Annotated in this window: 228 protein-coding genes, 20 tRNA genes, 1 pseudogene and 2 riboswitches (1 of these 251 cut by a window edge); of the genes and pseudogenes, 212 read left to right on the plus strand and 37 right to left on the minus strand. The window is 27.9% G+C overall.

From position 1 onward, the window contains the following. Positions 1 to 25: 25 nt before the first annotated feature. The 19 genes from GSH19_RS01405 (at position 26) to GSH19_RS01495 (ending at position 1,706) form a co-directional block, all read left to right on the plus strand. Positions 26 to 98: transfer RNA gene (locus tag GSH19_RS01405), tRNA-Val, on the plus strand. 2 nt (positions 99 to 100) lie between these two features. Further along, positions 101 to 173, plus strand: a tRNA-Lys gene (locus GSH19_RS01410). Between the two features lie 27 nt (positions 174 to 200). Beyond that, positions 201 to 273 (plus strand) — tRNA-Thr (locus tag GSH19_RS01415). A 5-nt stretch (positions 274 to 278) separates the two neighbouring features. Next, positions 279 to 350, plus strand: a tRNA-Gly gene (locus GSH19_RS01420). A 15-nt stretch (positions 351 to 365) separates the two neighbouring features. Further along, positions 366 to 451: transfer RNA gene (locus GSH19_RS01425), tRNA-Leu, on the plus strand. A 5-nt stretch (positions 452 to 456) separates the two neighbouring features. Further along, positions 457 to 530: transfer RNA gene (locus GSH19_RS01430), tRNA-Arg, on the plus strand. 5 nt (positions 531 to 535) lie between these two features. Then, positions 536 to 609, plus strand: a tRNA-Pro gene (locus tag GSH19_RS01435). Positions 610 to 636: 27 nt separating this feature from the next. After that, positions 637 to 710, plus strand: a tRNA-Met gene (locus tag GSH19_RS01440). Positions 711 to 718: 8 nt separating this feature from the next. Beyond that, positions 719 to 792 (plus strand) — tRNA-Ile (locus GSH19_RS01445). A gap of 68 nt (positions 793 to 860) precedes the next feature. After that, positions 861 to 950 (plus strand) — tRNA-Ser (locus GSH19_RS01450). Positions 951 to 956: 6 nt separating this feature from the next. Continuing rightward, a tRNA-Met gene (locus GSH19_RS01455) sits at positions 957 to 1,030 on the plus strand. A gap of 2 nt (positions 1,031 to 1,032) precedes the next feature. Next, positions 1,033 to 1,106, plus strand: a tRNA-Asp gene (locus GSH19_RS01460). Between the two features lie 9 nt (positions 1,107 to 1,115). Then, positions 1,116 to 1,188: transfer RNA gene (locus GSH19_RS01465), tRNA-Phe, on the plus strand. Between the two features lie 17 nt (positions 1,189 to 1,205). Then, positions 1,206 to 1,276, plus strand: a tRNA-Gly gene (locus tag GSH19_RS01470). 7 nt (positions 1,277 to 1,283) lie between these two features. Beyond that, a tRNA-Ile gene (locus tag GSH19_RS01475) sits at positions 1,284 to 1,358 on the plus strand. A 4-nt stretch (positions 1,359 to 1,362) separates the two neighbouring features. Next, positions 1,363 to 1,450: transfer RNA gene (locus GSH19_RS01480), tRNA-Ser, on the plus strand. Positions 1,451 to 1,465: 15 nt separating this feature from the next. Next, positions 1,466 to 1,537: transfer RNA gene (locus tag GSH19_RS01485), tRNA-Glu, on the plus strand. A 19-nt stretch (positions 1,538 to 1,556) separates the two neighbouring features. Beyond that, a tRNA-Met gene (locus GSH19_RS01490) sits at positions 1,557 to 1,630 on the plus strand. 2 nt (positions 1,631 to 1,632) lie between these two features. Beyond that, a tRNA-Asp gene (locus GSH19_RS01495) sits at positions 1,633 to 1,706 on the plus strand. A gap of 22 nt (positions 1,707 to 1,728) precedes the next feature. Here GSH19_RS01495 and GSH19_RS01500 read toward each other — a convergent pair. Beyond that, positions 1,729 to 2,199, minus strand: coding sequence for a hypothetical protein (locus GSH19_RS01500; RefSeq protein WP_237026133.1), 471 nt, complete (start codon positions 2,197 to 2,199; stop codon positions 1,729 to 1,731). 32 nt (positions 2,200 to 2,231) lie between these two features. On the opposite strand from GSH19_RS01500, the gene GSH19_RS01505 reads away from it, so the two are divergent. From GSH19_RS01505 to GSH19_RS01530, 6 genes are all read left to right on the plus strand, one after another. Next, a complete protein-coding gene (locus tag GSH19_RS01505) occupies positions 2,232 to 2,975 on the plus strand; it encodes an MBL fold metallo-hydrolase (RefSeq protein WP_237026134.1) in 744 nt (247 codons plus the stop codon). Positions 2,976 to 3,003: 28 nt separating this feature from the next. Further along, positions 3,004 to 4,074 (plus strand): competence protein CoiA, encoded by a 1,071-nt coding sequence (locus tag GSH19_RS07195; protein WP_255700227.1) that lies wholly within the window; start codon positions 3,004 to 3,006, stop codon positions 4,072 to 4,074. A 13-nt stretch (positions 4,075 to 4,087) separates the two neighbouring features. Next, positions 4,088 to 5,890 carry an oligoendopeptidase F gene (gene pepF / locus GSH19_RS01515; RefSeq protein WP_305067594.1) on the plus strand — a complete coding sequence of 601 codons (1,803 nt, stop codon included), beginning with the start codon at positions 4,088 to 4,090 and terminating at the stop codon, positions 5,888 to 5,890. 138 nt (positions 5,891 to 6,028) lie between these two features. Further along, complete coding sequence (locus GSH19_RS01520) at positions 6,029 to 6,643, plus strand: GTP pyrophosphokinase family protein (protein WP_237026137.1); 615 nt, start codon at positions 6,029 to 6,031, stop codon at positions 6,641 to 6,643. A gap of 25 nt (positions 6,644 to 6,668) precedes the next feature. Continuing rightward, the gene (locus tag GSH19_RS01525; RefSeq protein WP_237026138.1) at positions 6,669 to 7,478 is read left to right on the plus strand and encodes an NAD kinase; all 810 of its coding nucleotides are present in this window, start codon (positions 6,669 to 6,671) and stop codon (positions 7,476 to 7,478) included. Beyond that, a complete protein-coding gene (locus tag GSH19_RS01530) occupies positions 7,471 to 8,355 on the plus strand; it encodes an RluA family pseudouridine synthase (protein ID WP_237026139.1) in 885 nt (294 codons plus the stop codon). The genes GSH19_RS01525 and GSH19_RS01530 overlap by 8 nt, the downstream gene beginning before the upstream one ends. A 2-nt stretch (positions 8,356 to 8,357) precedes the next feature. On the opposite strand, the gene GSH19_RS01535 is transcribed toward GSH19_RS01530, so the two are convergent. Then, positions 8,358 to 8,927 carry a copper homeostasis protein CutC gene (locus tag GSH19_RS01535; protein ID WP_237026140.1) on the minus strand — a complete coding sequence of 190 codons (570 nt, stop codon included), beginning with the start codon at positions 8,925 to 8,927 and terminating at the stop codon, positions 8,358 to 8,360. Between the two features lie 81 nt (positions 8,928 to 9,008). Between GSH19_RS01535 and GSH19_RS01540 the strand changes: the two genes are divergently transcribed. Then, complete coding sequence (locus GSH19_RS01540; protein WP_237026141.1) at positions 9,009 to 9,524, plus strand: tRNA (cytidine(34)-2'-O)-methyltransferase; 516 nt, start codon at positions 9,009 to 9,011, stop codon at positions 9,522 to 9,524. A 14-nt stretch (positions 9,525 to 9,538) separates the two neighbouring features. Continuing rightward, a complete protein-coding gene (locus GSH19_RS01545; RefSeq protein ID WP_237026142.1) occupies positions 9,539 to 11,848 on the plus strand; it encodes a DNA translocase FtsK in 2,310 nt (769 codons plus the stop codon). An 11-nt stretch (positions 11,849 to 11,859) separates the two neighbouring features. Here GSH19_RS01545 and GSH19_RS01550 read toward each other — a convergent pair whose 3' ends face one another. Next, positions 11,860 to 11,979 carry a DUF4044 domain-containing protein gene (locus GSH19_RS01550; RefSeq protein WP_237026143.1) on the minus strand — a complete coding sequence of 40 codons (120 nt, stop codon included), beginning with the start codon at positions 11,977 to 11,979 and terminating at the stop codon, positions 11,860 to 11,862. Positions 11,980 to 12,072: 93 nt separating this feature from the next. Here GSH19_RS01550 and GSH19_RS07240 point away from each other — a divergent pair, with 93 nt between their 5' ends. From GSH19_RS07240 to GSH19_RS01685, 28 genes are all read left to right on the plus strand, one after another. Continuing rightward, a complete protein-coding gene (locus GSH19_RS07240; RefSeq protein WP_370636117.1) occupies positions 12,073 to 12,468 on the plus strand; it encodes a DUF3397 family protein in 396 nt (131 codons plus the stop codon). Between the two features lie 135 nt (positions 12,469 to 12,603). After that, positions 12,604 to 13,029, plus strand: coding sequence for a division/cell wall cluster transcriptional repressor MraZ (gene mraZ, locus GSH19_RS01555; RefSeq protein WP_237026144.1), 426 nt, complete (start codon positions 12,604 to 12,606; stop codon positions 13,027 to 13,029). 17 nt (positions 13,030 to 13,046) lie between these two features. Then, positions 13,047 to 13,991: a 16S rRNA (cytosine(1402)-N(4))-methyltransferase RsmH gene (gene rsmH / locus GSH19_RS01560; RefSeq protein ID WP_237026145.1), complete on the plus strand. Its 945-nt coding sequence runs from the start codon at positions 13,047 to 13,049 to the stop codon at positions 13,989 to 13,991. Positions 13,992 to 14,005: 14 nt separating this feature from the next. Continuing rightward, positions 14,006 to 14,389 (plus strand): cell division protein FtsL, encoded by a 384-nt coding sequence (ftsL, locus tag GSH19_RS01565; RefSeq protein WP_237026146.1) that lies wholly within the window; start codon positions 14,006 to 14,008, stop codon positions 14,387 to 14,389. Next, on the plus strand, positions 14,386 to 16,536 hold the full coding sequence (locus GSH19_RS01570) for a penicillin-binding transpeptidase domain-containing protein (protein WP_237026147.1): 2,151 nt from the start codon (positions 14,386 to 14,388) through the stop codon (positions 16,534 to 16,536). The genes ftsL and GSH19_RS01570 overlap by 4 nt, the downstream gene beginning before the upstream one ends. A gap of 10 nt (positions 16,537 to 16,546) precedes the next feature. Beyond that, the gene (gene mraY / locus GSH19_RS01575; RefSeq protein ID WP_237026148.1) at positions 16,547 to 17,506 is read left to right on the plus strand and encodes a phospho-N-acetylmuramoyl-pentapeptide-transferase; all 960 of its coding nucleotides are present in this window, start codon (positions 16,547 to 16,549) and stop codon (positions 17,504 to 17,506) included. Positions 17,507 to 17,522: 16 nt separating this feature from the next. Beyond that, a complete protein-coding gene (gene murD / locus GSH19_RS01580) occupies positions 17,523 to 18,905 on the plus strand; it encodes a UDP-N-acetylmuramoyl-L-alanine--D-glutamate ligase (protein WP_237026149.1) in 1,383 nt (460 codons plus the stop codon). Then, positions 18,906 to 19,991, plus strand: a complete 1,086-nt coding sequence (gene murG / locus GSH19_RS01585) for an undecaprenyldiphospho-muramoylpentapeptide beta-N-acetylglucosaminyltransferase (protein ID WP_237026150.1) — start codon at positions 18,906 to 18,908, stop codon at positions 19,989 to 19,991. A 13-nt stretch (positions 19,992 to 20,004) separates the two neighbouring features. After that, the gene (locus GSH19_RS01590) at positions 20,005 to 20,805 is read left to right on the plus strand and encodes a cell division protein FtsQ/DivIB (RefSeq protein WP_237026151.1); all 801 of its coding nucleotides are present in this window, start codon (positions 20,005 to 20,007) and stop codon (positions 20,803 to 20,805) included. A gap of 75 nt (positions 20,806 to 20,880) precedes the next feature. Further along, positions 20,881 to 22,200, plus strand: coding sequence for a cell division protein FtsA (gene ftsA, locus GSH19_RS01595; protein WP_237026152.1), 1,320 nt, complete (start codon positions 20,881 to 20,883; stop codon positions 22,198 to 22,200). A 19-nt stretch (positions 22,201 to 22,219) separates the two neighbouring features. Continuing rightward, the gene (gene ftsZ / locus GSH19_RS01600) at positions 22,220 to 23,443 is read left to right on the plus strand and encodes a cell division protein FtsZ (protein ID WP_237026153.1); all 1,224 of its coding nucleotides are present in this window, start codon (positions 22,220 to 22,222) and stop codon (positions 23,441 to 23,443) included. A 23-nt stretch (positions 23,444 to 23,466) separates the two neighbouring features. Beyond that, positions 23,467 to 23,859, plus strand: a complete 393-nt coding sequence (locus GSH19_RS01605) for a cell division protein SepF (RefSeq protein WP_237026154.1) — start codon at positions 23,467 to 23,469, stop codon at positions 23,857 to 23,859. A 10-nt stretch (positions 23,860 to 23,869) separates the two neighbouring features. Continuing rightward, positions 23,870 to 24,157 (plus strand): YggT family protein, encoded by a 288-nt coding sequence (locus tag GSH19_RS01610; RefSeq protein ID WP_237026155.1) that lies wholly within the window; start codon positions 23,870 to 23,872, stop codon positions 24,155 to 24,157. A gap of 1 nt (position 24,158) precedes the next feature. Beyond that, positions 24,159 to 24,944 carry an RNA-binding protein gene (locus tag GSH19_RS01615; RefSeq protein ID WP_237026157.1) on the plus strand — a complete coding sequence of 262 codons (786 nt, stop codon included), beginning with the start codon at positions 24,159 to 24,161 and terminating at the stop codon, positions 24,942 to 24,944. A 12-nt stretch (positions 24,945 to 24,956) separates the two neighbouring features. Further along, positions 24,957 to 25,631: a DivIVA domain-containing protein gene (locus tag GSH19_RS01620; RefSeq protein WP_237026158.1), complete on the plus strand. Its 675-nt coding sequence runs from the start codon at positions 24,957 to 24,959 to the stop codon at positions 25,629 to 25,631. Between the two features lie 210 nt (positions 25,632 to 25,841). After that, the gene (gene ileS, locus GSH19_RS01625; protein ID WP_237026159.1) at positions 25,842 to 28,640 is read left to right on the plus strand and encodes an isoleucine--tRNA ligase; all 2,799 of its coding nucleotides are present in this window, start codon (positions 25,842 to 25,844) and stop codon (positions 28,638 to 28,640) included. Positions 28,641 to 28,699: 59 nt separating this feature from the next. After that, positions 28,700 to 28,906, plus strand: coding sequence for a cold-shock protein (locus tag GSH19_RS01630; RefSeq protein ID WP_237026160.1), 207 nt, complete (start codon positions 28,700 to 28,702; stop codon positions 28,904 to 28,906). Positions 28,907 to 28,966: 60 nt separating this feature from the next. Beyond that, on the plus strand, positions 28,967 to 29,515 hold the full coding sequence (locus GSH19_RS01635; protein ID WP_237026161.1) for an NUDIX hydrolase: 549 nt from the start codon (positions 28,967 to 28,969) through the stop codon (positions 29,513 to 29,515). Positions 29,516 to 29,521: 6 nt separating this feature from the next. Further along, the gene (locus GSH19_RS01640) at positions 29,522 to 29,725 is read left to right on the plus strand and encodes a hypothetical protein (protein WP_237026162.1); all 204 of its coding nucleotides are present in this window, start codon (positions 29,522 to 29,524) and stop codon (positions 29,723 to 29,725) included. 17 nt (positions 29,726 to 29,742) lie between these two features. Next, positions 29,743 to 30,441, plus strand: coding sequence for a 5'-methylthioadenosine/adenosylhomocysteine nucleosidase (locus tag GSH19_RS01645; protein WP_237026163.1), 699 nt, complete (start codon positions 29,743 to 29,745; stop codon positions 30,439 to 30,441). 18 nt (positions 30,442 to 30,459) lie between these two features. After that, on the plus strand, positions 30,460 to 31,620 hold the full coding sequence (locus GSH19_RS01650) for a cysteine desulfurase family protein (RefSeq protein ID WP_237026164.1): 1,161 nt from the start codon (positions 30,460 to 30,462) through the stop codon (positions 31,618 to 31,620). 1 nt (position 31,621) lies between these two features. Beyond that, entirely contained in the window at positions 31,622 to 31,966 is a 345-nt protein-coding gene (locus GSH19_RS01655) for a DUF1831 domain-containing protein (protein ID WP_237026166.1), read from the plus strand. 116 nt (positions 31,967 to 32,082) lie between these two features. Next, positions 32,083 to 33,204, plus strand: a complete 1,122-nt coding sequence (mnmA, locus tag GSH19_RS01660; protein WP_237026168.1) for a tRNA 2-thiouridine(34) synthase MnmA — start codon at positions 32,083 to 32,085, stop codon at positions 33,202 to 33,204. A 105-nt stretch (positions 33,205 to 33,309) separates the two neighbouring features. Continuing rightward, positions 33,310 to 33,966: a histidine phosphatase family protein gene (locus GSH19_RS01665; RefSeq protein ID WP_237026169.1), complete on the plus strand. Its 657-nt coding sequence runs from the start codon at positions 33,310 to 33,312 to the stop codon at positions 33,964 to 33,966. A 13-nt stretch (positions 33,967 to 33,979) separates the two neighbouring features. Further along, the gene (locus GSH19_RS01670) at positions 33,980 to 34,657 is read left to right on the plus strand and encodes a lipopolysaccharide assembly protein LapB (protein WP_237026170.1); all 678 of its coding nucleotides are present in this window, start codon (positions 33,980 to 33,982) and stop codon (positions 34,655 to 34,657) included. An 11-nt stretch (positions 34,658 to 34,668) separates the two neighbouring features. After that, the gene (locus GSH19_RS01675) at positions 34,669 to 37,065 is read left to right on the plus strand and encodes an ATP-dependent RecD-like DNA helicase (RefSeq protein WP_237026171.1); all 2,397 of its coding nucleotides are present in this window, start codon (positions 34,669 to 34,671) and stop codon (positions 37,063 to 37,065) included. A 20-nt stretch (positions 37,066 to 37,085) separates the two neighbouring features. Then, positions 37,086 to 38,030, plus strand: a complete 945-nt coding sequence (locus tag GSH19_RS01680) for a ribose-phosphate pyrophosphokinase (protein WP_237026172.1) — start codon at positions 37,086 to 37,088, stop codon at positions 38,028 to 38,030. A 23-nt stretch (positions 38,031 to 38,053) separates the two neighbouring features. Then, on the plus strand, positions 38,054 to 39,046 hold the full coding sequence (locus GSH19_RS01685; RefSeq protein ID WP_237026174.1) for an aldo/keto reductase: 993 nt from the start codon (positions 38,054 to 38,056) through the stop codon (positions 39,044 to 39,046). A gap of 34 nt (positions 39,047 to 39,080) precedes the next feature. Here GSH19_RS01685 and GSH19_RS01690 read toward each other — a convergent pair whose 3' ends face one another. From GSH19_RS01690 to GSH19_RS01700, 3 genes are all read right to left on the minus strand, one after another. Continuing rightward, positions 39,081 to 39,965 (minus strand): diacylglycerol kinase family protein, encoded by an 885-nt coding sequence (locus tag GSH19_RS01690; RefSeq protein WP_237026175.1) that lies wholly within the window; start codon positions 39,963 to 39,965, stop codon positions 39,081 to 39,083. A gap of 62 nt (positions 39,966 to 40,027) precedes the next feature. Then, complete coding sequence (gene rnjA, locus GSH19_RS01695) at positions 40,028 to 41,710, minus strand: ribonuclease J1 (protein WP_237026176.1); 1,683 nt, start codon at positions 41,708 to 41,710, stop codon at positions 40,028 to 40,030. Between the two features lie 2 nt (positions 41,711 to 41,712). Continuing rightward, positions 41,713 to 41,925, minus strand: a complete 213-nt coding sequence (locus GSH19_RS01700; protein ID WP_237026177.1) for a DNA-directed RNA polymerase subunit epsilon — start codon at positions 41,923 to 41,925, stop codon at positions 41,713 to 41,715. 167 nt (positions 41,926 to 42,092) lie between these two features. On the opposite strand from GSH19_RS01700, the gene GSH19_RS01705 reads away from it, so the two are divergent. Beyond that, positions 42,093 to 42,548 (plus strand): hypothetical protein, encoded by a 456-nt coding sequence (locus GSH19_RS01705; protein WP_237026178.1) that lies wholly within the window; start codon positions 42,093 to 42,095, stop codon positions 42,546 to 42,548. A gap of 28 nt (positions 42,549 to 42,576) precedes the next feature. On the opposite strand, the gene def is transcribed toward GSH19_RS01705, so the two are convergent. Further along, entirely contained in the window at positions 42,577 to 43,137 is a 561-nt protein-coding gene (gene def / locus GSH19_RS01710) for a peptide deformylase (protein ID WP_237026179.1), read from the minus strand. Between the two features lie 121 nt (positions 43,138 to 43,258). Between def and GSH19_RS01715 the strand changes: the two genes are divergently transcribed. The 12 genes from GSH19_RS01715 to holA all read left to right on the plus strand — a co-directional run bounded on the left by GSH19_RS01715 (position 43,259) and on the right by holA (position 54,732). After that, positions 43,259 to 44,182 carry a hypothetical protein gene (locus GSH19_RS01715; protein ID WP_237026180.1) on the plus strand — a complete coding sequence of 308 codons (924 nt, stop codon included), beginning with the start codon at positions 43,259 to 43,261 and terminating at the stop codon, positions 44,180 to 44,182. Then, positions 44,175 to 44,447 carry a UPF0223 family protein gene (locus GSH19_RS01720; RefSeq protein WP_237026181.1) on the plus strand — a complete coding sequence of 91 codons (273 nt, stop codon included), beginning with the start codon at positions 44,175 to 44,177 and terminating at the stop codon, positions 44,445 to 44,447. Before GSH19_RS01715 ends, GSH19_RS01720 begins: the two co-directional genes overlap by 8 nt. 216 nt (positions 44,448 to 44,663) lie before the next feature. Next, the gene (gene typA / locus GSH19_RS01725) at positions 44,664 to 46,505 is read left to right on the plus strand and encodes a translational GTPase TypA (RefSeq protein WP_237026182.1); all 1,842 of its coding nucleotides are present in this window, start codon (positions 44,664 to 44,666) and stop codon (positions 46,503 to 46,505) included. Between the two features lie 108 nt (positions 46,506 to 46,613). Then, positions 46,614 to 47,783: an FtsW/RodA/SpoVE family cell cycle protein gene (locus GSH19_RS01730; protein ID WP_237026183.1), complete on the plus strand. Its 1,170-nt coding sequence runs from the start codon at positions 46,614 to 46,616 to the stop codon at positions 47,781 to 47,783. Between the two features lie 6 nt (positions 47,784 to 47,789). Next, positions 47,790 to 48,077, plus strand: coding sequence for a YlbG family protein (locus GSH19_RS01735; RefSeq protein WP_237026184.1), 288 nt, complete (start codon positions 47,790 to 47,792; stop codon positions 48,075 to 48,077). Next, positions 48,077 to 48,634 carry a 16S rRNA (guanine(966)-N(2))-methyltransferase RsmD gene (gene rsmD / locus GSH19_RS01740; protein WP_237026185.1) on the plus strand — a complete coding sequence of 186 codons (558 nt, stop codon included), beginning with the start codon at positions 48,077 to 48,079 and terminating at the stop codon, positions 48,632 to 48,634. Before GSH19_RS01735 ends, rsmD begins: the two co-directional genes overlap by 1 nt. A gap of 10 nt (positions 48,635 to 48,644) precedes the next feature. After that, positions 48,645 to 49,118 carry a pantetheine-phosphate adenylyltransferase gene (gene coaD / locus GSH19_RS01745; protein WP_237026186.1) on the plus strand — a complete coding sequence of 158 codons (474 nt, stop codon included), beginning with the start codon at positions 48,645 to 48,647 and terminating at the stop codon, positions 49,116 to 49,118. Then, positions 49,111 to 50,139 (plus strand): SepM family pheromone-processing serine protease, encoded by a 1,029-nt coding sequence (locus GSH19_RS01750; RefSeq protein WP_237026187.1) that lies wholly within the window; start codon positions 49,111 to 49,113, stop codon positions 50,137 to 50,139. Before coaD ends, GSH19_RS01750 begins: the two co-directional genes overlap by 8 nt. 56 nt (positions 50,140 to 50,195) lie before the next feature. Beyond that, positions 50,196 to 50,879, plus strand: coding sequence for a helix-hairpin-helix domain-containing protein (locus GSH19_RS01755; RefSeq protein ID WP_237026188.1), 684 nt, complete (start codon positions 50,196 to 50,198; stop codon positions 50,877 to 50,879). A 52-nt stretch (positions 50,880 to 50,931) separates the two neighbouring features. Next, the gene (locus GSH19_RS01760) at positions 50,932 to 51,411 is read left to right on the plus strand and encodes a ComE operon protein 2 (RefSeq protein WP_237026189.1); all 480 of its coding nucleotides are present in this window, start codon (positions 50,932 to 50,934) and stop codon (positions 51,409 to 51,411) included. Between the two features lie 200 nt (positions 51,412 to 51,611). Further along, a complete protein-coding gene (locus tag GSH19_RS01765; protein ID WP_237026190.1) occupies positions 51,612 to 53,642 on the plus strand; it encodes a DNA internalization-related competence protein ComEC/Rec2 in 2,031 nt (676 codons plus the stop codon). A gap of 61 nt (positions 53,643 to 53,703) precedes the next feature. Then, the gene (holA, locus tag GSH19_RS01770; protein WP_237026191.1) at positions 53,704 to 54,732 is read left to right on the plus strand and encodes a DNA polymerase III subunit delta; all 1,029 of its coding nucleotides are present in this window, start codon (positions 53,704 to 53,706) and stop codon (positions 54,730 to 54,732) included. Between the two features lie 11 nt (positions 54,733 to 54,743). Here holA and rpsT read toward each other — a convergent pair whose 3' ends face one another. Then, positions 54,744 to 55,010 carry a 30S ribosomal protein S20 gene (gene rpsT, locus GSH19_RS01775; RefSeq protein ID WP_237026192.1) on the minus strand — a complete coding sequence of 89 codons (267 nt, stop codon included), beginning with the start codon at positions 55,008 to 55,010 and terminating at the stop codon, positions 54,744 to 54,746. A gap of 252 nt (positions 55,011 to 55,262) precedes the next feature. Here rpsT and rpsO point away from each other — a divergent pair, with 252 nt between their 5' ends. The 7 genes from rpsO (at position 55,263) to yihA (ending at position 63,180) form a co-directional block, all read left to right on the plus strand. Then, positions 55,263 to 55,532 (plus strand): 30S ribosomal protein S15, encoded by a 270-nt coding sequence (gene rpsO, locus GSH19_RS01780; RefSeq protein WP_237026193.1) that lies wholly within the window; start codon positions 55,263 to 55,265, stop codon positions 55,530 to 55,532. A 138-nt stretch (positions 55,533 to 55,670) separates the two neighbouring features. Beyond that, positions 55,671 to 57,371 (plus strand): ribonuclease J, encoded by a 1,701-nt coding sequence (locus GSH19_RS01785; RefSeq protein ID WP_237026194.1) that lies wholly within the window; start codon positions 55,671 to 55,673, stop codon positions 57,369 to 57,371. 53 nt (positions 57,372 to 57,424) lie between these two features. Next, on the plus strand, positions 57,425 to 58,372 hold the full coding sequence (locus tag GSH19_RS01790; protein ID WP_237026195.1) for a hypothetical protein: 948 nt from the start codon (positions 57,425 to 57,427) through the stop codon (positions 58,370 to 58,372). Between the two features lie 166 nt (positions 58,373 to 58,538). Then, a complete protein-coding gene (tuf, locus tag GSH19_RS01795; protein ID WP_237026196.1) occupies positions 58,539 to 59,726 on the plus strand; it encodes an elongation factor Tu in 1,188 nt (395 codons plus the stop codon). Positions 59,727 to 59,886: 160 nt separating this feature from the next. Then, the gene (tig, locus tag GSH19_RS01800; protein WP_237026197.1) at positions 59,887 to 61,176 is read left to right on the plus strand and encodes a trigger factor; all 1,290 of its coding nucleotides are present in this window, start codon (positions 59,887 to 59,889) and stop codon (positions 61,174 to 61,176) included. A 132-nt stretch (positions 61,177 to 61,308) separates the two neighbouring features. Next, the gene (gene clpX / locus GSH19_RS01805; protein ID WP_237026198.1) at positions 61,309 to 62,556 is read left to right on the plus strand and encodes an ATP-dependent Clp protease ATP-binding subunit ClpX; all 1,248 of its coding nucleotides are present in this window, start codon (positions 61,309 to 61,311) and stop codon (positions 62,554 to 62,556) included. Between the two features lie 39 nt (positions 62,557 to 62,595). Then, complete coding sequence (yihA, locus tag GSH19_RS01810; RefSeq protein WP_237026199.1) at positions 62,596 to 63,180, plus strand: ribosome biogenesis GTP-binding protein YihA/YsxC; 585 nt, start codon at positions 62,596 to 62,598, stop codon at positions 63,178 to 63,180. A gap of 54 nt (positions 63,181 to 63,234) precedes the next feature. On the opposite strand, the gene GSH19_RS01815 is transcribed toward yihA, so the two are convergent. Further along, on the minus strand, positions 63,235 to 63,402 hold the full coding sequence (locus GSH19_RS01815; protein ID WP_237026200.1) for an SPJ_0845 family protein: 168 nt from the start codon (positions 63,400 to 63,402) through the stop codon (positions 63,235 to 63,237). A 145-nt stretch (positions 63,403 to 63,547) separates the two neighbouring features. On the opposite strand from GSH19_RS01815, the gene uvrC reads away from it, so the two are divergent. Together uvrC and obgE are read left to right on the plus strand one after the other, a co-directional pair. Then, positions 63,548 to 65,350 (plus strand): excinuclease ABC subunit UvrC, encoded by a 1,803-nt coding sequence (uvrC, locus tag GSH19_RS01820; RefSeq protein ID WP_237026201.1) that lies wholly within the window; start codon positions 63,548 to 63,550, stop codon positions 65,348 to 65,350. A gap of 19 nt (positions 65,351 to 65,369) precedes the next feature. Continuing rightward, positions 65,370 to 66,662 (plus strand): GTPase ObgE, encoded by a 1,293-nt coding sequence (gene obgE, locus GSH19_RS01825; RefSeq protein ID WP_237026202.1) that lies wholly within the window; start codon positions 65,370 to 65,372, stop codon positions 66,660 to 66,662. A 54-nt stretch (positions 66,663 to 66,716) separates the two neighbouring features. Here obgE and GSH19_RS01830 read toward each other — a convergent pair whose 3' ends face one another. Together GSH19_RS01830 and GSH19_RS01835 are read right to left on the minus strand one after the other, a co-directional pair. Continuing rightward, positions 66,717 to 67,403, minus strand: a complete 687-nt coding sequence (locus tag GSH19_RS01830; RefSeq protein WP_237026203.1) for a hypothetical protein — start codon at positions 67,401 to 67,403, stop codon at positions 66,717 to 66,719. Between the two features lie 12 nt (positions 67,404 to 67,415). Further along, positions 67,416 to 67,691: a hypothetical protein gene (locus GSH19_RS01835; protein ID WP_237026204.1), complete on the minus strand. Its 276-nt coding sequence runs from the start codon at positions 67,689 to 67,691 to the stop codon at positions 67,416 to 67,418. Positions 67,692 to 67,800: 109 nt separating this feature from the next. On the opposite strand from GSH19_RS01835, the gene rnz reads away from it, so the two are divergent. The 5 genes from rnz (at position 67,801) to GSH19_RS01860 (ending at position 72,098) form a co-directional block, all read left to right on the plus strand. Further along, the gene (rnz, locus tag GSH19_RS01840; RefSeq protein ID WP_237026205.1) at positions 67,801 to 68,733 is read left to right on the plus strand and encodes a ribonuclease Z; all 933 of its coding nucleotides are present in this window, start codon (positions 67,801 to 67,803) and stop codon (positions 68,731 to 68,733) included. A gap of 10 nt (positions 68,734 to 68,743) precedes the next feature. After that, on the plus strand, positions 68,744 to 69,115 hold the full coding sequence (locus tag GSH19_RS01845; RefSeq protein WP_237026206.1) for a lipopolysaccharide assembly protein LapA domain-containing protein: 372 nt from the start codon (positions 68,744 to 68,746) through the stop codon (positions 69,113 to 69,115). Between the two features lie 15 nt (positions 69,116 to 69,130). Continuing rightward, the gene (gene recJ, locus GSH19_RS01850; RefSeq protein WP_237026207.1) at positions 69,131 to 71,440 is read left to right on the plus strand and encodes a single-stranded-DNA-specific exonuclease RecJ; all 2,310 of its coding nucleotides are present in this window, start codon (positions 69,131 to 69,133) and stop codon (positions 71,438 to 71,440) included. A 21-nt stretch (positions 71,441 to 71,461) separates the two neighbouring features. Then, positions 71,462 to 71,980 carry an adenine phosphoribosyltransferase gene (locus tag GSH19_RS01855; protein WP_237026208.1) on the plus strand — a complete coding sequence of 173 codons (519 nt, stop codon included), beginning with the start codon at positions 71,462 to 71,464 and terminating at the stop codon, positions 71,978 to 71,980. A 30-nt stretch (positions 71,981 to 72,010) separates the two neighbouring features. Next, positions 72,011 to 72,098 (plus strand) — tRNA-Ser (locus tag GSH19_RS01860). Positions 72,099 to 72,545: 447 nt separating this feature from the next. On the opposite strand, the gene GSH19_RS01865 is transcribed toward GSH19_RS01860, so the two are convergent. Further along, a complete protein-coding gene (locus tag GSH19_RS01865) occupies positions 72,546 to 72,845 on the minus strand; it encodes a type II CAAX prenyl endopeptidase Rce1 family protein (protein WP_370636138.1) in 300 nt (99 codons plus the stop codon). Positions 72,846 to 72,918: 73 nt separating this feature from the next. Then, a complete protein-coding gene (locus GSH19_RS01870; protein ID WP_237026210.1) occupies positions 72,919 to 73,257 on the minus strand; it encodes a hypothetical protein in 339 nt (112 codons plus the stop codon). An 81-nt stretch (positions 73,258 to 73,338) separates the two neighbouring features. On the opposite strand from GSH19_RS01870, the gene GSH19_RS01875 reads away from it, so the two are divergent. Beyond that, the gene (locus GSH19_RS01875) at positions 73,339 to 73,530 is read left to right on the plus strand and encodes a DUF3923 family protein (RefSeq protein WP_237026211.1); all 192 of its coding nucleotides are present in this window, start codon (positions 73,339 to 73,341) and stop codon (positions 73,528 to 73,530) included. A 33-nt stretch (positions 73,531 to 73,563) separates the two neighbouring features. Here GSH19_RS01875 and GSH19_RS01880 read toward each other — a convergent pair whose 3' ends face one another. Then, positions 73,564 to 74,583, minus strand: coding sequence for an acyltransferase family protein (locus tag GSH19_RS01880; protein WP_237026212.1), 1,020 nt, complete (start codon positions 74,581 to 74,583; stop codon positions 73,564 to 73,566). Positions 74,584 to 74,771: 188 nt separating this feature from the next. Between GSH19_RS01880 and GSH19_RS01885 the strand changes: the two genes are divergently transcribed. Next, a complete protein-coding gene (locus GSH19_RS01885) occupies positions 74,772 to 75,161 on the plus strand; it encodes a tautomerase family protein (RefSeq protein ID WP_237026213.1) in 390 nt (129 codons plus the stop codon). A 24-nt stretch (positions 75,162 to 75,185) separates the two neighbouring features. Here GSH19_RS01885 and GSH19_RS01890 read toward each other — a convergent pair whose 3' ends face one another. Beyond that, positions 75,186 to 75,629, minus strand: coding sequence for a GNAT family N-acetyltransferase (locus GSH19_RS01890; protein WP_237026214.1), 444 nt, complete (start codon positions 75,627 to 75,629; stop codon positions 75,186 to 75,188). After that, positions 75,601 to 76,506, minus strand: coding sequence for a DMT family transporter (locus GSH19_RS07245; protein ID WP_370636139.1), 906 nt, complete (start codon positions 76,504 to 76,506; stop codon positions 75,601 to 75,603). Before GSH19_RS07245 ends, GSH19_RS01890 begins: the two co-directional genes overlap by 29 nt. A gap of 233 nt (positions 76,507 to 76,739) precedes the next feature. Here GSH19_RS07245 and GSH19_RS01900 point away from each other — a divergent pair, with 233 nt between their 5' ends. Beyond that, complete coding sequence (locus GSH19_RS01900; protein ID WP_237026216.1) at positions 76,740 to 77,384, plus strand: DUF1361 domain-containing protein; 645 nt, start codon at positions 76,740 to 76,742, stop codon at positions 77,382 to 77,384. 55 nt (positions 77,385 to 77,439) lie between these two features. On the opposite strand, the gene GSH19_RS01905 is transcribed toward GSH19_RS01900, so the two are convergent. Further along, on the minus strand, positions 77,440 to 78,705 hold the full coding sequence (locus tag GSH19_RS01905; RefSeq protein WP_237026217.1) for an MFS transporter: 1,266 nt from the start codon (positions 78,703 to 78,705) through the stop codon (positions 77,440 to 77,442). A gap of 264 nt (positions 78,706 to 78,969) precedes the next feature. Between GSH19_RS01905 and pyrF the strand changes: the two genes are divergently transcribed. The 3 genes from pyrF to GSH19_RS01920 are packed head-to-tail and all read left to right on the plus strand — an operon-like array spanning position 78,970 to position 81,239. Beyond that, the gene (pyrF, locus tag GSH19_RS01910) at positions 78,970 to 79,674 is read left to right on the plus strand and encodes an orotidine-5'-phosphate decarboxylase (protein ID WP_237026218.1); all 705 of its coding nucleotides are present in this window, start codon (positions 78,970 to 78,972) and stop codon (positions 79,672 to 79,674) included. After that, positions 79,664 to 80,308 carry an orotate phosphoribosyltransferase gene (pyrE, locus tag GSH19_RS01915; protein WP_237026219.1) on the plus strand — a complete coding sequence of 215 codons (645 nt, stop codon included), beginning with the start codon at positions 79,664 to 79,666 and terminating at the stop codon, positions 80,306 to 80,308. Before pyrF ends, pyrE begins: the two co-directional genes overlap by 11 nt. Continuing rightward, the gene (locus GSH19_RS01920) at positions 80,301 to 81,239 is read left to right on the plus strand and encodes a dihydroorotate oxidase (protein WP_237026220.1); all 939 of its coding nucleotides are present in this window, start codon (positions 80,301 to 80,303) and stop codon (positions 81,237 to 81,239) included. Before pyrE ends, GSH19_RS01920 begins: the two co-directional genes overlap by 8 nt. 56 nt (positions 81,240 to 81,295) lie before the next feature. On the opposite strand, the gene dapF is transcribed toward GSH19_RS01920, so the two are convergent. Continuing rightward, on the minus strand, positions 81,296 to 82,273 hold the full coding sequence (gene dapF / locus GSH19_RS01925; RefSeq protein ID WP_237026221.1) for a diaminopimelate epimerase: 978 nt from the start codon (positions 82,271 to 82,273) through the stop codon (positions 81,296 to 81,298). Between the two features lie 12 nt (positions 82,274 to 82,285). Further along, positions 82,286 to 83,656: an aspartate kinase gene (locus GSH19_RS01930; protein WP_237026225.1), complete on the minus strand. Its 1,371-nt coding sequence runs from the start codon at positions 83,654 to 83,656 to the stop codon at positions 82,286 to 82,288. A gap of 181 nt (positions 83,657 to 83,837) precedes the next feature. Then, a riboswitch (Lysine riboswitch) is annotated at positions 83,838 to 84,012 on the plus strand. Between the two features lie 100 nt (positions 84,013 to 84,112). Between GSH19_RS01930 and lysA the strand changes: the two genes are divergently transcribed. The 9 genes from lysA to GSH19_RS01975 all read left to right on the plus strand — a co-directional run bounded on the left by lysA (position 84,113) and on the right by GSH19_RS01975 (position 92,750). Further along, positions 84,113 to 85,417: a diaminopimelate decarboxylase gene (lysA, locus tag GSH19_RS01935; RefSeq protein ID WP_237026226.1), complete on the plus strand. Its 1,305-nt coding sequence runs from the start codon at positions 84,113 to 84,115 to the stop codon at positions 85,415 to 85,417. 17 nt (positions 85,418 to 85,434) lie between these two features. Beyond that, positions 85,435 to 86,142 carry a 2,3,4,5-tetrahydropyridine-2,6-dicarboxylate N-acetyltransferase gene (gene dapD / locus GSH19_RS01940; RefSeq protein WP_237026653.1) on the plus strand — a complete coding sequence of 236 codons (708 nt, stop codon included), beginning with the start codon at positions 85,435 to 85,437 and terminating at the stop codon, positions 86,140 to 86,142. A gap of 10 nt (positions 86,143 to 86,152) precedes the next feature. Continuing rightward, entirely contained in the window at positions 86,153 to 87,298 is a 1,146-nt protein-coding gene (locus GSH19_RS01945) for an N-acetyldiaminopimelate deacetylase (RefSeq protein ID WP_237026228.1), read from the plus strand. Between the two features lie 3 nt (positions 87,299 to 87,301). Continuing rightward, positions 87,302 to 88,180 (plus strand): 4-hydroxy-tetrahydrodipicolinate synthase, encoded by an 879-nt coding sequence (dapA, locus tag GSH19_RS01950; RefSeq protein WP_237026230.1) that lies wholly within the window; start codon positions 87,302 to 87,304, stop codon positions 88,178 to 88,180. A gap of 12 nt (positions 88,181 to 88,192) precedes the next feature. After that, positions 88,193 to 88,957, plus strand: a complete 765-nt coding sequence (gene dapB, locus GSH19_RS01955; protein ID WP_237026232.1) for a 4-hydroxy-tetrahydrodipicolinate reductase — start codon at positions 88,193 to 88,195, stop codon at positions 88,955 to 88,957. Between the two features lie 13 nt (positions 88,958 to 88,970). Next, the gene (locus GSH19_RS01960; protein ID WP_237026233.1) at positions 88,971 to 90,158 is read left to right on the plus strand and encodes an aminotransferase class I/II-fold pyridoxal phosphate-dependent enzyme; all 1,188 of its coding nucleotides are present in this window, start codon (positions 88,971 to 88,973) and stop codon (positions 90,156 to 90,158) included. 5 nt (positions 90,159 to 90,163) lie between these two features. After that, positions 90,164 to 91,213: an aspartate-semialdehyde dehydrogenase gene (locus tag GSH19_RS01965; RefSeq protein ID WP_237026234.1), complete on the plus strand. Its 1,050-nt coding sequence runs from the start codon at positions 90,164 to 90,166 to the stop codon at positions 91,211 to 91,213. A 115-nt stretch (positions 91,214 to 91,328) separates the two neighbouring features. Beyond that, positions 91,329 to 91,574, plus strand: a complete 246-nt coding sequence (locus GSH19_RS01970; protein WP_237026235.1) for a hypothetical protein — start codon at positions 91,329 to 91,331, stop codon at positions 91,572 to 91,574. A gap of 18 nt (positions 91,575 to 91,592) precedes the next feature. Next, positions 91,593 to 92,750 carry a hydroxymethylglutaryl-CoA synthase gene (locus tag GSH19_RS01975; RefSeq protein ID WP_237026236.1) on the plus strand — a complete coding sequence of 386 codons (1,158 nt, stop codon included), beginning with the start codon at positions 91,593 to 91,595 and terminating at the stop codon, positions 92,748 to 92,750. Between the two features lie 97 nt (positions 92,751 to 92,847). Here GSH19_RS01975 and lexA read toward each other — a convergent pair whose 3' ends face one another. Beyond that, positions 92,848 to 93,477, minus strand: a complete 630-nt coding sequence (gene lexA / locus GSH19_RS01980) for a transcriptional repressor LexA (RefSeq protein ID WP_237026237.1) — start codon at positions 93,475 to 93,477, stop codon at positions 92,848 to 92,850. Between the two features lie 143 nt (positions 93,478 to 93,620). Here lexA and GSH19_RS01985 point away from each other — a divergent pair, with 143 nt between their 5' ends. After that, on the plus strand, positions 93,621 to 93,872 hold the full coding sequence (locus GSH19_RS01985) for a DUF896 domain-containing protein (protein WP_237026238.1): 252 nt from the start codon (positions 93,621 to 93,623) through the stop codon (positions 93,870 to 93,872). Between the two features lie 72 nt (positions 93,873 to 93,944). Then, positions 93,945 to 94,163 (plus strand): YneF family protein, encoded by a 219-nt coding sequence (locus tag GSH19_RS01990; RefSeq protein ID WP_237026239.1) that lies wholly within the window; start codon positions 93,945 to 93,947, stop codon positions 94,161 to 94,163. A gap of 23 nt (positions 94,164 to 94,186) precedes the next feature. On the opposite strand, the gene GSH19_RS01995 is transcribed toward GSH19_RS01990, so the two are convergent. Then, on the minus strand, positions 94,187 to 94,807 hold the full coding sequence (locus GSH19_RS01995; protein ID WP_237026240.1) for a 1-acyl-sn-glycerol-3-phosphate acyltransferase: 621 nt from the start codon (positions 94,805 to 94,807) through the stop codon (positions 94,187 to 94,189). A gap of 81 nt (positions 94,808 to 94,888) precedes the next feature. On the opposite strand from GSH19_RS01995, the gene GSH19_RS02000 reads away from it, so the two are divergent. The 36 genes and pseudogenes from GSH19_RS02000 to GSH19_RS02175 all read left to right on the plus strand — a co-directional run bounded on the left by GSH19_RS02000 (position 94,889) and on the right by GSH19_RS02175 (position 132,176). After that, positions 94,889 to 95,635, plus strand: a complete 747-nt coding sequence (locus GSH19_RS02000; protein WP_237026654.1) for a tRNA1(Val) (adenine(37)-N6)-methyltransferase — start codon at positions 94,889 to 94,891, stop codon at positions 95,633 to 95,635. Next, complete coding sequence (locus GSH19_RS02005) at positions 95,628 to 95,909, plus strand: GIY-YIG nuclease family protein (RefSeq protein WP_237026241.1); 282 nt, start codon at positions 95,628 to 95,630, stop codon at positions 95,907 to 95,909. Before GSH19_RS02000 ends, GSH19_RS02005 begins: the two co-directional genes overlap by 8 nt. A gap of 38 nt (positions 95,910 to 95,947) precedes the next feature. Continuing rightward, positions 95,948 to 96,949 carry a D-2-hydroxyacid dehydrogenase gene (locus GSH19_RS02010; protein ID WP_237026655.1) on the plus strand — a complete coding sequence of 334 codons (1,002 nt, stop codon included), beginning with the start codon at positions 95,948 to 95,950 and terminating at the stop codon, positions 96,947 to 96,949. 157 nt (positions 96,950 to 97,106) lie between these two features. After that, complete coding sequence (rpsB, locus tag GSH19_RS02015) at positions 97,107 to 97,850, plus strand: 30S ribosomal protein S2 (RefSeq protein ID WP_237026242.1); 744 nt, start codon at positions 97,107 to 97,109, stop codon at positions 97,848 to 97,850. A gap of 91 nt (positions 97,851 to 97,941) precedes the next feature. Continuing rightward, the gene (tsf, locus tag GSH19_RS02020) at positions 97,942 to 98,820 is read left to right on the plus strand and encodes a translation elongation factor Ts (protein ID WP_237026243.1); all 879 of its coding nucleotides are present in this window, start codon (positions 97,942 to 97,944) and stop codon (positions 98,818 to 98,820) included. Between the two features lie 119 nt (positions 98,821 to 98,939). Next, positions 98,940 to 99,662, plus strand: a complete 723-nt coding sequence (gene pyrH / locus GSH19_RS02025; RefSeq protein WP_237026244.1) for a UMP kinase — start codon at positions 98,940 to 98,942, stop codon at positions 99,660 to 99,662. A 2-nt stretch (positions 99,663 to 99,664) separates the two neighbouring features. Continuing rightward, positions 99,665 to 100,228 (plus strand): ribosome recycling factor, encoded by a 564-nt coding sequence (frr, locus tag GSH19_RS02030; protein WP_237026245.1) that lies wholly within the window; start codon positions 99,665 to 99,667, stop codon positions 100,226 to 100,228. 32 nt (positions 100,229 to 100,260) lie between these two features. Then, the gene (locus GSH19_RS02035; protein WP_237026246.1) at positions 100,261 to 100,668 is read left to right on the plus strand and encodes a hypothetical protein; all 408 of its coding nucleotides are present in this window, start codon (positions 100,261 to 100,263) and stop codon (positions 100,666 to 100,668) included. Between the two features lie 80 nt (positions 100,669 to 100,748). Then, positions 100,749 to 101,489 (plus strand): isoprenyl transferase, encoded by a 741-nt coding sequence (locus tag GSH19_RS02040; protein WP_237026247.1) that lies wholly within the window; start codon positions 100,749 to 100,751, stop codon positions 101,487 to 101,489. Positions 101,490 to 101,499: 10 nt separating this feature from the next. Then, positions 101,500 to 102,279 (plus strand): phosphatidate cytidylyltransferase, encoded by a 780-nt coding sequence (locus GSH19_RS02045; RefSeq protein WP_237026248.1) that lies wholly within the window; start codon positions 101,500 to 101,502, stop codon positions 102,277 to 102,279. Between the two features lie 18 nt (positions 102,280 to 102,297). Further along, positions 102,298 to 103,572 (plus strand): RIP metalloprotease RseP, encoded by a 1,275-nt coding sequence (rseP, locus tag GSH19_RS02050; RefSeq protein WP_237026249.1) that lies wholly within the window; start codon positions 102,298 to 102,300, stop codon positions 103,570 to 103,572. A 22-nt stretch (positions 103,573 to 103,594) separates the two neighbouring features. Then, the gene (locus GSH19_RS02055; protein WP_237026250.1) at positions 103,595 to 105,304 is read left to right on the plus strand and encodes a proline--tRNA ligase; all 1,710 of its coding nucleotides are present in this window, start codon (positions 103,595 to 103,597) and stop codon (positions 105,302 to 105,304) included. Positions 105,305 to 105,349: 45 nt separating this feature from the next. Next, complete coding sequence (locus tag GSH19_RS02060) at positions 105,350 to 109,663, plus strand: PolC-type DNA polymerase III (protein WP_237026251.1); 4,314 nt, start codon at positions 105,350 to 105,352, stop codon at positions 109,661 to 109,663. A gap of 121 nt (positions 109,664 to 109,784) precedes the next feature. Beyond that, positions 109,785 to 110,258: a ribosome maturation factor RimP gene (rimP, locus tag GSH19_RS02065; protein ID WP_237026252.1), complete on the plus strand. Its 474-nt coding sequence runs from the start codon at positions 109,785 to 109,787 to the stop codon at positions 110,256 to 110,258. Between the two features lie 15 nt (positions 110,259 to 110,273). After that, on the plus strand, positions 110,274 to 111,353 hold the full coding sequence (gene nusA, locus GSH19_RS02070) for a transcription termination factor NusA (RefSeq protein ID WP_237026253.1): 1,080 nt from the start codon (positions 110,274 to 110,276) through the stop codon (positions 111,351 to 111,353). Between the two features lie 23 nt (positions 111,354 to 111,376). Next, positions 111,377 to 111,679 carry an RNase P modulator RnpM gene (rnpM, locus tag GSH19_RS02075; RefSeq protein WP_237026254.1) on the plus strand — a complete coding sequence of 101 codons (303 nt, stop codon included), beginning with the start codon at positions 111,377 to 111,379 and terminating at the stop codon, positions 111,677 to 111,679. Beyond that, the gene (locus GSH19_RS02080; protein WP_237026255.1) at positions 111,666 to 111,974 is read left to right on the plus strand and encodes a YlxQ-related RNA-binding protein; all 309 of its coding nucleotides are present in this window, start codon (positions 111,666 to 111,668) and stop codon (positions 111,972 to 111,974) included. The genes rnpM and GSH19_RS02080 overlap by 14 nt, the downstream gene beginning before the upstream one ends. 10 nt (positions 111,975 to 111,984) lie before the next feature. Next, the gene (infB, locus tag GSH19_RS02085; RefSeq protein ID WP_237026256.1) at positions 111,985 to 114,282 is read left to right on the plus strand and encodes a translation initiation factor IF-2; all 2,298 of its coding nucleotides are present in this window, start codon (positions 111,985 to 111,987) and stop codon (positions 114,280 to 114,282) included. 27 nt (positions 114,283 to 114,309) lie between these two features. Next, on the plus strand, positions 114,310 to 114,666 hold the full coding sequence (gene rbfA, locus GSH19_RS02090; protein WP_237026257.1) for a 30S ribosome-binding factor RbfA: 357 nt from the start codon (positions 114,310 to 114,312) through the stop codon (positions 114,664 to 114,666). A 58-nt stretch (positions 114,667 to 114,724) separates the two neighbouring features. After that, on the plus strand, positions 114,725 to 115,645 hold the full coding sequence (gene truB / locus GSH19_RS02095; RefSeq protein WP_237026258.1) for a tRNA pseudouridine(55) synthase TruB: 921 nt from the start codon (positions 114,725 to 114,727) through the stop codon (positions 115,643 to 115,645). 9 nt (positions 115,646 to 115,654) lie between these two features. After that, positions 115,655 to 116,593, plus strand: a complete 939-nt coding sequence (gene ribF, locus GSH19_RS02100) for a riboflavin biosynthesis protein RibF (RefSeq protein ID WP_237026259.1) — start codon at positions 115,655 to 115,657, stop codon at positions 116,591 to 116,593. Positions 116,594 to 116,715: 122 nt separating this feature from the next. After that, a complete protein-coding gene (gene hrcA, locus GSH19_RS02105; RefSeq protein ID WP_237026260.1) occupies positions 116,716 to 117,756 on the plus strand; it encodes a heat-inducible transcriptional repressor HrcA in 1,041 nt (346 codons plus the stop codon). Positions 117,757 to 117,771: 15 nt separating this feature from the next. Further along, entirely contained in the window at positions 117,772 to 118,353 is a 582-nt protein-coding gene (grpE, locus tag GSH19_RS02110) for a nucleotide exchange factor GrpE (protein ID WP_237026261.1), read from the plus strand. A 25-nt stretch (positions 118,354 to 118,378) separates the two neighbouring features. Continuing rightward, positions 118,379 to 120,226: a molecular chaperone DnaK gene (dnaK, locus tag GSH19_RS02115; protein ID WP_237026262.1), complete on the plus strand. Its 1,848-nt coding sequence runs from the start codon at positions 118,379 to 118,381 to the stop codon at positions 120,224 to 120,226. A gap of 102 nt (positions 120,227 to 120,328) precedes the next feature. After that, positions 120,329 to 121,474: a molecular chaperone DnaJ gene (gene dnaJ, locus GSH19_RS02120; protein WP_237026263.1), complete on the plus strand. Its 1,146-nt coding sequence runs from the start codon at positions 120,329 to 120,331 to the stop codon at positions 121,472 to 121,474. Positions 121,475 to 121,572: 98 nt separating this feature from the next. Further along, entirely contained in the window at positions 121,573 to 123,411 is a 1,839-nt protein-coding gene (lepA, locus tag GSH19_RS02125) for a translation elongation factor 4 (protein WP_237026264.1), read from the plus strand. 15 nt (positions 123,412 to 123,426) lie between these two features. Then, positions 123,427 to 123,927: a phosphatidylglycerophosphatase A gene (locus GSH19_RS02130; protein ID WP_237026265.1), complete on the plus strand. Its 501-nt coding sequence runs from the start codon at positions 123,427 to 123,429 to the stop codon at positions 123,925 to 123,927. 115 nt (positions 123,928 to 124,042) lie between these two features. Continuing rightward, complete coding sequence (locus tag GSH19_RS02135; RefSeq protein WP_237026266.1) at positions 124,043 to 124,429, plus strand: VOC family protein; 387 nt, start codon at positions 124,043 to 124,045, stop codon at positions 124,427 to 124,429. A gap of 137 nt (positions 124,430 to 124,566) precedes the next feature. Next, positions 124,567 to 124,890 (plus strand): hypothetical protein, encoded by a 324-nt coding sequence (locus GSH19_RS02140; RefSeq protein WP_237026267.1) that lies wholly within the window; start codon positions 124,567 to 124,569, stop codon positions 124,888 to 124,890. 41 nt (positions 124,891 to 124,931) lie between these two features. After that, entirely contained in the window at positions 124,932 to 125,882 is a 951-nt protein-coding gene (prmA, locus tag GSH19_RS02145; protein WP_237026268.1) for a 50S ribosomal protein L11 methyltransferase, read from the plus strand. A gap of 8 nt (positions 125,883 to 125,890) precedes the next feature. Continuing rightward, positions 125,891 to 126,628 carry a 16S rRNA (uracil(1498)-N(3))-methyltransferase gene (locus GSH19_RS02150; protein ID WP_237026269.1) on the plus strand — a complete coding sequence of 246 codons (738 nt, stop codon included), beginning with the start codon at positions 125,891 to 125,893 and terminating at the stop codon, positions 126,626 to 126,628. A 24-nt stretch (positions 126,629 to 126,652) separates the two neighbouring features. Further along, positions 126,653 to 128,881 (plus strand): bifunctional (p)ppGpp synthetase/guanosine-3',5'-bis(diphosphate) 3'-pyrophosphohydrolase, encoded by a 2,229-nt coding sequence (locus GSH19_RS02155; protein WP_237026270.1) that lies wholly within the window; start codon positions 126,653 to 126,655, stop codon positions 128,879 to 128,881. Positions 128,882 to 128,889: 8 nt separating this feature from the next. Then, positions 128,890 to 129,327: a D-aminoacyl-tRNA deacylase gene (gene dtd, locus GSH19_RS02160; protein WP_237026271.1), complete on the plus strand. Its 438-nt coding sequence runs from the start codon at positions 128,890 to 128,892 to the stop codon at positions 129,325 to 129,327. A 9-nt stretch (positions 129,328 to 129,336) separates the two neighbouring features. After that, the gene (locus tag GSH19_RS02165; protein WP_237026272.1) at positions 129,337 to 129,972 is read left to right on the plus strand and encodes an HAD-IA family hydrolase; all 636 of its coding nucleotides are present in this window, start codon (positions 129,337 to 129,339) and stop codon (positions 129,970 to 129,972) included. A gap of 20 nt (positions 129,973 to 129,992) precedes the next feature. Next, a pseudogene (locus GSH19_RS02170) lies at positions 129,993 to 131,798 on the plus strand (DUF262 domain-containing protein). A gap of 237 nt (positions 131,799 to 132,035) precedes the next feature. After that, the gene (locus GSH19_RS02175) at positions 132,036 to 132,176 is read left to right on the plus strand and encodes a hypothetical protein (protein ID WP_237026273.1); all 141 of its coding nucleotides are present in this window, start codon (positions 132,036 to 132,038) and stop codon (positions 132,174 to 132,176) included. 131 nt (positions 132,177 to 132,307) lie between these two features. Here the strand turns inward: GSH19_RS02175 and GSH19_RS02180 are convergent, their stop codons facing one another. Both GSH19_RS02180 and GSH19_RS02185 read right to left on the minus strand, forming a co-directional pair. Further along, the gene (locus GSH19_RS02180; protein WP_237026274.1) at positions 132,308 to 132,604 is read right to left on the minus strand and encodes a transposase; all 297 of its coding nucleotides are present in this window, start codon (positions 132,602 to 132,604) and stop codon (positions 132,308 to 132,310) included. 67 nt (positions 132,605 to 132,671) lie between these two features. Further along, positions 132,672 to 133,511: an N-acetylmuramoyl-L-alanine amidase gene (locus tag GSH19_RS02185; RefSeq protein ID WP_237026275.1), complete on the minus strand. Its 840-nt coding sequence runs from the start codon at positions 133,509 to 133,511 to the stop codon at positions 132,672 to 132,674. A gap of 321 nt (positions 133,512 to 133,832) precedes the next feature. On the opposite strand from GSH19_RS02185, the gene aspS reads away from it, so the two are divergent. The 6 genes from aspS to GSH19_RS02215 all read left to right on the plus strand — a co-directional run bounded on the left by aspS (position 133,833) and on the right by GSH19_RS02215 (position 140,773). Next, a complete protein-coding gene (gene aspS / locus GSH19_RS02190; protein ID WP_237026276.1) occupies positions 133,833 to 135,614 on the plus strand; it encodes an aspartate--tRNA ligase in 1,782 nt (593 codons plus the stop codon). Positions 135,615 to 135,709: 95 nt separating this feature from the next. Beyond that, entirely contained in the window at positions 135,710 to 136,588 is an 879-nt protein-coding gene (locus GSH19_RS02195; RefSeq protein ID WP_237026277.1) for a YitT family protein, read from the plus strand. A 157-nt stretch (positions 136,589 to 136,745) separates the two neighbouring features. After that, positions 136,746 to 137,807, plus strand: coding sequence for a CDP-glycerol glycerophosphotransferase family protein (locus tag GSH19_RS02200; RefSeq protein ID WP_237026278.1), 1,062 nt, complete (start codon positions 136,746 to 136,748; stop codon positions 137,805 to 137,807). 18 nt (positions 137,808 to 137,825) lie between these two features. Next, on the plus strand, positions 137,826 to 138,632 hold the full coding sequence (locus GSH19_RS02205; RefSeq protein WP_237026279.1) for an ABC transporter permease: 807 nt from the start codon (positions 137,826 to 137,828) through the stop codon (positions 138,630 to 138,632). Positions 138,633 to 138,654: 22 nt separating this feature from the next. Then, positions 138,655 to 139,860 carry a CDP-glycerol glycerophosphotransferase family protein gene (locus tag GSH19_RS02210; protein WP_237026656.1) on the plus strand — a complete coding sequence of 402 codons (1,206 nt, stop codon included), beginning with the start codon at positions 138,655 to 138,657 and terminating at the stop codon, positions 139,858 to 139,860. Further along, complete coding sequence (locus GSH19_RS02215; RefSeq protein ID WP_237026280.1) at positions 139,853 to 140,773, plus strand: deoxyribonuclease IV; 921 nt, start codon at positions 139,853 to 139,855, stop codon at positions 140,771 to 140,773. The genes GSH19_RS02210 and GSH19_RS02215 overlap by 8 nt, the downstream gene beginning before the upstream one ends. A 15-nt stretch (positions 140,774 to 140,788) precedes the next feature. On the opposite strand, the gene GSH19_RS02220 is transcribed toward GSH19_RS02215, so the two are convergent. Next, positions 140,789 to 141,589: a pyruvate, water dikinase regulatory protein gene (locus GSH19_RS02220; protein ID WP_237026281.1), complete on the minus strand. Its 801-nt coding sequence runs from the start codon at positions 141,587 to 141,589 to the stop codon at positions 140,789 to 140,791. A 190-nt stretch (positions 141,590 to 141,779) separates the two neighbouring features. Between GSH19_RS02220 and rpsU the strand changes: the two genes are divergently transcribed. The 15 genes from rpsU to clpB all read left to right on the plus strand — a co-directional run bounded on the left by rpsU (position 141,780) and on the right by clpB (position 157,913). Then, positions 141,780 to 141,965 carry a 30S ribosomal protein S21 gene (gene rpsU / locus GSH19_RS02225; protein ID WP_237026282.1) on the plus strand — a complete coding sequence of 62 codons (186 nt, stop codon included), beginning with the start codon at positions 141,780 to 141,782 and terminating at the stop codon, positions 141,963 to 141,965. 74 nt (positions 141,966 to 142,039) lie between these two features. Continuing rightward, complete coding sequence (locus GSH19_RS02230) at positions 142,040 to 142,483, plus strand: GatB/YqeY domain-containing protein (protein ID WP_237026283.1); 444 nt, start codon at positions 142,040 to 142,042, stop codon at positions 142,481 to 142,483. 111 nt (positions 142,484 to 142,594) lie between these two features. Further along, entirely contained in the window at positions 142,595 to 143,560 is a 966-nt protein-coding gene (locus tag GSH19_RS02235; protein WP_237026284.1) for a PhoH family protein, read from the plus strand. A gap of 14 nt (positions 143,561 to 143,574) precedes the next feature. Continuing rightward, positions 143,575 to 144,054, plus strand: coding sequence for an rRNA maturation RNase YbeY (ybeY, locus tag GSH19_RS02240; RefSeq protein ID WP_237026285.1), 480 nt, complete (start codon positions 143,575 to 143,577; stop codon positions 144,052 to 144,054). Further along, on the plus strand, positions 144,038 to 144,430 hold the full coding sequence (locus tag GSH19_RS02245) for a diacylglycerol kinase family protein (protein ID WP_237026286.1): 393 nt from the start codon (positions 144,038 to 144,040) through the stop codon (positions 144,428 to 144,430). The genes ybeY and GSH19_RS02245 overlap by 17 nt, the downstream gene beginning before the upstream one ends. Then, positions 144,430 to 145,347: a GTPase Era gene (era, locus tag GSH19_RS02250; protein ID WP_237026287.1), complete on the plus strand. Its 918-nt coding sequence runs from the start codon at positions 144,430 to 144,432 to the stop codon at positions 145,345 to 145,347. The genes GSH19_RS02245 and era overlap by 1 nt, the downstream gene beginning before the upstream one ends. A 17-nt stretch (positions 145,348 to 145,364) precedes the next feature. Next, positions 145,365 to 146,147, plus strand: coding sequence for a DNA repair protein RecO (recO, locus tag GSH19_RS02255; protein ID WP_370636129.1), 783 nt, complete (start codon positions 145,365 to 145,367; stop codon positions 146,145 to 146,147). A 257-nt stretch (positions 146,148 to 146,404) separates the two neighbouring features. Beyond that, complete coding sequence (glyQ, locus tag GSH19_RS02260) at positions 146,405 to 147,331, plus strand: glycine--tRNA ligase subunit alpha (protein WP_237026289.1); 927 nt, start codon at positions 146,405 to 146,407, stop codon at positions 147,329 to 147,331. Continuing rightward, entirely contained in the window at positions 147,331 to 149,403 is a 2,073-nt protein-coding gene (gene glyS / locus GSH19_RS02265) for a glycine--tRNA ligase subunit beta (protein WP_237026290.1), read from the plus strand. The genes glyQ and glyS overlap by 1 nt, the downstream gene beginning before the upstream one ends. Before the next feature lie 116 nt (positions 149,404 to 149,519). Beyond that, positions 149,520 to 151,325 carry a DNA primase gene (gene dnaG, locus GSH19_RS02270; protein ID WP_237026291.1) on the plus strand — a complete coding sequence of 602 codons (1,806 nt, stop codon included), beginning with the start codon at positions 149,520 to 149,522 and terminating at the stop codon, positions 151,323 to 151,325. 30 nt (positions 151,326 to 151,355) lie between these two features. Beyond that, the gene (gene rpoD / locus GSH19_RS02275) at positions 151,356 to 152,468 is read left to right on the plus strand and encodes an RNA polymerase sigma factor RpoD (RefSeq protein ID WP_237026292.1); all 1,113 of its coding nucleotides are present in this window, start codon (positions 151,356 to 151,358) and stop codon (positions 152,466 to 152,468) included. Positions 152,469 to 152,554: 86 nt separating this feature from the next. Continuing rightward, the gene (locus GSH19_RS02280; protein ID WP_237026293.1) at positions 152,555 to 153,259 is read left to right on the plus strand and encodes a class I SAM-dependent methyltransferase; all 705 of its coding nucleotides are present in this window, start codon (positions 152,555 to 152,557) and stop codon (positions 153,257 to 153,259) included. Continuing rightward, a complete protein-coding gene (locus GSH19_RS02285) occupies positions 153,246 to 154,061 on the plus strand; it encodes a Nif3-like dinuclear metal center hexameric protein (RefSeq protein ID WP_237026294.1) in 816 nt (271 codons plus the stop codon). The genes GSH19_RS02280 and GSH19_RS02285 overlap by 14 nt, the downstream gene beginning before the upstream one ends. Before the next feature lie 18 nt (positions 154,062 to 154,079). Then, positions 154,080 to 155,327, plus strand: coding sequence for a peptidase T (gene pepT, locus GSH19_RS02290; protein WP_237026295.1), 1,248 nt, complete (start codon positions 154,080 to 154,082; stop codon positions 155,325 to 155,327). 3 nt (positions 155,328 to 155,330) lie between these two features. Next, positions 155,331 to 157,913: an ATP-dependent chaperone ClpB gene (clpB, locus tag GSH19_RS02295; protein WP_237026296.1), complete on the plus strand. Its 2,583-nt coding sequence runs from the start codon at positions 155,331 to 155,333 to the stop codon at positions 157,911 to 157,913. 37 nt (positions 157,914 to 157,950) lie between these two features. Here clpB and GSH19_RS02300 read toward each other — a convergent pair whose 3' ends face one another. Further along, the gene (locus tag GSH19_RS02300; RefSeq protein ID WP_237026297.1) at positions 157,951 to 158,142 is read right to left on the minus strand and encodes a DUF2929 family protein; all 192 of its coding nucleotides are present in this window, start codon (positions 158,140 to 158,142) and stop codon (positions 157,951 to 157,953) included. Between the two features lie 142 nt (positions 158,143 to 158,284). Between GSH19_RS02300 and dnaE the strand changes: the two genes are divergently transcribed. The 27 genes from dnaE to GSH19_RS02435 all read left to right on the plus strand — a co-directional run bounded on the left by dnaE (position 158,285) and on the right by GSH19_RS02435 (position 186,945). After that, the gene (gene dnaE, locus GSH19_RS02305; RefSeq protein WP_370636140.1) at positions 158,285 to 161,602 is read left to right on the plus strand and encodes a DNA polymerase III subunit alpha; all 3,318 of its coding nucleotides are present in this window, start codon (positions 158,285 to 158,287) and stop codon (positions 161,600 to 161,602) included. 128 nt (positions 161,603 to 161,730) lie between these two features. Beyond that, on the plus strand, positions 161,731 to 163,485 hold the full coding sequence (gene pyk / locus GSH19_RS02310) for a pyruvate kinase (RefSeq protein ID WP_237026298.1): 1,755 nt from the start codon (positions 161,731 to 161,733) through the stop codon (positions 163,483 to 163,485). A 117-nt stretch (positions 163,486 to 163,602) separates the two neighbouring features. After that, entirely contained in the window at positions 163,603 to 164,472 is an 870-nt protein-coding gene (locus GSH19_RS02315; RefSeq protein WP_237026299.1) for a S1 RNA-binding domain-containing protein, read from the plus strand. Positions 164,473 to 164,485: 13 nt separating this feature from the next. Then, positions 164,486 to 165,373, plus strand: coding sequence for a site-specific tyrosine recombinase XerD (gene xerD, locus GSH19_RS02320; protein WP_237026300.1), 888 nt, complete (start codon positions 164,486 to 164,488; stop codon positions 165,371 to 165,373). Between the two features lie 394 nt (positions 165,374 to 165,767). Beyond that, on the plus strand, positions 165,768 to 167,213 hold the full coding sequence (locus GSH19_RS02325) for an anthranilate synthase component I family protein (protein WP_237026301.1): 1,446 nt from the start codon (positions 165,768 to 165,770) through the stop codon (positions 167,211 to 167,213). Next, positions 167,213 to 167,803: an aminodeoxychorismate/anthranilate synthase component II gene (locus GSH19_RS02330; RefSeq protein WP_237026302.1), complete on the plus strand. Its 591-nt coding sequence runs from the start codon at positions 167,213 to 167,215 to the stop codon at positions 167,801 to 167,803. The genes GSH19_RS02325 and GSH19_RS02330 overlap by 1 nt, the downstream gene beginning before the upstream one ends. Further along, entirely contained in the window at positions 167,800 to 168,810 is a 1,011-nt protein-coding gene (gene trpD, locus GSH19_RS02335; protein ID WP_237026303.1) for an anthranilate phosphoribosyltransferase, read from the plus strand. Before GSH19_RS02330 ends, trpD begins: the two co-directional genes overlap by 4 nt. 3 nt (positions 168,811 to 168,813) lie before the next feature. Then, positions 168,814 to 169,599 (plus strand): indole-3-glycerol phosphate synthase TrpC, encoded by a 786-nt coding sequence (trpC, locus tag GSH19_RS02340; RefSeq protein WP_237026304.1) that lies wholly within the window; start codon positions 168,814 to 168,816, stop codon positions 169,597 to 169,599. Then, positions 169,596 to 170,171 carry a phosphoribosylanthranilate isomerase gene (locus GSH19_RS02345; protein WP_237026305.1) on the plus strand — a complete coding sequence of 192 codons (576 nt, stop codon included), beginning with the start codon at positions 169,596 to 169,598 and terminating at the stop codon, positions 170,169 to 170,171. Before trpC ends, GSH19_RS02345 begins: the two co-directional genes overlap by 4 nt. Before the next feature lie 16 nt (positions 170,172 to 170,187). Next, positions 170,188 to 171,375 (plus strand): tryptophan synthase subunit beta, encoded by a 1,188-nt coding sequence (gene trpB / locus GSH19_RS02350; RefSeq protein WP_237026306.1) that lies wholly within the window; start codon positions 170,188 to 170,190, stop codon positions 171,373 to 171,375. After that, positions 171,368 to 172,144: a tryptophan synthase subunit alpha gene (gene trpA / locus GSH19_RS02355; RefSeq protein ID WP_237026307.1), complete on the plus strand. Its 777-nt coding sequence runs from the start codon at positions 171,368 to 171,370 to the stop codon at positions 172,142 to 172,144. Before trpB ends, trpA begins: the two co-directional genes overlap by 8 nt. A 57-nt stretch (positions 172,145 to 172,201) precedes the next feature. Beyond that, a complete protein-coding gene (locus tag GSH19_RS02360) occupies positions 172,202 to 172,975 on the plus strand; it encodes an alpha/beta fold hydrolase (protein ID WP_370636141.1) in 774 nt (257 codons plus the stop codon). A gap of 70 nt (positions 172,976 to 173,045) precedes the next feature. Further along, positions 173,046 to 174,539 (plus strand): NAD(P)/FAD-dependent oxidoreductase, encoded by a 1,494-nt coding sequence (locus GSH19_RS02365; protein WP_237026309.1) that lies wholly within the window; start codon positions 173,046 to 173,048, stop codon positions 174,537 to 174,539. Beyond that, the gene (locus tag GSH19_RS02370; protein ID WP_237026310.1) at positions 174,529 to 175,392 is read left to right on the plus strand and encodes a phytoene/squalene synthase family protein; all 864 of its coding nucleotides are present in this window, start codon (positions 174,529 to 174,531) and stop codon (positions 175,390 to 175,392) included. Before GSH19_RS02365 ends, GSH19_RS02370 begins: the two co-directional genes overlap by 11 nt. Before the next feature lie 10 nt (positions 175,393 to 175,402). Further along, entirely contained in the window at positions 175,403 to 175,759 is a 357-nt protein-coding gene (locus GSH19_RS02375; protein ID WP_237026311.1) for a hypothetical protein, read from the plus strand. Then, a complete protein-coding gene (locus GSH19_RS02380) occupies positions 175,756 to 176,475 on the plus strand; it encodes a ScpA family protein (protein ID WP_237026312.1) in 720 nt (239 codons plus the stop codon). Before GSH19_RS02375 ends, GSH19_RS02380 begins: the two co-directional genes overlap by 4 nt. Beyond that, the gene (scpB, locus tag GSH19_RS02385; RefSeq protein ID WP_237026313.1) at positions 176,462 to 176,980 is read left to right on the plus strand and encodes an SMC-Scp complex subunit ScpB; all 519 of its coding nucleotides are present in this window, start codon (positions 176,462 to 176,464) and stop codon (positions 176,978 to 176,980) included. Before GSH19_RS02380 ends, scpB begins: the two co-directional genes overlap by 14 nt. A 31-nt stretch (positions 176,981 to 177,011) precedes the next feature. Further along, on the plus strand, positions 177,012 to 177,734 hold the full coding sequence (locus GSH19_RS02390; protein ID WP_237026314.1) for a pseudouridine synthase: 723 nt from the start codon (positions 177,012 to 177,014) through the stop codon (positions 177,732 to 177,734). 27 nt (positions 177,735 to 177,761) lie between these two features. After that, positions 177,762 to 177,885, plus strand: a riboswitch (FMN riboswitch). Positions 177,886 to 177,977: 92 nt separating this feature from the next. Next, positions 177,978 to 178,544 (plus strand): ECF transporter S component, encoded by a 567-nt coding sequence (locus GSH19_RS02395; protein WP_237026315.1) that lies wholly within the window; start codon positions 177,978 to 177,980, stop codon positions 178,542 to 178,544. Further along, positions 178,537 to 179,547 (plus strand): helix-turn-helix domain-containing protein, encoded by a 1,011-nt coding sequence (locus GSH19_RS02400; protein ID WP_237026316.1) that lies wholly within the window; start codon positions 178,537 to 178,539, stop codon positions 179,545 to 179,547. Before GSH19_RS02395 ends, GSH19_RS02400 begins: the two co-directional genes overlap by 8 nt. Then, a complete protein-coding gene (locus GSH19_RS02405; RefSeq protein ID WP_237026317.1) occupies positions 179,547 to 180,971 on the plus strand; it encodes an ATP-dependent DNA helicase RecQ in 1,425 nt (474 codons plus the stop codon). The genes GSH19_RS02400 and GSH19_RS02405 overlap by 1 nt, the downstream gene beginning before the upstream one ends. 84 nt (positions 180,972 to 181,055) lie before the next feature. Continuing rightward, positions 181,056 to 181,799: a LysM domain-containing protein gene (locus GSH19_RS02410; RefSeq protein ID WP_237026318.1), complete on the plus strand. Its 744-nt coding sequence runs from the start codon at positions 181,056 to 181,058 to the stop codon at positions 181,797 to 181,799. A 15-nt stretch (positions 181,800 to 181,814) separates the two neighbouring features. Continuing rightward, a complete protein-coding gene (gene cmk / locus GSH19_RS02415) occupies positions 181,815 to 182,489 on the plus strand; it encodes a (d)CMP kinase (protein WP_237026319.1) in 675 nt (224 codons plus the stop codon). An 80-nt stretch (positions 182,490 to 182,569) separates the two neighbouring features. Then, positions 182,570 to 183,766, plus strand: coding sequence for a 30S ribosomal protein S1 (gene rpsA / locus GSH19_RS02420; protein WP_237026320.1), 1,197 nt, complete (start codon positions 182,570 to 182,572; stop codon positions 183,764 to 183,766). A gap of 72 nt (positions 183,767 to 183,838) precedes the next feature. Then, the gene (der, locus tag GSH19_RS02425; RefSeq protein ID WP_237026321.1) at positions 183,839 to 185,146 is read left to right on the plus strand and encodes a ribosome biogenesis GTPase Der; all 1,308 of its coding nucleotides are present in this window, start codon (positions 183,839 to 183,841) and stop codon (positions 185,144 to 185,146) included. 195 nt (positions 185,147 to 185,341) lie between these two features. Beyond that, complete coding sequence (locus GSH19_RS02430; RefSeq protein ID WP_237026322.1) at positions 185,342 to 185,617, plus strand: HU family DNA-binding protein; 276 nt, start codon at positions 185,342 to 185,344, stop codon at positions 185,615 to 185,617. A 65-nt stretch (positions 185,618 to 185,682) separates the two neighbouring features. After that, positions 185,683 to 186,945: a tetratricopeptide repeat protein gene (locus tag GSH19_RS02435; protein ID WP_237026323.1), complete on the plus strand. Its 1,263-nt coding sequence runs from the start codon at positions 185,683 to 185,685 to the stop codon at positions 186,943 to 186,945. A 27-nt stretch (positions 186,946 to 186,972) separates the two neighbouring features. Here GSH19_RS02435 and GSH19_RS02440 read toward each other — a convergent pair whose 3' ends face one another. Beyond that, positions 186,973 to 187,791, minus strand: a complete 819-nt coding sequence (locus GSH19_RS02440; RefSeq protein ID WP_237026325.1) for a site-specific integrase — start codon at positions 187,789 to 187,791, stop codon at positions 186,973 to 186,975. 113 nt (positions 187,792 to 187,904) lie between these two features. On the opposite strand from GSH19_RS02440, the gene GSH19_RS02445 reads away from it, so the two are divergent. The 11 genes from GSH19_RS02445 to GSH19_RS02495 all read left to right on the plus strand — a co-directional run bounded on the left by GSH19_RS02445 (position 187,905) and on the right by GSH19_RS02495 (position 199,458). Continuing rightward, positions 187,905 to 189,113: a CCA tRNA nucleotidyltransferase gene (locus GSH19_RS02445; RefSeq protein WP_237026327.1), complete on the plus strand. Its 1,209-nt coding sequence runs from the start codon at positions 187,905 to 187,907 to the stop codon at positions 189,111 to 189,113. Between the two features lie 12 nt (positions 189,114 to 189,125). Beyond that, a complete protein-coding gene (locus GSH19_RS02450; RefSeq protein ID WP_237026328.1) occupies positions 189,126 to 191,015 on the plus strand; it encodes an ABC-F family ATP-binding cassette domain-containing protein in 1,890 nt (629 codons plus the stop codon). A gap of 14 nt (positions 191,016 to 191,029) precedes the next feature. After that, entirely contained in the window at positions 191,030 to 191,980 is a 951-nt protein-coding gene (locus GSH19_RS02455) for a thymidylate synthase (protein WP_237026329.1), read from the plus strand. A gap of 25 nt (positions 191,981 to 192,005) precedes the next feature. Continuing rightward, a complete protein-coding gene (locus tag GSH19_RS02460) occupies positions 192,006 to 192,506 on the plus strand; it encodes a dihydrofolate reductase (RefSeq protein WP_237026330.1) in 501 nt (166 codons plus the stop codon). Between the two features lie 39 nt (positions 192,507 to 192,545). Further along, entirely contained in the window at positions 192,546 to 192,770 is a 225-nt protein-coding gene (locus GSH19_RS02465) for a YozE family protein (RefSeq protein WP_237026331.1), read from the plus strand. Positions 192,771 to 192,785: 15 nt separating this feature from the next. Then, positions 192,786 to 193,643 (plus strand): ribosome biogenesis GTPase YlqF, encoded by an 858-nt coding sequence (gene ylqF, locus GSH19_RS02470; protein ID WP_237026333.1) that lies wholly within the window; start codon positions 192,786 to 192,788, stop codon positions 193,641 to 193,643. Further along, on the plus strand, positions 193,633 to 194,400 hold the full coding sequence (locus GSH19_RS02475; protein WP_237026334.1) for a ribonuclease HII: 768 nt from the start codon (positions 193,633 to 193,635) through the stop codon (positions 194,398 to 194,400). Before ylqF ends, GSH19_RS02475 begins: the two co-directional genes overlap by 11 nt. Positions 194,401 to 194,434: 34 nt before the next feature. Next, the gene (dprA, locus tag GSH19_RS02480; protein WP_237026335.1) at positions 194,435 to 195,307 is read left to right on the plus strand and encodes a DNA-processing protein DprA; all 873 of its coding nucleotides are present in this window, start codon (positions 194,435 to 194,437) and stop codon (positions 195,305 to 195,307) included. A gap of 96 nt (positions 195,308 to 195,403) precedes the next feature. After that, on the plus strand, positions 195,404 to 197,515 hold the full coding sequence (topA, locus tag GSH19_RS02485; protein ID WP_237026336.1) for a type I DNA topoisomerase: 2,112 nt from the start codon (positions 195,404 to 195,406) through the stop codon (positions 197,513 to 197,515). 77 nt (positions 197,516 to 197,592) lie between these two features. Next, positions 197,593 to 198,510, plus strand: a complete 918-nt coding sequence (gene xerC / locus GSH19_RS02490) for a tyrosine recombinase XerC (protein ID WP_237026337.1) — start codon at positions 197,593 to 197,595, stop codon at positions 198,508 to 198,510. A gap of 69 nt (positions 198,511 to 198,579) precedes the next feature. After that, positions 198,580 to 199,458 (plus strand): aldose 1-epimerase family protein, encoded by an 879-nt coding sequence (locus tag GSH19_RS02495; protein ID WP_237026338.1) that lies wholly within the window; start codon positions 198,580 to 198,582, stop codon positions 199,456 to 199,458. A 34-nt stretch (positions 199,459 to 199,492) separates the two neighbouring features. Here the strand turns inward: GSH19_RS02495 and plsY are convergent, their stop codons facing one another. Beyond that, positions 199,493 to 200,110 (minus strand): glycerol-3-phosphate 1-O-acyltransferase PlsY, encoded by a 618-nt coding sequence (gene plsY / locus GSH19_RS02500; protein ID WP_237026339.1) that lies wholly within the window; start codon positions 200,108 to 200,110, stop codon positions 199,493 to 199,495. A 169-nt stretch (positions 200,111 to 200,279) separates the two neighbouring features. Here plsY and parE point away from each other — a divergent pair, with 169 nt between their 5' ends. The 16 genes from parE to purD all read left to right on the plus strand — a co-directional run bounded on the left by parE (position 200,280) and on the right by purD (position 218,167). After that, positions 200,280 to 202,241: a DNA topoisomerase IV subunit B gene (parE, locus tag GSH19_RS02505; protein ID WP_237026340.1), complete on the plus strand. Its 1,962-nt coding sequence runs from the start codon at positions 200,280 to 200,282 to the stop codon at positions 202,239 to 202,241. Between the two features lie 13 nt (positions 202,242 to 202,254). Beyond that, on the plus strand, positions 202,255 to 204,696 hold the full coding sequence (parC, locus tag GSH19_RS02510) for a DNA topoisomerase IV subunit A (RefSeq protein WP_237026341.1): 2,442 nt from the start codon (positions 202,255 to 202,257) through the stop codon (positions 204,694 to 204,696). 3 nt (positions 204,697 to 204,699) lie between these two features. After that, a complete protein-coding gene (locus tag GSH19_RS02515; protein ID WP_237026342.1) occupies positions 204,700 to 205,632 on the plus strand; it encodes a manganese-dependent inorganic pyrophosphatase in 933 nt (310 codons plus the stop codon). Positions 205,633 to 205,731: 99 nt separating this feature from the next. Further along, positions 205,732 to 206,169 carry a peptide-methionine (R)-S-oxide reductase MsrB gene (gene msrB / locus GSH19_RS02520; protein ID WP_237026343.1) on the plus strand — a complete coding sequence of 146 codons (438 nt, stop codon included), beginning with the start codon at positions 205,732 to 205,734 and terminating at the stop codon, positions 206,167 to 206,169. Positions 206,170 to 206,184: 15 nt separating this feature from the next. After that, the gene (gene msrA, locus GSH19_RS02525; RefSeq protein ID WP_237026344.1) at positions 206,185 to 206,706 is read left to right on the plus strand and encodes a peptide-methionine (S)-S-oxide reductase MsrA; all 522 of its coding nucleotides are present in this window, start codon (positions 206,185 to 206,187) and stop codon (positions 206,704 to 206,706) included. Positions 206,707 to 206,816: 110 nt separating this feature from the next. Further along, a complete protein-coding gene (purE, locus tag GSH19_RS02530) occupies positions 206,817 to 207,332 on the plus strand; it encodes a 5-(carboxyamino)imidazole ribonucleotide mutase (protein ID WP_237026658.1) in 516 nt (171 codons plus the stop codon). After that, the gene (purK, locus tag GSH19_RS02535) at positions 207,319 to 208,443 is read left to right on the plus strand and encodes a 5-(carboxyamino)imidazole ribonucleotide synthase (protein WP_237026345.1); all 1,125 of its coding nucleotides are present in this window, start codon (positions 207,319 to 207,321) and stop codon (positions 208,441 to 208,443) included. The genes purE and purK overlap by 14 nt, the downstream gene beginning before the upstream one ends. A 10-nt stretch (positions 208,444 to 208,453) precedes the next feature. After that, positions 208,454 to 209,167, plus strand: a complete 714-nt coding sequence (purC, locus tag GSH19_RS02540; RefSeq protein WP_237026346.1) for a phosphoribosylaminoimidazolesuccinocarboxamide synthase — start codon at positions 208,454 to 208,456, stop codon at positions 209,165 to 209,167. A gap of 12 nt (positions 209,168 to 209,179) precedes the next feature. Further along, on the plus strand, positions 209,180 to 209,428 hold the full coding sequence (gene purS, locus GSH19_RS02545; protein WP_237026347.1) for a phosphoribosylformylglycinamidine synthase subunit PurS: 249 nt from the start codon (positions 209,180 to 209,182) through the stop codon (positions 209,426 to 209,428). 2 nt (positions 209,429 to 209,430) lie between these two features. Further along, positions 209,431 to 210,105, plus strand: a complete 675-nt coding sequence (purQ, locus tag GSH19_RS02550; RefSeq protein WP_237026348.1) for a phosphoribosylformylglycinamidine synthase subunit PurQ — start codon at positions 209,431 to 209,433, stop codon at positions 210,103 to 210,105. Further along, the gene (gene purL / locus GSH19_RS02555; protein WP_255700236.1) at positions 210,102 to 212,321 is read left to right on the plus strand and encodes a phosphoribosylformylglycinamidine synthase subunit PurL; all 2,220 of its coding nucleotides are present in this window, start codon (positions 210,102 to 210,104) and stop codon (positions 212,319 to 212,321) included. Before purQ ends, purL begins: the two co-directional genes overlap by 4 nt. After that, positions 212,306 to 213,739 carry an amidophosphoribosyltransferase gene (purF, locus tag GSH19_RS02560; RefSeq protein ID WP_237026349.1) on the plus strand — a complete coding sequence of 478 codons (1,434 nt, stop codon included), beginning with the start codon at positions 212,306 to 212,308 and terminating at the stop codon, positions 213,737 to 213,739. The genes purL and purF overlap by 16 nt, the downstream gene beginning before the upstream one ends. 15 nt (positions 213,740 to 213,754) lie before the next feature. Beyond that, the gene (purM, locus tag GSH19_RS02565) at positions 213,755 to 214,792 is read left to right on the plus strand and encodes a phosphoribosylformylglycinamidine cyclo-ligase (protein ID WP_237026350.1); all 1,038 of its coding nucleotides are present in this window, start codon (positions 213,755 to 213,757) and stop codon (positions 214,790 to 214,792) included. Beyond that, the gene (purN, locus tag GSH19_RS02570; RefSeq protein ID WP_237026351.1) at positions 214,767 to 215,360 is read left to right on the plus strand and encodes a phosphoribosylglycinamide formyltransferase; all 594 of its coding nucleotides are present in this window, start codon (positions 214,767 to 214,769) and stop codon (positions 215,358 to 215,360) included. The genes purM and purN overlap by 26 nt, the downstream gene beginning before the upstream one ends. 1 nt (position 215,361) lies before the next feature. Beyond that, positions 215,362 to 216,894: a bifunctional phosphoribosylaminoimidazolecarboxamide formyltransferase/IMP cyclohydrolase gene (purH, locus tag GSH19_RS02575; RefSeq protein ID WP_237026352.1), complete on the plus strand. Its 1,533-nt coding sequence runs from the start codon at positions 215,362 to 215,364 to the stop codon at positions 216,892 to 216,894. A 16-nt stretch (positions 216,895 to 216,910) separates the two neighbouring features. After that, on the plus strand, positions 216,911 to 218,167 hold the full coding sequence (gene purD, locus GSH19_RS02580) for a phosphoribosylamine--glycine ligase (RefSeq protein WP_237026353.1): 1,257 nt from the start codon (positions 216,911 to 216,913) through the stop codon (positions 218,165 to 218,167). Between the two features lie 470 nt (positions 218,168 to 218,637). Here purD and GSH19_RS02585 read toward each other — a convergent pair whose 3' ends face one another. Both GSH19_RS02585 and GSH19_RS02590 read right to left on the minus strand, forming a co-directional pair. Next, positions 218,638 to 219,501 (minus strand): DegV family protein, encoded by an 864-nt coding sequence (locus GSH19_RS02585; protein ID WP_237026354.1) that lies wholly within the window; start codon positions 219,499 to 219,501, stop codon positions 218,638 to 218,640. Between the two features lie 14 nt (positions 219,502 to 219,515). Continuing rightward, complete coding sequence (locus GSH19_RS02590; protein WP_237026355.1) at positions 219,516 to 219,929, minus strand: MarR family winged helix-turn-helix transcriptional regulator; 414 nt, start codon at positions 219,927 to 219,929, stop codon at positions 219,516 to 219,518. Positions 219,930 to 220,055: 126 nt separating this feature from the next. Between GSH19_RS02590 and GSH19_RS02595 the strand changes: the two genes are divergently transcribed. Further along, complete coding sequence (locus GSH19_RS02595; protein ID WP_237026356.1) at positions 220,056 to 221,756, plus strand: NFACT family protein; 1,701 nt, start codon at positions 220,056 to 220,058, stop codon at positions 221,754 to 221,756. Positions 221,757 to 221,773: 17 nt separating this feature from the next. On the opposite strand, the gene GSH19_RS02600 is transcribed toward GSH19_RS02595, so the two are convergent. Genes GSH19_RS02600 through GSH19_RS02630 form a run of 7 tightly spaced genes read right to left on the minus strand, consistent with a single transcriptional unit; the run spans position 221,774 to position 229,343 of the window. Beyond that, positions 221,774 to 224,290: an ATP-grasp domain-containing protein gene (locus GSH19_RS02600; RefSeq protein ID WP_237026357.1), complete on the minus strand. Its 2,517-nt coding sequence runs from the start codon at positions 224,288 to 224,290 to the stop codon at positions 221,774 to 221,776. A 3-nt stretch (positions 224,291 to 224,293) separates the two neighbouring features. Continuing rightward, positions 224,294 to 225,370 (minus strand): carbamoyl phosphate synthase small subunit, encoded by a 1,077-nt coding sequence (locus GSH19_RS02605; RefSeq protein WP_237026358.1) that lies wholly within the window; start codon positions 225,368 to 225,370, stop codon positions 224,294 to 224,296. 22 nt (positions 225,371 to 225,392) lie between these two features. Continuing rightward, complete coding sequence (gene pyrR, locus GSH19_RS02610) at positions 225,393 to 225,920, minus strand: bifunctional pyr operon transcriptional regulator/uracil phosphoribosyltransferase PyrR (protein WP_237026359.1); 528 nt, start codon at positions 225,918 to 225,920, stop codon at positions 225,393 to 225,395. 10 nt (positions 225,921 to 225,930) lie between these two features. Further along, positions 225,931 to 226,839, minus strand: coding sequence for an RluA family pseudouridine synthase (locus GSH19_RS02615; RefSeq protein ID WP_237026360.1), 909 nt, complete (start codon positions 226,837 to 226,839; stop codon positions 225,931 to 225,933). Next, on the minus strand, positions 226,832 to 227,317 hold the full coding sequence (gene lspA / locus GSH19_RS02620) for a signal peptidase II (protein WP_237026361.1): 486 nt from the start codon (positions 227,315 to 227,317) through the stop codon (positions 226,832 to 226,834). Before lspA ends, GSH19_RS02615 begins: the two co-directional genes overlap by 8 nt. Next, positions 227,292 to 228,953 (minus strand): formate--tetrahydrofolate ligase, encoded by a 1,662-nt coding sequence (locus GSH19_RS02625; RefSeq protein WP_237026362.1) that lies wholly within the window; start codon positions 228,951 to 228,953, stop codon positions 227,292 to 227,294. Before GSH19_RS02625 ends, lspA begins: the two co-directional genes overlap by 26 nt. Positions 228,954 to 228,965: 12 nt before the next feature. Further along, positions 228,966 to 229,343: an EbsA family protein gene (locus GSH19_RS02630; protein WP_237026363.1), complete on the minus strand. Its 378-nt coding sequence runs from the start codon at positions 229,341 to 229,343 to the stop codon at positions 228,966 to 228,968. Positions 229,344 to 229,381: 38 nt separating this feature from the next. Here GSH19_RS02630 and GSH19_RS02635 point away from each other — a divergent pair, with 38 nt between their 5' ends. Next, the gene (locus tag GSH19_RS02635) at positions 229,382 to 229,780 is read left to right on the plus strand and encodes a ribonuclease HI family protein (RefSeq protein ID WP_237026364.1); all 399 of its coding nucleotides are present in this window, start codon (positions 229,382 to 229,384) and stop codon (positions 229,778 to 229,780) included. Here the strand turns inward: GSH19_RS02635 and GSH19_RS02640 are convergent, their stop codons facing one another. Continuing rightward, positions 229,781 to 230,686, minus strand: the 3' portion of a protein-coding gene (locus GSH19_RS02640; RefSeq protein WP_237026365.1) for an FAD-binding oxidoreductase. It continues 198 nt past the right edge of the window; 906 of the gene's 1,104 nt are visible here — the last part of the coding sequence; the start codon falls outside the window, past its right edge; its stop codon occupies positions 229,781 to 229,783.

The raw sequence follows: 230,686 nt of genomic DNA on the forward strand, positions 1-230,686 counted from the left end.
AGGGTAGGACGTTGCCGCGCTATTTGGGGGATTAGCTCAGTTGGGAGAGCATCTGCCTTACAAGCAGGAGGTCACAGGTTCGAGCCCTGTATCCCCCATTGAGCCGTTAGCTCAGTTGGTAGAGCATCTGACTTTTAATCAGAGGGTCGGCAGTTCGAACCTGCCACGGCTCATTACTTTATAATAATAAAGCATATTATGCCGACTTAGCTCAGTTGGCAGAGCATCTGTCTTGTAAACAGAAGGTCGGAGGTTCGAATCCTCTAGTCGGCATAAATGCGGAAGTAGCTCAGGGGTAGAGCACAACCTTGCCATGGTTGGGGTCGCGGGTTCGAATCCCGTCTTCCGCTTGTGTCATTTCTTATGCCGGGGTGGCGGAATTGGCAGACGCACAGGACTTAAAATCCTGCGGTTAGTGATAACCGTACCGGTTCGATCCCGGTCCTCGGCATATATGCACCTATAGCGCAACTGGATAGAGTGTCTGACTACGAATCAGAAGGTTGTAGGTTCGAGTCCTACTAGGTGCATTTTTCGGGAAGTAGCTCAGCTTGGTAGAGCACCTGGTTTGGGACCAGGGGGTCGCAGGTTCGAATCCTGTCTTCCCGATTAAATATATTTTATATTTAATATTTTCGCGGTGTAGCTCAGCTGGCTAGAGCGTCCGGTTCATACCCGGGAGGTCGGGGGTTCGATCCCCTCTGCCGCGATTGGACTTGGACCTTTAGCTCAGTTGGTTAGAGCAGACGGCTCATAACCGTCCGGTCGTAGGTTCGAGTCCTACAAGGTCCATATAACAAAAATAAAATCATTGTAGACATTGCTTTTATTTTTTGTTATAATAGTTATTGTATTCTTATGGAGGATTACCCAAGTCTGGCTGAAGGGAACGGTCTTGAAAACCGTCAGGCGGGTCAAACCGCGCGAGAGTTCGAATCTCTCATCCTCCTTATTATCGCGGGATAGAGCAGTCTGGTAGCTCGTCGGGCTCATAACCCGGAGGTCGTTGGTTCAAATCCAGCTCCCGCAATTGGTCCGTTGGTCTAGCTGGTTAGGACGCCTGCCTGTCACGCAGGAGATCACGAGTTCGAGTCTCGTACGGACCGCTTTTAAATGGCTCGATAGCTCAGTTGGTAGAGCAACGGATTGAAGCTCCGTGTGTCGGCAGTTCGACTCTGTCTCGAGCCATTAAATTTAATAATTATGCGGGTGTAGTTTAGTGGTAAAACCATAGCCTTCCAAGCTATTGTCGCGAGTTCGATTCTCGTCACCCGCTTTTTTATGGGCCTATAGCTCAGTTGGTTTAGAGCGCACGCCTGATAAGCGTGAGGTCGGTGGTTCGAGTCCACCTAGGCCCATTATGGAGAAGTACTCAAGTGGCTGAAGAGGCGCCCCTGCTAAGGGTGTAGGTCGCGTAAGCGGCGCGAGAGTTCGAATCTCTCCTTCTCCGTTTTTTATTGTCTATGACCCGTTGGTCAAGCGGTTAAGACACTGCCCTTTCACGGCAGTAACATGGGTTCGAGTCCCATACGGGTCATTTTTATTTTAGATATTATCGCGGGATAGAGCAGTCTGGTAGCTCGTCGGGCTCATAACCCGGAGGTCGTTGGTTCAAATCCAGCTCCCGCAATTGGTCCGTTGGTCTAGCTGGTTAGGACGCCTGCCTGTCACGCAGGAGATCACGAGTTCGAGTCTCGTACGGACCGTATTAAAAAAGAAGGTAAGATATTAATTTATCTTACCTTCTTTTTTGTATATATTATTATTCATATTAATAATATTCAAATCATCATAATTTTTTTTAATAATATTATATGATGATAAATTTTTCCAAGTTAAAATGAGAATTTTTTCTAAATTATTTTTTTTGAGATTTCCATAGTAATAACTTTTTAAATTATCATTATTTTCTAAATTATTAATTAATCGATTTATCTTAGAATCAAAAACTTTAACTTGATCATTTCTTAATGAAAAAGAATCAAAGGTAAGATAATTTGATTCAATAAAAATTGAAGATCTTTCTATATTAAAGTTTAAACCATTTTTAAATATTGAATTATTAGAATCTACATTTATAATAATATCGTTTTTATTATGTTCAATATTATTATAAATAACTAAATTATTATTCTTGTGATTCTTTTTTATATTTTTTAATAAATTATTGCTTCCGTAAGTAATTGATATATTTTTCATGTTATCCTCTTTATATGAAAGGTTGTGTTATTTTGAAATTAAATATTCTCGGATTTAATGGTGGATATCCAGGACCAAAAATAGGAACTAGTGGTTATCTAATCTCTTCTGATGGTTTTAATTTATTAATTGATTGTGGAAGTGGAATTATGTCTAAATTAGAACAAGAAATTGATCCCTTTGATTTAAATGCTGTAATTCTTTCCCATTATCATGCTGATCATATCGCAGATGTTGGAGTTTTACAACATTATTGGCAAATTTTATATGATCAAAGAAAATATAATGATTTTTTACCAATATATGGCCATAAAGATGATTTAAGTAATTTTAATAAACTTGACTGGTTTAATTTTACTAAAAAGCATAGTTATAATGAGAAGACTGAATTGTTTATAGGACCTTTTAAAATAACATTTAAAAAAGTTATTCATCCGGTTTCGTCATATGCAATAAGAGTAGAGGAAGTAAGAACTAAAAAGGTTTTAACTTATACTTCAGATACAAAATTTTTTCCAGAATTAATTGATTTTTGTAAAAATTCTGATCTTTTAATTACTGATACAAATTTTGGTTCTGATAAAAAAGGTGAATTAGTTCATATGACTTCAAAAGAATCTGGTATTCTTGCTAATGAATCAAATTCTAAAAAATTAATAATTAGTCATTTACCACAAACTTATAATTTAAATAATTTATTAGAAGAAACTGAATCTAATATTAATAAAAATATCAAAGTCTTATTACCTGATATTAATCAAGAGTATTATATTTAAACCCGTATTTATTTAAAGGGATTAAGATATGTTAGTTGCTCATGATAAGAATGAAAAAAGAATTTATGCTAATAGTATAAATAAACAAGGAAAATTTTATTGTCCTTGTTGTCATTCACAAGTTAGATTAAAAAATGGCTCAATTAAAATACCTCATTTTTCACACATAAGGAAAGCTAATTGTGAAAATAATGAATCGGAATCATATCTGCATTTAAAAGGTAAGAACGCTTTATATAAACAAATAAATGAATTATATTCTAGTACACAACTTGAGGTGTATTTAGAAAGTATAAAGCAGAGACCTGATATATATAATTATAAGTTTATAATTGAATATCAGTGTAGTCCAATTAAAGATAATACTTTAAATAAAAGAATTAATGGTTATCAAAAATTAAAAATAAAAAATTTATGGATATTAGGATTTAAATATTATAAAAGAAATAAAATTATTTTCTCTTCATTAAAATTTTTGAAATACAATGTTAATTATGGGTTTTATCTATTATTTTTTGACGCTCAGTATGAGGTTTTTAAAATGAAGTATCATATAAATCAGGACGATATAAATTATTATTTTATTGAAAAAAGTTTTAAAAATTTCAAAGAATTTATATTTTATTTCAATTATTGTGATACTTTTATTGATAATAAAAGTAATATTATCAAAACAATTAAGATAATTAGTAATGAATTAAAATCAAAAGATAAGTATTGGTTAAATTTGAATGATTTTTGTTATCAAAATCATAAAGTATTATTAGGTGTTCCATTAGCATGTCATTCTTTTACAAATGTTGCGCCAATTTTAGGTAAATATAAACTTGAATTTTGTATACTAACAATCCTAATAATTGAATCATATAAAAAAGTGTCATATAAATTTTTATATGCTAAAATTGAAAAAAGTTTATTAGATCGTTTATTCATGCCAATGCTTGATTTAAAAATAATATTACAAAGTATACTTGTAAATTTTTTGCAATGTTTAGAAAATGCAAATGTAATTATTATAGAAAAATCAACTATAACTATGATTAAAAGTTTTGAATGGTATGAAGATTATTTTGATAAATTAAATATTTATAATAAATAGGAGAATGTTAACAATGGAAAATCATAAAAAAACAATTACAAGAAATGATGTTCCAAAAGATTTAACTTGGGATTTAACAACAATTTTTAAAGATGAAGAAGAATTTGAATTATCTTTTAATCAAGTGTTTAAACAAGTAGAAAAATTGTCTGATTTAAAAGGTACATTATCAAATAGTGCCAATGATTTATTATTTGTAATAAAAAAAATATTTTCTGTTAATAGATTATTTGAAAAGTTATTTGTTTATGCGGAATTAAAAAGTGATGTAGATACTTCTAATTCCAAAAATCAAGGTTTAGTATCAAGAGTAGAATCATTAGCTACAAAAGTTGATGAAGCACAGTCATGGTTTGAACCTGAAATTTTAAAATTAAATGAAGATACTATAGAGTCATTCTATGATGACAATCAAGAATTAAAAGAATATCAACAATTTATTAGTGATTTATTTGAATTAAAGGAACATACCTTATCTGATAACAAAGAAAAATTATTAGCACAAGCAGCTAATGTATTAAATTCTCCAGCTAAAATTTTTGGAATTTTAGATAGTTCGGACTTTAAATTTCCAAATGTTAAAAATGAAACAGGTGAAGAGACAGAATTAACTAATGGAATTTATAGTATATTACTTGAATCAACTAATGTAGAAGTTAGAAAGAATGCTTTTAAAAAGTTATATGAAGTATACAATCAATTTAATAATACACTTGCTACTACATTAAGTAGTCATGTTCAAAAACATAATTTTGAAGCTTCGATAAGAAAATATGACTCATCTAAGCAAGCATCAGTTAGTGCCAATCATATTCCCGAATCTGTGTATGATAATTTAATTAAAGTAGTTAATGATAATTTAAATCTTTTACACAGATATGTTGCTTTAAGGAAAAAAGTTCTTGGATTAAAAGAAATGCATATGTATGATTTATATACACCTTTAGTTGGTGAGCCTAAATTAAAATATACTTATGATAGTGCTAAAAATGAAGCTTTAAAGGCTTTATCTGTTTTTGGAAAAGAGTATACTTCTGCTTTAAAACATGAATTTGATGATCGTTGGATTGATGTTGTTGAAAATAAAGGAAAGAGAACAGGAGCATATTCTTCTGGAACTTATGATACCAATCCTTATATTTTATTGAATTGGCAAGATAATTTAGATAACTTATACACTTTGGTACATGAATCTGGACATAGTATGCATAGTTATTTCACGACTAAAAATCAGCCATATCAATATGGTGATTATCCAATTTTCTTAGCAGAAATAGCTTCAACAACTAATGAAAATATTTTGACTGATTATTTATTAGAAAACACTAATGATAAAGATGTTAAAAAGTACATTTTAAATTCTTATTTAGATGGATTTAAAGGTACAATTTTCAGACAAACTCAATTTGCTGAATTTGAATTATTTATTCATGAGCAAGAACAAAAAGGGATTCCATTAACTGCTGAAATGTTAAATCGTGAATATAAAAAATTGAATCAAAAATACTATGGTGATTCAGTAATTTCAGATGATGAAATCGGACTAGAATGGTCAAGAATTCCACATTTTTATTATAATTTTTATGTTTATCAATATGCTACAGGATTTGCTGCTGCAATTAATTTAGCTAGAGGAATTAATAATAAGGATGAAAAACAAATTGAAAAATATTTAGAATTTTTAAAATCTGGGAGTTCAAAAAATCCAATCGAAGTTATGAAAAATACTGGTGTAGATATGACATCATCAAATTATTTAAGTGAAGCATTTAAAGAATTTGAAAATAGATTAGATCAATTGGAAAGTATGTTATAGAAAAGTTATTGAAATTATTTATTATTAATAATTTCAATAACTTTTTAATTTAATTTGACAGATTTTATAATTAAAATAACTTTTTCAACTATGTTATTATGTAATTATAATAATTAAGAGTATGGAGTGAATCATACAATGAATACATTAAATAAAAATTGGAATGAATTCTTCTTTCCATATAATCAAGCTTCAGATGAATTAAAAGTTAAATTAAAAGGTATTAGAAAAGAATATCAACAAAAGAATAAACATTCACCAATTGAATTCGTTACAGGACGAATTAAATCGGTGTCAAGTATTCAAGAAAAAATGAAACGTCGATATATTGATGAAGATCGTTTAGAGCAAGATATGGAAGATATTTGTGGAATAAGAATTATGACTGAATTTATTGATGATATATATGATGTTGTAAAATTGTTACGCCAAAGAAATGATATTAATATTATTAGTGAAAGAGACTATGTTAATAATGAAAAATCAAGTGGATATCGTTCTTATCATATTGTTTTAGAGTATCCAGTTCAATTAATTAAAGAAGAAAAAATAATTAATGTCGAAATTCAAATTAGGACCTTAGCAATGAATTTTTGGGCTACTTTAGAACATTCATTAAGCTATAAACATTCAGATGAATTTCCCCCTGAAATCCATGAAAAATTACAAAAATCTGCAGAACAAGCTTATGATTTAGATATTAGTATGTCTGAAATTCAAAAAGAGTTAAATAATCATGATAATTTAGAATAAAAATATTTATTGGGGAGAAAAATGTATGAAAGTTTCTATTTATAGTAATGATGGTGAATCTTCATCTAAGGTTTCAAGAGAATTATATAATGCAATCAATAAATCTAAAGTACTTAAACTAGATAGCTTTAATCCAGAAATAGTTATTTCTGTTGGTGGTGATGGAACTTTATTGTCGGCTTTTCATCATTATGGCGATTTGATAAGTAAAATTAGATTTGTTGGAATACATACTGGTCATTTGGGATTTTATACAGATTGGAGAGATTCTGAAGTTAGTCAGTTAATTAATAGTCTTGAACATGATAATGGACAAAGCGTTAGTTATCCTTTGTTAGATATTCAAGTAGATTATTCTGATAATGGAGAATCAGATCAACTATTTGCTTTAAATGAATCTACTTTAAAAAAATCAAATGGAACAATGGTCGCAAAAATGTATATCAAGGATCAATTATTTGAAAATTTTAGAGGAGATGGACTATGTATCTCTACTCCAACTGGGTCAACAGCATATAATAAATCGTTTGGTGGAGCTATTATAAGTCCTAAATTTGATGCTATTCAAATTGCTGAAATGGCATCAATCAATAATCGTGTTTTTAGAACTTTAGGATCTCCAGTAATAATACCTCCAACACAATGGGTAACATTAGTGCCTAGTGCATCTAAATATAATATATTAACTTGTGATCAATTAATGGTTTTAGATAGACCAATTAAATCTATTTCATATCGAATATCTGATAAGAGAATTTATTTTGCTAAATATCGTCATACTAATTTTTGGCAACGAGTAAGTAATTCATTTATTGGAGATAAAACTGATGATTAATTTTTCATGGATTTTTACGCAAAATGTAAGAATGAAATTACGAACATTTTTGATGGATAAAGGAATTACTAGAACTTTATTAAAAAAATTAAAATTCAATGATGGTAAAATCTTAGTTAATAATGTTGAACAAAATACTAATTATATTTTGCAATATAATGATGAGATAAAAATAATTTTGCCAGCAGAAGAAATAAATCCTAAATTAAATCAATCTAAAAAACCAATTGATATTTTATATGAAAATGATAATTTTATTGTTATTAATAAGCCAATTGGATTAGCTTCAGTTCCATCACATTTATATTTTGATGATAATTTAGTATCACGTGTTCTGTATTACTATGTTAAAAATAATTATCCAAGTAAAAAGGTCCACATTGTAAATCGGTTAGACCGAGATACAAGTGGACCTGTTATTTTTGCAAAAAATCATTTTGCTCATTCAGTTTTAGATAAGCAATTAAAAGAAAAAACAATCAAAAAATACTATTATGCTTTGGTAAAAGGAAATATTGTTGAAAGAAAAGCAAAAATTATTTTACCAATTGGTAGAAAAGACGATTCATTTATTGAAAGAGAAGTTAGAAATGATGGAAAATATGCTGAAACTGATTTTACAAAATTAAAATCTAATAAGAATGTTACTTTTGTAAAAATTCAATTGCATACTGGAAGGACCCATCAAATAAGAGTTCATTTTTCAGCAATTGGGCATCCTTTATTAGGGGATTGGTTATATAATCCAAATAATCAGGATAAATTTAATTATCAAGCTTTGCATTGTTATCAAATTATTTTTTTTGATCCTTTTCAACAAAAAGAAATTAAAATTAATGCTCCTTTGCCACTATATTGGCGAGAAATGATAGGTTAGAATTATTTTTTAACGATTATAATATTTGCGTTATTAGATTCTTGGATAGTTGCTATTTCTTCATTTGATGAAGCTAGTTGAACAATTTGGATATTTTTATTTAAATTAATTATATCTTCATTAACAGATTTGGTTAGTATTCTATCAAATCCAGAAGTTATCATCCATTCAATATCATTTGGTGTGTATAGTAATTTATCAAATGAATTATCGTAATTAATTTCCATTCCACCACATGCAGCAATTAGTGTATTCATAGATTCGATATCAATTTGGTTATCTTCAGTAGTAGCACTAATATAAACTCCATCAACACCCATTTCTTGGCATTGAAATAAGTCGTTTTCCATTATTTTAATTTCAATATCATTGTAAATTGAAGTTTGTTGATTTGAATTAATTAAAACGTCAATACTTAATTTCTTTTCATGTGCATATTTAGTTGCTTCAGCAATAAATCCTCGACTGGGAGTTGATCCATCAGCAGATCCAATTAAAACACGTCCTTGAGATTGTTTGATTAATCCTGTAAGTTCTCTGAAATTTGAAGCAAAAGGTTCGATCATTGCCATTAAAAATTCCTCCAATATTTAAATATCATTACATGTTATAATAATAACAAAATATTAGTGAAATTGTGTAGGAGGATTTTTATGAGTAACCATATTGTTTTGTTTGAACCTCAAATGCCAGCCAATACTGGTAATATTGCAAGAACTTGTGCAGGAACGGATACTATTTTAGATTTAATTGAACCCTTAGGCTTTTCAATTGATGATAAACATTTAAAAAGAGCTGGTTTGGACTATTGGGATAAGGTGGAGATACATAATCATAAAAGTTTGCCTGAATTTTTAAGAACAGTTAATAATAAAGAAAACTTATTTTTAGTTTCTAAATTTGCAAATAAAATTTATTCTGAACCTGATTATACTAATCCTAATGATGAAGATTTTTATTTTTTATTTGGAAAAGAAACTACAGGATTACCCGAAGTCTTTATGAGAAACAATGAAGAAAAAGCAATTAGAATTCCACAAGATGATAATAATATTAGATCATTAAATTTATCAAATACATGTGCTATTGTAATTTTTGAAGCTTTAAGACAACAAAATTTTAATAATTTACAACAAAGTAAAGTTTATGAAAACGATAAACTTAAGTAAAAGGATGATTTTTTTTGGTTCAAAAAAAGAAAAAGAGTAGCAAAAAAAAGAAAAATAATAAAGTAATTAAGCAAATCATTAAATTTATCGTTGATTATCAAAATAATTTAATTGGTTTTTTTATTTCTTTACTATCAATTTTGGGTTATTTTAACCTAGGATTAATTGGAAACATATTTGCAAATTCAATTAGATTATTTTTTGGAAATACGTATAGATTGATTTTAATTTTTACTTTATTATTTGGAATTTACTTTTTGTTTAATATTAAACAAAAAATTTTTAATAAAATCCATCCAAGGTATTATATTGGTTCATTTTTAATGTTTATAGGTTGGTTAATTTATTCTCAAGTTAAATTTGTCGAGTTAACAAATCAGCATAGTGATTTTTTTATAAATACATGGAACATTGTTATAAATCAAATTAGATCTAATGGTATTGATAACAATGTTGGCGGTGGGTTAATTGGCTCAATTTTTTTGACTATTTTTAGTGCTTTAATTTCAGTTGTTGGAACTAAAATATTTTCAATTTTAATTTTTATTTTTGGAATTATTATCTTTTTTAATATTCCTATTATTAAAATAATTAAACGTTGTTTTATATTAATTAATGAGTTCATTATTAATTTTATTAAACAGTTAAAAGATAGGTATGAGAATAAGCAAGAACGAGTTAAATATACACATGAACCGATTAAAAAAGAAACTAAAATTAAAAATAATGAAAACATAAAAGTAGAAGATAAAAAAGATTTAAATGAACCTTCATTAGACATAAATATTAATACTAACAATAATAAAATTAAAAACCAGCAATCAGAAGAAAAAGAAGAAAATTATCCAAATATTTCAGTTAATACTTTAAATCCAGATTCTGATTATAAATTACCTAAGAGTGATTTATTAGTTAAAAAGAAAGAAAAAGATCAGTCTGATGATTATAAAGACATCCAAAATAATAGTATGATTTTACAAAAAACATTGAGCAGTTTTGGTGTTGATGCAGAAGTAAAAAATGTTAATTTAGGACCTTCTGTAACTGAATATGAATTACATCCAGCAATTGGTGTTAAAGTAAGTAAAATTGTTAATTTAAGTGATGACTTAGCTTTGGCATTAGCTGCAAAAGATATTAGAATCGAAGCTCCTATTCCAGGTAAATCTTTAATAGGAATTGAGGTTCCAAACAAAAATGTTTCAACTGTTTCTTTTAGAGAAGTATTTGAAGCATCTTTTCAAAAAAATAAAACTAATGTTTTAGAAGTACCATTAGGAAAAGATGTTAATGGGGATGTAATAAGTAGTGATTTAACTAAAATGCCTCATTTATTAATTGCAGGATCAACTGGAAGTGGTAAATCGGTTGCGATTAATGGTATTTTAACTAGTATTTTATTAAAAGCATCACCAGATCAGGTTAAATTAATGTTAATCGATCCTAAAAAAGTAGAATTGGGGTCTTATAATGGGATTCCTCATTTATTAAGTCCAGTTGTATCAGAACCTAAAAAAGCTGCAAGGGCTTTACAAAAAGTAGTTGCAGAAATGGAAAAAAGATATGAATTATTTGCTAAAACAGGGCAAAGGAAAATTGGAAGTTATAATGAGTTTGTAAAAAAACACAACCAAGATAATGAGGAACAATTACCATTACTACCATATATAGTAGTAATTGTTGATGAACTTGCTGATTTAATGATGACGGTTTCTAATGATGTTGAAAGCTCAATTATTCGATTAGCACAAATGGGAAGAGCTGCTGGAGTTCACATGATTTTAGCAACCCAAAGGCCTTCAGTAGATGTTATTACAGGATTGATTAAGGCGAATGTTCCTTCAAGGATTGCTTTTGCAGTTTCTAGTGGAATTGATTCAAGAACAATATTAGATTCAAATGGAGCAGAAAAATTATTAGGTCGAGGAGATATGTTATATCAACCTATAGACAAAAATAAACCAGTTCGTATTCAAGGTGCTTTTGTACCGGATGACGATGTTGAAAATGTCGTAGATTTTGTAAAAGATCAACAAGAGGTCAAATATGATGATACGATGGTTGTTTCTGATGATGAAATAAAAGATGATTTGGATGAAAATAACGCTGAAGAAGATGAATTATTTAATGATGTATTAAATATTGTAGTAAAAGAACAAAAAGCAAGTACTTCAATGATTCAAAGACATTTCAGAATCGGATATAATAGAGCGGCAAGAATTATTGATGATTTAGAAAATCGCGGATATATTGGACCACAACAGGGAAGTAAACCTCGAGAGGTTTATAAAAAAGATAATGAAAATAAAAAAGATGACTTTTAAAGTCATCTTTTTTATTGCATAAATTGAATTACTGCAGCCATAATAGTAGAACCTACTATTCCAACAATCATAATCCAAGTAAAAATCATTATGATTTTTTGAAACTTTGATTTATCTTTCCATTTAGTCAAAATTTTCACCGCTTTCAGATAAATTGATGATTATAATTTTAACGTTTATAATTAATAATTACAAGTTAGGCTATTAAAGAGAGGAAATTATTAATGGATATTCTAAATAATGATTTTAGTTTTGGTAGTGTTTTTTTAGCAATTATAATACAATTTATTATTTTTTTTGGATTTTATTTGATTTTAAAGATTGTAAAATCACATTCTAAAAATAGATTTATTCAAAAAATTAAATATTTTGATTTGCTACCAATACTGACTATTTTTTTTATTAAGTATTTAACAACTAATCAACATGGGTATTCTTTACTACCATATGTAATATTAATATGGTCAATTTTTGGGATTGCGTTATTATTTATGATAACTAAAAATTATAAGGAGCTCATTCTAAGTCGCTTTTGGTTAGTTTTTTGGAGATTTGGTGATTTATTGTTAGGTTTTTCATGGTTGTTTTCAATTATATATAGAATTATAAAAGTGTTATAAAACTAAACAAAAATAAAAGAACTTTAATTTTTTATTTTAAAGTTCTTTTATTTTTGTCATTAATAAGCTACTAAGTGGTGAAAAGTGGTGCATTGTGGTAGAATTTACTTATAAATCTATGCTTGGGGTGATTAAATGCTTATTGGAGAATATCGACATAATATTGATTCAAAAGGCAGATTAATTGTTCCTGCAAAATTCAGAAATATACTAGGTGATAATTTAATTGTGACAAGAGGTTTAGATGGATGCTTATTTGGGTATTCTTTAGATCAATGGCAAAAAATTCAAACTAAAATTGAAGAATTACCAGTTAATAGAAAAGATGCTAGAACATTTACTAGATTTTTTTTCTCAGCTGCGACAGATTGTGATTTTGATAAACAAGGTAGAATTAATCTACCAGATTTATTGATTAATTATGCTGGATTAAATAAAAAGTGTGTTTTGGTTGGATTGTCTGATCGAGTAGAAATATGGAGTGAAGAAAAGTGGAATTCGTTTACTGAAGAAACTGAAAGTAAATTTGAAGATATTGCTGAAGATTTATTAGATCTTTAAAAAGAGGTGATTATTTAATGGGAGAATTTAAACATGACACAGTTTTGTTAAATGAAGCTGTTGATGGATTAGATATAAAGCAAAATGGTAATTACGTTGATTGCACTTTAGGTGGGGGTGGTCATAGTTCAAATATTTTACAAAAATTAAAGCAGGGTCATTTGTACTCATTTGATCAAGATCAAACAGCGCTGGATTATAATCAAGAACATTTAAGCAAATATTTAGAAAATAACGAAATAACTTTTATACATAGTAATTTCAGAAATTTAAAGCAAGAATTAAATGATATAAGCATTAATAATGTTGATGGAATTGTTTATGATTTAGGAGTTTCTTCACCTCAATTTGATAATGGTGATCGAGGCTTTAGTTATAATTATGATGCTAGATTAGATATGCGTATGGATCAAAGACAATCTCTAGATGCATGGGAAATTGTTAATGAATGGGATTATTCACAATTAGTTAGAATTTTTTTCCGTTATGGTGAAGAAAAATTTTCAAAGCAAATCGCTAGAAAAATAGAAAGTAAGCGAAAAGAAACAACAATTGATACAACTGGTGATTTAGTCGAAATAATTAAAGAAGCAATTCCTGCTGCTGCAAGAAGACATGGTGGACATCCAGCAAAAAAAGTTTTTCAAGCAATTAGAATTGCAGTTAATGATGAATTAGGTGCTTTAGAAGAATCATTGGAACAGGCTTTTGAATTGGTTTCGGTTGGTGGAAGAATTAGTATAATAACATTTCAATCATTAGAAGATCGATTGGTTAAAAGCATGTTTAAAGAGAAGTCAACAATTAAAGACCTACCATCTGGGTTACCAATTATTCCTGATGAATTAAAACCTGATTTTCAATTAGTAAATAAAAAACCAATTTTACCTAGTGAATATGAGCAAAGCAAAAATAGAAGATCGCATAGTGCCAAGTTAAGAATAATTGAAAGGATAAAATAGAAGAGGTAATTATTATGTCAAATAATGCATTAGCCAAAAATTTACAACAAAGTTATCAGTCAGAATATAAAGAAAAGTCCAATCAAAATTTAAAATCAAGTTTAAGTCCGAAACCTGATTCAAAATTAAAAGTTTCTTTTTTTGAAAAAACCCTGATTTCTGTTGGGGGATTGGTAATCGCATTTTTGATGATTATTACAGTATCATCTAAAATTTCTTTAGGTGATTCTCAACAACAACTTCAAAATATTAATTCATCAGTAGTTCATGTACGTAATCAAAATAATAATTTGAGTCAAGAAAATGATGAGTTAAATAGTGGGGTAAGATTAAATAAAATTGCCAAAAAATCAGGATTATCATTAAATAGCAAAAATATAAGGAATGTTAACAGATGAGTAAAAATGAATTAATGGATAATTTAAAAAAGGCCAGCTCAAATAGGAAGAAAGTCGGGATATCGATTTTCTTCCTATTTATAGTGGCTTTTTTATTAGTTGCATTTAGGTTTTCTTATATTGCTATTTATAAAAATGTTCAACACGTAAATTTAAGTGAGCAAACCAAAAATTTATATACACAAAAAAGTGTTTTAAAAGCTCAAAGAGGAACAATTTATGATTCAAATGGGGATGCTTTAGCAAAAGATAATAGTACTTATTCGATTTATTTAATTCTTGATAAAAGTCAAAAGGATTTAAATGATAAGCCTTTATATGTAACGAATAAAAAAAGGACTGCAAAGATTTTATCCAAAAATTTACCAATAACATTTAAAAAGGCTTATAAAGCTCTTAATCCAAAAAATAAAACATTTCAAGTTGAACTTGGTAGTTCTGGCCAAAATATTTCTTTGACAAAAAAGCAAAAATTAGAATCTTATAAAATTTCAGGATTGAATTTTGTACAGCAACAATCCAGATTATATCCTAATGGTATTTTTGCGTCACATCTTATAGGATTAGCTTTACCAGAAAATGATAAAAATAATACAAGTTCATTAGTTGGTCAAATGGGATTAGAAAAGGCTTTTAATAGCACATTATCTGGTGAGAATGGTTATAAAGAAACAAAGTTAGATGGAAGCGGTTATGAATTTTCTGATGGTAAGCAAAAACAAAGAAAAGCTATTAATGGCAATAATTTACACACTACAATTGATTCAAGGTTACAAATTTTATTAGAAAATCAAATGAGTAAAGTTCAAGAACAAGCTAATCCAGAAAATATGAATGCGGTATTAATGGAAGCTAAGACAGGTAAAATTGTTGCGGCTACTCAAAGACCAACATTTAATTCTACAACAAAAAAAGGGCTTGGAGATATTTGGAGAAATACACTTTATCAAGAATCCTATGAACCTGGTTCAACAATGAAAATATTTACTTTAGCTGCCGCAATTAATAGTGGAAATTACGATGGAAATGCAACTTATTTATCCGGTAAGAGATCAATTAATCAACAAATTGTACCAGATTGGAATACTAATGGTTGGGGAAGAATTACTTTTAATAAAGGATTTGCATTATCTAGTAATGTTGCAATGTCTTATTTGCAAACGCAAATGGGAGCAACAGTTTGGAAAAAATATATTGATGATTTTCATTTTTTGAAAAGCACAAATTCTATTTTTGATAATGAAGATAAAGGTAATATTAATTATAAATATCCAATTGAACAAGCTGATACCGCATTTGGTCAAGGAATCCAAGTAACAATTTTACAAATGATGCAAGCATTATCATCGATTTCTAATGATGGTAAAATGATAAAACCAAGATTTGTTAACGAAGTTACAAGTTATAATAATAAAAAGGTATTAAAAAAATATAATAAACAAGTTATTGGTAATCCTATTACGGCTAAAACTGCTAAAAAAGTGCGTAAACGTATGGAAGATGTAGTTTATAAGCCATATGGTATTGGTGCTGATTATAAAATTCCAGGATATCGAGTTGCTGCAAAAACAGGTACTGCTCAAGTAAGTAATGGAGCAGGTGGATATAGTAATGGGGATGATTCGTATCTTTACTCTGTTGCCGGAATGGTTCCTGCTAAAAATCCGAAATATGTTATGTATATAACAATGAAAAAACCACAATTACCAGGTGGAAAAACTGCTACTCAATTAATGGCAGAAATTTTTAATCCGGTAATTAAAAGAGCGGTTCAACAAAGTAAATCTGGGAATACTAATTTATTAAATAATGTACCTGATGTAAAAAATATGAAAGTTAAAAGCGCAAAAAATAAATTAAAACAACAAGGGTTTAATCCTGTTCTAATTGGTAATGGTAATAAAATAGTTAAACAATCACCAAAAGCAAATGCTGATGAAATTAATGGCAAAAGTATAATGCTTAGAACTAATGGTACTATTACGATGAAAAATCTAAAAGGCTGGAAAAAAGAAGATGTAAAAGCTTATGCTAAATTGGCAAATATTAAGCTTAAAACTATTGGTAATGGATATGCTTATCAGCAATCAATTACCAAAAATATAATAATCAAAAAAAATCAAAAATTATACGTTTATTTCAGATAAGGAGAAAATAATGAAAGAGTGGCTATTACCGTTAATTGTAGGATTTGTTATTAGTTTTATATTAACTCCAGTATTAATAACCTATTTTAGATCAAAAAAAGAAGGCCAAATGATTCGAGAAGAGGGGCCAAAATGGCATGAAAAGAAAAGCGGAACACCAACGATGGGTGGACTCGCGTTTATCATTTCGGTTATTATTACAACTTTAATATGTACTTTCATATTAAAAACACAAAATTTAACAACAGTATTGTTAATTTTATTAATATTATCTTATGGATTAATTGGTATGTGGGATGATAGTATAAAAATTTTTAAGAGACAAAATGAGGGTTTTAAAGCATCTCAAAAGTTTTCTTTACAAGTATTAATTGCAATTGTCTTTGGATTTATTTTTATAGTAAGTGGTCAATCTACTGTAATATCAATATTTGGTCATAATTTATTTGATTTAGGATATTTATATATTATCTTTGTAGTATTATGGATTACTGGTTTTTCTAATGCTGTTAATCTAACTGACGGATTAGACGGTTTAGTTACAGGATTATCCATAATATCATTCTTTACTTATGGAATTATTGCTTATGTACAACATCAATATAATGTATTAATATTTTGCTTATCAATTGTTGGATCATTAATTGCATTCTTATTATATAATCGAAAACCAGCTAAAATATTTATGGGTGATATGGGTTCATTAGCTTTAGGTGCTTCATTAGCAGGAGTATCAATAATTTTAAAGCAAGAGTTATCATTAATATGGATTGGATTAGTATTTGTTATTGAAACACTAAGTGTTATGTTACAAGTGGGATATTTTAAATTAACTAAAAAAAGAATTTTTAAAATGACTCCAATTCATCATCACTTTGAAATGTCAGGGTGGAGTGAATGGAAGGTTGTAACTGTTTTTTGGTTTGTTGGTTTAATTACATCAATCAGTTATTTATTATTGTATAGATAGATATGGGGTAATTATTATGAATAAAGGTTTAGAAATTTATAAGAATAAGAAAATATTAGTTTTTGGTGCGGGATTAAGTGGTGTTAATGCAGCACTTTTTTTACAATCTAATGGAGCTAAAGTTAGTTTGATTGATCAAAAAAAAGCAAATGAAATAAATGATTATCAAAGATTGATAGATAATGGCATTAAGGTATTTACTGAAAGTGATTCAGCAGATATTTTAGAAAATGAGTATGAATTAATTGTAAAAAATCCAGGTATTCCTTATACAGCACCTATTGTAAAAAAAGCTAAAGAAAAAAATATTCCAATAATTACTGAAGTAGAAATTGCTTCTGAAATGAATGTTGGAGGTTTAGTTGGAGTAACCGGAAGTAATGGTAAAACCACTACAACAACAATGATTGATGAAATGCTTAGTCATAAAAAAGATGGAAAATCATTCAAAGCGGGAAATATAGGTATTTCTGCTACTCAAACAGCACAAAATGTTTCTGTTAATGATATTCTGATTTTAGAATTATCAAGTTTTATGTTATTAGGAATTACTGATTTAAAACCTCATGTTGCTGTTATTACTAATATTTTTTCAAATCATCTGGATTATCATTTAACACGAGAAAATTATATTAATGCAAAAATGAGAATTACTGAAAATCAAGATGAAAATGATTATTTAGTAATTAATTTCGATGAAAAAGAATGGGAAAATTTATCTAAGAAAACTAAAGCTCAAGTTGTTCCTTTTTCACGTTTAAAGAAAACGGAAAAAGGTGCTTATCAATCTGATGGAAAACTTTATTTTAAAGATGAATTCATTATTGATGTAAGGGATATTTTTGTTCCCGGTGAGCAAAATGTAGAGAATGCTTTAGCAGCAATTGCTACAGCTAAAATTTATAATATTAATAATGAAGATATTGCTAAAGTTTTAAAAACATTTAGCGGAGTTAGACATCGTGTTCAATATGTATTAACTGATAATAATGATATTTCATACTATAATGATTCAAAAGCTACTGATATAGAAGCTACACAAATGGCAATTAGAGGATTAGGTAAATCAATTGTGTTAATTGCTGGTGGTTTAGATAGAGGATATAAATTTGATGGACTCGTCGATGATTTTAAAAATCATTTAAAGGGAATTGTTTTATATGGTCAAACAGCGCAATTAATGAAAGAAGCTGCTTTAGAAGCAGGATTATCAAAAATTGAAATAGTTAAGGATTTAAAAGAAGCAACAAAAACTGCTATATCAATTGCTGAAAGTAAGGATGTAGTTTTATTGTCTCCTGCTAATGCAAGTTGGGATCAATTTGATAATTTTGAAGATCGAGGAAATCAATTTATTAGTGAAGTTGAAAAAATAACTAAACAAAAGGAGAAAATGTAAATGAAGATTATTGTTTCTGGTGGTGGAACAGGTGGCCATATCTATCCAGCATTATCTTTAATAGATCGTTTGTCTAAAAATGATGAAGTTTTATATGTGGGTTCTGAACGTGGTTTAGAAAATAAAATTGTTAATGAAAAAAATATAAATTTTAAAGCATTAAAAATTCAAGGATTTGAAAGAAAATTATTTTCAACACATAATTTAAAAACTGTTCATCTATTTTTAAAAAGTTTTAAGCAATCTAAAAAAATTATTAAAGAATTTAAACCAGATGTTGTAATTGGTACTGGAGGATACGTATCTGGAGCAGTTATTTTTGCAGCTGCGAAGTGCAAAGTACCAACACTAATTCATGAACAAAATAGTGTAGTTGGATTAACAAATAAATTTTTATCTAAGTATGTTGATAAAATTGCCATTTCATTTGATGAAGTGAGAAGCCAATTTCCAAAAGATAAAATTATATTTACTGGTAATCCTAGAGCTCAAGAAGTTTTAAATGAAAAAAAACAATTTGATTTAACTCAATGGGGATTGAAGAATGAATTAAACACAGTATTGGTTTTTGGAGGTAGTCAAGGTGCACCAAAATTAAATCAAGCAATGATTGATTCAATTGAACAATTAAATAAAAAAGATTATCAACTTGTTTTTGTTACAGGATCAAAAAGATTTGAAGAAGTATCTAAAGCATTGAGTAATATCAATGTTAATAAAAATATTTATATCACACCATACATATCAAATATGACTGAAATACTACCTCAAATTTCATTAATAGTTGCAAGAGCTGGAGCTACAACAATTGCTGAAATAACTGCTTTAGGAATTCCATCAATTTTGATACCAAGTCCATATGTGACTGCTGATCATCAAACTAAAAATGCAATGAGTTTAGTTAATAATGAAGCAGGTTTGATTATTGAAGAAAAAAATTTAAACAGTTTAAATTTGGTACAAAAAATTGATCATGTTATGGATGATAATAAGATTAGAGAAAAAATGAAAATTAATTCCAAAAAATTAGGAATTCCTGATGCTGCAGATCGGTTGTTTAATGTTGTAAAAGACTTATCTAAATAAAGAGTGAGTATTTATGAAAAAATTATTTTTCAAAAAAAGGAATGCCGAATATTTTAGAAGAAAAAGAATTAACACTGAATTAGTTAAATTAAAAAAACAAAGAAGAAATAATCTAGTTTTTAAAATGGTTCCATTACTTATTTTATTTTTTATAATTTTATTAGGTTCACTTTACTTTATATCTCCATTAAGTAAAGTGAGTGAAGTAAATATAATTAATTCGAAAAATCAACAAAAAATAAATAATATTAATGGATTAGATTTTAATAAGAATGATTCACTTTTGTTTGTTAAAAAAAATTATAAATTTGCAAAAAAAACGTTATTAGACAAGAATCAAAACGTTAAAAATGTTAAATTTAGAATTAGTAATATAAATAAATTACAAGTAAATGTTACAAGAGAGAATGTAAATGCATATTTATTAAAAAATAAAAAATATTTTGAAATATTTGCTAATGGTAAAATAGCTGATAAATCAATTCCTAAAGATAATTTAAAAAATTATTGCATACTTAAAAATTTTAATGATTCAAAAAATATTAGAGAAGTTGTAAAAGCTTATAAAGATATTCCAGATAAAATTAAACCTACTATTAATTATATTAAGAATAAATCTAATAAAAGTAATCCAAAAAGGGTGCTATTATCAATGAAGGATGGAAATTATATTATTGCTAATTATGATACTCTATCTAAAAAGATTGAGTATTACCCTAAAATTGCTTTTTCTCTTAAACAAAAGAGTATTATTAATATTGAAATAGGTGGATATTCATATCCTTTGAAACATAAGTTAAATCAGGATTCATAAGCTTTTTAATTATTTAATTGTCATGATAAAATAATTATGCAAATAAAAAGATAAGAAAGTTGAGGTTCCACAACTATGGATGAATCAGAAATGTATATTGGTTTGGATATTGGAACTACGTCGATAAAAGTGATTGTTGCTGAAAAAGTTAATGGACAAATGAATATAATTGGTGTTGGTAACGAAAAATCACAAGGAATTAGTCGAGGTGTAATTGTTGATATCGATAAAGCTAGTGCTTCAATAAAGAAGGCAGCTAATCAAGCAGAAGAAAAGACAAGCATAAAAATTGAAAATGTAGTTGCCGGAATTCCAGCAAATATGATGAAGATTGATCATTGTAATGGAATGATTAATCTTTCCGATCAATCAAAAGAAATTGATAATAATGATGTTATTAAAGTTTCTAATGCCGCTATTGCAAGTAATATTCCTGCTGAACGTGAGATTGTTGATTTACTTCCAGAAGAATTTATTGTAGATGGATTCGATGGTATCCAAGATCCAAGAGGGATGGTTGGAATAAAACTTGAAATGAAAGGCAGAGTTATTACAGGACCAAAAACAATTATTCATAATACAAAAAAAGCAATTGAAAAAGCAGGATTATCAATAAAATATTTAATATCTAATTCTCAAGCTGAAGGCGATTTTGTATTAAATGAGGCTGAAAAAGATTTTGGGACTATTTTAGTTGATTTAGGTGGAGGACAAGCATCAGTTTCGGTTTTTCATGATAATGAGCTGAAATATGCTGAAACAGAACAAGAAGGTGGAGAATATATTACTAAAGATATATCAGCCGTTTTGAATACTTCTATTATTAATGCTGAAAAGATAAAGCGAGAATATGGCTTTTCAGACGCTAGACAAGCACAAAATGAAAATGAATTTCCAGTAGAAGTAGTTGGACAGTCACAAACAGTAAATGTAAGTGAAAAATTTCTTGCTGAGATAATTCAAGCAAGAGTTGATCAAATATTTAGTAAGTTAAAAGATAAACTTGATAAAATTAGAGCATTAGATCTACCGGGAGGAATTGTTATTACTGGTGGATGTTCTTCATTACCTGGAATTGCACAGTTAGCTGCTGAAAGTTTTAACACTAATATAAGACCGTATATTCCAGATCAAATTGGATTAAGAGACCCATCATATTCATTAGTATTGTCAATTGTTGAATATACTTCAAAAATAAGTGAAGTTGAGTTAATTGTCCGTTCAGTTGTTGATAAGAATTCAAATATAGTTGATAATGTTATACGATTAGAAAATAATAATGAAAAAAAAGGTAATTCTGACAAAAAAAATAAAGAAAATAATGAAAAAAAGAAAAAAGAAGATGGAATTGTTAAGAAAGTATCAAAATTCTTTTCTGGATTTTTCGAAGAATAATTAACTGGAGGAAATTAATATGGATTTTTCAATTGATTCAGCTGAAAATCATGGAGCAAAAATAAAAGTAATCGGTGTTGGTGGCGGTGGAAGCAATGCTGTTAACCGTATGATTGATGAGGATGTTAAAGGTGTCGAATTTATTGTTGCTAATACTGATGTTCAGGCATTACAAATGTCAAAAGCAGAGACTAAAATTCAATTAGGACCTAAGTTAACTAATGGACTAGGAGCTGGTTCAACTCCTGATGTTGGAGCAAAAGCAGCTGAAGAAAGTGAAGAAGATCTTGCAAACGCTTTAGATGGTGCAGATATGGTTTTTGTTACTGCCGGAATGGGTGGAGGAACAGGTAATGGTGCTGCTCCAATTGTTGCTAAAATAGCTAAGGAATCTGGATCTTTAACCGTAGGGATCGTAACAAGGCCTTTTACTTTTGAAGGACCTAAAAGAACTAGATTTGCTAACGAAGGTGTATCAGCATTAAAGGAAAATGTTGATACATTGGTAGTTATGTCAAACAATAGATTGTTAGAAATAGTTGATAAGAAAACACCAATGATGGAAGCATTTAAAGAATCAGATAATGTTTTAAGGCAAGGTGTTCAAGGTATTTCCGACTTAATTACAAGTCCAGGATACGTTAACTTGGATTTTGCCGATGTTAAAACTGTTATGCAAAATAAGGGTTCAGCGTTAATGGGAGTTGGTAGTGCAAGTGGTGAAAATAGAACTGCTGAAGCTACGAAAAAAGCTATTTCTTCTCCATTATTAGAAGTTTCAATTGATGGAGCTGAGCAAGTATTATTAAATATCACTGGTGGACCAGACTTATCATTATTTGAAGCTCAAGATGCATCAGAAATTGTGTCTCAAAATGCTACTAATGATGTAAATATTATATTTGGTACTTCAATTGATGAAAGCCTAGGAGACGAAACTAGAGTTACAGTGATTGCTACTGGAATTGATAAAAAGGATAAGTCTGTATCACCAAAGCAAGTATCACCTCAATCTTCTAGTTTTAATAATAGTTCTGAAACAATCATAAGACCAAGAGATAGTTCTGATGAATGGGATATTAGTAACCAAAATGAATCTTTAAATAGTAGAGAAAATCAAAGATTTGACAACGTTGAAAAAAAATCATTTGAACCATTCCAACCAGATAGCGAATCTGATAATGAAAACAATAATGATGATTCAAATGATTTACCACCATTCTTTAAGCATCGTCGTAAATAATTCTATTAAATGGGGTGTTTATTATGTCTGAAAAATTTAGTTTAAGTAATTTTTTTGGTATGAATGAAGAGAATAATGATTCTGAAAATGTTCATTCTGATAATTATAACTCACATAAAATTGTCGGCTTAAATAGTGCCAAAAAAATAAGAGGAACAGTATCAGTGTTTGAACCTCGAATTTTTGCTGATTCAAAGACAATTGTTAATAAAATTTCTAATGGAGATACTGTAATTATAAAATTTAAAGATTCAAGTAATGATTCAGTTAATCGTATTATTGATTTTATAAATGGGGCTGTTTATGCTTTAAATGGAAATATGAAGAAAATAGAAGATAACATATTTTTATGTACGCCACAGGGATTTGATATTGATGGTGATTTAAATTCCAATTTTGATGGGATTTTAAGTTAGGAGAATATTAGTGTTTTTATATTTGATAATTAAATTATTAAATCTGGTAATTTATGGATTACAGATTTATTCATTAGCAATTGTTGTACATGTTTTATTAAGTTGGTTTCCAGGAGCATATGAAACTAAATTTGGTCAAATTTTGATTAAATTGGTAGAACCCATTGAGTCAAAATTATCCTTTATAAGAATTGGTATGATTAGTTTTGCACCAATTGCAGCACTATTTCTAATTCAACTAGCTATTAAGGGTGTTGAAGTTATACAATTAATTCTAGCAAGATTAATGGGTAGTTAAAATGAACCCAAATATTGAACAACATTTTCGAGAAAGTGAATTACCATTCGCTAGAAAATCAAATGATTGGATTAACCAAGTAATTAATGAATATCGAGTTGTATTGACAGATTTTTTAAATTTAAGAGAACTAACTTTATTAAAAAAATTAGTTAATCGATATGAAGAAATCAATGTTTATTCATATGGTGGGTATGATAAAGCAGAATTAAAAAGAGCAATAATTGCACCAGGCTATTATAAATTAGATAAATCTGATTTTGAAATTAGTTTAATAGAAATTAATTATTCTGATAAATTTATTAAATTATCTCATGGTAAAATTTTAGGTTCTATTTTAGGTAGTGGAATTGATCGATCAGTAATTGGTGATATTCTTAATCAAAAAAATCGCTGGCAAATTATTGTAAAATCAAATATAAAAGAATTTTTAATTAATTCTGTTGATAAAATTGGAAGAGATAAAATTAGGCTAAAAGAAATTGATATTTCACAAATTATTGATAATAAAAATGATTGGGAAACAACATATCAAGTATTACCATCTTTTAGATTAGATGTTGTAATATCCAATGCTTTTAATTTATCTAGAAAAATAGCTAAAGATCTGATAACGCATGATCAAGTAAAGCTAAATTGGTTTGCAATAAATAAACCAAATGAAGAATTAAAACTTAACGATGTTATTTCAGTTAGGGGTTGTGGCAGAGTTCGAGTTAATAGTTATGAAGGTCAATCAAAAAAAGGTAAATTAAAAAGTAAATTGGATATTATTAAAAGCAAATAAGGAGTGATTTATATGTTAAGTGCACAAGATATTCATTCAAAAAATTTTTCCACAAAATTTAGAGGATATAATGTAGATGAAGTTAATGAATTCTTAAGTCAAGTTACAAAAGATTACCAAGTATTATCTGATGATAATGAACAATTAAAGAAAGACTTAAAATCAACTCAAAAACAATTAGAATATTTTGATGATTTGAAGAATTCATTAAATCAATCCATTATCGTTGCTCAAGAAGCAGCAGATAAATTAAAGCAAGATTCTATTAAAGAAGCTGAACAAGTCAATGTAGAAGCCCAAAAACAAGCTGATGTAGTTTTGACTAACGCAACTGATAAAGCTAATGAAATTGTTAAGAATTCTTCCAATTATGCTGAAAAATTAGCTGTTTCTTCTGATGATTTCCGAGATAATATTAAAGTGTTCAGAGCTAAACTAATAAGTATGCTTGAAGGTGAATTAGATTTTGCTAAAAGTGAAGATTGGGATCAACTTCTAAGTGACAATAGTTATGAGGATTTTGAAAAGATAAAAAAATCATTAGATGATAAATTTGACAAAAGTAATCATGACAGTGTAGAATCTTCTCAAGATGAAGTCAAAGCAGAAATTGTTAATGAACCAACTAATGGTGAAGAACCAACTGTTGAGATTTATCCAAATGAGGATTTACATAAGAATAATTAATGGGTTAGAGAACAGAAAGTTTTATAAAAGTATTTAAGCGAGTCGATGAATGGTGAAAGATCGATAATTAATTTTTGTATTACAGATCATCTCAAATTTTAACTCATATCTAATTAAGAGAATAATAGTTATTATTCAAAAATTTGGGTGGTACCACGATTTAATCGTCCCTTGCTTAAGGGGCGATTTTTTTATTAAGGAGGAAAATTTATGCGTGTAAAAGATACTTTAAATTTAGGTAAAACTAAATTTAAAATGAGAGGTAATTTACCTGTTAAAGAAGCTGAAAGAGAAACTCTTTGGGAAACTAATAATTTATATCAACAAAGACAAAAATTAAATGAAGGTAAGCCTTCGTTTGTATTACACGATGGACCTCCATATGCTAATGGTGATATTCATATGGGCCATGCATTAAATAAAATTACAAAAGATATTATTGTTCGTTATAAATCAATGAGTGGATTTCGTGCACCATACGTTCCAGGTTGGGATACTCATGGATTACCAATTGAACAACAATTAAAAAAGGCTGGCTATAATCGTAAAGAAATGTCTGTGACAGAATTTAGAAAATTATGTCGTGATTATGCACTAGAACAAGTAGAAAAACAAAAGGCAGAATTTAAAAGACTTGGTGTTTCAGGTGATTGGGATAACCCATATATTACATTGAAACCTGAATATGAAGCTGCTCAAGTCAAAACATTTGGTCAAATGGCTGAAAAAGGTTTGATTTATAAAGGATTAAAACCTGTTATTTGGTCATCGTCTTCTGAATCTGCATTGGCTGAAGCAGAAATTGAATATCATGATGTAAAATCAAATTCAGTATTTTTCTCTGAAAAGGTTTCTGATGGACAAGGCGTATTAGATGATAATACTTATATGCTTGTATGGACAACTACTCCATGGACAATTCCAGCATCAAGAGGAATTTCTGTTGAAAAGGATTTTGATTATTCTATTTTTAGTCATGATAATGATTCTAAAAAATATGTAATTGCAAGTGAATTATTAGAAAAAGATGCTGAAATGTTTGGTTGGAATGATATTAAAGTTGAAAAAGTTATTAAAGGAAAAGATTTAGAAAATGTAACAACTGAACATCCTTTTGATAAAGATACTAAAATTTTAACTATGTTAGCAGATTTTGTAACTGCTGATTCAGGAACTGGATTAGTTCATACTGCACCAGGATTTGGTGAAGATGATTACAATGTAGGAAAAGAATATGGATTAGATATTTTTGCACCAGTTGATAATAAGGGTTGCTTAACTAAAGATGCAGGATCAGATTTTGATGGTGTATTTTATCAAGATGCTGATGAAATTGCTTTAAATAAGTTAAAAGAGAATGATCGTTTAGTTCATTATTTAGAATATGAACACAGTTACCCATTTGATTGGAGAACTAAAAAACCAGTTATTTATCGTGCTACACCACAGTGGTTTGCATCAGTTGATAAAATTAGAGATCAAATTTTAAATGAAATTAATAATGTTACATTTAATCCAGAATGGGGACAAAAACGTCTTTACAATATGATTAAAGATCGTGGAGATTGGGTAATTTCTCGTCAACGTGTTTGGGGAGTTCCATTACCAATTTTTTATGGTGAAGATGGAGAAGCTATTTTTACAAAAGAAGTAACTGATCATGTTGCCGACTTATTTAGAGAACATGGATCTGATATTTGGTTTGAAAAAGATGCTAAAGATTTATTGCCTGAAGGATTTACTAGTGAACATTCACCAAATGGTATTTTCACAAAAGAAAATGATATTATGGATGTATGGTTTGATTCAGGATCTTCTCATCAAGGAGTACTTGCTGAAAGAGATGATTTAACGTATCCTGCTGATTTATACTTGGAAGGTTCTGATCAATATCGTGGTTGGTTTAATTCAAGCTTAATCACAAGTGTTGCTTATAGTGGTCATGCACCATATAAGAATCTTTTATCACAAGGATTTACTCTTGATGGAAAAGGTCATAAAATGAGTAAGTCATTAGGAAATACAATTGCACCAAATGATGTTATTAAGCAAATGGGTGCAGATATTATTAGATTATGGGTTACTTCTGTTGATTCATCAGCTGATGTTCGTGTATCAATGGGGAATTTTAAAACTGTTGGTGAAAGTTACAAAAAAGTTAGAAATACAATGAGATATTTATTAGCTAATACAAGTGATTTTAATCCAATTGAAAATCGTGTTGATTACAGTGAAATGGAATCAGTTGATAAATATATGATGGTTAGATTAAATCAAATGATTGAAAAAGTTAAAAATAATTTTGAAAAATATGAATTTTTAGAAATGAATCGTAACTTATTCCAATTTATTACTAATGATTTATCTGCATTTTATTTAGACTTTGCTAAAGATATTTTATATATCTATTCAGAAGATTCTAAAGAAAGACGTTCAATGCAAACTGTATTATATGATATTGCAGTTTCACTAACTAAATTATTTACACCAATTATTCCACACACAACTGAAGAAATTTGGGAATTTTTAAGTGAAAAAGAAGAATTTGTTCAACTTTCAGAAATGCCTAAGGTAGTTAATTATGAAGATCAAAATGAAGTTCTTAACGCTTGGAAAACATTTATGCAAATTAGAAAAAATGTTTTAAAAGCACTAGAAGAAGCACGTGATAATAAAGTAATTGGTAAGCCTTCTGAAGCTAAACTGACATTATATGTTTCTGATCAATTAAAAGATTACTTCGATAATTTAAATACTGATATTGAACAAGTATTAATGGTTTCAAAATTAGATATTTTAAGTTTTAATGATAAAGTTAACGATAGTATTGAATTTAATAATGAATTAGCTATTAAAGTGGAACATGCAAATGGAGATGTTTGTGAACGTTGTCGTTTAATTAAACAAGATGTTGGAAGTAATGAAAATTATCCAAGTTTTTGTGAACGTTGTGCAACAATTGTAGAACAAAATTATCCAGAAACAGCAACAGATGGTTTTGAAGAATAATTAAATAAAAAAATAAAGCTGGGATTTTCCCAGCTTTATTTATTGGAAGGAATTAAATTATGTTAGGTAAAATTGATTCATATGAAAAAAATAAAGGATTTGGATATATTAAAAGTAACTATGGTGAAATGGTATTTTTGCATATTACGGGAATTATTCAAGGTGATCCAAAAACAATTGAAATCGGACAAGAAGTTCAATTTGTAATTGCAGCAGGAGTAAAGGGACCTCAAGCAGCAAAAGTCAAATTATCAAATTTTGAATAAATTGCATAATTTATCATTTATCGGTAAAATTTGAATTAAATAAAAAGTAGGTGATTTTTAATGGATTTAGAAGAAAAGGTAGTATCTTCTGAAGATATTTATCAAGGTGCTATTTTAGATGTAAAAAAACAAACCGTTAAATTGTCAAATGGTGAAATTGCACATCGTGAGGTTGTTTATCATTCAAAGTCAGTAGCAATGTTAGCTTTAACAGAAGATAATAAAATTATTTTAGAGAAGCAATGGCGTGCGCCAGTTGGAAAAGCGATGATTGAAATACCTGCTGGTAAAATGGATGAAAGAGATAATGAAAATCCAGAAAAAACGTTATCAAGAGAATTAAATGAAGAATTACGTTTGAAATCTGATGATTTTAAATTAATTCATGCAATTTATCCATCTGTAGGTTTTACAGACGAATTTATGTATATTTATTTAGTAAAAAATTTAAAACCAGTTGAAAATGATTTAGATCGTGATCAAGGAGAATTTTTAGAAATTAATGAATATACATTAGATGAAGTCAAACTAATGATTAAAGAAGGTACCATTAACGATGGTAAAACCATTATAGCAATCCAATTTTGGGAATTAATGCAAAGTAGGTAATTAATGATGGATGATCAAGAAAATTTAACTAGAGAACAGTACCGAAAAGGAAAAATTAATATTGATAGTGAACATCAACCAGATCAAATTAATGAAGAAAAACGTAGAGAATTAAAAACAAAAAAATTAAAAAATCGATTAAACATAATAATTATTACACTTGTGGTATTAATTATTTGTGTATTGTTATTTATGAGATTTGTTAATTAAATTTATGAGGTGAAGTAATGAAAAAATTTGGAATTATTTGTGCAATGGAAGAAGAAATTAAAGAATTAAAAAATAATTTATCTGATGTAGTGGAAAAAAATATATCTGGTGTTATTTTTTATGAGGGAAAAATAAATGGACAAACTGTTGTAATTGTAAGATCTGGAATTGGTAAAGTTGAAGCTGGAATTACTGCCATGATGATGATTACTAATTTTGATATTGATGTTTTAATTCATTCTGGTTCTTCAGCTGGAATTGGAGAAGGATTAGAAGTTGGTGATATTGTTCTTTCAACTGAAACCGCATATCACGATGTTAATGCAACCGCTGCTGGATATGTATGGGGACAAGTTCCAGACCAACCAGCTCGTTTTGAAGCTTCTAAAGAATGGGTTCAAAAAATAAAATTAGCATCAGAAGATAAAGGTGTAGAACCTAAAACCGGTTTAATTGTAACTGGGGATCAATTTATTGCAGGGCAAGATATGATTAATGAAATTTTAAAGCATTTTCCTGAAGCTAAAGCAGCTGAAATGGAAGGAGCAGCCGTTGGACAAGTTGCTAATCAGTTCAAAATTCCATATGTAGTTGTTCGTGCAATGTCTGATGTTGGTGATGAAAATGCAAATCAAAGTTTTGATGAATTTATTATTGATGCGGGTAAGAGATCAGCTCATATTTTATTAGATTTATTTGAAAGTCAATCGAAATAAAAATTAGAAGGTGTTTTTTTGAAAAAAGTATATTTAGATAATGCAGCGACAACGCCAGTTAGTGAATCAGTAATTAAAGAAATTACGGATAAGTTATCTAATTATTATGGTAATGCTTCAACTCTTTATGAGATTGGAAGATCATCGAAGAGTATTTTAGAAGATGTCAGGATAAAATTAGCTAATAGTATTAATGCAAAAGAAAATGAAATAATTTTTACTAGTGGTGGTACTGAAAGTGATAATAGTGCAATTATTAAAACTGCAGAAACTAGACAAAATTATGGTAAGCATATTATAACGACTAAAATTGAGCATGAAGCAGTCTTGAAACCAATGAAATATCTTGAAAATCACGGATATGAAGTTTCTTATTTAGATGTTGATTCTAATGGAAATATTTCTATTGAAGACTTAAAGAATAATTTACGTGAAGATACAATTTTGGTTTCTATTATGATGGGTAATAATGAAGTTGGAGTACAAAATCCAATTCATGAAATTGGTGAACTATTAAAAGATCATCAAGCATATTTTCATACTGATGCAGTTCAAGCTTATGGATTAAAAGATATAGATGTTAATCGTGACAATATCGATTTATTATCAACTTCTGCACATAAAATTAACGGGCCCAAAATGACTGGATTTTTATTCAAAAGAGAAACAATTAAACTTAATAGTTTTGTTCTTGGAGGTGATCAAGAGCAAAAAAGAAGAGCTGGAACAGAGAATATTCCAAGTATTGCAGGTTTTGGTGTTGCAGTTAATAGTTTAACTAAAGATGAGAAAGAAAAAAGAATTACTAAGTATAACTCATTTAGGGAAAAAATTCTTACAGAATTAAATAATAATAATATTGAATATGAAATCAATGGACCAAAAACAGAGCCTAGGTTAGAACATATTCTAAATATTTGGATTAAAGGGATTCCAACTGATTTGTTACAAATGAATTTAGATTTAGATGGAGTTGCAATTGCAGGTGGTTCTGCATGTACAGCTGGAAGTTTAGAACCATCTCATGTTTTATCTGCAATGTTTCCAACTAACCCTAATCGCGTTAATGAGTCAATTAGAATTAGTTTTGGATCTTTTACTAGTGAAGATGATATTGATTTATTTATTGAAAGAATTGTCAAAGTTTATAATCGATTAAATAAGAATAGGAGAGATTAACATGGCATTTTCTAAGGAAATTAAATTAAAAGGAGATATTAATAATTACGAATTATCTCCTGAAATAAAAAAATACACACTAAGAGACTTAGGATTTACTACAACTAAATTAGGTAATTTTGTTTATAAAATTAATTTAGATCCCAATTCTCCATTTAATTCAAATAGTATTAAATTAAAAATAACAGTTAATGATGATCTAACAGCATTTAAAATGGCAATTTTAGATAGTAAAGAATTAAAAGAAGTAGATATTTTTAATAATGATAAATTTAATAAAATTAAGGAACAACTAGATTTTAATTTAGAAAATATGATTACTAGAAAAGTTATTGTAAAAAAATAGCTCCGGGTGTTTCTTTTAGCTTGCATTTATTACTATTTGTAAGTTAATATATTTAGTATTGGGATTACGACCTTCAAATCGTAGATTCTAAGAATCTAAAAAGTGATGGTGAGATTATGAAAGACAATAGTAAGACAAGAGTTGTTGTTGGAATGAGTGGAGGAGTGGATTCTTCAGTTTCTGCTTATTTACTTAAACAACAAGGATATGACGTAGTTGGTGTGTTCATGAAAAACTGGGATGATACTGACGAAAATGGTGTTTGTACAGCTACTGAAGATTTTAAAGATGTAGCACATGTGGCAAATGAAATTGGAATTCCTTATTATTCAGTTAACTTTGAAAAAGAATATTGGGATCGTGTATTCACATATTTCTTAGATGAATATAAAAGAGGTAGAACACCAAATCCAGATGTCATTTGTAATACTGAAATTAAATATAAGGCATTTTTAGAATATGCTTTAGATCTTGGAGCAGATTATATTGCAATGGGACATTATGCTAAATTAGAACGTGATGAATATGGTCATAATCATTTATTACGTGCAGTTGATGATAACAAAGATCAAACTTACTTTTTAAGTCAACTATCAGCAAAACAATTAGATAAAGTAATTTTTCCAATTGGTGGAATGACTAAACCAGAAGTAAGACAAATTGCTAAAGAAGCAGGTTTATATACTGCTGATAAAAAGGATTCAATGGGAATTTGTTTCATTGGAGAAAATAATTTCAAAGAGTTCTTAAGTAATTATTTACCAGCTAAACCAGGTAAAATGATGACTTTCGATGGTGAAATCAAAGGTGATCATACTGGATTAATGTACTATACAATTGGTCAAAGAAAAGGCTTAGGTATTGGTGGAGATGGTAATGATAATTTACCATGGTTTGTAGTTGGTAAAGATTTATCCAAAAATATTTTGTATGTTGGTAAAGGTTATCATAATGAACATCTTTATGCTGATTATTTAGATGCTACTGGTGCTTCATGGATTAATAATATTAATCGTGGAGAAGAGTTTCACTGTACAGCTAAGTTCAGATATCGTCAAAAAGATTCTGGTGTTACAGTTAAATTAAATGATGATAATAAAGTTACTGTAACTTTTGATGATCCAGTTCGATCAATTACACCGGGACAAGCTGTTGTATTTTATGATGGTGACGAGTGTTTAGGAACTGCGACAATTGATGCAGCATATAAAAATAATAAGCAATTACAATATGTTTAATAAATAATAAAAAGCTAGGCATTAAATGCCTAGCTTTTTTTGAAAAAAGATTGATAAACTGGCATAATAGACTTAATAACTGCTCAATAATGGAGGAATAAATTTTTGAAATTTTATTTTGTGCGACACGGTAAAACTGAATGGAATCTCGAAGGAAGATACCAAGGTTCTGGTGGTGATTCACCATTACTTGAACAGAGTTATCAAGAAATTAAAGAAGTAGGTAAATATTTATCAAATGTGAAATTTGAACATATTTATTCAAGTCCAATTAAAAGGACAATGCTTACTTCATTTGGTATTAAAAGTAAATTAAAACATAAAGTATCAATTTCTTTTGATAGTAGATTAAAAGAATTTAATTTAGGTAAACTTGAAGGAATGAAATTTGAAGATGCAAAACAAATTTATCCGGAAAGTTATATTAATTTTCGTGAACATCCTGATTTATTTAATCCAATCGATATTGAAGGAGAATCCTATTCAAATGTAATTAATCGTATGAATAATGCGATTAGTCAATATGCTATGTATCATGATAATGATAGTAATATTTTGATTGTGAGTCATGGAGCGGCATTAAATGCGATTATAAATACAATTCTAGGGATTCCAATGAAGGATTTAAGAGCTAAGGGTGGAATTGCTAATACTAGTACAACAATTTTGGAAACTAACGATGATGGACAAACATTTAAATTAGTTGACTGGAATAATACAAGTTATTTAAATAAAAAGTTAGATAAAACAGATTTAATTTAATGGAGGATTAATAATGTCTGATAATAAACGTGAAGAAATCCAAAAAGAAGCAGAGGCCAATTTGCATAAATTAATTAAAGCGATTAATGAAAAGCCCGATAATTATGAGGCTTATTATGAACTTAGTTCTCTTTTAATTAAATTACAAAACTTTACTCAAGCAGAAGAATTATTAATGAAAGCACTTGGTATGTTTGCAGACACTAATAAAAAAGCAAAAGATTTATTAACTTATGGATTAGGGAATGTTTATTATTCAGCTGGTGAATATGAAAAAGCGATTAAACAGTTTACTGAAGTTAAAGATAAAGAATTAAAAACGGATTCTTATATAATGATGGCACAAAGCTATATAGCTAAAAGTGACTACAAACGTGCATTAGTTTTTTTATTAACAGCAAAAGACTATCGTAAGCAAGATCCAGAAATTAATCAAATGTTAGGAGAAAGTTTATTAGCATTAGGTGATTTTAAGCAATCTGCTGAATTTTATGATCAAATTTTAAATTATGATCCTAATAATGGAAAGGCTAATTTTGATCGAGGATTAGTAGCGATGGTATTAGGTGAACATTATGCAAATTATTTTTCTAAGGCAGAAAAATATGATAAAGATAATTATGATCGTAAGCAAAGTAGAATTCAGGATATTGAAAAACTAATGAAAGACAAACAGGATAAAGAAAGCTAGGAGCATATGTAATGAGTCAAAACATTGATTTATTTCAAGATGATCAAAATGAAGGAAATCATCAATATATAGTTGGTAAATTAAAAATGATTTTCTTTGAGAGTAATGACAATTTTTATAAAGTTATGTTAGTTACCGTTAGTGAAAGTTCATTTTCATGGAATGAAGAAGAAATTGTGGTTACTGGTAATTTTGCAGATATTGAAGAAGAAGTCAGTTATAAATTTATTGGATCAGTTGTTGATCATCCAAAATATGGTCAACAATTTCAATCGATTAATTATCAAAGAGAAACTCCAACTTCAAAAAAAGGATTTATTAGTTATTTATCAGGAGAAGAATTCAAAGGAATTGGCGAAAAAACTGCTGAAAAAATATATGATGAGCTTGGTTCTGATGCTATAAACAAGATGTTAGATGATAAGACCATTTTATGTAAAATAGGTTTAAAACAAAAGCAGATTAGTACAATTAATGATGTAATAAGTAAAAATAATGGTGTTGAACAAACAATTGTTGGATTAAATAGTTATGGATTTAGCAGCAATATGGCGGGACGAATATTTAAAGAGTATCAAGATAACGCTTTAAAAACAATTCAAGAAAATCCTTATAAATTGGTTGAAGATATTGATGGGATTAGCTTTAAAAAAGCGGATCAAGTAGCAGTAGAAGTAGGAATTGGTAAACATTCTAGTGGAAGAATTAGAGCAGCTATTCTAACTGGGTTACAACAATTATCGACTAGGGATGGTAATACTTATGCAACTTCTGATAACTTAGTTAAAATCACTGAAGATTTGTTGAATTTTAATAATCAAGAACTATCCGGTGAAGAAATTGGACAGCAATTGATTGAACTAGCTAAAGATGAAAAAATAATTGTTAAAAATAAAAATATTTATTTAAAAAAATTATATGATGCAGAAGTAATAATTGCACAAAGTATTAAGAGAATTAAAACTGATGATGTAGAAATAAAAGATGACGATTTAAAATTATCAATTAATAAAGTAGGACAAGAATTAAATATTGATTATGATGAATCACAACAAGATGCCATTTTTAAAGCGATTAGTAATTCAATGTTTTTATTAACTGGTGGTCCAGGAACTGGTAAAACAACGATAATAAATGGAATTGTAAAAACATATGCCAAATTAAATAATTTATCTTTAGATATTAATAGTTATAAAGAAAAACCATTTCCAATTCTTTTAGCTGCACCAACGGGAAGAGCAGCAAAAAGAATGAGTGAATCAACTGGATTACCAGCTTCAACAATTCATCGTTTATTGGGATTAAATCGAAATGATGATGAACCAGTAAATGATTTAGATGGTGATATTTTAATTATTGATGAAATGTCTATGATAGATACTCCTCTTTTTAAAATGTTGTTAGAATCTATTCCAAGACATATGAAAGTAATTATGGTTGGCGATAAAGATCAGTTGCCATCGGTAGGTCCAGGACAAGTTTTTCATGACTTATTAGAATCAGATTTAATTGTTTCAAAAGAATTAGATCAAATACATCGTCAAGAAGAAACATCGACAATTATTAGATTAGCTCATTCGATAAAAGATGGAAGGTTACCTGATGATTTTTATCAAAATCAACCTGATCGGAGTTTTATTAAATGTAATGCTAATCAAATTGAATCAGTAATTAAACAAGTTGTTGCTAGAGCAAAACAAAAAGGATTTAATTCAAGTGATATTCAAATATTAGCACCAATGTATCGTGGATCTGCTGGAATTAATAACTTAAACAAAATTGTTCAAGACATTATGAATCCAAAAACTAATGATAAACAAAAAGAAATTGAGTATAATAATATTAAATATCGTATTGGTGATAAGGTATTACAACTAGTAAATAGTCCAGAAGATAATGTTTTTAATGGTGATATTGGTAAAATTGTAGGAATTGAATATGGTAAAAATCAAAAAAAATATGAAGATAAGTTAACAATTGCTTTTGATCAAACAGAAGTTGTATATTCTAGAAAAGATTTTAATAATTTAACTTTAGCTTATTGTACATCAATTCATAAAGCACAAGGAAGCGAATTTAAATTAGTAATAATGCCAGTTTTGCCACAATATCGAAGAATGTTAAAAAAGAATTTATTGTATACTGGAATTACTAGAGCGTCATCAATGTTAATTTTATTAGGAGATCCTAATTCTATTTCTGAAAGTGTTAAGAGTGAATCTGATAATCGGTTAACGACTTTAAGGCAAAGATTATTTGAAGTATTTGATAAACAACCTTCTGAAGAAAAGATTATTAAAAATGATAATTTAAATAATACAAATGACTACATTTTAACAGAAACAAAAATTTTAAATAATGAAATTGATCCTATGATTGGAATGGATAATGTTCGTTTAAATTATTAATATAAGGGAGTTAGCATTCAATGCCAAATCAAAAAGTAAAATTGTTTTCACTAAGTTCAAATAAAGAATTAGTTGAAAAAATTTCTAATGAATTAAATGTTCCAATTGGTAAATCAACAGTTAAACATTTTAGTGATGGAGAAATTCAAATTTCAGTTGATGAAAGTATTCGTGGGGATGATATTTATGTTGTTCAATCATTATCTGATCCAGTTAATACTAATTTGATGGAATTAATTATTATGGTTGATGCAATTCGTAGAACCAGTGCAGGAACAATTAACGTTGTGATTCCATATTATGGTTATTCAAGATCTGATCGTAAAGCACGTTCTAGAGAACCAATTATTTCTAAAATGATTGCTTCATTTATCGAAATGCAAAGAGTTGATCGAGTTATTACACTTGATTTACATGCAACACAAATTCAAGGATTTTTCAATATTCCAGTGGACCATTTAAAACCAACTAATCTTTTTATTGAATATTTTAAAGATAATGGTTTATTAGATAATACTGTAATCGTTTCTCCAGATCATACAACAGTAAACCGAGCTCGATTATTTGCTGATCGTTTGAAATTGCCCATTGCAATTGTTGATAATCGTAATCCTGATGATGAAACTAATATTCCAGATTCAGTTATCGGGGATGTTAAAGATAAAAATGTTATAATAACAGATGATATGATTGTTACTGGTAAAAAATTAGATATTTCAGCAAAAGCTCTAAAAAAAGCAGGTGCAAAAAATATTTATGTTAGTGCTACTCATCCTGTTTTCGCAGATGGAGCAATTGAAAGATTAAACAATTCACCAATTAACAAAATTATCGTTTCTGACTCAATTAATATAAAAACGAATCAAGATACTTCAAAAATTGATGTTGTTTCAGTTGGAAGTTTATTTGGAAAAGCAATTGATTTAATTGAAAATAATAAATCAACCGGTAAATTATTTAAATAAGATTTAGAAGGGATGATTATATAATGTATAAAGCAAGTGATCAAAGATATGATGATATGTTAGTTAGAAGAGCTGGAAATACAGGATTACAATTACCAGCTATTTCGTTTGGAACTTGGCACAGTTTTGGTGATGATGCTAACTTTAAAGATAGTGAAGAAGTGATGCTTCACGCTTTTGATAAAGGAATCTTTAGTTTTGATTTAGCTAATAATTATGGGCCTGGATCAGGTGCAGCCGAAAGAATGTTTGGTCAAGTTTATAGACAAGATTTAAAACCATATCGTGATGAATTAATTATAACCACTAAGGCAGGATTTCATATGTGGCCAGGTGTATATGGTAACTTTTCTTCTAAAAAGACTTTAGTAGCTGCTTTAGATAGAAGCTTAGAAAAAATGGGATTGGATTATGTTGATATTTATTATAGTCATCGATTCGATCCAAACACTAATTTAGAAGAAACTGCAGAAGCACTTGATCAAATTGTTAAATCTGGTAAAGCACTTTATATTGGAATTTCAAATTATGATGGTGAACAAACACGTAAGATGATTGATTTATTTAATGAAAAGCATACACCTTTTGTTGTCAATCAAAGTTCTTATAATATGTTAAATAGAACTGCTGAAAATGATGGTACAATTGATGAGCTTTCAAATAATGGAAATGGATTTGTGCCATATGGACCATTAGCCGAAGGTTTATTAACAAGTAAATACTTAGATGGTATTCCAGATGATATTAAAATTCATCCAACGAACGATGGTATTTTCAATGAAGGTAAAGATGTTGTAGTTCAAAGAATTAATCAATTGAATGATATTGCTAATAATAGAAATCAAAGTTTAGCTCAAATGTCTATTTCTTGGTTATTGAATAATCCAGTAGTGACAAGTATTGTTACTGGAGCTTCAACCGTTGATCATTTAGATAATAATTTAGATGCTTTAAATAATTTAGAATTTTCATCAGAAGAATTAAAAATGATTGATGAGATTACTAAAGGTAAATAAAAAAGAAAGAAGTATTTTAATACTTCTTTCTTTTTTATTTCGTTAAAGTGTAATTAGTAATTGAAATGTTTACGTTGAAATATTCACTCATAAATTTTTCGTTGTCAAATTGACCGTATTCTAAAGAACTTGAAAATAATTTTAATGATTTAGTACTAAAATTATTAGTATCATGATGAGCTTTTTTATTTTTACTCCATAATCTAAATAATTTATAAAGTAAATTAAATGAATTCTTTTTTTCTATAATTGTAAAATCTAACATTTGAGTTTTTTTATTTAATTTGATATATGCATAATATGCATCTTTAAAAACGTAATAAGTTGAATTTAAAGTAGCAGTTAAAGGAAAACTATTGTAAGTATATAAAATTTCAAACATAACAAATATTTTTTTTATTTTACTTAGATATTTCTTTTGTTTAGTTGTCTTACTAATGTAAAGAGCGTCCATTCCAATACTAAAATTATCAAAAAAATAATGGTATCTATTTTTTACATTATCTAGTGTTTTGCCAATATAAAATGTCTGTTTGGTTGGTTTTTCAAGTATATTTTTAATAGCACTACTTGGATTAGTTGGAATATTATAATTATGAGCAAAGTTATTTTTTTTACCAGATGGTATTAATGATAATGGTATTATATAGTCTTTAGAATGATTTTCATAAAAAAGAGCAATAGAATTCATAACTTCTGTAAAAGTTCCATCGCCACCAATCACAATTAATGACATATTACGGTTATTATAATTATTATTTATAAAATAATTTGCAATAATATTTGCTTGGTTTTCATATTTTGTTGTTCTAATGGTGTAATTAATGTTTTTATTATTTAAAGCTTCTTCAACTTTTAATTTTGCGTCTTTTCCTCGATAAGAAGAAGGATTGTAGATTATGAAATAATTATTTGTCATTTCAATTTATCCTTTCATATAAAAAGCGAATTCAATAGTAAAATGGAATTCGCTTTTTTATATTAATTATTATTCATAATTAGCATTGGTAAAATAAGAGGGGACCTCTCAGTTTTATTATATAAGAAATCAGATAAATCTCTTATAATTGATTTTCTAATTAAAGCTTCGTTAGCATTTTTATTATTCATAGCATGACGAATTGTTTTGAAAACTAATCTTCTACCTTCATCAAGTAATTCACCAGATTCTCTCATATATACAAATCCTCGTGAAAGTAAATCTGGACCAGATTGTATTTCTTTATCATTTAAATTGATAGTTGCAACAACAACAACAAGACCTTCTTCTGATAATAATTGACGATCATTTAAAACAACTTCACCAATGTCTCCGACACCATTACCGTCAATATAAACATCATCAGCATTAAATTCCCCAGCAAATCGTGCTGAATCTTTAGTTAGAGCTAAAACATCACCATTTTTTAGGATGAAGCTATTTTCTAAAGGAATTCCACATTGTTCAGCTAATTCAGTATGAATTTTTAACATTCTATATTCACCATGAATTGGAACAAAGTATTTAGGTTTCATAAGTCTTAACATTAATTTTTGTTCTTCTTGACCACCATGTCCAGAAGTATGAATGTTATTGACTTTTCCATGAATTACTTTAGCACCAGCTTCTTCTAGTTCGTTAATAACTCGGTTAACACTTAATGTGTTACCAGGAATTGGATTACTAGAGAAAATAACAGTGTCATCTGGTTGAATTGATATTTGACGATGGGTACCATTGGCAATTCTTGATAAAGCAGCCATGGGTTCACCTTGTGAACCGGTACATAAAATCATAACTTGATTTGCTGGTAAATTTTTTAATTCGCTAGCATCAACAAATGAATTATCTGGAACTTGTAGATAACCGAGTTCACGTCCATTTACAATAGCGGCTTCCATACTTCTACCGAAAACTGCAATTTTTTTATTATGCGCAAGTGCAGCATCAATTGCTGTCTTGATTCTTGAAATATTTGAAGCGAAAGTAGCAAATATGATTCTTCCATTAACTTCTTCAAAAATCTTACGAACAGATTTACCAACCCATTTTTCAGATTTTGACCAAACAGGTCTTTCAGCATTAGTACTATCTGACATTAAGCAAAGAACACCTTCACGCCCTAATTTAGCCATTTCTTGTAAATCAGGAGCTTGATTATCAACAGGAGTTAAATCAAATTTAAAATCTCCAGTTTCAACGATAACTCCAGATGGTGTGTGAACTGCAATTCCTAAAGCATCTGGAATTGAGTGAGTAGTTCTAAAAAAACTAACGCTTGTTTTTTTGAATTTAATAATCGATTTGTCATTAATTTCATGTAGTTCTGCATCTTTTAGTAAATTATGTTCTTCTAATTTACTCTTAATTAAAGCTAACGCAAGTGGGCCAGCATAAATTGGAATATTTAAAACTTTCAAAAGAAAAGGGACCCCACCAATATGATCTTCATGACCATGGGTGATAATTAAAGCTTTAATTTTCTTTTGATTTTCAATTAAATATTGGTAATCAGGAATAACATAATCAATTCCAAGCAAATCATCTTCTGGAAATTTAATTCCTGCATCAATTAAAACAATTTCATCTTGGAATTGAACTCCGTAAGTATTTTTACCAATTTCTCCTAGTCCACCAACGCCATAAATAGCAGTTTCATTATTTTTGACGTTTAATTTATTCATAATTATAACTCCGTAATTTTAAAGTTAGAACTTTGTTTTTCGTATTCAAGTTGACTTTCACTTAGTTCTTTAACGAATTCTAACGCATATTCTGTTTTGTTATCCACTAAACTTCTTGCCTCTACTTCAGAATCAGCATTAATGTAAAGTGATTTTGTAGTCTCTCTTTTAGGTGTAATAACCTTATTTTCGTGATAAAAAACTTTATAAATCAAAATAATCTCTCCTTATATATTAATAAATAATTTAATATTTAATCGAACAATATACCTTTATGGTATATCTCTTGATAGCTTGATTTTAACACAATGAAATTAATAAGTATATAAAACAAATTTAATCTTAATGTGTTATGATAAACGGAGATTAGGGGTGTTTTTTAATGTTTATTGTGTTAATTATTTTTTTGATTTTATTTGTTATTATCTTAATGAATTTATTGAGATATATTTTGATAGTCAAGCCTAATAAAGTTTATAGAGATGATATTCAATCAAAAATTGATGAAGTAGTCGATGACATTATTTTGGAATTAATTAAAGTATATCCTGAACTAAAAATTAATAAAAATAATCTTACTTGTAAATCTTTAGATGATATTTGGAAAAAAAGAATTATGGTGTTTGAATATTATTTAAAAATTGATTCAGATAGTATAAATTCAGAGGAATTAAAAAATTATATAAAAAAGATGGTTTTTGAGAAAACTAAAAATGATTCTGTAAAAATGGCAGTAACTGATTTTTGGATTAATAAAAATAAAATAAATTTTGATATTGCATATTTAATTAATGAAAAAACTAAAAATTATGTAAGTGATATTAGAAAAACAGAATAAAAAAAGTAAAGCGAAAGCTTTACTTTTTTTATTCAAAGAATAACTCATTATCTTCACGGTAAAATGGGTTATCTTTTTTTATATGGTCATAAAATAGAGTTCCATGTAAATGATCAATTTCATGTTGAACTACAATGGCAGGATAGTGCTTTAATCTTACTTTGTGTTCAACGCCATCAATATCCTGATATTTAACAGTAATTCTATCTGCTCGATGAACATATCCAGGAATATCTTTATCGACTGATAAGCATCCTTCTCCAACCGTTAATGCACCTCTTTGAACAGAACTCGAAACAATAACTGGATTAATAATAACATCTTTAAATGGAGATTTTTCATCTTCGTATTCTGGTGGAACTAGTACGGATGCCATCATTTTATTTACACCAACTTGGGGTGCTGCCAATCCAACTCCAGGTCTTAAATTATATTTTTTATTTTCTTCTTCATCTTGACTAATAACGAGGTAATCCATTAAATCTTTTGCTAGTTTTTTATCATCTTCGGAAAGTGGAAATTCTACTTTCTTAGATTGATTTCTAAGTACAGGATTACCGTCTCTGGTTATGTCCTTCATTAAAAACAAAATAAAAACCTCCTATTTTTTGTTTTATTTAGTATAACTATAAAATACCATATAATTAAAAGTTTATCTTTGAATTTTTTGAAAAGTACATTATAATTTGTCCAAAAGGGGTTGATTATGCTTGAAACAACCAAAAATTTTGTTGTATGGTGACCAAAATAGAATATATGAATTTTTAAAATTAGCAATTACAAGAGACTATAATTTAGAAGTTTCATTTGAAAAATTAAATGAAACTATGCAAAAAAAAATTAAGGAAGCAAATTTATTTTGTAATAATTTTAATTATACCGATAATTTAAATTACGAAGAAATTGATTTATTAGTTTATTTGCCTAAGTTTGAATTAAATGAGAAAGAATCTATTTCAGATGTTGTTAAGCAGATTGTAACAATGTTGCCAGATTTTAGAGGCTTTTTAAATAAATCAATTTCCGATGGATTTAATGGTAAAATTTTTATTGATTCACAATATGATGCAATCATTGCATATTTTGCTGCTAGATTTTCAGGGTTTGATTCAAAAAAAATAGTTGGTATTGGATCACAAATTCAAAATGAAATTTTAGTGAATTTTTTTGCTAATCAATTTAATATAGATCGAAAATTAGTAAACATTACAACATTAGGATATATTAATGATTATATAATTTCTTGGAGTCGATCATATATTGGATCTATGCCAATTTTATCTTATTTAAACGATAAAAATAATAGTTATACAGTTGATATATTGAATAATGCACAAACTATGATTTATAGTCTATCTAAAAATAACGAGATTATACACAATAAAGTTATGGTTGATGTTATCTTTAATTTATTTTCAGATAAATCTAAATTATCGTTTGTAACAACTTTGGATAAAACCAATGATAAAGTTCAGTTAAATTTTAATCCGGTATTTATTAATAAAAGTGGATATAATTTTTCTTTAGAATTACAAGTTTCTGATGAAGAAAAAAAAGAATTAGATAAAGTGATTAATGATAGTGAAATAATCATTAAAAATGTTATTGAAAATAGGGAGTCAGTTAATGGATAAAAATTTTTCGTATCCAATTGTTGAGGATTGGACTAGAAAAGAAATGGTTGATGTAATTTCTTTTTTTACTGGAATTGAAGATGCTTATGAAAATGGAATTAAAAAAAATAATTTGATAAATCTTTATAATCGTTTTAAAGAGATTAATCCATCAAAGGTTGAACAAAGAAAACTGCAAAGAGATTTTGAAAATGAATCTGGCTATTCAGTCTATCCAGTTTTGAAAAAAATTGATGATGATAGTCAAAAAGTGATTAAAATGTGAGTATTATTAATATTTATTGTTAAGTTGCCATAAGCGCATATTTGTGCTAACATCTATCTTAGATTTAGTAGCGACAAAAAGAATAAATTAAGCTTAAATCACTGTTTTTTAGCAGTGTTACTGTGACTTGTTCACAGTTTTTTTATGTAAATTATTTATTCACATTATTAATGTTTTTAGCTACCTATAACTGTTATTTTCAAGGAGGAAGAAATTTTGAAAACTAGAGACGATATTAGAAACATAGCTATTATTGCCCACGTTGACCACGGTAAGACAACATTGGTTAACGAATTATTAAAACAATCAGATACATTGGATGAACACGCAACCATTGAAGATCGTGCTTTGGATTCAAATGATATTGAACGTGAACGTGGAATAACGATTCTTTCAAAGAATACTGCTGTTAAATATGGTGATAGACAAATTAATATTTTGGATACTCCAGGACATGCTGACTTTGGTGGAGAAGTTGAACGTATCATGAAAATGGTTAATGGTGTTCTTTTAGTTGTTGATGCAGCTGAAGGTACAATGCCACAAACTCGTTTCGTATTAAAGAAAGCATTAGAACAAAATCTTACACCTGCAGTTGTTATTAATAAAATTGATAAGCCAGGTGCAAGACCTTCAGAAGTTGTTGATGAAGTTCTTGACCTATTTATTGAATTAGGTGCAGATGAAGATCAACTTGATTTCCCAGTAGTTTATGCTTCAGCAATGAATGGTACATCTAGTTACGATCCTGATTTATCTACACAAGAACATTCAATGAAGCCTGTTTTTGATACTATTGTTGATAATATTCCAGCTCCAGTAGATAATTCTGATGAACCTTTACAATTCCAAGTAGCAATGCTTGATTACAATGATTTTGTTGGACGTATTGGTATCGGTCGAGTATTTAGAGGTACTATTAAAGTTGGTGATAGTGTTGTTCTTATGAAATTAGATGGTTCAACTCAAAACTTTAGAGTTACTAAAATGATGGGATTCTTCGGTCTTAAAAAAGAAGAAATTCAAGAAGCTAAAGCCGGTGATTTGATAACTATTTCTGGTATGGAAGATATTAATGTTGGTGAAACTGTTGTTGATCCTTCTGTTCAAGAACCATTACCATTACTTAGAATTGATGAACCAACTATGAGAATGACATTTAGTACTAACACTTCACCTTTTGTTGGTAAAGAAGGTAAAATGGTTACTGCAAGACAAATCGATGATCGTTTACAACGTGAACTTCATACTGATGTATCTCTTAAAATTGAAGATACTGATGAACCAGGTTCATGGTTAGTATCAGGTCGTGGTGAACTTCATTTATCAATCTTAATTGAAAACTTACGTAGAGAAGGTTATGAACTTCAAGTTTCAAGACCTGAAGTTATTTATAAAGATGTTGATGGGGTTAAATGTGAACCATACGAATCTGTTCAAATTGATACACCAGAAGAATATTCTGGTTCTGTTATTGATACACTTTCACAACGTAAAGGTGAAATGCAAAATCTTGAAAGTGTTGGTAATGGACAATCAAGAATTAGTTTCTTAGTTCCTTCAAGAGGTTTGATTGGATATCCAACTGAATTCCTTTCATTGACTCATGGTTATGGTATTATGAACCATACATTTGAAAAGTATGCACCTGCTGTTAAAAACTGGAATCCAGGTCGTCGTAATGGTACATTAGTTTCAATTAATTCTGGTAAAGTTACAACTTACGCAATTATGGCTGTTCAAGATCGTGGACAAATTTTCACTGATCCTGGTACTGAAGTATACGAAGGTATGATTGTTGGTCAAAACTCACGTGATAATGATATTTCAGTTAATATTACTCGTGGTCGTAACCAAACAAACGTACGTTCTGCAGGATCTGAAGATATTGCAAAAGTTAAGGAACCAGTTCACATGACATTAGAAGAATCATTAGAATTCTTAAATGATGATGAATTATGTGAAGTTACTCCTGAAAATATCCGATTAAGAAAACGTACATTAGTAACTAATGAGCGTGAAAAAGAAGCTAAAAAAAGACGTACTAATAATAAATAATTTTAATAAAAAAGTCGCTTATGCGACTTTTTTTTATTTGTTTATAGACTAATTATTTAAGAATCAATGTTATAATTGGAATAATTTGAAACGGGAGATGTATATGTAATGGTACAAAGATTAAAAAATATAGATTATCTATTATTTATACCTTTTTTGATTCTTTCAGTTTTCGGAATAATTATGGTATATTCATCAAGTTCTAATGTAGCAGTTCAAAATGGTAGTTCACCAACAGGTTATTTAATTAAACAAACCATGTATGTTATTCTGGGGATTTTTATCTTATACATAATGAATTTTGTAAGATTATCAGTTTTTAAAAGTAAATCAATGCTAACTTTTTCAATGGGAATTATGGCTTTTTTATTGGTTTTTGTTAAATTTTTTGGTTCATCAGTTAATGGAGCAAATGGTTGGATTAATTTAGGCTTTATAAATTTACAGCCAGCAGAATTTGTAAAATTCTTTTTAATAATTTATCTTTCTTCTTATATATCTAATGCTAGTAGAAATATTGCTAATGTTGGTGTGATTGATGGAATAAAGAATTCTGGTAAGCCTTTATTAATTTCTTTTGGTTTAATTGGATTAGTTTTAATTGAGCCAGATACTGGTGGAGCTGCAATTAGTTTATTTATTGTAATGATGATTTTTCTTGGATCTGGAGCCTTAAATTTTAAAAAATCAGTTACAATTCTATTAAGTGTTATTGGATCTGCTTATTTTATTATTTTTCCATTGATTAATCATGGAATTTTGTTTAAGGGAAAATATCAAGCACAAAGAATTGTTGCATTTATGGACCCGTTTAAGTATTTACATCAATCAGGACAGCAATTGGTTAACTCTTATTATGCTATTAGTAATGGAGGCTTATTTGGAGTTGGATTAGGAAATAGTATTCAAAAAACCGGATATTTACCAGAACCAAATACAGATTTTATTATGGCAATTGCAACTGAAGAGTTAGGAATGATTTTTGTTACTTTCATATTAGCTTTATTATTTTTTATTATTTTAAGATGCTTGATTATTGGTATTAGATCTAATGATATATCTAATACTTGTGCTTGCTATGGAGTTGCAGCATACTTATTTATTCAATCTATGTTTAACTTTGGTGGAGTAACTGGTTTTTTACCAATAACGGGAGTCGCATTTCCATTTATTAGTTATGGTGGATCCAGTATGATTGTCCTTACGTTAAGTTTAGGATTGGTAATGAATATTAGTAGAAGGCAAAAAAAATCAAAACAAATTGAAAAAAGTAGGTAAGTGGTTATGTCCAATTTAGATGATCGAGTTAGTTTGATTGTTTATTTGTATAATTTAAAACAAAATAGAAATTTAAAAAAATTTGGAAATATCGTTTATATATCAAAAAAAATGAAATATATAGTCATTTATTTAGATAATAAAGATATTGATGAAAAAATTAGTGATATATCTAAAGTTAAAGGAGTTAGAAGAGTAATAAAATCTCCAATGGCTTCATTAGCTAGACAGTTTTTGGAAACACAAAAAGAATTAATTAGTAATGATTTAAATGATGAAAAAGGTGATGAATAATGCGAGTTATATCGGGGAAATTTGGCGGCAGAAAATTAAAACCTGTTTCAGGTAAACAAACTAGACCAACAACTGATAAAGTACGTGGAGCTTTATTTAATATGATTGGGCCTTATTTTGAATCTAAAAATCATTTTTTGGATTTATATGCTGGTTCTGGAGCAGTTGCAATTGAAGCTATTTCTAGAGGTATGGGAAAAGCTACATTAGTTGATAAAAGTTATTTAGCGATTAAATCAATAAATGAAAATATTCAAATTGATCAAAATTATAATGAGCATTTTGAAATTTTAAAACTTGATTCTAAACAAGCTTTAAAAAAATTTAGTCAAAATAATGAAAAGTTTGATTATGTATTTTTGGATCCACCTTATCAAAAGCAAAAAATGGTTGAAGAATTAAATAATCTATATTCATTAAAATTATTAAATCAAAATGCTTATGTAATTTGTGAAACTGATAATCAAGTTAATTTAAAAGATGACATAGAACATTTTGAATTAGTTAAGCAAAAAGATTATGGATTAACTATTGTTTCAATTTACCAATTAAAATAGGAGTTTTTATATGACTAAAATAGTATATCCTGGTAGTTTTGATCCAATTACTAACGGACACTTAGATATTATCAAAAGATTAAGTCGGCAATTTGATCAAGTTATTGTTGGAGTTGCAGTTAATTCGGATAAAAATCCTTTATTTACAATTGATAAAAGAGTTAATTTGATTAATGAAGTTACTGATTCTTTAGATAATGTAAGTGTTGAATCGATTAATGGATTAACAGTAGATTTTGTTAAATCTAAAAATGCTAGTTTGATTGCTAGAGGAGTTCGAAATATTAATGATTTTAATGATGAAAAAGTATTAGCAAATACAAATAAATTTTTAGAAAATAATATTGAAACAATGTTGATTTTTTCAAGTCCAAAATTTGAAAATTTATCATCAACTTCGATTAAGCAATTAGTAAACTTTAAAGTTGATATTTCTAGTTTAGTTCCTAAGAAAGTTTTGAAGGAGTTAGATTATAATGAATAAAAAAATGCTAAAACGAGTTTTATATTCACTAATTTTATTGTTTGCATTTTGGTTTTTGTTTTGGCCATTAAATTTAGTTGTTGAACAACCAGGTGATGCAACCAATATTCAACCGATGGTTAAAATAGACGGTAAAAAGGATTTAAAAAAGAATCAATTTATGGTTACATCAGTAAAAATTGGTCAATTAAGACCTTTTTCTTTTTTATTAGCTAAGTCTAATCAACATGCAACGATTGTTAATAAAAAAGATATTTTTGGTAATCAAAATAATTCAGAATATAATAATGTTCAAAAAATATATATGAATAATTCGATAAATAATGCAATCATTAATGCTTATAAAAAAGCTAAACAGCCAGTTAAAATAAAAAATAATGGTGTATATGTTTTACAAGTTTATAATAATTCAAATTTTAATAATAAAATAAAACCAGGAGATTTAATAAAATCAATTAATGGTGTTAGTTTAGATGAAAGTAAAAGCTATATTAAATATGTAAAATCATTATCTAAACACGCAAAGATGAAAATCCAAATTAAAAGAGATGGACATCTAATAAGTGTTTCTGGTAAAAAAGCAAAAATAGCAAAAGACTTTTATGGAATTGGAATTGGAATGATTGACGATATTTCAATTAAAGAAAATCCCAAAATAAAAATCAATCCTGGAGATTTAGGTGGACCATCAGGAGGATTAATGTTTTCTCTACAGGTATTTTCACAATTAACTAATCAACAATATTCTTATAATAAAATTGCTGGAACAGGAATAATTGATGCTAAGGGAAATGTTGGTGAAATTGGTGGGATTGATAAAAAGATAATTGCTGCTAATAATAGCGGGGCCAAAATATTTTTTGCTCCATATGTTAAACCAACTAAGTCAGTTTTAGCCTTAGAAGAAAATCATCAAACTAATTATCAAACAGCAGTTAAAACTGCAAAAAAATATGCACCAAATATGAAAGTGATTCCAGTCAAAAATTTTAATGAGGCAATTAATTATTTAAAAGAGTAATGCATTCGTGCTTTGCTCTTTTTTTCGTATTTTAATTTAAGAAGGTGAGGTGAAAAATGGACAGAATAAAAGAGATATATTATGAATATAAAAATCAAATTTTAATTGGAGCAATTATTTTATTGATGTTTTTAATTTTATTTTTACTATTTTTTATAAGTAATGATAAACAAGGTACTAATGATGAATATTTTTCTAGTAGTTTAAGTTCAAATTCAAGTGAGATTACTAATACTAAAGTGGAAACTAATGAAGTCAATGAATCTAAAGATGATAATAAAATTTATGTTGATATTAAAGGTGCAGTTAAATCACCAGGGATGTATGAAGTTACTTCTCAAATGAGATTATCTGATACTATTGAATTAGCTGATGGATTTAATAAATCTGCTGATGTTAAACATGTTAATCTTTCTAAAAAATTAGTTGATCAAGAGGTTATCTATATTCCCATAAGAGGTGAAATTAAAGGATCACCTAATGATTTGAATGTAACTAGTAATGATACTGACAATCAGCAAGATAGTAGTAATAATAAATCTGACTCAACTAAAGTGAATCTTAATTCAGCAGAAAAAAGTTCATTAACAACTTTAAATGGAATTGGTGATAAAAAAGCCGATCAGATAATTGATTTTAGAAAGCAAAATGGTCCATTTAATTCAGTCGATGATTTAAAAAAAGTACCAGGATTTGGTGATAAGACAGTTGATAATTTAAGAGAATTTGTTTCTGTTTAATTATCTAGTATAATTACTCTAAAGATTTAAACGATAAAAGGGAGTATTTATAATGAATAAAGAAAGAATTGAGTGGGATCAATATTTTATGCTTCAAGCAATATTGTTATCAACTAGAAGTACATGTAATCGCCTCTCAGTTGGATCAGTTTTAGTTAGAGATAAGAGAATTATTGCAGGTGGTTATAATGGATCCGTTTCAAAGGATGATCATTGTATTGATAAGGGATGTTATTTAGTAGACGGCCACTGTGTCAGAACCATTCATGCAGAAATGAATGCAATTTTACAATGTGCGAAGTTTGGAGAAATAACTAATGATGCAGAAATTTATGTGACAGATTTTCCTTGTTTACAATGTACTAAAATGCTTGTTCAAGCAGGAGTTAAAAAAATTAATTATTTAAGAAATTATAATAATGATGATTACGCTTTAAAACTACTAGAAAAAATGAATATTAAAATTAATCAAATTAAAATTGATGATGAAACGATTAAAAAAATACCTTTTGATAATTTTCTGTCTAATTAAAAATCGAAAAAAACTTTTTTATATTTAATGCTATTTTATGGTGCTTTTTGAGTATTATATTTTTTCATAATATTGTATTAGGTACTATTCTATTATTTATTTGGTTAATAAGAATTTATTTCTTAAGAATAAAAAAATTTACTATAAAAAGTATTATTTTTTTACTAATTCCTTTAGTTATTTTTGGGATTAAAATAAACATGTTAAATAAAATACCTAAGTTTAAGGATATGAATCAAGAAATAACCTTAAAAATTAATCCTGATAATTTAAAGATTAAAAATGATAGTTATTATGGAATTGCATATGTAAGTGAATTTAATCAAAAAATTATTTTTCATGGATATTTTAAGAATGATAGTGAAAAAGAATTTATTAATAATATTAATAAGACAACTTTTTTTAATATTTATGGTGATTTAAATGAAATAAATGAAGCAACTAATTTTGGTGTTTTTGATTCAAAAATGTACTATCGTCAAAAAAATATTATTAATGAAGTTAAAATCAATGATATAAAATTTAATTCTAAAATTATAAAAGCTAATTTTTTTGATAAAATTCATGATTTACGATATAAGTTAATTGAACGTAATCGTAAATTGCCTAAATCTTTAAGAATATATATTAATAGTTTGATATATGGAGAAATGGATGAAGAATTTAACGATGAGATGAATGGAGTTAAACAATTGGGATTAATTCATTTGTTTAGCATCTCAGGATTTCATATTTATTATTTAATTAGTCTAATTACTTTTGTTTTTACAATTTTTAGAATTAGAATTGAAAGAATTAATTTATTTATTTTCTTGTTTTTACCGGTTTATTTTATAATTGCTGGTTCAGCTCCTAGTTTAGTAAGATCTATTTTACTTAGTGAAACAAGAATTATAATTGATAAGTTATCAATTAGTTTAAATTCATTAGATTTATGGTCAATTTCGTTAATGATCAATTTATTAATAAATCCAATGATAATTTTTCAATTAGGTGGACAATTATCCTATATACTTTCGTTTGCTTTAATTTATACAAAAAAGTCTAAATTTATTCAACAAACTATTTTAATGAATTTAGTTGGTTTGCCAATTATAATATTTCATATTTATGAATGGCATTTTTTATCATTAGCAATTAATTTAATTGTTTTACCAGTATTTTCGATTATTATTTTACCGATTGTTATATTTGGATATCTAGGTTCCTTTTTTGTTTCATTTCCAATATATATATCTGATTTTTTATTAGGTATATTTGATAACACTTTAGACTTTATTAGTAACTTACCTGGAAATATTGTTTTTGGAAAACCAAGTTTTTATGTGGTTATACTACTTTTAATAATTACATTATTCTGTTTACAAAAACTTTCAAAATTTAAAGTTACTTTATTACTTTTGCTTTATTTTACAACCTTTATTTGGATTCATTATCCGATTAAAGGAGAGGTAACGTTTATAGATGTTGGACAAGGAGATTCAATTTTTATTCGTGAGCCATTTAATAAATCTGTTTCTTTAATTGATACTGGTGGTAAATTAAACTTCAATAAGAGAAAAGAAAGTAAAGAAAAATTTCAAGCAGATCGAATTGGCATCAGGTATTTAAAAAGTATTGGAATTAATAAAATAGATAATATTTATCTTACGCATCAAGACACAGATCATGTTGGAGATATATCTGCTTATTTAAAAAGTATGATCGTTGATAAAATAATTATTCCAAGTGGGATGCAGCAAAATTCAAATTTTATGAAGAAAATTGTTTTATTTAAAAATAAGTTCAAATTAATTCCAGTTAAATCTGGACAAAATATAGTAAATAGTCCATTAAAAGTTTTACATCCTTTTGACCCCGGACTTGGAACTAATGAAGATTCCATGGTTTTATATGGTGATTTTGGCAATCATTCTTTTCTATTTATGGGAGATTTAGATCGTAGAGGGGAACTTGATGTTTTAAATCATTATCCTAAATTGAAATCAGAAATTTTAAAATTAGGTCATCATGGAAGCAAAACATCAAGTGATCCTTCTTTTATAAAACAAATTCAACCTAAATTGGCAATTATATCTGCTGGTAGAAATAATCGATATAATCATCCTAGCGAGGAAACAATTGAAATATTGAATCAACAGAATATAAATTTTATAAGTACTCAAACTAAAGGAATGATTAAATTTGTTTATTATTTGAATAAAAATAAATTGGTTACAAAAATAAATTAATTCAATTTTAAAAATAAAAAAATGATAATATGTAGTTATGACTCATAAAGGATGTGAAATATTGAATCCAGAAAAATTTATTAAACAAATAGATGAAATTAATGATCAAATTTATTTAATAATTGGAAAAAATGAATATTGGTCTCAAAAATTTAGAAAGCAATTTGAAAAAATAATTCCTGATGAAGAAAAAACAATGAATTTAGGTTTTTTTGATTTACAAGAAAATGGTTTAGATGAAGTTATTAATGATGCTAATTCAATTCCTTTTTTTGGTGAAAAACGACTAGTTATAATCAATAACCCCGGTTTTCTAACCAGTGATAAAAAAAGTGATGAAAATGAACAAAATATTTCCGATTTTATTAATTATATTGATAATCCTTCTTTAGAAACTGTATTGTTGATTTTTGCACCATATGAAAAATTAGATGCAAGAAAAAAAGTGGTAAAAAAATTAAAAAAGAAAGCTAATATTTTTGATTTTAATCAAATGAATGAATCAGATATAAAAAAATATGTATTAAATTATATTCATCAAAATAATTTTAAAATAAATTCTGATGATTTTGATTTTTTGTTTAATCGTTTAGCTGGCGATTTATCAAGTCTAATGAATGAATTAAATAAATTATTTATTTATGCAAATGAAAAAATAATTACTAAAAATGCAATTGAAGAGTTAGTTCCTAAATCATTAGAACAAAATGTTTTTAATTTAGTTAACTATGTTTTATCTGATAATACTTTTAAAGCAATTCAATTGTATAAAGAACTATTATTACAAAAGTATGAACCTTTACAGTTAAATGCTATTCTAGTTAGCCAATTTAGATTATTATTGCAAGTTATGATTTTATCTAATAATGGGTATAGCCAAGGTAGTTTGGCTAGTGTTTTAAAAGCACATCCTTATCGAATTAAATTAGCAATGCAAACTATCAAAAATTTAAATATTGATTATTTAAGATCAGGTTATTTAGGATTAGTTGAAATTGAAGATCAATTAAAAACTGGAAATCGTAATCCTGAGTTATTATTTGAAATGTATGTAATTAAATTATCTGACAAAAAAAAGAAACCAGTTTAACTGGTTTCTTTTTATTTGTTCAATTCAGCATATTTTTTAGCTAATTGAGATTTTCTACGGCTAGCAGTGTTTTTCTTGATTAAGCCTTTTGATTTGGCATGATCAACAGCGGAAACTGCATTACGATAGATGTTTTGTAATTCTTCAGAACTTTCAGCTGATTCTAATTTATGAAATCTTTTAACAGCAGTTCTCATTTGGTTTTTTTGAGAAATATTTCTTTGATGAGCTTTCTCATTAGTTCTCATACGTTCAATAGCAGATTTAATAATAGGCATAAAATTCACCTCCAGTTCTAAAATCTTTATTTAAAAATAAATCACACTTTTATGACATCATTAATTATACAAAATAGATAAAATAAATGCAATACTACGTATAAAAAGTCATGTATTATAAAAGAGTAAGGTTGATTTAATTTAAAAAATAATGTATATTATTCATGTTGTTAACTTAATCTTAGTTGGACGATACTCACTAACGTTTTACTCAGATTAAGGGATTATATATAATTGAAAGGTGAGAATATAATGGCTTTAACTAAAGAACGTAAAAATGAAATAATCAAAGAATTTGCACAACATGATGGAGATACTGGTTCAACAGAAGTACAAATTGCTGTATTAACTGCTGATATTACTGAAATTAATGAACACATGAAAGAACATAAAAAAGATTATCACTCACAACGTGGTTTAATGAAAAAAATTGGTCACAGAAGAAACTTATTAAGTTACTTGCGTAAAAACAATGTACAAAGTTACCGTGAATTAATTCAAAAATTAGGTCTACGTCGTTAATAAAAATAAAAGCGAAACCAATTATGGTTTCGCTTTTATTTTTATTAAATATTATAAAATATTATTGTAATTGTGTTACACTATACATAGCTTATTGTCCGAGTTTAAGTTAAAAAAGATTTATAATTGAGGTGTATTATGGATAAAAATATAAAAATTATTCCGCTTGGTGGAGTAAGAGAAAATGGGAAAAATTTATTTGCTATAGAAGTCAACGACGAAAAAATATTTATTTTTGATAGTGGATTAAAATACCCCCAAAATGAAATGTTAGGAATTGATTATGTAATTCCTGATTTCACTTATTTGATGGAAAACAAAGATAAAGTTGTCGGAGTTTTCTTAACTCATGGTCACTCAGACGCGATTGGTTCTTTACCATATTTATTAAATAAAATAGATGTACCTGTATTTGGTTCTGAATTAACAATTGAATTAGCTAAATTTAATACTAAAAAGAATGAACAAACAAAATCATTTGATGATTTTCATATTATTGATAGTAATAGTGAAATTGTGTTTGATGATGATAAAGTTAGTTTCTTTAGTACTACACATTCAATTCCTGATTCAATGGGAATTGTTTTATCAACAGAGTTCGGTGAAATTGTATATACAGGTGATTTTAAATTTGATCAAACTGCAAAAGGTGATTATAAAACTGATTATGGATTATTAACTGATTTAGGTCGAAAAAATGTTCTTGCATTGTTAAGTGATTCTAGAAACTCTGAGAGTATTTCTGGTAATAGTAATGAACAAGAAGTAACTAAATATTTATCTGAATTATTTAATTATGAAAAGGGAAGAATAATTACTGCTTGTGTTGCAAATAATATTCTTCGTATTCAAGAAATAATTGATGCAGCAGAGATAGCTGGAAGAAAAATATACTTAAATAATAAAAACTTAAAAGATATTATAAATATTGCTTTAAAGAACCAAAAATTAACTGTTTCTTCAGAAAATATTTTTATTAATGATTTAAGAGAATTAGAAAAGTTAGAAAAAAGTGAAGTAGTAGTATTACAAACTGGTGAAACTGGAGAACCAATTGTTTCATTACAAAAGATGGCAGCACATAAAAATAAAGATATTAATATTGAAGAGGGCGATACTGTCCTTATTGCAACTACTCCATCTTATGCAATGGAAACAAAGTTAGCTAAGACAAGAGATATGATTTATCGTGCAGGTGCCGAAGTTATTACACTATCAAGCGAAATAAATGTTTCAGGTGATGCTAGTAAAACCGATTTACAATTATTGATAAATCTTTTAAATCCTAAATACTTAATTCCAGTTCAAGGTGAATATCGTTTGCTTCAATCACATAAAGAATTAGCAATGGAAGTGGGAATTCCTAAAGAAAATATTATAATTCCTACTAAAGGTGACATCATTGAGTATAATGGTAAAGACATGTATTTATCAGGATCAGTTCCAGCTGTAGATACTATGATTGATGGAATCGGAATTGGTGATATTGGAAATATTGTTTTAAGAGATAGAAAAGTTTTATCTGAAGATGGAGTATTTGTTTCTGTTGTAACAATTGATCGTAAGAAAAAGAAAATTGTTTCTTCTCCAAAAATCACTTCTAGAGGTTTTATTTTTGTTAAGTCTAATAAAAACTTAATGAATGAAAGCTCAAAAATTGTTGAACAAGCAGTTAAAGATAATTTAGAAAATAAGGAATTTGACTGGGGGCATTTAAAACAAGATGTACGTGATAAACTTATGTCATTTTTATTTGATAAGACTAAAAGACGACCAGTTATTTTACCAGTTATTATGGAAGTAAACCAACATCATCGAAGAAGTAGAAATAATAAGTAAAAAAGATTGAGTTATTGCTCAGTCTTTTTTACTTATTATTAAATGAGGAAATTATGGACAGTATTGAAGAAATAATTAATCAGGCAAATATATTATATAATCAAGGAAATTATAGTGGAGCTAAAAAACTATTAAATCCTTTATTAGAAGAAAATATGTCAGAAGTTATAATTAAATTATATTTAAAAATTCTATTTGGTTTGCAAGAGTACGAAGAAGGGACAACTTTTTCTGAAGAACATATCAGTTTATTAGAATTTGATAATGAATTTACTGAATTATTTATTGATGTTCACTTAAAAAATGAAATTTTTTTGGGAATATTACCTTTTATTAAAGATAAAGTTTTAAATTCAAAAAAATATGTTGATTATGTTCTTACTCAACAAAAAGTTTATATAAAAAATAACCAAGACAAAATTAATAAAATAGTAAAAAAATTAAAGCATCTTTCTAATTATGATGATTTTTTTGAAGTACAAAGAATTATTGAATCAATGCAACAGTTATCCTATAAACTATTAAAAGATGCTTTATCAATTACTCTAGTAGATGAAGATTTAAATCTATTGATAAGAAATATAATTTTAATAAAATTACGAACTTTTTATTTTGACGATAATTTGAATGTTTTGAGTTATTATAATGAGATTGTTACAGTAAATCCAAATAAGTTATCGGGATATACAAATTCTAAATTTATGATCAAATTAAATAATTATCTTGATGAAAAAATAGTACAAGGTGAATTAATTTATTCAGATGTTAAAGAATTTTTGAATGAAGAAATGAAACTTTTTTATCCTTTTTTTGATTTTGATTTAATGACATTAATTGATGTTACAAAACGACAAGTTGTTTATGGTGATGCGATTGAATATATTAAAATTTTAAAAAGCCAAGAGAATAATGTAGACAAAATAAATAAACTTGATAAAATAGAATCAATCTTTCAGATTATTGAAGAAACTAAAAATAATTTGATAAAACAATTTGATTAAATTAGGTTTTTATTGTTTACAAATATTTTTTTAGTAGCTATAATTAAGATTGAATTCTGTATTGGCAACTTGGTTGTTTTTTGCAGAAAATGTAGTATAATAAACAATAAAGAGTCCTTGTTATAATTAAGGATAATCTTTCGAAATTTACAGGAGGTTTTCATAAATGGCAAAAGAACATTATGAAAGAACAAAAGACCACGTTAATATTGGTACTATTGGACATATTGACCACGGTAAAACAACATTAACTGCAGCTATCTCAAAAGTTTTATCTGACAAAGGTTTAGCTGAAGTAGAAGATTTCTCAAAAATCGATGCTGCTCCAGAAGAGCAAGAACGTGGTATTACTATTAATACTTCACATATCGAATACTCAACTGAAAAGCGTCACTATGCTCATATTGATGCTCCAGGACATGCTGATTACGTTAAAAACATGATTACTGGTGCTGCTCAAATGGATGGTGCCATTCTTGTAGTTGCTGCTACTGATGGTCCTATGCCACAAACTCGTGAACATATCTTATTAGCTCGCCAAGTTGGTGTTGAAAAGCTTATTGTTTTCTTAAACAAAACAGATATGGTTGACGATGATGAATTAGTTGACTTAGTTGAAATGGAAGTACGTGAATTACTTTCAGAATATGACTACGATGGTGATGATATTCCAGTTATCCGTGGTTCAGCTCTTAAAGCACTTGAAGGTGACAAAGAACAAGAAGCTGTTATCATGAAATTAATGGATACTGTTGATGAATATATCCCAACTCCAGAACGTGATGAAAGTAAACCATTCTTAATGCCTGTTGAAGATGTATTTACTATCACTGGTCGTGGTACTGTTGCATCTGGTCGTGTTGATCGTGGTGTTATTAACGTTGGAGATGAAGTTGAAATCGTTGGTTTATTTGAAGAAACAAGTAAAACAACTGTAACTGGTCTTGAAATGTTCAGAAAAACTCTTGACTCAGGTCAAGCAGGTGATAACATTGGTGCATTACTTCGTGGTGTTAACCGTGAACAAGTTGTCCGTGGACAAGTTCTTGCACAACCAGGTTCAATTAAAACTCATCTTAAATTTAGTAGTGAAGTGTACGTACTAAGTAAAGATGAAGGTGGACGTCATACTCCATTCTTCTCAAACTACCGTCCACAATTCTACTTCCATACTACTGATGTTACTGGTGTTATTTCACTAGAAGACGGTGTAGAAATGGTTATGCCTGGTGATAACGTTACATTCAACGTTGAATTAACTAAACCAGTTGCTATTGAAGAAGGACTTAAATTCACTATTCGTGAAGGTGGTCATACTGTTGGTGCTGGTGTTGTTACTCGTATCGATGACTAGTACTAATTAAATAATTAGGTCTGAAGATTATTCTTCAGGCTTTTTTATTTGTTTTTATCTACAAAGATTTACATTTCATAGACTTTAAGTTAAACTAAGTAATGTAGAAAATTACATGAAAAATTATGTTAATCTAATTTTTTCATTTGGAGGAAGTAGAATGGCAAATTGGGAAAAAAAAGAAGCTAATAAAGGTGAATTAACTTTTGAAATTAGCGTAGAACAAATTAATGATGGTTTAGATAAAGCATTTAATAAAACTAAAAAAGATTTACGAGTACCTGGCTTTAGAAAAGGTAAAGTAAGTCGTCAAGTATTTAATAAAATGTATGGTGAAGAATCTCTATACCAAGAAGCTTTGAACTTTATGTTACCAGAAGCTTATGCTGAAGCATTAAAAGAAACTAACGTTGACGCAGTTGATCAACCTGAAATTAGTGTTGAATCAATGGAAAAGGGTCAACCATGGGTTATTAAAGCTACTGTAAGTGTTAAACCAGAAGCTAAATTAGGTCAATACAAAGATCTTACTGTTGAAAAGCAAAATACTCGTGTTTACGCAAAAGATATTGATGCAAAATTAGAAGAAAAACAAAAATCACAAGCTGAACTTGTTTTAAAAGATAAACCAGCTGAAAATGGTGATACTGTTGTTATTGATTTTGAAGGTTTTGTTGATGGAAAAGCTTTTGAGGGTGGACAATCAAATAATTATTCACTTGAATTAGGATCAAATTCATTTATTCCTGGATTTGAAGACCAATTAGTAGGTAAAAAAGCTGAAGATGAAACTGATGTAAAAGTAACTTTCCCAGAAGAATACCAAGCTAAAGAATTAGCTGGTAAAGAAGCAACATTTAAAGTTAAGGTACATGAAGTTAAACAACAAGAATTACCTGAACTTGATGATGAATTTGCAAAAGATGTTGATGAATCAGTTGATAATTTAGAAGAATTAAAAGCTAAAATCAAAGAAGAATTAAAAGAAGAAAAAACTAACGCTGCAAAAGAAGCAATTGAAAATGATGCAATTACTCAAGCTGTTGATAATGCAGAAGTTAATGATATTCCTCAATCAATGATTGATTCAGATATTCAAAGACAAATGGATCAATACCTTGCAAGTATGCAACAACAAGGTATTAATGAAGAAATGTTCTTCCAATTAACTGGAACTTCAAGAGACGATTTGAAAAAACAATTTACTGATGGTGCAGATCGTCGTGTTAAAACAAATATTGTACTTGAAGAAATTGTTAAAGCTGAAAAAATTGAACCTTCACAAGAAGATATTGATGCAGAAATTAAAAATCTTGCTGGTCAATATGGAATGGAAGAATCAGCAATTCGTGGAGCTTTAACTGATGATATGTTAAAACACGATATTGGTGTTCAAAAGGCTGTTCAATTGATTACTGATAGTGCAAAACAAGAAAGTAAATCAAAATAATTTTTAATTATTGATTGAAAAACCCGCTTCATTTAATGATCGGGTTTTTTTTAATAAAAGTAATTTCTTTTATTAAATTTATTTTTATGGTATATTTTTTTAACAATTAGAAATAAAAAAGAGGTGTATTTTATGTTTGATGACACTGATGAAAAAGAAGTGATTACTTGTTCTTTTTGTGGTAAGACACAAGACCAAGTTAAAAAAATTGTTGCTGGACCAGGGGTTTATATTTGTAATGAATGTATTGAGTTATGTCAACAAATAATCGATGAAGAACTTTCAGAATCAAAATCTAATGAAAAAATTAATGTATTAACTCCATCACAAATTGTTGATAATCTTAATGATTATGTAATCGGTCAAGGTGATGCTAAAAAAACTTTGGCTGTAGCTGTTTATAATCATTATATGAGAATTAATGAATTAGCTGATGAAAATCATGATGAAAATGATACACAGATTCAAAAAAGTAATATTTCGGTAATTGGACCAACGGGATCAGGTAAAACTTATTTAGCACAAACACTTGCAAGAACTTTGAATGTTCCTTTTGCGATCGCTGATGCTACTACTTTAACTGAAGCTGGTTATGTTGGTGAAGATGTCGAAAATATCATTTTGAAATTACTTCAAAGTGCTGATTACGATGTGGAAAAAGCCGAAAAAGGAATCATTTATATTGATGAAATTGATAAGATTGCTAAAAAGTCTGAAAATGTATCAATAACTCGTGATGTTTCTGGTGAAGGTGTACAACAATCTCTTTTAAAAATTTTAGAAGGAACAGTTGCAAGTGTTCCGCCAAAAGGTGGAAGAAAACATCCTCAACAGGAATTAATCAAAGTTGATACTAAGAATATTTTATTTATTGTTGGTGGAGCATTTGATGGTATTCAAAATATTGTAAAAAATCGTTTAGGTAATAAAGTAATTGGTTTTGGTAATAATCAAAAAACCACTGCTAATGATTTAAATGATGATGATGTTATGAGACATGTTATTCCTGAAGATTTAATGCAATTTGGTTTAATACCTGAATTCATTGGACGTTTACCAATACTAACTGCTTTAGATAAATTAAGTGAAAATGATTTAGTAAGAATTTTAACTGAACCTAAAAATGCTTTGGTTAAGCAGTACCAAAAATTACTTAGTTTAGAAGGCGTTAAATTAACTTTTGAAAAAGAAGCATTACAAACAATGGCTCAATTAGCAATTTCAAGAAATACTGGAGCTAGAGGACTTAGATCTATTATTGAAGATGTTATGAGAGATATCATGTTTGATTTACCTAGTCGTAAAGATGTTCAAGAAGTTATTGTTACAAAAGATTCAGTCGAAAATAATGCTGAACCAAAATTAGTATTAAAAAAGTAGACTAACTTAGTCTACTTTTTTTATCTATAAGGAGATAATATGCAAGTAAAAAATGTTGAATTAGTTATGAGTGCTGTAGATCCAAAGCAATATCCAACCACTGGTTATCCAGAAATAGGATTAATTGGTCGTTCTAATGTTGGTAAGTCATCTTTAACTAATGTATTAATTAATCGAAAAGACTATGCTTATACATCTGGTCAACCCGGTAAAACACAAACATTAAATTTTTATAATGTTGATGATTTATTGTATTTTGTAGATGTCCCTGGATATGGATACGCTAAAGTTTCAAAATCAGAAAGAGAAAAATGGGCTGAAATGATTGAAACTTATTTGACTAAAAGGGATAAGTTAAAAGGTGTTGTTAGCTTAATCGATGGTCGTCATAAACCATCAGAATATGATTTACAAATGCGTGATTGGCTTGATTATTATGAAATTCCAGTTTTATATGTAGCTACTAAAGTTGATAAGGTTTCCAAAAGTCAACGAAAGAATCAAGAAAATATGTTGAGAACCGAATTACAATTAGAGCAAGACGAAACGTTAATTATGTTTTCTGCGAAGACTAAATATGGTAAAGATGAAGTTTGGAAATGGATAGAAAATCAAATTAAATAAAATAAGTCTTTATAGTTAATTTTATTTAACTATAAAGACTTATTTTTCTAACTATTATTTATTTTTATTTCGTTTAAAAAATCCTTTAGATTTTTTCTTTTTAGTTTCTTTTTTATCATCACGTTTTAAGAATTTATCTCTATTAGGATCTTCAGGACTATCTTGTGCAAATTTACCAAACATTGAATCTAAATCATCATTACGTTGTACTTTTAATCCCATAAAATCATCTCCTCTTTAAATTATATCTTAGCAAAAAAAGTATTTTATTGCATTCGTTTTAATGAAAAATTTAAGAATCCTTTGTTATATTGGTTTACCATAGTATAATTAAAAAAGAAGTTTTTATCGAAAGGTGGTCTTGATTGTGGCATCAGAATTGATTGAAAATAAATTAGCTTTATTACCAGATCTACCTGGTTGTTACATGATGAAAGATAAAGATGAAAACATTATTTATGTTGGTAAGGCTAAGAATCTAAAAAATCGTGTTCGTTCATATTTTAAAAGTCATCATACTGGTAAAACTGCTAAACTAGTTTCGACGATTGCTAATTTTGAAACGATTATAACAACTAATGATAAAGAAGCTTTTTTATTAGAAATTACTTTAATTCAAAAACATCGACCATATTTTAATATTAGATTAAAGCAAGGTAATGGTGGATATCCATATATTAAAATAACAAATGAAAAAGATCCTCAGATAATGATATCAAGTGTAATAAAAAAGGATGGGGCTTATTATTTTGGACCTTATCCCAATGTTTATGCAGCAGATGAGACTTTGAATTTTTTACAAAAAACATATCCATTACGTCGATGCAATGGGCCACAAAAGAGAGCTTGTCTATATTATCATATGGGTCAATGTTTGGGAGCTTGTTTTAAAGAAGTTCCTAAAGAAAAATATGATCAACAAATAAAAAAAATAAAATCATTTTTAAATGGAAACGTAAATTCAGCTAAATCATTGTTAACAAAGAGAATGAATGAAGCTTCTGAAAATATGGAATATGAACGAGCAGCTGAATTAAGAGATCAACTTCACTATATTGAGACAACGGTAGAAAAGCAAAAAATAATTTCAACTGATAATACACCTAGAGATATTTTTAATTTTTATATTGATAAGGGTTGGCTTTCAATTCAGGTATTTTTTATTAGGCAATCTAGATTAATGAAAAGAGAAAAGGCTGTTTTCCCAATTGTTAATAATGCAATTGAAGAGTTCACAAGTTATATTGTTCAATTTTATGAAGGAAATAATAAAGTATTACCAAAAGAAATTATGGTACCTAAGGAAGTCGATCATGAAGTTATTTCTGAAATGCTAAATATTCCTGTTAGAACACCTCAAAGAGGGCAAAAAAGAGATCTAATTGAAATGGCTTATAAAAATGCACGATTAGTTTTAGAAGAAAAGTTTAGATTATTAGAACTTGATGAAAAGAAAACTAATGGTGCAATGAGTGAATTGAATCAAGCTTTAGGAATTGAAAAGGGTTCTAAAATTGAGGCTTTTGATCATTCACATATTCAAGGAACTGATTTAGTTTCTGCAATGGTTGTTTTTACAGAAGGATTACCAAATAAAAAACTTTATCGTAAATATAAGCTAAAGACAGTTCATCAAGCTGATGAAGCAGCTTCAACAAAAGAAGTTATTAGAAGACGTTACACCAGATTATTAAAAGAATATGCGGAATTACCGGACTTAATTTTAATGGATGGTGGCGACATTCAATTAAATGCAGCTAGAGATGTATTGGAAAATGAGTTAGGATTAGAGATACCAATTGCAGGAATGGTAAAAAATGATAAGCATAAAACATCAGACTTGATTTATGGTAATCAAAATCAAAGGGTTGCATTAGATCGTAAAAGTCAGGCATTTTATTTAGTCCAAAGAATTCAAGATGAAGTTCACCGCTTTGCAATCAATTTTCATCGACAAGTTCATACAAAAAACTCAATGCATTCTAGATTGGATTCGGTTAAAGGAATTGGACCTAAAACAAGAAATAAATTGTTAAAAAATTTTGGATCTTTAAAAAATATTGGTGATGCTTCAATTGAAGAATTACAAAAAGTCGGTATTTCAAAAAGTGTTGCACATACTTTAAAATATACATTTCAAAATAGTGATTCATTAACAAATAATAAATAAAGAAAAGAAAGAGGATATTATGTTTGTAGATCAAGTAAACATATCATTAAAAGCCGGTAAAGGTGGAGATGGAATGGTTGCATTTCGTCGAGAAAAATTCGTTCCAAATGGAGGACCCGCAGGTGGAGATGGTGGTCGAGGGGCTAACATCATTTTCCAAGTAGATACGGGGATGAGTACTTTAATGGACTTTAAATATAAAAAAATATTTAAAGCAGACAATGGTATTAATGGTGGAATTAAAAGAATGACAGGTGCAGGAGCTAGTGATTTAATAATTGAAGTTCCTGAAGGTACAACGATTATTAATGATGACACTGATCAACCAATTGCAGATTTAACGAATAAAAATTCTGAATTTGTTGTTGCTAAAGGTGGTCGAGGTGGAAGAGGAAATATTCATTTTGCCAGTGCTAAAAATCCAGCTCCCGAAATTGCTGAAAAAGGTGAACCAGGTGAAGAAATTAATATTCGTTTAGAATTGAGATTACTTGCAGATGTTGGATTAGTTGGTTTTCCATCTGTTGGTAAGTCAACTTTATTAAAAGCAATTACTAATTCAAAACCTAAAGTTGCAGAATATCATTTTACAACTTTAATTCCTAACTTGGGAATTGTAAAAACTGATTATAATAATGATTTTGTTATTGCTGATTTACCAGGATTAATTGAAGGTGCTTCAAATGGTGTTGGATTAGGAATTCAATTTTTACGTCATGTTGAACGAACTAGAGTTATTCTTCACTTAATTGATATGTCAGATACTGAAGGAAGAAATCAATATGATGACTATCAAAAAATTAATGAAGAATTAAAAAATTATGATGAAGAAATTTTGAAGCGTCCACAAATTATTGTTGCAAGTAAAATGGATATGCCTGGTTCTGAAGATAATTTAGAATTATTTAAGCAACAATTAAAAGAAAATAATGATAAATTAGCAGAAAAAATTATTCCAATTTCTTCTGTTACACATAGTGGATTAAAAGAATTAGTTCAAGAAACTTCTAACTTATTAGAAAATACACCTAAATTTCCAATTATGGAAAATGAAATTGATCAAGATGTTATTTATGAGGATAATGATGAAAAGCCATTTGAAATTACAAGAGATATGGATGGAGATTGGTTGTTAACTGGAAACAAAATTGAAAAGCTCTTCAAAATGACAGATACAGATCATGAACAAAGTATGTTACGTTTCTCAAGACAACTCAAAGGAATGGGTGTCGACCAAGCTTTACGTGAGGCTGGTGCTAAAGATGGTGATTTAGTGAATATCTTAGATTTCTCATTTAATTATGTTGAATAAAAATCAAATAAAAAGGGATTTATATCATATTTATTGATATAAATCCTTTTTTTATTAATATGAAAATTCAATATTATCACTAGCGTTTGATATACCATTACCTTTTTTATCATACGCTGGTGAAAACTTAATTGATCCCTTATCAGGATATAAATTAATAGCGCCAACGACGCTTGACGATTTATATGAATTAGCTGGAATTTTTTTCCCAGCGCTTAAATCATTAAGTCCAGCATACGGTGATAAGAAAGTATGACCGAGTTTTAAATATTCTATTCCTTGTAAATAAATAGTTTTGTCTGAACTATTTTTAATTGAAAATTTAACTTGAACTGAGTAATAAGGGTTAGATAAATTTTCAACGTTAAGAGCTTGTTTAGCTGCATTTAATGCAGAATCATTTTTAGCTTCATTCTTGTAAACTTTAACTTTATTAATTGTATAGCTAATATCACCATTTGTTTGAATTTTATTAAGTGAAGTATTTCTTACAAGAATTTGTTTTGTACCAAATTGATCATAACGATATTCATTAATTTTTTTTAAGTTACCATTTTTTACTAATTTCGGATTTGATTCTTTGTTAGATTCTTTTTTGTCATGTTTATCTGAATTAGGTTTTATATTGGCTTCAGTATTTGCTTCATTATTTTCTTTCTTTTGATTAGATTTGTTACCACAAGCAGTAATTAAAATTACTGAAATTAGAATTACAATCGGCAAAATAGCTTTTTTATTCATCTTATTTACTCCTTAAAAAATGATTTTATGATTATCAATCCGGTACCCTAAGATAGGTGAAATAGAATTTAAATAAAAGTAAAGCTCTGTATTTAAATCATATTTTTTTGTTTTTTTATAAAATTGATTTAAATTTAAAGCAACTTGATTAATATTACTTACAAGTAATATTTTACCATTATTAATTTTGATGTCAGTAACTGGAATTATATTTTTTTTATTTTCAATAAATAATGAACTTGATAATTTTAAATCTCTAGTTGAAATATAAAAATCACTTAATTGCATAAAATAAAAATCTCCTTATAAAATTATCTGAACTCTATTATAGTATATGCTACAATAGATAGGGTATTTATACGATTTTAAAAAGAATTAATAAAGAAGAGGCAAATTTATGCAATTAGAATTTTTAGGAACTGGAGCTGGAGTACCAGGAAAATTTAGAAATGTATCCAGTGTCGCGCTACGTTTATTAGATGAAATAAATTCAATTTGGTTATTTGATGTAGGTGAAGGAACTCAGCAACAAATTTTACGTTCTACAATTAAGCCACGCAAGATAAATAAAATATTCATTACGCATTTACATGGTGATCATATATATGGACTTCCAGGTTTATTATCAAGTCGATCTTTTCAAGGTGGTAATGAACCATTAACAATTTATGGTCCTAAAGGAATTAAAAATTTCGTTGAAATTAGTTTGAAGGTTACGCAAACAAAGCTTTCTTATAAACTTAATTATGTTGAAATGACTAAGCCTGAAAAAATTTATGAAGATGATAAATTTACAGTTTATACGGACTTTTTAGATCATCAAATCGAAGCTTTTGGATTTAAAATAGTTGAGCATGATTTGCCAGGTGAATTATTAGTTGATAAATTAAAAGAACTTAAAGTCCCATCAGGTCCAATTTATGGGAAATTAAAGCAAGGGCAAACAATTAAGCTTGAAGATGGACGCACTTTGAATGGAAATGATTTTATTGGTCATGCTCAAAAAGGAAGAATTATTACAATTTTAGGTGATACAAGAAAAACTAAAGGAGTTGATAATTTAGCTAAGGGTGCTGATGTTTTGGTTCATGAAAGTACTTTTGGATTAGGAGAAAGTAAATTAGCTCATAATTATTATCATTCTACTAATATTCAAGCTGCAAATGCAGCTGTTAAGAATAACGTAAAACAGCTTTTATTAAATCATATTTCAGCTAGGTATACTTCAAAAATGGCTGCCGAATTACAAACACAAGCTCGTGAAGTGTTCTCAAACACCAAAGTAGTTAAAGATTTTGATATAATAGATATACCATTAAAAAAAGGATAGGTAATGTATAATGAAAAAACAAATTTCAATGATTTTTACAATTTTATTAATTATCGTAGTTGCAATTTTTGTAATTATGAACCTTTCAAGTACAGAAATTAACTTCGGTTTTGCTAAAGTTAAATTACCATTAATTATTGTATTATTAATTACTTTGTTAATAGGTGCTTTAATTAATTTCTTACTTTCAACTTTTGGTACATTTAAAAATCGTAGTGAAAATAAGAAAATGAAAAACGAAAATGAAAAAATGATTGCTGATTATGAAAAGCAAATTAATGATTTAAAGGAAAATGTTGATGATTTAAATAAGAGATTACGTAATAATATTAGTAAACAAGAAGTTGGTAAAGATATAGATCAACAAGATTCTAATAATTAGAAAGAAGGATAATTAGTGATTTCGACTAAATATAATTGGGATGTTAAATTTAATCATCAGCATGATGATGAAATTGTAACATTAGCCAAAAATTTAAATTTAACGCCTTTATTAGTAGAAATCTTAATTGGTCGTGGATATAAGAATGTTGATGATATAAGAAATTTTTTAGAACCATCATTAACTTCTTTACACGATCCTTTTTTGATTAATGATATGCAAAAAGCAGTTGATAGAATTCAAACTGCTATTGGAAATGAAGAACAAATTACGGTTTATGGTGATTATGATGCTGATGGGTTAACTAGTACTTCGATTTTGTATGAGACTTTAATGGAATTAGGAGCAAATGTAAATTATTATATTCCTAATCGATTTAAAGATGGATATGGTCCAAATGTAAATGTATTTGAAGAATTTATTAATCAGGGAACTTCCTTAATTATTACTGTTGATAATGGTGTTGCAGGAAATGAAGCAATTGCATTGGCCAATTCTATGAATTGTGATGTTATTATTAGTGATCATCATGAATTACCTAGTGAACTTCCTGATGCATATGCAATTGTTCATGCTAAAGTTAACGATTGTGAATATCCATTTAAATCTTTGTCAGGTGCTGGAATTGCTTTTAAACTTTCACAAGCATTAATTGATGAAATTCCTCAAGATAAACTTGATTTAGCAATAATTGGAACAATTGCCGATTTAGTACCTTTAATTGGAGAAAATCGAGCTTTAGTTCAATTTGGATTAAATGCAATAAAGTATACAATGCGACCAGGTTTGTTATCTTTAATTAAAAAATCAGGGGTAAAATTAGAAAGTTTGAATGAGCAAGATATTGGTTTTGCAATTGGACCCCGGTTGAATGCACTTGGTAGAATGGGTGATGCAAATGTAGGGGTTGAACTATTAACTACAATTGATGAAAATCGAGCTAAACAATTAGCTGATGATACGGATAAAAACAATATTAAGCGAAAAGAATTGGTTGATTATATTGCCAAAGAAGCTGAAAAAATTGCAAATAGTGAAGAAAATCAAAATAAAAAAGCGCTTATATTAGCTGGAAAAGATTGGCAAACAGGTGTTTTGGGAATTGTTGCAAGTAAGATTGTAAGTAAATTTAATAAGCCAACAATTATTTTAGGTATTGATTCTAAAACTAATGTGGCTAAAGGATCAGGACGAAGTGTTGATGGTTTTGATTTATTTAAGGGACTTGATGGATCAAGGGACTTGATGGAAGCATTCGGTGGACATGAAATGGCAGTTGGTTTAACAATTAAAGCCGATAAAATTAACGAACTTAGTTCTTCATTAGAAGAAAGAGCAAATCAACAAAATTTTGAACTTTCTAATAAACCTAATTTACCAATAGCAATTTCAATTAGTTCAGATGAAATTAATATGCAACTTTATCAAGATATTCAAAAACTGAGTCCATTTGGTAATAATAATGAATATCCAAAATTAGAAATTATTCCTAGTGAAATTTCAAAAGTTTCAGTAATGGGTAAAACTAATGAACATTTAAAAATTGAATTAAAAAGTAAAAATGATTCTATTGCTGCAGTTGCTTTTGGAAAAGGGAATGAAGCTAATGAAATTAATAATGTAATTGATAATTTAAAAATTGCCGGTCATTTAAATTTAAATGAGTGGAAGGGTAAAAAAAATATTCAAATTATGATTGATGATTTAGCTACTGAAGGAATGCTTATTACTGATAAGCGAACTAAAAATTTATCTGAATCAATGTTTAAAAAAGATGGAACATATATTTTCTTCCATGATAAATTGGCTGATAAATTATCAGGATATATTGGTAGCAATAGTGATGTTAAAATAGCTGATGATATAAATGAATTGAAAGAGAATGTTTTTATAGTGGATTGTCCTGATACAATAGATGATTTAAAATTACTAATGAGCAAAGTAGAAAAACAAAATTTGATTTTCTACTTATATAAAAAAACATATTGTATTGAGTCAGGGATGCCAAGTAGACAAGATTATGCAAAATTATTTAAGTTTATTGAAACACAAAATAATATAGATATTTCCAATAAATTAAAAGAGATATCAAATCATTTAAAAATTGATGGGAATTTATTGATTTTTATGATCCAAGTTTTTTTGGAATTAGGTTTTATTACAGTAAAACATGGTATAATGAACGGTGTTAAAAATCCAGCTAAGAAAAGTATTGAAACTTCTGCAAGTTATCAATTAAGAATTAAGCAATTAGAAGTTGAAAAAATGTTATTAAAAACTGATAAAACAACTTTAGTTCATACAATTAATGATTTTATGGCTTAATATGAAAGGAAGTATAGCGTAGTGACACTAAATTTAAAGGATTATGTAAAAAGTTATGAGAATTTTCCTGAACCAGGAATTTTATTTCGTGATATATCTCCGTTACTAGAAAATGGTGAAGCATACAAGCAAGCAACAGATGAAATTGTTGCCCATGCAAAAGAATTGAATGTTGATATGATTGTTGGTCCAGAAGCTCGTGGATTTATTGTTGGATGTCCAGTTGCCTATGATTTAGAAATTGGGTTTGCACCTGCAAGAAAAAAAGGAAAACTTCCGGGTGAAGTGGTTAAAGCTACTTATGGATTAGAATATGGTGAATCATCTTTATATTTACATGAAGGAGCAATTAAGCCTGGTCAAAGAGTGCTAATTACTGATGATTTATTAGCAACTGGTGGAACAATTAAAGCAACAATCGAATTGGTTGAAAAATTAGGCGGGATTGTTGTTGGAACAGCTTTTATCGTTGAATTAACAGAATTAAAAGGTAGAAATAAAATCGATAATTATGATATTCTTAGTCTGCTTAAGTATTAATAAATGAGAATCTTTTTGGTTCTTTATTATGGAAGGTTGGCAGAGTGGTAATGCACCGGACTCGAAATCCGGCGAACCGATTATTTTCGGCGCGCAGGTTCAAATCCTGTACCTTCCTTTAAATTAATAAATTATAAAAAAATAACAATGATTTTAAAATCATTGTTATTTTTTATATCCCTAACATTTGTTTTTGTAATTACTTGGCTAGTTACATAAAGAGATGTTTTTTACGAGTAGGGATATATTATATCAATCTGATTGGAGGTTGAAAGCTAAATTAATAGCCTACTTAAAAAATAACACTTTAAAATTTATTATCAATAATTAGGCTTGTGTATAAAAAAATAAGTAACCCCACTCGAAAATAAATTAATAGCTTGGTGAATGCATAAATGAGAGATCATTTAAACTTTAAATTCGAGTGAGGTTACTTATAATTGTAATCAATCCAAAAAGGGTTGGGAGTTACTCATAGATAACTCAATTAAAAGATAACACTTTAAAATTATGTATCAAGAAAAATGCATTTTTTAATGTATTTTTCTAATGTTATGTTTATCAGTTATTTAATAAGATAGACAATTAATAAAAAGATTGAAGAAATTAATGATGTTGAATTGAAAATAATATGTGCGATTGTTGGAACAAAAAATTTGTTTGTTAATAAGTAGCTTATTGCTAGGACTAATCCTGCTAATCCATAAGGAATTGTTGCAATAAAACTACCGTTATAGTTATAAAAATGACTAAATCCAAATAGTAAACTAGAAACTATTAACATTATTGATAGTGGAGTTATACCGTATTTTTTGAATCTAAACATTGATTCATAACGATAAGTAATTTCTTCAACAAAGGCTATATAACATCACTAATTCCAGAAATTATACTAATTAATATTCCAGATATTGCGGTTATTGGGAAATCATATTTAACTACTCCGGTAACTTTAGAATCAGGTAATAATCCACTAATAAAGAACGTGCTACACTGATTGTTAAACCGACTAATATGACTACGATTATTGAATAAAAAATATTTTTCCATATATTTTTACGATATTTTAACCATTCCTCTTTAATAAAGTCTTTAAAAAAGATAATATCATAAATTAAAAGGGCAATTGAAACTATAAAAGCCAGTGTACCATAGATATAAGCATTAGTTCCAGCAATTTTTCTAATAATAAAATTTGCGAATAATATACCTAAGAAGTTAACAATTAAAGTAATCCAAAATTTTAAATTAAATCCGTTCTTGTTCAAAATGTTCATTATATGTCTCCTTTTCTATTAATTAAAAATATTATTATATATTATATATGTTACTATATCATATATAGGAGGTGATATTAGATGAAAACGTTAAAAATAACTTCATTAGTTACTTTTATATTGTATGTTTTGGGATTTTTATTTTTAATTTTTCGAAAAACCGATGGTACAGGAGTAGCTAATAATTTTTCTTATGAACTAATTTCAGTTTCTATTTGGACTTTTCTTTTCTTTTTTGTATTTATAATACTTTTAATAGCATACATAATTTAAAAAAAGAATCATATTAAGTAAAAAAGTCATCAATTAAATTGATGACTTTTTATTAAGCAAAATTGAATTTTTACTTAGTTTATATAATTCATAAGTAATTAAAGGAAGTGAAATTCCTAAAATAATTTTAATTAAAGTTTGTCCATTCTCTAAGCCTAATTTTGAAACAATATAGAAAATTGTTTTATGCATATACATGATTGGCATTGTATGTTTTCCAATTTTCATTAGTATTAATTTAAGAAATGTAAAATTAGTTAATTTAGCACTAAATATAAAAATAGTTAAACAAAGAAATGTTGAAAAATAAAATCCTAAGAAAGTATTATGTAAAATATGTGATTTTAGATATAAAGCATAAGATAAAATATTGTTGTATCTCAGAATAACTAAGATTCCAAAAAGCGTAGTTCCAGATACTAATAGTATATTTTTTCCTTTGAATTGTTTGTAATATTTAAAAATATAATAACCTAATAACATCCATAGTGTTGTTAATAAGACAGTATCAATTGACCATGGCATGTTTTCAATTCCAAATGCACCAGAATTAGGATATGAAACTCCTAATGCAAATAAGGTTATTGCAATAAAAAATTGTGCTGTAATTGATTTAATATAAGTGATCATTAATGTTACTAAAATAGTTGTTAAAATCATTGCATTAATAAACCAAAAAACTGTTAGTTCACGAGTTAATAATGGTCCTCCATAAGCTAACTTAAAAAAATAAGTTATGGTTTCTTTAATTGAACGATTATGAATGAAATGACTAATTATTATAATAACTGAACCATAAATAAAATATGATTTTAAAGATGGAATAATTTTTTTCTTGATAAACTGTTTAAAATTAAATGTATCAGTTAAAGGTTTCAAAAAGAATCCACCGATTATGAAAAATAAAGGCATATGCCACCAATAAATAGAGGTATAAATTACACTTATTATATGGCTATTATCTCTTAGTGGATGAAAAGCATGTCCTATAACAACTGCAATTATTCCTAATGCTTTTGCGATATCAATCCATTCTATTCTCTTTTTAGCCATTAGTTTCCCACCTTAATTTATTAGAATTATTAATAATATATCATTTGTTTATCTCAAAATGATTACATTTAGATAAAAAAATGTTAAGTAAGTTAACAAAGATGATTATTTTATTAGTGTTAGATTGCCTTTTTTTTATTTTTTTATATAATTATAAATAAATATTATTTGTGAAAGAGGTAAAAAGTATGCCATTAATGAGAGTAGATTTAATCAAAGGAAAAGATGAAGCAAAGTTAAAACAGATTTTAGATATTGCTTATGAAGTACAGGTAGAGACTTTAAAAACACCTGAAAGAGATCGTTATCAAGTGTTGACTCAACATGAACCATTTGAAATGCAAATTCAAGATACAGGACTTGGAATTGATCGTAGTGAAGATGTAATTGTATTTAATGTTACTTCTCGCCCAAGACCTGCAAAGTTAAAACAACTATTTTATCAAAGATTAGTTGAAAGATTAGAAAAAGAAGTTGGAATTAAAAAAGAAGATGTAGTTTTTAGTATGGTATCTAATAATGATGATGATTGGAGTTTTGGAAAAGGGGAAACTCAATTTTTAAATGGTGAATTGTAATTAAAAAGACTAGCTTGATAAAAGCTAGTCTTTTTTGATAAGTAAATCGATGTGAGGTATATTATCTTCTAAATAAATTTCAGAAACTGGTTTAAAACCAAATGATTGATAAAAATCTTTTAAATACTCTTGTCCAGCAATTTTAATGTTCTTATTTGGATATTCTTTGTTAATTTCATCTAAAGTAGCTTGAACAATTTTATGACCCAATTTTTCTTTACGGTATTCTTTTTTTACAAGAACACGGCCAAAACTGATATCTTTTCCATTATCATGAGGAACAATGCGAGTATATGCAGTAATTTCATTATTTATTTTAATAAATAGATGAATTGCATCAAAATCTTTTTTATCAATTTCAGGATATGGACAATTTTGTTCTACTACAAAAACATTGATACGTTCTTTCATAATTGATAAAAGTTCAGCATTTGTTAATTCATTTGTTTTTTTCTTTATTATTTTCATAATTAATTACCTGTTTTTCTTTTGCCTGATTTTTTAAGAATAAGTATATTCCAATTAAAACAATAATTCCACCGAAAATTTGTAATGCAGTAATTTTTTGATTTAAAAAGATAATTGCTAAAACTGTAGCTCCAATTGGTTCACCAAGCATACTCATTGAAATAGTAGTTGGACTAATAAAGCCTAATAAATAATTGTATAGGACATGTGCAATAGTGGGGAAAATGGCTAAAGCAATAAACATCATCCAATCATAAGAAGAGTATCCGGTTAGTTTAGTACTGGTAATTAAATTAAAAATGTTTAAAAATATTCCAGCAAATAAAAATACAATAAAACTGTATGTCCAAAATGAAATATTTTTGATTTTTGCTTGTCCAATTAAAAGATAAGCAACTAATGCAATTACACTTAAGAATGAAAGTAAATCACCAATTAAAGCTGATGGATTGCTGCCACCTAAATCACCCCAGCTAACCAAAATAACTCCTAAAATTGAGACTAAAATGGTAGCAATGCTTTTTACACTAGCTTTTTCTTTATAAATTAAAAATGTACCAAATAATGCTACGATAGGCTGAATAGAAAGAATTACAGTTGAACTGGTTACGGTAGTTAATTTTAATGATTCAAACCATAATCCAAAATGTAGTGCTAAGAACAATCCTGCAATAATTAAATAAAACCAATTAGATTTTGAAATAGTTTTAAAATCAATTCGATGTTTTAAAACCATTGGAATTAAAAATAAACTTGCTAGATACATTCGATACATACTCATTACTGATGATGGGGTGTTAGTTAACTTAACTAAGATTGAAGCAATTGAAATTGCGATCACTGTAATAAGTAATAAAATGTTGTTTTTCTTGAATATAAGATCACTCCTTAATTATTTTTTATAATTTATTTTAAGTGATTTTATTATTTATTGTCAAAAAAGTATATAAAAAAACTTTCATAAAAAAATAGACATTTTTAAATATATATACTATAATGTAATTCATAATACATGTTTGTGTATTACATCAAGCAATAAAACGTGAGGTCTTTTTGACCTCACGTTTTTTATTTTTGATATATAAATATTTTTAATAGAGGTATAAAGTTATGATAAAAAAGGTTAGGTGGCCAATAAGATTATTTTTTCTTATTTGGATTGCATTTTTATGGTTCTATATAAGATCACCATTTGAATTTATTTTTCTCAATACAATTTTAGGTTATATTCCAATCGAAATAAGTTTTCATATTAATTCAAAAAATAATATTACCTTTTGGTTTTTAACTTTAATTTGGCTGCTATTTTATCCTAATGCTCCTTATATGTTGACTGATTTATTTCATTTAGATAGGCTTCAAAATTATACAGGAGAAGCATTATTAAATTTAGATTTTAACACTTGGTTCTTATTTGCATGTTTATTAATAAGTTCGATTAGCTTAATTATTTTAGGGATGTTTAGTTTGATAAGTGTTTCTAATATGATTAATGATAAATTATCATTAAATAATAGATTTAGTTTTTTTATTATTTCTATATTATTGATTTTTGCTTCCTCAGTTGGTGTATTCATTGGAAGATTTTTAGGACTTCACACAATATCTTTTATAAAGGCTCCACAGCATTATTTTGAATTATTTATAAATATGTGGAATCATTCTATGTTAGTATTTGTTTTAATATTATCAATCATACAATTAGTGATATATTGTTTAATCAATGCAGTAATAATTGGATCTAAAGAAGGTTAAAAAAATAAGCTTACATTAATTTATAAGCTTATTTTTTATGGGTGTAAGTATTTTATTAATTAATAGTTTCAGTGGCAGTTTTATTTTCAACCGGTTTTAATGATTTTAATCCTGGTAGAGTTAACATTGTAATAAAACTAATTAAATATAAAGTAGATAAAAATAACATAACGATGGTTAAATTATAATTATCCATTAAAATTCCAATGATTAGTGATGAAAACCCACCAATTGCACGTCCGACACCAACAATAAGATTATTTGCGGTTGCTCTAATTTCAGTTGGATATAGACGAGATACGATAGCTCCATATCCTCCATACATTCCATTTGAAAAGAATCCAATTACAGCACCAATAATTAGCATTGTATAAATGTTAGTAGCTAATGTGATTGTATAAACTAAAATAGCTGAAGCTATTAAGAAAATACCAAATGCTTTTCGAGGACCAAATTTATCTAAGAAATTTCCAAATGTTAGCATCCCAAGACTCATACCGATGATAGTTGAAATCATCCATAATGACGATCCCGCAACATTTAGCCCCAATTGTTCTTGTACAATTTTAGGTAACCAATTCATCATTCCAAAATATCCAGCAATTTGAACAATAGTCATAATACATAGTCCTAAACTTTGATGAATTGCTTTTTTACTACTAAACATATATTTAAAAACTGTTTTGATAGTTCCTTTATTTTGATGTTGGTACTTAATATTTTTAAATTCATTAGATTCTTTTAGATGAATTCTAGTGAAAAAAGCTAAGGTAACAGGTATTAAACCAAATAAGAATAAAGCTTGCCAACCAAATGTTGGAATAATAAAGGCAGCTAAAATAGCAGCTAATAATGCTCCAGCTTGTCCTCCAATTGCAGTAATTGAAGAAATTCTGCCTAATTTAGATTTTGGAAATGATTCAGCGACTAAAGCAATTCCAATCCCGTATTCTCCACCAGCACCAATTCCAGAAATAAACCTAAGAATAAAAATAGTTTCTATGTTACTAGCGAATGCAATAGCTGCGGTTGCGAAGGCAAAAATAAAAATAGTATAAGTAAATGTTTTAACACGACCAATATGATCACTAATAATTCCAAATAAAATGCCACCTAGTAACATTCCCCAATTAGTAATTGAACCAATTAATCCAGCTGTACCCGCACTTACGTGATAATGAGTCATAATAGAACTCATTGCAAAAGACAAAAAAAGTACATCCATATTTTCAAGACCAAAGCCAGCTGATGAAGAAGCTAAAACTCGTTTTTGCTGTTTGGTCATGTTTTCATGATGGTGCACTCTTGTAAATTTATTCATATTTTTTCCTCCAAATAAAAGCTCACAGGCTTTTGTTAATTTGTAATCTGGTAAATTATTGCATAAGTAATTTTTAAATGCAAGGTTTGCTTTTTTATTTTGTCCATGATAAGGTATTAATCAATCAAGTAGCTTTAATTGGTTCAGAGAAGCCAAAAGTAAAATTAACGTGAATAAATTCTAATTACGTCCGTAATTTTACACTTTTTGATGGCCAATTATGCTGTTTGTGTGAATTACGGATTTTTTGTTAGGAGGAAAATTATGCAAGGTCCATTAATGATTGCATTAGATGTACCAAATGAAGAAGAAATGAATGCAATACTAGACCAATTTGAATTGAATGATGATTTAACAGTTAAAATTGGAATGGAGTTATTTTATGGAAATGGTCCAGCAATTGTGAAAAATATAAAGAATCGTGGTTATAAGGTTTTTTTAGATTTAAAATTGTTTGATATTCCTAATACTGTAAAACGCGCAATGAAGCAAATTGCAAAATTAAAGGTTGATTATGTAACAGTTCATGCTTTAGGTGGATCAAAGATGATTCGAAGTGCAAAAGAAGGATTAAGTGAAGTTGCTTATCCAACCAAGTTATTAGCTGTTACTGAATTAACTTCTTTATCTGAAAAAGAAGTTAAAGAAGAACAAAATTGTAATTTATCAATGAGTGAACAAGTAGTTCATTTGGGACAATTAGCAAAAAGTGCAGGAGCTGATGGAGTTATTACTTCAGTTCATGAAGTGAAAGTTTTAAGAAATCAATTAGGTGACGATTTCTTATATGTTACTCCCGGAATCAGAAATCAGAATGATGCAGTTGGAGATCAAACAAGAGTATCTACACCCAAAGTTGCTTATAAATCTGGTAGTAGTGCGCTTGTAGTTGGAAGACCAATTACTCAAAGTAAAAATCCAAGAAACAGCTATTTAAAGATGTTAAAGGAGTGGAACAATGAACGATAATAGTATTATTCAAGATTTAATTGATGAAAAAATTGTTAGTTTATCACTAGACAAACCTTTTAAATATGCTAGTGGTATTTTATCGCCAATTTATACTGATTTGAGATTAACTATTTCTTATCCAAGTTTAAGAGCAAAAATAGCTGATGGACTGGTTAACATTATTAAAAATAAATATCCAGATGTAACTGTAATTGGAGGAGTTGTAACCGCTGGAATTCCTCATGCAACTTTAGTTGCTGAAAAGTTAGGATTGCCATTAATTTATGTTCGTTCAAAACCTAAAGATCATGGAGCAGGTAAGCAAACTGAAGGTCGAGTTACTAAAGATGATAAAGTTCTTTTAATTGATGATCTTATTTCAACTGGTGGAAGTGTCTTAGGTGCTGCTAAAGCGTTGCAAAGAGATGGAATTAATGTAGCTGGAATAATTTCAATTTTTACATATGAATTTCCAGATGCAACTAATAACTTTGCTAAAGCAGGAATAAATTTTGAGTCATTATTAAAATATTCGGATTTAATTAATAAAGGATATGAAGAAAAGCAATTTAATGATCAACAATTTGAAAAATTAAACTCATGGCATCAAGATGCATGGGCATGGACTAAAAAGGAGCAATCAAATGACTAATATTTCCCTCGAATCAAGACTAGGCAATCAAGTATTTCCCAATTTAATGACCAATGCATCTGGAGTTATGTGTATTTCAGGTGAAGAATTAGATAAGATGCTTGAATCTAATGCTGGTGGAATTATTACTAAAAGTGCAACAACTAACTATCGTCCAGGAAATCCAACTCCAAGACAACAATTACTAGAATTAGGTAGTATTAATTCAATGGGAATTCCCAATGAAGGATTAGATTTTTATCTTAAATTTGTGTTAGATCATCAAAATAATGAAAAGCCAATTATTTTGTCAGTTTCTGGATTGTCAGTTGAAGAAAATAAAGAATTATTTACTCAAATTCAATCTAGTAATTTTAACGGATTAATTGAATTAAACTTATCTTGTCCAAATGTTGTTGGTAAGCCTCAAGTAGGTTATGATTTTCCTACTATTAAAGAAGAATTAGATACCGTCTTTTCAGTATGTGATAAACAAATTGGAGTTAAATTACCTCCATATTTTGATTTTTTTCAATTTGACCAAGTTGCTGAAATTTTAAATCAATTTCCAATTGCATATGTAAATACAATTAATAGTATTGGTAATGGAATGGCTGTTGATCTTAAAAACGAATCAGCTTATATTAAGCCTAAAGGTGGATTTGGAGGGATTGGTGGAGAATTTATTAAACCAATTGCATTATCAAATGTTCGTGCTTTTCGAAAACGCTTAAATCCAGAAATTCAAATCATTGGAACTGGTGGAATTAAGAATGGGTCTGATGTATTTGAACATGTTTTATGTGGTGCTGATATTGTTCAAATTGGAACTGAATTATGGCGTGAAGGAACAGGAGTATTTGATCGTTTAGCTGATGAATTAAAAATCATTATGGAAGAAAAGGGATATACTAAATTATCTGATTTTCGTGGTAAGTTAAAAGAACTTTAAAAAGAATCATAAAAAAAAAACGTAATCTTAAATGATTACGTTTATTTTTTTAATTGTTAAGTTAGTGAATTCACAAAGTTTTTATAATCAGATTCTTCATTGGTTTCAAAGATTTTAGCTTTATTTAAATCATTATTAATTAGACTTTGAAGGTCAATATTAATCTTATGTGTAATAGTTGCATTTCCTGTTAATTTTAAAGAATAATGATTATCAATTTTTTTTACATTATTTTTAACCATTCCGCCAGGATTATAAACTGTTATTTCTTCATTAAAATTTTGATTTGGATAATTGATTAAAGCATATGCTAGACTAGTGGCTGTCATTCCAGTTCCACAGGCATTTGTAAAACCAACTCCACGTTCAAATGTTTTAACGAAAATTTGATTAGGGGCTTTTTCGTAAGCAAAGTTAAGATTAACGCCATCAGTAAAATATGGATTTTGACCATTAAGATATTTACCTAATTTTTCCATTTTATTAGTGTTAATCGTATTGTTATTAGAAAAATTAATTAGATGAGGATTAGGAACAGCAATAGCTGTGAATTTTTCAGTTTCATCTATTTCAGGTACAGTTTCATTAAAAATTTTTTGTTTATTTAATTTTTCAAATGGAAATGCTTCTTGGTTAAATTTGACGGGTGATATTTCAACACTAAATGCTTTAACATTTGGTGCTAAATCTTTTGCCTGTTTAACTTCTAAATCAGCGTTCATAGTTTCAACTTTGAAATGAGTTTGATTGAATTTTTCTGATAAATAGCGACTAACTGTTCTTAAGCCGTTACCACACATTGAAGCCTCGCTACCATCAGCATTAATAACTCTCATTTGGCCTAAAGTATCTTTATGACTTGAATTATCGACTAGTAAAAGTCCGTCAGCTCCACCTAATAATCCATTAGTTCGATTAGTAACTCTTTTGGTGAGTTCAATAATTTGCTTATCTGATAAAAATTCTTCTAATTTTGTTCGGTCTAAAATAAAAAATTGATTTTCTGATCCATGTACTTTTAATAATTCAGTCATTATAGTTCCTCCTTAAAGATTTAATGCATTATTATCGAAAAAGTGTTGATAAATTAATTCTACGGCTCGATCAGCATCGGCATTATTAGTTCCTAACATTGTAGATATTTTAGATGCACCTTGGTTAATCATATGGATTCTAATATCGTTATCCACAAGTGGTTTGAAAATTTTTTCAATGGTTGAAGGGTTGATAGAAAGTCCTTCTCCAACAATCATGATAATTGCATAATCTTTGATCCAATTAATTTTGTCTGGATTAATTTCTTGAATAATTTCCTGTTTGATTTGATTCATTAATTCATTATTTAGTTGATTACTATCAAAAATAATTGTTAAATCATCTATTCCAGACGGCATATGTTCATAAGAAACATTATATTTATATAAAATTTGTAGTATTTTGAGTGTAAAACCAACCTCTTTGTTTAATAGATATTTGTGAATATACAGTCCTAAAAAATGTTTAGAGCTGGTAACACCAGTTATGATTTTTTTAGGAATAAAATTTTCTGAAGGAACAATCATTGTTCCTTTGGCATTTGGATTATTGGTATTTTTTACATTAATTGGAATATTTGCATCAACAACTGGAATAATCGCTTCATCATTAAAAACTGCAAATCCTGCATATGCTAATTCACGCATTTCTCGATAAGTCATTTTTTTGATTGGAGCTGGATTAGAAACAATCTTTGGATTAGCTGAATAAATTGCATTTACATCAGTAAAATTTTCATATAAATCGGCATTTAGACCTTTGGCAATAATTGATCCAGTAATATCAGATCCACCTCGGGCAAAAGTCGCAATTTCATTATGTTTGGTAACCCCAAAGAATCCAGGGAAAATTAATTTTTTATTAGTTATTTTAATTTTATGTAAATTAGTATATGTTTCTGGTAAAATATTGGCATTTTGCGGGTTATTAGAAACGATTATTCCAATTTTACATGGATCCATAAATACAGCTGGAATATCTAATTCATTTAAAATTTCATTCATTAAAAAAGCACTTAATTTTTCCCCATGAGCTTTAAAAGTTGCCATTAAAAATTCATTATTTAAATAGTTTTGATTAGGTAAATCGTTTAAAATTGCTTCAATAGTTGCTATAACATTGTGATTTAAGTGAAAGTATTCACTAATTTCATTATATCTTTTTACAATTTTTTTGACTGTCGTTAGATAGTTTTTATCATTAATGACTTCATTAGCATAATTTACTAATAAGTCGGTTACTTTAGTATCATTATCAAATCTCTTTCCAGGCGCAGATAAAACGATTGCTTTTCGTTCATCATCATCTTTAATAATATTAATAACACTTTGAAAGTGTTCTCCATCAGCTAATGAACTACCGCCAAATTTTACAACTTTCATAATTTCACATCCATTTCTTATTCGATTATCCAAAATTTTAACATGTAATTTTTTGATTGCAATTATTATTTGTTCAAAAAAAGATTGATTTAAAAGGCATATATAGTAACAAAATATTTTAAAAAAAATATTAGGTTAAATTATTGACTTAAAATTTGTTTTAATATAAGCTTGTATCAATCAAATAAATAGAGGTTGCAAGAGATATCAGTAAATAGTGGAGTAATCACAAAGCTTTGAAGCTATTGAAAGGATCAATTGCCGAAGTTTCTTAAAATGGTGAACTTAAGATACTGGGACGTAGTTTAATATTCTACGGACTGTCGTAACTTTAGTTACGGGGTGCTATCAATTCAATATTCTATAAGTGTAAATAATTGTAGGGAAATCCGGATAGATAGCATTTAGCTATCTATTTGGGTTTCCCTTTTTTTATAAATTTGGAGGTGTAGGTTAATGAGTAGACAAGTTGAACAAGAATTAATTAATCAAAATAATCATTTAATGATTGGTGGAGTTGATTCAGTTAAATTAGCAAATGATTATGGGACACCTTTAGTTGTTTATGATGTACATAAAATTAAAAAACAATTGAATTTATTCAAGCAAGCTTTTGAAAAAAATAATGTTGATTATGTAATTAGTTATGCAAGTAAAGCATTTTCGTGTATTGCGATGTATCAGTTACTTAAAAATGAAAAAGTTCATAGCGATGTTGTATCTGGTGGGGAATTATATGTTGCTCATAAGGCTGACTTTCCAATGAACAATATTAGTTTTCATGGCAATAATAAAACTTATCAAGAATTATCAATGGCTGTAGATTATCAAGTTGGACTAATCATTGTTGATAATTTCAATGAGATAGATTTATTGAATCAAATTTTAGAAGAAAAGAATCAAACAATTAATGTTTTAATGAGAGTGACTCCAGGAGTTGAGGCTCATACCCATGAATATATTTCTACAGGTCAAACTGATAGTAAGTTTGGTTTTGATTTAGAATCAGGACAGGTAGAACAAGCTTTTAAATTATTAAACAAAAGTAAAAGAATTAATTTAAAAGGAATTCATGCACATATTGGTTCACAAATTTTTGCGTATGAAGGATTTGAACAAGAAATAAAAGTATTAATTGATGTATTAGCAAATTGGAAAAAAGAAAGTAATTTTGATGCTGATATTTTGAATCTTGGTGGCGGATTTGGAATTAAATATACCGCTGATGATCAACCAATTTCGATTGATCAAGTTATTCAAAAAATTACAGCAGAAATAAAGATTCAAACAAAAGAACAAGAAATAAAAATGCCATCGATATGGATTGAACCTGGTCGTTCAATTGTTGGTGAAGCCGGCTATAGTTTATATCGTACTGGTTCAACTAAATCAGTACCTAATGGACATAATTATGTAGCAGTTGATGGTGGAATGGGAGATAATATTCGTCCTGCTTTATATCAAGCTAAATATGAAGCATCATTAGCTAATCGAATTAATGAAAAAGATGAAAAAACTTATGAATTAGTTGGTAAATATTGTGAATCAGGTGATATTTTAATTCATGATTTAAAGTTGCCAATTCCTAATTTAAATGATTTAGTGGTCGTTTATGATACAGGTGCATACGGATATTCAATGGCATCTAATTATAATTTAAATTTAAAACCAGCTGTAGTTTTTGTTGAAAATGGTAAATCACAATTAGTAATAAAAAGACAAAGCTTTGAAGATTTAGTTTCACTAGATCTTTCATTATAAAAGGAGATTATTAAATGATGGAAAACTTAGATGCTCAACAAATCATTAATTTTATTGCAAATGCTGAAAAGAAAACACCAGTGAAAGTTTATCTTCAAGGTAATTTAGACGAAGTTAAATTTCCTAAAACTGTCAAAGTCTTTAATTCACAGAATTTAACAATCCTTTTTGGTGATTGGGAAGAAATTAGTCCAATCATCCAAGAAAATGAAACTAAAATTGAACAAATTGAAATTGAAAATTCGGTACGTCGTTCAGCAGTACCTTTAAAAGATTTAAAGGAATTAGATGCAAGAATTGAACCCGGAGCAATTATTCGAGATCAAGTAAAAATTGGTCATAAAGTAGTAATTATGATGGGAGCTTCAATTAATATTGGAGCAGAAATCGGTGATAATTCAATGATTGATATGAATGTTGTTCTTGGTGGAAGAGCCATGGTTGGAAAAAATGTTCACGTTGGTGCAGGAGCTGTTTTAGCAGGAGTTGTTGAGCCTGCTAGTGCAACACCGGTTAAGATTGATGATAATGTTTTAATTGGTGCAAATGCAGTAGTAATTGAAGGGGTGCACGTTGGTGCAGGAGCTGTTGTTGCAGCAGGTGCAGTTGTAACTGAAGATGTTGAGCCTAATACTGTGGTTGGTGGAATGCCTGCTAAAGTCCTTAAACGAAAAGATGAACAAACTAGTTCAAAAACAAAATTAGAAAATCGTTTAAGAAAGTAGAGTGATTAAAATGCAACAAGCAGAATTATTTGAAATTTATCGACATTTACATCAATATCCTGAACTTGCAATGGAAGAATTTAAAACACATGAATTTCTTCTTAATATGGTAGAAAAAATAAAAAATAATAATTGGAATGTTCGAACAATTTCTGATTTACCAACTGCTATCTTGGTTTATATTCCCGGGATAAATCCTAGTAAAACGATTGGTTATCGAACAGACATTGATGCTTTACCAGTTCAAGAAGCAACTAACATCGAATTTAAATCAAAAAATGAAGGTAAAATGCATGCATGTGGTCATGATTTACATATGACAGTTGCTCTAGGTGTTTTAGATTACTTTGCTAAAAATCAACCCAAAGACAATTTGATTTTCTTTTTCCAACCAGCTGAGGAAAGTCAAAATGGTGGTAAAATTGCTTATGATCTTGGTGTTTTTGAAGGTAAATGGAAACCAGACGAATTTTATGCTTTACATGATAATCCACAGTTAGATACAGGAGTGATTGGTAGTAGAGTTGGAACTTTATTTGCTGGTACAACAGAAGTTGATGTTGAATTAATTGGTAAGAGTGGACATGCTGCATACCCTCAAAATGCAAGAGATATGGTGGTTGCAGGATCCGAATTTATTAATCAAATTCAAAATATTATTTCAAGAAAATTTAATCCAATGGATAATGCCGTTATTACTTTTGGTAAATTCGAATCAGGTTCAATTAGAAATGTTATTTCAGGATATACAAAAATTGAAGGAACAATTAGAGCTTTAACACAAAATCAAATTGAATATTTGCAACAACAAATTTTACAAGTGAAAAAAGGGATTGAAATTCTTTTTGATTGTGAAGTAAAAGTTAAGTTAAACCAAGGTGGATATTATCCTGTTGAAAATAATTTTAAGTTATCAACTGATTTTTGTAATTATATGGAAGAAAATCAAAATGTTAATTTTGAAATGATGAAACCTGCAATGACTGGTGAAGATTTTGGGTACTTATTGAATAAGTTTCCTGGAGTTATGTTTTGGTTAGGAGTTTCGGACCCAAATAATTCATTACATTCAGATAAATTTTTACCTAACATAAATGCAATTGCATCAGGAATTAATGCAATTACAGGATATCTAGAACATCGAATGGAGGAATAAGTTATGAATAATAAATTTGATAATGTTGATTTAATGACCGCGATTATCACACCTTTTGATAAAGATAATCAAATTAATTTTAAAGAATTAAATCGATTAGCAGAACATTTAATGCAAGATGGATGTAATGGATTTGTGATTGGTGGAACAACAGGTGAAACACCAACATTAACTCATGATGAAAAAATAGAATTATATACTAAATTTGCTGCGTTCATTGATGGAAGAGTACCTGTAATTGCTGGAACGGGCTCAAATAATACCAAAGAAACAACTCAATTTACAAAAGAAGTAAGTAAAATTGATGGAATTGATGCTGCTTTAGTAGTCGTTCCATATTATAATAAGCCTTCACAAAGAGGGATGGTTGCTCATTTTGAAACAGTAGCTGCTAGTTCTAATATTCCACTTTTTATTTATAATGTTCCTTCTAGAACCGGGATTGCAATGGAAGATGAAACGATTATTAAGTTATCTAAGAATCAAAATATTTTGGGTGTTAAGCAATGTATGGATTTAGCTTCTTTTCAAAATATTGTAGAAAATACTTCTAATGATTTTTTTGTATACTCAGGAGAAGATCCACAAGCATTATTTGCTAAAATGGTTGGAGGAAAAGGGATTATTTCTGTAGCTAGTCATATTTATACTAAGCAAATGAGAAATATGTATGATGCTTTAGATCAAGGTGATTTAAATATAGCAGGATACTTATCTAGATATTTAACGCCTAAAATGAATGCGCTCTTTATGTATCCGTCTCCTTCGCCTGTAAAAGCATTATTAAACGATCAAGGATATCAAGTTGGAGATTGTCGTTTACCAATTGTATCTTTGAATGAAGCTGAAAAGATACAATTAATGAATAAAATTATTGACTAAAGGAGAATTAAAATGACTAACATATTATTGGCTGGATTTAATGGATCTATGGGAAAACAAGTAATTAATTTGATTGATGATCATGATGAATTAAATTTAGTTGCTGTTTATAATCCGCATATACAAGAAAATCAAAAGTTTGATTTTTTACCTGAAAATACTAGAGCATTTAATAATATAAATGAAATTGATGTTAATGAAATTGATTTATGGATTGACTTTAGTTCACCAGATGCAGTTTATGAAAATACTAAATTTGCATTAGAAAATGGTATTAATCCAATTATTGGAACAAGTGGCTTATCAGATGATGATTATAAAAAGTTAAATGAATTATCCAAAGGAAGCCAAATAGGTGGTATAATTGCACCTAATTTCAGTATATCAGCTAACTTAATTTTAAATTTTGCAAAAGAAGCTGCTAAATATTATTCAGATGCAGAAGTAATTGAAATGCACCATGCCGATAAAAAGGATGCTCCATCAGCAACTGCATTAAATACCGCCAAAGTTATTAGTGCTGAGCGTCAAAACAAGAGTGAAAACAATGATATGGAAGATTCAAGAGGTGCAGATGTAAATGGAGTAAAAGTACATGCTGTTCGTTTACCTGGTTATGTGGCGCATGAACAAGTTTTATTTGGTGGAAAAGGTGAAGCTTTAACATTAAGACAAGATTCTTTTGATCGTTCATCTTTTATGGATGGTGTATTATTAGCAATTAATAAAGTGGCTGAACTTAAAGAATTAATTTTTGGATTAAATAATTTAATTTAAAGGAGTAATTAAAATGCCAAATCTTTCATCCAATTTAGAAGGAAAGATAAATAAAAACTTGGACCAAACAAATGGTTCTATGATTAGATCTTTTTCAGGTAAAATTTCAAATATTGAAGGAATTATAAAATTGACAGTTGGAGAACCTGGACTAAATACTCCAGAACATGTTAAAAAAGCTGCAATGAAAAGTATTGAAGATAATCATTCACACTACTCATTACATAGTGGAATTCAAGAATTAAGAGAAGCAATTAGTAGTTACATTAATAATCAGTATGGACTTAATTATGATCCTAATAGTGAAATTATTACAACCGTTGGAGCAACTGAGTCTCTATCGAGTTCAATGCTATCATTAATTAATCCAGGTGATGAGGTATTAATTCCACTTCCAGCTTATCCCTTATATACATCTTTAGTTCAGTATGCTGGTGGAATTCCTGTTTATATTGATACGACAGAAGATGGATTTGTGTTGACTAAAGAAAAATTAATTTCTACATTAGATTCTCATCCAAAGGCAACTCTAATTGTATTAAATTATCCCAATAATCCAACTGGGGCAGTTTTAGATGAACAACACGTTAAAGATTTAGCTGAGATTTTATCTAGTAAAGATATATTTGTTATCAGTGATGAAATTTACTCTGAATTAACTTATGATTCTAAACATGTTTCTTTTGCTAAATACTTACCTGAACAGACTATTTTTATTAATGGATTATCAAAATCACATGCGATGACAGGTTATCGATTAGGATACATCGCTGCTCCAAAAGATTTATGTACTACTATTTTGAAAATTCATGGATTTTTAGTTTCTTCACCTTCTAATCCAGCACAATATGCAGGCGTTGAAGCATTAGTTAATGGAATTGATGATCCAATTGAAATGAATAAATATTATGAAAAAAATCGTGATTTAGTTTATAAACGATTAAGTGATATTGGATTTTCATTAGAAGTTCCAAGAGGTGCTTTTTATGCATTTGCTAAAATTCCAGATTTTATTAAAGAAAATTCTTATGATTTTGCATTAGATTTAGCTAAAAAGAATAAAGTTGGAGTTACTCCAGGAATTGCATTTGGTGAAGTGGCAAATAGATATATTAGGATTTCATATGCAACTGATTTTGATTCATTACAAGAAGGATTACAAAGAATTGAAGAGTATGTTAAAAATAGAAAGGTAAAGTGATATTAATGAATAAGAAAAACGTTGCTATTTTAGGTGCAACTGGTGCAGTTGGATCAAGATTAATCAAATGTCTAGAACAATCAAATATTGAAGTTAATGAAATTAAATTATTAGCTTCAAAACGATCAGCTGGAACAACTTTAAAATTTAATGATCAAGATGTTGTAGTAAAAGAAGCAACTCCAGAAGAATTTGATGGAATTGATTTGGTTTTAGCTTCTGCTGGTGGATCAGTTTCTAAAAAATTTTTGCCCGAAGCAGTAAAACGTGGAGCAGTTTGTGTTGATAATACTAGTGCATTTAGAATGGAAGAAGATGTTCCGTTAGTTATTCCAGAAGTCAACCCGGATTCTTTAAAAGATCATCATGGAATTATTGCAAATCCTAATTGTTCCACAATCCAAATGGTTCTTGCATTAAATCCGATTAAAGAAAAATATGGTTTAAAACAAGTCATTGTTTCAACATATCAAGCTGCTTCTGGTGCTGGTCAATCGGCTATTAATGAATTAAAAAAAGACTCTCAACAATATATTAATGGTGAAAAAATGGATGCAAATATTTTCCCTGTTAAAAGTGATAAGCCACATTATCCATTAGCCTTTAATTTATTACCACAAATCGATGTGTTTGAAGAAGATGGATATACTCATGAAGAATGGAAAATGATTCATGAAACTAAGAAAATTTTATTAAACGATATGAATTCAAAAGATATTAAAGTCACTGCTACTTGTGTTAGAGTACCAGTTGAAATTGGTCATGGAGAAGCTGTTTATTTTGAAACAGATAATCAAGAACCAGAAATTTCTGATTTGAAAAATCTAATTAGCCAAGGATCAGGATTAGTTTTAGAAGATGATCCAAAAAAATGTATTTATCCGCAACCAATTAACGCTGCTGGAAAAAATGATACATTTGTTGGTCGTTTAAGAAAAGATGAAGAAAATCCAGGTAATTATCATATGTGGGTTGTTTCTGATAACCTATTAAAGGGCGCTGCATTGAATACAGTTCAAATTGCTGAAAAGTTAGTTGAAATGAAGCTTGTTTAAAAAAGAGATTTTTATCTCTTTTTTTATTTGTTAAAGTATTTTAATTTTTTATTTTAAAAATATCAATCATAATTGGTAGTATGATATTATTAAAGTATAGATAGGAGTGTATACATTGAAATTAAAATTAAATTTAAATCCTAATTTAGGGAATCAAGAAGTAGTATTGTCTGATAAAACTAGAGGTCAATTATCTGTAATTAGAATTCCTAATGGAATGATGAATACAGTCACTCAATGGACATTTGTCCCAGTTAATGGTGTTCATGATAGTTTTATTTTCACAGGTGATTTTGAAGAAGGAAAAATAATAAAATCATTAAATAATCAAGATCAATATGTAGTTCATTTTTTAAAATAAGTGATTGAGGAATTAAATATGACAGAAGTAGGAATTGATAAGATTGGTTTTTTTACGCCAAATTTTTATTTAGATATGAATGATTTGGCTGAAGATAGAAATGAAGATCCAAATAAATATTTAATCGGAATTGGTCAAAATAAACAATCAGTAATTCCAAGTAGTCAAGATGCTGTTGCAATGGCAGCAAATGCTGCAAGTAAAATTATTGATGAAACTAATCGAAATAAAATTGATTTAATTATTTTTGGAACCGAAAGTGGTGTTGATAATTCAAAATCTGCAGCAATTTATTTACAAAATTTATTAAATTTAAATAAAAACGCGAGAGCTTTTGAAATTAAGCAAGCTTGTTATGGTGCAACAGCAGGACTTCAAATGGCTAAAGAGTACATAAAAAGTCATCCTGATAAAAAAGCATTGGTAATTGGTTCTGATATTGCAAGATATGGTCTTAAAACCGCTGGAGAAGTAACACAAGGTGGGGGAGCAATTGCAATGTTAATTAGTAGTAATCCAAATATTATGTCAATAAGTGATGATAGTGCTTTTCATTCTGAGGATATAATGGATTTTTGGCGTCCATTAAAAAATAATGTTGCATTAGTTGATGGTCATTATTCTAATGACATCTATGAACAATTTTTTATGAAAACCATTCATGATTATTCAGATAAATTTAACTATGATTTAAATAATTTAAAGGCAATTACATTTCATTTGCCATATACAAAAATGGGACTTAAAGCACTTCACAAGATTTTACCAGAATTTAGTCAAACAAAACAAAATGAACTTTTAACTGAATTTGAATCTAGTCGTGTTTATAATAAAGAAGTTGGTAATTTATATACAGGTTCATTGTATTTAAGCTTATTATCATTGATTGATAATTCAAAAAATTTAAAACCTGGTGACCAAGTTGGTATTTTTAGTTATGGATCTGGGGCACAAGGAGAATTTTATATTGGAACATTGAAAGATGGGTTTAAAGATTTGAAACGTTCTAATTCAAATTTGAAGTTAATCGAAGAAAGAACTCGTTTAAATGTTGACGAATACGAAAAAGTATTTTTAGATGGTGATTTACCAGATGGTAATTTTGAAATAACTCCAAATAAAAAAGCTCGTTTTAATTTTATCGGAGTAAAAGATTTAAAGCGTCAATATAAGTAAAGATACTGCATTAATTTCATTATGTATATTACAAATGGTTTCGTTTAAAAATTTAAAGCAAATAAAAAATCAATCCTTAGTTTTTGGGATTGATTTTTTATTTAATATCAAATCGATATAATCCAACTACTTTTCCTAAAATTGATACATTATTTAAAATTATTGGAGCCAATGTGTCATTTTCTGGTTGCAGTCTAAAGTGATCACTTTCTTTGTAAAATCTTTTACAAGTTGCTTCATTTTCATCGGTCATTGCAATAACTATTTCCCCGTTATTGGCATATGATTGTTTTTTTACCATAACCATATCTCCATCAAAGATTCCTGCATTGATCATACTGGTACCTCTAATGGTTAACATAAATAATGAATTATCCTGATTTTTTAATTCTGGAGGGATTGGAAAATAATCTGTTGCTTCTTCAACTGCTAAAATGGGTTCCCCAGCAGTAACAGTTCCAAGTAATGGCATTTCATTTTCTCTTATATTAATATCTAAATATTCAATACCAGCATTTGTTATTTCCATTGCTCTTGGCTTTGAAGGATCTTTAATTAAAAAACCATTATTTTCTAATTTTGCTAGATGTCCATGGACAGTTGATGGAGAAGATAGATTAACAGCATTGCATATTTCTCTTACTGTTGGTGGATAACCTTGATTATTTACATGATCCCAAATGAATTGTAATATTTTTTTTTGCTTTTGTTCTGATGCTTTTGCCATATTTACACCTCGAAGTCTATTCTTATGGTTAATTTTAACATAATTTGGTCGTTCTAGACAAACCTATGTTCGTTTTTTTGGATTTGAGGACTTGTTTTGCAAATGTTATTATATTTTTAGTTAACTTTAAGGAGGAATTCGTAATGGCTGATGATCCAGAGTTATTAAATTTAGTTCCTAGAATCAATGAACTTGCTGCAAAAGCAAAAGAAACTGAACTTTCTAATGAAGAAAAACAGGAACAAAAAGATTTAAGAGAAAAGTATGTTAAGAGGTTTAAGCAAAATTTAAAATCACATTTAGATGTCACTAAAGTTTATGATAAAGATGGTAATGAAGTTACTTCTGAAAAAGCTAAAAAATCTCAAAGAGAAAATGGTTTGCGAGATGATTAATTAGAATCTTTTCAAATTGTAATTTATTGTGTAAAATAAATTTGTTAGAAAAATCGAAAGGGGATAATGATTATGCCAACATTTCTATGGATTATTCTGGTTATTGTTGCTTTAATTGCCGGTGCATTAATCGGATTCTTTGCATCAAGAAAATATATGCAAAAATATCTTAAAGATAACCCACCAATTAATGAAGATCAATTAAGTGCGATGATGCTTCAAATGGGTCAAAAACCATCTAAGAAAAAATTAAATCAAATGATGAAAGCAATGAAAAATAATGCAAAATAAAAAGACGTTTATTAACGTCTTTTTTATTTTGATGCATCAATGTATTTATAATCAGGATTGATTTCATCATCTAATTTTTGGAATGCGTCTTGCATTTGTTTTTCAATTTCTCTTTGATAATCATTATCTAGTTTACGATTTTTATCAATATAAATAGGATCTCCATAGTTGACGATTACTTTTTTTCTTTTAATTAAATCAATCATCTTTAAAGGACCTTGATAGACTACTGGTACCATTGGTACTCCTGATAACTGAGCGATTAATGCAGCACCAGATTTTAATTTATTTGAGTGTCTAGTTCCAGAAGGAAACATAACTAATGATTTATCAGTTTTTCTTAATTGATTTACTGGTTTTTTGATTGCTGATACACCAGGATTTTTTCTATCAATTGGAAATACATTTACTTTTTTTAAAAACCATGCAGAAAATTTATTGTTAAATAATTCTTTTTTTGCCATAAAAGTAAATTGTTTTGGCAAAGCTCCAATTGCCATGTAAATCATATCAAACCAGGTTCTGTGTGGTGCGATTAGGATAAAATTATCCTTAAGAATTTTTTCTTTATGCATAAATTTTGGCTTACCATTTAAAATATATGCTAAAATTTTACCAATCCTAAATAAAAATGAATATGACAAACTTTTTCACCTCTTAATATTATTTATATAATTTTAACCTATTAAATAACGAAGTGGCAAGTTTGAACGGAGATTTTAATGATGACAGAAATTAAGTTAAAAGAGAATGAAAGAATTGATCAATTATATAGTCAAGATATTAAAATTATTCAAAGTGATGATGTTTTTTCATTTTCTTTGGATGCAGTCTTACTGGCTAATTTTGTTAAAATTAATCAGTCAGCTAAAAATAAGATTGTTGATCTGTGTTCTGGAAATGGAGCAGTTGGATTATTTGTTAGTAACAAAACTAAAGGTAAAATAACACAAGTTGAAATTCAACCTGAATTAGCAGATATGGCAAAAAGAAGTGTTGAACTAAATGGACTAGAACAACAAATTAATATAATTAATGATGATTTATCTAATACGATAAATTATATATCAAAGGACTCAGTTGATATGGTAACTGTAAATCCGCCATATTTTCCAAATCAATCTAATAGTAAAAAGAATCCTAATCAACATCTTGCAATTGCAAGACATGAGATAAAAACTGATTTGCATCATGTGATAAAAACGGCAAGTGATTTGTTGAAAACAGGAGGTAAATTATATTTAGTATATCGTCCAGATCGACTTTTTGAATTGATGAGTGAATTAAATAATAACCGATTAGCAACTAAGCATATTCAATTTATATATCCAAAAAAGGATACAGAGGCTAATATGATTTTAGTATCAGCTATCAAAGATGGAAAAAATAGTGGTTTAATAGTTGATCCACCAATTACAGTTTATGATAATGGTGAATATACTAAATTTATGAAAAAAATATTATATGGATAATAAAGATTATTTTATGTATGTATTACTTTGTGGTGATGGATCTTTTTATTGTGGCTATACTGACGATGTTTCAAAAAGATTAAAAAAACATCAAAGTGGTAAAGGAGCTAAGTATACTAAAAATCATGCTCCTGTAGACTTACTTTTTTATGAAAAATTCACTACAAAAAGTTTAGCAATGAAAGCTGAATATCAATTCAAACATCAAACAAGGCAAAAAAAAGAGGCATATTTATTAAAAAATGGAATTTCTAGTGATATGTGGACTTTTTGATTTAAATATTGATTATAGTTGAAGGAGAAATTTTAATGATAAAAATTATTGCTTATGGGATTAGAAATGATGAAGAACCTTTTTTAAAGCAATGGGTTAATGAACATCCTGAGGTTGATGTAAAAGTTGAAACTAATTTATTGGATGAAAATACTGTTGATAAATCTAAGGGGTTCGATGGTATTGTTGCTTATCAACAGAAACCATATTCAAAACAAGTTATTAATAAATTTAGTGAATATGGAATTAAAAATCTTTCATTAAGAAATGTAGGGATTGATAATTTAGATATTGAAACAATTAAAAAAAATAAAATAAAAGTAACTAATGTTCCCTCATATTCTCCAGCTGCTATTGCTGAATTAACTTTAACAAGTATTCTTGAATTACTAAGAAATAGTAAAAGATTTCAGAAAAAAATAGAACTTGGAGATTTTAGTTGGGAGCCAGATATTTCAAATGAATTAAATCAGATGACTATTGGGGTTTATGCAACTGGAAGAATTGGCAAAAAGGTAATAGATTTTGTCAGAGGATTTGGAGCTAAAATAATTGCTTACGATATTTATCAAGATCCAAAGTTAAAAGATGAAGGGATTTATGTTGATACTCCTAAAAAATTATATGAAAATTCAGATATTTTGACTTTGCATGCTCCTGCAGTGAAGGAAAATTATCACTTAATCAATGATGATACAATTGATCAAATGAAACCTGGAATTAAGATAATTAATCCAGCACGAGGTGATTTGATTGATACTGATGCATTAATTAGAGGACTTGATAGTGGTCGTATATCAGGAGCTGCATTGGATGTTATTGAAAATGAAGTAGGGATATTTAATAATACTTTTGATAGTTTTGACAAAATACCAGATGAAAATATTAAAAAATTAATTTCTAAAGATAACGTAATAATTACACCACATATTGCTTTTTATACAAAGCCAGCAGTAAAAAATATGGTTCAAGATGCACTTAATGCTAATTTAGATTTAATTAAAACTGGTATATCAGATAAAATTGTTAAATTTGATTAATAAAATATTGTAATCTTAAAAGTTATTATGTATAATAGTTTTTGGTATTAATTTACTAATACACACTTATTGTGATAATTAAAGCAGTGCTTTTAAAAAAGTTCTTTGATTAAAAGAGCGATAAGGTGGAAAAACTTATTTTTATGGAGGCTTTATAATGGCTGTAATTAGTATGAAACAATTGTTAGAAGCTGGTGTACATTTCGGACACCAAACAAGACGCTGGAATCCAAAGATGAAAGAATACATCTTTACTGAACGTAATGGTATTTACATCATTGATTTACAAAAGACACTAAAATGTGTTGAATCAGCTTACAAATTTACAAAAGAAGTAGCAACTGAAGATGCTACTGTACTATTCGTTGGTACAAAGAAACAAGCACAAGATGCTGTTGAAGAAGAAGCAAAACGTGCAGGTGTTTACTATGTTAACCATCGTTGGTTAGGTGGAACTTTAACTAACTGGAAAACAATCCAAAAAAGAATTAAATATTTAAAACATCTTAAAGAAATGGCACAAGATGGTACTTTTGAAAAATTACCTAAAAAGGAAGTTGCCCTTCTTAAGAAGAAAACTGAAAAATTAGAAAGATTCTTAGGTGGAATTGAAGACATGCCTAAGATTCCAAGTGTTATGTTTATTGTTGATCCTCGTAAAGAACAAATTGCTCTTAAAGAAGCTCAAAAACTTAACATTCCAGTAGTTGCTATGGTTGATACAAATACTGATCCAGATGGAATTGATTACGTAATTCCATCAAATGATGATGCAATTCGTGCAATTCGTTTAATCACATCAGTAATTGCAAATGCTGTTATTGAAGGTAACCAAGGTGAAGATTCTGTTAATGAAGAAACTTTCGAAGAAAAATCTGAAACTACTGAAGAAAATAAATAATAACTTAGGCTGACTCTTAAATTTCTGGACCTATCGGGCCTTGGTTTGAGAATCAGCCTTTTTTAAACAAAAAATAAGGAGGCCATTAATTATGGCAAGTATTACTGCTAAACAAGTTAAAGATTTACGTGATAAAACTAATGCGGGTATGATGGATGCTAAAAAAGCTTTAGTTGAAGCTGATGGTGATGAAAAAAGAGCAATCGAAATTTTACGTGAAAAAGGTGTAGCCAAAGCTGCTAAGAAAAGTGGCCGTGTTGCTGCCGCTGGATTAACTAATTTTAAAATTGATGGAGATAATGCTGCAATTGTTGAAGTTAATGCTGAAACAGATTTCGTTTCAGGAAATGATGATTTCAAAAAATTAGTTACATCAGTTACTGATGTTATTGCAAAAGAAGCTCCTAAATCAGTTGACGATGCAATGGCACTTTCTGTTGATGAAGGTACTGTACAAGATAAGATTATTAGTACTACACAATCAACTGGTGAAAAAGTTACTTTACGTCGCTTTGAAGTTTTAAAGAATACTGGTAATGATAATTTTGGTGCATATATTCATAATGGTGGAGAAATAACTGCTTTAGTTCAAGTTGAAGGAGCAGATGAAGCTACTGCTAAAGATGTTGCTATGCATGCAGCTGCGCAAAATCCTGAATTCTTAGATCGTAATGATATTCCAAAAGAACGTTTGGAAGAAGAACATTCTAAATTACGAAAAGAAGCATTAGATGAAGGTAAACCTGAAAAAATCGTTGATAAAATGGTTGAAGGTCGTTTAAATAAATTCTTAGCTGGTATTTGTTTAGCTGACCAACCATTTGTTAAAGATCCAGATCAAACTGTTCAACAATTTGTTGAAAGCAAAGGTGGAAAACTTAAAACTTTTGTTAGATATGAAGTTGGAGAAGGTATCGAAAAAGAAGAACAAAACTTTGCTGATGAAGTAAATTCACAAATTAATAAATAATTAAAAGCTGTATCTTTGGATACAGCTTTTTTGTATCAAATCTTGATATGTTACTATTTATTGATTTTTTTTTATGTTAGAATGTAATATAGTTTATTATTGCTATAGGGGGAAATTTGATGTCGGATTTAAAGTATAAGCGAATTGTATTAAAACTAAGTGGTGAAGCACTAGCCGGTGATAAAGGTTATGGAATTAATCCTCCAACTATTAAAACAATTGCAGAAGAAATTAGAGATATTCATAAATTAGGAATTCAAATTGCAATCGTTGTCGGTGGTGGTAACACATGGCGTGGTGAAGCAGGTGCTGAAATGGGAATGGAAAGAGCACAAGCTGATTATATTGGTATGTTAGCAACTATTATGAATAGTTTAGCTTTACAAGATATTCTTGAATCTAACGATGTTCCTACTAGAGTACAAACTTCAATTGAAATGAGACAAATTGCTGAACCTTATATTCGTAGAAAAGCAGTTAGACATCTTGAAAAAGGTCGAGTAGTTATATTTGCTGGTGGTACAGGTAATCCATACTTTTCAACGGATACTACATCAGTTCTAAGAGCTGCAGAAATTGATGCTGATGCTATTTTAATGGCTAAAAATGGTGTTGATGGTATTTATTCATCAGATCCAAATACAGATGAAAATGCACATAAATTTGACGAATTAACACAAATGGATATTATAAATAAAGGATTGAATGTAATGGATACAACTGCTAGTTCATTATCAATGGATAATGATATTCCTTTAGTTGTATTTAATTTAAATAAAGAAGGAAATATTGAAAAAGTTGTTAAGGGTGAAAACATTGGAACAACAGTAAGGGGTAAATAAAAATGGTTAATGCAAATGAGATTATTGATAATGCTAAATCAAAAATGAAAAAAACAGAAGATTCTTTACATCAAGAATTAGGAACAATTAGAGCAGGTAGAGCAAACGCAAGTTTATTAAATCCTGTTTTAGTAGAATACTATGGTGCACAAGTACCTTTAAACCAAGTTGCATCAATTTCAATTCCAGAAGCAAGAATGATTTTAGTATCTCCTTATGATGTAAGTGCTTTGAGTGCAATTGAACGAGGTATTCAAGAAGCTGATTTAGGAATTAATCCGATGAATGATGGAGAAGCAGTTAGAATTGTAATACCTCAATTAACTGAAGAACGTCGAAAAGAATTAGCTAAAAAAGTAAAATCGGTTGGTGAAGATACAAAAATTGCCACTAGAAATGTTCGTCGTGATGCAATGGAAGCTGCCAAAAAAGGTAATAAAAATGATGATTTTACTGATGATGAACTTCATGGATTAGAAGATGATATTCAAAAGTTAACAGATAAATCTATTAAAGTAATTGATGAAATTGTATCTGAAAAAGATAAAGAAATTATGAATGGTTAATTTTTAAGATTCACTAGAAAGGGATTTTTTTTATGACTGAAACAGAAAATAATGAAATAACACCAGGAACACCAGAATTTGATCAAATGGTTTTTAAATTAACCAAAGATGTTAATGAAAGTACAATTCCTTCGTTAAATTATAATGGGAATCAATTACAAGAATTGCAAGATGGAATGTTTGTAATGCCAGCATATATTGGTGAAGAATTCAATTTATTCTTTATTGTTTCTCAATTAGTAGAAGATGATTGGATAATGGCTTTTGCAAATGCTACCATTGAAAATGAAAATGAAGTTACTGATCTTTCAGAACCTATGACAACTGGTAAGGGATTAAATTTATTAGGTCAACAAAGTCCTGATGATGCAAATAAATTATTAAAATACTTTAATACTTTAGTTGATGTTAATCGTGGTGAATGGAGATTAGTTGAGTAATTAATTTAATCATAAGAAATAAAGGATGAGTTTTTACTCATCCTTTATTTCTGTATAATAGTATTGTCTGGAGTGATTTTATGAATAAAACCCAAATAGATATGAATAAAATACCAAATCATGTTGCAATAATTATGGATGGAAATGGTAGATGGGCCAAAAGTAAATTTATGCCAAGAATTGCTGGACATAAACAAGGAATGGAAAATGTTAAAAATATAACTGAAATAGCAAGTGATTTAGGTGTGAAAATTTTAACATTGTATGCATTTTCAACAGAAAATTGGAAAAGGCCTGAAAAAGAAGTAAAATATTTAATGAGTTTACCAACTAAATTTTTTAATGAATTTGTTCCTAATCTAATAAAAAATAATGTTAAAGTACAAACTATAGGTGATATTGCATCTTTACCTATTAAAACAAAAGATGCAGTTAATCAAGCAATTGAAGATACAAAAGAATGTGATGGAATGGTTTTAAATTTTGCTTTAAATTATGGTAGTCGTAGTGAAATTGTTAAAGCTACAAAAGGAATCGTTCAGTCAATTAGTTCTGGAGAATTAGAGTCAGAAGATATAAATGAAGATACTTTTTCAAAGTATCTAACAACTAGCAAATTTAATGATTTTGCTGATCCTGATTTACTAATTAGAACTAGTGGAGAAAAAAGATTATCTAATTTTATGCTATGGCAAGTAGCATATAGTGAATTTTTATTTTTTGATAAAATGTGGCCTGATGTTACAAAAGATGATTTTAAAGATATGATTATTACATATCAAAATAGGCATCGTAGATTTGGCGGATTAAATAATAAGTGAGGTTTTAATTATGAAGCAAAGAATTTTAACAGCTATAATTGCATTAATAATATTTATCCCACTAGTTGTTGCTGGTGGAGTGTGGATTCAAGTTACAGGAATTGCATTGGGATTGATTGCTTTTGCAGAGATATTAATTATGAAAAAAAGAATGATTTTATCTATGGAAGCTTTAATATCTTATGTAGGAGTTATTTTATTAATTGCTCCTAATAATTGGTTACCTAGTAATACTAATGTAACCTTTACATTATACTTAATAGTAATTTTATTATTACTTAGATCGGTATTCTCAAAAAATCATGTAAGCTTTGATGATATTGGAACAATGGTATTAGGAATTATGTATGTTGGATATGGATTTCACTATTTTATTTCTGCAAGAACAGTTGGATTAGATATTCTATTTTATGCTCTATTAATTGTTTGGATTACTGACAGTGGGGCATACTTTTTTGGAAGACAATTTGGGAAACACAAATTAGCTCCTTCAATTAGTCCTAATAAGACTTGGGAAGGTTCAATTGGAGGATCATTATTTGCTACAATAATTTGCGTTATTTATATTAGTTTCTTTCCAATCCCAGGATATTCATTAGTAACTATGATTATTATTACTTTAATATTATCAATATTTGGACAAATTGGAGATCTAGTTGAATCATCAATTAAAAGATTTTACGGAGTTAAAGATTCAGGTAAAATTTTACCAGGTCATGGTGGAATTTTAGATAGATTTGATAGTTTATTATTTGTTTTACCTTTATTACATTTATTTCAAATTATTTAGAAAGGAGATATCTAGTTTATGTTGACTACAATTATTAGTTTTATCATTGTTTTTGGTATTTTAGTTTTTGTTCATGAATTTGGACATTTTATTGTTGCTAAAAAATCAGGAATAATGGTTAAAGAATTTTCAATTGGAATGGGACCTAAATTATTTTATTATCGTCGAAATCATACTACATATGTTATTCGTATTTTACCATTAGGTGGATATGTAAGAATGGCTGGAAGCATGGATGATGAGGATGAAGATATACAAGCTGGAACAAATGCCAGTTTACAACTTAATGAAAATAATGTTGTAAGTTCAATTGATCTTTCCAATAAAAATCAATTATTTCAAGGAATACCTTTTCAAATTACTAAAACAGATTTAGTTAATGAATTATGGATTGAAGGCTATGAAAATGGTAATGAAGAAGAATTAAAAAGATACTCCGTTGATCATGATGCCACAATTGTTCAAGAAGATGGAATTGAAGTTCAAATAGCCCCTTCAGATGTCCAATTTCAAAATGCTAAATTATATAAAAGATTTTTAACAAATGTTGCAGGTGTGTTCAATAATGTATTGTTAGCAATAGTTGCATTTATGATTTTAGCTTTTCTTCAAGGAGGAGTTAGCACTAACTCTAATCAAGTTGAATTGACTCAAGGTCAATCTGTTGCTCGAGATGCTGGAATTGAAAATAATGATAAAATTATTTCAGTAAATGATAATAAAACTAATGATTGGAATTCACTTGCAAAAAATATCCAAAATAATCCATCTAAAAAAACTAATTTAGTAATAGAGAGAAACAATCAAAAAATTAAGGTAACTCTTACTCCTAAAAGTGTTAAAAATCAAGACAAAAAAGTTGGAGTTATTGGAGTAACTTCTAAATTAGATAAAAGTTTATCGGCTAAATTATTATCTGGTTTTAGTCAAACAGGTGATATGGCAAAAAGAATTGGTGTAGCACTTAAAAATATGGTTTCTAAGCATTTTTCACTTAATGATTTAGGTGGACCAGTAGCTATCTTTGCATCAACTTCTGAAGCTTCAAAATCAGGATTGAATGGTATTATTTATCTATTAGGATTTTTATCAATTAACTTAGCTATTATTAACCTTTTACCAATTCCTGGATTAGATGGAGGAAAAGTTTTACTTAATATTATTGAAATGATTAGAAGAAAACCAGTTTCAGAAAAAGTTGAATTAATTATTACTGCAATTGGATTTGTTATTTTAATAACTTTAATGGTTTTAGTTACTGGAAATGATTTATTTAGATATTTCATTAAATAAACTTGAATAGGAGAACTTTTAAATGAAACAATCAAAGCTTTTAATACCAACTTTAAAGCAAGACCCATCAGATGCTGAAGCAATTAGTCATCAAATGCTTCTTAGAGCAGGATATATAAGACAAATTTCGGCAGGAATGTATTCTTATTTACCATTAGCTTATCGTGTTATTAAGAATATTGAAGATATTATTTCTGAAGAAATGGATAAAATCGATGCAGCAGAAATGTTAATGCCTGCAGTATTACCAGCTCAATTGTGGAAAGATTCTGGAAGATATGAAACTTATGGACCAGAATTATTTAAATTTAAAAATCGTCATGATACAGATTTTATTTTAGGACCTACACACGAAGAGACTTTTACTGAATTAATTAAGGATAATGTTAAATCATATAAAAAATTACCTTTAACTCTATATCAAATCCAAGCTAAATATCGTGATGAAAATCGACCACGTTATGGATTGTTAAGAGGAAGGGAATTTATTATGTTAGATGCTTATTCTTTTTCTTCTGATGATGAAAGTTTAGACGAAATATATCGTAATATGGAAAGTGCTTTTCAAAATATATTCAATCGTATCGGATTAGATTATCGAACAATTATTGGTGATAGTGGTTCTATGGGGGGATCTGATTCAAAAGAATTTTCCGCTCCAGCAGTTGTTGGTGAAGATACAATTGTATATTCTGATGATAGTGATTATGCTGCTAATATCGAGATGGCAACTAATACTCATATTAATAAAGTTCCACATGTTGATGAGGAAGAACTAACTTTAATTGACACTCCTAAATGCAAGACGGTTGAAGATGTTAGTAAATTATTAGAAATAGAATCTAGTCAAATCTTTAAGAGTTTAGTATATATGATTGATCAAAAGCCGGTAATGGTAATAGTACGTGGTGATCAACAAGTTAATGAAATTAAAATAAAAAATTATTTTAATGCTGATGAGGTTAATCTAGCAACTGCAGAAGAAGTAAGAAAAATTATTGGAGCAGAATTTGGATCAATTGGACCAATCTCAGTTTCTGATGAAGTTAAAATTATTGCAGATGAATATATTAAAGAAATTGCAAACGGATTTGCTGGTGCTAATGATACAGGTAAACATTATAAAAATGTTAATCAAAAAAGAGATTTCAGAGTTGACGATTTCGGTGATTTTCATTTAGTTCAAGAAGGAGATGTTTCTCCTGATGGTAGTGGAATATTAAAATTTACTCGAGGAATTGAAATTGGACATATCTTTAAGTTAGGAACTCGCTATTCTGAATCATTAAAAGCAAATATTTTAGATGAAAATGGACGAGAAAAACCTATTATCATGGGATCTTATGGAATTGGGGTTAGTCGATTATTATCAGCTATTGCAGAACAAAATGCTGATGAAAATGGATTGGTTTGGCCAAAATCTATTAGTCCATTTGATGTACATGTTATTCCAGCAAATGCTAAGAATGATGTACAAATGGAATTAGCAAATAAAATTTATCAAGATTTAACTAATTCAGGATTTAAAGTATTATTTGATGATCGAAAAGAGCGTACAGGAGTTAAATTTGCCGATTCAGATTTAATTGGATTACCAATTAGAATTACAGTTGGTAAAAAAGCTGAAGAAAAAATTGTTGAAGTAAAAATGAGAGCAAGTGGTGAAACAATTGAAGCAAAAGAAAATGAAATTGAAAACACGCTTCATATACTTTCACAAAATAATAACTAAAAGACCAGTTTTGCTGGTCTTTTAGTTATTGAGGGAGGAAATAAATTGGGTTTAAGTAAAGAAGAACTTTTTAATAAATTAATTGAACAATTAAAAATTACTGATGAAAATACAATTAGGTATTTTAGCAATGCAAGAATTGATCGATTAGATGTTCATCAAAAATCAAAAAAGTGGACGTTTAATTTTACTTTTGATTCAATTTTGCCTTATCAGATATTTTTAGATTTTATTCAAAGGTTAAAAGCTTCTTTTTCAGATATCGCAACAATAGATTTTTTTATAAATGTTAAAAATAACGAATTAACGGATAATAAGTTAAATGATTATTGGCAATGGATTGTTAATAATGCTGAAGTTAAGTCGAATATTATTCACGAATTGTCGAAATCATCTGCTCCCAAAATGATTGATAATGAAATAATTCTTAGTGTCGATAATGAAGTTATACATTCTTATCTTAAAGAAAAAGGATTAGGTCCTATTGAATCTTGTTATAACAAGGTTGGATTTGGAAATTTATTAATTAAAACAAGAATTGACAATAGTGCAGCTCAAGAAAAAATTGAAGAAATTAAAGCAAAAAAAGCGCAAAAAGATGCCGAATTAACCAAAAAGGCAGTTGAATCAATTAAAGATGATAGTAAGAATAATAATCAAAAAATTGATAATAATATAACCATTGGTCGAAAAATTAAAGATGATTTACCAGTTATGAAATTGGATGATTTAGATCAAGAAGAGCGTTCAATTATTATTAATGGGTATGTATTTGATAAGGAAACAAGAACTTTGAGATCAGGAAGACAATTGATGATTCTTAAAGTTACAGACTATAGTTCTTCAATTACAGTTAAAAAATTCTCTAAAGATGAAGATGAAGAAAGAAAGTTTGCTGCAATTGAAGAAGGCAAATGGTTGAAAATTAGGGGTAGTGTTCAAGAAGATAGTTATTCAAATGAATTAACCGTCAATGCTTATGATTTACAGAATTTTGAACATGCCAAAAGAGCAGATAAATCACCAGAAGATGATAAACGTGTTGAATTACATCTACATTCTAATATGAGTCAAATGGATGCAACTAATACAATCGGTGATTTTGCCAAGAGAGCTAAAGAATGGGGTCAAAAAGCGATTGCTATTACTGATCATGAAAATGTTCAATCATTTCCAGATGCTTATTATGCTGCTCAAAAAAATAATTTAAAAATGGTTTATGGTGTTGAAGCAAATGTAGTTGATGATGGTGAACCAATTGGATTTAATGATCGAGATGTTAAATTAGAAGATGCTACTTACGTAGTTTTTGATGTTGAAACGACGGGATTATCTGCAATTTATGATAAGGTAATTGAATTGTCAGCCGTTAAAATGCAAAAAAATAATGTAATTGCTGAATTTGAGGAATTTATTGATCCAGGTTTTCATTTATCTGAACAAACAACAAATTTAACTTCAATTACTGATGATATGGTTGCTGGATCAAAAAGTGAAAAAGAAGTTTTTGAATTGTTTAGAGAATTTTGTGGCGATTCTATAATTGTTGGACATAATGTTACTTTTGATATCGGTTTTATGAATACTGGATATTTAAGACATGATATGAAAGAAATTGAAAATCCAATTATTGATACACTTACTCTTGCAAGATTTTTATATCCAAATTATAAAAGTTATCGATTAAATACACTTGCAAAACGTTTTGATGTTTTATTGGAACATCATCATCGAGCAATCTATGATGCTGAGACAACTGGACATTTAAATCATATCTTTTTAAAAGATGCAAAAGAAAAATATGGAATTGAATATCATAGTCAATTAAATGACCATATGTTAGAAAATGATGCATATAAGCATGCAAGACCTTTTCATGCTATTTTGTTAGCTAAAACACAAGCCGGTTTAAAAAATTTATTCAAATTAATTTCTTTATCTAATATTGAATATTTCTATCGTGTTCCAAGAATTCCAAGAAGTGAATTAGAAAAACATCGTGAAGGTATATTAATAGGATCTGCTTGTTCGTCTGGTGAAGTATTTACTGCAGCAATGCAAAAAGGAAAACAGCAAGCCTTAAATAAAGCTAAGTTTTATGATTATTTAGAAGTTCAACCTCAAGCAAATTATCAACCATTGATTGATGGAGAATTGATTAAAAATAAAGAAAATTTACACCAAATTATAGGTGATATGATTGATATAGGAGATGAATTAGATATTCCAGTAGTTGCAACTGGTGATGTTCATTATTTAGATCCGCATGATTATATTTATCGAAAAATCTTAATTAATTCGCAAGGTGGAGCCAATCCACTAAATAGACATGAATTACCAAAGGTTCCATTTCATACAACTGATGAAATGTTAGATGATTTTTCTTATTTAGGTGAGGAAATGGCTCATAAAATTGTGGTTCAAAATTCAAATAAAATTGTAGATGAAATTGAAGAAATCCATCCCTTAAAAGATAAATTATATACACCCAAAATTGATGGTGCTGAAGATGAAATTAGAGATAGAACAATTTCTACAGCAAAAGCAATGTATGGTGATCCACTTCCAGAAATTGTTCAAAAAAGATTAAATCGTGAATTAGAAAGTATTATTGGAAATGGATTTTCTGTTATTTATTTAATTTCACAACGATTAGTATCTAAAAGTAATAAAGATGGATACTTAGTTGGATCACGTGGTTCAGTTGGCTCAAGTTTTGCAGCTACAATGGCAGGAATTACAGAGGTAAATCCATTACCACCTCATTATCGATGTCCAAATTGCCAATACAGTTACTTCTATACAAAAGGTGAATATAGTTCTGGGTATGATTTACCTAGAAAAAATTGTCCAAATTGTGATACGGAAATGGTTGGAGACGGTCATAATATTCCCTTTGAAACTTTCTTAGGTTTTACAGGAAATAAGGTTCCAGATATTGATTTGAACTTTTCTGGTGATTACCAACCAGTAGCACATAATTATACAAAGGTGTTGTTTGGAGAAAATAATGTATATCGAGCTGGAACTATTGGAACAGTTGCTGATAAAACAGCATATGGATTCGTTAAAGCTTACGAAAGAGATATGGGTTACAATTATCGAAGCGCTGAAGTTGACCGTTTGTCAAGAGGAGCAACTGGAGTAAAAAGAACAACTGGACAGCATCCAGCTGGAATTATTGTTGTTCCAGATTATATGGATATTTATGATTTTACCCCAATTCAATATCCAGCAGAAGATCAAAATGCTGCATGGAAAACAACGCATTTTGATTTCCATTCTATTCATGATAATATTTTAAAAATTGATATTTTAGGTCATGATGATCCAACGATGATTAGAATGTTACAAGATTTATCAGGAGTTGATCCGCAAACAATACCGATGGATGATCCAGGAGTGATGTCATTATTTACTAATCCTGATATTTTGGGAGTTGATGAAAAGCAAATTTTTTCTAAAACAGGAACTTTAGGAATTCCTGAATTTGGAACAAGATTTGTTCGTGGAATGTTAGAAGAAACTCATCCAAATAATTTTTCACAATTGTTACAAATTTCTGGTTTATCTCATGGAACTGATGTTTGGCTTGGAAATGCTGAAGAATTAATAAAAAATGGAACAGCAACGATTGCAAATGTAATTGGTTGTCGTGATAATATTATGACTGATTTAATTAATTGGGGACTTGATTCTGAAACTTCATTTCAAATTATGGAGTATGTAAGAAAAGGTCGTGGAATTAAAGATGAATGGAAAGCTAAGATGAAGGAATCTTCAGTTCCAGATTGGTATATTGATTCATGTTTAAAAATTAAATATATGTTCCCAAGGGCTCATGCGACAGCATATGTTTTGATGGCTTTACGAGTAGCATATTTTAAAGTTTATTTTCCAATTATTTATTATGCAGCTTATTTCTCAGTACGAGCTGATGATTTTGATATTGTATCAATGAGTCGAGGCGCTGAGTCAGTAAAAGAAAAAATCAATGAAATTAATGATAAAGGAATGGAAGCATCTACTAAAGAAAAAAATCTAATGACTGTATTAGAATTATCTAATGAAATGCTGGAAAGAGGATTTTCATTTGAAATGATTGATTTAAATCGATCAGATGCTTCTGAATGGTTAATTGAAGGTGATAAATTACTTGCTCCTTTTAATGCTGTCCCAGGATTAGGATTAAATGTTGCAAAGCAAATTGTTGCTGCTCGAGCAGAAAAACCATTTTTATCTAAAGAAGATTTATCAAAACGAGGTAAAGTTTCTAAAACAATTATTGAATTTATGACACAAAATAATGTTTTATCAGATTTACCTGATGAAAATCAATTAAATTTGTTTGATTTATAATGAATTAAATTGTATTTATAGTTATTATATGATAGTATTAATTTTAGTATTTATTAAAGGTTACGAAAGGAGTGAGCAGGGATGCTCGCTCTTTTTATTGGCAATTTTTAGGAGGTAAGCAGTGAGCAAAGTTATTGAAAATGTCACAAAAGCTGTGACACCTATATTAGAAGAAAATAATTTTTCATTATATGATATTGAGTTTGTTCAAGAAAAAGGAAGTTGGTATTTAAGAATATATATTGACAAGGATACTGGAATTTCAATTGATGATTGTGCACTTGTAAGTGATCAATTAAGTGAAGTATTAGATGAAATGGATCCAGATCCAATTCCTGAAGCATATTATTTAGAAGTTTCTTCTCCTGGTGCAGAACGTCCATTGAAAAAAGAAGAGGACTTTAAAAATGCAGTTGGAGAATACATTCATGTATCTTTATATCAAAAATTAAACAATCAAAAAGTTTTTGAAGGAACTTTAATTAATTTAACTGATGATGAATTGACTTTAGATTGTAATATTAAAGGACAAAAAAAACAGTTCGTAATTCAACGTGATTTAATTTCAAAAGCTAGATTAGCAATCGAATTTTAAGAAGGAGTTTTAACTATGAGTAAGGAACTAATTGGCGCACTTGAAGCATTAGAACAAGAAAAAGGTGTCAAAAAAGAAGTTATGATTGAAGCAATTGAAGCTGCTTTAACTTCTGCATATAAAAGAAATTATGATCAAGCACAAAATGTTGAAGTGGATTTTGATGAAAAAAAAGGAAATATTAACGTTTATGCAGTAAAAAAAGTTGTTGAAGAGGTATTTGATGATAGACTTGAAATTAGTTTAGATGATGCTTTAAAAGTAAACAAGGGTTATGAACTGGGTGATGAAATTAGAGAAGAAGTAACACCTAGAGATTTTGGTAGAATATCTGCCCAAACTGCTAAACAAGTTATTATGCAACGTGTTCGTGAAGCTGAAAGAGCTACAGTCTTTAGTAAATACAGTAAGTATCAAGATGAATTAATCACTGGTGAAGTTGAGAGAATTGATGACCGTTTTGTATACATTTATTTAGGTAATGTTGAAGCAGTAATGGTAAAAGCTGATCAAATTCCAAGTGAAACTTATCGTCCACAAGAAAAAATCAAAGTATATGTAACAAGTGTTGATAACGCTTCTAAAGGACCTCAAGTTTTTGTAAGTAGAACTGCTCCAGGAATGTTAAAACGATTATTTGAACAAGAAATTCCAGAAATTTATGATGGAACAGTTGAAATTGTTTCAATTGCAAGAGAAGCTGGAGATCGTGCTAAGGTTGCTGTTAAATCAAGTAATCCAGATATCGATCCCGTTGGTACAAGTGTTGGTCCAAGAGGTCAACGTGTTCAAGATATCGTTAATGAATTAGGTGGAGAAAACATGGATATTGTTCAATGGAGTGAAAATCCAGCCGAATATATAGTTAATGCTTTGAATCCAGCTGAAGTAATTGATGTTATTTTTAATCCAAATGATGATCATTCTTGTACTGTAGTTGTTCCTGATTATCAATTATCATTAGCAATTGGTAAAAAAGGACAAAATGCTCGTTTAGCTGCAAGATTAACAGGATATAAAATTGATATTAAACCTGAATCTGAAATGAGTGATAATTTTAATTCAGATGTTGAAGATGAAACAATAACTGATTAATTAATTTCTAGGAGGTGTTTTAATTGAAACAAAGAAAAATTCCAATGAGAAAAGATATTGTGACCGGTGAAATGGCACCTAAGAAACAGTTAGTTAGAATAGTAAGAAATAAAGAAGGCGAAGTTTCAATTGATCCGACAGGTAAGATGCAAGGTCGAGGAGCATACGTATCAATTGATGTTGAAGTAGCAAAAAAAGCAAAGAAAGAAAAAACATTCAACTCAGTTTTTTCAGTTGATTTAGATGAAGATTTTTATAATAGATTATTAGAATACGTTGAACATCAACAGGCAAGACAAGAGTTAATTGATAATGATAAATTATAATAAAATATTAAATCTATTGGGGATTTCTAAAAGAGCTGGTAAAATAATCACAGGTGAAGACTTGATTTTAAAAGCAATTAGAAATAATGAAGTTAAATTATTATTTATCGCAAATGATGCTGGAAAATCAACAGCAAAAAAATTTAAAGATAAAACTAATTTTTATGAAATTCCCTTAATTACAATTTTTAATAAAGAACAGTTAGGTGAAGCAGTTGGAATGCCTCGAGTAATGATTGGAATTACTGATGCTGGCTTTGCTAAAAAGTTTAAAAATTTAAATAATAGCGAATAGGAGTGATGGTATGGGTAAAAAAAGAATTTACGAAATTGCCAAAGAAATTGGTGTATCAAGTAAGAAAATTATTGATGCTGCTAATAAAAAAGGTTATGAAGTTAAAAACCACATGTCAACATTAAGTGATGATCAATTGACAAATGTCAAAGGTGAAATTTTGAAAAATGATACTCCGAAAAGTACTAAAAAAGTAAGTAGCACAAACAATACTAAGCCTAAGGAAAATACAAAAATGCCGCAAACAAACCATAGTAATGGTTCCAATAATAAAAATAATACACAAGTAAACAAAAATAATAAGCAAAGTACTAATAATCAAAGTACAAAACCCAACAATTCAAAGCCAACTAATTCAAAACCTGTGAATAATCAGTCAAGTAATAATTCACAAAACAAAAGTTCATTTAATAAAAGTAAAATGAACAAAAAAAATAAAAAGAACAATAAGCAAAGAAATAGAAATCCGTTCAATACGTATACAAAAAATCAACGTATTAGACAAAATAATAAAGCTAAAAAAATGCCTGAAAGAAAAAATCGTCCATTACCAGAAGTTTTAGTTTATACTGATGGAATGAATGCTCAAGATTTAGGTAAAATTTTGCATAGAGAACCAGCTGAAATTGTTAAGAAATTATTCTTTTTAGGAATGATGGTTAATCAAAATCAATCTCTTGATAAGGATACAATAGAAATTTTAGCTGCTGATTATGGAATTGAAGCACAAGAAAAAGAAGTTGTTAATGTTTCAGATATTGATAAAATGTTTGAAGAAGAAGCTAACAATACAAAAAATATTGAAGATCGTGCACCAGTAGTAACAATCATGGGACATGTTGATCATGGTAAAACCACTTTGCTTGATCATTTAAGAAATTCTAATATTACTTCTGGTGAAGCAGGTGGAATTACACAAGCAATTGGTGCTTATCAATTAAATAGAAATGGTCAAAAGATTACATTCTTAGATACACCAGGACATGCTGCATTTACTGCAATGCGTGCTCGAGGTGCTAATATTACTGATATTACTATTTTAGTAGTTGCAGCTGACGATGGTGTTATGCCTCAAACAATTGAAGCAATTAATCATGCTAAAGCAGCTGGTACTCCAATTATTGTTGCAGTTAATAAGATTGATAAACCTGATGCTAATCCAACTCATGTAATCGAACAATTAATGAACTATGAACTTATTCCTGAAAGTTATGGTGGAGATACTATTTTTGTTAATATCTCAGCTAAAACTGGTGAACATGTTGATGATTTATTAGATATGGTTCTATTACAAGCTGATGTACTTGAATTAAAATCTAATTCTCAACAAAATGCTGCTGGTTCAGTTGTTGAAGCTCGTCTTGATAAAGGTAAGGGTTCAGTAGCAACATTATTAGTTCAATATGGAACAATGCATGTTGGTGATCCAATTGTTGTTGGTTCAACATTTGGTCGTGTTAGAACTATGATGAATGAGTTAGGTCAAGAAATTAGTGAAGCAATTCCTTCTACTCCAGTAGAAATTACTGGATTAAATGATGTACCAGAAGCAGGAGATCGTTTTGTTGTCTTCAATGATGAAAAATCAGCTAGAGCAGCTGGTGAAGAACGTGCCAAAGAAGCACAAATTGAAGAACGTAAGAAAAGTAATCATGTTACTTTAGATAATTTATTTGATTCACTTAAAGATGAAGATCTTAAAGAAGTTAATGTTTTAATTAAAGCTGATGTTCAAGGATCAGTTGAAGCATTACAAAGCAGTTTAACTAAGATTGACGTTGAAGGAGTTAAAGTAAACATTGTCCATGCAGCAGCTGGAGCAATTAATGAAAGTGATATTGCATTAGCTGGAGCAAGTAATGCAATTATTATTGGATTTAACGTTAGAGCAACACCACAAGCTAAAGTTCAAGCAGAATTAAATGATATTGATATTCGTTTATATCAAGTTATTTATAACGCAATTGATGATGTTGAAGCTGCTATGAAAGGTATGCTTGATCCAACTTATGAAGAAGAAATTACTGGAAATGTTGAAGTTAGACAGATTTATAAAGCTTCTAAAGTTGGTACTATTGCTGGAGGTATGGTAACCGATGGTGTAATTAGACGTGATAGCAAAGTTCGTTTAATTAGAGATAGTGTTGTTATTTATGATGGTGAACTAGGTAGTTTGAAGCATGTTAAAGATGATGTTAAAGAAGTATCTAAAGGTACTGAATGTGGTTTAACAATTGAAAACTACAATGATTTAAAAGCTGGAGATATGATTGAAGCATATCGTATGAAAGAAGTTCCTGTTAAATAAGCATTTGCTATTAAAGGAGATGATTTAATGGCTCAATATCGTGTTGGAAGATTACAACAAGAGATAAAAAAAGAAATTGATGATATCTTATTAAAAAGAGTTCGTGATCCAAGAACTGAGGGTGTTACAATTACCGATGTTAATGTTACTGGTGATTTGCAACAGGCTACAATCTATTACAGTATTTTATCTAATTTAGCTAGTGATGAACAAAAAGCACAAGCTGGACTTGATAAAGCAACTGGATTAATTAGATATGAACTTGGTCAAAGATTAACAATTTATAAAACACCTGAAATTCATTTTGAACGTGATAAGTCAATTCAATATGGAAGTAAAATTGATGAACTTATTAATGATTTAAAAAGAAAAGATAATCAATAAAAAAGACTGGAATTTTTTCCAGTCTTTTTGCATATATTCAAGTAAAAGGTAGGTAATTATGAATAATAAGTTTAATGGGATTATTCCTTTGTATAAACCGGTAGGAATGACAAGTTTTGATTGTGTTAGTAGATTAAGAAAAATTGTGCATATGAAAAAAATTGGTCATAGTGGCACATTAGATCCAAATGTAGATGGGGTATTACCGATTTGTTTAGGTAATGCAACAAAAGTAGTGGATTATTTAATGGATTCAGGTAAAGTTTACCAAGGCTCAATTACGATTGGATTTTCAACTACTACTGAAGATTTGGATGGAGATATTGTTGAACAAAAAGAATTAAATAAACCTTTATCTAATGAAGAAATTGATTTAACTTTAAGCGAATTTATTGGAGAAATAATTCAGATTCCTCCAATGTTTTCTGCTGTTAAGGTTAAAGGTAAAAGATTATATGAATATGCCAGAGAAGGTCTTGAAGTTGAAAGACCAAGAAGAAAAGCTCAAATTGATTATTTTAAACAAATTAAAGATTCAACTTATGATTCAGTTAAAAAACAACAAACAATTTATTTTGAAGTTGGTTGCGGTAAAGGAACTTATGTTAGAACTTTAGCTGTTGATTTTGGTAAGAAATTAAATTATCCGGCAGTTATGTCTAAATTGACTAGAATTAAAAGTGGAGGATTTTCTATTAATCAAACTTATACTTTTAATCAAATAGAAGATGAAGAACAAAAGAACACTTTAGATAATATTTTACAACCGATATCATATGCATTAATTAATTATAAGGAATATAATTTAAGTGATGATGAGTGGAATAATGTTAAAAATGGTGGTTGGATAAAAATTAATCAAGAAAATATTTTAGAAGATACCATTTTATTAAAGTATCAAAAAGAAGCCAAAGCATTATACCGTTATCATGAAGAAAATAATTGTTATAAACCATTAAAAATGTTTAGTACAAATTAGAGGTATAAGATGGAAATAATTGAACTTAGTTATCCGTTTTTTAATAAACAAATTAATTGTGAAGAAAAAGTTTTAGCAATGGGATTTTTTGATGGGGTTCATTTAGGACATCAAAAAGTTATTAATAAAGCAAAGCAAATCGCTGACCGTGAAAGCTTGAAATTAGCAATTTTAACATATAATCATCATCCAGCAATTGTATATAAAAAATTAGATGATGATGAAAAAAAATATTTAACTATTAAGAATAGTAAAATGAAATTATTTGAAAAATTAGGTGTTGATATTGTATTTAATGTTGAATACGATTATGCTTTTCAAAATCAATCTCCAGAAGAATTCGTTTCAAATTTTATTATTGGATCAAATACAAAGTTTGCAGTTGCTGGATTTAATCATACTTATGGTGAAGTTGATGCTAATATGAAAAATTTACCTAAATATGCTAAAGATAAATTTGAAGTTATAACTGTTGATCCTTATGAAATTAGTCAATCAAATATTGTTAGTTCAACAAAAATTAGAGGTTTCTTAAAAGAAGGAAATTTAAAAGAAGTTAACCAATATTTAGGACACAATTTTAAAACTAAAGGAATTGTTGTTCATGGATATGCAAGAGGTAGAGAATTAGGTTATCCTACTGCTAATATTGAACATGATAATTTACAACAGTTGCCAGGAATTGGAGTTTATATTGTTACTTTGATGATTAAAAATCATAAGTATTTAGGGATGGCATCAGTTGGTAAAAATGAAACTTTTGGAACAGAAAATCCAATTACTGTTGAAATTAACATTATTAATTTCAATGAAAATATTTATGGGAATTCATTAGATATCGAATGGATTAGTAAAATAAGAAATCAAATAAAATTTAATAATGTAAATGATTTAATTGAACAGTTAGCTGATGATAAGCAAAAAACAATACAATATTTTAAAAATTAGCAGTCAATCAAATTAATTGCTAAAAAATTGCTCAAAACCCTTGACGTCTTATATATAATTTAGTATATTATATTTGTGGTTTAGCACCGACCACTCAAGAGTGCTAAAAAGAGGTGTTGTGTTTGCTGACAGACAGACAAAATTATGTTTTACAGTGTATTGTTGATGTTTATGCTAAAACTGGTGACCCTGTAGGATCAAAAGCTTTAGTTAATGAATTACCAATAAATGTAAGTTCTGCAACAATTAGAAATGAAATGGCACATCTAGAAGATTTAGGTTTACTGATGAAACCATATTCATCTTCTGGTAGAGTTCCTTCAATAGACGGGTATCGTTATTATGTAGAGAACTTAGTTGAACCAGTTTCTTTAAATAATTCTGAACGGCAAGCAATTAGAGCTACGTTGAGTGGTAGGTTTCAGCAGATTGATGATATTGTTCAAAAGTCTGCAAATATTTTGTCTAAGATAACCAATTATACAGCTGTTACTTTGACCCCAGAGCAATCTTCAAATAATTATGTAATTGGAGTTAAACTTGTTTACTTGGATCAAAAACAAATAATGGTAATATTAGTTATGAATACAGGACAAATTGCTAGCCAACCGTTTAGAATAGGTGAAGAAGATAATCAATTTGATTTAAATGTATTAATTGATTATTTAAATCGAGAATTAGTCGGATTTTCACTAAATGAAGTTATTAATAAACTCAGAAATGAAGTTATTAATAATATCTCAAATTATATGAATAATCCTGATGATTTGATTAATACAATTGATCAAATTGCAAATAGATTAATTACTACTCATTTATTTGTGAGTGGTAGGGTTAATCTTTTGGATATGGCAACTGACATTGATGAAATAAAATTGTTATATGCGATGTTTGATTCTGATGCTAATTCTGATATTGCTGAAATTCTAGATAATAGCAGTAAAGAAATATCCGTTCAAATTGGACCAAATGTTAAAGGTGGATTATTGAAAAATTATAGTATAATTGCTGGTACTTATAATGTAGGTAAGTATAGTAAGGGTAAAATTGCTATTATTGGACCAATGAGTATGAATTATCCTAAAATATTAGGGTTAGTCGAAGCCTTTAAAAAAGAATTAGAAAATCAAATCAGTGTCTATTTCCAAAATTATTCCGAATAAAGGAGGGACCTTAATTTGAGTAAAGAAAAAGATAATGTAGAAAAAGAGAATATAAAAAATGAAGATGAGGTTTCTAACGAAAGTGAAGAAACTAATTCAGATGAAATAAATAGTTCTGAAGAAGATACTTCTAAGGATGATACTTCATCAGAAATCGATGATTTAAAAGATCAACTTGATAAGGCTGAAGATAAGTATTTAAGATCAGAAGCTGAAATTAATAATATTCAAAATCGTAATAAAAAAGAACGAGCTGAATTATTAAAATATGGTGGTCAAAAATTAGCTAAAGATATTGTTCCGATTGTTGATGATTTAGAACGTGCTTTAGCAGTTGAGGTTTCTGATGAAAACGGTAAACAATTAAAATCTGGAATCGAATTAGTTTTCAAGCATCTTGAAAAAGCTTTGTCAGAAAACGAAGTTAAAGAAATTGATGCTAAAGGTAATGAATTCAATCCAAATCTACATCAAGCCGTACAAACTGTAGCAGTTGATGATGATCATCCAGCAAATACAGTTGTTGATGTTTTACAAAAAGGTTATATGATTTCTGATCGAGTTTTAAGACCAGCAATGGTAATCGTAGCACAATAAAAAATTAAGAATTGAGGGATTAATTATGGCAAGTAATAAAATTATTGGAATTGATTTAGGAACAACTAACTCTGCTGTTGCAGTTTTAGAAGGTGGAGAACCAAAAATTATCACAACTCCAGAAGGAGCTAGAACTACTCCATCAGTTGTTGCATTTAAAGACGGTGAAACTCAAGTTGGTGAAGTTGCTAAGAGACAAGAAGTAACTAATCCAAATACTGTAAGATCAATCAAGAGTCATATGGGTGAACAAGGTTACAAAGTTGATGTTAATGATAAAAGTTATTCTCCTCAACAAATTTCAGCAATGATTTTACAATATCTAAAAGGTTATGCTGAAGATTACCTTGGTGATACTGTAGAACAAGCAGTAATTACTGTGCCTGCATACTTTAATGATGCACAAAGACAAGCTACTAAAGATGCTGGTAAAATTGCTGGTTTAGATGTTAAAAGAATTATTAACGAACCAACAGCTGCTTCTTTAGCTTATGGTATGGATAAAAAAGATAAAGATGAAAAAATTCTTGTTTATGATTTAGGTGGAGGAACTTTTGATGTTTCTGTTCTTGAATTAGGTGATGGTGTATTCCAAGTACTTTCAACTAATGGTGATACTCATCTTGGTGGTGATGACTTTGACCAAAGAGTTATTGATTACCTTGTAGATAATTTCAAACAAGAAAATGGTATTGATTTATCAAAAGACAAGATGGCATTACAAAGATTAAAGGATGCTGCCGAAAAAGCTAAAAAAGACTTATCAGGAGTTTCACAAACTGAAATTTCATTACCATTCATTACTTCAAGTGATAATGGTCCACTTCATTTAGAAACTAATTTAACAAGAGCTAAATTTAATGAATTAACATCTGACTTAGTTGATAAGACTAAAGTTCCATTTGATAGTGCATTAAAGGATGCTGGATTATCAATCAATGATATCGATGAAGTTATTTTAAATGGTGGTTCAACTAGAATTCCAGCTGTTCAAGAAGCTGTAAACCAATGGACAGGTAAAGAAGCTAACCATTCAATTAACCCTGATGAAGCAGTTGCTTTAGGTGCTGCTGTTCAAGGTGGTGTTATTACTGGTGATGTTAAAGATGTTGTATTACTAGATGTTACTCCATTATCTCTTGGTATTGAAACAATGGGTGGAGTTTCAACTCAATTAATTGAAAGAAATACTACAATTCCAACTTCAAAATCACAAGTATTCTCAACTGCCGCTGATAATCAAACTGCTGTAGATATTCACGTATTACAAGGTGAACGTCCAATGGCAGCTGATAACAAATCATTAGGTCGTTTCCAATTAACTGATATTCCTGCAGCACCAAGAGGTGTTCCACAAATTGAAGTTACATTTGATATCGATAAGAATGGTATTGTAAATGTTTCTGCTAAAGACCAAGGTACTGGTAAGGAACAAAAAATTACAATTAAAGATTCAAATGGACTTTCAGATGATGAAATCGATAAGATGATGAAAGAAGCAGAAGCTAACGAAGATGCTGATAAGCAAAAGAAAGAGGAAGTTGATTTAAATAATGAAGTTGATCAATTAATCTTCCAAACTGAAAAAACATTAAAAGATGTTGAAGGCAAGGCTTCTGATGAAGAGATTAAAGAAGCAAGTGATGCAAAAGATGCATTGAAGAAAGCTAAAGAAGATAACAACATTGAAGAAATGAAAGCTAAAAAAGATGAATTGAATGAAAAAGTTCAAGCATTAGCTGTTAAATTATATCAACAAAACCAAGAAAATGGTGAAGGACAATCTGCAGAAGATGAATCATCAAAAGATGATAAAAATGACGATACTGTAGATGGAGACTTTAAAGAAGTTGATGATGATGACAAGAAATAATTAATTTATTGCTTGTTTAATAAAAAGTCAAAGTCTTATTTTCAGGCTTTGACTTTTTATTTCATGTTACAATGTTTTTAATATGAAAATGGAGGACTATTGATGGCTAGTAGAGATTATTATGAAATATTAGGTATTTCAAAAGATGCTTCTCAAGATGAAATTAAAAAAGCATATCGTAAGTTATCAAAAAAATATCATCCTGATTTAAATGATGCTCCAGAAGCTGAAGAGAAGTTTAAAGAAGTAACTGAAGCTTATGAAGTTTTGAGTGATGATAAGAAAAAAGCTAATTATGATCAATTTGGATCAGCCGATGGTCCACAAGGATTTGGTGGTGGATCTGATGGTGCTGGATTTGGAGGATCTGGATTCGGTGGTGCTGGATTCGGTGATTTTTCAGATATATTTAGTGATCTATTTGGTGGTGGCGGTCGTTCAAGACAACGCCAAGACCCTAATGCTCCTAAAAAAGGTCGAGATCTTCAGTATCAGATGACTTTGAACTTTGAAGATGCCGTTTTTGGTAAAAAGACAAAGATTAAATATAATCGAGAAGCCCAATGTGAAACTTGTGGTGGAAATGGTGCAAAGCCTGGTACTAAACCAGAAACTTGTTCAAACTGTCATGGTAGTGGAGTTGTAAATCGTACGCTTAATACTCCATTAGGTCAAATGCAATCACAAGAAGCATGTCCTGTTTGTGGTGGTACTGGTAAAGAAGTTAAAGATAAATGTGAAACTTGTGGCGGAAGTGGTCGAGTTGAACAAAAACATGAAGTTGAAGTAGATGTTCCTGCAGGTGTTGAAGAAGGACAACAAATGAGACTTCAAGGCCAAGGTGATGCTGGTGAAAATGGTGGACCTTATGGTGATTTATTTATTATCTTTAAAGTTAAATCAAGTAAAGATTTTGAACGTGATGGATCAACAATTTATTATGATCAACAAATTTCATTTACTCAAGCAGCTTTAGGTGCTGAAATTAATGTTAAAACTGTTCACGGTAAAGTATCGTTAAATATTCCTGCTGGAACTCAAACAGGAACTACCTTTAGATTAAAAGGTAAGGGTGCTCCTAAACTCCAAAGCAAAACAGTTGGTGATCAACTTGTTAAAGTAAAAATTAAAACTCCAAAGCATCTTAGCAATCAACAAAAAATTGCTTTATATGCATTAGCAGAAGCTAATGGTGAAATTAAACCTAAGGAAAGTTTTTTTGATAAGTTAAAAAAATCATTTAAATAAAAAAGATGGTCAAATTTGGCCATCTTTTTTAATTTGTTTATTATTATTTAGATTGTTATAATGGTTTAACGAATATTAACACGAAGAGGTAAATAAATATGGACATTAAAAAATTAAACGAGCATCAAAAATATATTAGAAATTTCGCAATTGTTGCCCATATTGACCATGGAAAATCTACTTTAGCTGATCGTATTTTAGAAATGACTGATACTGTATCTAAAAGAGAAATGCAAGATCAGTTACTTGATAATATGGATTTGGAGAGAGAACGTGGAATTACAATTAAGTTAAATGCGGTTGAATTAAAATATGCTGCAAAAGATGGTCATGATTATGAATTTCATTTAATTGATACTCCTGGTCATGTTGATTTTTCTTATGAAGTTTCAAGAAGTTTAGCTGCTTGTGAAGCTGCTATTTTAGTAGTTGATGCTACACAAGGTGTACAAGCACAAACTTTAGCAAACGTATTTTTAGCATTAGATAATGATTTGGAGATTATTCCAGTTATTAATAAAGTTGATTTGCCGTCAGCTGAGCCTGAAAAAGTTAAAGCTGAAATTGAAGATGTTATTGGAATTGATGCATCAGATGCAATTTTAATTAGTGCTAAAAGTGGATTGGGTGTTGATAATTTATTAGAGCGATTAGTGACTGATATTCCCTATCCTAAGGGAGATGTGGAAAATCCTTTAAAAGCACTAGTTTTTGATTCAGTTTATGATGATTACCGTGGAGTTGTTTTAAGTGTTAGATTATATGAGGGAACAGTTGCTCCAGGTGATAAAATTCGAATGATGAATACTGAAAGTGAATATGAAGTTGTTGAAGTAGGAGTTAACTCACCTGGTCCAGTAAAAAGGGATTATTTGATGTCTGGTGATGTGGGTTATATAACAGCAAGTATTAAAGATATTAATTTAACTAGAGTGGGAGATACTGTAACCAGTGCTTCTAATCCAACTGAACATGCATTACCAGGTTATAAAGAAATGATTCCAATGGTATATTCAGGATTATATCCAACTGATAATGCTAAATTTGATGATTTAAGAGAAGCTTTAGAAAAATTAAAGTTAAATGATGCTTCATTAGAATTTGAAGCTGAATCTTCTCAAGCTTTAGGGTTTGGGTTTAGATGTGGATTCTTAGGTCTTTTACACATGGATGTTGTTCAAGAAAGATTAGAACGTGAATTCAATTTAGAATTAATTATCACTGCTCCATCCGTTACTTATGAAGTAACATTAAATGATGGTAATCAAATTAGTGTTGATAATCCTTTTGATATGCCTGAAGTTACTGAAATTAAAGAAATTAGAGAACCATTTGTGAAAGCAAGTATTATGGTACCAAATGATTATGTTGGGGCAATTATGGAATTATGCCAAGATCGTCGAGGTCAATTTGTTACGATGGATTACTTAGACGAATCTAGAGTTAATGTAATTTATAAAATGCCTTTATCAGAAATAATTTATAATTTCTTTGATAAACTAAAATCAAGTACTAAAGGATATGCATCATTAGATTATGAATTAGATGAACATCAACCAAGTGATTTAGTTAAAATTGATATCTTATTAAATGGTGAAACTGTTGATGCATTAAGCTTTATTTCCCATCGTCAATTTGCAACCTCTAGAGGTCGTGAAATTGTTGAAAAGTTAAGAAATATTATTCCTCGACAAAATTTTGAAATACCAGTTCAAGCAGCAATTGGATCAAATATTATTGCAAGAACTAATATTAAAGCTTATCGAAAAGATGTAACCGCTAAGTTATATGGTGGGGATCGTACTCGAAGAATGAAACTACTTGAAAAACAAAAAGCTGGTAAAAAGCGAATGAAAGCTTTTGGTAAAGTTGAAATACCACAAGAAGCATTTATGTCAGTTCTTCAATCAAATGATGAACAACCAAATAAGAAATAATAGAAAGGAGTTAATATGGTAGATCGCAGAGATTATAAATATCCAGATACCGAAGCATTTAAGTTTGTTATTGATCGGTTAAATGAACAAGGAATTGAAATCGAAGATATTGCTGAAATTGCATATAATACACATAAAAAATATAATGCTCAAATTAATAAAGATTATATTATTAAATTAACTAATGATGTTTTGCATAAAAGAGAAGTCTTAAATAGTGCTATGGTTGGTTTAGAATTGGATCGATTAGCAACTGAAAAAAAATTAAATTCACCATTACAAGAAATTGTAGAACATGATATTGGTGTTTTTGGGGTTGATGAAACTTTAGCGCTAGGAATAGCCAGCATTTATGGAACAATTGGTTACACAGCATATGGAAATATTGATGTCAATAAGCCTGGAATTATTGGTAAATTAGATAATGACAAAAATCATGTTAATACATTTGTTGATGATTTAGTTGGAGCAGTTGCTGCAGCAGTTAGTGCAAAATTGGCTCATGATGAAGCATAAATTTAATTTGAAACTTTTTGCACAAATTAGATACAATGGCTTTATTTATTTCCATGTTTGAAGTATAATAAGGTTGTTATAAAGTTCACATACTTATTACATGGAGGCTTAAAAAATGAAAATTAATGATTATTTCACTGGATTACAACATGTTGGTATTCCATCAGAAAATTTAGATAAAACAATTGCTTTTTATGAAAAAATTGGTTTTGAAAAAGCTGGTCAATTCATGAATGGTGAAAATCGTGTTGCTTTTATGAGATACGGTAATTTAACTGTTGAAACTTGGGAAGGCGATCCTGTAAACAAAGAAGACGGTGCTATTAACCATTTATCAATGAATACTACTGACGTAGATGCAGCATTTAAAGCTGCTAAAGAAATGGGATTAGAAGTTATCGATTCAGAAATTCAAGAATTACCATTCTGGGATAACGGTATCAGATTCTTTAATATTTATGGTCCTAACCATGAAAAATTAGAATTCTGTCAAATAGTTTAATTATTGTAATAAAAAAGGACGTGATTTTTTCACGCCTTTTTTATTTTGATAATAATCTTTATTTGCCATTTATTCTATTCTCTATTATGATAGATAATCATAACGTTCATTTTTTAAATTAGGAGGTGTATTATTCTATGATTGATAAAACAAAAGAATTTTTAAGAGATAATGGATATTATTATAAAAAAACTTACATTCGTCCATTAATGACTCCTGATAATGTTTATGTGTTTAGATTTGGTAAAGATAAATTAGATAATCGAATTATTTTGAGATACGGTCACGGTTGGACTGGTAGACAAAGAATTAAAGAGATTGACCTCCGACTTCATAAGCAAAAACATCCAAGAGTATTTAAGACTGAAAATGGATTATTAAAGTATTTACAAGGCCATTTAAGTCAGCATGAAGAAAAAATAACGGAATCAAATCACGAAACTAATCATGCATCCTTATAGGGTGCATTTTTTGTAAAATAATAAGGGAGAAATTATAATAAATGGATTTAAATGAAATTTCAATTTTAACAAGTCATGAAGCAGTTGAAGCTGTTTCAAATATTTTAATGGAATTAAATGCTAGTGGATTACAAATAAAAGATAAAAATGATTATGAAGTTTTGAAAAAGGGACCTTCATGGGGTCAATATGGATTAACATCTGATGAAACTGACTTCGATATGGATATTAATGAAGCTGTTATTAGTGCTTATTTTACTGTTGATGAAGATATTGAATCTATAATGACTAAAGTTCATGAAAAAGTGGCTGAATTATCTAACTTTGGGTTAAATCCAGGTAAAAATCAAGTAACTAAAAATTTAGTAAAAGAAGAAGATTGGTCTACATCTTGGGAAAAATATTATAAACCTGAAAGAATAACTCGTTATTTAACGATTGTTCCAGTTTGGGAAGATTACGAAGAAATTAATTATAATGAATTGATTATTAAATTGGATCCTGGGATGGCATTTGGAACTGGTACACATCCAACTACTATTTTAGCGTTAAGGGCCTTAGAAAGTTATATGCGGGGTAATGAGACAGTCTATGATGTTGGTACTGGATCAGGTGTGTTAAGTATAGCTGCTTCTTTAATGGGAGCAAAATCAATTAGTGCATATGATTTAGATCAAATTGCAGTTAACTCTGCTGCGAAAAATATTGCTTTAAATCCTAAAGTCGACAATGTTGAAATTGCATCTAATAATTTACTAGCTGGAATTGATTCTAAAGTTGATATTGTAGTTGCAAATATTTTAGCAGAAATTATAGAACCATTAGTTCCACAAGCTAATCATGTTTTAAATTCAGGTGGATTATTTATAACTTCTGGTATAATTGCCGATAAATTAGAAAAAATAGAACAAATATTGAATGATAATGATTTTGATATAGTAGAAGAGCTATCAATGAAAGATTGGCGTTCAATTATTGCAGTGAAAAGGTAGGATAAATTGTGCAACATTATTTTTTAAATCAAGAAATTAAAATAGATGAAATCATATCAATTGATAGTAAAGATATTAAAAATCATTGGTTGAAAGTATTACGAGCTGAAGAAGGAGATCAAGCGGAATTTGTTTCCAATAATCAAGATGTTTATGTAGGTGAATTGGTTTCTACTGAAAATGCTGAAATTAAAATAATTAAAAAAATTCATAATAAAGTGGAATTGCCAGTAGAAGTCTCTATTGCTTGTGGAATTCCTAAAAATGGAAAAGCAGAACTTATTGTGCAAAAAGCAACTGAATTGGGTGCTAAGGAAATTATTTTTGTCGATACTGATTGGTCAATTGGTAAATGGAAACAAAAAGCAGATAAAAAAATAGAAAGATTACAGAAAATAGCACAAGGTGCAGCTGAACAATCACATCGTAATATAATTCCTAAGGTATTATATTACAGTTCAATTAATTATTTGATTGATTACCCTGCGGATATTAAATTAATTGCTTATGAAGAATCTGCAAAGGAAAATGAAACTAGTAATTTAGTAAAAAATTTAAATCAATTGCATAATAAAAATAAAATTCTGGGATTATTTGGTCCTGAAGGTGGAATTTCTCCTAACGAAATAAAAAAGTTATCTGAAAATGACTTTCAGTTAGCTGGATTAGGGCCAAGAATTCTAAGGGCAGAAACGGCACCGTTATACTTTTTAAGCGCAGTTTCTGTTATAAAAGAACTAAATTAATTTATCGAAAAGAGATGATTTTTAATGTCTAGTCTTAAATCTTGGAATCTAGATGAAATTATTGGTGCAATTTCTGAATATATGAATAAAGATCAGGTTAAGCTGGTAAAAAGGGCTTATGAATATGCATCAAAAGCGCATGAAGGACAGTATCGTCAGTCTGGGGAACTTTATATTACACATCCAACGGAAGTTGCTGGTATTTTAGCTGGATTAAATATGGATGCAGAAACTATTAGTGCGGGTTTTTTACATGATGTTGTTGAAGATACTGATAGTACTCTAGAAGATATTCAATCAGAATTTGGTAATGATGTTGCTTTAATTGTTGATGGCGTTACTAAACTAGGAAAAATTAAATATAAATCAAGTGTAGAGCAATTGGCTGAAAATCATCGAAAACTATTATTAGCAATGTGTAAAGATATCAGAGTAATGATCGTCAAATTAGCTGATCGACTTCATAATATGCATACTTTAGATTCTGTACCAGAAGAGAAAAAAAGAAGAATTGCAAAAGAAACTTTGGAAATTTATGCACCAATCGCTAATCGTTTAGGTATTGGTACAATTAAATGGGAACTAGAGGATTTATCTTTACGCTACATTAATCCTCAACAATATTATCGTGTTGTTAATTTAATGAATTCTAAAAGACAAGAAAGAGTTATTTATGTTCAAGAAGCAATTGATGAAATAAAAAAAGCAACGTCATCATTAGGTATTAAAGGTGAAATTTACGGAAGACCTAAGCATTTATATTCAGTTTATAAAAAAATGCATGATCAACATAAACAATTTAGTCAAGTTTATGATTTATTTGCGGTTAGAGTAATTGTTGATTCAGTAAAAGATTGTTATGCAGTTTTAGGAGCAGTTCATACTAAATGGAGGCCAATGCCTGGAAGATTTAAAGACTATATAGCAATGCCAAAGGCTAATATGTATCAATCTTTGCATACAACTGTAATTGGACCAGAAGGCAAATTATTAGAAATTCAAATCAGAACAAAGCAAATGCATCAAATTGCTGAATATGGGGTTGCAGCTCATTGGGCTTATAAAGAAGGAATCGACTCACAAGAAGAGGTTCAAAGAGAAAATATCCAATTAAATTGGTTCAAGAAAATTATTGAAATTCAAGAAGAGTCTGAAGACGCTTCTGATTTTATGGATAGTGTAAAAGTTGATTTATTTGGTGATAATGTTTATGCATTTACACCTAGTGGAGATGTATTAGAATTACCTAAAGGTTCTTGTCCAATTGATATGGCCTATTCTATTCATACAGATGTAGGTAATAAAACAACAGGAGCAAAAGTTAATGGTAAGATTGTTCCATTAGATTATCGAATTAGTAACGGGGATATAGTTGACATTATTACATCGAATAAATCAACCGGCCCTGGTAAAAATTGGACTGAATTTGTAAAAACTAAACGTGCTAGACATAAAATTAAGCAATTCTTCAAACAAAGAGATCGTGATAAAAATGTAATTGCTGGTAAGGAAATAATTGAAAAAGCGATTAAAGATGAAGGTTATAATCCAACTGATGTTTTAACAAATGATAATATTGATCGTGTAGTTAGTGAAATGAAATTCACTTCTGAGGCGGATCTATTTGCTGCACTGGGATTTGGTGATATTCAACCACAAGGCATTTTAAATCGATTAACAAATAATTTAAGATTAGCAGCAGAAGAAGAAAAACAATTAGCAACTGAAAAAGCTCTTTTAGAAAATCATGAAAAAATTTCAAATGATAAATCTGATGATAGAACAAATGATGGGCCTCAAGATAATATTATTATTGAAGGTGTAGATAATCTTTTAGTTAGATTAAGTCATTGTTGTTCTCCAATTCCTGGGGATGATATTTCTGGTTATATCACAAAAGGACGAGGAGTATCTATTCATCGCTCAGATTGTCCTAATATGTTACAAGATATTAATTATCAAAATCGTTCAATCAATGTTCACTGGAATAACAATCTTAAAAATAGTAATACTATGTATGATGCATTTTTAAAAATTGATGGATATAATCGTAATGGGTTATTAAATGATGTTCTAAAAAAATTAAACAGTATTTCAAGGAATTTAAATTCAGTTGAAGGAAAGGTTGACCATAATAAAATGGTTTCGATTTCACTTTCAATTGGTGTTAGAAATACTGCACAATTAAATCGTGTTATTGATGCGATTAAAACTTTACCAGATGTTTACGTAGTCGAAAGACCATTCAGATAGGATTAAATATGAAAATTATTTTACAAAGAGTTAATCAAGCAAGTGTTTCTATTGATAATGAAATTAAATCTGAAATAAATAAAGGGTATTTGTTATTTGTTGGAGTTGAAGATGGTGATGGAACTCAACAAATTGATTATTTAACTCATAAGATTAGTAATTTGAGGATTTTTGAAAATGAATTAGGGAAAATGAATTTAAATATCAGTCAAGTTGATGGTGACATATTGTCTATTTCTCAATTTACTTTAATGGCTGATACTAAAAAAGGAAATCGACCAGCTTTTGTAAAAGCAGGAAATCCTAAAGTTGCTAAACAAGTTTATTTAGATTTTAATCAAAAATTAAGAGAAAATAATTTAATTGTTAAAGAAGGAATTTTTGGGGCAGATATGAAAGTTTCTTTAGAAAATAATGGACCTGCAACTTTTATATTAGAAAAGTAAGGAGAAAGTATGGATTTTGATAATATGATTTGGGATTTTGATGGAACATTATTCAATACCTATCCGCAAATGGTTTCTGCATTTGTTAAAGCATTACAAAAAATGAAAATTGATGATGTTGATATTGATCCAGATGAAATTTATGAACAAATGCGAATTCATTCTCTTGGTAGTGCAATTAATCTTTTCGCAGCTAGATTAGGATTGGATGAAAGTAAGTTAAAATATAATTATCAACAATATGAAGTGGATTTGGTTCAATTATCAAAACCATTTGATGATATAGAGGATATTTTAAAACAAACTGTAGATAATGATGGTAAAAATATGTTATTAACTCATCGAAATCATACAGCAATTAATTTATTGGAAAAATTTGAATTAGATAAGTATTTTACTGACTATGTTACAAGTAATGATAATTTTAAAAGAAAACCGGATCCAGAGTCACTTAACTATTTAGTGAAATATAATCAACTTGATCGTTATAAAACCGTTATGGTTGGTGATCGATTATTGGATGTACGTGCAGGAGAAAATGCAAGTACTGAAACTATTTTATTTGATCCTGATTATTTAATCGAAGTAACGGGGAATCCAGATTTAATAATTCATAAATTTGACGAAATAAAAAACAAAAAATAAAAAATATGAGGGACATTATTATGGACTTTACTTATCAAAATGAAAATATAATTAATTTATTAGGGAAAAATTCTAATCAACTTGTAATTCCAAGATATCAAAGAGATTATAGTTGGAGTGAAGATCAAGCAAAAACTTTGTTGTTAGATATTATAAAATCAATTAACTTTGAAGAAAATAAAGAAATGAAAGCTTCTTCTTATTTTTTTGGAACAATTTTATTAAAGGGAGATCTTAATGAAAGGAATTCTTATTTTGAAATAATAGATGGTCAGCAAAGAATAACCACAATATATATATTACTTGTAGCACTAAAAGAAGCTTTATTCAGTATAGATACTGAATAAAGCAAAAATTTTATAAATAGTATTTATGAAAAAAATTTAATGTATACAGATAAAGATTTTAAATTGAAAAAATCATTAAAAATTGAAACATCTAATGATTTTTTCAATAAATATCTGTATGGGGATAGAGAAAAACAAAAAATTTGTAATTCAACTGATAAATCTATTGATGATGTTTTTACTTTTTTTGAAGATGTTTTTAAAAAAGAAAATATTAGTTCTTATTTTAATGAGAACATTGATTACTTTGATATATTACATATAATATATGAACAAATTTCAAATTTTATTATTGGTATATTATCAACAAATAGTGATGAAGATGCTACTTCAATTTTTGAATCACTAAATTCTAAAGGGAAACCATTAGATCAATCTGATTTGATAAAAAATAAAATTTTTTCTGAGTTAATAGAAAAAGAGCCATTGGATAAAGCAAAAAATTGTTGGAATGAAATAAAGAAAAATTTAGAAACAAAAACTGTGAACGATAATAATTTTCCTTTTACAGACTTAGATGATTTTATAAATATATATTGGAAGGAAAATATAGATAATACGTCTACAAATAAAATATATGCTAATTTTAAATCAAAAATTGAAAATAAAGAAATTACTTCTGAAGAATTTTTAGAAGATTTGCGTGTTTATTCAAAAGAATTTGGAATAATATATGGTGATAAAAGTAATTTTCATTTTTCAAAAGAACATTGGTCTGAAATTAAGAATTATATAAATCTATTAGTAGATGACTTGAAAATAAAACAGACTTATCCTATATTATTACAAATAATGCACTGTTATAATCTTAATTTAATAAAAGAAAAAACAATTATAAAAAATTTAAAATACATGGCAAATTTTCACATTATTTATAACGATATATTAAATGGTAAAGGAAATATGCTCCATTATGATAAACATGCTAGGATATTAAGAAAAATATTAATGAACAAAGGATCTGATTTTAATGAAAGTAAGTCACAAATAATTTCAGATAAGTTAAAAGATATGAGAAAAGAGCTTAGTGGATTATTACCAAAAGAAAAAATTGCATTTAACAATGCTTTAGAACAATATTGTAATGATGAAAATTTAAGTTATACAAATAAAATTGATACTAAGAATCAAAAGAAAATAAATAATAAAACTAGAAATATTTTAAATAATTATTCTATTTTAGTAAATAACAATGTTAGTGAAGGAACTAATATTGAACATATTTATTTAGATTCTGCTACTGATGACATAACACATTCAATTGGGAATTTAATAATTTTAAGTATTGAGGATAACTCAAAATTATCTAATAAAAGAATAAGTGAAAAAAAAGCATATTACGAAAAAATTACTAATAATAATGATGTATCAAAATTAGTACATTCTGGCTTTTTTGATGAAAATAATAAAGATATAGAAATAAAAAATAGAAAAAAATATATGTTTGAAGAAATATATAATTCTATAAAAAATGGATAAATAAAAAACACTAATTTAGATGTAGTGTTATAAAAAAGTTAGACAATTTAATTAAGCTATATTTAAGGGCTTATTTCGAAATTAAAACGGAATAAGTCTTTTTTTGTTACCTGAAAGTCTTTCACTGTTAGACCATAATACATAATTTTTCATATCTTCTTTAATTTAGCTAAAGAATCTAAATATCATAGTCGATATTCCATTGTTTTATGTTTTATAATGAAATTCTTGATCTAAATGAATAATAATTTTTTTAGATTCTTTATTTTCTTTTTGGTTGCTATTAACATTATTCTAATTAATTCAAATGTTTCATTATTATCTACTACTAATGAAATTATTTCTTTAGATGTTTGGTTTATAACTATTGAACTATAAGCGCTCTTGTTATTACTTAATTTTATTACATTATATCTTGAATAAATTTTAGTTTTTAATCTCATCATTACGTAACTTAACCCAAATTATTCTGTAACTTTAGGTGTCAAAACTATTTGTATATATTATTTTTATTTTTTATCTATTTGACTTGAATTAATATTAAATTTAATTGCTACCAAGTGAGCACTACTTTCATGAGTTTTATAGTAGTTTACCATATTAAATTTGAAATCTTCTGAATATCTTCTGTGAGTTTTTCTTACTTCTAATCCGTTTGGTTCTTTAGCTTCATAAATATCTATCCAATGAGATAGTGTGGTCTTGGATTTAATATTATATTTTTTAGCTGTTTCCTTTAAGGAAACAGTATTATTTAAATAGTATTTGATTGCTTCAATCTTTTTATCCTTATTAAATTTAGTCATAAAAATGCCCCATAAAAATTAGATTTTTGTTTAACTTTTATGGGGCACTTCATTAATTAGTGATTTTTTATTTATATTCTTTATCTATATAAGTTCTAATACCATTACAAACATCATTAGAAACAGTATTCTGATAACTTAGATTTTTTATTTTAGAAAAATCTTTATCATTATTAATATATCCCATTTCTAATAACACAGAAGGAGTAACCGTATCTCTGATTACAAGATAATTTCCAAAATCCGTACCTCGATTTTTTAAAGGAAGGTTATTTAAATTATTATTGATAGATTTTGCAAGTTTATATGAACGATTAGGATGATAAAAATAAGAAGTAAATCCACTTGCAGAATTTTTTGAGTTTGATGAATCAAAATGAAAACTTACAAAAATTGTAGCTTTATTATCACTAGCAATTTGTGGTCTTCTTTGTAAACTAACAAATTCATCTTTATTTCTTGTTAAAATTACGTTTGCACCTAATCTTTCAAGTTTCTTTTTTGTCTTTTCAGCAAAAATTAAAGTATATTTTTTTTCATAATCATTATTACTCGATAAAGCACCAGAATCAGATCCTCCATGACCTGGATCTAGTACAATTGTTGATTGAGCCAATTTATTGTTTTTTGGAGCAATAATTCTATTTGAAGACCACTTAGGAACCCATCCAATCTTATTTTTATGATAAACCACACGATACCAATGATTTTTACTCCCAATAATTTGTAATCTTGTACCAATATTTACTTTATTTTCAACTTTTGACGATATATCAGGTTTTTGATTAATCAATAGTGAATTACTTTTTACTAAGATATTATTATGCAAAAACATACCAATAATGGTTATTAATACACTAAGAGTAAAAAAGAGACTGATGGTTAATTTATATTTTTTAAATTTCATTTATTAAACCTCTTTTTTTGATAACTTTATAATTATAGCAAAAATAATCCTTATCTCAAACACAGGTTAATTCAACTTGACTTTTTAATTATTATTTATTAGTCTAATTATTGAATAATAAATCATTGATACAGATTAGTATGCTTTTTTTATAGTTAAGAGATCATTTGTTTGCTGGGAAAATGACAATTAAAAAATTCTGAAGACACTGTTGAGGTTTAACGATAATCAAGAAATAAAAAAGGTGGTACCGTGCTTTTTTGCGCCCTTGTCATTAATTTGACTTGGGCTTTTTTATTTCGGGTAAATAAGGAGAATATTATGAAGAGAACTACATATGCTGGATTAGTTGATGAAAGCTATTTAAATCAAAAAGTAACTTTAAAAGGATGGGTTCAAAAAAAACGTGATCTTGGTGGATTAATTTTTATTGATTTAAGAGATAGAGAAGGAATTGTGCAACTTGTTTTTAATGACAAGTTTAGTCGAGCTGCTTTAGAAAAGGCAGAATCAGTTAAAAGTGAATATGTAATTGAAATTGAGGGAGAAGTTTTTAACCGAAGTGAAAAAGAAATCAATCCAGATATGCGTACTGGAAAGATTGAAATTCATGTTGAAAATATAAATATTCTTTCTGAATCTAAAACAGTACCATTTGATATTAAAGATGATACTAATGCTTCTGATGATTTACGTCTTAAATATCGTTATTTGGATTTAAGAAGATCTGAAATGCAAAAGAATATTATGATTAGAAATCGTATTATTCAATCAGTTCATAGTTATTTTGATAATAATGGATTTATTGATATTGAAACACCAAATCTTACTGCTTCAAGTCCTGAAGGAGCAAGAGATTATTTAGTTCCATCAAGAATGTATCCAGGATCATTTTATGCATTACCACAATCACCTCAACAATTTAAGCAATTATTAATGGGTGCTGGTTTTGATCGTTATTATCAAATTGCTCGCTGTTTTAGAGATGAAGATTTACGAGGAGATCGTCAACCTGAATTTACACAAATTGATATGGAAACATCTTTCTTATCAGCTGAAGAAATCCAAGATTTAACTGAAGGATTAATTGCAAAAATTATGAAAGATACTTTAAATATTGATGTGAAAGTTCCTTTTGAAAGAATTACTTGGAATGAATCAATGGAAAGATTTGGAACTGATCAACCTGATACTAGATTTGGAATGGAATTAAAAGATTTATCTGAAATTATGAAAGATTCATCTTTTAAAGTATTCAAATCAGCGATTGATAATGGCGGACAGGTTAAATCAATTACTGTTCCTGGTGGAGCAGAAAAATATTCAAGAAAAAATATTGATAAATATGCAGAATATGTTGAAAGATTTGGTGCAAAGGGATTAGCTTGGTTAAAAGTTACAGAAGAAGGATTTTCTGGACCAATTGCTAAATTCTTTGAAGATGAAGCAATGATTAAAGCTTTATTAGAAAAAACTGAAGCTCAACCTGGAGATTTATTATTGTTTGCAGCTGATCGAAATAAAGTTGTTGCAAGTACATTAAGTTATTTAAGAAATGCGATTGCAAAAGAACTTGATTTAATTCCAAACAATCAATTTAATTATTTATGGATAGTTGATTGGCCATTATTTGATTATGATGAAGGCGATGAAAGATGGGTTGCAGCGCATCATCCATTTACAATGCCTAATGAGGAAGATGTACATTATTTAAATGAAGGTGAAGATGCTCATAAAGCTCATGCACAGAGCTATGATATTATTTTGAATGGACTTGAATTAGGTGGAGGTTCTATTCGTATTCATACTAGAGAAATTCAAGAAAAAATGTTTAAAGCGCTTGGATTTACTCAAGAAAGTGCTGAATCACAATTTGGATATTTCCTAAGAGCATTAGATTATGGTTTCCCACCACATGGAGGATTAGCAATTGGTTTAGATCGATTTGCAAGATTATTATCTAATTCTGATAACATTAGAGATGTAATCGCCTTTCCAAAAAATTCCAAAGCAATTGATCCATTAACTAGTGCTCCAGGTCAAGTTTCAAATGATCAATTAGATGAATTAGGATTAGATATAAAAAACTCTAATAAAGAATAATTAAAAAAGCTCATAAAATTTATGAGCTTTTTTATTTGTTTTTCAATGTTATACTTGTAAGTGACTATATTCAGTTGAAAGGAAATAGATTAATTATGGATGATGTTCAAAAAATCTTAAAAAAACATCAATATTTTGCCAAAGCATCAACTGCTTTTATTTATGCAATCATGGTTTCAGTTGCGATGAATTTCTTTTGGAATCCGGGAAATATTTATTCCTCAGGAATGACAGGTTTTGCACAGTTATTGAACACAATAACTTCAAGATATTTTCCAATTACAATTAGTGCTGCATTCGGATTGTTTTTATTAAACGTTCCAATGTTTATTTTATCTTGGAAAAAGATTGGAAAGCAATTCACTTTTTTCACAGTATTGTCAGTTTTATTGGCAAGTATCATGATTAAGTTTCTTCATCCTGTTACATTAACTAATGATCCATTAATTTGTGCGATTTTTGGAGGAGCTGTTAATGGTTTTGGAACTGGATTAGCTTTAAAAAATGAAATTTCTACTGGTGGACTAGATATTATAGGAATTGTAGTTCGAAGAAAAACGGGTAAGACAATTGGAACAACAAATATGATTTTTAATTCATTTATCATTTTATCAGCTGGTTTTGCTTATGGTTGGCCATATGCTTTTTATTCAGCAATTGGATTAATAGTAAATGCTAAAGTTATTGATATGACATATACAAGACAGCAAAGAATGCAAGTTATGGTTGTAACAGATCGCCCTAAAACAGTAACCGATAGTATTCAAAATCATTTGAGAAGAGGGGTTACAATTATTCATAATGCTGAAGGAGCCTATCAACATGATGAAAAAACTGTTTTATTCACAGTTATTTCAAGATATGAGATGAGTGAATTTGATGATGCTTTGAATGAGTCTGATACTGGTGCATTTGGTATTGTAGTTGATGTCGATCAAATATTTGGTCATTTTTATGAGCATGAACTTAAATAAATTTATACATTATGATAGATAATATAAATATATGTTATAATTGTTCAATGTAATTTATGAAATAATGGTGGTTAATTTGAAAACTATATATATTTTTTTAATAAAAATAATGTCAACGCTTACTTTTTTTAGAAGTAAAAAAAATGCATTTTATATTATGAGCTTTAATAATAATTTGAATTTAATCAAAAAAATTGCTGCTAATTTACCAAAGGGTAAAAAAATATGCGTTTTATATGATCCAGATGTTGAAGTTGCAGCAACTGATTTGTCAGCTTTTGGTATTGAAACAATTCCATTTCAAAATAATATTAAGTTTGCTCTTACTTTGATTCCAAAGTTGTCTACTGCAAAAATAATTTTTTGTGATAACTATTTTGCTTTTTTAGCTGGATTTACAAAATCAAAAAAGACAAAAATAGTTCAAGTTTGGCATGCAAATGGAGCAATTAAAAAATTTGGATGGGATGATCCTACAACAATTAATCGTAGTTATTTAGATAAGAAAAGATTTCAAAAGGTTTATAATCAATTCGATGATTTCGTAGTTGCTTCGAAAGCTATGGGAAATGTTTTTGCAAGTAGTTATCATGTGGACCATGATAAGATGCAATACTTGGGTTATCCTAGATCGGATCGATTATTTAGTAATAAGTGGATTAATTATGCACAAAATCGTGTATATAAGGCTGCACCTGAGTTAAAAAATAAAAGAGTAATACTTTATGCTCCTACATATCGTGATGGACTTGATTTTAATCCGCCAGAAGATTTGGGAAGAGCACTTACTGCAGATAAAGACGCGATGGTAGTGGTTAAATTGCATCCAGTATTAAAAAATCAAGAAAGTAAAATCAAACAATTTTCAGATTCAAATATTTGTTTTTATAATCAATTATCAACAACGGATTTATTATCAGTAACAGATACATTGATTACTGATTATTCATCATTAGCCTTTGATTTCAGCTTATTGCCTAATGCAAAATCAATTTTATTCTTTATGTTTGATTTAGATAAATATAAATCAAAACCAGGAATTCAAAATGATTTTATAGAATGGTTACCTACTAATCCAATTATTAAAACAAGTGATTTGAAAATGGAAATTTTGAATAAAAAAGATAATAATTTTGAAGATTTTAATCATTATTGGAATACATATAATGATGGTAATGCGACAAATCGCTTAATAAAAAAATATATCAAAAATATGTAGTTAAGAGAGGTAAATATTTTGAAAGAAATTGGTGCGTTTTTTAAAGAACAATTTAGTAGTATTGGAATTATTTATCGTGTATCAAGATATGAAGATAAGGCCAGTTATCAAAGTCATTATTTAGGATTAATGTGGGAGTATTTGTATCCGTTAATTCAAATTGGAATTTATTGGTTAGTTTTTGGTGTAGGTTTGAAAGGGAATACAGGTCATTCTGCTAACTATTTACCATGGATGGTAATTGGTATTACTCCATGGTTCTTTATGAATCGAGTAGTTTTAGATGCTTCTAAAAGTATCTATCAAAGAGCAGGTTTGGTTTCTAAAATGAAGTTTCCTGTTAGTGCTTTACCATCAATTAAATTAGTAAGTAATTTAAGTTCATTTTGGACAATGTTAATATTTTCAATTGCCCTTGGATTTTTATATGGAATTAGACCAACAATGTTTTGGATTCAAGGAATATATTATTTTATTGCAATGATAGCCTGGCTTTTAGCATTTGGAATATTTAATTCAACTGTTTCTATTTTAATTCGTGATTATCACGTTTTATTACAATCAGCGATGAGAATGTTATTTTATGTTTCTGGAGTATTATTTAATTTTCAAACTAGTTCATTTCCACCTTACTTAGTTCGAGTTTTAGAATTAAATCCATTCTTTTATATTGTGCAAGGATTTAGAGATTCAATGCTTTCAACAACTTGGTTTTGGCAAAATCCAGGACTTATGCTGGTATTCTGGTTAATGGTATTGTTCTTCTTACTAGTTGGTACTCATTTACATTTCAAATTTAGATCTCACTTTGTAGATTTAATTTAATTAGCTGATATATATGAAAAAAATTAAATCTTTAATAATAAATACAATTAAATTGATTGCACGATATATTTTTATTATCTTTAATTCTTTTTTTACTTTGATGAAACCAAAAAGAAATTTGGTTATTTTTGAGAGTTTTAATGGTAATGATGTAAATGATAACCCTGCCGCAATTTATTATGAATGGATAAAACAAAATCCTGATAAACAAAATTTAGCAATTTTTTCAGTTAAGCCTTCTAAATATAAATATCTAAAAAATAAATATCCTCAGATTGTTTTTTGCAAAAGATTTACATTTAAGTGGACTTATTTAATGGCAAGAGCAAACTTTTGGGTTTTTAATTCAAGAATGCCAAAATGGTGGAAAAAAAATCCAAAGACAACTTATATTCAAACCTGGCATGGAACCCCTTTAAAAAAATTAGGAATAGATATTGAAGATGTTTCTATACCAGGTTCAAATACGATTAAATATCATAATAATTTTAGATTTGAATCAAGTAGATGGAATTATTTGATTGTTCCTAATGAATATTCTGAAAATATTTTTAGAAGTGCTTTTGCTTTTAAAAATACCTTTTTAAAAACTGGTTATCCAAGAAATGATCGATTGGTTTTAGATAATAATAAAACTGAAATAAATAATATAAAAAAAAGTTTAGGAATTAAAACAGAAAATGTAATTATGTATGCTCCGACATGGAGAGATGATGATTTTAAAAAAATTGGTCAATATAATTTTAAATTACATTTTTCCTTTGACGATTTTTTTGAAAATGTATCAGAACAAACAACTTTAATTATTAGACCGCATTATTTAATTAAAGATCATATTGATATTTCAGGATTTGAAGATCGAATTAAAATTTTAGTAGATGAAGATATTAGTCAACTTTATTTAATTTCTGATTTATTAATTACTGATTATTCGTCTGTAATGTTTGATTATGCTAATTTAAAAAGACCAATGTTATTTTTTACTTATGATATTGATCACTATAAAAATGATTTACGCGGATTTTATTTTGATTTTATAAATGATGCTCCTGGTCCAATAGTAAAAACACAAACAGAATTAATGAATAAATTAGTTCAATTTCAAAATGTAGGTAGTTTTATTGAGTATAAAGATAAACAAATTAATTTTTTTAATAAGTTTTGTGAATTGGATCATGGTAATGCAGCTAGTCAGGTTGTTCAAGTAATGGAGGAGAAATATGAATAATAGTGAATTTTTAATTGGATCACATGTTTCTATGAAGGCACCTAATATGTTGTTGGGATCAGCTAAAGAAGCTTTAAGTTATAATGATAAAGTTTTTATGGTATATACTGGAGCTCCGCAAAATACTAAAAGAAAACCAATTGAAGATTTAAAGGTGAATGAAGCTCATGAGTTTATGGAAAAAAATAACTTAGGTGAGATTGTAATTCATGCTCCATATATTATTAATTTGGGTAATACTGAAAAACCTGAAAATTTTAAATTTGCAGTTGAATTTTTGAAACAAGAAATTAAAAGATCAGAAGCATTTGGTGCAAAACAAATCGTTCTTCATCCTGGTTCACATGTTGGTGCAGGAGTAGATGCTGGAATAAACCAAATCATAAAAGGACTTAATGAAGTTATTGATCCTAATCAAAATGTACAGATTGCTCTTGAAACAATGGCTGGAAAAGGTTCTGAACTTGGAACAACGTTTGAACAGTTAAAAAGAATTATTGATGGAGTAAAGTATAATGAAAAGTTATCTGTAACTTTTGATACTTGTCATACTAATGATGCTGGGTATGATGTTAAAAATAATTTTGATAATGTTTTAGATGAATTTGATAGAATTATTGGTTTAGATAAATTAAAAGTTGTACATTTAAATGATTCAAAAAATGAAAAAGGATCACATAAAGATCGTCATGAAGTTATTGGTTTTGGAACAATTGGTTTTGATTCTTTAAACTATATTGCACATCATAGTAAATTAGCTAATGTACCTAAAATTATGGAAACTCCAGCAATTGTAATTGATGAAGATAAAAAGAAAAAAGCTTCACCACATTTATATGAAGTTGAAATGTTAAAAAAACAAGTATTTAATGATAATTTAATTGATGATGTAAAAAGAGATTCAACTATTTAATAGTTGAATCTCTTTTTAATCTGTATTTAAGTTTAAACTTTCAGTAATGACAGTCGCAGTTTCTTCAATTGACTTATTGTGAACATTAATTTTAATACAACTTAATTTTTTGTATAAATCATTAGCATAATTAATTTCCTTTTCAATATATTCGCTACTTGAATAAGGTGTATCTGCACTTAATCCATATGCTAGCATTCTTTCTTTTCTTATTTTTTTAAGATTTGTTACGGTATTAGTTAATCCGATTATTTTATTTTTATCAACTTCCCAAATTTCATCTGGTAGTTGAATACCAGGTCCAATGGGTAAATTAGCTACTTTTATATTTTGATTTGCTAAATAAAGTGATAATGGAGTTTTTGAAGTTCTAGAAATACCTAAAATAACGATATCAGCTTGTAAAAGTCCAGTGGGGTTTTTACCGTCATCATTTGTTACTGCAAATTCGATTGCAGAAATTCGATTGAAGTATTGATTATTTAAGTCATGAACCATTCCCGGAATTATTTCTGGTTTCATATTCATTTTTTGAGATATCAAATAAAGTGGTTTCTGAATACAATCAAATTCATATAATTTATTTTCTTTACAAAAATCATAAACGTATTTGCTGAGTTCAGGATTAACAAGAGTATGAAAAATCATTGCATTTGTCTCTAAGGCTAATTTTAAAATACCTTTTAAAATAGATTTTGTTTGAATAAATGGATATCTTTTATAATCGACTTCAATATTAGTAAATTGTGATGCAGCAGTTTTAGCAATTGTAAAAGCTGTTGCACCACTTGAATCTGAGATGATTAATATATTCATTTTATTATTAATAATATTCACAACCTTTCTAAATAGATTCTATCATATCGATTATTTAAATAAACTTTAATTATCATAGTTATTGTCGTTGACGAGCTGTATTTTGTGAGGTATAATTTTTTATAGACAGTTGTGGTGATTACACAATAATAATTAGTCGTTATTTGAGGACGAAGGGAGGGATTTCAAAATGGCAAAAACAGTCGTTCGCAAAAACGAATCTCTTGATGATGCTCTTCGTCGCTTTAAACGTACAGTTTCAAAAAGCGGTACTTTGCAAGAATTCCGTAAACGTGAATTTTACGAAAAACCAAGTGTTAAACGTAAATTAAAATCTGAAGCAGCAAGAAAACGTAATAATAAAAAGAAACATTAATCATAGTTTCTAAATTAAAGTGCTCATATTAATGGGGCTTTTTTTTTAGAAATATAAAATTTGGGGGATTTACTATGTCATTAAATGAAATTTTAACAAGTGATTTAAAACAAGCAATGAAAGATCACGATAAGGTTAAATTAACAGTTGTAAGAACTCTTAAATCCAATCTCAATAATGAAAAGCTTTCATTAGGTCGCGATTTAACTGAAGATGATGAGATTGCAGTTGTTAACCGAGAAGTTAAGCAACATAAAGATTCTATTAAAGAATTTACTGAAGGCAATCGTGAAGATTTAGTTACTGAAGAACAAACTCAGTTAGATGTTTTGATGAATTATGCACCAAAACAAATGTCTGAATTAGAAATTCAACAAATTATTGATGAAACAATTAATAATTTAGGTGCAAGTTCAATGTCTGACTTTGGAAAAGTTATGGGTGCCTCTATGCCTAAACTTAAAGGTAAAGCAGATGGAGATGTCGTAAAAAGTTTAGTAAAAAAAGCTTTAAATTAAAAGAGTTCATTTGAACTCTTTTTTTTGTGAAAAATTAATATAAATTAACAAAATAATTAGTTTATATGCTAACATCATAGTAAGATTATAATTGAAAAGAGGTATTTTTATTTGCATAATCAGTTTGAATTTGAAAAACAATTAAATTTAAAAAATCAAAACGATCAAATTAGTTTATTTGGTACACAAGATAAATTTTTATCAATTATTGAAGATAGTTTAGATTTAAAGATAACTACTTCTGATGGTTCGATTAAGATTATGGGTGACAATGAAGAAAATGTACAAATAGCTATTGATATTTTAAAAAAAATGATAGAACTTATTCATTCAGGAATTACACTTAACAGTAGTGATTTTGTTAGTGCTTTAAAAATGGCTCGAAAAGGTACATTGGAATATTTTACCGATTTGTATAATCAAGTTTTAATTAAAGATAATAAAGGTAAATCAGTTCGAGTTAAAAATTTCGGTCAAAGACAATACATTAGAGCTATTCAAAATAATAGTATTACTTTTGGAATTGGACCTGCTGGTACTGGTAAAACTTATTTAGCAGTTGTTATGGCAGTTGCAGCTCTAAAAAAAGGACTTGTAGATAAAATTATTTTAACTAGACCTGCTGTAGAAGCTGGAGAAAGTTTAGGATTCTTACCAGGAGATTTAAAGGAAAAAGTTGATCCTTATCTAAGACCTCTATATGATGCATTGCATTCAATTTATGGTGCTGATCATACCGAAAGATTGATTGATCGTGGGGTTATTGAAATTGCACCATTAGCTTATATGAGGGGAAGAACATTAGATTCTGCATTTGTTATTTTAGATGAAGCACAAAATACTACAAATTCACAAATGAAAATGTTTTTAACTAGGCTTGGATTTGAATCAAAAATGATTGTAAATGGTGATATCTCACAAATCGATTTACCTAGTAATGCAAAAAGTGGATTAATTTCTGCAAAAAGTATTTTACGTGATGTAAGTCAAATTGAATTTGTGGAATTTAATTCTGATGATGTTGTTAGAAATCCGGTTGTTTCAAAGATAATAAATGCTTATGAAAATAAAGATTAATGTGAGGTTAAATAATGGATTTAGAAATTTATGATCATACAAAAAACAAAGTAAGTGATGATAATATAGAATTAATTGAATCAATATTAAATTTTTCAGCAAAAAAAATTGATTTAAATGATAATACCGAAATGTCTGTTACACTTGTAAATAATGATGAAATTCAAGATATAAATCGTGAATATCGTAATGTAGATCGCGCTACAGATGTAATTAGTTTTGCGATTGAAGATAATGAGGATGATTTCCCAATTTTAATGACGGAAGAAATGCAAAATGAAATTCCTAAAAATATTGGTGATATTTTTATTTCAGTTGATAAAGTTAAAGAACAAGCTGATTTTTTAAATCATTCGTATGAAAGAGAATTAGCATTTCTTGCCTTACATGGATTTTTACATTTAAATGGTTATGATCATATGGAACCTGAAGATGAAAAAATTATGATGCCAATGCAAAGGGTGATAATGGAAGAGTATGGATTGGAAAGATAAAAGAACTCAAAAAAATAATAACTTTTTTGAATCATTAAAAAATGCTATTTCTGGAATTAGATATTTGATTATAGATGAGAGAAATTTTAGGTTTCATATTTCTGCTTCAATTATCGTTATCGTATTAGCATGGATTTTAAAAATTAGAACTTATCAATTTTTATGGCTAGTTTTGGCAATTTTATTAGTTATTCTAGCTGAACTAATTAATACATTAATTGAAAGAATTATTGATTTAATAGTTGGAAATAAATTTAATTTACTAGCAAAAAAAATAAAAGATATTGCTGCTGGCGGTGTTTTAATAACATCGTTTATTGCGGTTATTATTGGAGTGACTATTTTTACCCCAGTTTTAATTAAGCTACTTACTTAATGGAGGAATTACTTTTGGAAAATAATTTTAAATCAGGATTTGTTGCAATCGTTGGAAGACCTAATGTTGGGAAATCAACATTTCTAAATCGTGTGATTGGGCAAAAAATTGCCATTATGAGTGATAAGGCGCAAACAACCAGAAATAAAATACAAGGTGTATATACTACCGATGATTCACAAATTGTATTTATTGATACTCCGGGAATTCATAAACCTAAAAATAAATTAGATCAATTTATGGATGATTCAGCCATTTCTTCTTTAAAAGAAGTTGATGCAGTGTTATTTATGGTTAGTGCAAGTGAAACAAGAGGTGCTGGTGATAACTATATAATTAATCAATTAAAAGAAGTTAAACAGCCAATCTATTTAATTATTAATAAAATAGATGAAATTAATCCAAATGATTTATTACCAATTATGGAAACTTATAAAAAAGCATTAAATTGGAAAGATGTATTTCCAATTTCAGCTTTGAATGGAAACAACGTTAATGATTTATTAGAAGCTATTAGTAATGATTTACCTGAAGGTCCACAATATTATCCAGAAGATCAAATAACTGATCATCCAGAAAGATTTGTGATAGCTGAGTTGATTAGAGAGAAAGTTTTACAATTAACTAGACAAGAAATTCCTCATTCAGTTGCAATTGATATTGGAAGCATAAAAACTGACGACAATGGATTAGTTAACATTGAAGCCAATATTATTGTTGAAAGAAAAGGACAAAGAGGAATTATTGTTGGTAAGGGTGGAGAAGTTTTAAAGAGAATTGGAACTTTAGCTAGAAAAGATATTGAAAATCTTCTAGGTAGTCGTGTTTACCTATCTTTATGGGTTAAAATTAGTCCTGGATGGCGTGATAAAGATGTTGCTTTAAATCGACTAGGATATAAAAAAGATAATTATTAATTAGGCGATGATTAAGAGTGAGCATGTATAATACTTCATTTCATGGAATTTTAATGTATCGAAAAGATTATAAAGATAACGATATGTTAGTTAAATTTTTTACAGCTGAATATGGTAAAAAAATGTTTTTTGTTAGAGGTGCTAAAAAGAAAAATTTTAAAATGACAAGTGATATATTGCCATTTACTTATGGTGAATATACTGGAAATATCAATGATGATGGTCTTTCATATATTTTAAATGCAAGTGATACCAATCATTTTAAAAATATTACTAATGATATTTTTTATAATGCTTATGTAACCTATATTATTAGCTTAATTGATGCAGCTTTTCCTGATTCACTTAAACAAGTAAAGTGGTTTAATAACTTATTCTATGCGCAACAACATATTGATAATGGATTAGATCCAGAAATTATAACTAATTTAATTGAGTTACAATTATTACCTGAATTTGGAGTTGCACAAAATTTTAAAGATTGTGTTATTTGTGGAAGAAATGATTTGAAGTTAGATTATTCAGAATCTTATGGCGGATTACTTTGTCAAAATCATTTTGAATTGGATAAGTATCGAATTTCATTAGATAATGATTCATTATTTTATTTAAAATCATTATCTGAAACTAAAATTATAGATATTAAAAAAATAGATGTAGAAAAAAATACAAAAAAAGTTCTTAGACAAGTAATCGATAAAATTTATGATAATTCAGTTGGAATAAATCTTAAGAGTAAAAAATTTATTGATCAAATGGATCAATGGAGTTTAAAGTTGAAAATGAATCGAAGAGATTGACATTTTTGAATTTGAATCATAGAATTATTTTACAAGGATTAAAAAGATAAAAGAATGTTATGTGATTATAAATTAAAGCGAAGTCATGTTAGTGAAAGATGACTATTTGTTTACATAATTGGCACTTTTTGAATTAGTTAAAAAATTAAGTTGCTGACTAAGTCAGAAGTAGGGTGGAACCGCGGTTAATCGTCCCTATGTATTAATTATTTTTATTAATGCATAGGGACTTTTTTGTTTTTTGAGGAGGAAGAATAATGACACAAAGTTTATCTGTTCAAGATATTATTAAAAAATTAGAAACATATTGGGGAAATCAAGGATGTATGATTATGCAATCATATGATACTGAAAAAGGGGCAGGTACAATGAGTCCTTTTACTTTTTTAAGAGCGGTTGGTCCAGAGCCTTGGAATGTTGCATATGTTGAACCATCAAGAAGACCTGCTGATGGACGTTATGGAGAAAACCCTAATCGTTTATACCAACATCATCAATTTCAAGTATTAATGAAGCCATCTCCTGATAATATTCAAGAATTATATATTGATTCTTTAAAAGAGTTAGGAATTAATCCTTTAGAACATGATATTAGATTTGTTGAAGATAACTGGGAAAATCCTTCAATGGGTTGTGCTGGTGTTGGTTGGGAAGTATGGCTTGATGGAATGGAGATTACTCAATTTACTTATTTCCAAACAGTTGGTGGATTAACAATGAACCCAGTTGCAGTTGAAATTACTTATGGTGTAGAAAGATTGTCATCATATATTCAAGATGTTAATAATGTTTTTGATCTTGATTGGGCTGATGGAGTTAAGTATGGTGATATTTTCAAAGAACCAGAATATGAACATACAAGATATAGTTTTGATGAAAGTGATCAATCATTATTATTAGAAATGTTTGATAAATTTGAAGTTGAAGCAAAAAGATTAATTAAACTTGGCTTAGTTCATCCAGCATATGATTATATTTTAAAGTGTAGTCATACTTTTAATTTACTAGATGCAAGAGGTGCTGTTTCAGTTACCGAAAGAGCAGGTTATTTATCAAGAATTAGAAATATGGCAAAAGATGTTGCAAAAGAATTTGTATCTGAAAGAAAGAAATTAGGATTTCCTTTAGTTAAAGATGAAAAATTAAGAAATGAATTACTTGATGATAGTGAGGAGGCAAAATAATGGAAAATACATTTTTATTAGAAGTCGGATTAGAAGAAATGCCAGCTCATGTTGTTACGCCAAGTATTAAAGAATTGGTAAATAAAATTTCTAAGTATTTAAAAGATGAACGAATTAATTTTAATAATATTAAGCCATTTTCAACACCAAGAAGATTAGCGGTTGAAATCAGTGGATTATCAGATAAGCAAGAAGATATTGATGAAGAAGTTAAAGGACCATCAAAGAAAATTGCTGTTGACGAAAATGGTAATTGGAGTAAAGCTGCAATTGGTTTCTGTAAAGGTCAAGGAGTTAATCCTGATGATATTCAGTTTAAGGAAATTAAAGGGACCGAATATGTTTTTGTAAATAAACATATTACAGGAAAAAGTGTTGAGGAAATTTTAGTTGGTCTAAAGGATGTAATTACATCAATGAAATTTCCAACTATGATGAAATGGGGAAATAACAGTCTTGAGTTTGTAAGACCAATTAAATGGTTAATTGCATTGTTAAATGATAAAATAATTCCTTTTTCCATTCTTGATGTTTCTACTAATAATCTATCAAGAGGACATCGTTTCCTAGGTCAAATGGCAGTAATTAATAATGCAAATGAATATGAAGAAAAATTAAATGATGAATTTGTAATCGTTGATGCAGATCAGAGAAAACAAAAAATCAGAGAACAAATTAATGAAATTTCAGTTGAAAATAATTGGAATATTGAAATTGATGAAGAGTTATTAGAAGAAGTTAATAATTTAGTTGAATGGCCAACTGCTTTTTACGGTAATTTTGATGAAAAATTCTTGAAAATTCCAAAGGTTGTTTTAATTACATCAATGAAAAATCATCAAAGATTCTTTTCAGTTGAAAATAAAAATAATGAAATTCTTCCATACTTTATTTCAGTTAGAAACGGGAATGATCATGCAATTAAAAATGTTGCAAACGGGAATGAAAAAGTTTTAACAGCAAGACTTTCTGATGCTGAATTTTTCTATGAAGAAGATCAAAAGAAAACAATTGATGATTATTTAGAAAAATTAAAATCAGTTAGTTTCCATGATCAAATATCTTCTGAATTTGATAAAATGAAAAGAACAAAAATTATTGCTGATTTAATTGCAAATAAATTATCGTTAGGAAATGATGATTTAGTTAATTTAAATCGTGCAAGTGATATTTATAAATTTGATTTAGTTACAGGGATGGTTGGAGAATTTTCCGAATTACAAGGTGTAATGGGAGAAATTTATGCTTTATTAAACGGAGAGAATGCTGCTGTTGCTAAAGCAATTAAAGAGCATTATTATCCAATTTCTGCAAATGCTGAATTGCCTGATAGTAAAATTGGTGCAATTTTATCTATTGCTGATAAATTAGATAGTGTTATGACATTCTTTGCTGCTGGAATGATTCCAAGTGGATCAAATGATCCATATGCTTTGAGAAGACAAGTAGCTGGAATTGTTAGAATTTTGGATAATCAAAACTGGAATTTAGATTTAAATGAATTAATGAAAGAATCAATTGATGAAGAAATCAGAAATTCAATCTCACCAAAGGTTGATCAAACAAAAGTGATTGTTGATGTAAATGAATTTATTAAAGAAAGAATTAAAAAGCTACTTAAAGATGAAAAAATTCGTTATGATATTAGTGAAGCTGCAGTAAATTCAATGAATTTTGATGTTAATTATAAAATGAAAATTGCTAGAAAATTTAATGAAATTAAAAACGATGATAAATTTAAAGAAACAGTTGAAGCATTGACTCGTGTGGTAAGAATTGCTGATAAAAATAAAGTTGAAAATTTAGAAATTAATTCATCTTTATTTGAAAATGATGCTGAAAATAATCTTTATAATCAATCCAAAACTGTAGATGATTCATTAAATCAATTAGATGCAAATACTTCATTTGATAAAATATCTACTTTAAAAGAATCAATTATTTCATACTTTGATGCAACTATGATTATGGATAATAATGAAGAAGTAAAAAATAATCGTTTAAAACAAATGAATTATTTAGCTAATATTATTAATCGTGTTATTTTTGTTGATAGTATTAATATTAAATAATATGTAGGGTTGCTTTTTACTTATTTTATGATAAAATTTAAATAGGTTTTCTATGCTTAAAAGTCGTATTTCTAAAATGAATACGACTTTTAAATGTTTATAAAGGTGGCGATGTTATGGCTAAAATACCTGAAAATGTTATTGAAGAAGTTCGTTCGCAAACTAATATCACTGATATTATTGATCAATATGTTCAACTTTCAAAATCAGGAAATAATTTATTTGGTCTATGTCCTTTTCATGATGAAAAGACGCCATCTTTTTCTGTAAACGAAGATAAACAAATTTTTCATTGTTTTAGTTGTGGTAGAGGTGGAAATGTTTTTAAATTTTTAATGGATTTAAAAGGATTATCTTTTCCTGAATCGGTTATGGAAGTTGCCGATAATCAAAATATATCTTTACCAGATGATTATCATAGTAATTCAAAACCTAACATTAATTCTGACGATAAAAAATTAATGCAATATCATAAAGATGCAGTTGAATTATACCATCATATTTTGGTTAATACTGATTTAGGAAAGAGTGCACTAAAATATCTTCATGAAAGAAAATTAACCGATGAAATGATTAATAAATTTCAGATTGGATTTGCACCAAGTACTAGATTATTAAAGCCTTTTTTTGAAAATAAGCAACCTGATTTTCAATTATTAAGAAAGTCTGGATTATTTTTAGAAAATAGAGATGGAGATTTAGTTGATCGATTTGTAGATCGAATCATGTTTCCAATTCGAGATTCAAATGGAAATTATATCGCCTTTTCTGGTCGATTAATTGATAAAAATGATGATGCTCCAAAATATTTAAATAGTCCAGAAACAAAGATTTTTAATAAAAGTAATGTTTTATTTAATTTAGATTTAGCAAGACCAGAAATTAGAAATTCCGGTAATGTTATTTTATTTGAAGGATTTATGGATGTTATTTCAGCGTTTCAAGCAGGAGTTACAAATGGAATAGCTTCAATGGGGACTAGTCTAACAAATAATCAAATTAGTATGATTGAACGAATTACAAAGGAAATTTATATTTGCTATGATGGTGATAGTCCTGGTCAAAATGCTACTAATCGAGCATTGGATATTTTTAAACAAGACAGTAATTTAAAAATAGGAGTTATTTCGATTCCTGATGGTAAAGATCCAGATGAATTTAGAAGAGATAATGGAAATGATCAATTTAAAGGCTTAGTAAAAAATAATAAGGAAAGTTTTGTTTCATTTAAGCTTAATTTTTTTGCAAAGCAATTTAACTTAAAAACTGACGAAGGTCAACTCGATTATATTCAAGTAGCACTAAAAGAAATCGCAGATGTACCAGATGCGTTAGAAAGAGATTTTTATTTAAATAAATTATCGCAAGATTTTAATTTTGATAAGTCAATGATGATTGATAAAGTTAATCAAATGCTTCAAAATCATCCTAAACAATATAGTAATTATAAAAAGCCTGAACGTTCAATTGAAATTAGAAAAAATAAGCAAGAAATTTCTCAGGTAGAACGAGCTGAAAGATTATTAATTCATCGATTTATTTATAGTGAAAATGCAAGAATTAGAATTAATAATCAGACTGATTTTTATTTTACAGATGATCGATATCAAAGATTATTTATCTTTTTACAGGAGTATTTTAAAAATAATGATAAATTAAATATGTCTGAGTTAATTGATTTTATACAAGATGACAATTTAATTAATTTATTGGTTGATATAGATAATACTGAATTAGTTGAAGATAGTTTTAATGCAGAAGAAATTGAAGATTGTATTAATTTATTAACTAAGAAGGCGCCAATTGAAAATGATTTAGATAAATTGAATCAAGAATTAAAAGAATCAATAAATACTGGTGATCAAATGAAACAACAAGAACTAGTAATTAAAATTATTGAATTAAGAAAACAAATGCAATAAAATCAGTAGGCACAATATGGAGGTTTATTTATGGCAAACAACAAAAAAATATTCGATGAAGATGGATACAAAAAGGCTTTAGCAGATGTTGTTAAAAATAATAAAAAAATTGGACACATTACCTATGACAAATTGGAAGATGAATTAAAAACACCCTTTCAATTAGATGAAAAACAAATGGAAAGTGTTTTAGATTCAATTGAAGATTCTGGAATTTCAATTGTTGATGAAAATGGAGAACCAGATCCAAGAGCTTTAAAAGCAGCTAAAAAAGTTACTCAAAAAGAACTCAAAGAAGCTGAAGATTCTAAAGGAATTAAAATTAATGATCCTGTTAGAATGTATTTAAAAGAAATTGGAAAAGTTTCATTATTGTCAGCTGAAGAAGAAGTTAACTTAGCACTTAGAATTGAAGATAATGATAATGAAGCTAAGCAAGAATTAGCTGAAGCTAACTTAAGATTGGTTGTTTCAATTGCTAAAAGATATGTTGGAAGAGGAATGCAATTTCTTGATTTAATCCAAGAAGGTAATATGGGATTAATGAAAGCCGTTGAAAAATTTGATTACCGTAAAGGATTCAAATTCTCAACTTATGCAACTTGGTGGATTAGACAAGCAATTACTCGTGCAATTGCTGATCAAGCTAGAACTATTAGAATTCCAGTTCATATGGTTGAAACAATTAATAAATTAATCAGAATTCAAAGAATGCTTTTACAAGATTTAGGTCGTGAACCAGTTCCATCAGAAATTGGTGCAGAAATGGATATGCCAACCACTAAAGTTCGAGAAATTTTAAAGATTTCACAAGAACCAGTTTCACTTGAAACTCCAATTGGTGAAGAGGACGATTCACATTTAGGTGATTTCATTGAAGATGAAGAAGCAACTAGTCCAGCTGATCATGCAGCTTATGAATTATTAAAAGAACAATTAGAAGGTGTATTAGATACATTAACTGATCGTGAAGAAAATGTATTGAGATTAAGATTTGGACTTGATGATGGAAGAACTAGAACACTTGAAGAAGTGGGTAAAGTGTTTGGTGTTACAAGAGAAAGAATTAGACAAATTGAAGCTAAAGCCTTAAGAAAGTTAAGACATCCTTCAAGAAGTAAGCAATTAAAGGATTTTCTTTAAAGTTATGAACAGAGATGCTAATTAAGCGTCTCTGTTTTTTTTAAAAATAGTTTATAATAGAATAAATAAATTTTAGGAGAATTAACATGGATGAAAATAATTTATCTAATCGATTAAAAAAGGTAGCTGAATTAGTACCAGAAAACAGCAGAATTGCAGATATTGGATCAGATCATGCTTATCTTCCAGCTTATTTAGTAAATCAAGAAAAAATTGAATTTGGAGTTGCTGGTGAAGTAGTTGAAGGACCTTATTTGAATGCTGTAAAAGAAATTAAAAATCAAATGATGGAAAATATTGTTAAAGTACGTTTTGGTGATGGATTAGAAGTCATTGAGATTGATGATCGAATTAATACAGTTATTATTGCAGGAATGGGTGGCAATTTAATTAAAAATATTTTGACCGAAGGATATGAAAAATTAAATGGAAGTGAAAAGTTAATTTTGCAACCTAATATTGGTGAAAAGAAATTAAGAAAATGGTTAATGGAAAATAATTATTCAATTGATAATGAGACTTTACTTGAAGAAGATGGACATTATTATGAGATAATTGAGGCTAATAAAGTAAATAAATTAGTTAATTATAGTGATTTAGAATTAATGTTTGGTCCATTATTATTGAAAGAAAAAAATACAGATTTTATAAATAAATGGTCAGATAAAATTAAGCGTAATTTAACGGTATTAGATAATTTAAAAAATGCAAAAAATATACCAAATAAAAAAATTAATGATATAAAAAGTGAAAATGAAAAAATTGAAAGGATTATTAATGACAAAATTTAAGGATATAATTAAGCCATTAAATGAATTGGCTCCAATTGAAGATTCTTTTGAAAAAGATCCGGTTGGTTTACAAATTGGTAATTTAGAAAATGATGTAGCGAAAGTTTTAATTACTTTAGATGTTAGACCTGAAGTTGTTCAAGAAGCGATTGATAAAAATATTGACTTAATAATTTCACATCATCCCTTAATTTTTAGACCGATTAAAAATATTGATTTAAGTAATGAGCAGAATAAAATGTATGTAGAATTAATAAAACATAATATTAATGTTTTTTCTGCACATACCAATCTTGATAATGCTCAAAACGGAATGAATCAATGGTTAGCAGAATTACTTGATTTAGAGAATATTAAGCCAGTAAACCTATCTATGAATTTAAAAAAAGGTTATGTAAAGGATGTACCTACAGGTAGAATTGGTAATTTGAAAAAAGAATGTTCTCTAAAAGATTTTGCAAAAATTTGTAAAGACAAATTTGATATTGATGGATTAAGATTAATTTCAAATAATTTAGATCAACAAATTAATAAAGTTGCAGTGCTTGGTGGTGATGGCGGTAAATATTATCCATCTATGCAAAATGCAGGAGCAGATGTGTATATCACTGGAGATATTTATTATCATGTTGGTCATGATATTTTAGCAGATGGATTTTCTGTAATTGATCCAGGTCATAATATTGAAAAAGTTATTTCAAATAGGCTTACTAAAGACTATTTAAAATGGAAAGAAGAGTATAATTTAGATATCGAAATATTTGAATCTAAAGTCGATACGGATCCTTATACTTTCATTTAAATTTAAGAGGTGATTAATATGATAAAATATAAAAATTTGCAAACAAGATTTTTGAAATATGTAAAAGAAAACACTAGATCTAATCCTAATTCAACATCAATTCCTTCCGATCCTAAAGAAATTGAATTCATTAAAAATTTGAAGCAAGAACTAGATGATTTAGGATTAGAAAATACTAGAATTATGAAATCCAGTGGTTATTTATTCGCTGAATTACCAGCTAATTGTGATATAGATGTAGTTGATTTAGGTTTTATTGCTCATGTTGATACTGCAGATTTTAATTCTGAAAATATTAATCCTCAAATTGTTGAAAATTATGATGGTAAATCAAAAATTAATCTAGATAAAAATGGACAATATGTGCTTGATCCTAAAATTTTTCCAAGTTTAAATAAATATGGAGATCAAACTTTAATTACTACGGATGGATCTACATTATTAGGTGCAGATGATAAGGCAGGAGTATCTGAAATAATTACTGCAATGGAATATTTAATCCAAAATCCAGAAATAAAACATGGAAAAATTGTGGTCGGTTTTGGCCCAGATGAGGAAATTGGAACTGGAGCTGATCATTTTGAAGTAGATCAATTTGATGCAGATTTTGCTTATACAGTTGATGGTGGTCCATTGGGTGATTTACAATACGAAACTTTTAATGCAGCAGAAATGATTGTTGAAATTAAAGGGACAAATGTTCATCCTGCTGAAGCTAAAGGTATTATGGTAAATGCTTCTCAATTAGCAATTGATTTTCATTCACAGTTACCAATTGAAAAAAGACCAGAAAAAACGGCTGGAAGAGAAGGATTCTACTTCCTAGAAAGTGCACAAATGAATACTGATAAAGCTACAATGAATTACATTATTCGTGATCATGATAAAAATAAATTCGAAGATATGAAAGAATATGCAATTAAATTAGCTAAAAAAATGAATGAAAAATATGACGAAGATAAAATAATTCTAAAAATTAAAGATCAGTATTATAATATGGCTGAGGTAATTAAAAAGGATATGAGAGTTGTTGATTTACCTGAAAATGCAATGAAAGATCTTGATATTGAACCTAATATTTTCCCAGTTAGAGGTGGAACTGATGGTTCTAAAATATCATTTCTTGGGCTCCCAACTCCTAATTTATTTGCCGGTCCAGAAAATATGCATGGACGTTTTGAATATATTTCATTAAATACAATGTCAAAAGCAGTTGATGTCATTATTAAAATGACTCAAATTGCTCCAAGGAAAGGAAATGAATAAATTATGAATCCAGATATTTTAACCGATGCTGTTAATAAAGCTTTATCAGAAGCACAAAAGGTAGCAGTTAATCGTAAACAACAAGATATTGGAATTTCTCAATTATTTAAAGTGTTAATTCAACCTGGAGAATTAACACGTCAAATCTTTTCAGATCTAGGTCTAAATATAAAAGAAGTTGAAAGTGAATTAGATAGTGAACTTGATCAAATAGCTACTGTAGAAGGAGATAATGTTCAATATGGAAATAGTTTTTCAAGCAATTTAAATGAATTATTAATGAAATCAGATCAAATTAAGTCTGAATTTGGTGACGAATATATTGCAATTGATACTTTAAATATTGCCTTAATGCAGATTAGTGGATCTAAATTTACTGATTATTTAAAAAATCAAGATATAACTGAACAAAAAATACGTAATGTTGTTGAAAAAATTAGAGGTGGAGAAAAGGTAACTTCTAAGAGTCAAGAAGATAATTATCAATCTTTGTCAAAACATGGAGTAGACTTAGTTCAAGAGGCTAGAGATGGTAAGCTAGGACCAATTATTGGAAGAGATGAAGAAGTTTTAGATGTAATTCGAATTCTTTCTAGAAAAACTAAAAATAATCCATTATTAATTGGTGATCCTGGGGTTGGTAAAACTGCAATTGTTGAAGGATTGGCAAAAAGAATTGCAATTGGTGATGTTCCGGAAAATTTAAAAGATAAGAAAGTTTATCAATTAGATATGACTTCTTTAATTGCTGGTGCCCAATATCGTGGTCAATTTGAAGAACGATTAAAATCAGTTTTAAAAGAAGTTAAAAAGTCTGAAGGACAAATTTTACTATTTATTGATGAAATCCATACAATTGTTGGTGCTGGTAAAACAGAAGGTAGTACTGATGCTGGTAATATCTTAAAACCAATGCTTGCTCGTGGAGAACTTCATTTAATTGGTGCAACAACTCTTGATGAATATCGTCAATACATGGAAAAAGATAAGGCTTTAGAACGTCGTTTCCAAAGAGTTCGTGTTAATGAGCCTTCAGTTGATGATACGATAACTATTTTACGTGGAATTAGAGAATCCTTTGAAATTCATCATGGAGTTAAAATTCATGATAATGCCTTAGTGTCAGCAGCTAAAATGTCTGATCGTTATATAACAGATCGTTATTTACCCGATAAGGCAATTGACTTAGTTGATGAAGCATCTGCTGATATTCGAGTAGAAATGAATTCTAGACCAACTGAACTAGATACTGCTGATCGTCAACTAATGAGATTAGAAGTTGAAGAACAAGCATTAAACGCTGAAAATGATGAAGCTTCAAAAGAACGTTTGAAAGAAGTTAAAAAAGAATTAGCTGATAAAAAAGAATTTGTTAATAATCTTTCAGCACGTTGGGAACAAGAAAAAAATAGTCTTAACGAGCTAGGTAATAAAAAACAAGAACTTGATAAAGCTAGAAATGATTTACAACAAGCTGAAAGTAATTATGATTTAAATAAAGTTGCAGTATTGCAACATGGGACAATCCCAGAATTAGAAAAAGAATTAAAGGAGATGGAAGAAACAGATCATTCTGATGATTGGCTTGTAAAAGAATCAGTTACAAGTGATGAAATTGCAGATGTTGTTTCAAAACAAACTGGAATTCCAGTTTCTAAATTAGCTGAATCTCAAAGAGAAAAATTATTAAAGCTCCCAGAAAATTTACACAAACGTGTAGTTGGACAAGATGAAGCAGTTCAAGCAGTGTCTGATGCAGTTTTAAGATCACAGGCTGGTTTATCTGATCCAAGTAAACCACTAGGGTCATTCTTATTCTTAGGACCTACTGGAGTTGGTAAAACTGAATTAGCTAAATCATTAGCTGAGAACCTTTTTGATTCTGAAGATAATATGGTTAGAATTGATATGTCTGAGTATATGGAGAAAGAATCAGTTTCTAGATTAGTAGGAGCTGCTCCTGGATATGTGGGATATGAAGAAGGTGGACAACTAACTGAAGCGGTTAGAAGAAATCCTTATACAATCGTTTTATTTGATGAAATTGAAAAAGCACATCCTGATGTTTTTAATGTTTTATTACAAGTTTTAGATGATGGACGATTAACTGATGGTCAAGGGCATATTGTTAACTTTAAGAATACTTTATTGATTATGACTTCTAATTTAGGTTCACAAGATTTATTAAATGGAATTGATAAAAATGGTGAAATAAAAGATTCTGCTAAAGAAAGTGTAGAAAAATTATTGCATCAATCATTTAAGCCAGAATTTTTAAACAGAATTGATGATACAATTCTATTTAAACCATTAAGCAAAAATGATACTGGTTTCTTAGTTGAAAAATTAGTTGATCAAATTAATCAACGTTTGTCAGATAAGGAAATTACTTTAAGTTTAACTGATCAAGCAAAACAATGGTTAGCTGATAATGGATATGATCCACAATTTGGTGCAAGACCATTACAAAGATTTGTAACTAATAAAGTTGAAACACCATTAGCAAAAGAAATTATTGCTGGTAATATTGAAGATAAATCAGAAGTAACAATTGATGAAAATGATAATAAGATTGAATTTAATTAAATTAAAAAAGCTATCACATTTTGTGATAGCTTTTTGTTTAAGATCTTTTACTAATCATTCTAATTCCATGAGTACCAACTAATGCAACAACAATTCCAGCAATTGCACAGCTAAGTGCTGTTTGAGAATTAAATGGTGATTGTGCAAGGGCTGATCCGATGTAGCCTAAAATTTCTCCATAGATAAGTCCCCAGAATATAATAGTTAGGTTTGCAGCAAATGTACGCATAATTATCCACCTCTCAATGACACTAATTCTATCACAAATTTTTAAAATTGGTAATTATATTTATTAAATAATTATAGCGAAATATAATGAAAGTTAAGTGAAGATTGTTATAATTAATTTAAATTAAAAAGGAGGACTTCTTATTTATACTCCATTACAGAATTTAAGTTCGTTTAGTTTATTAGATAGTAGTAATAAAATTGATGAATTAATTAAAGATGCAAAAGATAAAGGATATACCAGCTTAGCTTTAACAGATAAAAATACAATGTATGCGACGATTGATTTTTATCATAAAGCCATCGATGAAAATATAAAACCAATTATTGGATTAACAATAGATTTTAATTATCAAAGTGAACAGAATCATTATGAATTATTATTTATTGCAAAAAATAATAATGGATATAAAAATTTAATGCAAATTTCTACTTATAAGATGACGCATTTTGATGATTATTTTGATATTAATGATATTTCAGACTATTTAGATGATATTTTTATTTTAATTCCAAAGAATAGTGAGTTATTAAATATAATCAATAATCAATCGGAAAAATATGTTGATGAATATGTTGAGAAACTGATTAATCACTTGAATTTACAAAATTTAAAAATTGGAATCGGAATAGATTATTCTGATTTTATGATTGATAGATTAAAAGAAATATCAAAAAAATATCAAATTGATTTAATTGCTCTAAATTCTGTAAAGTATTTAAAGCAAAATGAATTATTTGCAAATAAAGTACTTAATTCAATTGGTAATAATCGAGTGATTGATGATCCGATTTATGAAAATCAATTTAAAGGGGATGAATATTTAAAGTCAAGCGATGAAATGGATGATTCTTATTTAAAAATGGGATTAAAAAATTTATTAGAAAATAATAATAAATTGAGTAATGAAGTAGATATCCAAATTTTAGATAAGGAACCTAAACTACCTGTTTTTGATACTCCTGACGGTTATGATTCACAAAAGTATCTTCGTCATCTTTGTGAAATCGGGTTATCTAATAAAAATCTTGATAAGAATAGACAAGAAGAATATCAAAATCGATTAAGTCATGAATTAGATGTAATTGACCGTATGCAATTTAATGATTACTTTTTGGTAGTTCAAGATGTAATAAATTTTGCCCATCATCAAAATATAATTACTGGACCAGGAAGAGGATCTGCTGCTGGATCTTTAGTAGCATATAGTTTAGGGATTACTGGTGTAGATCCAATTAAGAATAATCTTTTATTTGAACGTTTTTTAAACGAAGATCGAGCACAAATGCCAGATATTGATTTGGATGTTCCAGACAATCGAAGAGAAGATATTTTAAAATTTATTCATCAAAAATATGGAGCAGACAGAGTTGCACAAATAGTTACTTTTGGTACTCTTTCTGCCAAGCAAGTTATTAGAGATGTTGGAAGAGTATTTGGACTGAATCAAAAAGAAATGTCTAATTGGAGTTCATCAATTCCATCTGAATTAAATATAACTTTAGAAAGTGCAAAAAATAAATCACAAAAGTTAATTAATTTAATTTCTGATTCAAAAAAGAACAAATTATTATTTGAAACAGCATTAAAATTAGAAGGATTACCAAGACATTATTCAATCCATGCTGCTGGTTTAATTATTAGTGAGAATCCGATTGTTAATAATTCTCCTTTACAAAACGGTCGCGATGGATTATTAATAACTCAATATTCAAAAAAATATGTTGAAAATGTTGGATTATTAAAATTTGATTTTTTGGGATTGAAGAATTTATCAATTTTAGGAAATATTATCGATTTAGTTCATATTACTCAACCTAATTTTAATATTGATGAAATTAATTTTAATGATCCTAAAACTTTGAATTTATTTATAAAAGGTAATACTAATGGGATTTTTCAGTTTGAATCTAATGGAATAAAAAATGTCTTAAGGCAATTAAAACCAACTAATTTTGATCTAGTTGCAGCTGTTAATGCTTTATATAGACCTGGACCAATGGAAAATATTGATACTTTTATTAAAAGAAAAAATGGTATTGAAAATATAACGTACCCAGCAGATAGTGTTAAACCAATTTTAGAATCAACATTTGGAATAATTGTATATCAAGAACAAGTAATGCAACTAGCCTCTGTTATGGCTGGCTTCACATTAGGACAAGCCGATATTTTAAGAAGAGCAATGAGTAAAAAAGATAAGTATGAGATGGATCAAATGAGAAATAGGTTCATTGATGGATCAATGAGTAAAGGATATAGTAATAATACAGCAGTACAAGTTTTTGATTATATCGATCGGTTTGCTAATTATGGATTTAATAAATCACATGCTTACGCTTATACTAAAATGGCATTTGAACTTGCTTATTTAAAAGCTAATTTTCCAGGAGAATTTTTTGTATCACTATTAAATTCGGTTGTTGGAAACTATGAAAAAGAAAAAAAGTATATTCAAGAGGCAAAAAATAAAGGAATTGAAGTTAATTCACCAAATATAAATTTAAGTCAAAGTGAGTTTAAATATAAAAATAAAAAAATTATATTTGGGTTTAATTCAATTAAGAGCTTAAGATCTGATTTTATCAAAGATATCTTAATTAAAAGAGAAAATGGTAGTTTTAAAGATTTAAAAGATTTTATTCATCGTATAGATGAAAAATATCGAAAAGAAGATTTAATAAAACCATTAGTTTATGTTGGTGCTTTAGATGAATTTAATTATAATCGTGCTGAATTAATTCAAGCAATTCCAGAATTAATTAATTCAATTGAGTTAAGTGGGAATTCAATTGAATTATTTGAAGTATTAGCACCTAAGATAGAAAGAAAAGATGATTTTTCATTAGTTCAGAAATTAGATTTTGAAAATGAATACTTAGGACTATATTTATCTGGTCATCCAGTTGAACAATATCAAAAACTAAAAGAAATTTATCCATTGATAAATACGAGTGAATTAAATACGCAAAACAATGTATTTTATATCTTACTTTATATTTTAAATGTTAGAGTTATTAGAACCAAAAAAGGTCAAAAAATGGCATTTGTAAAGGTTAATGATCAATATAAAGAAACTACATTAGTTGTTTTTCCGGATTTATTTAAAAAAGTTGAAAAATGGTTAAACAAAGAAATTGTTTTATTGGTTCAAGGAAAAAATGATGGAGAACAAATTATTGCAAATGAACTTATGCCAGCTGCTAATTTAAAATCTGAATTAGAAAAAAAATCGAAAAAATTATATTTATTAATCGAAACAAAATTTGACAATCCAGAATTTTTAAAGAAAATTTTGGAAATATTACGATTAAATTCAGGATCACATCAAGTTATTATGCATCGAGAAAAAGATAATAGTAACCATTTATTGGCAAACAAATTTAATGTTAATTTAAATGAATCTCTAATAAAGAAATTAAATTATGTTTTAGGCGAAAGCAACATTAAAATTAATTAAATAAAATTAATTAGCTTGAATAATTGCAGACATTAATTGCTAAAAGTGATACAATAATTTGTGAAATATAATTACCAAAAGATACTTGGCAAAAAGTTCTTTGGCAAAAAAGGAGAGGTTTTTTACTTATGAAGAAAACAAAAATCGTAAGTACATTAGGACCAGCTAGTTCTGATGTTGAAACTATTACTAAATTAATCGAAGCCGGCGCAAACGTTTTTCGTTTTAATTTTTCTCATGGTGATCATGAAGAACATTTAGATCGTATGACTAAAGCTCGCGAAGCTGAAAAGAAAACAGGCAAAGTTATTGGTATCTTATTAGATACTAAGGGTGCTGAAATCAGAACCACAAAACAAGCTGATGGTAAAATTGAATTTAATACTGATGATCAATTCAGAATCTCAATGGATGGTGAATTAGAAGGTACTAAAGAAAAAATTGCTGTTACTTATCCTGGTTTATTTGATGATGTATATGTTGGTGGACATATTCTTTTTGATGATGGTCTAATTTCATCAGAAATTCTTGAAAAAGATGATGCAAATAAAGAATTAGTTGTAAGAGCTGAAAACCATGGTTTCTTAGGTTCACGTAAAGGTGTTAATGCACCCGGTGTATCTGTTAACTTACCAGGTATTACTGAAAAAGATTCTGATGATATTCGTTTTGGTTGTGACCAAGGAATTAACTATATTGCTGCTTCATTTGTACGTAAACCTGAAGACATTATGGAAATCAGAAGTCTATTAGAAGAAAAAAATATGGAAGATGTTCAAATTTTCCCTAAGATCGAATCACAAGAAGGAATTGATAATTTCCCTGAAATCTTAAAAGTTTCAGATGGATTAATGATTGCTCGTGGAGACATGGGTGTTGAAATTCCTCCATATGAAGTTCCAGCTGCTCAAAAACGTCTTATTAAGATGTGTAATGAAGCTGGTAAACCAGTTATTACTGCAACTCAAATGTTAGACTCAATGGAAGAAGAACCTCGTCCAACTCGTGCCGAAGTTTCTGATGTTGCTAATGCTGTATTTGATGGTACTGATTCAACAATGCTTTCTGGTGAAAGTGCTAATGGTGATTACCCTGTAGCTGCTGTTACAATGATGGGTAAAATCAATGAAGAATCAGACAAAAACTTTGCTGAATTTGGAACTAAACGTCCAGTATTTAACAATGGTGATGTAACTGAATCATTAGCTTCATCAGTTGTTAAAGTTGCTGCAGATATGGATATTAAAACAATCGTTGCTGTAACTGGTTCAGGTTACACAGCTTCAATGATTTCAAAATATCATCCAAATGCTAATATTTTAGCAATCACTTTCAGTGACCGTGTACGTAGAGGTTTAACTGTTAAATGGGGTGTACACCCAGTACTTGCTGAAAAGCCAGCTACTGCTGAAGAAATGTTTGATATCGCTGCTAAAAAAGCTGTTGAAGCTGGATTAGCTAAAGAAGGCGAACAAATCATTACTACACTTGGTTCTCCATTAGGTGATGAAGGAACAACAAACACTTATCGTGTTCAATTAATTGGTTCAAAATTAGCACAAGGTCAAGGTGTTGGTTCTGAAACAGTTATTGGTAAAACAGTTGTTGCTAAAGATGCAAATGAAGCTGTAGCAAATACCAAAAAGGGTGATGTTTTAGTTGTTAAAAACACTAACAAAGATTACATGCCTGCAATGGAAAAAGCTTCAGCAATTATTGTTGAAAATGGTGGTTTAACTTCACATGCTGCCGTTGTTGGAATTTCACTTGATATTCCAGTTATTGTTGGTGCTAATGGTGCTGTTGAATCAATTGATAACGGTATTACTGTTACTGTTGATACGCGACGTGGTATTGTTTACCAAGGTAACCAATCAAAATAATAATTAAAAATTAAAAGCATAATGCTTAGGCATTATGCTTTTTTATTTTTCAATAAGTCGAAATTATTTTATATACAGTGTAAAATAGAGACTATATGAAAAGATCGGAGAAATTTAATGGTACAAATTGGTACAATGCAAAGTGGTAAGGTAATTGATGAAAATGAAAGAACATATTTTGTTCAAATTGATGGTGTTACATTCGCTTTAAGTAAGAATGAAATTATAAAGCCTTTAAAATTAGGTAGTAATTTCAAAGGCTTTATTTATGAGAATGATAAGCATCGTATGAAAATAACTAGAAATGCTCCTGAAGTAGGAATTGATAAGTATGCTTGGGGGACTGTAGTTGGAAGTAAATTTGATTTAGGTGTATTTGTTGATATCGGATTACCTGATAAAGATATTGCTGTTTCTATGGATGATTTACCCAGTATGAATTCCCTTTGGCCAAATACAGGAGACAAATTAATGATTTCATTAGAAATTGATAAGAAAAATCGTATTTGGGGTAAATTAGCTGATAAAGAAATTTTCCATGCAATTTCTCAACCAGTTACTAGTTCTAAAATGAAAAATACAAATGTTAATATAACTGTTACTAATCCAAAATTAAAAGGAACAGAAGTTATTTCTGATCATTTTAATCTTGGTTTTATTGATAAATCTGAACAAGATGAAGAGCCTAGATTAGGTCAGCAATTAAAAGGAAGAGTAATTGGTGTAAGACCAAATAAAACTTTATATTTATCTATTCGACCTAGAGGATATGAAGTTATGGATGAAGATGCTCAAATGATTAAAACAATTTTAGAAAATACAATTGGAAATAAATTAATGTTTACAGATAAAAGTAGCCCAGAAGAAATAAAAAAATTTTTTGGTATTAGTAAAGCACAATTTAAAAGAGCAGTAGGTAGATTATTAAAACAAAATATCATTAGAATTAATAGTGATAATATTGAACTAATTAATAAAGATTTGTAGAAGAGGAATTATTATGGAAGATGAAATTCAAAATTATCTTCATTTTTTATTAGTTGACAGAGGTTTATCTAAAAATACAATTAAAAGTTATCATCAAGATTTAAAACAATTTAAAAATGAATTAGATAAAATGAAAATAAATTCGTTTAAAGATGTTGATCAATATACTATTTTAGAAATTTTAAAGAGTTTTAAAGAGAATGGAAAATCAAGGAATACTTTAATTCATTTTATAACAACATTAAGGAAATTTTATCAGTATCTAATGCAGTTTGATCTGATTGAAGATGATCCAATGGTAAAAGTTGAAATGCCTAAAAGAGCATCTCACTTACCTGAGGTTTTAACAAACGATGAAATTGATCGTCTGTTTGCAATTCCAAATACTAATGATAAATATGGTATTAGAGATCGAACAATTCTAGAAGTAATGTATGCAACTGGATTACGAGTTTCAGAATTAATTAATTTAAAAATTCATGATTTACATTTAGAAATGGGATTAATTCAAACAATTGGTAAAGGTGACAAAGAAAGAATAATTCCGATTGGAGAAGTTGCAATTAAATGGATTAATTATTATTTAGAAAAAAGTCGACCTTTACTATTAAAGAAAAAAAAATCATCTTTTTTATTTTTGAATGCACATGGTGGAGGAATTAGTCGTCAAAGTATTTGGGATAAAGTAAAAAGGTATGTTTCATTAGCTGGAATTAAAAAGAATATAACTCCTCACACACTAAGGCATTCATTTGCAACTCATATTTTAGAAAATGGAGCCGATTTGAGAATTGTTCAAGAATTATTAGGTCATTCAGATATCTCAACAACTCAAATTTATACGCATATATCTAATCAAAGATTGAAAAAAGTATATAATGATTTTCATCCGAGAGCATAAAAGTATTGACAAGTTATATTTATAAATATATACTCATTAACAACTTAATAATTCGTCCATAAAAACCAATGATGTGGAGATCAAGATTATTGTGCACGTGAAGAGAGTTACCGATGATGGGAAGGTAATCGAACGCAGATAGTTAAATGGACCACAGAGGGTTTTCCCGAAAAAATTTTGAGTACGGAAAAACGTCAAGGCATACGTAAGTTGCCGGGGGTATGAACACGTACCTCGCTTAAGCTGGAATTTTTAAACGATTTGTATACCTGTATACAAATCTGTTTTTATAGATTCAAATAAGGTGGCACCGCGGGAAATCCGTCCTTAACATTGCATTAATTGCGTTGTTATGGACGGATTTTTTTGTGTAAATTTAAAAGAGGTGTTTACATTGATTCCAAAAGAATTACTAGAAGACAGGTATAAATATAATTATTTGCCAATTAATTATGAGATTAAAGATATAAAAATTGATATAAATGATTTGGTTAAATTCTATAAAGAAAAAGAAGAATCATGTTTTGTTTTAAATCAAGAAGAAAATAATAATGCAACCATAGTCATTAACCCAAAAATGATTTTTAAAGGAAATGTAAATCAAATAAAAATTTATGAATCAAATAAACTTAAGCAGATAATTAAACAAAACCCAATTGAGTATTTTGAAAATTTATTGAATAAGTATAAGACACCAAGATATAAGAATTATTTTACATCAGGGTTAATTGGATATTTTAGTTATGAATTTATTCAATATATAGAAAATGTTAATTTTGAAAAAATTGACAATGAAGATGAGTTGGATGATTTTGAATTATTTTTACCTGAAGTAACAATTAATTATGATTATCAAAATAATAAATTGATGTTGTCATATTTATTAGAATCAAATCAATTAGTTGATAAATATGAAGATATTATTTGTTACTTAAAAAAATATGTCTCAAATTTATTAAAAATAAAAAAAGTTAAATCTGTTGGACTGGAGTTAAAAAATCCATATCAAAATCAATTTACTTATAGTCAATTTGAAGAAAGAGTTAATCAAGCAAAAGATAATATAAAAAAGGGAAACATATTTCAGTTAATTTTATCAAATCCATATTATACGAATGTTAGAGGAAATTTGATTGAAGTATTTAATTATTTAAATAAAAAAGTTGATTCACCTTATAAGTTTTATTTTAGTAATGATGATTTTGAAACAACTGGAGCTTCACCAGAAACTTTAGTTAAAAAAATAAAAAGCAACTTATATAGTTATCCTTTAGCTGGGACTAGAAGACGTGGTAATAATTTGATTGAGGATAAAGATTTTGCTAATGAGTTATTGAATAATAAAAAAGAAATTTCTGAACATAATATGTTAGTCGATTTAGGAAGAAATGATTTAGGTAAAATTAGTCAAATGGGAACGGTAGAAGTAATTAAGTTAAGAAAATTAATAAAGTATAGTAACGTTATGCATCTTGGTTCAAAAATAAGAGGAAAGTCTATATCTAATATTAGTCCCATAAAGATAATTGGAAATGTTTTACCTGCTGGAACTCTTTCGGGTGCTCCAAAAGTATCAGCAATAAATATTATAAGTGAATTAGAAAATAATAAACGTGGTATTTATGGTGGAGGAATTGGATACATTGATTTTGATGAAGATTTAGATTTATGTATTGGTATCAGATTAGCTTATAAAAAGAAAAATAAATTAGTTATTAGATCAGGTGCAGGGATTGTTAGTGATAGTGAAGTTAATAAAGAATATAAAGAATTTAAAAATAAAAGTAAATTAATGATTGATGCAGTGGAATTTGCCACAAAAAGTGGAGGTAATAATTAATGATTTTATTTATTGATAATTATGATAGTTTTACTTTTAATTTAGTTCAGTTGCTTGGAGAGAGAACAAATCAAAGAATAAGAGTTTACAAAAATGATCAAATAAGTCTTAAAGATGTCGATAAGTTAAAAATATCAGGATTAGTTTTATCGCCTGGTGCTGGAACTCCACAAAATGCTGGGAATATGAACTTAATATTAAAGAATTCAATTGGTAAATTTCCTATTTTAGGAGTTTGTTTAGGTCATCAAGCAATTGCTCAAGTATATGGTGGACATATTAAAATTAGTGATAATTTAATGCATGGTAAAGAAGATTTAATTCAAATAATAAATGATAATAAAATTTTTGAAAAATGTGAAGGTAAATTTAAAGTCGCAAGATATCATTCTTTACAAGTTGATGAATACAATTTCCCCGATAAATTAGTAATCAATGCTAGAGGATCAGATAATTCAATTCAAGCAATTAGTGATGAAAAAAATGATGTTTATGGATTAGAGTTTCATCCAGAATCAATTATGACTGATAGTTACAATGCAAATAAAATATTTGATAATTTTATTAAATTAACGGAGGCAAAAAAATGATTAAAGATGCAATTAAAGAAATTAGTAGCAGAAATAATATGAATTCAAATGATATGAGTAATGTTTTTGATGAAATCATGGAAGGAAAAGCTAGCGAAGTTGAGATATCTTCATTATTAACTGGATTATCAGTTAAAGGAGAAACAATTAATGAAATTACTGGTGCAGCTAAATCAATTAGAGAGCATGCTTTAGATTTTGATTTAAAAACTAATGCATTAGATATCGTTGGAACTGGTGGTGATAAAGTTAATTCTTTTAATATTTCAACAACTGTTGCAATTATTGTTTCATCATTAGGTATTCCAGTAACAAAACATGGAAATCGTGCAGCTTCATCTAAAAGTGGTTCAGCCGATGTACTTCAGCAGTTGGGATTTAATATAAATTTAACTGAAAGTAAGTCACATAAGATGTTAGAAAAATATAATTTTGCTTTTTTATTTGCTCAAAAATATCATGAATCTATGAAATATGTAGCACCAGTAAGAAAAGAATTAGGTTTTAAAACTATTTTTAATATTTTAGGTCCAATTTGTAATCCTTCTAATGCAGATAGTCAGTTGCTAGGTGTTTATGATGAAAATCTTTTGATGCCAATAGCCAATGTATTAAAGTCTTTGGGAATTAGAAGTGCAAATATCATTTATGGAGCTGATGGGATGGATGAAGCATCAATAACTGCACCAACCAAAATAGTAACTTTATTAGATAATAATATTTATCAAAGAACTATTAATCCAAGTGAATTTGGATTTAAAAATTATAAAATTGATCAAATTTCGGGTGGAAGTCCACAAGAAAATGCTGATATTATTATGCAAATTTTAAATGGTGAAAAAGGTGCAAGAAGAGATATTGTATTACTTAATGCTGCTTTAGCAATTAATTCTTTTAATCCAAAAATTAAAATTGAAGAAGGAATTGCATTAGCAAAAAAAGCAATTGATAATAAAACGGCAAAAAATCATTTGAATAAGTTAATTGTATTTAGTCAGGAGGAATAAAATATGATTTTAAATGATTTAGTGTATGCAACTAAAAATAGAATTGCAAAAAAACAGGATGAAATTCCATTAGAAGAATTAAAAGAAAAAGCTAATAACCAGAATCCAAAAAATAGTCAATTAGTTTATGATATTTTTCTTAAAAGTAAACCTTCAATTATTGGAGAATTAAAACAGGCTTCTCCCTCTAAAGGAATTATTATTGAAAATTTTGATTATCTAGATATTTTAGAAAATTACGAAAAAAGTAATGTGGACATTATTTCAGTTTTAACTGAACCAGATTATTTTAAAGGAAGCCTTGATATATTAGAAAAAGTTGCCAAAAAAACTGATAAGCCAATCCTTAGAAAAGATTTTATAATAAATGAATATATGATTTATGAATCATTTTTAAGTGGGGCAGATATGATTTTATTAATTACAGTTATTCTAAGTGATAATCAGTTAAAAAAATATTATGAATTAGCAAATACACTTGGATTAGCTGTCTTATTTGAAACTCATAATAAATCAGAAATTATTAGAGTATTGAAGTTAAGTCCTGAAGTTATTGGGATAAATAATAGAAATTTAAAAGATTTTACAGTTGATATTGAAACTTCAATTAAGCTAAGAAAATATATACCTGATTCAATTTCATGCATTTCTGAAAGTGGAATACAAAATAAAGAACAAATTAGTAAATTAAAAAATAATAAATTTAATGGCTTTTTAATTGGTGAAAGTTTGATTAAATCTGATAATAAAAAACAATTTATCAATAATATTTTAGGTGAATCAATATGACAAAAATTAAAATTTGTGGAATTACATCATTAAAAGAAATTGAAATTATGAATGAAATTATTCCTGACTATATTGGTTTCGTATTTGCAAATGGTAGGCACAAAATTTCGATTGAAACTGCTAGATTTTTAAAAAAAAATATTAATAAAGATATAAAAGTCGTAGGTGTATTTTTTAATGAAAAAATTGAAAAAGTTAAAGATATTTATCAATCTGGAATTATTGATTTTGTTCAATTGCATGGTACAGAAAGTAATTTGTATATAGATTCATTAAAAAAAGAAAATGTTCCAATTATTAATCGAATTAATGATGTAATTAATAATATAAATACTGAATATTACATGTTAGATAGTGGAAGTGGATCAGGAATTACATTGAATTGGGATGATTTAATTATAAAAAACCATAATAAATTATTCATTGCTGGCGGAATTGATACTTCAAATCTTTTGAATGTAATAAATAAAACCAATCCTTATGCAGTTGATATAAGTACTGGAGCAGAATTGAATGGATTAAAAAACAAAAAAATAGTTAGTAAGTTAGTTAATTTAGCTCATTATAATTAAATAGGAGAAAATAATTATGATTAAACAAGGACGTTATTTGAAATATGGTGGTCAATATGTACCAGAAGTATTAATTGAAGAATTAGATCGAGTAGCAGAAACATATAATAATATTAAAGATACTGATGAATTTAAAAACGAATTTAATGATTTATTGAATAATTATGCAAATCGCCCTTCACTATTTTATTATGCAAAAAGTATGACAGAAGACTTAGGTGGAGCAAAAATTTATCTTAAAAGAGAAGATTTAAATCATACAGGTGCACATAAAATTAATAATGTAATTGGACAAGCATTGTTAGCTAAAAAAATGGGGAAAAAAAGATTAATTGCTGAGACTGGTGCTGGACAACATGGTGTTGCTACGGCAACAATTGCAGCGTTGTTTGGAATGGAATGCGATATATATATGGGACAAGAAGATACGGAAAGGCAAAAACTTAATGTTTTTCGAATTGAGTTGCTTGGTGGTAGAGTTCACCCAGTTACATCTGGATCTAAGGTTCTAAAAGATGCTATTAATGCAGCACTTCAAGAATTTGCAGCTAATCCTAATGAAGTATTTTATGTAATGGGGTCTGCAACAGGTCCACATCCATATCCAACAATGGTGAAAGATTTTCAAAGTGTAATTAGTGTTGAATCAAAAAAGCAAATAAAAGAAATTGAAAATAAATTGCCTGACAAAGTAGTGGCATGTGTAGGTGGTGGTAGTAATGCCATTGGTAGTTTTGCAGATTATATATCAGAAAAAAATGTTGATTTAATTGGAGTAGAGGCAGCTGGTAAAGGAGTTAATACTAATTTAACAGCTGGTACGATTGAAAAGGGAACTATTGGAGTATTTCATGGAATGAAATCTTTATTTTTACAAAATAAATTAGGCCAAATTAATCCAGTATATTCAATCTCTGCAGGATTAGATTACCCTGGAGTTGGTCCAGAACATGCATATTTAAATGATATTAATCGAGCTCAATATGTAGGAATTACCGATGATGAAGCAGTTGAAGCATTTAATTATATAGCAAAGAAAGAAGGTATAATAGCGGCAATTGAAAGTTGTCATGCTATTGCATATGTAAAAAAAATAGCACCCAAAATGAATAAGAACCAAACAATCATTTGTACTTTGTCCGGGCGTGGAGATAAAGATGTTGCAGCAATTGCTAAATATAAAGGGGTTGATGTTGATGAATAGATTAGAAGAAAAATTTAAAAATAATAAAGCGTTTATTCCATTTGTAGTTGCAAATGATCCCAATCTAAAAAGTACAATCGCAAATATTAAAGCGTTAGCAGATGGAGGGGCAGATGTTATTGAAATTGGAATTCCATTTTCAGATCCAGTTGCTGATGGACCAGTAATTCAAAGAGCTGATGTAAGAGCTCTTAAAAATAATGATCTAGATATTGATAAGCTATTTAGTATGGTTGATGAAATAAGAGAATACACAGATGTTCCATTGATGTTTTTGACCTATTTAAATATTGTCTTACAAGAAGGGTATGAATCATTTATTGAAAAATGTTATTTTCATGAAATTGATGGATTAATTATTCCAGATTTACCATTTAAGGAACGAAATGAACTTTTAAATTATATTAATCAAGATAAGTTATCATTAATTTCTTTAGTATCAACTAATAATAGCGAATCTGAGATTAAAAATATTGTAACTAATTCAAAAGGATTTATTTATTTAGTTTCATCCTTAGGAGTAACCGGTGAAAGATCTTCATTTAATGAAGATTTGAAAGATTATGTTCAAGAAATAAAGAAATATTCTGATATACCAATCGCAATTGGCTTTGGAATTCACGAAAGAAAGCAAGCAAATGAAATTGCTAAATTTTCAGATGGTGTAATAATTGGAAGTGCTTGTGTTAAAATAGTTGAAAAATATGGAATTAATGCGGATAATAAGTTAAAAGAATATGCAAAAATGATAAAAGAAGCAATTATTTAATTGCTTCTTTTATCTTAGGAAGAAGGATTAAAAATTAATTTTATAACAAATGATAATATTACATTAAATTATGATGATTTAAATCCAAATTCACATAAAGTTATTATCTTATTAGCAGGAATCGGCAGTAGTAAAGTGATTTGGGAAAATCAAATTTCAGTTTTATTGGAAAAAGATTATCGAGTAATTAATTTAGATGCTAGAAATCAAGGTGATTCTCAAAGAACTAAAAAAGGAACAAGAATAAGTAAACATGCTGTTGATTTGAAAGAATTAATTAGCGACTTAGACATTAAAAATCCAATTTTAATGGGTAACTCTATGGGGGCTGCTACTATTTATGCTTACATATCGTTATTTGGAACAAAAAATATTAAAGGTGTAATTAGTATTGATCAAACACCTAAAATGATTAATACAAAAGATTGGAAATATGGATATAAAGACTTATCATGGGAAAATTTTCCAGATTATATGAAATTACCAATCGGAAAAGTAACTTATCAAAAAATTGATCAAAGATTAAAACAAAAAATTAAGATTCAAGAACAAAAAAATCCATATGATTCAGAATCTAATTTGCCATTACTAATTGATCATTCATTTCAAGATTGGAGATCAATAATTTATGATATTGATATACCAATTTTATTTGTTGTAGGAGATAAATCACCATTATTTAATTATAGATTTATTGATATTTTGAAAAAGAAAAATGTTAATATTAAAGGTGTTGTGATTAAAAATGTTGGTCATATAATTATGGCAGAAAATCCAACATTATTTAATAAAGAAATGTTCAATTTTATTGATTTAACTCAAAATAATTAAATGAGATAATTTGAATTAAATATTTGATAACTTATTAAATAATTATTAAATAAATTTATGAGGTGCTGAATTGACAAATAAAAAGGTAGCAGTGATTGGTGCAGGAATTGGTGGATTATCAGCTGCAGTTAGATTACAAAAATTAGGTTATCAAGTTTCTCTATTTGAAAAAGAGAATCAAGTTGGTGGAAAAATGAATCAAATTAACGAAGAAGGTTTTAAATTTGATGTTGGTCCTACAATTGTAATGATGAAAGATATTTATGAAGAAGTTTTTGAATTCGCAGGAGTTGATCCAAATGATTATTTACCATTTGAAAAAGTCGATCCTGCAATGAAGTTATACTTTGATCAAAATAAAAGTATGAAAATATCAACTGATTTGCCAGATTTAATTAAGAACTTAGAATCAATTTCTGAAGAAGACGCGAATGGTTATTTAAAATTTTTATCAGCTATGTATGATAGATATTTAGTAGCTAAAAATCACTTTCTAACTAGATCTTATCGTTCTTTTAGAGATTTTTATAATTGGTCATCACTTTACAATGGACTTAAATTAAAAACGTTAAGTGATGCTTATAGTTCTATTTCTAAATTTGTAAAAGATGAAAATTTAAAAAAATCACTAGCTTTTCAAACTTTATATATTGGTATTTCACCATATCAAGGACCATCTTTATACAATATAATTCCTATGATTGAATTATTTTACGGAATATATTATTTAAAAGGTGGTATGTATACAGTTGCAAAAGCAATGGAAAAACTCTTTAAGCAATTAGGTGGAGAGGTTTATTTAAATAGTTCTGTTGATGAAATTGTAATTGAAAATAAAAAAACTGAAGGAATTAGAATTAACGATAAAATTCTTTCTTTTGATGATGTTGTTTGTGATGCAGATTTTCCTTATGCAGTCAAAAACTTAATTAAAAATAAGAAATATAAAGGAAAATATACAGATAAAAAAATAGAGAAAATGGAATATTCTTGTTCCTGCTTTTTACTATATTTAGGTTTAGACAAAAAATATGAAGTAGATTCACTTCATACAATTCATTTTGCAAAAGATTTTAATAAAAATATTGATGATTTATTTAAAAATAATCGATTACCAGATGATCCTTCATATTATATTTATGTACCTAGTAAAATGGATGATTCTGTAGCTCCTAAAGATAATGAAGCTGTTTATGTTTTAGTACCAGTTCCAGAATTATCAAAATTTGATGATTGGTCAGATGCTAGTATCAAAGAATATCGTAATTTAATACTTGATAAAATTAAATCTGAAACTAATTTTAAAGATATAGATGAACATATTATTTATGAAAATCACTATACACCTAAGGATTTCGAAATAAGATTTAATGCTTATAATGGAGCTACATTTGGATTAAAACCAACTTTAATGCAAAGTAATTATTATCGTCCACATAATAAATATAATTATGCTGATAATTTGTACTTTTGTGGAAGCAGTACACATCCAGGAGCAGGGGTTCCAATTGTAATGCAGGGAGCTAAACTAGCTGTTGAGGAGTTATTGAAAGATGAAGGATAATTCAAGAGAATTATTTAATGTTTATAAAGATGATTTTGAATTTTGTAAGGAGATAATAAAAAATAATTCTACTAGTTTTTATATCGCTTTTTCAAAATTACCTAAATATGAAGCAATGAGTGTATTTGCAATTTATGCATTTTGTCGGCAAGCCGATGATATTACTGATAAACATGATAATATTGAAGAATTAAATAAATTAGAAGAAAAATTAATTGATTTAGAAAATGGTATCATAGTTAATGATCCAGTTTTTAAAGCTTTAGATGTTGTTTTTAAAAATTTTTCAATGAGCTTTAAACCTTTTTTTGAAATGATTAAAGGTCAAAGACAAGACTTTAATTTTATGCAACCAAATAGTCAAAAACAATTAGAAGATTATTGTTATTATGTTGCTGGAACAGTTGGATTAATGTTATTACCAATCATTTCAAAAGATTCTAATCAATCAAAAGAATTAGCAAAAAAAATAGGGATAGCAATGCAAATTACTAATATATTAAGAGATATTGGTGAAGATTTAAGTAATGATAGAGTATATATTCCTAGTGATTTAATTAAACAATTTAATGTATCCCTTGATAATAGAGAAGTTAATAAAAACTTTATTAGTTTATGGGAATATGAGGCTAAAATTGCTGAAGATAATTATAATGAAGGAATTAAATTAATTGATTATTTGATTAAAGAAGCAAAAGAACCATTGATGATTGCAATTAATTTATATCATGAAATTTTAAATGTAGTTAGAAAAAATAACTATCAGGTCTTTGATAATAGAAACTATGTTGGTAAAATTAAAAAAGCTAGTTTAATTAGAAAATCGTTAAATGATTTAAAAGATAATCAATGAGGTGTTTTTTATGCTTTTTAAATATAGAAGTGATTATGAAAAAATAGCAATGGGATTATTTTCGTTACTCAAAGATTCAGAAGATGCAAAATATTTAAATCAAGAAATGAAATGGTATGAATCAAGTGATAATCGAAAAATTTATTTATGGAAAGATAAGTATGATAATTGGTCTTGTCTTGTCGGAATAGAAGAGCAAGATGAGTTGGTAGTTATTAGAAGAGTAATTTTTACCCCCGATTCTGAAAATGATAATAGTTTATTTGAAATGATGGATGAATTAAAAGATTTATACCCAAGGCAGAAAATTATTGGAACTTTTGATACAACTAGATTAATTGAAAAGTGGAAGAAAAATTTAAAATGATAAATTCACAAAATGTTCAATTTCATTTAAATGATTTTGAGGGACCTCTTGATTTATTATTACAATTAATAAAGAAATCTGAAATGAATATTTATGATATTGATATTACGGAAATTACTAAACAATATTTTGATTTTTTAGATACTGTAAATGAATTAGAAGTTAATTTAGTTGGTGATTTTTTTGTAATGGCAGCAAATTTAATGGAAATCAAGGCCAAAATGTTATTACAAAAAGAAGTAGAAATTGATGAAGAAGAAGATCCTAGAGAAGATTTAGTTCAAAAATTAGTAGAATATCGTAAATATAAAGAGGCATCAAAAAAATTAAAATCAAATGAAATTAAAAGAAATAAATATCATTCTACAATACCTATGAAGATTAAATCTGATATTGAAAATATAGATATTAATGTTGATTTATTAACAAAAGCTTTTAATAAAGTTTTGATTCGCAATGAAGAAAAAAATATTTCAAAAAAAACTGAAAAAATTTATGAATGGAATTATAGCATTCAAGAGCAGACAAATTTTATTGAGGACGTTTTGGCAGATAATAAATATCATTCTTTTGATTATTTTTTTAATTCGGATAATCTTGAAAAAATAATTACAAATTTTTTAGCAATTTTAGAAATGGTAAAGAAACAAGAAATAAAATTAGAAATTTCCCAAAAGGATAGATTATATTTAATTTTAGTAGGTGAAAATTATTAATAATAAAAATAAAATCAAGGTTTTACTTTTTGTTAGTGGAAATAATGGAATTGAATCAAAGCAAATAAGAGAAATTTTAGACATATCTATTACGGAATTAAAAGAATTATTAAATGAAATATCGGATGATTTTATTGAAGATGGAGCTTTTTGTATATTACAAAATGGATCTAAAATTAAAATGGTAACACAACAGAAATTTGATTCATTTATTAATGATTTTTTTAAAAATGAAACTAATTCAACTTTATCTAATGCTTCTCTTGAAACACTATCAATTATTGCTTATCGACAACCGATAACTAGAATAGAGATAGATACAATTAGAGGTGTCAAAAGTAGTATGTCTGTAAATAAATTATTAGATCAGGGTTTTATATATATTGATGGAGAAAGTAAAGAGATGGGTAATCCTAGTACTTATGCAACAACTGATAAATTTTTGGATGTATTTGGATTAAAAACAATTGAAAATTTGCCTGAGTTGAAAGATAATTTGGATTAATAAAATTAAAAAGAGAAAATGGAGAATTAAAATGAGTGAACGATTACAAAAAGTTATGGCTCATGACGGAATTGCTTCTAGAAGAAAATCTGAAGAAATGATTTTAGAAGGTCGAGTAAAAGTTAATGGAGTATTATGTAAAGAACTAGGTATGAAAGTAAATAATTCAGATCAAATTGAAGTAGATGGAGTACCAATTAGTAAAGAAGAACCCGTTCATTATCTTCTTTATAAACCGCGTCGAGTTATTTCTTCTGTTAAAGATGAAAAAAAACGAAAAACTGTGGTTGATTTATTAGAAGATGTTGAGGAAAGGGTCTATCCGGTTGGTAGATTAGATTATAATACTTCAGGTATTCTTTTAATGACTAATGATGGTGATTTTGATTATCAAATAACTCATCCAAAGTTTAAAATAACTAAAACATATGTTGCTAAAGTGGAAGGTGTTCCTACTCCATCTGAAATTAAGCAAATTCAAAAAGGTATTATTATTGAAGGGAGTAAAATTGTTCCTGAAAACGTCAAAATTATTTCTCATAATGATAAGAAGAATGCCATTGTAAGATTAACTATCCATGAAGGTAAAAATCATATTGTTAAAAAGATTTTTGAAACAATTAATCATCCAGTTGAAAAATTAAAACGTGAAAAAATCGGTAATCTTGGTTTGGGAAATATGCAACCTGGAGATTTTAGAAGGCTAAAAAAATTTGAAATTGATGATTTACTAGAAATTACTAACAAAAAGTAAATGTTTATGGTAATATTAATAAATAAAACTTATCTTCAGGGCAGGGTTAGATTCCCGACCGGTGGTTAAAGTCCACTACCTAGTTTTTATAGCTAGTTGATTTGGTGAAATTCCAAAACCGACAGTACAGTCTGGTATAAAGAAGGTTATCTTAACGGGTAAAGTATATACTCATCGATAATCTTTCGGTGAGTCTTTTTTATTAACTGAAGAAAGTTTAGTTTATAAAGGAGAGTTTTATTTATGCAAAAAAGTAATAATGTAAAAAAAATGGTACAGATTTCAGTTATTAGTGGAATTTCATATTTATTGATGTTTTTAGCAGTACCAATAATTCCTGTTGTTCCATATTTGAAAATTGATTTTTCAGATATACCGATTTTAATTGGAATTACTTTATTTGGATTTAGGGGATCTGTTATTGCAACTTTATTAAAGGGATTATTATATTTCATTACTACTGGATTATCAATTCCATCCTTTATTGGGGTTTTAAGTTCAATAACTGCTACAATAATTTTACTGATTTTTTATTATTTAATGAGAAACATGTTAAATCAAAATATATATACAAAAGGATTAAAAGTATCAATAATTTCAATTATTTTGACGATAATTATGTCTGTTGAAAATTTATTTATTATTACACCTTTGTATTTAAAAGTTTTAAATATGGATTTAGGAATGTCAGTAATAAAACTAATTATTTATGGTGTTATACCTTTTAACCTTATTAAAGGAATTTTAGTTGGTGGATTGTTTATGGTAATTTCAAATAAATTAAATATAGGATTGAATAAAATTGAATAAATTAAAAGAAATGGATTCCTTATTTGTTTTATTTTTAAATAATAATCAATTTAGAAAAGAAAAAACAATTCGCAATATATTAAAAGGAAAAAAAACTGTCGCTAATTTGTATGCTGCCAAAAAATATAATTTAATTAATATCATTGGATTGAATAAATATATTAATGACTTTAAGATTGATGAATCTTTAATTGATTATAATAATGAAGGGAAAATTAAATTAAATAATGATGGACAATTATTCAAAAAAGAAATTATAAGCATGACTAATTTTAATTTTATTCAAAATAATTTTTATTATGATATATATGAATTTAAAAGAAGATTTATATTAATTTTACAAATTATGTCAGAATTCTTTAATCACAATAAAAAATATATTCCGATTGAAAATCAAAACTACAGAAGATTTTATGTAAAAAAGTGGTTTCATAATTTAAGTCAAAAAAAAGAAGCAGCCATTGAATTAAAAAATATACTAAATGAATTTTTAGCTTCAATTTTACCAATTGAAGCAGAAATTATCGCAAAAACATTCGTTGGGTTCAAAAGACATGGTAAAACAATTACCCAAATTTCTGAGGAAAAAGGATTGTCATATAGTATTATTCAAATTATTGAATTTAATGCGTATTGTCAGTTAATTAATTTTTTTAAAAAATCAAAAAATTATTCTATCATAACTAAAGATGTAGAGAAAAATATTGTTAATAAAAATGCTTTAAAAACATTGTCTTTGTTGGATAATAATTATTCTTTTGAAGAAATTATGAAGATAATGAATAACAAAAAATCGACAATTGAAGAACATATTTTAGAGTTAGCTATTTTTGATTTGTTGAGTAAAAAGATTATTAATAAATATTTTAATGTTAATCTTTATGATAAATTAAAAAAAGAAGACAACATGATTTATAATTTAACTTATTCGAAATTGAGTTTTAAATGTTCTTTTTTTGAATTTAGATTTTGTCAAATCTTGTCTCTAAAAGGAAATAATTAATGGAAAACTATGAATTAGTATTGAATATATTAAAGAAGAAGTTTGGATTTTCCAAATTTAAAGAAGGTCAATTTGAAACAATTAATAGTTTGATTGTTGGAAATGATGTTTTATCAATATTACCTACAGGAGCTGGTAAAAGTCTTATTTATCAGCTTTATGGTTATTACAAGCAAAAACCGATTGTAGTAATAACCCCTTTAATATCTTTAATGTATGATCAAGTTAAAAGAATGAATATGATGGGAGAAAATAAAGCTGTTACTTTAAATTCTGATTTTGATTGGTTTCAAAAAAAAGTAATTCTCAATAATTTAGATCAATATAGATTTATTTTTATTTCTCCAGAATATATTTCTCAAGATAATGTTTTTAATATAATTAATAATCTAGATTTAGGTCTTTTAGTAATTGATGAAGCACATTGCGTTTCTACATGGGGAAATGATTTTAGGCCTGCTTACTTGAATTTGAGAAATGTAATCAAAAATTTTAGTAGTAAGCCACAATTATTGTTACTTACAGCAACGGCATCTAAAAATGTTCTTGATGATATACAACAAATATTAGATTTAAATAAATTAACTATTTTGAAAAAAAGTATTAATCGAGAAAACATATATTTAAAGAATATTAAGTATGAAGACCAGAATAGTAAAGATGAAGATTTGCTATATTTATTAAATAATTTAGCAGGATCGGGAATCGTTTATTTTTCTAGTAAAACGAAAGCTGATGAAATGTCAAAATTATTAATTGATAATAATGCTAATCTTAGAGTTGGTGTTTATCATGCAGATATTGATGATCATGATCGTTTTGTGATTCAACAACAGTTTATGAATAATGAAATTGACATTGTATTTGCAACAAGTGCTTTTGGCATGGGAATAGATAAATCAGATATTAGATTTGTAATTCATTATCACTTACCACAAAATATTGAAGATTATTTTCAAGAAATTGGTAGAGCAGGACGAGATAATCAAAAAAGTATTGCTATTTTGATGTACTCTAGGCAAGATGAATATTTTGCCAAAAATTTGATTGATTATTCTTTACCTGATGAATCAGAAATTAATTTGTTTGATAGTGGTAATGTAATTTCTAACCAGGATAAAGAAGACATATTAAATTATTATCGCAAAATTGGTTATCCTAAAAAGGATTTAATTAATCTTTTTTCGGAATTAAGGGAAAAAAGATTAGTTGATTTGAATCATATGATTGATTATGCAAAAAATGAAAAATATTGCCGTCGAAATATTATATTAAGTTATTTTGATGAACCAGAAATAACTCATAGTGAATTTTGTTGTGATATTAATTCAAATGAAGTTATTAATACTTTTTTTAGAAAAGAGCAAGGTAAAATTAAATCAAAAGAATTAAACTGGAAAGAAATTATTGAAAAATTATTTTAATTTAATAGATGATTATTATTCGATATTGCAATAATCAATGTTACAATATAAAAGCTAGTTTATTTAATTATTGGAGGAAAAGCTATGGCTGATAATAAAAATAAAGATTTTGATCATTCTTCTCCTTGGGATCAAAATTCTGATTCAAAAAAACAAGATTCTGCTCCTTGGAATCAAAAATTTTCAAATGATTCTGATGATGATGGTAATTTATCAAGAACAAAGGTTAGAAAAGATAAAAAAAGAAATAGTTTAATTACTAAAATACTTATTGCAATAATCGCAATAATTGCCGTTGTTTCGATTGGAATTGGAGTTGCAAAACAAGGTTCTGTTGGTGATAATGATAATAGTTCAATTATTTCTAGCTCCAGTGATTCTGATAAATCTTCTTCAGATGAATCAAGTAAATCTTCAAGTGATAATGATGAATCAAGTAAATCACAATCCGAAGATCAAGATGATGATTCTGATGATACTTCAGTATCTAATAGTTATTCATCTAATAATGATAGTACTAATAATGATAGTTCATCAGATAATCTTGCAAGTTCAAGAAATTCATATCGTCAAAGTGAAGAACATAATAGTACTGAAACATCAAAAACAACCCCTTCTTCACAAAGTGATGTTAATAAAAACAAATCTGAAACTAATACTTCAAATAATTCACAAGGTAGTAGTTCTCAATATGTTCAAGTTCAACAAGGACAAGGACTATATCGTGTGGCAAAAAATGCAGGTATTACACAGCAACAATTATTAGATTTGAATGGATTAACTTCTGCTAGTCAGTTGTATCCAGGACAAAAATTAAGAATTAAATAGTAAAGAGGTTATTTAATGAATAGTCAAGGAATTCAAGTTGCAATTGACGGTCCTGCTTCTGCTGGTAAAAGTACGGTTGCAAAGTTAGTTGCTAAAGAATTTGAGTATATTTATGTTGATACAGGTGCAATGTATCGTGCAGTAACATTAGCAGTCTTAGAAAATTCAATATCTTTGAATAATGAAGAAGAAATTACAAAATTAGTTTCTGATTTAAAAATTGATTTTGCTCCAGGCAATCCGGTACAAAAAGTATTTTTAAATAATAAAGAAGTAACTAATGAAATTAGATCTAATGAAGTTAATAATAATGTTTCATTGATTGCTTCATATGAAGGAGTCAGAAAAGAATTGGTTAAGCAACAACAAATGATTGCTAATTCATCTTCGGTAGTGATGGATGGAAGAGATATTGGTACAACAGTTTTGCCTAATGCTGATTTAAAAATATTTTTGATTGCAAGTGTTGAACAAAGAGCTGAAAGAAGATATAAGGAAAATCAAGAAAATGGGATTGATATTTCATTTGATGATTTGAAGAAATCAATTTCCAATCGTGATTATAAAGATACACATCGCGATATATCACCATTAAGAAAAGCTAAAGATGCATATGAAATTGATTCAACTTCTAAGGGTGTTTCTGAAGTTGTTGATGAAATCTCAAGTTTAATAAAACAAAAAATTTAAAGATGGATATAATAAATATTGAATTTATTATTGCGATAAGATAGAATATTATTAGAGTTGTCGCAAGGAGGAAATGTTTGATGAGTGAAAATACTAACACAAACAAAGATTTATTGGATGCATTAGAAAGTGTTCAAGAAGTAAACATAGGTGATGTTGTTGATGCTGAAATTTTAGCTATTGATGACGCACAATTAATTGTAGGAATTCAAGGTGCTGGAGTTGAAGGTGTAATTCCAAGAAAAGAAATTTCTACAGAAAAAGAAAGTAATCCAACAGATAAATTTAACGTTGGAGATGTAGTTAAAGCTGTTGTAGCAGCAAAAATTGGTGATGATAAAGAAAATGGAAGTTATTTATTATCAATTCGTCGATTAGAAGCTCGTAAAATTTGGAATGAATTAAAAGAAAAAAGTGATAATGGTGAAAACATTAATGTAACTGTTTCAAGAACAGTTAAAGGTGGACTAATTGTTAACGCTGAAGGTGTTAGAGGATTTATTCCTGCATCAATGATTACTAATCGCTTTGTAGATGATTTAAATCAATACAAAGGTCAAGAATTAGAAACTAAAATTATTGAAATTGTACCTGAAGAAAATCGTTTAATTCTTTCTCATAGAGAAATTGTTGAAGCTAATAAAGAAGAAGCAAGAGAAAAAGTAATGGGTAACTTAAATGTTGGAGACGTAGTCGAAGGTAAAGTTGCAAGAATTACTAACTTTGGTGCTTTTGTTGATTTAGGTGGAATTGATGGACTTGTTCATGTTTCAGAAATTTCTTATGAACGAGTAACTAAACCATCAGATGTATTAAAATCAGGTGAAAATGTTAAGGTGAAGGTTTTAGCTATTGATTCTGAAAAAGATCGTATTTCATTATCAATTAAACAAACACAACCCGGACCATGGGACGATATTGAACAAAAAGCTGCTCAAGGTACTGTATTAGATGGTAAAGTTAAGCGTCTAGTTGATTTTGGTGCTTTTGTTGAAGTATTCCCTGGCGTTGAAGGATTAGTTCATATTTCACAAATTTCACATGATCATATTGATAAACCATCAGATGTATTAAAATCAGGTGAAGATGTTAAAGTTAAGGTTCTTGAAGTTCAACCAGAAAATCATCGTTTAGCATTATCAATTAAAGCTTTAAAAGAAGCTCCTAAATCAGATAATGATAATTTAAGCAATGATGTAGATGATAATTCAACCGATGATGCTCCTGAAAGTGAAAGTGGTTTTACTTTAAGTGATATCGTTGAAGATGATAAGTAATTAAAAAATTTATCCCTCATGTGCAATTTGTATGTGAAGGATATTTTTTTGTTAAAAAAGGAGGGATTCTTAATGGAATTACCTACAGTAGCTATAGTTGGAAGACCAAATGTTGGTAAATCAACTATTTTTAACCGAATCGCGGGAGAAAGAATATCAATTGTTGAAGATACGCCTGGTGTAACTAGAGATAGAATTTATACTAAAGGTGAATGGTTAGATTATGAATTTAATTTGATTGATACTGGTGGAATCGAAATTTCTAATGAGCCATTTGTAGAACAAATTAAAGCACAAGCTGAAATTGCAATTGAAGAAGCTGATGTCATAATATTCATGGTTAATGGTAAACAAGGAATGACTGATGATGATGAATTGGTTTCGAGAATTCTTCATCGATCAAATAAACCGATTGTTTTAGCGGTTAACAAGGTAGATAATTTTGAAAGTAGAAATGATATTTATGACTTTTATACTTTAGGAATTGGCGATCCATATCCAATCTCTGGAGCTCATGGAATTGGATTAGGTGATTTATTAGATGAAGTAGTAAAACAATTTCCTGATCGTTCTAATCAAGTTGAAGATGATAGTATAAAATTTAGTCTAATTGGAAGACCGAATGTTGGTAAATCTTCTTTGGTAAATTCTATTTTAGGTGAAAATCGAGTAATTGTTTCAGATGTTGCTGGTACAACAAGAGATTCTATTAACACAAAATTCGTTAATAATAATCAAAAGTATACAATCATTGATACTGCGGGAATGCGTAAACGTGGTCGTGTATACGAAAATACCGAAAGATATAGTGTTATGAGAGCAATGAAAGCAATTGAAGGAAGTGATGTTTCTTTAATTGTTATTAATGCTGAAGAAGGCGTAAGAGAGCAAGATAAGAAAATTGCCGGATATGCTCATGAAGCTGGAATAGGTGTAATTATTGTTGTTAATAAATGGGATACTTTGAAAAAAAATAATCATTCTCAACATGATTTTGAAATATTTATTAGAGAACAATTTCAATATTTGTCATATGCCCCAATTATTTTTGTATCAGCTTTAACTAAACAAAGATTAGCCAAGTTACCTGATATGATTAATAAGGTATATGAAAACCATGAGAAGAGAATTCAGTCTTCTGCATTAAATGATGTAATAATGGATTCAATTGCAATGAATCCTACACCAACTATTAATAGTAAAAGACTTAGAATTTATTATGCAACACAAATTAAGGCAGCTCCTCCAACATTTGTAGTTTTTGTGAATGATGTTGAATTAATGCATTTTTCATATGAAAGATATTTAGAAAATCAAATAAGAAAAAATTTCGATTTTGAGGGAACCCCAATTAAAATAATTGCAAGAAAAAGAAAGTAGAATTAATAAAAATTAAAATAAATATTTTTTTTAATATTTTTATTTAAAATACGTTTTCAAATCATTGCAATGACAACGTTCTTATGCTATCTTTGTAGAAGAAATGAAGTTATTCATTTTTAAGAAGTTAAATTTTAGTAATTTAACTAAAATGATGTTTTACATACAAACATCATCTTCCAGGAGGTGAATAGAATGGCCAACAAAGCAGAATTAGTTGAAGATGTAGCAAAAGCTACTGGTTTAACTAAAAAAGATGCTACTTCAGCATTAGACGCTGTTTTCAATTCAATTGAAAACAAATTAGCTAATGGTGAAAAAGTACAATTAATTGGTTTTGGTAACTTTGAAATTCGTGAACGTGCAGCCCGTAAAGGTCGTAACCCACAAACAGGTGCAGAAATTCAAATTCCTGCATCAAAAGTACCTGCATTTAAACCAGGTAAAGCATTAAAAGATGCTGTTAAATAATTATTATTTAACAAAAATCAGCACAATAATGTGCTGATTTTTTTATTAAGAGGAGGTTAATTATTATGACATTTTCCGAAGAAGCATTAGAGAATATTCAAGACGGAAAAATGGATGACTTCAATAAAAATTTAATTAAAGCAAAAGAAAATGATTCTGATGAAATTTTATATTCATTAGCTGAAGAACTTTATACTTTGGGGTTCTTAGATGAATCAATTCAAGTTTATCAACAGTTATTGGAAAAATATCCAGATGAAGATCAAATAAAAACTGAAATTGCTGATATTTATATCTCTCAAGATAAAAATGATGAAGCATTAAACTATTTGAGTCAGATAGAGAAAAGCTCGCCTAATTATGTGAATGCACTAATGGTTGAAGCGGACTTATATCAAACTCAAGAATTAACAGATGTTAGTGAGCAAAAATTATTAGAAGCTGAAAAAATTATGCCTGATGAAGATATAATTAAGTTTGCATTAGGTGAATTATATTTTTCAATTGGAAGATATGAAGATTCTGTAAACATTTATTTAAATATTATAAAACATGGAACATTAGAAATATCATCAGTTAATTTAGTTGAAAGATTAGGAGTTTCTTATGCTAATTTAGGTAAATTTGAGCAGGCGATTGGTTATTTAGAACAAATTAAACCAATTGACATGAATTCTGATGTTAAATTTGAAACTGGTTTTACTTATTTACAGTTAAATAGGACTAATGATGCTATAAAAATGTTTAGTGATTTAAAAGATGAAGATCCACAATATGCTACAACATATCCATATTTAAGTGATGCTTTAAAAGCTAATAATCAAATTGAAGAAGCATTTAAAGTTATTCAAGAAGGATTAGGCGTAGATAAATATAATGTAAATATGTATTTGAAAGCTTATAATTTAGCAATTTTACTTGAAGATTATGATAATGCTGAGAATTACTTAAAAGAAGGTAATGTAATTGATCCTGATAATATTACAGTAATTGTTAATTTATCTAATCTTTATTTACAAAAAGAACAATATGAAGAAAATATTAAATTTTTAGCTAATTATTTAGAAACTGATGATATGGATCCACAAGTTTATTGGAATTTAGCAATTTCATATTATCATTTAGAAAAATTTGAAGATGCTAAAAAATATTTTGATGAATCAATTGGGTACTTTAAGAATAATTCAGAATTTTTAAAGCAAGCAATTATGTTTTATCGAGAATATGGAGATATATCTACTACAATTCAGTTATTAAAAGAATATCTAAAAATTGTACCTTCTGATGAAGAAATGACATTCATGCTTGAAGATTTAGAAGAATATTAAAAAGCACATGATTTAAGCATGTGCTTTTTATTTTGGAATTAAATTTCGATAATATTTAATTGATGCAGGATCTAAATTTAATCGAGTACTTAGTTCATTATTAGATAAATTATGATTTTTTTCTATAAAATAAACAACAAAAGACTGATACAAATTATTAGGTGAAAGATTAATATCTAGAATGGTTTGATCATTTTTGAGATATTTATGAAGTCCAGGAAGAGTTAAATGAATATCATTTGAGAATCTTTGTTTTAAAAATAAATCTTTTGAATTCATTCTGTTTTGAATTGGCTCAATAAAATCATCATATTCTTTTTTGAAATAGTTTAATTTAGCTTGATTTGTTTGTGGGATTATTTTATAAAAATTAGGCATTAAAAATTCACTTGGTTTATAGCCTTCACTAATTAAAAATAAAGTCATTTTAGTATAAGGATGTAATTTTTCATTTTGTAAAATTTCATTTAGTGAAAGTAACCATTTGATTGAAATAGATGAATTTAATTTTTTATCCTTACCTTTAATATTCAAAGTTGGATAGTTAGGATTTATCTTATTTTGAAATAAATATTTAAAATAAACGTTTATTTGTGACAATATTTTATTATAAGTATTGTTATTTATTTCTCGTTTTTTTAATAGCATTGATAAATAGTCTTCGATATCACGATCAAAAATATTTTCTGTACTTTGGTTTTTACTGAATGAATCGTTAAAATTAATTAAGTAATTAAATAAATCAATTAATGTTTTATCGTATTCGTTAATTGTAATTTTTGACAATTCTCGTTTTTGTAAATAGACTTTAAATCTATTTTGGTAAGGATATTTATTTTTTGACATTTTTAACTCCAGAGTATTTAGTTACTTTAACTTGATTATATCAAATTATTTCAGCAAATAAAGTTGTTTTTTGATAAGATTAAATGAGTAATGAAATTTAAGGTGGCTTTAAAATGAAAATTAATAATATTCCAGAAGAATTTATACAAGCAATTCCAATTTTGGAAAAAATTGAAGATAATAACTATGAAGCTTATTTTGTCGGTGGAAGTGTGAGAGACACAATCTTAAATCTTCCAATTCATGATGTAGATATAGCTAGTAGTGCTTATCCTGAAGAGATAAAAGCCATTTTTAATAAAACAGTTGATACAGGAATTCAACATGGAACAGTTATGGTGTTAGATCATGGAAGTGGATATGAAATAACTACTTTTCGAACAGAATCAGGCTATCAAGATTATAGAAGACCAGATCATGTTGAATTTGTTAGATCTTTAAAAGATGATATTAAAAGAAGAGATTTTACAATTAATGCTTTAGCAATGGATAAAAATGGTGAAATTATTGATTTTTATGAAGGAATTGATGATTTAAAAAATCAATTAATTAAAGCTGTTGGTGATGCTAATCAACGATTTAATGAAGATGCATTAAGAATGATGAGAGCAATTCGTTTTTCTAGTAAATTGGATTTCTCGATTGAATCAAAAACTTTTGCGGCAATTAATGAACATAGTGAGTTATTGCAAAAAATAGCAGTGGAAAGAATTAATGTTGAATTTATTAAAATGATGTTAGGATTAAAACCATCTAAAGGAATATTAAACTTGATTGATTCTAATTTAATTAAATTTACACCATTTTTTAATAGTTATATTAATAAATTAAAAAAATTAAGTAGTGAAAAAATAGATGATAATATTATTCAATCAGAAATTCAGGTATGGAGTTTATTAAGTTATTATTTAAATTTAGATAACAAAGAAGAACACAAAATGCTTAAAAGTTACAAATGTTCAAATAAAATGATTAATGATGTAGTTTTATCAACTAATGTTGTTCGAAAAATTATTTTAAATAGTTTATCTAATCAAGATGTCTATAATGCTGGATTAGATTTAACACTTCAAGCAAATCAAATCACTAAAATTTTTAATGAAAATTTATCTGAAAATTATATTAAAACATTATATGATGATTTACAGATCAAACAAAAGAGTGATTTAAAAATTGATGGGAAAGATTTAATATATTTGGGAATTCATCCCGGACCAAAAATTGGATCATTGATTAGTGATATTGAATTAAAAGTTATAAATAATGAATTAACAAATACGTTTGATGATTTAATTAATTATGTTAAAAATAATTTTGTTTAAAAAGGAGCTAAAATGCAGACATTAAGAGCAAATAATTTAACTAAAACATATGGAGAAAAATTATTATTTGAAAATTTAGATTTTATTATTAATGAACATGATCGAATTGGTTTAATTGGAACCAACGGAAGTGGTAAAACATCATTATTAAATGTTATTGCAGGAAAAGATCATGATTCTAGTGGTGAAATTATTACATCTAAATCATATTCGATTGGATATGTTACGCAACAAACTGATTTGCCAGAAGACTTAACAGTTATGGATGCAATATTTTCTGGTTCACAAGAAATTTTTAAAGTAATTCGTCATTATGAAAGTATTTTACATGATTATTCAATAAATCCTGGAGATGCTGAATTAGAAAAAAAGTATATGAATATTGAGCAAAAAATGACAGAGTTGGACGCTTGGTCAACTGAAAATGAAGTTAAAACTATTTTGACCCAATTAAATGTCGATGATTTAGATCAAAAAATTAAAAATTTGTCGGGTGGACAAAGAAAACGAGTGGGATTAGCTCAAGTTTTAATTCAGTCACCAGATTTATTAATATTAGATGAACCAACTAATCATCTTGATTTTGATTCAATCGAATGGTTAGAAGAATATCTATCTAGATATAAAGGTGCACTGGTCCTAGTTACTCATGATCGTTACTTTTTAGATCAAGTTGTTAATAATATATGGGAATTATCTTTTGGTAGTTTATATAAATATACTGGAAACTATCAAAAGTATGTAGAACAAAAGTCAGAGCTTGTTGAACAACAAGTAGAAGCTAATCATAAAGCTAAGCAGTTATATAAAAAAGAACTTGAATGGATGAAAGCTGGAGCTAAAGCTAGGTCTACTAAACAACAAGCAAGAATTGAACGATTTAATAATTTAAAAGATACAGTTGATAATCCAATTAAGACAGAACAATCTGTTGATATTTCAATGGGACAAAGTCGATTAGGTAAAAAAGTTATTGAAGTTAAAAATGCTTATTTAAAAATTGATTCAAATACAATTTTAAAAGACTTTAATATTTTAATTCAAAATGGTCAAAGAATTGGAATTAGTGGTGAAAATGGTGCTGGTAAATCGTCATTTTTAAATGTTATTTCTAATAAGTTGCCATTAGATTCAGGAATTGTAGAAATTGGTGAAACGGTAAAAATCGGATACTATACGCAGAAAAATGAACCTATTCCAGAAGATAAAAGAGTTTTTGAATATCTTTCTGATATTGCTGAGAATGTAATTGATCAAGATGGTAATAAGATTAGTGTAGCTGATTTATTAGAACAATTTCTTTTCCCTAAATATATGCATGGAACTTTAATCAGAAAATTGTCTGGTGGAGAACGAAGAAGACTATACTTATTAAAACTATTAATGGAACAACCAAATGTATTGTTGTTGGATGAACCAACTAATAATTTGGATATTGCAACTTTAACAGTTTTAGAAAATTATATTAATTCTTTTGCTGGAACAGTGATTACTGTATCTCATGATCGCTATTTCTTAGATAAAGTTGCTGATCATTTATTAATCTTTAAAGGTAATGGAAATATTCAAAAATATGATGGTCTTTTTACTGATTATTTAGCTAAAAATAAAGAAAATCAAAATCATACTGATAAAATTAAAGAAGTCAATAAAGAGGATAAAAATAAAGATACTAAGAAGAATGAAAAAGTAAAATTAACTTATGCTGAAAAAATCGAATGGGATGGTATTGAGCAAAAGATTGAAGACTTAGATGAGGAAATAGCATCAATTAAAGAGCAAATGCAAGTTAATGGTGCTGATTATGCTGAATTAGCAAAACTACAACAAGATCTTGACGAAAAAAATACTAAATCAGATCAATTGATGGAACGCTGGGAATATTTGTCGCAATTTGTATAGTTTAGGAGAATGATATGTTAGAAAAAGCTTATTTAGATTTAGAACGATACGTATTAGAGAATGGCCATAAAAAAGAAGACCGAACTGGAACTGGAACTACTAGTATTTTTGGTTATCAGATGAAATTTGATTTACAAGAAGGATTTCCTTTATTAACAACTAAGCATGTTCCTTTTGGATTAATAAAAAGTGAATTATTATGGTTCTTAAAAGGTGATACTAATATTCGTTATCTTTTACAACATAAGAATCATATTTGGGATGAATGGGCTTTTAAAAACTATGTTAATTCTGCTGAATATAATGGACCAGATATGACTGATTTTGGTTTAAGAGCTGAGCAAGATGCTGATTTTAAAGCAGAATATTTAAAGCAAAAAGAATTATTTTGTAATAAAATTTTAGAAGATGTTGATTTTGCTGATAGATTTGGTAATTTAGGTCAAGTTTATGGTAGTCAATGGAGAAAATGGAAAACTTCTAATAATGAAACAATCGATCAAATTAAGAATGTAATTGATACTATTAAAAACAACCCTGATTCAAGAAGAATGATTGTATCAGCTTGGAATCCAGAAGATATTCCTTCAATGGCACTTCCACCATGTCATACAATGTTTCAATTTTATGTAAATGATGGTAAATTGAGTTGTCAGTTATATCAAAGAAGTGGTGATATTTTCTTAGGTGTTCCATTTAATATTGCTAGTTATGCTTTACTAACTAGTTTAATTGCTAAAGAGTGTGGATTAGAACCAGGAACATTTGTTCATACTTTAGGAGATGCTCATATTTATAACAACCATGTCAGTCAAGTTGAAGAACAATTAACTAGAACTCCTTATGAAGCACCTAAATTATGGTTAAACCCAGATAAAGATAGTATTTTTGATTATGATGTTGATGACATTAAAATTGAAGATTATCAACATCATAGTAAGATAAAAGCACCAGTTGCAGTTTAATTATTATTAATGGAGGGATGATGTTATGTTAGCGTTTATATGGGCAGAATCTAATCATCATATTATTGGAAGTCAAGGCAAATTACCTTGGAGTTTACCTAATGATATGCGTTTTTTTAAAGAAAATACGATTAATAATACAATTGTAACTGGAAGTAAAACTTACGATAGTTTTAAAAGACCATTACCAAATAGAATTAATATAGTTTTATCAACGCATAGGTCACAATCTGATTTTCCATCAAATGTTATTCTCATGAATCAAAAATCAGATATTTTAGAATACGAAAAGAATCATCAAGGCCAAAAGATTTTCATTATTGGTGGTAGTCGAATATTTAATCAATTTATTGATGATGTAGATTATTTATATAAGACAGTTATTAATTATGATTTTGATGGTGATACCAAAATGCCAGAGATTGATTATAATCAATTTGAATTAATTAATAAAATTGATGGTACAATTGATGAAAAGAATAAGTACCAACATCATTTTGAAATATATAAAAGAAAAACTATTTAGCCGTTGTCACATTGATAGCGGTTTTTTAAGGAGAAAAATATGGATAGAAGTTTTTATGATTATTTAATGACTGAGAGAAATGATCAAAGTTATGAACCAATTACTCAGTTTGCAAATAATGCTTTTAGAGATTCTACTTTTCCAAAGCATGCAACTGAATTTGAAGAAATATCTAAATATCTAGAAGAAAATGCTAATTATTTACCAAGTATGACAATTTTTGATGATGCTTGGAGTAATTATTTAATTTATCATAATAAATAAAATGAGGTAGTAATTATGGCAAGTAATATTCAATGGTTTCCCGGTCATATGGCTAAAGCAATTCGACAGTTTGAAGAAAATGTTCATTTAGTGGATATTATTTTTGAATTGGTTGATAGTAGAGCCCCTTTTAGTTCAATTAATCCAGAAGTATCAAAGATTGGTGTTAATAAACCTAAATTGTTAATTATGACTAAAGCTGATTTAGCAGATGCTGATAAATTAAAGAAATGGGTTAATTATTTTAATAATCATGGTATTCCAGCGATGGCAATTGATTCTAAAAATCCTAAGACAAGAAAAATCATTACAAAAAAAGCACAAGAAATCTTAGCAGATAAAAGGCAATTACAATCTGAAAAGGGATTAGATAAAAAGGCAATTAAAGCAATTTGTGTGGGAGTACCTAATGTAGGTAAATCTACATTATTAAATCAATTAGTTCAAAAGAAATCAGCGGCAGTTGGTAATCGTCCAGGAGTAACTAAGGGACAACAATGGTTAACTTCTAGTAGTGAATTGGAATTATTAGATACCCCAGGAATTTTATGGCCTAAGTTTCAAAATCAAGATATTGCTTATAAGTTAGCAGTTACCGGGGCAATTAAAGATAGTTTATTGCATATGGATGACGTTGCGTTATTTGCATTAAAGTATTTTAGAGAAAATAATCAAGAACAATTAAAACAACGTTATCATTTAATTGATGATGACTTATTGTTAAGTGATGTTGAATTATTGTTAAAGATCACTAGTAAATTAGGGATGAAAGACGATTATGATAGAGCTTCTGAAAGAATTATTATTGATATTCGTCGAAATAAATTAGGTGGATTCGTATTAGATAAAGTGGATGATTTAGATGAAGGATAAGTCAATTGCTGAAATTAAACTAATATTGAATGATATAAATGATGAAAATAGTAATGTATTAAATGAATTAAAAAATGATAGTCGTAAGGGTGTTCAAAAGTTAGTTGCTCAAAAGCTTAAATATTTTAATAAATTAAAGACAAAGAAACATGAATTTTATCAAAAATTTAAATATGAACATGAGTTTTGGAGCAAAGGTTATCAATACGTAGCTGGAATAGATGAAGTTGGGCGTGGGCCTCTTGCAGGACCTGTAGTTGCTGGGGCAGTTATTTTATCTGATGATTTTGATATATATGAAGTTAATGATTCAAAACAAATGACTGATCAAAAAAGACATGAATTAGCTCCTTTAATTAAGGAAAAGGCATTAGCTTATTCAGTTAGTGTGATTGATAGTAATGTAATTGATCAAGTGAATATATATGAAGCAAGTAGAATTGCGATGAAAAATGCAATTAATCAATTAGACATTATACCTAATCAATTAGTTATTGATGCAATGGATGTTGATTTATCAATACCACAACTTAAGTTAATTAAAGGTGATTTTAAATCAGTGTCGATTGCAGCAGCTAGTATTTTAGCTAAAGTGTATCGAGATGATTTGATGATTCAATACAGCAAACAATATCCTGAATATGGTTTTGATAAAAATGATGGATATGGAACTAAACATCATTTAAATGCAATTAAACAATATGGTATAACTGAAATTCATCGAAAAACTTTTGCACCAGTAAAAAATAGTTTATAAAACCTCGTATATATCCATAAAGGAGATTTAATTTATGGAATTACGAGATTTTTTATTTAAAATAAAGCTTTGTAAGGGAATAGGAATTAGAGGTGAAACTAAATTATATAATTGGTTAATAGAACATGATTTAAATTTTAGTGAATTGACCATAGAAATGATTATTAAGATTAGTAACCTGAACAAAAAGCATCAAGCACGTTTTTTATCTGATTTTAAAAGTGAATCATTAAATGAAAGAATCAAATTAAATCAAAAAAAGTATCTATGGATATCAATTAATGATTATAATTATCCTAATCAGTTAAGGGAAAGCTATCTACCACCGATTATTCTATTTTATCGTGGGAATATTAATCTTTTAGATACGCCATTATTAGGAATTGTTGGATCTAGACTAAGTAATCAAAAAAATAGTAATGCTAGTTATAGTCTTAACAAATTATTAAAGCCATTATGTAAAACTAATTTAACTACTATTTCAGGATTGGCTAAAGGATCAGATACATTAGCACATAAGTATTCTATATTCTATAAGTTAAATACAGTAGGAGTTATTGCAAGTGATTTAGATTATGTTTATCCAAAAGAAAATATTCAATTACAAAAAGAAATGTTTGAAAATTATTTGGTGATTAGTGAATACCCTTTAAATACTAAGCCACTTAAATCTCATTTTGTTGAAAGAAATAGAATTATTGCAGGATTATGTAGTTCTTTACTTGTAGTAGAAGCAAAAGAAAAGTCAGGTAGTTTAATTACAGCTAACTTAGCATTGCAAAATAATCGAAATATTTTAGCAGTACCTGGTTCATTACGTGATGAATTATCAATTGGATGTAATCAATTAATTTTAGCTGGCGCAAGGCCATGTTTGACTCATTTTGATATTATAGAAGAAATGTAATCATAATTTGCTTTATTAATGCATAAGGTAGTAGAATTAGTGAGGATAAATACGAATGAATAAAATGTTATATTAATTATTATGAGGGATGTTTAAATGACAGCGAAAACAAAAACGCCGAAGAAAAAAACAACATCAAAAAAATCTAAGAAAAATTTAGTGATTGTGGAATCTCCGGCTAAAGCAAAAACAATTGAGAAATATTTAGGTAGCAGTTATAAAGTTATTGCTAGTAAGGGTCATATTAGAGATTTACCTAAAAGTAGAATGGGAGTAGATATTGAAGACAATTATACTCCAGATTATATTTCTATCCGTGGCAAAGGGGATGTAATTAAATCATTAAGAGCAGAAGCTAAAAAAGCTAAACAAGTTTTTCTTGCATCTGACCCCGATCGTGAAGGTGAATCAATTGCTTGGCATTTAGGTAAAATTTTAAAACTGGATGAAAACGGTAATAATCGAGTAGTATTCAATGAAATTACTAAAGATGCAGTTAAAAATTCATTTAAGACTCCAAGAAATATTGATATGGACTTAGTTGATGCTCAACAAGCACGAAGAGTTATTGATAGATTAGTAGGATATTCTATTTCACCATTATTATGGAAAAAGGTGAAAAAGGGATTAAGTGCTGGAAGAGTTCAATCAGTTGCACTTTGGCTAATTATACAAAAAGAAAATGAAATAAAATCATTTATTCCAGAAGAATATTGGACAATTGACTCTGAATTTAAGAAAAATCGTTCCAAATTCAGAGCATCTTTTTATGGATTGAATGGTAAAAAACAATCTTTAAGTAATAATGATTCAGTTCAGGAAATTCTTAAAAAAATTGATATTAAAAATAAATTTAATGTTGATAAAGTCGTTAAAAAAGAGAAGAAGAGACAACCTAGCGTTCCTTTTACAACAAGTACATTACAACAAGATGCTAATAAAAAATTGAAGTTTAAAACAAGTCGCACAATGATGTCTGCTCAGCAACTTTATGAAGGAATCAATGTTGGTAAAGAAGGTTCTCAAGGATTGATTACCTATATGAGAACAGATTCAACTCGAATTTCTGATATTGCAAAAAATCAAGCTGCTGATTTTATTCATCAAGAATATGGAGCTGAATATTCAGCTTCTAAACCTCGAAAAGGTAAGTTACAAGAAGGTGCACAAGATGCCCATGAAGCAATTAGACCTACATTGGTATCTAGAACACCTAAGAGTATCGAAAAGTATTTAACTAAAGATCAATTTAAGATTTACTCTTTAATTTGGTCACGTTTTGTAGCTTCGCAAATGACACCTGCAAAATTATATACACAAACAGTAACTATTAGTCAAAACGGTGTTAATTTTAGAGCTAATGGATCTGTTTTAAAATTTGAAGGATTTTTAAAAGTTTATGCTGGTTCCAAAGAAAAAGATAATATTTTACCAGACTTACAAGAAAATGATAAAGTGGATTTGGTTAATAATAATCCAGAACAACATTTTACTCAGCCACCAGCAAGGTATAGTGAAGCTTCATTAATTAAGGCAATGGAAGAAAATGAAATTGGTAGACCATCTACTTATTCTCCAACTCTTACTACTTTACAAAAACGTTATTATGTAAAAATGAATAACCGTAAATTTGAGCCAACTGAGTTAGGTGAAATTGTAAATAGTATTATTGAAGAATATGTTCCTGAAATTATTAATATTGATTTTACTGCCAATATTGAAAATAATTTAGATGAAATTGAAGAAGCTAAGAAAAATTGGGTCGATGTTGTAGACCATTTCTATAAGCCTTTTTCCAAGGAAGTAGAAGTTGCTGAAGATAAATTAAAAAACTTTATTTTAAAAGAACCACTAGCAGGATTTAATTGTGAAGTATGTGGTGCCCCAATGGTTGAAAAGATGGGTAAATATGGTAAGTTTTTTGCTTGTTCAAGATTTCCAGATTGTCGAAATACTAAGGCAATTGTTAAAGAAATCGGAGTAACTTGTCCAAAATGCGAAAAAGGACAGGTTATTGAAAGAAAAGGTAAGAAAAATAGAATATTTTATGGATGTTCTAGATATCCTGATTGTGAGTTTATTTCATGGGATAAACCATTGGAAAGAAAATGCCCTAAATGTACTCATTTCTTAGTTGATAAAAAAGTTCGTGGAGGAATGCAAGTTGTTTGTCCGAATGGAGACTACAAAGAAGAAATTCAAAAATAAAAACGCTGAATAAGCGTTTTTATTATAAAATGAAAAGGTAAAAAGTTACTTTAACTAATTAAAAGAAGTGAAATAAAATGAACAATGATACATTAATTGATCTGTTTTTAAAATATATTATAAATGAAAAACAATATTCGGAAGATACACATGATGCTTATTCAAAAGATTTAAATGATTTTTTGGATTTTATGAACATTGAAGATAACTTTAATTTATTAAAAATTACAAATTTTGATGTTGAAACTTACTTATCAAAATTAAATGAAGATAATAAAAGTAAAAATACAATTTCTAGGAAAATATCTAGTTTAAGATCATTTTATTCTTTTTTAGTAAAAAATGATTACATTGAAAAAAACCCATTTGAGTATGTACACTTAAAGAAAACTAATTTGAAATTACCAAGATTTTTTTATGAAAAAGAAATGGATCAATTATTTAAATTAGCAAAAATAAAAAAGCCAAATAATATGGAATTAAGAGATAGTGCTATATTAGAAACTTTTTATGGGACTGGATTGCGACTTAGTGAGTGTTCAAACTTAACTTTAGATGAAATAGATTTAGATAATAAGTCTTTATCGATTATTGGTAAAGGAAATAAACAACGTAATTTACCGATTGGAAGTTACATGAGTGAAGCTTTACAAAAATACTTTGTAGATTGTCGTAATTTAATTATGAATAAATACAATAAGAATCATAATTATGTGTTTATAAACAGAATTGGTGATCCCATAACTAGTCGAGGAATTGAATATGTATTAAATAATTTGGTTAAAAAAACTAGTAGTAATTTAGATATACATCCACATATGATTCGACATACATTTGCAACTCATTTATTAAATAATGGAGCTGATATGAGATCTGTCCAAGAATTATTAGGTCATAGTTCATTATCAACTACTCAAATATATACTCATGTTACGAAGAAAAATTTAATGAGCAATTATAATAAATATTTTCAAAGAGATGATCAAAATAAGTGATTTATTTGTTTTAAAGTATTTACAAAATATGAGATACTAGTAGTATAAATACGTTAGGTGGTGTTTTATTTGAAAAGAAAATTAGAAAATAAATTTATTAGTTTAGAACTTGATGAAAATGGAGCTCAGCTAACATCGATTAAAAATAAAAATAATCAATTAGAATATTTGTGGCAAGGAAATGATAACTTTTGGAAACGTCAAGCGCCCAATTTATTTCCAATTGTAGGTAAACTAAAAGACAATGAATTTGAATATGAAAACAATAAATATTCAATGGGACAGCATGGCTTTGCTAGAGATTCAAAATTTGAAATAAATGAAATTGATGATAATAAAATTATTTTTGAATTAGATTCAAATGCTGATACTAAATTAATTTATCCATTTGATTTCAAATTATTGATTAAATATGAATTAATTAATAATGAAATTGATGTTAATTATAAAGTCAAAAATCTTGGATCAAATAAGATGTATTTCTCAATTGGGGCTCATCCAGGATTTAATGTTCCAATCGAAAATGAAAACTTTGATGATTATGAAATAAAATTTTCATCAAAAAATAATTTAAATCGTATTTTATTAAAAGATGGTTTAAGCGAACTTAACCAACCAGTAAAATTTGACGATAAAGATAGTTTAAAAGTTAAAAGATCACTTTTTAAAGATGATGCATTTATTTTAGATAGTGGAATTAATCAAGATTATGAAATTTCATTAACTAATTCTAAAAACAGTCATGGAATTATTTTACATTCTTATAATCATCGATACTTGGGCATTTGGTCTATGTATCCTAAAGAATCACCTTTTGTATGTATTGAACCATGGTGGGGAATTGCAGATAATGTTGATTCTAATAAACAATTAACTGAAAAAGTAGGAATAAATATTTTAGATAAGAATGAATTATTTGAGTCTAATTTTAAAATAGAAATTTTATAATAAAAAGAGTACTAATTTGATTAGCACTCTTTTATTATTGCTTATTCTTTTTAATTAAATAATAGATTCCAAAAGGAACAAGGTTCTCTTTCCCGGTTAAAATTCTTTTAATATTATCTTTATGTTTATATATAACAAAAAAGGTTAATATTATAGCAACAATGCTTAATATATTATCGTGAATAATAAGTGATGCAATTGCAATAATAATAAATCCAAGAATACTACCAAAACTAACCATACTAGTAATTGTTATACATAAAAGTAAAACAAAAACAGCAAGAAAAAAGAATGGTAGATTATAAACAATTAACATTCCAGCACTAGTAGCAACTGCTTTTCCACCTTTAAAATGATCAAAAATAGAAAATGTATGTCCAAGAACGGCCATAAGACCAAAAAGTAAAGGATTAATTGAATTTATTCCAAAAATTAAAGGCAATGCTGTTGCAATTGCTCCTTTTGCAAGATCAATAATTAATACAGCTGTTCCAGCATAGGGACCTAAAGTTCTATAAATGTTAGTTGTACCGATATTTCCTGATCCATAATCTCTAACATTAATATGAAAGAAAATTTTACCAATTTGAATACCACTAGGTATTGAACCAATTAAATAAGCAATTATTAGTAATGATATGATTTTTATCATACGTTCCTCCGTAAAGTAAATAATTAACAACGACTAATTTTAGCACCATTTATTAGTTAAATAAACATTTAATAATTAAATATTAACTAAACTATTAGTTGGTCTAGTTTGCAAACAATGATAAATGGTTTATGATTAAAAGACGATAATAAAGAAGGAGTTAATCCTAATGACGAATGAAAATAATATTTATGATGATTCCTCGATTCAAGTTTTACAAGGATTAGAGGCAGTAAGAAAAAGGCCTGGAATGTATATTGGGTCGACTGATTCTAAAGGACTACACCATTTAGTATATGAAATAGTTGATAATGCTGTTGATGAATCATTAGCAGGTTACGGAAAAGAAATTAATGTAATTATTCACAAAGATAATAGTATAACTGTTTCTGATCAAGGTAGAGGAATGCCGGTTGGAATGCATGCTTCAGGGAAGCCAACACCTGAAGTTATTTTGACAGTTTTACATGCTGGGGGTAAATTTGGACAAGGTGGTTATAAAACATCTGGTGGATTACATGGAGTTGGATCAAGTGTTGTTAATGCACTTTCATCAAAACTTGTTGTTCAAATTTATCGTAATAAAGTAAAATATGAAGAACAATTTATTGATGGTGGTAAACCAGTTGGAACGCTTAATAACTTGGGTAAAACTAGTAAACACGATGGAACTTCAATAACTTTTAAACCAGATGAAACTATTTTTACTTCCGTTGTTTATAATTATAATATTTTAGCTGAAAGATTAAAGGAATCAGCTTTCTTATTAAAAGGTGTAAAAATTACTTTAACAGATGAAAGAGATGGAAAAGAAAAGTCTGAAGAATTTTTATACGAAGATGGAATTAAAGAATTTGTTGAATATTTGAATGAAGGTAAAACAAATTTAGGAAATATCATGTACTTTGATAGTTCTAAAGATGGTATCGAAGTTGAAGTAGCTGCTCAATATAATGATGGTTATACTGAAAATACAATTTCTTTTGTTAATAATGTTCGAACAAAAGATGGTGGTTCCCATGAAGCGGGATTTAAGAGTGGATTAACCAAAACTTTTAATGAATATGCTAGGAAAGTTGGGCTATTAAAAGATAAAGATAAAAATCTTGATGGAACAGACTTTAGAGAAGGATTAACATCTGTTATTTCTCTAAAAATTCCGGAAGAATTATTACAATTTGAAGGCCAAACAAAAGAAAAATTAGGAACACCTGAGGCAAGATCAGATGTTGATGCAGTTATTTCTGAGCAATTAATGTATTACCTTCTGGAAAATGGTGATTTTGCAAAAATGATTGTGCAAAAAGCATTGAAAGCAAAAAATGCTAGAGAAGCTGCAAAAAAAGCTCGTGAAGAAAGTCGTAACGGTAAAAAGAGAAAGAAAAAAGATCGTTTATTGTCTGGTAAATTAACTCCTGCTCAATCAAAAGATCATAAGCAAAATGAACTCTTTTTAGTCGAAGGTGATTCTGCAGGTGGATCAGCTAAACAAGGTCGTGATCGTAAGCATCAAGCCATTTTACCTTTAAGAGGGAAAGTCTTAAATACTGAACGAGCTAAGTTACCAGATATTTTAAAGAATGAAGAAATTAGTACAATTATTTATACGGTCGGTGCTGGAGTAGGAACTGATTTTAATATCGAAGATACAAATTACGATAAGATAATTATTATGACAGATGCCGATGACGATGGAGCTCATATTCAAATCTTATTGTTGACCTTTTTCTATAAGTATATGAGACCAATGATTGAAGCTGGAAAAGTTTATATAGCATTACCACCTCTTTATAAAATTCAAAAAGGTAAAGGAAGTAAAACCAAAATTGAATATGCTTGGACTAATGATGAAATGGATCAAAAGGTTAAAGAGTTAGGTAAAGGGTATACATTGCAAAGATTTAAAGGTCTTGGTGAAATGAATGCTGAACAATTATGGGAAACTACTATGGATCCTGAAAATAGAACTTTAATCCGAGTAAATATTGATGATGTTAGTTTAGCAGAAAAGAGAGTAACTACATTAATGGGAAATAAGGTTGACCCTAGAAGAGACTGGATAGAAAATAATGTACAGTTTAATTTAGAAGAAGATGGAAGTATTCTAGATAATACCAATCAAAATAAATAAGAGGTGATTTTTTATGTCAAAGGGACAAATAATTGAAAACTTACCCCTTGAAGACGTAATGAGTGAAAGATTTAGCCGATATTCTAAGTCAATTATTCAAGAGCGTGCACTTCCTGATGTTAGAGATGGATTAAAACCAGTTCAAAGAAGAATTTTATTTGCTATGAATGTTGATGGAAATACTCATAGTAAAAGTTTTAGAAAATCTGCTAAATCAGTTGGGAATGTAATGGGAAATTATCATCCCCATGGTGATAGTTCAATTTATGAAGCAATGAATCGTATGTCTCAAGATTGGAAATTAAGAGAACCATTAATTGAAATGCATGGTAATAATGGATCAATGGATGGAGACCCTCCAGCTGCGATGCGTTATACAGAGGCTAGATTAAGTAAAATTTCTGATGAAATGTTAGCTGATATTGATAAAGGTACAGTTGATTGGATTTTAAATTTTGATGATACTGAATATGAGCCGGTTGTATTACCAGCTCGTTTTCCAAATTTATTAGTAAATGGATCAACTGGAATTTCAGCTGGATATGCTACTGATATTCCTCCTCATAATTTAGGAGAAGTAATTGATGCAGTTATTTATTTACAGAAACATGAAGATGCATCTTTAGATGATTTAATGCAATTTATTAAAGGACCTGATTTTCCAACTGGTGGTATTATTCAAGGAATTGATGGTATTAAAGAAGCCTATAAAAATGGGAAAGGTAAAATTGTTGTTAGATCTAAAACTAAGATTGAAGATTTAAGGGGAAATCATCAACAAATTGCAATTGATGAAATTCCTTATGAAGTAAATAAATCAATCTTAGTTAAACAAATTGATGAAATTAGAATTAATAAAAAAATCGATGGAATCGCAGAAGTTAGAGATGAAAGTGACCGAGAAGGATTAAGAATTGCAATCGAATTAAAGAAAGATGTCAATGCAGAGGGTATTTTAAAATATTTATTTAAAAATACTGATTTACAGATTTCATACAATTTTAATGTAGTGGCAATTAATAATATGCGTCCGGAAAGAATGAGCTTAAAATCAATTCTTTCTGCCTATTTAAATTATCAACGTGAAGTTGTAACCAATAGAACTAAATTTAATTTAAAAAAAGCTCAAGAAAGACAACATATTGTTGAAGGATTAATTAAAGCATTATCAATATTAGATCAAGTGATTAAAGTTATCAGAGCAAGTGAAAATAAAAAAAATGCACGAGATAATTTAATTAATGAATTTGATTTTTCTGAAAAACAATCAGAAGCGATTGTTTCTTTACAACTTTATCGATTAACTAATACTGATGTTACTGAATTAAAGACTGAAAATGATAACTTAAATTCAAGCATTATTTCATATAGAAAAATATTAGATAGTAAGTCAGAATTAGATAAAGTAATTAAAAAGGAATTAACTCAAATTTCAAAAAATTATCGTAATGATAGAAGAACAATTATTGAAGATAAGATTGAAGACTTAAAAATAAGTGAAGAAATTACAGTAGCTGATGAAGACGTTATGTTACTAGTTTCTCATGATGGTTATCTTAAAAGAAGTAGTTTAAGATCTTATAAAGCCTCTGAAAACTTTGAAGGTATTTTGAAAGACGAAGATTATCCAATTTTAATGAATAAAGTAAATACTAGAGATCATTTATATATGTTCACTAATAAAGGGAATGTAATCTATCGACCAGTACATGAAATTAAAGATGTAAAATGGAAAGATATGGGTGAGCATATTTCTCAAAGTATTGGATTAGATGATGAAGAGGAAATTATTAATTCATTTGTTTTTAATAGTTTAGAAGAAACTGGTAAATTTTGTGTTACAACAACTGATGGATTTATAAAATTAGTTGATTTTAATAAACTTTTGCCTGGTAGAAATTATAAATCCAAAGCTTTTACTTATGAAAAATTAAAAAAAGATAATGCTAATGTTGTAAGTATTGATTATCTTCCAGATAAATTAAATCAAATATTTATAATAACTAAATTAGGCTATGGGATTAACTTTTCACTTGAAGAGGTTTCAATTAGCGGGGCTAAATCGACTGGAGTTAAATCTATTAATTTATCAGATGATGATGAAGTTCAAAGTTCAATTCAAATTAATTCCGAAAATGATATAATTGGAATTCTATTTGATAATGGTAATTTTAAAAAGATAAAAATTACTGATATTCCGACAACGGGAAGAGCTCGAAAAGGAATTAAATGTCTTAAAGAATTAAAATCAAGAAAAAATTTAGTAGAAGATGCAATAAAAATAAATGAAAATCAAGAAATATTTGTTAGAGATATCAATGATCAAGAAATTAAAATTGACTTTGAAAATATGAGTATTTCTGATAGATTAAGTAATGGAAGAACTATTAAAGATATTGATCTTAATGCAAGACCTTATCGTTTACTAAAAAAAGAATCAAATAAGGAGATTTAATCAATGACTAAAGAATTAGTTTTTGGACATAAAGTACCAGATACAGATGCAATTGTTGCTGCTAAAGCTTATGCTTATTTACAAAATAAAAAAGGATATGATGTAGAAGCTGTTGCTTTAGGTGAAATGAATGATGAAACAAAATTTGTTTTAGATTATTTTAATGAAAAAGCACCTAGAATTGTTGAAACTGGAAGTAATGAAGTTAATCAAGTAATGTTAGTTGATCATAATGAACCTCAACAAAGTATTTCTGATATTGATAAGTTAGAAGTTACTCATGTGGTAGATCATCATCGTATTAGTAATTTCGATACAAGTGTTCCGTTATTTTATTTAGCTAAACCATATGGATGCACAAGTACAATTTTATATGAAGAATTTAACCGATTTGGTATAGAAATACCCGCTGAATTAGCTGGAATGATGGCATCAGCTATTATTTCCGATACATTATTATTAAAATCTCCAACAACAACTAAATATGATGAAGATGCACTTAATGAATTAGTAAAAATTTCAAAAATTGATGATTTACAAGAATATGGAATTCAAATGCTTAAGGCTGGAACTAATGTTGAATCAAAATCAGATTCTGACATTATTTTAGGTGATGCTAAATCATTTAATTTAGGAAGTAAAAAAGTTACAATCGGTCAAGTTAATGTTGTTGATTTAACTGATATTACTAAACGTGCTAATGATTTAAAAGTTGCAATGAAGAGTGACAATGATAAGAATAGTTCTGACTTATTCTTATTAATTGCAACAAATGTTTTAGATAGTGATTCAAAATTAATTGTGGTTGGCGAACCTAAAGAATCAGTTGAAAAAGCATTTAATAAATCTTTAGATGAAAATGACATGATGGACTTACCTGGCGTTGTTTCTCGTAAAAAACAAGTAGTTCCTCCATTAACAGATATAATGAATTAAGATACTCAAATGAGTATCTTTTTTTATTAAATTAATGGTTGAAAATGAATTTAAATGTAGTAGTATTAGTAACTAATAAATTATAAGTGAGGTTTTGTTATGAGTGAATACAAAAAAGATGATTTAAAACAAAAATTAACTTCAGAGCAATATTCAGTTACTCAAGAATCTGCTACAGAAAAACCATTTTCAGGAGAATATGATGATTTTTATGAAAAAGGAATCTATGTTGATATTGTAAGTAATAAACCATTATTCAGTTCATCAGCTAAATTTGATGCAGGTTGTGGTTGGCCATCCTTTTCTAAGCCAATTGATGAAACAATGGTTAATGAAAATAAGGATACTTCACACGGAATGACTAGACAAGAAGTTAGAAGTTCCGACGCTGATTCTCATTTGGGTCATGTTTTTAATGATGGTCCAAAAGAAATGGGCGGATTAAGATATTGTATTAATTCTGCAGCTCTAAAATTTATACCTTTAGATAAAATGGATGAAGCTGGATTTGGTAAATATAAAAATATTGTGGAATAAAAGGAGATTTAAATTATGATAACTGAGGATAGTGCAATTTTTGCAGGCGGTTGTTTTTGGTGTATGGTAGAACCATTTGACCAACAACCAGGAATTAAATCTGTTATATCAGGTTATACAGGTGGACATGTTGAAAATCCAACCTACGAGCAAGTATCATCTCATACAACAGGGCATACAGAAGCAGTTAAAATAACTTTTGATCCTGAAATCATTTCATATGAAGAATTAGTCGAAATTTATTGGCGTCAAACTGATCCAACTGATGCTATGGGCCAATTCCAAGATCGTGGTGATAATTATCGTCCGGTTATTTTTGTTAATAGTCCTGAACAAAGAGATATTGCAGAAAAATCAAAAAAGCATCTGCAGGATACTAGTCGATTTGATGATCCAATTGTTACAAAAATTGAGGATGTAAAACCTTTTTATCCAGCAGAAGAAGAACATCAAGATTTTTATAAAAAAGATCCAATGCGTTATAAAATGGAAGAAGCTGGTGGAAGAGAAACTTTTAAACAAAATAAATGGAATTAAAGGAACTCTTTTTAGAGTTCCTTTTTTATAAAAACATCAAACACGAACATTAAAGAAATTAAATTACAAAATATTTCGTTATTTTGTTGACGATTGAATTTTTTATTGTTATGCTTGATTCAACAATTAAGAGGAAGGTGTTTAATTTGAAAGTAGCAATTGTAATGGGATCTATTTCAGACTGGCCTGTCATGAAAGAAACCGCGAGCATTTTAGATTCATTTGAAATACCATATGAAAAGAAAGTTATTTCAGCACATAGAATGCCATTAGAATTAACAGAATTTGCTAATAACGCAAAAAGCGAACATTTCGATGTTATTATAGCAGGCGCTGGTGGAGCAGCTCATCTTCCAGGTATGATATCTGCCAATACTTCATTACCAGTTATTGGTGTTCCAATTCAAACAAAAGCATTAAATGGTGTAGATTCATTATTATCAATTGTTCAAATGCCATTTGGAGTTCCAGTCAATACTGTTGCAATTGGAACAGCTGGAGCTAAAAATGCAGGAATTTCAGCTGCTGAAATTTTAGCAATTAATGATGAAAAATTAACTCATAAAATTTTAAGTTTTAAAGAAAAACAACATGATGAGGCGGTTAATACAAATGAAAAGTTATAATGACGCAATTTTGCCTCCAGCTACCATTGGAATTTTAGGTGGTGGACAATTAGGACAAATGATGGCTTTTTCTGCTAAGCAGATGGGATATAAAGTGGGAATTTTAGATCCAACAGAAAATTCACCAGCTGGACAGGTATCAGATTTTCAAATTATTTCTGATTATGATGATGAAAATGCAGTTAAACAATTTGCTAAAAAAGTAGATATTCTAACTTATGAATTTGAAAATGTTGATCAAGACTTAATTAAAAAAATTAAAAATGATGTTTTTATTCCACAAAAAATTAATGAATTAGAAATTACTAGTAATCGAATTAAAGAAAAATTTTTTCTAAGGGATAATCAAATCCCAGTCGTTAATTTTCAAGCAATCAATAATATTGATGATTTAGTAAATGGGGTAGCTAAAATTGGTTATCAATCAATTTTAAAATCAACTGAGGGTGGATATGATGGACACGCTCAATATGATATTAATAATGAAAAAGATTTAATAGAGATAAAAAAGAAATTTGATTCTGGTGAATGGATTTTAGAAGAAAAGAAGAAATTCCAAAAAGAAGTTTCAATGATGGTTGTTAGAAATACAGATGGAAAGATTCATACATTTCCACTATCTGAAAACATTCATAAAAATCATATTTTACATAAGAGTATCGTACCCGCACGAGTCGACAATAAAGTTATCAAAGATGCGACAGATATTGCTAAAAAAATTGCTGAACGGTTAGATTTAATTGGAATTCTTGGGATTGAGTTTTTCCTTTTAGATAATGGAAGCTTAGTTGTTAATGAATTAGCTCCAAGACCGCATAATTCAGGGCATTATACAATCGAAGCATGTAATATCTCACAATTTGAAGCACATATTCGTAGTATCTGTAATATAGATATTCCAGATATTGTGTTAAATAACAAGTCATTAATGGTTAATTTATTAGGGGAAGATTTAGTTAATGCAAGAAATGAATTACCTAATAAACCAAATTGGCATTTTCATGATTATGGTAAAGATAAAATTAAACCAGCTCGAAAAATGGGACATATTACGTTATTAGGAAATAATATCGAAAACTTATTAAACGATGTAAATAAATTAAATCATTAAGGAGATTTCAATGAGTTCATTAGTAGCATCAGGAAAAACCAAAGAGTTATTTGAAACTGATAATCCAAATATTTTAAAGGTTCACTATACTGACCACACTACTGCAGGTGATGGTGAAAGAAATGAAGTTATTAATAATAAGGGAAAAATGAATAATGAAATTTCTAGCCTGATATTTTCATATTTAAAACAACAAGGAATTGAAAATCATTTTATAGAACAAATTTCAGATACAGATCAATTAAATAAAAGAGTTAATATGATTCCACTAGAAATTGTGGTGAGAAATTACGCTGCAGGTCATTTTCAAAAAAGATTTGCACTAAATTATTTAGATAATTTAAAAAAACCAGTCGTTGAAATGTTTTGGAAAAATGATGAATTACATGATCCTTTTATTAATGAAGATGATGCAGAAGCTCTAGATATTATTAATGCTAATGAAATTAAAGAGATTAAAGAAAACGCCTTAAAAGTAAATCAAATTATGTCTGATTTATTCGATAAAATGAATTTAATTTTAGTTGATTTTAAATTAGAATTTGGATTTGACAAAGATCATCAAATCATTCTAGCTGATGAAATTTCACCAGATTCTTGTCGAATTATAACTAAAAATACTAAAGAGTCTTTAGATAAAGATATTTTTAGAAAGCAAACTGGAGATATAATGAAAGGCTATCAAATCATTCTAGATAAATTAAAACAAGAAATTATTTTATAGGAGTAATTAAATATGTATTTAGCTAAAGTAATCGTTACTAAAAAAGCTTCAATTTTAGATCCACAAGGAGAAACCATTAAAAATGCTTTGCAAAATTTAGATTTCAAAAAAATTGATGATGTTAAGCAAGGAAGTTATTTTGAAGTAAAAATTGATGCTGATAATCAAGAAAAGGCTGATCAAATTACAAATTCAATTTGTAAAGAATTACTCGTAAATCAAAATATGGAAAGTTATAAATTTTCACTAGAAGAGGTATAAAGATGAATTTTGGAATTATTAGTTTTCCAGGGTCAAACTGTGACTGGGATTTGTATTATGCAATTAAAGATGAGCTAAATGAATCATGTAAAATGATTTCATCAGATGAGACTAATTTGGATGAATTTGACGTTATTTTAATTCCAGGCGGATTTTCTTATGGTGATTATTTAAGAAGTGGTGCAATTGGAAGTTTAGCTTCTGCAATGCAAGCAGTTAAAAAAATTGCTAAAGAAGGAAAAATAATTATTGGAATTTGTAATGGATTTCAAATTTTAACGGAATCAAATTTATTACCAGGATCATTAATGGTTAATGAACAACCAGAATTCATTTCTAAATGGCAAAATTTAAAAGTTGAAAATAATCAAACAATTTTTTCAAATAAATTTAAAAAAAATCAAATTGTAAAAATGCCAATTGCTCATGGTGAAGGTAATTATTATTGTGATGAAGAAACTTTAAAAGAACTTGAAAGTAATCATCAAATTGTATTCCGTTATGAAGATAATCCTAATGGAAGTGTTAATGATATTGCGGGCATTACTAATAAAGAAGGCAATATTTTAGGTATGATGCCTCATCCAGAACGTGCAGTTGAAACAATTCTTGGAGGGATTGATGGATTAACTTTATTCCAATCTCTAAAAAATACTAATAGTGAGGTCATAAAATGATTGAAGAAAAAATGAAATATTCTCCTGAAGATATTAAAACCAAAAAGCTTTATCTTGATATGGGATTAACTCAAGAAGAGTATGATATTATTTCCAAAAAATTATTAAATCGACTACCTAATTACACTGAAATTGGATTATATTCTGGAATGTGGAGTGAACATTGTTCTTATAAGAATTCAAAACCAGTTTTAAAGAAATTTTGGACTGATGGATCAAGAGTAATTCAAGGTCCAGGTGAAGGTGCTGGAGTTTTAGATATTGGTGATGATCAAGCTATTGTCTTCAAAGCTGAAAGTCATAATCATCCCAGCTTTGTAGAACCATATGAAGGTGCAGCAACTGGTGTTGGTGGAATTATTAGAGATATTTTTTCAATGGGTGCTAAACCAATTGCTAGTTTAGATAGTCTCCGTTTTGGTAGTTTAACTAATACTAAAAATAAATACTTACTTAACAAAGTAGTCGCTGGAATTGCTGGATATGGTAATTGTATTGGGATTCCAACTGTTGGTGGTGAAATTGAATTTGATGATTCATATAATGGGAATCCACTAGTAAATGTTATGTGTATTGGTTTAATGAATCAAGCTGATATCAAGCAAGGAAAAGCTACTGGAAATAATAATTCAATCATTTACGTAGGTGCTAAAACTGGTCGTGATGGAATTAATGGTGCTTCATTTGCTTCAAGCCAATTTAGTGAAAATGAAGATAATGATCGTTCAGCTGTTCAAGTTGGTGATCCCTTCATGGAAAAATTATTAGTAGATGCATGTTTAGAAATTAATCGTGATTTTTCAGATGATTTAGTTGGAATTCAAGACATGGGTGCTGCTGGACTAGTTTCATCTTCTGCTGAAATGGCAGCAAAAGATAATAGTGGAATTAAAATTAATTTAGATCTAGTTCCACAAAGGGAACTCGGTATGTCACCATATGAAATTATGCTTTCTGAATCACAAGAAAGAATGTTGTTATGTGTTAAAGATGGTGCAGAACAAAACATTTTAGATGTATTTAAAAAATACAATTTAGAAGCTGTAATTATTGGAAAAGTTAATGAAAACAGTCAATATTGTTTAACAATGAATGATCAAGTTGTTTGTGATATTCCAACAAGATCTTTAGTTGATGATGTACCAACTTATACTCATGAATTAGTCAAACCAGAAAGATTGATTAATCCAGATACTAGTTTTGATTTTGAAGTAGAAAATCCTTATGAAACATTAAATAATTTATTATCTCAACCAACTATTTCATCTAAAAAGAGTGTTTACCAACAATATGATTCAAGAGTACAAACTAATACAGTAGTTGATTCAGGTAGTGATGCTGCAGTAGTTAGAATTCGTGGAACTAAAAAAGCATTAGCAATGACAACTGATTGTAATTCAAATTATGTTTACTTAGATCCATATCAAGGTGGCCAAATTGCAGTAGCAGAAGCTGCTAGAAATATTATTGCTAGTGGTGGTACTCCAATTGGAATTACTAATTGTCTAAATTTTGGTAATCCAGATAATAGTGAAAGTTATTTTGAACTAGAAGAATCAGTCAAAGGTATTTCTGATGTTTGTCAAAAAATTGATGCTCCAGTAATTGGTGGAAATGTATCACTTTATAATGAAACAGATGACCACTCAATTAAACCTACTCCAATGATTGGAATGGTTGGATTAATTGAAGATAATAAAAATATTATAACTCAAGACGCAAAAGGATCAGATGAACTAGTTTACTTAATTGGTGATACTTTTGATGACTATAGTGGTTCTGAAATTCAAAAAATGTTAGTTAATAAGATTACTGGTGAATTAAATCATTTTGATGTAAATCAAGAAATTAATAATCAAGAATTAGTTAAAGATGTAATTAAAAAATCCTTAGTTAAAAGTGTTCATGATTTAAGTGAAGGTGGACTAGGAGTCGCTTTAACTGAATTACTTCAAAAAAATGAATTAGGATTTAAAGGACAAGTTGATTTAACTAAAAAACAATTATTTTCAGAAACACAATCAAGATTTTTGATTAGTATTGATTCAGCTAAGCAAAGTGAATTTGAAGCAATCATGAAAAATAGTGCTAACTTAATTGGAAAAACTAATGATATTGAATTGGTTGACTTAGAACTTAGTGATGGTAAGTTACTTGGAAATATGATGGATTTAAAAAAATCTTGGGAAGAAGGATTAACATGCTTGATGAAGTAAAAGGATTAAATGAAGAATGTGGAATCTTTGGGATTTTTAATTCAAATGAAGCTGCTAAGTTAACTTATGAAGGACTTCATAGCTTGCAACATCGAGGTCAAGAAGGAGCAGGAATTGTATCTTTTGATGGTGATGAAAGACATACCTATAAAGGATTAGGATTACTTTCTAGTATCTTTAAAGATACTACTATTTTAGATGATTTAACTGGAACTTCAGCAATTGGACATTTAAGATATGCAACGGCTGGAAGTCATGGATTAAATAATATTCAACCATTTAATTTTCAATTACCGAATCTAGATTTTTCTTTAGCTCACAATGGTAATTTAACTAATGCTAAAACTTTAAAAAAAGAATTACTTAATCAAAATGTTGAGTTTGTTTCTGATTCTGATAGCGAAATTCTAGGAAGATTGATTGAAAAAAGTAATGAAAATACTTTTATTGAAAAAATAAAAAGTTCATTACAAAAATTAAGAGGTGGATTCGCATTTATTTTAATGACAAAAGACCAAATGTTTGCAGCATTAGATCCTAATGGCTTTAGACCTTTAGTAATTGGTCAAAAAGATGATGGAAGTTATGTATTTTGTAGTGAAACATGTGCATTAAATCAAGTTCATTCAACTTATATTCGAGACGTTGAACCTGGTGAAATTGTTTATATTGAAAATAATCAATTGAAAAGTTGTTTTTATACAGCCAAAACAAAATTATCAGTTTGTTCATTAGAGTATGTTTACTTTGCTAGTTCTGATTCTGTAATTCGTGGAGTTAGTGTTCATGAAGCTCGTAAAGAAATGGGATCTAATTTAGCAAAAGAACATCCAGTTAATGCCGATGTAGTATTAGGAGTTCCAAACTCATCATTATCAGCAGCTTTAGGTTATGCAAAAAGTAGTGGTATTCCATATGATATGGGTATGATTAAAAACCAATACATTGCAAGAACTTTTATTGAACCAACACAAAAGAAACGTGAACGTGGTGTTTCAATGAAACTATCTGTTGTAAGACCAGTGGTTGAAGGAAAAGATGTTGTTTTAGTTGATGATTCAATTGTTAGAGGAACCACTAGTAGATTTATCGTTAAATTATTACGAGATGCTGGTGCAAAATCAATACATGTTAGAATTGCTTCTCCAGTTTTAAAATATCCTTGTTTTTACGGAGTAGATATTCAAACAACTAATGAATTAATTGGAGCTAATAAAACAGTTGATGAAATTAGACAAGAAATTGGTGCAGATTCATTAGAATATCTAAGTGTTGACGGATTAAAACAATCAATTAATTTAAATTCAGATAATGAATTTTCAGGTTTATGTACAGCATACTTTGATGGTAAATATCCAACTAAATTGTATGATTATGAAGCTCAATTACATCAAGAATTAGAAAAAATAAACGTATAATGCGAGGGTTATAATTTGGCAAATAAATATGAAGAAGCTGGAGTAGATATTCAAAATGGCTCAAAAGCTGTTTTAAGTATCTCCAAAATGGTTGAATCTACTTATGATAAAAATGTAATTTCTGGAATTGGTGGATTTGGATCTGAGTATAGTTTAAGTGAAATTAATCAAACTTTTGATAATCCAGTATTAATTTCAAGTACTGATGGAGTTGGAACCAAATTATTATTAGCAATTGAAAATAATATTAACGATAAAATCGGAATTGATTTAGTAGCAATGTGTGCAAATGATATTTTAGCGCAAGGTGCTAAGCCACTATTCTTTTTAGATTATCTTGGAGTTGGCAATTTAAAGCCAGATAAGATTAAAGAGATTATTTCTGGAATTGTTGAAGGTTGCAAAGATTCACATTTATCTTTAATTGGTGGTGAAATGGCTGAAATGCCTGGAATTTATCAATCAGATGATTATGATTTAAGTGGATTTGCAGTTGGAGTAGCAGAAAAAGATCGCTTAATTGGTGCTGATCGAGTATCTGAAGGTGATTATTTAATTGGATTACCTTCAAGTGGAGTTCATTCAAATGGTTACTCATTAGTTAGAAAAATTATTGAAGATGCTCAATTAGATTTTAATAAAAAATATGATGATTTAAATCAATCATTAATTGATAGTTTATTAGAACCAACTAAACTTTATTTTAAAACTGTTTATCCATTGATTGAACGTGATTTAGTAAGTTCAATTGCTCATATTACTGGTGGTGGAATTGAAGATAATTTATCAAGAAGTATTCCAAGTAATCTAACCGCTGAAATTAACCGAGACCAATGGAAAGTTCCAGAAATTTTTAATGTTTTAAAGAAATATGGTGATTTAACACAAGCTGATGTTGATCAAGTATTTAATCAAGGAATTGGAATGATTTTAGTAATTAATCAAGATAATTATCAAGAAGTTACTAATCTATTTGATTTAAATAAGGAAGATTATTATGAAATCGGAAAGGTTGTTAATAATTCAAATGGAAAAAAGGTCGAATTTAAATAATACAAAACCAAACATAGCAATTTTTGCATCTGGTAATGGAACTAATTTCGAATCTTTAATGCAAGCTGATTTACCAATGAATGTTTTATTAGTGGTTAGCGACAATCCAGATGCATATGTAATTAAAAGAGCTGAAAAATATCATGTGCCAGTATTTATTACTAAATCCGGTAAAGGAATAACAAAAATTGATCGTGAAAAATTAATTTTGCATAAATTAAATGAATTGAATATTAGTGCAATTATTCTTGCTGGATACATGAAAATAATCGGTGAAACTCTTTTAGATAAATTTCCACAAAAAATAATTAATATTCATCCAGCATTATTACCTCAGTTTCAAGGTAAACAAGGAATTTTAGATGCTTATAATGCTAAAGTAGATAAAACTGGTGTAACAATTCATTTTGTTGATGCCGGAATTGATACTGGTGAAATTATTGCGCAAGCAGAAGTAAAAATATATCCAGATGATACATTAGATGATTTAGAAACAAGAGTACATGAAGCAGAACATCAATTATATCCAAAAACTATTTTAAATTTATTACAAAGAGGAGTTTTATAAAATGACAAAAACTGCATTAATTAGTGTTTATGATAAAGATGGAATTACTGAATTTGCTAAGGACTTAATTAAAAGAGATTATCGTATTATTTCAACTGGTGGAACATTAAGAAAATTACAAGATGAAGGCGTTGAAGTTACTTCAATTGAAAAAATTACTAATTTCAAAGAAATGTTAGATGGACGTGTAAAAACATTACATCCAAGAATTCACGGTGGAATCTTAGCTAAACGTGATAATAAAGTACATATGCAACAATTAAAAGAAGAAAACATTGATGTAATTGATCTAGTTTGTGTTAATTTATATCCATTTAAAGAAACAGTTCAAAAAGAAGGCGTGAGTGATGAAGAAATCATTGAAAACATTGATATTGGTGGTCCTTCAATGCTAAGAGCAGCAGCTAAAAATTATCAAGATGTTACAGTTTTAACTGATAAAAGTGACTATAGTGAAGTTATTGATCGAATTGATAATAATACATTAAATGTTGAATTTAAAAGATCATTAGCAGCTAAAGTATTTCGTTTCACAGCAGCTTATGATGCATTAATTGCTGAATATCTTACAACTGAAGAATATCCTGAAAAATTAACAATGACTTTTGAAAAAGCACAAAACATGCGTTATGGAGAAAACAGTCATCAAAATGCTGCTTATTATACACAAGCAATTTCTGAAAAATATTCTCTATCAGATGCTAAACAATTACATGGAAAAGAATTATCTTACAACAATATTAGAGATGCCGATGCAGCACTTCGTATCATTTCTGACTTTAAGGACAAACACGCAATTGTTGCTTTAAAACATATGAATCCATGTGGAATTGGAATTGCTGATAATTTATTAACTGCTTGGAATTTAGCTTATGAATCAGATCCTATTTCAATTTTTGGTGGAATTATTGCTGCAAATCAAACTGTTGATTTAGAAACAGCTAATAAAATGCATGAAATATTCTTAGAAATTGTTATTGCTCCTGAATTTACTGATGAAGCTTATGATGTATTAGCTAAAAAGAAAAATATTCGTTTAATTACATTAGATTTTGATAAAATTAATCCTAAAAAACACGATGAAGTTAGTGTATTAGGTGGTATGTTAATTCAAAATAGAGATACAGTTGAAGAAGATTATCATAATTTTGAAGTAGTTACTGAAAAACAACCAACTAAACAACAATTAGAAGCCTTGCAATTTGGTCAAAATGTTGTTAAAAACGTTAAAAGTAATGCAATCGTTATAACTTCTGATAACCAAACACTAGGAATTGGTGCAGGACAAATGAATCGAATTGATTCCGTTAAAATTGCAATTGATAAAGCAAAATCAAAAGACAACTATGAAAATGTTGTTTTAGCATCAGATGCATTTTTCCCAATGAATGATTGTGTTGAATTTGCAGCTAAAAATGGAATTAAGGCAATTGTAGAACCGGGTGGAAGTATTAAAGATCAAGATTCAATTGATAAAGCCAATGAATTAGGAATTACAATGCTATTTAGTAAAAATCGTCATTTTAAACATTAATAGGAGTTATTAACTTATGAATAAATATCTTTTAATTGGTTCAGGTGGAAGAGAATATGCAATTGCACAAAAATTAAGTGAAGAAAAAGATTCCTTAGTTTATGTGGCTCCAGGAAACATTATGATGAATAAAATTGCTTCAAATGTTGAAACTGTTGATATTAATGAATTAGATTTTTCTAACTTAATTATTTTTGCTAAAGATAATAAAATTGATTTAACAATTGTTGGACCAGAAAAGCCATTATCAGAAGGAATTGTAGATTTTTTTGAACAAAATAAACTTTTAATTTGGGGGCCTAATAAATATGCTGCTCAATTGGAAAGTTCAAAAGTTTTTGCCAAACAATTAATGAAAGATGCAAAAGTTAAAACTGCAGAATATGAAAGTTTTAATAATATAGAAAAAGCATTTGCTTATATTAATAAATGTATTTTTCCGATTGTTATTAAGGCTAATGGATTAGCTTCTGGAAAAGGTGTAGTTATTGCTGAAGATAAAGAAGCAGCAATAAAAGCAATTAATGATTTGTTTAAATTACCTAATCAAACTGAATTAGTTATTGAAGAATATTTAGTTGGTGAAGAATTATCCTTCATAACAATGATTAATGATGATGAAATTGTTCCAATGCCATTTGCTCAAGATCATAAAAGACTATTAAATAATGATAAGGGGCCAAATACAGGCGGTATGGGAGCTTATAGTCCAGTTCCTGGTGTTAATGAAACATTAAAATATAATGCAATTAATGAAATTATAAAGCCAATTATTAATCAATTTAAGATTAAAGGAAATCCATTTAAAGGATTTTTATATGCTGGCTTGATTAAAACTAATGATAATGAATTAAAAGTCATTGAATTTAATGTTCGAATGGGAGATCCTGAAACGCAAGTTATTTTGCCACAATTAAAGAGTGATTTTGGTAAATCAATAATTGACTTATTAAATAATAAAAGGGTTAAATTAAATTGGACTAATCATAAATATTATTTAGGATCAGTAGTTGCATCTAAAGGATATCCTAAACAATATTCCAATTATTTAAAATTACCTAAGTTTGATAAAAATGAAATGGTTGTTTATTCAGGTGTAAAAGAGCAATCTGATGAAATAAAAAGTTATGGTGGAAGAGTTTTAATGGTTGTTACTGAAGATGAACAATTAATTAATGCTCAAAATAAAGTAAACCAGGTTTTAACTGAAACCGTTGATACTAATCAATATTCTTTTAGAACTGATATTGGAAGCAAAAAAATAAAAAGCTGATTTGAAAATCAGCTTTTTTATTTTTTGACAACGTTTGATAATAAATAATGTATAACTAAATTAAAACTGATTTAGGAGATGTATAACTATTATGATAATTTATAATAAAACAAGTTTTGATTGGAATTTATATACTGATAATATGGAAATTTTGACAAAAGAAACTTGTTTTTTATAAATTTGTTTAATATAAGCATGGAATGAAAATGAATTAGTATGAATAAATAAAAAAATATTAGACAAAAAGTTTTAGTTATAGATAAATATATTAAAGTTAGAAAATTTTATAAAAAAAATGGATCGAAATCTGCTGAAAAAAATAGAAATTGTAGCATTTTATAAATTTAGTTAAGCTTCGCATAATATATATTATGTAAAGTAGGAATATTTTAATCAGTTTTGTTTATGTCCTCTATTTTTTTTATTAATTTATATAAAAACAAAATAAAAAGCTATATTACTATAGCTTTTTATTTTTCAAAATCTTTTGTCCAACTTAATGCGATTGCACCTGATCCTAAATGAGTTCCAATTACTGGACCAATATAACTTCTATAAAATTCTACATCAGGAAAATCAATTTCTAATTTTTCTTTCCACTTATCAGCTTCCTCAGTGGCATTTCCATCTATAACAGTTGCTTTAATTGGATAATTCGCATTAGTAAGATCTTCTTTGAATTTATTTTCAAGATATTTAAATGCTCTTTTTTTAGATCTTACTTTGTCAATTGCTACAATTTTATTTGTTTCAGCATCGAATGTTAAAATTGGTTTTATATTTAATAGATTACCTACAAATGCTGATGCATTAGATAATCTACCACCCTTAACTAAATTATTTAAGTCATCAACAATAAATAATTCATCAATTGTTTTTCTGAAATTAATTAATTTATTTATAATTTCATCTTCTGAATATTTTTCTTTAACTAATTTTGCAGCATAAATTGCTAAATCTGCCATTGGTCTTACTGTTAATCCGGAATTAAACGGAATTATTTTAATGTTATTTGTCATTGTTGAAATAGATTCAACTTGTTTATAAAATCCAGAAATGGTGTCGGTTAAATGTATACTAATAACTGTTGAATAACCTTCATCTGCTAATTTATCATACATTTCAATCAATTTACCGGTTGCTGGTTGAGATGTACTTGGTAAATTAGCACTATCTTCCATTTTTTTATAGAATTCTTTATTAGTTAAGTTTACGCCTTCTTCATAAACGTCTGAACCAAAAATAACATTTATTGGAATTACGTTTATGTTATATTTATTTATTTCTTCGTCAGATAAATAAGCTGTACTATCTGTTACAATTGCTATACTCAATTTAATTTTCCACCTTATATTTTATTTAAACTATTATTTAATCTATTCATTAATATTTCTAAAAGTCTAATTTCTTCATCAGACCATTGTTTAAAAATTTTATTTTTATTTTCATCGAAATTTTTTGTTATATTTATAAAACTTTTATTTCCTTTTTCATTTATAGTATAAATTAATTGCCTTTTATCTTTTCCGATAGCTTTTTTTGAAATTAGTTTTTTATCAAATAAATTTTTTAGCTGCCTAGATAAAGTTGAAGCATCTAGGTTCATATTCTTTGATAATTTTTCTTGTGTATTGATTTCTTCATTTATTTTAATTAATAACTGCCATTCAGAAATTGTAATATTTTCTTTTTTAGCAATACTTTTTAGTATTCTTGTATAATTTTTGCCTGAATCTCGAAGTGAATTTAAAATATCTATCATAAAATACCTCCCAAATAATGATATAATAATTAATTGTTATATACAATAATCTTTTATTACTTTGCATTAACAAAATTATATAGTTATACTGTAATACACATAAATAGAAAGTGAGATGTTTTTAAAATGGCTTTTGATGGTTCTTTTACTCACGCGATAACTAAGGAATTAAATGAAAAACTTAAAAATAGTAGAATTTCTAAAATTAGTAACCCTTATGATAATGAATTAATTTTAACTATTAGATCAAATAAAAAAAATGTAAATTTACTCCTGTCTGCAAATCCTAATTTTGCAAGAATTCAACTAAGTAATTATTCATTTAGTAATCCTTTAACACCATCTAATTTTGTCACAACATTAAGAAAAAAAATTAGTGGAAGTTTTATTAAAGAAATTCACCAAGTTGATAATGACAGAATTGTTCATATTCATCTAAATAGTAGAAATGAAATTGGTGATGAAGAAGAATTAATTTTAATTATCGAAATAATGGCACGTCATAGTAATATAATTTTAGTTAATAAAAAAGACAATTCAATTATTGATTCAATTAAAAGAATTGGTTCTGATCAAAATAGATATCGCTTATTGTTACCTGGAGCGACTTATATAAATCCGCCAAAACAGAATTTAATCAATCCATTTGAAATAACTGACTTTGAACCAATAATTAATTTAAATAAAAAATATCCTAATGAAAATGTTTTAGCAACAAATTTAAATTCTTATTTACAAGGATTGAGTTATGAAACATCATTAGCATTAGCAAAGTTTATTCATAAAGATCTGAATGTAGAAAAACAGGTTATAAATTTTTTTGATAAATTTAATAATCCAACTCCTACTATTTTTATCAATGAAAAAGAGAAATTATCTTTTTCCCCTTTCTATTATTATGGGGACATAAAAAATAATTCTTATAATGATTTAAGTGAAATGCTTGATGATTACTTCGAACAAAAGGTTAAAACTGAACGTGTTAAAGAAAAAGGTTCACAAATAATTAAAGTCGTAAAAAATGAAATAAGTAAAAATAAAAAGAAAATTAAAAAGCTTGAGAAAACTTTAGAACAATCAAAAAATGCAGATATTTTTAGAATTAAAGGAGAAATATTAACCACCTATTTAGGTCAAGTTAATCCTGGAATGAAATCAATTAAATTACCTAATTTTTACGATAATTTAAACGATATTGAAATTAAATTGGATGAAACTTTATCACCTTCTAGTAATGCACAAAAATATTTTAAGTTATATCAAAAAAATAAAAACGCTTCTAAATACGTAATAAATCAAATTGATATATCTAATAAAGAATTAGATTATTTTGAAAATATTAAAGATCAAGTTGAAATTGCTAATCCAAAAGATTTAGATGATATTAAAAATGAATTAATTAGTCAAAAGTATATTAAAAAAAATCAAAAATCAAAGAAAATTAATTCTAAAATTAAACTAAATAAACCTGAAGAATTTACATCCTCTGATGGGACAAAGATTTTAGTTGGTAAAAATAATCTTCAAAATGATAAATTAACGCTAAAATTTTCAGATAAAAGAGAATACTGGCTTCATGCACAAAATATACATGGTTCACATGTGATAATAAAATCATTTGAACCATCAGAAGAAACTTTAATTGAAGCTGCTACTCTTGCATCTTATTTTTCTAAGGCTAAAGAATCGGCAAATGTTCCTGTTGATTATGTACAAGTAAAAAAAGTAAAGAAACCTAATGGATCTAAACCTGGATTTGTAACATATGAAGGTCAACAAACTTTATTTGTTACGCCAAAAAAAGAAATAGTTAATAATTTAAGATAATAAAAAAATCCTCAAAATTATTTATTTGGGGATTTTTTTATTGATAGCTTGGCACCAATTTCCTTTGATCTAGTAGGTAATACATTATCTGTTAAATCTAATGATTTAAATGGGAAAATACCTTCCATTTTGATTAATTCAGAATTATTAATTTCATTAATTTTATTTAATAATTGATCAATATCTAATTGATTAATTGAAATATCTATTAATACATTAATCCAATTAATGTTAGTTATATAATTTAAAAAAATAGTTTCTGTAATTCTTAGAGGCCTAATTGAAGCTATTTTTGGGTTACCATTAGAATATTCAAAAATAACTTGAATTAAACCTTTTATATTTTCTTTTTTAATTAATGTTTTAGCTTTAAAAGATAATTTATCTAAATCATAATTATGATTATTATTAAATGGAACATAATAATCAGTTAAATACTCAATGTTTTTACTATTATTGTTACTTTCAGAACCAAATCCAACACTTGTAATTGGAATTATCTTTGAATCAATTACTAAATAATCTAAAGCAAAATCACCCTTTTCAGAATATATTACTGATTCTTTTTGGTTTGGCGGTAAAATTATCGAATTAATTTTAGAATTATTATTTAAACTATTAATTAAATAATGCCTATTTCCTGGAATAAAAACATATTTTGGATTCTCATTATTTATAATGTCTAAAATATCACTAATTTGGATTGGCTCGATATATTGTTTATCACTAATTAATGGAGATAAAGAAACAGAGTTTGGGTTATTATTTAAAATAATTGTTTTAAATCCTAATTCATGAAGCCTAATTGACATTTCTGAAGTATAAATATCTGAAGCTACATTAGGTCCTAAATTATTTTTTCCTTTTCCAATTATTAGCACTGATTTTCCTTGTTCTTTTTTTGATTCATTAAAAGATTCGTAACTGCTATAAAATGAATTGATTTGAGAATCAAATTCCCCAGCAGATGGCTCTATCATTTTATACGTAAGATGGTTATTAATTGTATTTGAAATATCTTTTATTTTATTAACATCAATTTTCCATATTTCTGATAAAATACTATCTCCAAGCCCTAATTTATGTGCTAATCTAATTGAATTATCATTAAGCTTATTTTTTCTTATTTCGTTAATTCCATCTACGATGTTAGAAATTATTTTAAAATAAAAAATATTCATTTTTGTTATTTCGGTTAAATCAGATAATGGATATTTTCTTCTAACTGCTTCAAAAATAATCAAAATTTGTAAATTGGTTGGATGAATTAATTCACTTACTATTTCATCTTCGGTTAAATCAGAATAATCCGGGAAAATATCTTTAGGACTAGACTCAGAGCTTCTTAGTGCTTTCATTAAAGCAGCTTCAGGAGTTCTTCCAATTCCTATTGCTGAACCAATTGTCTTGATTTTTGTTGATAATTTTCTATTTATTTTTGGAAATTCATCAAATGGCCAAATTGGTATTCTAACAGTTATATGATCACTAATTGGTTCCAATAATGCTGTATTTTTATTGTAATTATTAGGTAATTCAATTTTATCTATTTCATAATTTAATAATAAATAAGAAGCCACATACTCAAGTGGATAACCATTGGAATTTGATGATAATGCTGTACTCATATTGAAATATGGATTTATTTTTAAAACAAAAATTTCATCAGTTTCAACATTTAACGAAAATTGAATATGGCATACACCTTTTATTCGTAATATTTCAATTACTTTAAAAGATATATTTCTCATAGTTTGATATTGTGAATCAGTTAAGGTTTGTACTGGTGAAAATACAACAGAATCAGTTGAATTGATTCCTACGGGATTCATATTCTCTAAAGAAGAAATTAAATTTTTATTACCATTTTTATCTCTAATTGTCACTGTTTCAATTTCTTTGTATCCTACAATATCTTTTTCAATCGAAACTTTATTCACATTAGATTTATCTAGGCCATCATCAACAGCATCAATTAATTCATCTACATTTTTACAAATAACACGGTTAATCTTAACTTTTGCATCAATTGATTTAACTGAAACCGGAAATCCAATTTTATTACTTATACTTAAGGCCTCTTCATAATTTGAGACAAAATTAGATGTGATAATATGAACATTTTGATCAATTAATGTTTGTCGTAATTTAAAATTGTTATTCATTAATTCAACACTATTATCATCAAGCCCAAGTAATTTAATATTATTATTTTTAATAATGTCTTTTTTTATCAATCTTCCTAAAACTTTTAAAGCTGTTTTTCCACCAAATACAGCTGTAATTGCATCAATTTGATTATTTTCAATTATATTCTCTACATTACTAGTATTAATAGGTTTAATAAATAAATTTTCTTTAGATATTTTTTCTAACATAATTGAAAAAGGATTATTATCAATTAGATATATATTTATACCCATTTTTTTGTAAATATCAAATGCTTGAAATGCAGCAGCGTCTTGTTCACTTTCATGACCAAAATCAGATGGTCCTCCACCCAGGATTAGAATTGATTCAATTTTTTTATCCATTGATTATTGACCTCGCTTAGAATTAATGCTTTCTAGAAATTCATCAAAAATATCTGCACTATCATTTGGACCAGCAGCTCCATCTGGAGAAAACTGAACTGTAAATGCAGGATATTCTCTATGTCTTAATCCTTGAACTGTCCCATTAATTAAGTCTATATGTGTTGTAATCAAATTTTTAAGGTCAGTTGAATTATTTTTTACAGCAAAATCTTGAGATTGATTGGCATATATAATTTGATTAGTAATTATTTTTTTGATTGGATGATTACTACCATGATGACCAATCCCTAATTTTATTATTTCAGCTCCATTAGCTAAAGCAAATAATTCATGTCCTAATCCCATCGCAAATAAAGGAATTTTAGTTTGAATTAATTTAATTGTCTTTAAAACTTCTTCATTTACTTCTAGAGGATTACCTGGACCAGTAGATAAAACGATGCCTTCTGGATCAAGATTAATAATATCTTGATATGCACTATTCCATGGAAGAACAACAATATTACAGTTTCTTTTAGATAATTGTCTTAATATACCTTCCTTTAGACCAAAATCTAATACAATAATTGTCTTTCCACTACCAGGTATTAAATAAGGTTTATTAATAGCAACAGTTTGAATCTGTTGATTATTTAAGACAGTGGCATTTAATTGATTAAATGCATGCTCATCATTAACATCAACAATGCTTGCTTTCATTACACCATTTTTATTTATGTGCTTCATTAATTGTCTTGTATCAATTCCTTCAATTCCAGGAATTTCTCTTTGTTTTAAAAATGTACCTAATGATAATTTTTTTAAATGATTAATGGAAATATCAGTATATTCATTAACTACGACTCCTTGAATACTTGAAAAAATAGATTCGTAATTTTTTCGGTTTATTCCTATGTTACCAATTGATGACTGTGAAAAAGCAACAATTTGGTTATGATAAATAGGATTTGTAATTGTTTCTTGATAACCGTTAATATTACTGGTTATGATTAATTCTCCTGTTTTAGTAGCATCAGAACCAAATGATACTCCTTCAAAAGATGTACCATCCTCAAGTATTAAGTATCTTTTTTTCATTATTAAGACCTCAAATTATTTATTATTCGATTTCTACTACATCTTTTCCATCAATTTCGTTAACTAAAACCTGAATTTTTTCTTTTTGTGAGCTAGGAATATTTTTACCAACAAAATCGGCTCTGATTGGTAATTCCCTATGCCCTCTATCAATCAAAACTGCTAAACTAATACGATTAGGTCTTCCTAATTCATTAATTGCACCCAAAGCAGCTCTTACAGTTCTTCCTGTATATAGTACATCATCAATTAAAACGATGTTTTGATTATTTATATCAATATTATTTTCAGAGAAAGCAACTTGATTATTCGTTTTTTCTTTATCTTTATTATCATCACGATATTTAGTTACATCTAATTCAACAATTGGAACTGATGTATTTTCTAATTGTTCTAATCTATTTTGAATTCTTTTTGCTAGATAAACCCCTCTAGTTTTTATACCCACTAATACTAGATTATTTATTCCTTTATTTCTTTCAATTATTTCATAAGTTATTCTGGTTAATGCTCTTTGCATTGCCATACTATCAATAACTACTTTACTCATAAAAAATCTCCTATTTATTTTTTAAATTATTAAGTACTTTCTCAAAATATTCTGGTAATGGTACTTCAAATAATAAATCTTCATTTGTTTTTGGATGTTTAAATCCTAAAACTTTAGCATGTAAAAACTGCCCATGTCCTTGAATCGTTTTTCTTGGACCATATAAAGGATCACCAACTAAAGGATGTCCAATATACTTCATATGAACTCTTATTTGATGAGTTCTACCTGTCTTTAGTTCGCACTCAATCAAAGTATAGTCTTGGTTAAACCTTTTAAGGACATTAAATTTAGTTTCTGCAAATCTTCCGTCTGAAACAATAGCTTGTTTTTTTCGATCATTTTTTGATCGACCAATCGGTGCTTTAATTGTTCCAGATTGTTCTTTTATATTTCCATGAACTAAGGCAATGTATTTACGTTTATTAGTTTTATTTTTTAGCTGTTCTGATAAAGATTCATGAGCCATTTGAGATTTAGCTACCATCAAAAGACCTGAAGTGTCTTTATCAATTCTATGAACAATTCCTGGCCTAATTGAACCATTTATAGGAGACAATTTTGTATGATACAATAACGCATTAACAAGTGTTTCATCTGGGTGTCCAGGTGATGGATGAACTACCATTCCCTCAGGTTTATTGATAACAATTACATCTTCATCTTCATAAATAATATCTAAAGGTATATTTTGTGGTGTCAAATTTATTTCTTCAGGTTCAGGTATTTCAATCGAAATTCTATCTTTTTGTTGTACTTTATATTTTGGTTTTTCTTTATGTTCATTAACATCTACAAAATTATTTTCAATTAAATTTTGAGCTCGAGATCTACTGATTTCATCAAAAGCTTCTGAAATGACTTTATCTAATCTTCCAACTTCATTATTAATTATCAAATTTATTTTTTTATTACTCATTTATTTCATCATCCTTTAATATTGCATATACCAATATAATCATTCCAATAACCATACAAGAATCTGCAAAATTAAAAATAGGAAAATTTATAAAATCAAGTTGAATCATATCAGTAACAAATCCGAATCTAATTCGATCAATGAAATTTCCAATTGTACCAGAAATTGCTAAGGTTAATGCTATTAAATAAGGTAATTTATTTATTTTTTTTATTAAAAAATAAATAAAAATAAATAACGCTACAATTGATGTTAAAAATAAGAAAATGGTCTGTCCTTGTAAAATACTCCAAGCAGCACCATAATTTCTAATATTTGTAATTGAAAATAAATTATCAACAATATTTATTGATTCATTTATTTTTATATTTTTATTTATCCAATATTTTGAGAGTTGATCTAATAAAATGAGTAATATAATTAATATGCTTGAAAATAAAATTCTTTTATTTTTAGAATAATCCTTTAATTTTTCCATTTTCATCAATATCCATATCTAATGCTGCAGGTTTGGTTGGTAAACCAGGCATTGTTATTATTTTTCCTGTCATGGCAACAATAAAATTAGCTCCTAATTTAGGAATTAAAGAATTTATTTGAATTATAAAATCTTTTGGAGCTCCTAATTTTTTAGGATCATCAGAAAGAGAATACTGAGTTTTTGCAATACAAACATCCATCTGATTCCAATCATTTTGCTTAATTAATTTTAAATCCTTTTTTGCTTTAGATGATAATTCAATTCCTTTTCCACCATAAATTTTAGTAACAATTTTACTTAGTTTAGTTTCTACATCATCATTTTCATCATAAATATGAGTAAAATCATTGTCCTTATTAGCTAATTTTTTTACTTTTCCAGCTAATTTAATGGCACCTTTACCACCTTTTCCATAAACTTCTGAAATTTCAACATCAACATTTAGTTCATTCTTTATATAATTAACTAAATATTCTAATTCTTGATTAGTATCACTATAAAATTTATTGATTGTTACAATTATTGGAGTATTATAATTTTTCATTGCATTAACATGCTGTTTTAAATTTTTAACCCCATTTTTTAAAGCTTCTAAATTCTCAGTATTTAAATCATTTTTAGTTTGACCACCATTAAATTTAAGTGCTCTAACTGTAGCGACAATTACAATTGTATCAGGTGTCTTATTTAATTTTGGACTAACTAAATCCATAAATTTTTGAGCACCTAAATCGGACCCAAAACCACTTTCTGTTAATGTATAATCAGAAGTTTTTAATGATGCCTTAGTAGCAATAATACTATTACATCCATGAGCAATATTTGCAAAAGGTCCACCATGAATGTATGCAGGTGTATGTTCTAAAGTTTGAACTAAATTAGGTTTAATTGCATCTTTTAAAATAATGGCAATGGCACCTTCTATTTTTAAATCACCAACAGTTATAGGTTTATCATCATAAGTATATGCTACTAATATTTTAGAAACTTTATTTTTTAAATCATTTAAATCTTCAGATAAACATAATACTGCCATTAATTCGCTAGCAGCAGTAATTTCAAAACTACTTTGTCTTGGATCACCAGTATTTGCTCCACCTAGACCAATTACAATTTGCCTTAATTCTCGATCATTGACATCTATTGAATGTGTCCATGTTATTTTTCGTGGGTCAATATTTAATTCATTACCTTTTTGAATAGAATTATCTAATAGTGCAGCAATTGTATTATGAGCCTCGCTAATTGTATGTATATCACCAGTGAAATTTAAATTAATATCCATCATTGGTTCAATTTGGGCATAACCACCACCAGCAGCCCCACCTTTCATACCCATTACAGGTCCCATTGATGGTTCTCTAATAGCAATTGATGTTTGTAAATCAATTTGATTCATTGCATCACCTAAACCAATCATTAGAGTTGATTTACCTTCACCAGCGGGAGTTGGATTAATTGATGTAACTAAAATCAGTTTCTTTTGTTTTCCTTGATCTTGAATAGGTAATTTAACTTTTGCTTTATCATTTCCATATGGTTCAATTTGATTTTCTGATAAACTTAATTTTGCAGCAATTTTATTTATTGGTAACAACTTAGCATTCTGTGAAATTTCAATATCAGTTAACATAATTTAGCTCCCTTAAATTAAAGATTTTAATTGTAAAATAGAATTTTGTGGCATCATAACTTCATATTTTTTATTTTTAAATGTAAACATTATAATATTATTATTAATATTTACATTTGAAATTTCAGAAATTTTCATTTTTTTTCCGATAGGATTTAAAGCTGATTTAAAAATAAGAAAATCATTATCAACAATTATTTTTCTACAATAAATTTGATACCATGATAATATTATAAAAATCAACATAAAAATTAGCGTACTAGTATTAAAATGTGTTACTTCTAACCATAATATAATTCCAATTAGTAAAAAAGCAACTGTCCAACTCCAATCAATGATGCTTGAATATAGATTTGGTTGATATAAAAATTTTCTTTTTTGAGTTATCATATAAAAGCCACCTTTATAATAAGAAATGAGGAATAAGATTGTATAATATATATACTGATGGAGCATTTAACAAATTACATAACAAAAGTTCAATTGGAATCTTAATATTCAATGAAAATCAACAGTATCAATTAAAAAAGAAAATCGATGTATTTGATAATCATATTGCAGAATTCGAAGCTTGTATTATCTCACTTACTTGGCCTTTAAATTTATTAGGGTCAAATGAAGCAAACAAAACAAATGTTTTTCTGCATTCAGATAGCAAAATTTTAATTGATAGTATCAACAAGTCATATGCTAAAAAATACCAAGATTACGTCAATAAAATAAATGCTTTACAAAGTAATTTTAACATAGTTTTGTTTAAATGGATTAGTGATAAAGAGAATTCAGGAGCTCATAATTTAGCTCTTCAGGCATTAAATGAAAAATAATTATTTAGTCAAATATTCATTAACATCTTTAGTATATAAACTAATATCTAAATTAATATTGCCTAAAACCATTTCGCTTAAAATTTTACCAATTAAAGGACCTGTTGTTAACCCAGAAGAACCTAATCCACTTGCCACAAAAATATCTTTATAGTTAGGTACTCTTCCGAAAAAAGGTGCAAAATCATTTGTATATGCTCTGGTTCCTAATTTTACATCAAAAATTTTATTATTATTTATATTAGAAAGCTCATCAATTTGTTTAATCATTTCAGTTGAAGCTTTTTTTGATTCTTTTAAATCGAAGTTCATTCCATTTTCATGAGTAGCTCCAACAAATAAATGATTATCATAATTGTTTATTACATCATATTGCCCTTCAGGCATTAATACAGGTAGTTCATTTAACTTAAATTTATTACCTGTATTTATTTGTGCATCTATTAATTGACCCTTTTGAGGGTAGATATCAAATTTAATCATAGAATTTGAAAAGCATTCGTTTATCCATGCACCAGCACTAACGATAATTTTATCAAATTCAAATTCTTGATTATCGTAATAAACCATATTATTGTCTACTTTAACTTTTTTATTTATTTTAATTAAATTACTTTTTAGTGCAATTTTTTGTAAATGTTTACAATATAATTCGCCATCAATTTTTGATCCGCCGGGTATAAAAATACCTGGATTGCTCTTACTTATATAAGGAATTTTTTGCTGAATTTCTTTAGAAGTTAATATTTCAACATTACCCATTTGATAATTATTTTTTTCTCTTTGTTTTGCTAAAGAATATAATACTTTTAAATCATTTGGATTTTTTCTTGTTATTATAGTTCCACTGTTATTATAAATATCACTAGTCATATTTGTTTCTAATGCTATTTCTTTCACTAGTGC

This window comes from Lactobacillus sp. S2-2 (assembly GCF_021698855.1).
Classification (GTDB): domain Bacteria; phylum Bacillota; class Bacilli; order Lactobacillales; family Lactobacillaceae; genus Fructilactobacillus.

Coding starts and splice junctions, on each gene's coding strand:
- GSH19_RS01500 (WP_237026133.1), bottom strand. CDS start 2,199: ATGAAAAATATATCAATTACTTACGGAAGCAATAATTTATTAAAAAAT.
- GSH19_RS07195 (WP_255700227.1), top strand. CDS start 3,004: ATGTTAGTTGCTCATGATAAGAATGAAAAAAGAATTTATGCTAATAGT.
- pepF (WP_305067594.1), top strand. CDS start 4,088: ATGGAAAATCATAAAAAAACAATTACAAGAAATGATGTTCCAAAAGAT.
- GSH19_RS01520 (WP_237026137.1), top strand. CDS start 6,029: ATGAATACATTAAATAAAAATTGGAATGAATTCTTCTTTCCATATAAT.
- GSH19_RS01525 (WP_237026138.1), top strand. CDS start 6,669: ATGAAAGTTTCTATTTATAGTAATGATGGTGAATCTTCATCTAAGGTT.
- GSH19_RS01530 (WP_237026139.1), top strand. CDS start 7,471: ATGATTAATTTTTCATGGATTTTTACGCAAAATGTAAGAATGAAATTA.
- GSH19_RS01535 (WP_237026140.1), bottom strand. CDS start 8,927: ATGGCAATGATCGAACCTTTTGCTTCAAATTTCAGAGAACTTACAGGA.
- GSH19_RS01540 (WP_237026141.1), top strand. CDS start 9,009: ATGAGTAACCATATTGTTTTGTTTGAACCTCAAATGCCAGCCAATACT.
- GSH19_RS07240 (WP_370636117.1), top strand. CDS start 12,073: ATGGATATTCTAAATAATGATTTTAGTTTTGGTAGTGTTTTTTTAGCA.
- mraZ (WP_237026144.1), top strand. CDS start 12,604: ATGCTTATTGGAGAATATCGACATAATATTGATTCAAAAGGCAGATTA.
- rsmH (WP_237026145.1), top strand. CDS start 13,047: ATGGGAGAATTTAAACATGACACAGTTTTGTTAAATGAAGCTGTTGAT.
- ftsL (WP_237026146.1), top strand. CDS start 14,006: ATGTCAAATAATGCATTAGCCAAAAATTTACAACAAAGTTATCAGTCA.
- GSH19_RS01570 (WP_237026147.1), top strand. CDS start 14,386: ATGAGTAAAAATGAATTAATGGATAATTTAAAAAAGGCCAGCTCAAAT.
- mraY (WP_237026148.1), top strand. CDS start 16,547: ATGAAAGAGTGGCTATTACCGTTAATTGTAGGATTTGTTATTAGTTTT.
- murD (WP_237026149.1), top strand. CDS start 17,523: ATGAATAAAGGTTTAGAAATTTATAAGAATAAGAAAATATTAGTTTTT.
- murG (WP_237026150.1), top strand. CDS start 18,906: ATGAAGATTATTGTTTCTGGTGGTGGAACAGGTGGCCATATCTATCCA.
- GSH19_RS01590 (WP_237026151.1), top strand. CDS start 20,005: ATGAAAAAATTATTTTTCAAAAAAAGGAATGCCGAATATTTTAGAAGA.
- ftsA (WP_237026152.1), top strand. CDS start 20,881: ATGGATGAATCAGAAATGTATATTGGTTTGGATATTGGAACTACGTCG.
- ftsZ (WP_237026153.1), top strand. CDS start 22,220: ATGGATTTTTCAATTGATTCAGCTGAAAATCATGGAGCAAAAATAAAA.
- GSH19_RS01605 (WP_237026154.1), top strand. CDS start 23,467: ATGTCTGAAAAATTTAGTTTAAGTAATTTTTTTGGTATGAATGAAGAG.
- GSH19_RS01615 (WP_237026157.1), top strand. CDS start 24,159: ATGAACCCAAATATTGAACAACATTTTCGAGAAAGTGAATTACCATTC.
- GSH19_RS01620 (WP_237026158.1), top strand. CDS start 24,957: ATGTTAAGTGCACAAGATATTCATTCAAAAAATTTTTCCACAAAATTT.
- ileS (WP_237026159.1), top strand. CDS start 25,842: ATGCGTGTAAAAGATACTTTAAATTTAGGTAAAACTAAATTTAAAATG.
- GSH19_RS01630 (WP_237026160.1), top strand. CDS start 28,700: ATGTTAGGTAAAATTGATTCATATGAAAAAAATAAAGGATTTGGATAT.
- GSH19_RS01635 (WP_237026161.1), top strand. CDS start 28,967: ATGGATTTAGAAGAAAAGGTAGTATCTTCTGAAGATATTTATCAAGGT.
- GSH19_RS01640 (WP_237026162.1), top strand. CDS start 29,522: ATGGATGATCAAGAAAATTTAACTAGAGAACAGTACCGAAAAGGAAAA.
- GSH19_RS01645 (WP_237026163.1), top strand. CDS start 29,743: ATGAAAAAATTTGGAATTATTTGTGCAATGGAAGAAGAAATTAAAGAA.
- GSH19_RS01655 (WP_237026166.1), top strand. CDS start 31,622: ATGGCATTTTCTAAGGAAATTAAATTAAAAGGAGATATTAATAATTAC.
- mnmA (WP_237026168.1), top strand. CDS start 32,083: ATGAAAGACAATAGTAAGACAAGAGTTGTTGTTGGAATGAGTGGAGGA.
- GSH19_RS01670 (WP_237026170.1), top strand. CDS start 33,980: ATGTCTGATAATAAACGTGAAGAAATCCAAAAAGAAGCAGAGGCCAAT.
- GSH19_RS01675 (WP_237026171.1), top strand. CDS start 34,669: ATGAGTCAAAACATTGATTTATTTCAAGATGATCAAAATGAAGGAAAT.
- GSH19_RS01680 (WP_237026172.1), top strand. CDS start 37,086: ATGCCAAATCAAAAAGTAAAATTGTTTTCACTAAGTTCAAATAAAGAA.
- GSH19_RS01685 (WP_237026174.1), top strand. CDS start 38,054: ATGTATAAAGCAAGTGATCAAAGATATGATGATATGTTAGTTAGAAGA.
- GSH19_RS01690 (WP_237026175.1), bottom strand. CDS start 39,965: ATGACAAATAATTATTTCATAATCTACAATCCTTCTTCTTATCGAGGA.
- rnjA (WP_237026176.1), bottom strand. CDS start 41,710: ATGAATAAATTAAACGTCAAAAATAATGAAACTGCTATTTATGGCGTT.
- GSH19_RS01705 (WP_237026178.1), top strand. CDS start 42,093: ATGTTTATTGTGTTAATTATTTTTTTGATTTTATTTGTTATTATCTTA.
- GSH19_RS01720 (WP_237026181.1), top strand. CDS start 44,175: ATGGATAAAAATTTTTCGTATCCAATTGTTGAGGATTGGACTAGAAAA.
- GSH19_RS01730 (WP_237026183.1), top strand. CDS start 46,614: ATGGTACAAAGATTAAAAAATATAGATTATCTATTATTTATACCTTTT.
- GSH19_RS01735 (WP_237026184.1), top strand. CDS start 47,790: ATGTCCAATTTAGATGATCGAGTTAGTTTGATTGTTTATTTGTATAAT.
- rsmD (WP_237026185.1), top strand. CDS start 48,077: ATGCGAGTTATATCGGGGAAATTTGGCGGCAGAAAATTAAAACCTGTT.
- coaD (WP_237026186.1), top strand. CDS start 48,645: ATGACTAAAATAGTATATCCTGGTAGTTTTGATCCAATTACTAACGGA.
- GSH19_RS01750 (WP_237026187.1), top strand. CDS start 49,111: ATGAATAAAAAAATGCTAAAACGAGTTTTATATTCACTAATTTTATTG.
- GSH19_RS01755 (WP_237026188.1), top strand. CDS start 50,196: ATGGACAGAATAAAAGAGATATATTATGAATATAAAAATCAAATTTTA.
- GSH19_RS01760 (WP_237026189.1), top strand. CDS start 50,932: ATGAATAAAGAAAGAATTGAGTGGGATCAATATTTTATGCTTCAAGCA.
- GSH19_RS01765 (WP_237026190.1), top strand. CDS start 51,612: ATGTTAAATAAAATACCTAAGTTTAAGGATATGAATCAAGAAATAACC.
- rpsT (WP_237026192.1), bottom strand. CDS start 55,010: ATGCCTATTATTAAATCTGCTATTGAACGTATGAGAACTAATGAGAAA.
- rpsO (WP_237026193.1), top strand. CDS start 55,263: ATGGCTTTAACTAAAGAACGTAAAAATGAAATAATCAAAGAATTTGCA.
- GSH19_RS01785 (WP_237026194.1), top strand. CDS start 55,671: ATGGATAAAAATATAAAAATTATTCCGCTTGGTGGAGTAAGAGAAAAT.
- GSH19_RS01790 (WP_237026195.1), top strand. CDS start 57,425: ATGGACAGTATTGAAGAAATAATTAATCAGGCAAATATATTATATAAT.
- tuf (WP_237026196.1), top strand. CDS start 58,539: ATGGCAAAAGAACATTATGAAAGAACAAAAGACCACGTTAATATTGGT.
- tig (WP_237026197.1), top strand. CDS start 59,887: ATGGCAAATTGGGAAAAAAAAGAAGCTAATAAAGGTGAATTAACTTTT.
- clpX (WP_237026198.1), top strand. CDS start 61,309: ATGTTTGATGACACTGATGAAAAAGAAGTGATTACTTGTTCTTTTTGT.
- yihA (WP_237026199.1), top strand. CDS start 62,596: ATGCAAGTAAAAAATGTTGAATTAGTTATGAGTGCTGTAGATCCAAAG.
- GSH19_RS01815 (WP_237026200.1), bottom strand. CDS start 63,402: ATGGGATTAAAAGTACAACGTAATGATGATTTAGATTCAATGTTTGGT.
- obgE (WP_237026202.1), top strand. CDS start 65,370: ATGTTTGTAGATCAAGTAAACATATCATTAAAAGCCGGTAAAGGTGGA.
- GSH19_RS01830 (WP_237026203.1), bottom strand. CDS start 67,403: ATGAATAAAAAAGCTATTTTGCCGATTGTAATTCTAATTTCAGTAATT.
- GSH19_RS01835 (WP_237026204.1), bottom strand. CDS start 67,691: ATGCAATTAAGTGATTTTTATATTTCAACTAGAGATTTAAAATTATCA.
- rnz (WP_237026205.1), top strand. CDS start 67,801: ATGCAATTAGAATTTTTAGGAACTGGAGCTGGAGTACCAGGAAAATTT.
- GSH19_RS01845 (WP_237026206.1), top strand. CDS start 68,744: ATGAAAAAACAAATTTCAATGATTTTTACAATTTTATTAATTATCGTA.
- GSH19_RS01870 (WP_237026210.1), bottom strand. CDS start 73,257: ATGAACATTTTGAACAAGAACGGATTTAATTTAAAATTTTGGATTACT.
- GSH19_RS01875 (WP_237026211.1), top strand. CDS start 73,339: ATGAAAACGTTAAAAATAACTTCATTAGTTACTTTTATATTGTATGTT.
- GSH19_RS01880 (WP_237026212.1), bottom strand. CDS start 74,583: ATGGCTAAAAAGAGAATAGAATGGATTGATATCGCAAAAGCATTAGGA.
- GSH19_RS01885 (WP_237026213.1), top strand. CDS start 74,772: ATGCCATTAATGAGAGTAGATTTAATCAAAGGAAAAGATGAAGCAAAG.
- GSH19_RS01890 (WP_237026214.1), bottom strand. CDS start 75,629: ATGAAAATAATAAAGAAAAAAACAAATGAATTAACAAATGCTGAACTT.
- GSH19_RS01900 (WP_237026216.1), top strand. CDS start 76,740: ATGATAAAAAAGGTTAGGTGGCCAATAAGATTATTTTTTCTTATTTGG.
- GSH19_RS01905 (WP_237026217.1), bottom strand. CDS start 78,705: ATGAATAAATTTACAAGAGTGCACCATCATGAAAACATGACCAAACAG.
- pyrF (WP_237026218.1), top strand. CDS start 78,970: ATGCAAGGTCCATTAATGATTGCATTAGATGTACCAAATGAAGAAGAA.
- pyrE (WP_237026219.1), top strand. CDS start 79,664: ATGAACGATAATAGTATTATTCAAGATTTAATTGATGAAAAAATTGTT.
- GSH19_RS01920 (WP_237026220.1), top strand. CDS start 80,301: ATGACTAATATTTCCCTCGAATCAAGACTAGGCAATCAAGTATTTCCC.
- dapF (WP_237026221.1), bottom strand. CDS start 82,273: ATGACTGAATTATTAAAAGTACATGGATCAGAAAATCAATTTTTTATT.
- GSH19_RS01930 (WP_237026225.1), bottom strand. CDS start 83,656: ATGAAAGTTGTAAAATTTGGCGGTAGTTCATTAGCTGATGGAGAACAC.
- lysA (WP_237026226.1), top strand. CDS start 84,113: ATGAGTAGACAAGTTGAACAAGAATTAATTAATCAAAATAATCATTTA.
- dapD (WP_237026653.1), top strand. CDS start 85,435: ATGGAAAACTTAGATGCTCAACAAATCATTAATTTTATTGCAAATGCT.
- GSH19_RS01945 (WP_237026228.1), top strand. CDS start 86,153: ATGCAACAAGCAGAATTATTTGAAATTTATCGACATTTACATCAATAT.
- dapA (WP_237026230.1), top strand. CDS start 87,302: ATGAATAATAAATTTGATAATGTTGATTTAATGACCGCGATTATCACA.
- dapB (WP_237026232.1), top strand. CDS start 88,193: ATGACTAACATATTATTGGCTGGATTTAATGGATCTATGGGAAAACAA.
- GSH19_RS01960 (WP_237026233.1), top strand. CDS start 88,971: ATGCCAAATCTTTCATCCAATTTAGAAGGAAAGATAAATAAAAACTTG.
- GSH19_RS01965 (WP_237026234.1), top strand. CDS start 90,164: ATGAATAAGAAAAACGTTGCTATTTTAGGTGCAACTGGTGCAGTTGGA.
- GSH19_RS01975 (WP_237026236.1), top strand. CDS start 91,593: ATGACAGAAGTAGGAATTGATAAGATTGGTTTTTTTACGCCAAATTTT.
- lexA (WP_237026237.1), bottom strand. CDS start 93,477: ATGGCAAAAGCATCAGAACAAAAGCAAAAAAAAATATTACAATTCATT.
- GSH19_RS01985 (WP_237026238.1), top strand. CDS start 93,621: ATGGCTGATGATCCAGAGTTATTAAATTTAGTTCCTAGAATCAATGAA.
- GSH19_RS01990 (WP_237026239.1), top strand. CDS start 93,945: ATGCCAACATTTCTATGGATTATTCTGGTTATTGTTGCTTTAATTGCC.
- GSH19_RS02000 (WP_237026654.1), top strand. CDS start 94,889: ATGACAGAAATTAAGTTAAAAGAGAATGAAAGAATTGATCAATTATAT.
- GSH19_RS02005 (WP_237026241.1), top strand. CDS start 95,628: ATGGATAATAAAGATTATTTTATGTATGTATTACTTTGTGGTGATGGA.
- rpsB (WP_237026242.1), top strand. CDS start 97,107: ATGGCTGTAATTAGTATGAAACAATTGTTAGAAGCTGGTGTACATTTC.
- tsf (WP_237026243.1), top strand. CDS start 97,942: ATGGCAAGTATTACTGCTAAACAAGTTAAAGATTTACGTGATAAAACT.
- pyrH (WP_237026244.1), top strand. CDS start 98,940: ATGTCGGATTTAAAGTATAAGCGAATTGTATTAAAACTAAGTGGTGAA.
- frr (WP_237026245.1), top strand. CDS start 99,665: ATGGTTAATGCAAATGAGATTATTGATAATGCTAAATCAAAAATGAAA.
- GSH19_RS02035 (WP_237026246.1), top strand. CDS start 100,261: ATGACTGAAACAGAAAATAATGAAATAACACCAGGAACACCAGAATTT.
- GSH19_RS02040 (WP_237026247.1), top strand. CDS start 100,749: ATGAATAAAACCCAAATAGATATGAATAAAATACCAAATCATGTTGCA.
- GSH19_RS02045 (WP_237026248.1), top strand. CDS start 101,500: ATGAAGCAAAGAATTTTAACAGCTATAATTGCATTAATAATATTTATC.
- rseP (WP_237026249.1), top strand. CDS start 102,298: ATGTTGACTACAATTATTAGTTTTATCATTGTTTTTGGTATTTTAGTT.
- GSH19_RS02055 (WP_237026250.1), top strand. CDS start 103,595: ATGAAACAATCAAAGCTTTTAATACCAACTTTAAAGCAAGACCCATCA.
- nusA (WP_237026253.1), top strand. CDS start 110,274: ATGAGTAAGGAACTAATTGGCGCACTTGAAGCATTAGAACAAGAAAAA.
- GSH19_RS02080 (WP_237026255.1), top strand. CDS start 111,666: ATGATAAATTATAATAAAATATTAAATCTATTGGGGATTTCTAAAAGA.
- infB (WP_237026256.1), top strand. CDS start 111,985: ATGGGTAAAAAAAGAATTTACGAAATTGCCAAAGAAATTGGTGTATCA.
- rbfA (WP_237026257.1), top strand. CDS start 114,310: ATGGCTCAATATCGTGTTGGAAGATTACAACAAGAGATAAAAAAAGAA.
- truB (WP_237026258.1), top strand. CDS start 114,725: ATGAATAATAAGTTTAATGGGATTATTCCTTTGTATAAACCGGTAGGA.
- ribF (WP_237026259.1), top strand. CDS start 115,655: ATGGAAATAATTGAACTTAGTTATCCGTTTTTTAATAAACAAATTAAT.
- dnaK (WP_237026262.1), top strand. CDS start 118,379: ATGGCAAGTAATAAAATTATTGGAATTGATTTAGGAACAACTAACTCT.
- dnaJ (WP_237026263.1), top strand. CDS start 120,329: ATGGCTAGTAGAGATTATTATGAAATATTAGGTATTTCAAAAGATGCT.
- lepA (WP_237026264.1), top strand. CDS start 121,573: ATGGACATTAAAAAATTAAACGAGCATCAAAAATATATTAGAAATTTC.
- GSH19_RS02130 (WP_237026265.1), top strand. CDS start 123,427: ATGGTAGATCGCAGAGATTATAAATATCCAGATACCGAAGCATTTAAG.
- GSH19_RS02135 (WP_237026266.1), top strand. CDS start 124,043: ATGAAAATTAATGATTATTTCACTGGATTACAACATGTTGGTATTCCA.
- GSH19_RS02140 (WP_237026267.1), top strand. CDS start 124,567: ATGATTGATAAAACAAAAGAATTTTTAAGAGATAATGGATATTATTAT.
- prmA (WP_237026268.1), top strand. CDS start 124,932: ATGGATTTAAATGAAATTTCAATTTTAACAAGTCATGAAGCAGTTGAA.
- GSH19_RS02155 (WP_237026270.1), top strand. CDS start 126,653: ATGTCTAGTCTTAAATCTTGGAATCTAGATGAAATTATTGGTGCAATT.
- dtd (WP_237026271.1), top strand. CDS start 128,890: ATGAAAATTATTTTACAAAGAGTTAATCAAGCAAGTGTTTCTATTGAT.
- GSH19_RS02165 (WP_237026272.1), top strand. CDS start 129,337: ATGGATTTTGATAATATGATTTGGGATTTTGATGGAACATTATTCAAT.
- GSH19_RS02175 (WP_237026273.1), top strand. CDS start 132,036: ATGAATAATAATTTTTTTAGATTCTTTATTTTCTTTTTGGTTGCTATT.
- GSH19_RS02180 (WP_237026274.1), bottom strand. CDS start 132,604: ATGACTAAATTTAATAAGGATAAAAAGATTGAAGCAATCAAATACTAT.
- GSH19_RS02185 (WP_237026275.1), bottom strand. CDS start 133,511: ATGAAATTTAAAAAATATAAATTAACCATCAGTCTCTTTTTTACTCTT.
- aspS (WP_237026276.1), top strand. CDS start 133,833: ATGAAGAGAACTACATATGCTGGATTAGTTGATGAAAGCTATTTAAAT.
- GSH19_RS02195 (WP_237026277.1), top strand. CDS start 135,710: ATGGATGATGTTCAAAAAATCTTAAAAAAACATCAATATTTTGCCAAA.
- GSH19_RS02200 (WP_237026278.1), top strand. CDS start 136,746: ATGAGCTTTAATAATAATTTGAATTTAATCAAAAAAATTGCTGCTAAT.
- GSH19_RS02215 (WP_237026280.1), top strand. CDS start 139,853: ATGAATAATAGTGAATTTTTAATTGGATCACATGTTTCTATGAAGGCA.
- GSH19_RS02220 (WP_237026281.1), bottom strand. CDS start 141,589: ATGAATATATTAATCATCTCAGATTCAAGTGGTGCAACAGCTTTTACA.
- rpsU (WP_237026282.1), top strand. CDS start 141,780: ATGGCAAAAACAGTCGTTCGCAAAAACGAATCTCTTGATGATGCTCTT.
- GSH19_RS02230 (WP_237026283.1), top strand. CDS start 142,040: ATGTCATTAAATGAAATTTTAACAAGTGATTTAAAACAAGCAATGAAA.
- ybeY (WP_237026285.1), top strand. CDS start 143,575: ATGGATTTAGAAATTTATGATCATACAAAAAACAAAGTAAGTGATGAT.
- GSH19_RS02245 (WP_237026286.1), top strand. CDS start 144,038: ATGGATTGGAAAGATAAAAGAACTCAAAAAAATAATAACTTTTTTGAA.
- era (WP_237026287.1), top strand. CDS start 144,430: ATGGAGGAATTACTTTTGGAAAATAATTTTAAATCAGGATTTGTTGCA.
- glyQ (WP_237026289.1), top strand. CDS start 146,405: ATGACACAAAGTTTATCTGTTCAAGATATTATTAAAAAATTAGAAACA.
- glyS (WP_237026290.1), top strand. CDS start 147,331: ATGGAAAATACATTTTTATTAGAAGTCGGATTAGAAGAAATGCCAGCT.
- dnaG (WP_237026291.1), top strand. CDS start 149,520: ATGGCTAAAATACCTGAAAATGTTATTGAAGAAGTTCGTTCGCAAACT.
- rpoD (WP_237026292.1), top strand. CDS start 151,356: ATGGCAAACAACAAAAAAATATTCGATGAAGATGGATACAAAAAGGCT.
- GSH19_RS02280 (WP_237026293.1), top strand. CDS start 152,555: ATGGATGAAAATAATTTATCTAATCGATTAAAAAAGGTAGCTGAATTA.
- GSH19_RS02285 (WP_237026294.1), top strand. CDS start 153,246: ATGACAAAATTTAAGGATATAATTAAGCCATTAAATGAATTGGCTCCA.
- pepT (WP_237026295.1), top strand. CDS start 154,080: ATGATAAAATATAAAAATTTGCAAACAAGATTTTTGAAATATGTAAAA.
- clpB (WP_237026296.1), top strand. CDS start 155,331: ATGAATCCAGATATTTTAACCGATGCTGTTAATAAAGCTTTATCAGAA.
- GSH19_RS02300 (WP_237026297.1), bottom strand. CDS start 158,142: ATGCGTACATTTGCTGCAAACCTAACTATTATATTCTGGGGACTTATC.
- pyk (WP_237026298.1), top strand. CDS start 161,731: ATGAAGAAAACAAAAATCGTAAGTACATTAGGACCAGCTAGTTCTGAT.
- GSH19_RS02315 (WP_237026299.1), top strand. CDS start 163,603: ATGGTACAAATTGGTACAATGCAAAGTGGTAAGGTAATTGATGAAAAT.
- xerD (WP_237026300.1), top strand. CDS start 164,486: ATGGAAGATGAAATTCAAAATTATCTTCATTTTTTATTAGTTGACAGA.
- GSH19_RS02330 (WP_237026302.1), top strand. CDS start 167,213: ATGATTTTATTTATTGATAATTATGATAGTTTTACTTTTAATTTAGTT.
- trpD (WP_237026303.1), top strand. CDS start 167,800: ATGATTAAAGATGCAATTAAAGAAATTAGTAGCAGAAATAATATGAAT.
- trpC (WP_237026304.1), top strand. CDS start 168,814: ATGATTTTAAATGATTTAGTGTATGCAACTAAAAATAGAATTGCAAAA.
- GSH19_RS02345 (WP_237026305.1), top strand. CDS start 169,596: ATGACAAAAATTAAAATTTGTGGAATTACATCATTAAAAGAAATTGAA.
- trpB (WP_237026306.1), top strand. CDS start 170,188: ATGATTAAACAAGGACGTTATTTGAAATATGGTGGTCAATATGTACCA.
- trpA (WP_237026307.1), top strand. CDS start 171,368: ATGAATAGATTAGAAGAAAAATTTAAAAATAATAAAGCGTTTATTCCA.
- GSH19_RS02370 (WP_237026310.1), top strand. CDS start 174,529: ATGAAGGATAATTCAAGAGAATTATTTAATGTTTATAAAGATGATTTT.
- GSH19_RS02375 (WP_237026311.1), top strand. CDS start 175,403: ATGCTTTTTAAATATAGAAGTGATTATGAAAAAATAGCAATGGGATTA.
- GSH19_RS02380 (WP_237026312.1), top strand. CDS start 175,756: ATGATAAATTCACAAAATGTTCAATTTCATTTAAATGATTTTGAGGGA.
- GSH19_RS02390 (WP_237026314.1), top strand. CDS start 177,012: ATGAGTGAACGATTACAAAAAGTTATGGCTCATGACGGAATTGCTTCT.
- GSH19_RS02395 (WP_237026315.1), top strand. CDS start 177,978: ATGCAAAAAAGTAATAATGTAAAAAAAATGGTACAGATTTCAGTTATT.
- GSH19_RS02405 (WP_237026317.1), top strand. CDS start 179,547: ATGGAAAACTATGAATTAGTATTGAATATATTAAAGAAGAAGTTTGGA.
- GSH19_RS02410 (WP_237026318.1), top strand. CDS start 181,056: ATGGCTGATAATAAAAATAAAGATTTTGATCATTCTTCTCCTTGGGAT.
- cmk (WP_237026319.1), top strand. CDS start 181,815: ATGAATAGTCAAGGAATTCAAGTTGCAATTGACGGTCCTGCTTCTGCT.
- rpsA (WP_237026320.1), top strand. CDS start 182,570: ATGAGTGAAAATACTAACACAAACAAAGATTTATTGGATGCATTAGAA.
- der (WP_237026321.1), top strand. CDS start 183,839: ATGGAATTACCTACAGTAGCTATAGTTGGAAGACCAAATGTTGGTAAA.
- GSH19_RS02430 (WP_237026322.1), top strand. CDS start 185,342: ATGGCCAACAAAGCAGAATTAGTTGAAGATGTAGCAAAAGCTACTGGT.
- GSH19_RS02435 (WP_237026323.1), top strand. CDS start 185,683: ATGACATTTTCCGAAGAAGCATTAGAGAATATTCAAGACGGAAAAATG.
- GSH19_RS02440 (WP_237026325.1), bottom strand. CDS start 187,791: ATGTCAAAAAATAAATATCCTTACCAAAATAGATTTAAAGTCTATTTA.
- GSH19_RS02445 (WP_237026327.1), top strand. CDS start 187,905: ATGAAAATTAATAATATTCCAGAAGAATTTATACAAGCAATTCCAATT.
- GSH19_RS02450 (WP_237026328.1), top strand. CDS start 189,126: ATGCAGACATTAAGAGCAAATAATTTAACTAAAACATATGGAGAAAAA.
- GSH19_RS02455 (WP_237026329.1), top strand. CDS start 191,030: ATGTTAGAAAAAGCTTATTTAGATTTAGAACGATACGTATTAGAGAAT.
- GSH19_RS02460 (WP_237026330.1), top strand. CDS start 192,006: ATGTTAGCGTTTATATGGGCAGAATCTAATCATCATATTATTGGAAGT.
- GSH19_RS02465 (WP_237026331.1), top strand. CDS start 192,546: ATGGATAGAAGTTTTTATGATTATTTAATGACTGAGAGAAATGATCAA.
- ylqF (WP_237026333.1), top strand. CDS start 192,786: ATGGCAAGTAATATTCAATGGTTTCCCGGTCATATGGCTAAAGCAATT.
- GSH19_RS02475 (WP_237026334.1), top strand. CDS start 193,633: ATGAAGGATAAGTCAATTGCTGAAATTAAACTAATATTGAATGATATA.
- dprA (WP_237026335.1), top strand. CDS start 194,435: ATGGAATTACGAGATTTTTTATTTAAAATAAAGCTTTGTAAGGGAATA.
- topA (WP_237026336.1), top strand. CDS start 195,404: ATGACAGCGAAAACAAAAACGCCGAAGAAAAAAACAACATCAAAAAAA.
- xerC (WP_237026337.1), top strand. CDS start 197,593: ATGAACAATGATACATTAATTGATCTGTTTTTAAAATATATTATAAAT.
- plsY (WP_237026339.1), bottom strand. CDS start 200,110: ATGATAAAAATCATATCATTACTAATAATTGCTTATTTAATTGGTTCA.
- parE (WP_237026340.1), top strand. CDS start 200,280: ATGACGAATGAAAATAATATTTATGATGATTCCTCGATTCAAGTTTTA.
- parC (WP_237026341.1), top strand. CDS start 202,255: ATGTCAAAGGGACAAATAATTGAAAACTTACCCCTTGAAGACGTAATG.
- GSH19_RS02515 (WP_237026342.1), top strand. CDS start 204,700: ATGACTAAAGAATTAGTTTTTGGACATAAAGTACCAGATACAGATGCA.
- msrB (WP_237026343.1), top strand. CDS start 205,732: ATGAGTGAATACAAAAAAGATGATTTAAAACAAAAATTAACTTCAGAG.
- msrA (WP_237026344.1), top strand. CDS start 206,185: ATGATAACTGAGGATAGTGCAATTTTTGCAGGCGGTTGTTTTTGGTGT.
- purE (WP_237026658.1), top strand. CDS start 206,817: ATGCTTGATTCAACAATTAAGAGGAAGGTGTTTAATTTGAAAGTAGCA.
- purK (WP_237026345.1), top strand. CDS start 207,319: ATGAAAAGTTATAATGACGCAATTTTGCCTCCAGCTACCATTGGAATT.
- purC (WP_237026346.1), top strand. CDS start 208,454: ATGAGTTCATTAGTAGCATCAGGAAAAACCAAAGAGTTATTTGAAACT.
- purS (WP_237026347.1), top strand. CDS start 209,180: ATGTATTTAGCTAAAGTAATCGTTACTAAAAAAGCTTCAATTTTAGAT.
- purQ (WP_237026348.1), top strand. CDS start 209,431: ATGAATTTTGGAATTATTAGTTTTCCAGGGTCAAACTGTGACTGGGAT.
- purL (WP_255700236.1), top strand. CDS start 210,102: ATGATTGAAGAAAAAATGAAATATTCTCCTGAAGATATTAAAACCAAA.
- purF (WP_237026349.1), top strand. CDS start 212,306: ATGCTTGATGAAGTAAAAGGATTAAATGAAGAATGTGGAATCTTTGGG.
- purN (WP_237026351.1), top strand. CDS start 214,767: ATGGAAAAAAGGTCGAATTTAAATAATACAAAACCAAACATAGCAATT.
- purH (WP_237026352.1), top strand. CDS start 215,362: ATGACAAAAACTGCATTAATTAGTGTTTATGATAAAGATGGAATTACT.
- purD (WP_237026353.1), top strand. CDS start 216,911: ATGAATAAATATCTTTTAATTGGTTCAGGTGGAAGAGAATATGCAATT.
- GSH19_RS02590 (WP_237026355.1), bottom strand. CDS start 219,929: ATGATAGATATTTTAAATTCACTTCGAGATTCAGGCAAAAATTATACA.
- GSH19_RS02595 (WP_237026356.1), top strand. CDS start 220,056: ATGGCTTTTGATGGTTCTTTTACTCACGCGATAACTAAGGAATTAAAT.
- GSH19_RS02600 (WP_237026357.1), bottom strand. CDS start 224,290: ATGGATAAAAAAATTGAATCAATTCTAATCCTGGGTGGAGGACCATCT.
- GSH19_RS02605 (WP_237026358.1), bottom strand. CDS start 225,370: ATGAAAAAAAGATACTTAATACTTGAGGATGGTACATCTTTTGAAGGA.
- pyrR (WP_237026359.1), bottom strand. CDS start 225,920: ATGAGTAAAGTAGTTATTGATAGTATGGCAATGCAAAGAGCATTAACC.
- GSH19_RS02615 (WP_237026360.1), bottom strand. CDS start 226,839: ATGAGTAATAAAAAAATAAATTTGATAATTAATAATGAAGTTGGAAGA.
- lspA (WP_237026361.1), bottom strand. CDS start 227,317: ATGGAAAAATTAAAGGATTATTCTAAAAATAAAAGAATTTTATTTTCA.
- GSH19_RS02625 (WP_237026362.1), bottom strand. CDS start 228,953: ATGTTAACTGATATTGAAATTTCACAGAATGCTAAGTTGTTACCAATA.
- GSH19_RS02630 (WP_237026363.1), bottom strand. CDS start 229,343: ATGATAACTCAAAAAAGAAAATTTTTATATCAACCAAATCTATATTCA.